General features: G+C 47.0%; 157 protein-coding genes, 3 rRNA genes, 6 pseudogenes and 1 riboswitch (2 of these 167 only partly in view). Of the genes and pseudogenes, 32 read left to right on the top strand and 134 right to left on the bottom strand.

The window, feature by feature from the left end:
* The 3 genes and pseudogenes from MKY16_RS11540 to MKY16_RS11530 form a co-directional block, all read right to left on the bottom strand.
* Positions 1 to 2239, bottom strand: partial view of a sensor histidine kinase KdpD gene (locus tag MKY16_RS11540; protein ID WP_340955379.1) — the 5' portion only. Its footprint begins 275 nt before the window's first position; 2239 of the gene's 2514 nt are visible here — the first part of the coding sequence; the start codon lies at positions 2237 to 2239; its stop codon lies off the left edge, out of view.
* Between the two features lie 315 nt (positions 2240 to 2554).
* Positions 2555 to 2671: pseudogene (locus MKY16_RS11535) on the bottom strand (hypothetical protein); the annotation flags it as partial.
* 221 nt (positions 2672 to 2892) lie between these two features.
* Positions 2893 to 4986 carry a starch-binding protein gene (locus MKY16_RS11530; RefSeq protein ID WP_318628322.1) on the bottom strand — a complete coding sequence of 698 codons (2094 nt, stop codon included), beginning with the start codon at positions 4984 to 4986 and terminating at the stop codon, positions 2893 to 2895.
* A 537-nt stretch (positions 4987 to 5523) separates the two neighbouring features.
* Here MKY16_RS11530 and MKY16_RS11525 point away from each other — a divergent pair.
* Positions 5524 to 8370: an alpha-amylase family glycosyl hydrolase gene (locus MKY16_RS11525; protein ID WP_340955377.1), complete on the top strand. Its 2847-nt coding sequence runs from the start codon at positions 5524 to 5526 to the stop codon at positions 8368 to 8370.
* A 588-nt stretch (positions 8371 to 8958) separates the two neighbouring features.
* Positions 8959 to 9879 carry a PucR family transcriptional regulator gene (locus tag MKY16_RS11520; RefSeq protein WP_340955375.1) on the top strand — a complete coding sequence of 307 codons (921 nt, stop codon included), beginning with the start codon at positions 8959 to 8961 and terminating at the stop codon, positions 9877 to 9879.
* 149 nt (positions 9880 to 10028) lie between these two features.
* On the opposite strand, the gene MKY16_RS11515 is transcribed toward MKY16_RS11520, so the two are convergent.
* From MKY16_RS11515 to MKY16_RS11500, 4 genes are all read right to left on the bottom strand, one after another.
* Positions 10029 to 10343 (bottom strand): DMT family transporter, encoded by a 315-nt coding sequence (locus tag MKY16_RS11515; RefSeq protein ID WP_023988641.1) that lies wholly within the window; start codon positions 10341 to 10343, stop codon positions 10029 to 10031.
* A gap of 3 nt (positions 10344 to 10346) precedes the next feature.
* The gene (locus MKY16_RS11510) at positions 10347 to 10688 is read right to left on the bottom strand and encodes a DMT family transporter (protein WP_340885412.1); all 342 of its coding nucleotides are present in this window, start codon (positions 10686 to 10688) and stop codon (positions 10347 to 10349) included.
* 95 nt (positions 10689 to 10783) lie between these two features.
* Positions 10784 to 10882: riboswitch (guanidine-I (ykkC/yxkD leader) on the bottom strand.
* Positions 10883 to 10966: 84 nt separating this feature from the next.
* On the bottom strand, positions 10967 to 11485 hold the full coding sequence (locus tag MKY16_RS11505; protein WP_340955372.1) for a GNAT family N-acetyltransferase: 519 nt from the start codon (positions 11483 to 11485) through the stop codon (positions 10967 to 10969).
* Positions 11486 to 11511: 26 nt separating this feature from the next.
* Positions 11512 to 11964: a MarR family winged helix-turn-helix transcriptional regulator gene (locus MKY16_RS11500; RefSeq protein ID WP_029515334.1), complete on the bottom strand. Its 453-nt coding sequence runs from the start codon at positions 11962 to 11964 to the stop codon at positions 11512 to 11514.
* 114 nt (positions 11965 to 12078) lie between these two features.
* Between MKY16_RS11500 and MKY16_RS11495 the strand changes: the two genes are divergently transcribed.
* The gene (locus tag MKY16_RS11495; RefSeq protein WP_069011474.1) at positions 12079 to 12717 is read left to right on the top strand and encodes a YczE/YyaS/YitT family protein; all 639 of its coding nucleotides are present in this window, start codon (positions 12079 to 12081) and stop codon (positions 12715 to 12717) included.
* A gap of 835 nt (positions 12718 to 13552) precedes the next feature.
* Here the strand turns inward: MKY16_RS11495 and MKY16_RS11490 are convergent.
* From MKY16_RS11490 to MKY16_RS11425, 14 genes are all read right to left on the bottom strand, one after another.
* Positions 13553 to 55732, bottom strand: a complete 42180-nt coding sequence (locus MKY16_RS11490) for a non-ribosomal peptide synthase/polyketide synthase (RefSeq protein WP_340955370.1) — start codon at positions 55730 to 55732, stop codon at positions 13553 to 13555.
* Positions 55733 to 55783: 51 nt separating this feature from the next.
* On the bottom strand, positions 55784 to 57649 hold the full coding sequence (locus MKY16_RS11485) for an ABC transporter ATP-binding protein (RefSeq protein ID WP_340955368.1): 1866 nt from the start codon (positions 57647 to 57649) through the stop codon (positions 55784 to 55786).
* The gene (locus tag MKY16_RS11480; RefSeq protein ID WP_081317618.1) at positions 57624 to 59519 is read right to left on the bottom strand and encodes an ABC transporter ATP-binding protein; all 1896 of its coding nucleotides are present in this window, start codon (positions 59517 to 59519) and stop codon (positions 57624 to 57626) included. Before MKY16_RS11480 ends, MKY16_RS11485 begins: the two co-directional genes overlap by 26 nt.
* 215 nt (positions 59520 to 59734) lie before the next feature.
* Positions 59735 to 60559, bottom strand: coding sequence for a thioesterase II family protein (locus tag MKY16_RS11475; protein ID WP_029517088.1), 825 nt, complete (start codon positions 60557 to 60559; stop codon positions 59735 to 59737).
* Between the two features lie 963 nt (positions 60560 to 61522).
* A 5S ribosomal RNA gene (rrf, locus tag MKY16_RS11470) occupies positions 61523 to 61639 on the bottom strand.
* Between the two features lie 149 nt (positions 61640 to 61788).
* Positions 61789 to 64736 (bottom strand): 23S ribosomal RNA (locus MKY16_RS11465).
* A 403-nt stretch (positions 64737 to 65139) separates the two neighbouring features.
* A 16S ribosomal RNA gene (locus MKY16_RS11460) occupies positions 65140 to 66695 on the bottom strand.
* Together the 16S, 23S and 5S rRNA genes form the textbook arrangement of a ribosomal RNA operon.
* Positions 66696 to 67618: 923 nt before the next feature.
* Positions 67619 to 68596 carry a class II fructose-bisphosphatase gene (gene glpX / locus MKY16_RS11455; protein ID WP_029518434.1) on the bottom strand — a complete coding sequence of 326 codons (978 nt, stop codon included), beginning with the start codon at positions 68594 to 68596 and terminating at the stop codon, positions 67619 to 67621.
* 147 nt (positions 68597 to 68743) lie between these two features.
* The gene (locus MKY16_RS11450; protein ID WP_029518435.1) at positions 68744 to 69547 is read right to left on the bottom strand and encodes a pyruvate, water dikinase regulatory protein; all 804 of its coding nucleotides are present in this window, start codon (positions 69545 to 69547) and stop codon (positions 68744 to 68746) included.
* A gap of 13 nt (positions 69548 to 69560) precedes the next feature.
* Positions 69561 to 70175, bottom strand: a complete 615-nt coding sequence (locus tag MKY16_RS11445; RefSeq protein ID WP_223822107.1) for a helix-turn-helix transcriptional regulator — start codon at positions 70173 to 70175, stop codon at positions 69561 to 69563.
* A gap of 239 nt (positions 70176 to 70414) precedes the next feature.
* Positions 70415 to 71626, bottom strand: coding sequence for an ABC transporter permease (locus MKY16_RS11440; RefSeq protein WP_340955366.1), 1212 nt, complete (start codon positions 71624 to 71626; stop codon positions 70415 to 70417).
* Positions 71623 to 72342: an ABC transporter ATP-binding protein gene (locus MKY16_RS11435; protein ID WP_340955364.1), complete on the bottom strand. Its 720-nt coding sequence runs from the start codon at positions 72340 to 72342 to the stop codon at positions 71623 to 71625. Before MKY16_RS11435 ends, MKY16_RS11440 begins: the two co-directional genes overlap by 4 nt.
* Positions 72343 to 72348: 6 nt before the next feature.
* Positions 72349 to 73809: an efflux RND transporter periplasmic adaptor subunit gene (locus MKY16_RS11430; RefSeq protein ID WP_029518438.1), complete on the bottom strand. Its 1461-nt coding sequence runs from the start codon at positions 73807 to 73809 to the stop codon at positions 72349 to 72351.
* Between the two features lie 13 nt (positions 73810 to 73822).
* Positions 73823 to 74986 (bottom strand): TolC family protein, encoded by a 1164-nt coding sequence (locus MKY16_RS11425; protein WP_318628436.1) that lies wholly within the window; start codon positions 74984 to 74986, stop codon positions 73823 to 73825.
* A 318-nt stretch (positions 74987 to 75304) separates the two neighbouring features.
* Here MKY16_RS11425 and MKY16_RS11420 point away from each other — a divergent pair, with 318 nt between their 5' ends.
* On the top strand, positions 75305 to 75493 hold the full coding sequence (locus MKY16_RS11420) for a hypothetical protein (protein ID WP_013370989.1): 189 nt from the start codon (positions 75305 to 75307) through the stop codon (positions 75491 to 75493).
* A 155-nt stretch (positions 75494 to 75648) separates the two neighbouring features.
* Here MKY16_RS11420 and MKY16_RS11415 read toward each other — a convergent pair whose 3' ends face one another.
* From MKY16_RS11415 to MKY16_RS11405, 3 genes are all read right to left on the bottom strand, one after another.
* Positions 75649 to 75972, bottom strand: a complete 324-nt coding sequence (locus MKY16_RS11415) for an MGMT family protein (protein ID WP_029518440.1) — start codon at positions 75970 to 75972, stop codon at positions 75649 to 75651.
* 115 nt (positions 75973 to 76087) lie between these two features.
* Entirely contained in the window at positions 76088 to 77248 is a 1161-nt protein-coding gene (locus MKY16_RS11410; protein WP_029518441.1) for a rhamnogalacturonan acetylesterase, read from the bottom strand.
* A gap of 227 nt (positions 77249 to 77475) precedes the next feature.
* On the bottom strand, positions 77476 to 77898 hold the full coding sequence (locus MKY16_RS11405; protein ID WP_029518442.1) for a hypothetical protein: 423 nt from the start codon (positions 77896 to 77898) through the stop codon (positions 77476 to 77478).
* A 168-nt stretch (positions 77899 to 78066) separates the two neighbouring features.
* Between MKY16_RS11405 and MKY16_RS11400 the strand changes: the two genes are divergently transcribed.
* From MKY16_RS11400 to MKY16_RS11385, 4 genes are all read left to right on the top strand, one after another.
* On the top strand, positions 78067 to 78492 hold the full coding sequence (locus tag MKY16_RS11400) for a CHRD domain-containing protein (RefSeq protein ID WP_023988435.1): 426 nt from the start codon (positions 78067 to 78069) through the stop codon (positions 78490 to 78492).
* 223 nt (positions 78493 to 78715) lie between these two features.
* Complete coding sequence (locus MKY16_RS11395; protein WP_340955362.1) at positions 78716 to 79906, top strand: acyltransferase; 1191 nt, start codon at positions 78716 to 78718, stop codon at positions 79904 to 79906.
* A 110-nt stretch (positions 79907 to 80016) separates the two neighbouring features.
* Positions 80017 to 80718, top strand: coding sequence for a response regulator transcription factor (locus tag MKY16_RS11390; protein WP_029518444.1), 702 nt, complete (start codon positions 80017 to 80019; stop codon positions 80716 to 80718).
* A 15-nt stretch (positions 80719 to 80733) separates the two neighbouring features.
* On the top strand, positions 80734 to 81840 hold the full coding sequence (locus MKY16_RS11385; protein ID WP_340955360.1) for a sensor histidine kinase: 1107 nt from the start codon (positions 80734 to 80736) through the stop codon (positions 81838 to 81840).
* 12 nt (positions 81841 to 81852) lie between these two features.
* Here MKY16_RS11385 and MKY16_RS11380 read toward each other — a convergent pair whose 3' ends face one another.
* From MKY16_RS11380 to MKY16_RS11335, 10 genes are all read right to left on the bottom strand, one after another.
* The gene (locus tag MKY16_RS11380; RefSeq protein ID WP_029518446.1) at positions 81853 to 82608 is read right to left on the bottom strand and encodes a LutC/YkgG family protein; all 756 of its coding nucleotides are present in this window, start codon (positions 82606 to 82608) and stop codon (positions 81853 to 81855) included.
* Complete coding sequence (locus tag MKY16_RS11375; protein ID WP_165150819.1) at positions 82601 to 84121, bottom strand: LutB/LldF family L-lactate oxidation iron-sulfur protein; 1521 nt, start codon at positions 84119 to 84121, stop codon at positions 82601 to 82603. Before MKY16_RS11375 ends, MKY16_RS11380 begins: the two co-directional genes overlap by 8 nt.
* Complete coding sequence (locus MKY16_RS11370; RefSeq protein ID WP_340955358.1) at positions 84118 to 84846, bottom strand: (Fe-S)-binding protein; 729 nt, start codon at positions 84844 to 84846, stop codon at positions 84118 to 84120. Before MKY16_RS11370 ends, MKY16_RS11375 begins: the two co-directional genes overlap by 4 nt.
* A gap of 253 nt (positions 84847 to 85099) precedes the next feature.
* Positions 85100 to 85858: a DeoR/GlpR family DNA-binding transcription regulator gene (locus tag MKY16_RS11365; protein ID WP_340955356.1), complete on the bottom strand. Its 759-nt coding sequence runs from the start codon at positions 85856 to 85858 to the stop codon at positions 85100 to 85102.
* Between the two features lie 20 nt (positions 85859 to 85878).
* Complete coding sequence (gene rhaB / locus MKY16_RS11360; protein WP_340955354.1) at positions 85879 to 87354, bottom strand: rhamnulokinase; 1476 nt, start codon at positions 87352 to 87354, stop codon at positions 85879 to 85881.
* Positions 87351 to 88571, bottom strand: coding sequence for an L-rhamnose isomerase (gene rhaI / locus MKY16_RS11355; RefSeq protein ID WP_209950361.1), 1221 nt, complete (start codon positions 88569 to 88571; stop codon positions 87351 to 87353). Before rhaI ends, rhaB begins: the two co-directional genes overlap by 4 nt.
* A gap of 242 nt (positions 88572 to 88813) precedes the next feature.
* Positions 88814 to 90883 carry a bifunctional aldolase/short-chain dehydrogenase gene (locus MKY16_RS11350; RefSeq protein ID WP_340955351.1) on the bottom strand — a complete coding sequence of 690 codons (2070 nt, stop codon included), beginning with the start codon at positions 90881 to 90883 and terminating at the stop codon, positions 88814 to 88816.
* A 289-nt stretch (positions 90884 to 91172) separates the two neighbouring features.
* The gene (locus tag MKY16_RS11345) at positions 91173 to 91814 is read right to left on the bottom strand and encodes an acetyltransferase (RefSeq protein ID WP_039275128.1); all 642 of its coding nucleotides are present in this window, start codon (positions 91812 to 91814) and stop codon (positions 91173 to 91175) included.
* The gene (locus tag MKY16_RS11340; protein WP_340932086.1) at positions 91811 to 92950 is read right to left on the bottom strand and encodes a DegT/DnrJ/EryC1/StrS family aminotransferase; all 1140 of its coding nucleotides are present in this window, start codon (positions 92948 to 92950) and stop codon (positions 91811 to 91813) included. Before MKY16_RS11340 ends, MKY16_RS11345 begins: the two co-directional genes overlap by 4 nt.
* Positions 92951 to 92984: 34 nt before the next feature.
* Positions 92985 to 93851 carry a glycosyltransferase family 2 protein gene (locus tag MKY16_RS11335; protein ID WP_029518455.1) on the bottom strand — a complete coding sequence of 289 codons (867 nt, stop codon included), beginning with the start codon at positions 93849 to 93851 and terminating at the stop codon, positions 92985 to 92987.
* A 236-nt stretch (positions 93852 to 94087) separates the two neighbouring features.
* On the opposite strand from MKY16_RS11335, the gene MKY16_RS11330 reads away from it, so the two are divergent.
* Positions 94088 to 95617: a glycosyltransferase gene (locus MKY16_RS11330; protein WP_340955349.1), complete on the top strand. Its 1530-nt coding sequence runs from the start codon at positions 94088 to 94090 to the stop codon at positions 95615 to 95617.
* 130 nt (positions 95618 to 95747) lie between these two features.
* Here the strand turns inward: MKY16_RS11330 and MKY16_RS11325 are convergent, their stop codons facing one another.
* The 4 genes from MKY16_RS11325 to MKY16_RS11310 all read right to left on the bottom strand — a co-directional run bounded on the left by MKY16_RS11325 (position 95748) and on the right by MKY16_RS11310 (position 101211).
* On the bottom strand, positions 95748 to 96731 hold the full coding sequence (locus MKY16_RS11325; protein ID WP_340955348.1) for a hypothetical protein: 984 nt from the start codon (positions 96729 to 96731) through the stop codon (positions 95748 to 95750).
* A gap of 513 nt (positions 96732 to 97244) precedes the next feature.
* Positions 97245 to 97598 (bottom strand): hypothetical protein, encoded by a 354-nt coding sequence (locus MKY16_RS11320; RefSeq protein WP_029519178.1) that lies wholly within the window; start codon positions 97596 to 97598, stop codon positions 97245 to 97247.
* Between the two features lie 517 nt (positions 97599 to 98115).
* Positions 98116 to 99192: a glycosyltransferase gene (locus MKY16_RS11315; protein WP_340955347.1), complete on the bottom strand. Its 1077-nt coding sequence runs from the start codon at positions 99190 to 99192 to the stop codon at positions 98116 to 98118.
* A gap of 1005 nt (positions 99193 to 100197) precedes the next feature.
* The gene (locus MKY16_RS11310) at positions 100198 to 101211 is read right to left on the bottom strand and encodes an LLM class flavin-dependent oxidoreductase (RefSeq protein ID WP_029519174.1); all 1014 of its coding nucleotides are present in this window, start codon (positions 101209 to 101211) and stop codon (positions 100198 to 100200) included.
* A gap of 244 nt (positions 101212 to 101455) precedes the next feature.
* Here MKY16_RS11310 and MKY16_RS11305 point away from each other — a divergent pair, with 244 nt between their 5' ends.
* The 4 genes from MKY16_RS11305 (at position 101456) to MKY16_RS11290 (ending at position 104320) form a co-directional block, all read left to right on the top strand.
* Positions 101456 to 101932: an Rrf2 family transcriptional regulator gene (locus MKY16_RS11305; protein WP_080658677.1), complete on the top strand. Its 477-nt coding sequence runs from the start codon at positions 101456 to 101458 to the stop codon at positions 101930 to 101932.
* Positions 101933 to 101963: 31 nt separating this feature from the next.
* A complete protein-coding gene (hslO, locus tag MKY16_RS11300; RefSeq protein ID WP_039275256.1) occupies positions 101964 to 102845 on the top strand; it encodes an Hsp33 family molecular chaperone HslO in 882 nt (293 codons plus the stop codon).
* A gap of 154 nt (positions 102846 to 102999) precedes the next feature.
* A complete protein-coding gene (locus MKY16_RS11295; RefSeq protein ID WP_340955345.1) occupies positions 103000 to 103833 on the top strand; it encodes a class I SAM-dependent methyltransferase in 834 nt (277 codons plus the stop codon).
* 37 nt (positions 103834 to 103870) lie between these two features.
* On the top strand, positions 103871 to 104320 hold the full coding sequence (locus MKY16_RS11290; RefSeq protein ID WP_340955344.1) for a DUF5301 domain-containing protein: 450 nt from the start codon (positions 103871 to 103873) through the stop codon (positions 104318 to 104320).
* A gap of 42 nt (positions 104321 to 104362) precedes the next feature.
* Here MKY16_RS11290 and MKY16_RS11285 read toward each other — a convergent pair whose 3' ends face one another.
* Positions 104363 to 104524, bottom strand: a complete 162-nt coding sequence (locus tag MKY16_RS11285; protein WP_340955343.1) for a hypothetical protein — start codon at positions 104522 to 104524, stop codon at positions 104363 to 104365.
* Between the two features lie 42 nt (positions 104525 to 104566).
* Positions 104567 to 105520 carry a GNAT family N-acetyltransferase gene (locus MKY16_RS11280; RefSeq protein WP_340955342.1) on the bottom strand — a complete coding sequence of 318 codons (954 nt, stop codon included), beginning with the start codon at positions 105518 to 105520 and terminating at the stop codon, positions 104567 to 104569.
* A gap of 402 nt (positions 105521 to 105922) precedes the next feature.
* On the opposite strand from MKY16_RS11280, the gene MKY16_RS11275 reads away from it, so the two are divergent.
* A complete protein-coding gene (locus MKY16_RS11275; protein ID WP_165147213.1) occupies positions 105923 to 106792 on the top strand; it encodes an aminoglycoside 6-adenylyltransferase in 870 nt (289 codons plus the stop codon).
* A 61-nt stretch (positions 106793 to 106853) separates the two neighbouring features.
* Here MKY16_RS11275 and MKY16_RS11270 read toward each other — a convergent pair whose 3' ends face one another.
* The 12 genes from MKY16_RS11270 to MKY16_RS11215 form a co-directional block, all read right to left on the bottom strand.
* Positions 106854 to 107195 (bottom strand): cupin domain-containing protein, encoded by a 342-nt coding sequence (locus MKY16_RS11270; RefSeq protein WP_069010190.1) that lies wholly within the window; start codon positions 107193 to 107195, stop codon positions 106854 to 106856.
* 124 nt (positions 107196 to 107319) lie between these two features.
* A complete protein-coding gene (locus tag MKY16_RS11265; protein ID WP_029519167.1) occupies positions 107320 to 107655 on the bottom strand; it encodes a YolD-like family protein in 336 nt (111 codons plus the stop codon).
* 12 nt (positions 107656 to 107667) lie between these two features.
* On the bottom strand, positions 107668 to 107862 hold the full coding sequence (locus tag MKY16_RS11260) for a hypothetical protein (protein WP_013310131.1): 195 nt from the start codon (positions 107860 to 107862) through the stop codon (positions 107668 to 107670).
* Positions 107863 to 107966: 104 nt separating this feature from the next.
* Positions 107967 to 108455, bottom strand: coding sequence for a hypothetical protein (locus MKY16_RS11255; protein WP_029519166.1), 489 nt, complete (start codon positions 108453 to 108455; stop codon positions 107967 to 107969).
* 85 nt (positions 108456 to 108540) lie between these two features.
* Positions 108541 to 108903, bottom strand: a complete 363-nt coding sequence (locus MKY16_RS11250) for a response regulator (protein ID WP_029519165.1) — start codon at positions 108901 to 108903, stop codon at positions 108541 to 108543.
* 332 nt (positions 108904 to 109235) lie between these two features.
* The gene (locus tag MKY16_RS11245) at positions 109236 to 110225 is read right to left on the bottom strand and encodes a metal ABC transporter substrate-binding protein (RefSeq protein ID WP_029519164.1); all 990 of its coding nucleotides are present in this window, start codon (positions 110223 to 110225) and stop codon (positions 109236 to 109238) included.
* A gap of 54 nt (positions 110226 to 110279) precedes the next feature.
* Complete coding sequence (locus MKY16_RS11240; protein ID WP_165147216.1) at positions 110280 to 111128, bottom strand: metal ABC transporter permease; 849 nt, start codon at positions 111126 to 111128, stop codon at positions 110280 to 110282.
* Positions 111074 to 111781, bottom strand: a complete 708-nt coding sequence (locus MKY16_RS11235; RefSeq protein ID WP_039273487.1) for a metal ABC transporter ATP-binding protein — start codon at positions 111779 to 111781, stop codon at positions 111074 to 111076. The genes MKY16_RS11240 and MKY16_RS11235 overlap by 55 nt, the downstream gene beginning before the upstream one ends.
* 217 nt (positions 111782 to 111998) lie before the next feature.
* A complete protein-coding gene (locus MKY16_RS11230; protein ID WP_340955340.1) occupies positions 111999 to 113021 on the bottom strand; it encodes an ABC transporter substrate-binding protein in 1023 nt (340 codons plus the stop codon).
* Positions 113022 to 113085: 64 nt separating this feature from the next.
* Positions 113086 to 113874, bottom strand: coding sequence for an ABC transporter ATP-binding protein (locus tag MKY16_RS11225; RefSeq protein WP_029519160.1), 789 nt, complete (start codon positions 113872 to 113874; stop codon positions 113086 to 113088).
* Entirely contained in the window at positions 113871 to 114995 is a 1125-nt protein-coding gene (locus MKY16_RS11220; RefSeq protein ID WP_029519159.1) for a FecCD family ABC transporter permease, read from the bottom strand. Before MKY16_RS11220 ends, MKY16_RS11225 begins: the two co-directional genes overlap by 4 nt.
* Positions 114992 to 116062, bottom strand: a complete 1071-nt coding sequence (locus tag MKY16_RS11215) for a CobW family GTP-binding protein (protein WP_340955338.1) — start codon at positions 116060 to 116062, stop codon at positions 114992 to 114994. The genes MKY16_RS11220 and MKY16_RS11215 overlap by 4 nt, the downstream gene beginning before the upstream one ends.
* Before the next feature lie 235 nt (positions 116063 to 116297).
* On the opposite strand from MKY16_RS11215, the gene MKY16_RS11210 reads away from it, so the two are divergent.
* Genes MKY16_RS11210 through MKY16_RS11200 form a run of 3 tightly spaced genes read left to right on the top strand, consistent with a single transcriptional unit; the run spans position 116298 to position 119413 of the window.
* The gene (locus MKY16_RS11210; protein ID WP_029519157.1) at positions 116298 to 117299 is read left to right on the top strand and encodes a permease; all 1002 of its coding nucleotides are present in this window, start codon (positions 116298 to 116300) and stop codon (positions 117297 to 117299) included.
* A gap of 8 nt (positions 117300 to 117307) precedes the next feature.
* Positions 117308 to 118285 carry a TIGR03943 family putative permease subunit gene (locus tag MKY16_RS11205; RefSeq protein WP_340955337.1) on the top strand — a complete coding sequence of 326 codons (978 nt, stop codon included), beginning with the start codon at positions 117308 to 117310 and terminating at the stop codon, positions 118283 to 118285.
* Positions 118286 to 118303: 18 nt separating this feature from the next.
* Positions 118304 to 119413, top strand: coding sequence for a CobW family GTP-binding protein (locus MKY16_RS11200; protein ID WP_049817075.1), 1110 nt, complete (start codon positions 118304 to 118306; stop codon positions 119411 to 119413).
* A 111-nt stretch (positions 119414 to 119524) separates the two neighbouring features.
* Here MKY16_RS11200 and MKY16_RS11195 read toward each other — a convergent pair whose 3' ends face one another.
* The 12 genes from MKY16_RS11195 to MKY16_RS11140 form a co-directional block, all read right to left on the bottom strand.
* A complete protein-coding gene (locus tag MKY16_RS11195) occupies positions 119525 to 119770 on the bottom strand; it encodes a type B 50S ribosomal protein L31 (RefSeq protein ID WP_013310118.1) in 246 nt (81 codons plus the stop codon).
* A 510-nt stretch (positions 119771 to 120280) separates the two neighbouring features.
* Positions 120281 to 120430, bottom strand: coding sequence for a 50S ribosomal protein L33 (rpmG, locus tag MKY16_RS11190; RefSeq protein ID WP_013310116.1), 150 nt, complete (start codon positions 120428 to 120430; stop codon positions 120281 to 120283).
* Positions 120431 to 120498: 68 nt separating this feature from the next.
* Complete coding sequence (locus tag MKY16_RS11185; RefSeq protein ID WP_340955335.1) at positions 120499 to 121068, bottom strand: hypothetical protein; 570 nt, start codon at positions 121066 to 121068, stop codon at positions 120499 to 120501.
* Positions 121069 to 121148: 80 nt separating this feature from the next.
* Complete coding sequence (locus MKY16_RS11180) at positions 121149 to 122531, bottom strand: MFS transporter (protein ID WP_069010194.1); 1383 nt, start codon at positions 122529 to 122531, stop codon at positions 121149 to 121151.
* Between the two features lie 93 nt (positions 122532 to 122624).
* Positions 122625 to 123092, bottom strand: coding sequence for a MarR family winged helix-turn-helix transcriptional regulator (locus tag MKY16_RS11175; protein ID WP_029519152.1), 468 nt, complete (start codon positions 123090 to 123092; stop codon positions 122625 to 122627).
* A gap of 230 nt (positions 123093 to 123322) precedes the next feature.
* Entirely contained in the window at positions 123323 to 126340 is a 3018-nt protein-coding gene (locus MKY16_RS11170; RefSeq protein WP_029519151.1) for a GAP1-N2 domain-containing protein, read from the bottom strand.
* Complete coding sequence (locus tag MKY16_RS11165) at positions 126337 to 127602, bottom strand: TRAFAC clade GTPase domain-containing protein (RefSeq protein WP_029519150.1); 1266 nt, start codon at positions 127600 to 127602, stop codon at positions 126337 to 126339. Before MKY16_RS11165 ends, MKY16_RS11170 begins: the two co-directional genes overlap by 4 nt.
* Positions 127603 to 127618: 16 nt before the next feature.
* Positions 127619 to 128272, bottom strand: a complete 654-nt coding sequence (locus MKY16_RS11160) for a beta-mannanase (protein ID WP_069010195.1) — start codon at positions 128270 to 128272, stop codon at positions 127619 to 127621.
* Between the two features lie 18 nt (positions 128273 to 128290).
* A complete protein-coding gene (locus MKY16_RS11155; RefSeq protein ID WP_340955331.1) occupies positions 128291 to 129580 on the bottom strand; it encodes a vWA domain-containing protein in 1290 nt (429 codons plus the stop codon).
* A 46-nt stretch (positions 129581 to 129626) separates the two neighbouring features.
* Entirely contained in the window at positions 129627 to 131993 is a 2367-nt protein-coding gene (locus MKY16_RS11150) for a transcription initiation factor TFIID (RefSeq protein ID WP_340885219.1), read from the bottom strand.
* 3 nt (positions 131994 to 131996) lie between these two features.
* Entirely contained in the window at positions 131997 to 135386 is a 3390-nt protein-coding gene (locus tag MKY16_RS11145) for a tubulin-like doman-containing protein (RefSeq protein ID WP_340955329.1), read from the bottom strand.
* A 24-nt stretch (positions 135387 to 135410) separates the two neighbouring features.
* Positions 135411 to 137213, bottom strand: coding sequence for a vWA domain-containing protein (locus MKY16_RS11140; RefSeq protein ID WP_165147243.1), 1803 nt, complete (start codon positions 137211 to 137213; stop codon positions 135411 to 135413).
* 300 nt (positions 137214 to 137513) lie between these two features.
* Here MKY16_RS11140 and MKY16_RS11135 point away from each other — a divergent pair, with 300 nt between their 5' ends.
* Positions 137514 to 137666: a hypothetical protein gene (locus MKY16_RS11135; protein WP_165147246.1), complete on the top strand. Its 153-nt coding sequence runs from the start codon at positions 137514 to 137516 to the stop codon at positions 137664 to 137666.
* Positions 137659 to 138576 carry a hypothetical protein gene (locus MKY16_RS11130; RefSeq protein WP_340955328.1) on the top strand — a complete coding sequence of 306 codons (918 nt, stop codon included), beginning with the start codon at positions 137659 to 137661 and terminating at the stop codon, positions 138574 to 138576. Before MKY16_RS11135 ends, MKY16_RS11130 begins: the two co-directional genes overlap by 8 nt.
* A gap of 145 nt (positions 138577 to 138721) precedes the next feature.
* On the opposite strand, the gene MKY16_RS11125 is transcribed toward MKY16_RS11130, so the two are convergent.
* From MKY16_RS11125 to MKY16_RS11115, 3 genes are all read right to left on the bottom strand, one after another.
* Complete coding sequence (locus tag MKY16_RS11125) at positions 138722 to 141478, bottom strand: PHB depolymerase family esterase (protein WP_340955326.1); 2757 nt, start codon at positions 141476 to 141478, stop codon at positions 138722 to 138724.
* Positions 141479 to 141673: 195 nt separating this feature from the next.
* Positions 141674 to 142804, bottom strand: a complete 1131-nt coding sequence (locus MKY16_RS11120) for a bifunctional cystathionine gamma-lyase/homocysteine desulfhydrase (protein ID WP_029519142.1) — start codon at positions 142802 to 142804, stop codon at positions 141674 to 141676.
* A 1-nt stretch (position 142805) separates the two neighbouring features.
* Positions 142806 to 143729, bottom strand: a complete 924-nt coding sequence (locus MKY16_RS11115; RefSeq protein WP_029519141.1) for a PLP-dependent cysteine synthase family protein — start codon at positions 143727 to 143729, stop codon at positions 142806 to 142808.
* Positions 143730 to 143985: 256 nt separating this feature from the next.
* On the opposite strand from MKY16_RS11115, the gene MKY16_RS11110 reads away from it, so the two are divergent.
* On the top strand, positions 143986 to 144348 hold the full coding sequence (locus MKY16_RS11110) for a hypothetical protein (protein ID WP_029519140.1): 363 nt from the start codon (positions 143986 to 143988) through the stop codon (positions 144346 to 144348).
* A 118-nt stretch (positions 144349 to 144466) separates the two neighbouring features.
* On the opposite strand, the gene MKY16_RS11105 is transcribed toward MKY16_RS11110, so the two are convergent.
* The 19 genes and pseudogenes from MKY16_RS11105 to MKY16_RS11015 form a co-directional block, all read right to left on the bottom strand.
* Complete coding sequence (locus MKY16_RS11105; protein ID WP_029519139.1) at positions 144467 to 144766, bottom strand: DUF6509 family protein; 300 nt, start codon at positions 144764 to 144766, stop codon at positions 144467 to 144469.
* A complete protein-coding gene (locus MKY16_RS11100) occupies positions 144760 to 146727 on the bottom strand; it encodes an ATP-dependent DNA helicase (RefSeq protein ID WP_029519138.1) in 1968 nt (655 codons plus the stop codon). Before MKY16_RS11100 ends, MKY16_RS11105 begins: the two co-directional genes overlap by 7 nt.
* Before the next feature lie 357 nt (positions 146728 to 147084).
* Positions 147085 to 147804 (bottom strand): hypothetical protein, encoded by a 720-nt coding sequence (locus MKY16_RS11095; protein WP_340955324.1) that lies wholly within the window; start codon positions 147802 to 147804, stop codon positions 147085 to 147087.
* 76 nt (positions 147805 to 147880) lie between these two features.
* Positions 147881 to 148375, bottom strand: coding sequence for an RDD family protein (locus MKY16_RS11090; RefSeq protein WP_029519136.1), 495 nt, complete (start codon positions 148373 to 148375; stop codon positions 147881 to 147883).
* 429 nt (positions 148376 to 148804) lie between these two features.
* Complete coding sequence (locus MKY16_RS11085) at positions 148805 to 149941, bottom strand: glycosyl hydrolase (RefSeq protein ID WP_340955322.1); 1137 nt, start codon at positions 149939 to 149941, stop codon at positions 148805 to 148807.
* 56 nt (positions 149942 to 149997) lie between these two features.
* A complete protein-coding gene (locus tag MKY16_RS11080) occupies positions 149998 to 151908 on the bottom strand; it encodes a glycosyl hydrolase (RefSeq protein ID WP_340955320.1) in 1911 nt (636 codons plus the stop codon).
* A 28-nt stretch (positions 151909 to 151936) separates the two neighbouring features.
* Positions 151937 to 153841 carry a heparinase II/III family protein gene (locus MKY16_RS11075; RefSeq protein ID WP_340955318.1) on the bottom strand — a complete coding sequence of 635 codons (1905 nt, stop codon included), beginning with the start codon at positions 153839 to 153841 and terminating at the stop codon, positions 151937 to 151939.
* 209 nt (positions 153842 to 154050) lie between these two features.
* Positions 154051 to 155043: a cation diffusion facilitator family transporter gene (locus tag MKY16_RS11070; protein WP_029519132.1), complete on the bottom strand. Its 993-nt coding sequence runs from the start codon at positions 155041 to 155043 to the stop codon at positions 154051 to 154053.
* Positions 155044 to 155292: 249 nt separating this feature from the next.
* Complete coding sequence (gene rpsN, locus MKY16_RS11065; RefSeq protein WP_029519131.1) at positions 155293 to 155562, bottom strand: 30S ribosomal protein S14; 270 nt, start codon at positions 155560 to 155562, stop codon at positions 155293 to 155295.
* A 463-nt stretch (positions 155563 to 156025) separates the two neighbouring features.
* Positions 156026 to 157183, bottom strand: a complete 1158-nt coding sequence (locus MKY16_RS11060) for an amidohydrolase (RefSeq protein ID WP_340955317.1) — start codon at positions 157181 to 157183, stop codon at positions 156026 to 156028.
* Positions 157184 to 157239: 56 nt separating this feature from the next.
* Positions 157240 to 158256, bottom strand: a complete 1017-nt coding sequence (locus tag MKY16_RS11055) for an LLM class flavin-dependent oxidoreductase (protein WP_340955316.1) — start codon at positions 158254 to 158256, stop codon at positions 157240 to 157242.
* A gap of 15 nt (positions 158257 to 158271) precedes the next feature.
* Positions 158272 to 159023: pseudogene (locus MKY16_RS11050) on the bottom strand (amino acid ABC transporter ATP-binding protein).
* Positions 159020 to 159730: an amino acid ABC transporter permease gene (locus MKY16_RS11045; protein ID WP_340955312.1), complete on the bottom strand. Its 711-nt coding sequence runs from the start codon at positions 159728 to 159730 to the stop codon at positions 159020 to 159022. Before MKY16_RS11045 ends, MKY16_RS11050 begins: the two are co-directional and overlap by 4 nt.
* Positions 159727 to 160506, bottom strand: a complete 780-nt coding sequence (locus MKY16_RS11040; protein ID WP_340955310.1) for an amino acid ABC transporter permease — start codon at positions 160504 to 160506, stop codon at positions 159727 to 159729. The genes MKY16_RS11045 and MKY16_RS11040 overlap by 4 nt, the downstream gene beginning before the upstream one ends.
* A 76-nt stretch (positions 160507 to 160582) precedes the next feature.
* A complete protein-coding gene (locus tag MKY16_RS11035) occupies positions 160583 to 161434 on the bottom strand; it encodes a transporter substrate-binding domain-containing protein (RefSeq protein ID WP_340955309.1) in 852 nt (283 codons plus the stop codon).
* A gap of 160 nt (positions 161435 to 161594) precedes the next feature.
* Entirely contained in the window at positions 161595 to 162485 is an 891-nt protein-coding gene (locus MKY16_RS11030) for a LysR family transcriptional regulator (RefSeq protein WP_340955308.1), read from the bottom strand.
* Positions 162486 to 162592: 107 nt separating this feature from the next.
* Positions 162593 to 163123: an NADPH-dependent FMN reductase gene (gene ssuE / locus MKY16_RS11025; protein WP_340955307.1), complete on the bottom strand. Its 531-nt coding sequence runs from the start codon at positions 163121 to 163123 to the stop codon at positions 162593 to 162595.
* Between the two features lie 17 nt (positions 163124 to 163140).
* Positions 163141 to 164481 carry an LLM class flavin-dependent oxidoreductase gene (locus MKY16_RS11020; protein WP_340955306.1) on the bottom strand — a complete coding sequence of 447 codons (1341 nt, stop codon included), beginning with the start codon at positions 164479 to 164481 and terminating at the stop codon, positions 163141 to 163143.
* A 29-nt stretch (positions 164482 to 164510) separates the two neighbouring features.
* A complete protein-coding gene (locus MKY16_RS11015; RefSeq protein WP_029519113.1) occupies positions 164511 to 164780 on the bottom strand; it encodes a glutaredoxin family protein in 270 nt (89 codons plus the stop codon).
* A 272-nt stretch (positions 164781 to 165052) separates the two neighbouring features.
* Here MKY16_RS11015 and MKY16_RS11010 point away from each other — a divergent pair, with 272 nt between their 5' ends.
* Entirely contained in the window at positions 165053 to 165922 is an 870-nt protein-coding gene (locus tag MKY16_RS11010) for a DUF421 domain-containing protein (RefSeq protein ID WP_069010217.1), read from the top strand.
* An 87-nt stretch (positions 165923 to 166009) separates the two neighbouring features.
* On the opposite strand, the gene MKY16_RS11005 is transcribed toward MKY16_RS11010, so the two are convergent.
* The 5 genes from MKY16_RS11005 to MKY16_RS10985 form a co-directional block, all read right to left on the bottom strand.
* Positions 166010 to 167134 carry a sensor histidine kinase gene (locus tag MKY16_RS11005; RefSeq protein WP_340955305.1) on the bottom strand — a complete coding sequence of 375 codons (1125 nt, stop codon included), beginning with the start codon at positions 167132 to 167134 and terminating at the stop codon, positions 166010 to 166012.
* The gene (locus tag MKY16_RS11000; protein ID WP_340955304.1) at positions 167131 to 167805 is read right to left on the bottom strand and encodes a response regulator transcription factor; all 675 of its coding nucleotides are present in this window, start codon (positions 167803 to 167805) and stop codon (positions 167131 to 167133) included. The genes MKY16_RS11005 and MKY16_RS11000 overlap by 4 nt, the downstream gene beginning before the upstream one ends.
* Positions 167806 to 167868: 63 nt before the next feature.
* A complete protein-coding gene (locus MKY16_RS10995) occupies positions 167869 to 168684 on the bottom strand; it encodes an ABC transporter permease (RefSeq protein WP_029519108.1) in 816 nt (271 codons plus the stop codon).
* Complete coding sequence (locus MKY16_RS10990) at positions 168681 to 169700, bottom strand: ATP-binding cassette domain-containing protein (protein ID WP_165147309.1); 1020 nt, start codon at positions 169698 to 169700, stop codon at positions 168681 to 168683. Before MKY16_RS10990 ends, MKY16_RS10995 begins: the two co-directional genes overlap by 4 nt.
* Positions 169701 to 169778: 78 nt before the next feature.
* Positions 169779 to 170108, bottom strand: coding sequence for an antibiotic biosynthesis monooxygenase family protein (locus MKY16_RS10985; protein ID WP_013310063.1), 330 nt, complete (start codon positions 170106 to 170108; stop codon positions 169779 to 169781).
* A gap of 87 nt (positions 170109 to 170195) precedes the next feature.
* Between MKY16_RS10985 and MKY16_RS10980 the strand changes: the two genes are divergently transcribed.
* Positions 170196 to 171101, top strand: a complete 906-nt coding sequence (locus MKY16_RS10980) for a LysR family transcriptional regulator (RefSeq protein ID WP_340955303.1) — start codon at positions 170196 to 170198, stop codon at positions 171099 to 171101.
* 5 nt (positions 171102 to 171106) lie between these two features.
* Here MKY16_RS10980 and MKY16_RS10975 read toward each other — a convergent pair whose 3' ends face one another.
* Positions 171107 to 172294, bottom strand: a complete 1188-nt coding sequence (locus tag MKY16_RS10975) for a GTP-binding protein (RefSeq protein WP_340955302.1) — start codon at positions 172292 to 172294, stop codon at positions 171107 to 171109.
* Between the two features lie 140 nt (positions 172295 to 172434).
* On the opposite strand from MKY16_RS10975, the pseudogene MKY16_RS10970 reads away from it, so the two are divergent.
* Positions 172435 to 173129 (top strand): annotated as a pseudogene (locus MKY16_RS10970) (DMT family transporter); the annotation flags it as partial.
* 66 nt (positions 173130 to 173195) lie between these two features.
* Here the strand turns inward: MKY16_RS10970 and MKY16_RS10965 are convergent.
* The 8 genes from MKY16_RS10965 to MKY16_RS10930 form a co-directional block, all read right to left on the bottom strand.
* On the bottom strand, positions 173196 to 173483 hold the full coding sequence (locus MKY16_RS10965) for a hypothetical protein (protein ID WP_238437775.1): 288 nt from the start codon (positions 173481 to 173483) through the stop codon (positions 173196 to 173198).
* 65 nt (positions 173484 to 173548) lie between these two features.
* The gene (gene mnhG, locus MKY16_RS10960; RefSeq protein WP_165147318.1) at positions 173549 to 173917 is read right to left on the bottom strand and encodes a monovalent cation/H(+) antiporter subunit G; all 369 of its coding nucleotides are present in this window, start codon (positions 173915 to 173917) and stop codon (positions 173549 to 173551) included.
* The gene (locus tag MKY16_RS10955) at positions 173901 to 174194 is read right to left on the bottom strand and encodes a Na(+)/H(+) antiporter subunit F1 (RefSeq protein WP_340887085.1); all 294 of its coding nucleotides are present in this window, start codon (positions 174192 to 174194) and stop codon (positions 173901 to 173903) included. Before MKY16_RS10955 ends, mnhG begins: the two co-directional genes overlap by 17 nt.
* Positions 174194 to 174670 carry a Na+/H+ antiporter subunit E gene (locus MKY16_RS10950; RefSeq protein WP_340955301.1) on the bottom strand — a complete coding sequence of 159 codons (477 nt, stop codon included), beginning with the start codon at positions 174668 to 174670 and terminating at the stop codon, positions 174194 to 174196. Before MKY16_RS10950 ends, MKY16_RS10955 begins: the two co-directional genes overlap by 1 nt.
* A gap of 6 nt (positions 174671 to 174676) precedes the next feature.
* Positions 174677 to 176152 (bottom strand): Na+/H+ antiporter subunit D, encoded by a 1476-nt coding sequence (locus MKY16_RS10945; RefSeq protein WP_340955300.1) that lies wholly within the window; start codon positions 176150 to 176152, stop codon positions 174677 to 174679.
* Positions 176149 to 176484 carry a Na(+)/H(+) antiporter subunit C gene (locus MKY16_RS10940; RefSeq protein ID WP_134902158.1) on the bottom strand — a complete coding sequence of 112 codons (336 nt, stop codon included), beginning with the start codon at positions 176482 to 176484 and terminating at the stop codon, positions 176149 to 176151. Before MKY16_RS10940 ends, MKY16_RS10945 begins: the two co-directional genes overlap by 4 nt.
* Before the next feature lies 1 nt (position 176485).
* Positions 176486 to 179344: a Na+/H+ antiporter subunit A gene (locus MKY16_RS10935; protein ID WP_340955299.1), complete on the bottom strand. Its 2859-nt coding sequence runs from the start codon at positions 179342 to 179344 to the stop codon at positions 176486 to 176488.
* Positions 179345 to 179391: 47 nt separating this feature from the next.
* A complete protein-coding gene (locus MKY16_RS10930) occupies positions 179392 to 180033 on the bottom strand; it encodes a universal stress protein (protein WP_165147333.1) in 642 nt (213 codons plus the stop codon).
* 180 nt (positions 180034 to 180213) lie between these two features.
* On the opposite strand from MKY16_RS10930, the gene MKY16_RS10925 reads away from it, so the two are divergent.
* Entirely contained in the window at positions 180214 to 180441 is a 228-nt protein-coding gene (locus MKY16_RS10925) for a hypothetical protein (protein ID WP_165147336.1), read from the top strand.
* A gap of 179 nt (positions 180442 to 180620) precedes the next feature.
* Here the strand turns inward: MKY16_RS10925 and MKY16_RS10920 are convergent, their stop codons facing one another.
* The 6 genes from MKY16_RS10920 to MKY16_RS10895 all read right to left on the bottom strand — a co-directional run bounded on the left by MKY16_RS10920 (position 180621) and on the right by MKY16_RS10895 (position 190401).
* On the bottom strand, positions 180621 to 181595 hold the full coding sequence (locus MKY16_RS10920; protein WP_307350153.1) for an aldo/keto reductase: 975 nt from the start codon (positions 181593 to 181595) through the stop codon (positions 180621 to 180623).
* 407 nt (positions 181596 to 182002) lie between these two features.
* The gene (locus tag MKY16_RS10915; protein ID WP_340955296.1) at positions 182003 to 184678 is read right to left on the bottom strand and encodes a YhgE/Pip domain-containing protein; all 2676 of its coding nucleotides are present in this window, start codon (positions 184676 to 184678) and stop codon (positions 182003 to 182005) included.
* A gap of 209 nt (positions 184679 to 184887) precedes the next feature.
* Positions 184888 to 185439 carry a DUF2062 domain-containing protein gene (locus tag MKY16_RS10910; protein WP_049817076.1) on the bottom strand — a complete coding sequence of 184 codons (552 nt, stop codon included), beginning with the start codon at positions 185437 to 185439 and terminating at the stop codon, positions 184888 to 184890.
* A 190-nt stretch (positions 185440 to 185629) separates the two neighbouring features.
* Positions 185630 to 188083 carry a glycogen/starch/alpha-glucan phosphorylase gene (locus MKY16_RS10905; protein ID WP_069010221.1) on the bottom strand — a complete coding sequence of 818 codons (2454 nt, stop codon included), beginning with the start codon at positions 188081 to 188083 and terminating at the stop codon, positions 185630 to 185632.
* 45 nt (positions 188084 to 188128) lie between these two features.
* Positions 188129 to 189232, bottom strand: coding sequence for a glucose-1-phosphate adenylyltransferase subunit GlgD (gene glgD / locus MKY16_RS10900; RefSeq protein WP_029519097.1), 1104 nt, complete (start codon positions 189230 to 189232; stop codon positions 188129 to 188131).
* A 23-nt stretch (positions 189233 to 189255) separates the two neighbouring features.
* Complete coding sequence (locus MKY16_RS10895; protein WP_029519096.1) at positions 189256 to 190401, bottom strand: glucose-1-phosphate adenylyltransferase; 1146 nt, start codon at positions 190399 to 190401, stop codon at positions 189256 to 189258.
* Positions 190402 to 190656: 255 nt separating this feature from the next.
* On the opposite strand from MKY16_RS10895, the gene MKY16_RS10890 reads away from it, so the two are divergent.
* Positions 190657 to 190794: a hypothetical protein gene (locus MKY16_RS10890; protein ID WP_023988334.1), complete on the top strand. Its 138-nt coding sequence runs from the start codon at positions 190657 to 190659 to the stop codon at positions 190792 to 190794.
* 104 nt (positions 190795 to 190898) lie between these two features.
* Here the strand turns inward: MKY16_RS10890 and MKY16_RS10885 are convergent, their stop codons facing one another.
* The 6 genes from MKY16_RS10885 to MKY16_RS10860 form a co-directional block, all read right to left on the bottom strand.
* On the bottom strand, positions 190899 to 191711 hold the full coding sequence (locus MKY16_RS10885; protein WP_340955294.1) for a DUF3891 family protein: 813 nt from the start codon (positions 191709 to 191711) through the stop codon (positions 190899 to 190901).
* 131 nt (positions 191712 to 191842) lie between these two features.
* A complete protein-coding gene (locus MKY16_RS10880; protein ID WP_322252032.1) occupies positions 191843 to 192631 on the bottom strand; it encodes a response regulator transcription factor in 789 nt (262 codons plus the stop codon).
* Positions 192603 to 194567, bottom strand: a complete 1965-nt coding sequence (locus tag MKY16_RS10875) for a sensor histidine kinase (RefSeq protein ID WP_340955292.1) — start codon at positions 194565 to 194567, stop codon at positions 192603 to 192605. Before MKY16_RS10875 ends, MKY16_RS10880 begins: the two co-directional genes overlap by 29 nt.
* A 46-nt stretch (positions 194568 to 194613) precedes the next feature.
* Positions 194614 to 196260 (bottom strand): extracellular solute-binding protein, encoded by a 1647-nt coding sequence (locus MKY16_RS10870; RefSeq protein WP_340885160.1) that lies wholly within the window; start codon positions 196258 to 196260, stop codon positions 194614 to 194616.
* Positions 196261 to 196286: 26 nt separating this feature from the next.
* On the bottom strand, positions 196287 to 197174 hold the full coding sequence (locus MKY16_RS10865) for a carbohydrate ABC transporter permease (protein WP_029519089.1): 888 nt from the start codon (positions 197172 to 197174) through the stop codon (positions 196287 to 196289).
* A gap of 14 nt (positions 197175 to 197188) precedes the next feature.
* A complete protein-coding gene (locus tag MKY16_RS10860; protein ID WP_029519088.1) occupies positions 197189 to 198151 on the bottom strand; it encodes an ABC transporter permease in 963 nt (320 codons plus the stop codon).
* Positions 198152 to 198404: 253 nt separating this feature from the next.
* Here MKY16_RS10860 and MKY16_RS10855 point away from each other — a divergent pair.
* A pseudogene (locus MKY16_RS10855) lies at positions 198405 to 199294 on the top strand (hypothetical protein).
* Between the two features lie 245 nt (positions 199295 to 199539).
* Here MKY16_RS10855 and MKY16_RS10850 read toward each other — a convergent pair.
* From MKY16_RS10850 to MKY16_RS10835, 4 genes are all read right to left on the bottom strand, one after another.
* The gene (locus MKY16_RS10850; RefSeq protein WP_165147354.1) at positions 199540 to 200397 is read right to left on the bottom strand and encodes a DNA-binding protein; all 858 of its coding nucleotides are present in this window, start codon (positions 200395 to 200397) and stop codon (positions 199540 to 199542) included.
* Between the two features lie 182 nt (positions 200398 to 200579).
* Positions 200580 to 201026: an acetyltransferase gene (locus MKY16_RS10845; protein WP_029519084.1), complete on the bottom strand. Its 447-nt coding sequence runs from the start codon at positions 201024 to 201026 to the stop codon at positions 200580 to 200582.
* Positions 201027 to 201151: 125 nt separating this feature from the next.
* On the bottom strand, positions 201152 to 202651 hold the full coding sequence (locus MKY16_RS10840) for a UxaA family hydrolase (protein ID WP_069010226.1): 1500 nt from the start codon (positions 202649 to 202651) through the stop codon (positions 201152 to 201154).
* Between the two features lie 17 nt (positions 202652 to 202668).
* Positions 202669 to 204162, bottom strand: a complete 1494-nt coding sequence (locus tag MKY16_RS10835; protein WP_340955290.1) for a tagaturonate reductase — start codon at positions 204160 to 204162, stop codon at positions 202669 to 202671.
* A gap of 313 nt (positions 204163 to 204475) precedes the next feature.
* Here MKY16_RS10835 and poxB point away from each other — a divergent pair, with 313 nt between their 5' ends.
* The gene (gene poxB / locus MKY16_RS10830; protein ID WP_029519080.1) at positions 204476 to 206200 is read left to right on the top strand and encodes a ubiquinone-dependent pyruvate dehydrogenase; all 1725 of its coding nucleotides are present in this window, start codon (positions 204476 to 204478) and stop codon (positions 206198 to 206200) included.
* Positions 206201 to 206299: 99 nt separating this feature from the next.
* Here the strand turns inward: poxB and MKY16_RS10825 are convergent, their stop codons facing one another.
* The 3 genes from MKY16_RS10825 to uxaC form a co-directional block, all read right to left on the bottom strand.
* Positions 206300 to 207304, bottom strand: coding sequence for a LacI family DNA-binding transcriptional regulator (locus MKY16_RS10825; protein ID WP_029519078.1), 1005 nt, complete (start codon positions 207302 to 207304; stop codon positions 206300 to 206302).
* Positions 207305 to 207391: 87 nt separating this feature from the next.
* A complete protein-coding gene (locus MKY16_RS10820; RefSeq protein WP_029519077.1) occupies positions 207392 to 208792 on the bottom strand; it encodes an MFS transporter in 1401 nt (466 codons plus the stop codon).
* 175 nt (positions 208793 to 208967) lie between these two features.
* Positions 208968 to 210392 carry a glucuronate isomerase gene (gene uxaC / locus MKY16_RS10815; protein ID WP_029519075.1) on the bottom strand — a complete coding sequence of 475 codons (1425 nt, stop codon included), beginning with the start codon at positions 210390 to 210392 and terminating at the stop codon, positions 208968 to 208970.
* A 519-nt stretch (positions 210393 to 210911) separates the two neighbouring features.
* Between uxaC and alsS the strand changes: the two genes are divergently transcribed.
* Positions 210912 to 212621, top strand: a complete 1710-nt coding sequence (gene alsS / locus MKY16_RS10810; RefSeq protein WP_340955288.1) for an acetolactate synthase AlsS — start codon at positions 210912 to 210914, stop codon at positions 212619 to 212621.
* Between the two features lie 163 nt (positions 212622 to 212784).
* Complete coding sequence (gene budA / locus MKY16_RS10805; RefSeq protein ID WP_029519072.1) at positions 212785 to 213531, top strand: acetolactate decarboxylase; 747 nt, start codon at positions 212785 to 212787, stop codon at positions 213529 to 213531.
* Positions 213532 to 213687: 156 nt separating this feature from the next.
* On the opposite strand, the gene MKY16_RS10800 is transcribed toward budA, so the two are convergent.
* The 5 genes and pseudogenes from MKY16_RS10800 to MKY16_RS10780 all read right to left on the bottom strand — a co-directional run bounded on the left by MKY16_RS10800 (position 213688) and on the right by MKY16_RS10780 (position 218956).
* Entirely contained in the window at positions 213688 to 214173 is a 486-nt protein-coding gene (locus tag MKY16_RS10800; RefSeq protein ID WP_039273453.1) for a tetratricopeptide repeat protein, read from the bottom strand.
* A gap of 149 nt (positions 214174 to 214322) precedes the next feature.
* Positions 214323 to 215303 carry a S8 family peptidase gene (locus tag MKY16_RS10795; RefSeq protein WP_029519069.1) on the bottom strand — a complete coding sequence of 327 codons (981 nt, stop codon included), beginning with the start codon at positions 215301 to 215303 and terminating at the stop codon, positions 214323 to 214325.
* 201 nt (positions 215304 to 215504) lie between these two features.
* The gene (locus tag MKY16_RS10790; RefSeq protein ID WP_340955286.1) at positions 215505 to 216899 is read right to left on the bottom strand and encodes an MATE family efflux transporter; all 1395 of its coding nucleotides are present in this window, start codon (positions 216897 to 216899) and stop codon (positions 215505 to 215507) included.
* Positions 216900 to 216976: 77 nt separating this feature from the next.
* Positions 216977 to 217135 (bottom strand): annotated as a pseudogene (locus MKY16_RS10785) (metallothiol transferase FosB); the annotation flags it as partial.
* A 432-nt stretch (positions 217136 to 217567) separates the two neighbouring features.
* On the bottom strand, positions 217568 to 218956 hold the full coding sequence (locus MKY16_RS10780; RefSeq protein WP_039273459.1) for an MFS transporter: 1389 nt from the start codon (positions 218954 to 218956) through the stop codon (positions 217568 to 217570).
* A 306-nt stretch (positions 218957 to 219262) separates the two neighbouring features.
* Between MKY16_RS10780 and MKY16_RS10775 the strand changes: the two genes are divergently transcribed.
* Both MKY16_RS10775 and MKY16_RS10770 read left to right on the top strand, forming a co-directional pair.
* A complete protein-coding gene (locus tag MKY16_RS10775; RefSeq protein ID WP_340955284.1) occupies positions 219263 to 220276 on the top strand; it encodes a LacI family DNA-binding transcriptional regulator in 1014 nt (337 codons plus the stop codon).
* Between the two features lie 112 nt (positions 220277 to 220388).
* Positions 220389 to 220666, top strand: a pseudogene (locus tag MKY16_RS10770) (MFS transporter); the annotation flags it as partial.
* A gap of 37 nt (positions 220667 to 220703) precedes the next feature.
* Here MKY16_RS10770 and MKY16_RS10765 read toward each other — a convergent pair.
* Both MKY16_RS10765 and murI read right to left on the bottom strand, forming a co-directional pair.
* A complete protein-coding gene (locus tag MKY16_RS10765) occupies positions 220704 to 221567 on the bottom strand; it encodes an aminoglycoside phosphotransferase family protein (protein ID WP_209948068.1) in 864 nt (287 codons plus the stop codon).
* Between the two features lie 98 nt (positions 221568 to 221665).
* Positions 221666 to 222469: a glutamate racemase gene (gene murI, locus MKY16_RS10760; protein ID WP_029519057.1), complete on the bottom strand. Its 804-nt coding sequence runs from the start codon at positions 222467 to 222469 to the stop codon at positions 221666 to 221668.
* 291 nt (positions 222470 to 222760) lie between these two features.
* Between murI and MKY16_RS10755 the strand changes: the two genes are divergently transcribed.
* The gene (locus MKY16_RS10755; protein ID WP_029519056.1) at positions 222761 to 223387 is read left to right on the top strand and encodes an FMN-dependent NADH-azoreductase; all 627 of its coding nucleotides are present in this window, start codon (positions 222761 to 222763) and stop codon (positions 223385 to 223387) included.
* A 147-nt stretch (positions 223388 to 223534) separates the two neighbouring features.
* On the opposite strand, the gene MKY16_RS10750 is transcribed toward MKY16_RS10755, so the two are convergent.
* The 8 genes from MKY16_RS10750 to zwf all read right to left on the bottom strand — a co-directional run.
* On the bottom strand, positions 223535 to 224044 hold the full coding sequence (locus MKY16_RS10750; RefSeq protein ID WP_029519055.1) for a hypothetical protein: 510 nt from the start codon (positions 224042 to 224044) through the stop codon (positions 223535 to 223537).
* A gap of 173 nt (positions 224045 to 224217) precedes the next feature.
* Positions 224218 to 224373: a hypothetical protein gene (locus tag MKY16_RS10745; RefSeq protein ID WP_023988309.1), complete on the bottom strand. Its 156-nt coding sequence runs from the start codon at positions 224371 to 224373 to the stop codon at positions 224218 to 224220.
* Positions 224374 to 224862: 489 nt separating this feature from the next.
* Positions 224863 to 225948 carry a lactonase family protein gene (locus MKY16_RS10740; RefSeq protein WP_340955282.1) on the bottom strand — a complete coding sequence of 362 codons (1086 nt, stop codon included), beginning with the start codon at positions 225946 to 225948 and terminating at the stop codon, positions 224863 to 224865.
* 69 nt (positions 225949 to 226017) lie between these two features.
* The gene (locus MKY16_RS10735) at positions 226018 to 226464 is read right to left on the bottom strand and encodes an OsmC family protein (protein ID WP_069010234.1); all 447 of its coding nucleotides are present in this window, start codon (positions 226462 to 226464) and stop codon (positions 226018 to 226020) included.
* 55 nt (positions 226465 to 226519) lie between these two features.
* Entirely contained in the window at positions 226520 to 227728 is a 1209-nt protein-coding gene (locus MKY16_RS10730) for an MFS transporter (RefSeq protein ID WP_029519051.1), read from the bottom strand.
* Between the two features lie 380 nt (positions 227729 to 228108).
* Complete coding sequence (locus tag MKY16_RS10725; RefSeq protein WP_318626607.1) at positions 228109 to 228783, bottom strand: SOS response-associated peptidase; 675 nt, start codon at positions 228781 to 228783, stop codon at positions 228109 to 228111.
* Between the two features lie 156 nt (positions 228784 to 228939).
* On the bottom strand, positions 228940 to 229833 hold the full coding sequence (gene gnd / locus MKY16_RS10720) for a phosphogluconate dehydrogenase (NAD(+)-dependent, decarboxylating) (RefSeq protein WP_029519049.1): 894 nt from the start codon (positions 229831 to 229833) through the stop codon (positions 228940 to 228942).
* Positions 229834 to 229887: 54 nt separating this feature from the next.
* On the bottom strand, positions 229888 to 230686 hold the 3' portion of the coding sequence (zwf, locus tag MKY16_RS10715; RefSeq protein ID WP_318626609.1) for a glucose-6-phosphate dehydrogenase. It continues 704 nt past the right edge of the window; only the last 799 of its 1503 coding nucleotides appear in the window; its start codon lies off the right edge, out of view; the stop codon is at positions 229888 to 229890.

Here is a 230686-nt window from a genome sequence, read left to right as displayed (position 1 = left end):
TCGTGATGTGAGAGCCATCTTGGGTATATTTGATTGCATTATCAATCATATTGATCAATACCTGAACAATAAGTCGGGAGTCCATTCGAGCCATCATCAATTCATCATCCAATTCCGTCTGAATGACATGCTTCACACTGTTGCGATTCACATGAAGCAGAGCCTCCGAAATGACTTCCTCCATTAATTCTGCCTGAAAATTAAGATTTAGAGTACCACCTTCGATTCGACTAATGGACAGCAAATTTTCTACTAAATTGATCAGCCACATGGAATCGTCATATATATCCGTATATAGACCTTTTTTTTGTTCCTCGTTTAGTACCTCTGAGTTTCCAAGAAGAATCCCCGCATTGCCTGAGATGCTGGTAAGAGGAGTGCGTAAATCATGAGAAATGGACCGAAGCAGACTGGCACGGAGTTGCTCCTGCTGGATTTGCATGGAGATCTCTTGTTGTCTTTCGTTCAGTTTTTCTTTCTCCAGCGCCAGCGCGCATTCTCCCAGCATGGCAAGCATTAGGCTATTTTCAAAAACTTCTAAAGGTTCTTCCTCATCCATTACAATAGCTGCCACCGCAAGAACCTGATCTCCTCCACGCACCGCATGATATAGACACTTAGCGCCAAAAAAAGTATCCGTCGTAGCTCCTGCACGCTTGTTGTTTTTATATACCCACTCTGCAACTGCACGTTCGTAGCCTCCTGTGTAGACCCCTGGATCAACTGCAGATTCTTTCTTTGGAAAAAACTGCGGCGCCGACAGTTCCCCTTGGTCAACTGAATAGAAAATGACCATTCTGTCCAACAACTTCACCATTTGATGCGCCATTTCATTAATAATAGCCGGAGAGTCTTTGGCCTGTTGCAATTTCCGGCTTGTTTCCAGAAGCACCTCGGTACGGTAAGCTTTTTGAGCGGATTGCCGAGCCTGCTCTCTTACTCGCATAGTTAGTGTACTCGTCATGAAAGAAGCAGCCAGCATGACCAGAAAGGTGACCGGATAGCCTGAATCATAAGCCTGTAAAGAATAATAAGGCTCGGTAAAGAAATAATTAAACACAAGTACACTCATAACCGAAGAAATGGCGCTATACATTCTGCCCTTGGTCACAATTGCATTTAACAATACCCCTAGAATGTACACGGTGATAATGTTAGCTTCTCGGAATTCCAAATACTTAAACCACAAGCCAATAATTGTGCACACAGCCAAGATAACAATGGTCTTGATAGTATCTGCCAACGACAGCATTGGGTATTTTTCGTAAAAAGGCAATCTTTTATATAAGGAGGACTGAGTATAGGGGATTTGCTCAGCCAGCCTAAGGTTTTCCCTTAACTCCGCTTTATTTTTTGATGTCAATTCTCTCGCTTCTGGTGTTTCCACAAACAACGCGGTGAAATGACCATGAAAAGCTGCCGCCATTCTTGCTGCTGTTCGGATCACTTTCTTATTGGAAGCAGCCGAAGACAGGCAGACCAGAATATGTTCTTTCGTATCAGATTCATTTGTTATCGCCTGCTCACTGATTTGCTCCGCAATTCGGTTTAACTGACTTGCTGTATTACGCAAAGCAATTTCACGTAGAGCCGTCAGCTTCTCCTTGGTAAATAAATGAGCCTGTGTATTCTCCTCCTCAGGATAAATCTTTCCCCTATTCAAACGTCCTATTAAATCATCCGGTTCAATATCGACTAATTCCACCTGATCAGCACTGTCAAATACACTGTCCGGTATGCGTTCGTCAACGGAAATGCCAGTAATGGAGTAAACAATATCCGTTAGGCTTTCGAGCTGTTGAACATTCATCGTCGTATATACATGAATTCCTTCGCGAAGAAGCTCCTCCACATCTTGATATCTTTTTTTATGTCGGCATCCTGCCGCGTTGGTATGGGCCAAATCGTCCAATAATATAAGGTCAGGGCTTCTCTGGAGCGCTTGGTCCAGATCAAATTCCTTAGTTGAGGATTCTTTATTTGAAATTTTGATGTAAGGAAGAAGTTCAAGTCCTTCCAACAGCGCCGCAGTGTATGGCCGGGCATAATGTTCAATATATCCAACTACGATATCTATACCCTCTTTTTGCTCTTCGTGGGCGTCGCTAAGCATCGCACAGGTCTTCCCAACACCTGGTGCATATCCAACATAAACCTTCAATCTTCCTCTTCTTTTCCTTACCGGCAAGTCAGTAATTTGATCAAATATGGACTCGGCATCGTTCTGTTTTGCTGCCATCCTGTGCCCACCCTCTATTATATATCTCTCAATCCTTAGTATATCATGGGCAAAATCAGTACCGTATTACGAATTCGCCTACAGCATTAAGATTGTATTAAGATCCGTTCTTATGTAATAACATCCTTAAAGAAGCCTCAAAATCCTGATTCTATACTAGCTTTCTCAGTGGAAGGATAGCAGCAAAATAATATAAAAAACTTTCTCAAGCTGGCTAAGTGCGAACTTAAATAAGTTTCAGTTTTTTTGAAAAGCCTATACAACAAAAAAAGCCGCCAAAATAGCGACTTTCAATAGGACTATGTTCTTGTCCCTCGACAAATGCTGATCTGAACCGCCAAGCTCAATATTGCATTGCAAAACGACCGAGCCGTAACCTTGCATTAGCGGGTAAAAGAATTCATGCAATGAGATAGGTTTCCCAAAAGCCATTCATACAAGCCGCTCCCCTGGACCTCCCGACCAAGCTGTATTTTCTTTCTTGGAAGTCAACATCTCTTCGCCTGTGCTTTGTGCTTTGGGGAAAGTATAGCTATTGTTCGTTTTCCCTATAGCGTTGCTTGCTGTCACTTCCAGCGTATAGCGGGCACCGGGCAGATCACCCGTGCCTATCGTTAGTTTGTGGTCGGTAGTAAAAAACCGCCGTTCAGTCTCTAAGTACCACTGTCGACATCGGTGTAATTGAGCATCTCCTGACTATCCCCTTGGAATGTTCCTTCCGGTTTATCGATCGGAACCGTCGGTTTTGTCCCATTGGGATTTTGCGGAGTAATCCGTCCTTCCTTGATCCATCTCTCGCCACTTACGGCATATCCAGGCATTTGCGATCCGGGTATCTGATTTCCACTTGAGTTGAATATGACCTTCGCCTGCGTCCAGTCCGGGGCCCTATACACGAACCAGCCATTGCCTTCATCCTGCATGGCCACGCCCGGCCAAGCAGAGCCTTCCCTGAGCGGAGTCATGGAATCATCGTAGTAGTAGATGTTCGGTACTCCCCAGCCGGAAGGCTTGTAGAAATGAACGGTCATGCCCGAGCTCGGTTCCTCCTTCGTATACCTGAACATCTTCTCTGTTTGACCAGACAAATTCGCGGCGACTATTTTCAGAACAAACGTCGATCCGATTGGAGTTCCAGCGCCAATGCTGACCATATCTCCCGAACTGAACGGAGTCACCGGCCCCCCGTTCAAAGTGTAGGTTGCCGAGTCTGCATTGGAATAGTTCATTCTCACGTTAACAGAATCTGTGAAAAAGGCTCCTTCCCCAGGATCGACGGATACTGACGGAGTTTGTTGCGCTGCGCTATACAGTACGGCGATCCTGCCTCCGTCCAGATGGCCGGTAATTCTGCCGTTCGACACCGTAAACGATCCACCACCATTGGCCTTGTTCTGGTAAACGCCGTCCTCCAGTCTGGTAGGGGAGTTGATTTGAGCATTGCCTCCAAGATTCACAATCGTCATGCCTTTGGTTCCGCGTTCAACCTGCATAATTTGATTCCCTTGCGTCCTAATGTATTCGTCTTGACCTACCATGGCATTGTGGAACTTGTTAATGGCAACGACGTCCGGGTCCTTCCAGAGCGTATTCCCCGCATCGCCGAGCCGATTCGCAAATTTCCCACCTCCTGTCGGTCTGTTGAAGAACAGAGAGGTCGTCTCCGCCCGGGAGGCGATGATTGCCCAGCCCATTTTGATTTGCCAATCGTTCAACCCCGTCGATTCGCTGTTGTCGTTGGCATAAGTGTCATGCGATTCGACCCAGGTAACTAATTTGGAGGGGCTTACATTATTAGCGTTAAAAGATTTGGCCGCATCAACATTGATGCCACCGTGATAACCAACGGCGCTTCTGACACTGTCCCCATAGCTGGAGGCGGCCAAGCTGAGGTAATTGGCATAGCCGGCAAAGTTGTCAGCTCCACCTTGAAGCACTTCTCCGTAATTAAACAGTCTATCTTTATTGTTTAACGAACCCAGTACCCGGGGCCAGAAGTTGGAGCCCCCCGGATCGTTGGGCAACTCAATATGCTTGGCGGCGTCGAATCTGAAGCCGTCGGCGCCCAAGGAAATGGCGTCATTCAGGAAGCCGATAATGATATCTTGCAATTCCTGATTAGACGTGTTGAGGTCGGGCAGACCAATTCCCCACTGTGTGACTTGCCAACGGTCATTCCAGTTTTCCACACCTCTGGCCTCATGCCAGAAATAGCTGTTATTCTTGATTGCCGAATCAACATTATGCGCCGGCTGATACTGCTGATTTCCACCGCCCGCATTCCCCGTATGATTGGCGACAACATCAACAATGATACTTATGCCGTATTTATCCGCTTCCTGGCAAAGCTGTCTGAAATCATCCCTGCTTCCCAATTGAGAGTTGCCGATTTTAAAGTTGATGGGCTGGTACAAAATCCACCACTTGCTGCCTTCTGTCAACCCTTCCTTGCTGGCTTGGATTGGCGAAGTTTGCACCGCTTTAAATCCCGCCTGAGCCAGTTCCGGAAGGTTTCTGGTGATGTTGTCAAAAGACCAGTTCCACGCATGAAAAATAAGACCATCCTTCGTTCTTTCCGGGAGTTCGTAGTTTGCGACAGCCGATAGCTTCGCATCCGAACCTCCTAACTGCCGAACATCGGCATTCGCCTGTGCTTCGGGAGTAAAGCCATTCGTTTGCAACAACAATACGACAAAGAGAACGATACTCCAGGTACGCCTCAAGATGGGGCTTGTCTTCCTCCTCATACTAAACTCTCCTTTTAAATTTTATTTTACAACCAACCTCTCTTGAGAGATTAGGAGTAAATAAAAGAGGGCAAAACAACATGTATACGCTTCCAAAAAGGGCAATCGTTTGCACATAATTGAGCTCAACGACATGATTTCATTTATTTGACAATTTGTCAATGCTTATATTAAAGATAAATTTCCAACGGCCTTTTTTCCCCCTCATTATTATTCACTGTGCCTTCAAGACTTTTTGGACGTTGACTTCAATTACGAACTGGTTTTCTTAGATTTGAATAATGTCCCTGCAATTGCATTGACTAGTAAAAGTATGGTTGATATAATCATAAAAGGAAAAATCATTGGCATAGTGCCCTGTGGATGTTTTTTTCATATTTTCTTTTGTAAGCGCGTACAATGATTTATTTCCCTACATACCATGGAGGAGGCGATCAATGAATCTATTTTATCCAAATAAATGCCTTTCTTTTTTTTACTTTTAATGCAACCGGTTGCAAAATCCATTCCACTAAATATTATCAGGAGGTTGTTAACTTGCTAAGAAAAAAAACTGGGAGTTTTATTTCTTGGTTGATTATTTTATCGCTTTGCTTCAACTTCTTCGGCTTACCCGGCGTAGCTTCGAGTAACAACGATTATACAGCCACCTACACGAATTCCACAGCGACTGCTCTTCCATCGACAACCGCTTCGATCACGTCTACCGTTACCGCAACGTATACACCTACCACAACAACTAAATCAACTCAAACTGGGTTAACGGTTCACTTTAAGAAACCTTCAAGCTGGAATTCAGCGATTCGAATCCATTACTGGAACCTGAATCCGGCAAGCGTTCCGATAAGCGGGGCGTGGCCGGGAATCCTGATGAAGTCGGATGGAAATGACTGGTACAGCTACACCATTGCCGATGCCACAGGCTCAAGCCTCATTTTCAATGACAGTAGCGGCAAACAAACGGCCGACTTGTCCCGCAGTGTGAAAGAGGGCTGGTATTACACAGATAACACATGGTATGATGTCAGCCCGGAAATGCCTAAAATTCCGGCGATTTCCGCCTCTCCTGTACCCAAAACATATGATTCGTCCCAAACGGTGACGCTTTCCAGCACCAGCAGTGATGATAAGATTTACTATACGATAGATGGTTCGACACCTACGACATCCTCGACCTTGTATACCTCTCCAATCCAAGTTGCTTCCTCTTTGACCATTAAGGCCTTCGGTATCAACTCAATCGGTCAAACTGGAAATGCATCCTCTTTTGATTATGTAATTGACCTGAATGCAGATCTGCAAGCTCCGACAATCACAGCGAATTTGCCTGCCGGGCATTCTGATTCCTCGGTGACTGTATCCTTTAACCTGAAAGATAACAAGGCGGCAACGACCAAGGCATACTATACGGAGGATGGTACAGAACCAACCACAAGCTCAAAAGTCTATATTCTCGGCAACGCACTGACCGGATTGACTGGACCGTCTATTCTTATCTCCAAGACTACGACATTAAAATTTCTCGTTATAGACGGCGCTGGTAATCAAACCAAGCAGAGCTTTGTTTATAATATTGGAAATAAGAAGGATTTTCGGGAAGACACCATCTATTTCGTGATTACTTCTCGGTTCTATGACGGTGATCCGAGCAACAACGTGCACGCATGGGATGATGGAAAGGCGCGCAATCCAGATTCGGACCCGGCTTGGAGAGGAGACTTTAAGGGGCTGATTCAAAAGCTCGATTATATCAAAGCCCTCGGATTCAGCGCCATCTGGATTACACCTGTTGTGCAAAATGCCAGCGGTTATGATTACCATGGTTACCATGCTTTAAATTTTGCCAAAGTAGACCCACGGTATGAATCGGCGGGAGCTTCTTATCAGGATTTGATCAATGCAGCCCATGCCAAAGGGCTGAAGGTTATTCAGGACATCGTCGTCAATCATACGGGTAATTTCGGTGAAGAGAATCTGTACCCCATGTTCAAGAAAGATCCGGCTAAACCGGATACTGCTAACAACTTGGTGAAAACTACGGATAAGCTGCCACCAAACTATGATACTATGACACCCGATCAGCAGTATCAGGCAAGGCTCGCCTTAATGAAGAACGAGGGAACGAACAATAACATTTACCATACAGAGAAAAGTCTTTCCTGGGAATCCTATACGGTTCAGACTGGTCAGATAGCGGGAGATTGCGTGGATTTGAACACGGAAAACCCTGCAGTTAACAAATATTTAATTGATACCTACAATCACTATATTGACATGGGTGTTGACGCTTTCCGTGTCGATACGGTGAAGCATGTGAGCCGGTATATTTTCAATAAATACTATATTCCTGCCTGGAAAACAAGAGGCGGCTCGGATTTCTATATTTTTGGAGAAGTAGCCACACGTTACAGAGATGTTTGGAACAGTGGAATTCCGGCGATCTCGACGCCATTCTATACTTGGAAAAGCTCGAAATCGTATCCGGGCGATGGAAAGAATGACTACGCCTCCAATAAAGCGTCAGTTGAACAAGAGTGGACGGACAACTCTACTACAGCAGGACAGCCAACCTCGAACAATGCTCTCTTAAACGGAAATACCTATCATACGCCTGACTATTCGATGAAATCGGGCATGGATGTGATTGATTTTCCAATGCATTGGGCATTCAAGACCGCGCATGAAGCATTCAATATGAGAAGTGGCGACCAATACTATAATGATGCTACGTGGAATGTAACCTATGTCGACTCGCATGACTATGCTCCTGACCAGGCTCCGGAAAATCAAAGATTCGCGGGCACACAGGACACTTGGGCTGAGAATCTCGATCTGATGTTCACCTTCCGCGGAATACCCGCTATCTTCTACGGCTCCGAAATCGAGTTTCAAAAAGGGGCAACTATTGATACAGGTCCAAACGCACCGCTAAGCAAAACGGGACGAGCATATTTCGGCGATCACGTGGAAGGCAATGTTACGGTACAAGATTACGGCAAATACACAAATGCTACTGGCACGCTTGCGGAATCGCTCAACCATCCTCTGGCGAAACATATCAGACAGCTTAATTTAATCAGAAGAGCTGTTCCCGCCTTGCAAAAAGGCCAGTATTCCACAGAGAATGTGTCGGGCAATCTGGCGTTTAAGAGAAGATATACCGACAGTGCCAAAGGCATTGACAGCTTTGCATTGGTCACGATTTCAGGAAACGCCACGTTTACCGGAATTCCGAACGGAACCTATGTGGATGCGGTGACCGGTGATTCCAAAACCGTTACTGATGGCAAGATTACCCTGACATGCTCCGGCAAAGGAAATGCAAGGGTATATGTATTGAATGGTAGAGGTGGAATTGGAGAAACGGGAACCTATCTGAAGTAAACGGTAGTATGTCTTAGATAACTGAAGCAACCTCAGTTCGGTATTGCACTGTGCTAAGGTTGCTTCCAATTAAAAAGTATATCTAAGAGAGAGAGTCAGGATATTGCTCTGAACTAAATTTTTAACGGATGGGAGTGAACCAAGATGCCCCAACGACAGCTTCTATGTGCGTAAATTCTTCCGTATATTTAATGACCAACAACCATCAAGTATTAGTGGGTTATCCCGCCCCTAGAACTTATAAAGCGTGAGCACGTACCCTGCTCTCTTGTCCATTCCGTTGTTGTTTATCCCCCCTGCATTGCTCCCCGAAGGATAGAGGCTATCAGACGCTTAATGAATGAAAAAAATGATTTAGATGGTCGGCAAACAATTTAGGATTTTCCATAGCGGCGAAATGACCGCCTTTATTCGCTTTCTCCCAGTACGTAATATTATAGACGCGTTCTACCCAGCTTCGGGGAGGCGTGGGCAGCTCCTTGGGAAATAAGGAAACCCCTGTTGGAACAGTAACACGCTGACCTTCGGTGAAATGCAGTTTATTATTCACGCGATCCCGAGACCCACGACTGTTGGATAACATCTTTTGTGTACGTACATGGTATAGAATTCGCGCAGGTCAGTGTTATGGAACTGGATCGTAAATTTACAGATATTGATTTTGAACTAGTGCAATTTCTTTGTGAGCTGGTTTCGGTAGAATTGCAAAAGAACGACTTTTATAATTGTAATCAAGGAATGATGCATAGCTTTTTGCTTTCCGAACTGCTCACAGGCGAGCTCAATGATGCTAATGTCATCGCAATGCGACTGGCTCATCTGGAATGGACGCGTACACCTTACCTGAGAGTGATGACCTTGACAGACCTCAAGAACGGCTTTTTTGACGGGAAAGTTCAGTTAGTTGCACAGCATATGATCCAATTGCTACCGGATAGCCGCTGGATCGTATATCAGGGACGTATTGTGTTTCTCATTTCCCTCGTTGATTCATCCTGTAAAATCATTGCTGAAGAAAAACGATTTCTGGAATTTTTCCAAGTAAACGTTCTAACTGCTTCGCTGAGTAACTGCTTTAGTCATTTAACTTTTTTGCGAAAATATTATAAGCAATGCCTAACCACCGTCGAGATTGGTTTCCAACTTAATTCAAACAAGCCAGTGTATATGTATGAGGACTATCTCTTCGAGCATATTGGAAAGATCATATCGGAACAGAACGATCTCGCTGACTTCTGCCATCCAGTTATCCAAAAGTTAATTGCTTATGACAATGGCCACAAAACAAGTTTACTGCCCACCCTTGAAGCCTATCTTCAATATGTGGACACTCCAAATCTTGCTGCTAAAACACTTTTTATTCATAGAAATACTTTGTTCTATCGAATCAACAGGATACGTGAACTTTTCGAGATTGATCTAAGCGATGGTGATATTCACCTGAAGCTTCAAATGACTCTTCATTTTCTAAAACTGAAAACACAACGCGGCGATCCTCAAGATCAGTGATAGAAGGCTAAGAATATGCAAAAAAACATGCAGACAAAATTTCTTGTCGATACTTTGTCTGCACGCTGGTCTTTTCTAGCTACCATAAGCATTCAGATAGTTCGCTGCTGTTCTAAGATGAGCAGCAGTTTTTCTAATTCCATCATTATTCAGCTTACCAGCTTTAGGCCAACTGCTGAACCGAGTACCATCGCGATGAACAGAATTCTCGCGGTATTACGCGGCTCACTGTAGAAGATCATGCCCAATATGGCTCCGCCAGAAGCTCCAATACCGGTCCAGACAGCGTAGGCCGTTCCCATTGGTAGTGTTTCCATGGCCAGGGATAGAAACAAAAAGCTCAATCCAAAGCCTGCAAGCAAGTAAAAAGCAGACAGGAAATTCCGGTCTTTATGGAGTTTATTAATCATGAGAACTCCCATCATCTCAAATACGCCTGCCAAAATAAGAAATACCCAGTTCATACGTCAGTGCACCTCTTTTCCTTGTTTCTTCTCTTTGCTCTGTATTTTGAGCCCTACAACTCCGAGCAGAAGCACCCCAATTAGCAACAATTTAGATCCCTGTACCTCAGCACCAAACAACAAAATTTCTGCTAATACAGTGCCGGCCGTTCCCAATCCGACAAATACTGCATACACCGTACCTACCGGAAGCGTACGGGAAGTCATAATCATGAGTATGAAACTTACTAAAATGGCAACTAAAGTGCCCCCCCACTCTAACCAGCCGCTGGCATGTTTCAGGCCGATGACCCATCCAACTTCGAATAATGCCGCAACTACAACAGATAACCATGTCTTGTTCATTCTGTGCTTCCTCCTTTTAGATAATGCTGCAAATGTAGTATGGATTTATAGCAGCAATAAAAAAAAGCCTGAGAGAATACTGCATACAGCAGTTTTTCTCCCAGGCTTTTATCCCTCCGTGGCACAGTACGACGACTGTGAGTTTTCTCTCGGACCAGCCGATATTACATCGCGGAACCCTAGAAAACATTTTTGAATTCAATTTTAGTTAACGTTTTACACAGTAGTGAATCCATTACAATATAAAGAATAATAAGAATTCGTGTATCATCCTAAACTTATATCATTGTTTTGGTCATTATGAAATCAATTTGTTCTTCATCACCCATATAAAAAGAGTGTACGCCAATTTGAACAAACCCCATTTTCTTATAAAAAGCAATGGCGTTTTCATTTTTTTCCCATACACCAAGCCAGATTTTCTTTTTATTATGTTTCATCGCAATTTCCATAGATTTATTTAGTAGATATTTACCAAGCCCCTGTTTTTGAGATTTGTTTTTTATATAAATCCTCTCTATTTCGAGCGACTCACCACCCATTTTTTCGGATTGGGCCTCATTTATATTTACCTTTAAATATCCAGCAAGTTCTTCATTGAAATAGATGAAAAAGAATTCTGAAGAGACGTTGGACAATTCCTTCTCCAACTGTTTAAAGTTAAATGCTCTTTCCAGATAGGCCTTCATATTTTCAGGTGAATTCAGATCCTTAAAAGTATCGTTGAATGTTTCAATACTTATTTCTTGGAGTATTTGTAGATCTTCACGGCTGCACTTTATTATTTTTACAGTCACTTTAAATTATCGCCCTTTCATATAAATCAGTAATTTCTCTTGTTCCCCTTTTTTACAAATTCCCATTCATCACCTATATTTTTTCTTACTCTTTGAAGAAGATTAAAAATGGTGTTTACTTCACTTTCCGAAAATCCCGCTAATGCAACATTATCCGAATAATCATGTTCTCTTTTTATAAAAGGATAGACTTTATTCCCTTTTTCTGTTGGAAAGAGTTTATTAATTTTTTTGTTATGCTGATCCTCTTCCTTTTCAATAAATCCGTTAATAACAAGTTTTTTTATAGCACGAGATGCGGTTGTTCGATCTACTTTTATCATCTCGGCTAACTTTTCTTGAATGATTCCTGGGTTTTCACATATTCGTACAAGGTATAAATATTGTCCTTTTGTAAGGTCATATTCTTTAAATTCGATATTGCTTATAGAATCTAATGCTCTTGCGATCATTCCAATTTCACGAAGTACTTCCTTCATAATGGACTCCTTTACCCCTGTTTTGTTGCAAATGCAATAAAAATGATATATATTGAATTTACCCTATTTTTATTGCATTTGCAACATAAAATTATATTAAAGAGGTCGAGTAAATTGAAATATATTTTTTTCGTATTAGGAATTTTTATATTATCCCTTGGAATTTCGTTCACTATACAATCAGACCTTGGGGCTTCACCTTTTGATGCACTTTTAGTAGGACTGTCTATAAATGTAGGGCTTACTGTGGGAAGTTGGGAAATCATAATAGCTATAATATTGATAGGTTGTAATTCGCTTTTAAAAAGACAAACACCAGAAGTTTTGGGGTTGTTAACAGCATTTATAACGGGTATTGGTATTGATATGTGGCTTTTTTTACTGCACAATTTGATAACACCTGAACTATGGTACAGCAAAGTTGTTTGTTTTGGAATTGGTTTAGTTGTTGTAGGATTAGGAACTGCAACATATTTACAGACAAATTTTGCACCCATTCCAGTTGATCGATTAACATTAATCATAAAGGAATTAACTAAAACAAATCTATTTTTTTCGAGAACATTCATCTACCTTATATTCTTGATCATAGCAGTCCTTTTAAACGGACCCATTGGCATTGGAACCTTGTTAACCGTTTGTTTAGGGGGGCTAATACTCAATTACTTTATGCCATTTACTAAAAAAATACTTGACCGCATATTAACACACTCTGCTACATCACCAAATCATGAGAAAGATAAAAGAGACTGAAGCTTGATGCTCATATCTCTTTGTTTCGATCTTAAGTTTGTCTTGGTCGAGCTTCAGTCATAGCATTTTTTTCGGGACTAACGCCTGCGCTTGTTATCCTGCTAGCTCCTTTGCTTTGGGAAGAGACGCCGTTTTAGTGCAGCTAGTCGGATTCTGTATCATTATCCTCTCTCTTATCGTTGTTAGATACAAGCGAGATCTGCAAGTAGGACAGTATCAAGACTGGCAATGGGGCATACTGGCCATCTTGTTTTATAGGCTTTGTAATTAAGATTAGACAAGTTCCTTCTTCAACAGATGTAATTTTTAATGAAGCAAAACAAAAAATCAAAAAAATAAAGGGACACTTTTAGAACGTGTCTCAATTCTATCTAAAAGAAAAAATGAGTCGTCAAGAGATATTCGGCTTAATTCTTGCATTGATTGGAATTATCGTAATTAAAATGATGGTTTAATCAAATTGATCTTTAAACTGCATATAAATCAAACCAGCAATTTCTAACAAAAGAAGACCCGCGTTATTGAAACGCGGGTCTTCTTTTGTTAGAGTTCATTGAGCTTACTCAAAGTGGTACCTTTTATATAATCTAAACAATTCGGAATATAAAATGGAGCTAATCCATCTTATACTCTTCCCCTAATATATAATGTGCATAATCAACCTAAACTCGACGAATTGTTTATAATACTTAAATTTTCAAAGGGAATTGTATTTTTTTTAATGTTAGTACATGAGCGTTGTGTCGGAAAAAGAATACTTTGCAGGCAAGGCAGTCGGACAAGCCGCCACCCTCTGCACACGCAAAGTGAAATCATTGCATTTTAGAAAACGGATTTAGAAAACAAAGTCGATGGAATCCGGTGAGAAGCCTTCCGGCTGCTCGTCCGAGTTCACCTGAATATCGCTTAACAGCAAATCTGGATCGATTCCAATCTGGGACAGGATCGCTATCAAATCTCTGGTTAATCTCTCAATAGCGTCAGCCCCAAATAGCTTCGTGCAATATTCAAAGGAACCCTTCATCTCCCCATCTTCATCACTCATAGACAAAGTCAAATCGAATTTGGAAATACGATGCTCCCGAACATACGGGCTGAAGGACAGTGTTTCAAGCTTCGCTTCCGGCGACTCTGTGTTTTCCAGTACAAACATGGTGTCGAATAACGGGTTACGGCTTGCATCCCGTGTTACATCCAGCTTTTCCACCAACTCTTCCAGTGGATAATCCTGATGCTCGAAGGCTTGCAGCGTACGATCTCTGGCTTCCTGCAAGTAGCTGTGGAACGTTTGGTTGCCCTTCGGCTGATGCCGGATGGCTAGCGTATTGACGAACATTCCGATCAGTGGCTCCAGCTCAGGCAACAAGCGGCCTGCTACCGGCGTACCGATGATCAAATCGTCCTGACCGCTGTATTTGGACAGCAGAACGGTGTAGGCGCTCAACAGTACCATGTACAGTGTACTTCCGGTCTGTGCCGCAATTCGGTGCAGTTGCTCGGATACATTCGCGTCCACTGTAAATTCATACATCGCACCCTCGAAGCTGCGAACAGCAGGTCTAGGATAAGCAATTGGCAAATCCAGTACCGGCAATTCTCCGGCTAAATGCTCCAGCCAGAAGTGTTCCCGGCGTTGGTATGATTCACGCTGCATCTCCTGCTGCTGCCACACGGCGTAGTCCTTGTACTGAATTTGCAGCGGCTCTAATTCCTGCCCTTCGTACAGTTGTACCAGCTCCTGCACGATATTGTTCGACGATACACCGTCTGAAATAATATGGTGCATATCGTACATCAGGAGATGGCGCTCTGGTCCGGTTTGAAGAAGACGGACACGCAGCAGTGGTGCCTGACGAAGGTCAAAGCTGCGCACAAAGGACTCGATATAGGCATCGGCTTCGGACTCCCTGGCCTGCAGGTGCTCTACTGCAAACTCCACTTGATCGTACACCCGCTGAACGACCTCGCCTTCCACCATTTCAAAAGAAGTCCGCAGCGTTTCATGGCGGGCTATTAACTGACGGAACGCATCCTCCAGCCGATCGACCTGAAGCGGCCCCTCCACGGTTAATACACCCGGCATATTGTAGCTGAGATCCCCACCTTCCAGATGGCTCAAAATGTACAGTCTTTTTTGAGCCGAGGAAACCGGGTAGTACGCCTGTTGCGCCGCCGCAGGAATCACCGTATAGGTGTCTGTGCCGTGCGTTGCGATGAGCTGGGCTTGCTGCTCAATCGTAAAGTGTTGGAACACCTCACGCAGCGTAATCCGGCTGTCCAGTTCCTGATGGATTTTGGCCACCAGCGTCGTTGCCCGCAGGGAGTGCCCACCCACGTCAAAGAATGAGTCGGTGACTCCTACGCTGGACAGCTTCAAGACATCCTGCCAGATTTGGGCTAGCTTGGCTTCCAGCGGCGTCCGCGGTGCAACGTACTCCAGGCCTCCTTCGAGGCGTGCTTCCGGCGCCGGCAGCGCCTTGCGGTCGATTTTCCCGTTCGGTGTCAGCGGGAAACGATCCAGTTGTACCACATACGTCGGGATCATGTAATCGGGCAGCTTCGGCTGCAGCGCATTCCGTAGCTCCGGCAAACTCAGGGACGCTGAAGCTATGATATAGGCACACAGATCCTTGTGTCCATCTTCGTTTTCCCATGCTGTGACGATGGCTTTCTGAATGCCGTCCACGGTCAGCAGCTGCGCTTCCACCTCACCCAGCTCGATCCGGTACCCCCGGATTTTCACTTGGTGGTCAATCCGGCCCAAATACTCAATGCTGCCGTCTGGCAACCACCGGGCCAGGTCGCCCGTTCGGTACATTCGGTGTGCGTAAGTGCTGTCCGCTTGATCGGTTGCTGCCGCAACAGCGAACGGATTCAGGACAAACTTCTCTGCCGTCAGCTCTGGCAGATTCAGGTATCCTCGTCCGACACCTGCACCCCCGATATAGAGTTCACCTGCGATACCGATCGGTACCAGCTGTTGCTGGCTGTTCAGGATGTACACCGACTGGTTCGCGATCGGCGTTCCGATAGATACCGTATGCTCCCCTTTTTCCAGCAGTGCGTTCAGGGACTCCATATCTTCAATCGTATAAGCGGTCGCATCTACCGTCGTTTCGGTCGGACCGTACACGTTCGTAATCACCGGACGATACCCGGCCCATTTGTGTAGGAACACATGTACCAGCTGCACGGATAATGCTTCGCCACCGATCAGGTAATGCTTCACTTCCGGTGCTTCCGTCACACTGACACTTTCATTCAAAATATGCAGATGCGCAGGTGTGCCGTCCGACAAATCAATCCGGTGTGTGCGGTAGTAGGCGATCAAATGCTCTCCGCTCAGACTGACGTCACGGGACACCACATGCAGGGTGTGGCCTAACAGCAAGCTGGCAAAGATTTGCTTCACCGAAGCGTCAAATACAAATGCTGACAGCCATGCGACATGAAGCGGCTGTTCGTAACGACTGTATACTCGTTTCCATAAAGCATCTACCAGATTGCTAACACTGCTCTGCTCAATCATGACCCCTTTCGGCTGACCGGTGGTGCCTGACGTATAAATCATATAGGCCAGGTTATGCGGGCCGGCGATAGGGATCAGGTTGCTCGCATCCTGTGCTCCCAGTTGAGCTTGAGCGTCCTCGTCATCCAAGACTACAGCTCGAACTGTGGATGGCAAGCTGAGCGACAGGTTGGCAACTCTACTTGTAATCACGACCTTGGCCCCACTGTTTTGGAGCATGTAGTCGATGCGCTCCTGTGGATACATCGTATCCATCGGCACATACGCGCCTCCGGCCTTCAGTACCCCCAGAATGCTCACCAGAATATCCGCAGAACGTTCCAGCAATACGCCCACCGGTTGATCTGCTTCGACCCCTTCCGCTCGTAACACACGAGCCAATTGGTTCGCACGCTCATTTAGCTCAGTGTAGGTCAGCGCGGTGGCCCCAGACACAACGGCTATCCGCTCAGGGTTGCGCTCAGCTTGCTCTTCAAAGCGTTCGCTGAGCGAATGGCCTTGCACCTGTCTGTGTTCAGCACAACGCACGCTATGTGCATTCGGATCATTGAACACCTTCAGAATCTGCTCGGTTTCTTCCGCCGTAATCAACTCCAGCTCTCCCAGCTTCGCATCCGGATTCGCCGCCACGGCTTCGACCAAGCGAACAAAGTGACGCGTCATCCGTTCTACCGTTTCGCGCTCGTACAACGCAGTTGCATACTGCAATCCAAACTGGATGCCTGCCTCTTCCTCTCTAGCTTCCATCATCAAATCAAACTTGACTGGCGTTTGTTCCAGGCCGTATGGACGGAAGCTCAGGTTTGCCAGTTGCAGTTCGCCTTCCTCAGTCGTTTGCAGCGTAAACATCGTATCGAACAGCGGATGGCGGCTCATATCCCGCTTCACGTTCAGCTTTTCCACTAGCTCCTCAAACGGATAGTCCTGGTGCTCGTAAGCTTGCAGGGCACGCGTCTTCACATCCTCCACATAGCTTCGGAAGCTTTGCTCTGACGTCGGATAGTTCCGCAATGCCAGCGTTCCGACGAACATCCCAATCATCGGCTCCAGATCGGCATGCGGTCGTCCGGCAATTGGTGTGCCGACTACGATATCTTCTTGCCCGCTGTATTGGTGTAGGAGTGCAGTGTACGCTGCCAGCAGCACCATATACAGCGTGGAGCCTGTGTACGCCGCCAGTTCTTTCAGCCGTTCGCTGACTTCACGTTCCAGTCCGAACACCACCGTATCGCCTGCCGTACTTCGCACCGCCGGACGGGCAAAGTCCGTAGGTACATCCAGCACTGGCAGCTCACCCTGGAAGGCGCCCAGCCAGTACGCTTCCTGACGTTGCATCCACTCTTGATGGGCTTCGCTTTGCTGCCATACCGCATAATCCTTGTATTGTATCCGCAATGGTAATAGCTCTTCACCGTCGTACAAGCGGACAAATTCATCGGTCAGTACACCCATGGACACGCCATCCGAAACGATGTGGTGCATATCGAGCATGAGTAAATGCTGCGGTTCCTGCTCGGTTCCTTGTACGCCCAAATCTACCAAGCCTACTCGCAGCAGCGGAGCAGCTTTCAGATCGAACGGTCGTACAAACTGCCGCACCCGTTCTTGTACTTCCTGGCTGACCATCGTGTCCGCATCCGTGGTTGTGTCCTGGTCTGTATCCGTAGTCGCACCCTCTACCTGTACCTTTGTATACTCCACCTCGAACGGCACGGTGTCCTCAATCCATTGCACCGGCTCACTGTCCACCAGCTCAAAGCGGGTACGCAAAGTTGCATGGCGGGCGACCAGTTGACGGAACACGTCCTCCACTCGCTTCACGTCTAGCGGACCACTCACTTGCAGCACTGACGGCATGTTATAGTTCACATCATTCGGGTCGAACTGATGCAGCACATACAGTCGTTTTTGCGCCGACGATAACGGGTAGAAGTTGCGTTCTTCCGTTACTGGAATGGACGCATATGTTACTTGATCCAGATATTCCAGTACGACTGCCAATTGCTCAATCGTTGGTGCTTCAAAAATACTGCGTAGTGGAAGCGGCTTGTTCAGCTCCTTGTGAATCCTCGAGGCGAGCGTCGTCGCCCGCAGTGAATGTCCACCAATCTCGAAGAAGTTTTCCTTCACGCCGACCTGCGCCAGGCCCAGCACATCCTGCCAGATTTGCGCCAACTTCACTTCCACCCACGTCCGCGGTGCGACATAGTCGGCTACGCTTTGCAGGCTGTCTTCTGGTGCTGGTAGAGCCTTGCGGTCGATTTTACCGTTCGGTGTCAGCGGCATTTGTTCCAGCTGTACCAGATAGGAAGGGATCATGTAACCCGGCAGCTTCTGGCTCAAATCGCTGCGTAGCTCACTTGCGACAACTTCCTCATCGGCGACCACATAAGCGCAGAGCTGCTTCTGCCCTTGCTCATCTTCCCGTGCGATGACCACAGCTTCTCGCACTGCCTCCAGCTTCAACAGCTGCGTTTCTACCTCGCCCAGTTCGATCCGGTAGCCCCGAATTTTCACCTGCGCATCGATCCGCCCCTTATATTCAAGCGTACCGTCCACATTTAAGCGTACCGTGTCACCTGTGCGATAGCAGCGTTCTCCGCTGCGGAACGGGCTATCAATGAACTTTTCGGATGTCAGGTCCGGACGGTTGCGGTATCCACGTGCCACCCCGTCACCGCCTACCAGCAGTTCACCCCATACCCCGACGGGTTGAAGCCGCATCGAACGGTCCACGACGTACGCTGTTGAATTATGGATCGGTCTACCAATTGGCACCGATTCCGATTGCACACCGGTGATCGCATGCACTGTGGAAAAAGTCGTATTTTCAGTCGGGCCATAGATGTTACTGATTCGAAGGGACGGATGGGCCTCCAGCACCCGGTTCATATGTGGTACGGACATCACATCACCGCCGACCAGCAGTTCCCGTATCCCCTCGAACAGCGCCAAATCCTGCTGAGACAACTGGTTAAAGAGCGGTGTGGTCAGAAACATCGTGGTAATACCGTGACTGCGCACTGCTTCCTTAAGCTTGAGCACGTCCAAAATGATATCCTGACTCACTAGCACCAGCTGTCCACCGTTTAATAGAGCGCCCCAAATTTCGAAGGTGGATGCGTCGAAAACAATAGCCCCTGTCTGCAAAATGCACGTGTCAGCATCCAACTGCGCGTAGTTTGTATTTTTCACCAAACGTACGACATTACGATGCTCTACCATGACACCCTTCGGCTGCCCCGTCGTACCTGACGTATAAATGACATAGGCCAGATCGTTCGGACCAGACAACGGCTCCAGATTGGAACCATCCTCGTGATACACACTTTGTGCTCCATTCAGCACCAGTACCTGACCATCAAAAGCTACTTTGTCCACCAGATGGCTTTGCGTTAACAACAGCTCTACTCCCGAGTCGTCCAGCATGTAGCGGATACGCTCCTCCGGATAGGTCGGATCGATGGGCACATATGCGCCCCCAGCTTTCAAAATGCCTAAGATCCCCACGATCAAGTCTACCGAACGCTCGGTCATCAGACCCACCAATCGATCCTTCGTCACGCCTTGACTACGCAAGGTACGAGCCAGACGATTGGCGCGTTCATTCAGCTCGCGATAGGTCAATTGCTCTCCTTCGAAGAACAACGCTGGCTGTTCCGGTGTCTGCGCCGTTTGTGTCTCGAACAAGCCATGAATCGTTTGCTCGCTTGGATACTCAGCAGCTGTATTGCCCCATACGGTGAGAATTTGCTCACGCTCCTGCTCACTTACCATATCCAGCTCCTGCACCCGAATGTCCGGCTTCGCTACCACCTGCTCCAACAGCTGTATCAGATGGCCCTGAGTCCGTTCAACGGCTTCCCGATCATATAACTTCGCATTGTATTCAAATCGGATTTTCATCGCTTCCTGCGGCATAACGACCAGATTGAAATCATAGTTGGTTTGTTCAATCATGCCGGCATTGCGAATTTCAAAATCCGACGCTGCACCTTCCCCAAGTTGCTCGACCTGCTCCTCCACCGGATAGTTTTCAAACACGATAATGTGGTTGATCAGGTCTTGCTTTTGCTCGGTCAAGGCTTGAATTTCATACAGCGGATACGTTTCATAATCTTGAGAAGTCAGCGCCTGTTTCTGATTCGTTCTGATCATGTCAGCAAAGGTGTCCTCAGCCCCACTGCGGATACGTATTGGAATGGTGTTAATGAACAAGCCCACCATGTTTTCGATCCCCGAAATATCCGCTGGACGACCCGACACTACACCACCAAAAACAGCGTCATCACTACCGTTGTACTTTTGAAGCAGTAAGCCCCAGGCTGTTTGCAGCAATGTATTCGGGGTCACGTGGTGCTGCTTGGCCACCATTTCCATACGTCCGGTCAAGTCCTTGCCCAGATCGCACAGGATATGCTCAAATTGTGCATCGCCCGCTTTCACGCCTACTTTTCCGGTCGGAATCGAAGTTTGCTGATCATAGCCGAGCAAATAATCCTTCCAGTAGGAGGCTGCTGCTTCTACATCCTGTGCTTCAAGCCACTCAATATACTGACTGTATGGAGTCACGGGGGCAAGCTTCGGCTGTCTATGCTCCACGGCTGCAAAGTAAGCCTCAAACACCTCATCCGTGACTAAAGCCACACACCAGCCATCCATCAAGATGTGATGCGAGCTCCATACAAAATAATAATCCTCATCACCTGTTCGTAAAATCGCCACACGCATCAACGCATCCCGAGACAAGTCGAATCCGGCTGCCTTGTCCTTGCGAATAAACTCCTTCACATACGCGTCACGTTCCTGCTCATCCAAATGACGCAAATCTTCACATCTGAAACCAACCTCCTTGCGGCGGAAAATCACCTGCACAGGCTCATCCTGCCAACCGCTGATGAAATTAGCTCTAAAGATCTCATGCCGCTGCGCCAAATGATTCAAGCTATCCTGGAAAATATCCGCTTGGAAACGTCCGTGCAAATCAAAGGTCGTTTGTTCAAAATAAGCACCTGATGCTGCATCCATCAGACTATGGAACAACATGCCTTTTTGCATCGGCGTCAACGCATATACATTTTCCAGTTCCCCGATGTCACGAGTCCGTTCTACCAATTGATCCAGCTCGGCCATCGTTACATGTTTAAGCATGACATCGCTTGGCGTCAGTTCTTGCTGTTTGCGGCCTGTGCAATGCGTAATGATTTCCTGCAAGCTGGTTCTGAACTGTTCAGCTAACTGCTCCATCGTTTCATGGCGATATTCCTGCTTGCTGTAGCTGATCGTCAATTGCAGTTCGCCTTCCGAAATCAGTCCGTTTATATCCAGCGTGTGCGATCGGGCTGCATGGGCGCTAAGCTCTGCACCGCTAGAGTAAGGAGATACGCCAATGGACTGACTTTGCATATCTTGATCAAATTGTCCCAAATAGTTAAAGCTGATTTCAGGTTCGATCACAAGACGCTCTGGCTCACGTACTGCGGACAGGTATCTCAACATCCCGTAGCCAATGCCCTTTTGCGGAATGCGGCGGAGTCCTTCTTTCACCTGTTTGATGCGCTGTGAAAGGTCTTGCCCCACGCTCATATCCAGCACAACTGGGAATTGGGTCGTAAACCAGCCCACCGTCCGCGTAATATCCAGTTCTGGCAAAATGGACTCCCGTCCATGGCCTTCCAGGCTCACGAGCACTCGTTCCAAGCCCGCCCAGCGATGAATAGTCAGTCCCAATGCGGTAAGCAGCAAATCATTCATCTCCGTGTTGTAGGCACGATGCGCCTGTTTTAACAACTGCTCCGTTTCCTGAGCTGTCCACGTAACTGTCATGTTCTCGCTGTCCCTATTCAAGGAATGAGAATGGGATTCGTCTTTTGGAAGCGGCTGATATACGCCCTGTTCCATTTCCTGCCAGAATTCGAGTTCTGCTGCCATGGCCGGACTATTCGCATATTGAGACTGCCCATCCGCCCAGGTGCGGAACGAATCCGTTTTGTGCGGAAGGCGAGTCGTTTGTCCGTTCAATGCCTGCTCATAGGCGGTCGTAATATCCTCGAACAAAATGCGCCAAGATACGGTATCCACCACTAAGTGATGAATCGCCATCAGTAAATGATCTCCATCTGGGCAATGGAACAGCCCCAGCTTCACTAGCGGTCCTTCGCTTAACTGAATACCCGCTTGAATTTCATTCACTTTAGCCTCGATCGCCGCAGACACCTCAGACTCATTTCTGAAGTCGGCCCGATCCAGCGTATACAGCTCGCCCTCCCCAATCGCGCGGTTCCAGGCTTCATATCCGTGCTCCGTAGGACGGAAAACGATACGCAGTGCGTCGTGATGGCTAACGATTTGATCCATCGCCGTGCGCAGGGCCGGTTCATCAAAACCATCCTTGCTATGCAGCATGATGGACTGGTTATGATGATGAGCATCCGTCAGGTTTTGCTCAAAGAACCAGTGTTGAACAGGTGTCAGCTTCACAGCGCCCACCACTTCGCTTTGATCCGCCAATCGGGTCACCGATTGAACTTTCAGTGCCAAGGCAGACACGGTTGGATGACTGAACAGGTCTTTCATCTCCAGTCGATAACCTGCTTGCAGCAATCGGGAGGATACTTGCAAGGCCTTAATCGAATCGCCACCCAGCTCAAAGAAGTTATCCTGCGCACCTACCGCTTCCACGCCGAGCACCCCGGCCCATACCGCAGCCAGTACTTGCTCCACCGTGGTACGCGGTGCCACATAGGCTGCACCCGTATGGATGCTTCCTTCCGGTTCCGGCAAGGCCTTACGGTCGATTTTACCGTTGCTGGTCAGCGGGATCGTCTCCAGTCGCATCAAACGTGCAGGCACCATGTGCGCTGGCAGTCCGGCTTCCAGTTCGGCCTGTACCTCCTCGATCCGCAGCTCAGCTTCTCCTGTGATGTATCCGCACAAGTACTTGTGTCCACGCTCATCCGTCCGGTCGATGACTACCGCTTGACGTACACCCGGCACCCGCTGGATCGCCGTTTCGATCTCGCCCAGCTCGATCCGATAGCCCCGGATTTTCACTTGATAGTCCATCCGGCCGATAAAGTCCACATTGCCGTCCGGCATCCATCGCGCCAAGTCACCTGTGCGGTATAATCGTTCACCTGGCACGAACGGATTGGCTACGAATTTCTCGGCCGTCAGGTCCGCACGGTTCAGGTATCCCCGTGCTACCCCAATTCCACCGATGCACAACTCGCCCAGTACGCCGATCGGCACCGGATTCAGCTGGCTGTCCACGATGTAGAAGCGTGCGTTCAGCCATGCCTGTCCAATCGGCACATTACCGCTGCTTGGCAGCTTCGACAGTTCTTCGTCGTAGAAGCTGGAGTCGATCGCCGCTTCCGTGACGCCGTAGCTGTTCATAATGCGAATATCTGCGCCAAATCGTTCTTGCAACACCCGATAATCCGTCACGCTGCAGCTATCCGAGCTGGTAATCAGCAATTCCAAACTGCTCATGTCCAGTCCCTGCTCATATACATGCTGCATGAACGGTACGATCAGGGCTGGAGTCGATTCGAACACGGTAATCTGGTAGTCACGAATCCAGCCATACAGACGGCTCGGGTCAATGCGGTCGTCTTTCGGACAGATAACCATTGTGCCGCCGTTATAAAGCGTCCGCGCGATATCACCGACGAACACGTCGAAGGAGAAGCTTGCCAGCTGCAGCAAACGTACCGGGAACTGGTTCAGGCGATAATCCCGACGATACGCCGCGGCGGTATTCACCAAGCTGCGATGCTCGATCATGACGCCCTTCGGACGTCCCGTTGTTCCCGACGTGTAGATCACATACGCCAGATCCTGCGGTTCGTTGATGTGATTGACGTCTGTGGTATCTCCGGTGTACAGCGACTCATCGTCCAGTGCCAGTACGGTGTGCAGACGTAGCCCTGTTGCGGGTTCGGATGTAGGTTGGCTTTCCTCGAGCCATGCCTGTGCACGCTCCTGCAAGCCGATTTGGGTCAACAGTACCGTCGCACCACTGTCCTCCAGCATGAAACGAATACGTTCGGACGGATAATCTGCATCCAGCGGCACATAGGCGCCTCCTGCCTTCCACACCGCCAGTACGCCAACCAGCATGTCGACCGAACGTTCACTCAAAATGCCAACAATCGACTCGTGTCCAATGCCTTCATTTCGCAGTCTACGGGCTAATTGGTTCGCACGCTCGTTCAGTGTGCGGTACGTCAGTTGTTGTTCCTCGTACACCACCGCCACATGATCTGGTATAAGCTGGGTCTGTTCTTCCACATAAGTATGGAATAAGCCTCCTGCTTCAGCAGTAACATCCGATACTCCCACATCTCCAAAACCGTAGATGATTTGTGCCTTCTCCTCGACAGTTACCATATCCAAAGCTGCCAGTGGCTGCTGCGGATGAAGAGTAATCGCACGTACAAGTTCGGTAAAATGCTGTGCCAATCGCGCGATGGTCTCAGGCTTGTACAGCGCCGTGCTGTATTCCAGACTGCACAGAATGCCTTCCGGCTGCTCCACGGCATCCAAGGTCAGATCAAATTTGGCCGTATGATTGTCTGTCGGATACGTTTTAAAGGTCAGACCTTCCAGCTCGAACTCCTGCTGCTCAAATGTTTTCAACTCAAACATCGTGTCAAACAGCGCATTCCGGCTCGTATCCCGCGTTAAATTCAGCTTTTCAACCAGCTCTTCAAAAGGATATTCCTGATGTTCGTAAGCACTGAGCGCATGCTCTTTGACCTCTTGCAAGTAATCTAGGAACGTTTTGTCGCCAGCCGGATAATTGCGGATCGCCAGCGTGTTGAGGAATACGCCTACCAAGCTCTCCAGTTCCGCATGTGGTCTTCCGGCAATCGGCGTGCCGACGATAATGTCTTCCTGTCCCGAATATTTATGCAAAAGCGTGCTATACGCGGCCAGCAATACCATGTACAAGGTGGAGCCGGTTTGCGCGGACAGCTGTTTCAACTGTTCGCTGTCCTCCAGGCTGATCGCAAATTCCAATCGCGCTCCTTCCAGACGCTGTACGGCTGGTCTTGCAAAATCCGTAGGCATATCCAGCACCGGAATGTCACCAGCCATCGTGTTCAGCCAGTAGCTTTCCTGCTCACGAAGCCGCTCACTTTGCATATCGGCATGCTGCCAAACCGCATAGTCCTTGTACTGAATACGGAGTGGCGGCAGTTCCTTGCCTTCATACAATTGAGAGAACTCCTGCACGATAATTCCTTCCGTGACGCCATCCGAAATAATATGGTGCATGTCATAGAGCATGACGTGACGCTCCGGTTCGGTTTCCACCAGCTGAACCCGCAGCAATGGTGCTTGTGCGAGATCAAATGCGCGTACAAAGTCTTGGGCATACTGCTGGGTCTCTTCTTCGCTTGCCTGCACATGCTCCACGCTGAATGCGACGCCCGATTCAATCCGTTGAATCACCTCACCATCCACCATCTCGAATCGGGTTCGCAGGGCTTCATGACGGGCAATCAGCTGGCGGAAGGCTTGTTCCAGTCGTTTTTTATCCAAGGAACCTTCGATAATCAACGCTCCTGGCATGTTGTAGCTAACCTCTCCACCTTCCAGGTGACTCAGCACGTACATCCGTTTTTGCGCCGAGGAAACAGGATAATATTCACGTTCCTCCACCACAGGAATAGATACATACGTTTGCTGGGTCTGATCTTCACCCATCACCTGCACCAATTGTTCAATCGTCGGATATTGGAAAATATCTCGCAGAGCCAGCTTGTAATTCAGCTCCTGATGGATTTTCGCCATCAGTGTTGTCGCGCGCAGAGAATGTCCTCCCACTTCAAAGAAGTTATCCTGGATGCCTATTTGATGATGATTCAAAACGCTTTGCCAAATACGTACCAGTTGCTCTTCCAGCCATGTCCGCGGTGCCACGTACGCTGTGCCTCCTTCGAGGCGCGCTTCCGGCGCAGGCAACGCTTTGCGGTCAATTTTCCCGTTTGGTGTCAGCGGGAAATGATCCAGTTGTACGACATACGTCGGGATCATATAGCTCGGCAGTTTGGGCTGGAGTGTGCTGCGCAGATCCGGCAAATTCAGCGCATCAGAGGCTACGACATACGCACACAGATCCTTGTCTCCATCTTCGTTTTCCCAGGCGGTGACGATGGCTTTCTCAATGCCATCTACGGTCAGCAGCTGTGATTCCACCTCGCCCAGTTCAATCCGGAAGCCCCGGATTTTAACCTGATCATCCATACGGCCGATAAAGTCCACATTGCCATCCGGCATCCACCGCGCCAAATCGCCTGTACGGTACAATCGTTCACCCGCTACATATGGATTCGCTACGAATTTTTCGGCCGTCAGGTCTGCACGATTCAGATATCCCCGTGCCACCCCGGCTCCACCAATGCACAGCTCACCCAGTACGCCGATCGGCACCGGATTCAGCTGGCTGTCCACAATGTAGAAGCGTGCGTTCAGCCACGCCTGACCAATCGGCACATGGCCGCTGCTTGGCAGCTTCGACAATTCTTCATCGTAGAAGCTGGAGTCAATCGCCGCTTCGGTGACGCCGTAGCTGTTCATAATGCGGATATCTGCGCCAAACCGTTCTTGCAGCACTCGGTAGTCCGTCACGCTGCAACTATCCGAGCTCGTGATTAGTAGTTCCAAGCTGCTCATGTCCAGCCCCTGTTCATGCACATGCTGCATAAACGGTACGATCAGGGCCGGAGTCGATTCGAACACGGTAATCTGATAATCGTGAATCCATCCGTGCAGACGGCTGAAATCAATCCGGTCGTCTTTCGGACAAATGACCATCGTGCCGCCGTTATAGAGCGTCCGTGCAATATCCCCGACGAACACGTCGAAGGAGAAGCTCGCCAGTTGCAGCAGTCGGACTGGGAATTGGTTCAGGCGATAATCCCGACGATAGGCCGCGGCCGTATTCACCAAGCTGTGATGCTCAATCATGACCCCTTTCGGACGTCCTGTTGTCCCGGACGTGTAAATAACATACGCCAGATCCTGCGGTTCGTTGATGTGATCGACGTCTGTGGTATCTCCGACGTACAGCGACTCATTGTCCAACGCCAGTACGGTATGCAGACTTAGTCCCGTTGCGGGTTCGGATGTAGGTTGGCTTTCCTCGAGCCATGCCTGTGCTTGCTCCTGTAAGCCGATTTGGGTCAACAATACCGTCGCACCACTGTCCTCCAGCATGAAACGAATGCGTTCGGACGGATAGTCTGCATCCAGCGGCACATAGGCGCCTCCCGCCTTCCACACCGCCAGTACGCCGACCAGCATGTCTACCGAGCGTTCACTCAAAATGCCGACAATCGACTCGCGTCCAACGCCTTCATTCCGCAATCTCCGCGCCAATTGGTTCGCGCGCTCGTTCAGTTTCCGGTAAGTGAGCTGCTCCTCCTCGTACACCACCGCCACATGATCTGGTACAAGCTGTGCCTGTTCTTCCACATAGGTATGGAACAGGGCTCCTGCTTCAACTGCAGCACCATCCGTTACTCCCACTTCTCCAAAACCGTAGATGAGTTGCTCCTTTTCCTCAACGGTTACCATATTCAAAGTTGCCAGGGGCTGTTGTGGATGGTATGCAATAGCTCGAACGATTTCCGCAAAATGCTGTGCCAATCGCGCAATGGTCTCAGCCTTATACAGCGCCGTGCTGTATTCCAGACTGCACAGAATGCCTTCTGGCTGCTCCACTGCATCTAAAGTCAGATCAAACTTGGCCGTATGATTTTCCAGTGGAAAGGAGCTCAAGGTCAAACCTTCCAGCAGTAACTCCTGTTGCTCCAAGGTTTTCAACTCAAACATCGTGTCAAACAGCGCATTTCGGCTCGTATCTCTCGTCAAATTCAGCTGTTCAACCAGCTCTTCAAAAGGATAGTCTTGATGCTCATAAGCACTAAGCGCATGCTCTTTGACCTCTTGCAGATAATCCAGGAATGATTTATCGCCAGATGGATAATTGCGCATCGCCAGCGTGTTAATGAAGACACCCACCAGATTACTGAGCTCCGCATGCGGTCGTCCTGCAATCGGCGTGCCGACGACAATGTCCTCTTGGCCCGTGTATTTGTGCAAGAGCGTAGTGTACGCCGCCAGCAGCACCATGTATAGGGTAGCGCCTGTTTGCGAAGCCAGTTCTTTCAGGCGTTCACTAACCTCACGCTCCAGTACAAACTCGATTGTATCCCCTGCCGTACTCTGCACCGCCGGACGGGCAAAGTCGGTTGACAGATCCAGTACAGGCACTCCGCCCCGGAAGGTGCCCAGCCAGTATGCTTCCTGACGCTGCATCCACTCCTGATGGGTTTCGCTTTGCTGCCATACGGCATAGTCTTTGTACTGAATCCGCAATGGCAACAGCTCTTCACCGCCATACAAGCGGACAAACTCATCGGTCAGTACCTCCATCGACACGCCATCCGAAACGATATGGTGCATGTCGAGCATGAGTAAATGCTGGGATTCTTGCTCTACTCCTTGGACACCTAGATCCACCAAGCCTACCCGCAGCAGCGGTGCAGCTTGCAGATCAAACGGACGGACAAACTGCCGGACCCGTTCTTGTGCTTCCTGGCTAACCCTCGTGTACGTAGCTGTAGCTGTGTCCTGATCCGTATCTGTAGTCGCACTCTCTACCTGTACCTTCGTATATTCCACCTCGAACGGCACGCTGTCTTCAATCCATTGCATCGGCTCATTGTCTACCAGCTCAAAGCGGGTACGCAAGGTCGCATGGCGGGCAATCAGTTGACGGAACACGTCCTCTACTCGTTTCACATCCAGCGGACCGCTCACTTGCAGCACCGACGGCATGTTGTAGTTCACATCACTTGGATCAAACTGATGCAGTACATACAGTCGTTTTTGTGCTGAAGATAACGGGTAGAAGCTACGCTCTTCCGTTACCGGAATGGACGCATATGTTACTTGATCCAGACTTTCTAACACCGTTGCCAGTTGCTCAATCGTGGGTGCTTCAAAAATACTGCGCAGTGGAAGCGGCTTGTTCAGCTCCTTATGAATCTTCGAGGCCAGTGTCGTCGCTCGCAGCGAGTGTCCGCCAATCTCGAAAAAGTTTTCCTTCACGCCGACCTGCGCCAGGCCCAGCACATCCTGCCAGATCTGCGCCAGCTTCACTTCCACCCACGTCCGCGGCGGGATATAATCGGCTCCGCTTTGCAGGCTGACTTCCGGTGCTGGCAGGGCCTTACGGTCAATTTTTCCATTTGGACTCAGCGGCATTTGCTCCAGCTGTACAAAGTACGATGGTACCATGTAGCTTGGCAGCTCCCGGCCCAGCTCACTTCTCAGCTCGCTGGCACCGATCTCTTGTCCAGCAACATAGTACGCCACCATTTGTTTTTGGCCCGTTTCGTCTGCACGAGCCATGACAACCGCTTCTCGCACGGACGCTACTTGGAGCAGCTGCGTTTCGACCTCGCCCAGCTCAATCCGGTACCCCCGGATTTTCACCTGATGGTCGATCCGGCCCAAGTATTCAATGTTGCCGTCCGGCATCCATCTCGCCAAATCGCCGGTGCGGTACATCCGCTCATACCCGGCTTCCCCGCCGGCAAACGGATCTTTCACAAATTTCTCGGCCGTCAGCTCCGGACGGTTCAGATACCCACGTGCCACACCGACACCACCGATGCACAACTCCCCTGCAACCCCAATCGGCTGCAATTGCTCCGTGCCTTCCTTCACGATGTACAGGCGAATGTTTTGAATCGGTTTTCCGATCGGAATGACTGCATATTCTTCCGTCGGCTCGCAATCAAAGTACGATACGTCCACCGTCGCTTCGGTTGGACCGTACAGGTTGATCAGCTTCGCTCCGGTCAGGCTCGACACGAGCCGTTGGAAGCGAGCCACATGCTGTGGCGGCAAGGCTTCACCACTGGCAAAGACATGACGCAGCGTTGCCAGTTTCGCTTGCATTACTTCCCGTGGCTGCTGCTCCACATACTCCAGGAACGCATGCAGCATGGCAGGTACAAAGTGCATCGTGCTCACGCCATCGCGGACAATGGCGTCGACGATGTCTTCCGGGTTCTTTTCCCCGCCCACGGACAACAGGCTCACCTTCGAGCCGACCAGCGACCACCAGAACAGCTCCCACACCGACACGTCGAACGTGAAGGCGGTCTTTTGCAGGATCGTATCTTCCGCACTCAAGCCGTACCGATCATGCATCCACAAAATCCGGTTCAGAACGGAATGGTGCTCAACCATCACGCCCTTCGGTTTTCCCGTGGAGCCAGACGTATAGATGACATAGGCGACATGATGCGGCCCGGCCAGTGGCTCCAGATTCGAACCGTCTTCGTGGTAAATGTCCTTGCCAGCCTGCTCATGACGATCCAGCACCAGCACCTTGCCGTCGAAGCTCAAGGATGCTTGCTCTGCCAGATGCGATTGCGTCAGCACCAGCTTCGCTCCCGAATCCTCCAGCATGAAGCGGATGCGGTCGGCCGGATATTCTGGATCAATTGGCACGTAGGCTCCGCCTGCCTTGAGAATCGCATAGATGCCTACAATCATGTCCAATGAACGGTGAACCAGAATGCCCACAGGCTGATCCGGTTTAACCCCTTGCGCACGCAACGTCCGAGCCAAACGGTTCGCGCGCTCATTCAGCTCCGCGTAGGTCAACGATTCCGCTCCACACAGCACTGCCACTTGCTCCGGTGTGCTCGCTACCTGCTGCTCGAACAGTGAACTTAACGTCTGATCTTGCGGATAATCTGCCGCCGTATCTCCCCACACCTGAACGATCTGCGCCTGCTCTTCCGGTGTCACCAATTCCAGCTCATTCACACGGATATGCGGATTATTCACGATTTGCTCGATGACATGCAGTACATGTCCCTGCATCCGCTCGATCGTAGACCGATCGTATACATTGGCGTTATATCTGAACATGATGCGGAAAAGCTCATCTGGCATCACAATCAAGTCCAGATCATAATTCGTTTGCTCAACAACCTCTACATTCGTAATTTCAAAAGCGGATGGACGAACTTCACCCAACTGCTCGACTTGCTCCTCAACCGGATAATTCTCAAATACCATAATGTGGTTAATCAGATGCTGCTTCTGCTCGGTCAGCGCCTGAATTTCATACAGCGGGAAGCTGTCATAGGCTCCTGAGGCCAGTGCCTGCTCCTGCGTTTTGCGCATGATGTCCACAAACGTGGCATTCTGTTCACTTTGAATCCGCACTGGGATCGTATTAATGAACAGACCGATCATATGCTCTACACCCGCAATATCCGTCGGACGTCCAGATACCACACTGCCGAATACAACATCCTCATTGTTGTTATATTTCTGCAAAATAAGGCCCCACACGCTCTGCATCAGCGTATTAATCGTGACCTGCTGCTGCTTTGCAATCCGGTACATCGCTTCGCTCCACGCTGGATCCAGATCTACCGTTATTTTTTCAGAAACATATTCCCTGGTTTCGTTTGCTGTAGCGAATACAGTATTAGCCGCTTGGTCTTTCGATGAAGTATCCAATCCAGGTAACAAGGTTTGCTGTTCAAAGCCAGCCAAATAGCTGCTCCAATACTCTTGTGCCGCACGTTCATCCTGACGCTCTAGCCATTCGATATATTGGCCATATGGTGTGATATGAGCAAGCTCCGGCTGTTTCTGCTCCAGCAGCGCAAAGTACGTACCAAACACTTCGCCTGTAACGAGCGATAAGCACCAGCCATCCATGACAATGTGATGGAAGCTCCAGACCAAATGATACGTTTCTTCATCGGTTTGCAATACCTGTACGCGCATAAGTGCATCCGTACCGAGATCAAAGCCTCTAGCCTGGTCTTCCTGCTTAAACGTCTGGATATACGCCTGTTGCTCCGCTTCCTGCATTTCGCGTATATCCTTGAAGGACAGATCGCTATCTTTGTGACGGAACACGATTTGCAATGGCTCCGGACCATGTCCTGTTTCAAATCGATGGAAATTCGTCCGCAGTGCTTCATGACGCTGTGTCAGTACATCTAGACTCTTGCGGAAAATTTCAACATCAAAGCTGCCTTTTTGATCAAACGACGCTTGCTGGAAGTATGCACCTGAGTCCGGCTCCATCAGACTATGGAACAGCATCCCCTTCTGCATCGGCGAAAGAGCATACACATTTTCCAGTTCGCCCACAGAAGCCGTTTGCTCCGTCAATTGCTCCAGTTGTTCCAACGACAAGCCTTTGAACAAGACATCGCTTGGGGTTAGTTCGCTCCGCTCTTGGGAGGCACAATGCGCGATCACTTCCTGCAAGCTTTCCTGCAGCAACTGCGCAAAGTTCTCTACATTTTGCTGTTGATATACCTTACTGTCATAGCGAATGTCCAGTGTCAGCCCGCCTGCTGTAATCATGCCGTTCACATTCAGCGGCTGCTCCAGAACGGTATGATCACTCATCGGCTCTCCACCTGGATGCGAAGACAGCCTGATATCCCCATTTTCCAAGTCCTGATCAAACTGTCCCAAATAGTTAAAGCTAATTTCAGGCTGCAAGGTCAAGGAAGGATGGACATCATGCTGAGACATATATTTCAAAATGCCGTAGCCAATGCCCTTATGCGGTACATGGCGCAGGTCTTCCTTCACCCGCTTGATTCGCTGCCCTACTTCTGCCTTCCCATCCACATCAAGCAGCACCGGATATTGGCTCGTAAACCAGCCCACGGTACGTGTGATGTCGATATCTGGAACAATGGCTTCCCGGCCATGGCCCTCCAGATTGACCAGTACGCGCTCCTGACCGCTCCAGTTATATAACGCGGTGCCGAGTGCAGTTAACAGCAGATCATTGACCTCGGTGTTGTACGCACGATGCGATTCCTGAAGCAGTAGCCGGGTTTCCTGTTCGCTCCAAGCCACGCTCACCGTCGCAGTGTCTCTGATTAGAGAATGTTGTCCCTCCGCTCTCTCTTGATCCTTAGGCAACGATGCAACTTCCATTTGGGCAAGATGCTGCCAATATTCGCGTTCGTTGTCGATCGCCGGACTGTTCGCATATTGAGACAACTGCTCTGCCCAAGCAGAGAAAGAGTCCGTTTTATATGGCAAGCGAATCGCTTCTCCCCGCACGGCCTGCTCATACCCAGTGGCAAAATCCTCAAACACAATCCGCCATGAAATCCCGTCTACGACCAAATGGTGGATCGCAATCAGTAAATGATCTCCATCCATGCAGCGGAAAAGTCCCAGCTTCACCAGCGGTCCTTCATCTAGACGAATAGAGCTTTGGATGGCATTGGCTTTCGTTTCAATCGCCATCGCCACCTCTGCCGTGTCTTCGACGCCTGTCAAATCAACAACGTCCAGACTGTACAGCTCGCCTTCGTTCACACCGCGATTCCACGCTTCATAGCCCTGTTCGGTCTGACGGAAGACCATACGCAATGCATCATGATGCTCCGTCACCTGGGTCACCGTTTGATGCAATGCGGCTTCATCGAATCCTTGTGCTCTATACAGCATCACCGATTGGTTGAAATAATGTGGCTCTGCTGAGGATTGTCCAAAGAACCATTGCTGTATTGGGGTCAATTTAACTGCTCCCGAGACCACCCGCTGATCGGCTGTGCGGCTAACTTTGTGTACATGACTGCTCAGCAGTGAAATGGACGGATATTGGAACAAATCCTTCATCTCCAGCTTGTAGCCCGCTTGCAGCAAGCGGGACGATACCTGGATCGCTTTGATCGAATCGCCGCCCAGATCAAAGAAATTATCCAAAATGCCGACTCTCTTTGCTCCTAATACAGCCTGCCAAATGGACACTAACGTCTGCTCCAGTGCTGTGCGCGGCTCTACATAATCCGCTCCGCTTTGCAAGCTGCCCTCCGGTGCTGGCAGTGCCTTGCGGTCGATTTTACCGTTCGGTGTCAGTGGCATCTGCTCCAGCTGGATGAAATACGAAGGCACCATATAGTTGGGCAGATCCTCACCCAGTAAGCTACGCAGCTCCCCAGCGCTTACGTCTCTTTCAGCGACATAGTACGCCACCAGTTGGTTTTGCCCCTGTTCGTCCACCTGGGCCAGTACGATGACCTCTTGCACGTCTTCCACTTTCAAGATTTGTGCCTCGACCTCACCCAGCTCGATCCGGTAGCCCCGGATTTTCACCTGATGGTCAATCCGGCCCAAATATTCGATGTTGCCGTCTGGCATCCATCTCGCCAAGTCACCCGTACGGTACATTCGTTCATAGCCTGCTTCACCAACCGCAAACGGGTTCGCTACAAATTTCTCCGCCGTCAGCTCTGGACGATCCAGATATCCACGCGCCAGACCTGGACCAGACACGCACAGCTCACCTGCTACGCCTACCGGAGCCAAATGTCCATGCCCATCCACCATGTATACCCGATGATTCGGCACAGGACGTCCAATGGAAATGAGTTGTCCAGCCCTTGCATCCTCGGACACCGGCCAGATGGACGTTGCAACTGAGTTTTCAGTTGGACCGTAGCCGTTGTAGTACGCCACTTGATCCTTCCACTTGTATACCAGTTCGGTGGAAGATGCTGAACCCGCAGTGAACAGAATACGCAGGTGTGGCATCCGCTCTGGCTCCAGATACACCGCATAGGTCGGCGGCAAAGCGGCCACCGTAATCCGGTGATTCGCCATATATTGCTCAAACCGCTCGTAGTTCAAAATCGTCTCTGTCGTTGGCACATATAACGTGGCTCCGCAGAACAGCGCTTGGAAGATTTCCCAGCAAGCCGCATCAAACGAATAGCTAGCGAACAGCAACGCATGATCCGACGTGCGGATTCGAAGCGTCTGATCAAAATACGTTTTCAGATTGCACAGCCCGTGATGCTCCAGCATAACGCCCTTCGGCTGCCCTGTTGTACCCGATGTATAAATCACATACGCCAAATCATTTGGACCGGACCACGGCTCCAGGTTGGAACCATCCTCGTGATACACCGTTTGCGTTCCATCCAGCACCAGCACTTGGCCATCGATAACTGCTTTGTCCACCAGATGACTTTGTGTCAACAGTAGCTTCGCACCCGAGTCGTCCAGCATATAGCGGATACGCTCTTCCGGGTAGGTTGGATCGATGGGGACATATGCGCCTCCGGCTTTTAAAATCCCGAAGATGCCCACGATCATATCCACCGACCGCTCGGTCATCAGACCCACCAAACGATCTTTCGTCACGCCTTGACTGCGCAAGGTACGAGCCAGGCGATTGGCGCGTTCATTCAGCTCGCGATAAGTCAGCGTTTCTCCTTCAAAGAACAAGGCTGTCTGCTCCGGTGTCTGCGCCGTTTGCGTCTCGAACAAGCCATGGATCGTTTGCTCGCTTGCATAGGTTGCTGCTGTATTCCCCCAAACCTTAACGATTTGCTCACGCTCCTGCGCGGTTATCATATCCAGTTCATGTACACGGATGTTCGGATTCGCAGTTACCTGCTCCAGCAATTGCACCAGATGACCTCGAATTTGTTCTACACTTTCCCGTTCAAAGGCCAGAGCATTATAGCCAAAGCTCATGTGAATGGTGTTCCCCGGCAGCACCACCAGGTTAAAGTCATAGTTGGTCTGCTCGACGGACTCGGCTCCGGTGATCGTGAAGCTGGACGCCTCACCGCTACCTAATTGCTCGATTTGTTCCTCGACCGGATAGTTCTCAAAAATAAGAATATGGTTGATCAAATCCTGCTTAAGCTCCGACAGTCCCTGAATTTCATACAACGGATACGTATCATAGGCATGGGAAGCAATCGATTGCTCTTGGGTTTGCTTCATCACATCGGAGAATAGACTACCCACTTGACTACGGATACGCACCGGAATGGTATTGATAAACAGACCAATGATGTGCTCCACATTCGGAATGTCTGCCGGACGTCCAGATACCACGCTGCCAAACACGACATCATCGGTACCATTATATTTTTGCAGCAAAAGGCCCCAAACGGTCTGCATCAACGTATTGATCGTCACCTGATAACGCTTGGCTATGCGCTGAATACCAGCTGTGAGATCCGCGCCCAAATCAAAATCTAAACGCTCCGACTGATACCCCGTTTTGCCCTGAATTTTAGCCTGTGGCAAACGAGACTGCTCCTCGTATCCTTCCAGAGCCTTGCTCCAGTAGCTTGATGCGGCCTGACGATCCTGCTGCTCCAGCCATTCGATATATTGACTGTACGGCGTTACAGGGGCCAGTTCCGGTTGTTTATGGGCCAGGATCGCAAAATAGCTCGCAAACACTTCGTTGGTCACCAGCGACAAGCACCAGCCATCCATCACGATATGATGGAAACTCCATACAAAACGGTACGTCTCCTCACCTGTGCGCAACACAGTGACACGCATCAAGGCGTCTTGTGCTAGGTCAAAGCCTCTTTGCTTGTCTTTACGCGTAAATTCGAGCATGTATTCGTTTTGCTGCTCGTCCTTCATATCCCGCAAATCTTCCACATACAGTTCACTGCGCTTATTGCGGTACACAACCTGAAGCGGTTCATCCTGCCAGCCGCTGTAGAAGTTCGTGCGCAGTACCGTATGCCGCTGCATTAAAACATCCAAACTGGCCGCAAATGCAGCGATATTAAAATGTCCTCGCAGATCAAAGGAGGCCTGTTCAAAATATGCTCCCGATTGCGAATCCATCAGATTGTAAAAGAGCATCCCCTTTTGCATCGGCGTCAGTGCGTATACATTTTCCAGCTCACCGATACGTGTTGCCTGTTCCGCGATCTGTTCCAGCTCTCCAGTCGTCAAACCTTTAAAGGACACATCACTTGGAGTCAGCTGAGGCTGCTTTTGAGCGACGCAATGCGTAATCACCTCTTGCAAAGCGGATTGCAGCAGTCCTGCCACACGTTCCAGCGTTTCTTTGCGATACTGCTTGCGGCTGTAAGCAATCGTCAAGCGCAGCGTGCCTTCCGAGATCATCGCGTTTAAATCCAGCGTATATTGCAGCGGTGAATGTGCATCCTCTGTCTCCCCTGCACTATAGGGTGACAATGCGATTCCACTGTTTTGTAGATCCTGATCGACCTGACCCAAATAGTTAAAGCTGATTTCCGGTTCTGCTGCAATCGCATGCGCTTCACCTGATCCGGACGCAGGGGACAGGTAGCGCCAAGTGCCATAGGTTAGCCCTTTATGCGGAATCCGGCGCAGGCCTTCCTTCGTTTCTTTAATCCGCTGAGCCAGTGTCATTTCCTTGTCGGTCTCCAGCAGCACTGGATACAAGCTCGTAAACCAGCCTACGGTACGTGTCATATCCAGCTCTGGCAGGATTGCTTCCCGGCCATGGCCCTCCAGATTTACCAGCACCTGTCCTGCACCTGTCCAGTTGTGCACTGCGAGTCCCAGCGCGGTCAGCAGCAAATCATTGACCTCGGTGTTATAGGCGCGATAAGCCTGCTTCAACAGCTGCTGGGTTTCAGCTTCGGTCCACTCTACCGTCAGCACTTCGCTGTCTGCATTCAAGGAGTCCTTGTAGGCAAAATCCTTCGGCAGCGGTGCGGCTTCCGCTTTGGCCTGTTCCACCTGCTTCCAATAAACTTCATCCGAGGCAGCCTCAGGACGGTTGGCGTAAGACGACAACTCCCGTGCCCATGCTTGGAAAGAATCCGTTTTATAGGGCAATCGTACAGGCTCACCCTTGCTCGCCTGCTCGTAGCCTGTCGAGAAATCTTCGAACAGAATCCGCCACGACACTCCGTCCACCACCAAGTGGTGAATAGCTATGAGCAAATGATCGCCCTCGGCTGTGTGGAACACTCCCAGCTTCACCAGCGGTCCTTCGGACAGGTGAATGCTGCTTTGAATTTCATTTACCTTCGCTTCCAGCGCTTCCGCATAGACTACTTGTTCACGGTAGTCTGCGGTTTCCAGCGTATACAACGCGCCTTCATCTACACCGCGTGTCCAAGCCTCGTAACCGGATGAAGTCTGACGGAATACCGTACGCAGCGCATCATGATGCTTCACGATGTGATCCATGACTTGGCGAATCGCCGTCTCATCAAAGCCCTCGGCACGATAGAGCATGACCGCTTGATTAAAATGCTGCGGACGCTCGCGCTCCTGCGCAAAGAACCACTGCTGGATCGGAAGCAACGCGGTTTTCCCGCTTACTTCTCCTTGATCTGCCATACGGCTGACCTCATGCATATGCGGTGCCAGTGTTGCAACCGTTGGATACTGGAACAAATCCTTCATGTCCAGCTTATAGCCGACCTGGAACGCACGCGATGCGATTTGGATGGCCTTGATGGAATCGCCGCCTAGATCAAAGAAATTGTCCAAAATACCGACTGTCTGCAGCCCCAGTACCGACTGCCAGACCGCTACCAGTGCGCGTTCTTGCGCCGTACGCGGCTCTGCATAATCAGCTCCAGTTTGCAGGCTGCCTTCCGGTGCTGGCAGGGCCTTGCGGTCAATTTTGCCATTTGGACTCAGCGGCATCTGCTCCAGCTGTACAAAGTACGATGGCACCATGTAGCTTGGCAGCTCCCGGCCTAGCTCACTTCTCAGCTCGCTGGCACCGATCTCTTGCCCAGCGACATAGTACGCCACCATTTGTTTTTGGCCCGTTTCAGCCGCACGAGCCATGACGACGGCTTCGCGTACCGATTCCACTTGGAGCAGCTGCGATTCCACCTCGCCCAGCTCAATCCGGTAGCCCCGGATTTTCACCTGATGGTCGATCCGGCCCAGATATTCAATGTTGCCGTCCGGCATCCATCTCGCCAAATCGCCGGTGCGATACATCCGTTCATAGCCTGCTTCACCACCCGAAAACGGATCAGTTACAAATTTCTCGGTCGTCAACTCCGGACGGTTCAGATAACCTCGTGCCACACCGACACCACCGATGCACAGCTCCCCTGCAACCCCGATCGGCTGCAATTGCTCCGTGCCTTCCTTCACGATGTACAGACGAATGTTTTGAATCGGTTTCCCGATGGGAATGACTGTATATTCCCCATCCGGCTCGCAATCAAAGTACGATACGTCCACCGTCGCTTCGGTTGGGCCGTACAGGTTGATCAGCTTCGCTCCCGCAAGGCTCGATACAAGCTGTTGGAACCGGGCCACATGCTGTGGTGGCAATGCTTCACCACTGGCAAAGACATGGCGCAGCGTTGCCAGTTTCGCTTGCATCACTTCCCGTGGCTGCTGCTCCACGTACTCCAGAAACGCATGCAGCATAGCGGGTACAAAGTGCATCGTGGTTACGCCATCGCGGGCAATCGTGTCGACGATCTCTTCCGGGTTCTTTTCCCCGCCCACGGACAGCAAGCTTACCTTCGAGCCCACCAGCGACCACCAGAACAGCTCCCACACCGACACGTCGAAGGTGAAGGCCGTCTTTTGCAAGATCGTATCTTCCGCACTCAAGCCGTAACGATCATGCATCCACAAAATCCGGTTCAGCACGGAATGATGCTCCACCATCACGCCCTTCGGTTTTCCTGTGGAGCCGGAGGTATAGATGACATAGGCTACATGATGCGGCCCGGCCAGTGGCTCCAAATTCGAACCGTCTTTGTGGTAAATGTCTTGGCCATCCTGCTCCTGACGATCCAGCACCAGCACCTGACCGTCGAAACTCAGTGAGGCTTGCTCCGCCAGATGCGATTGCGTCAGCACCAGCTTCGCGCCCGAGTCCTCCAGCATAAAGCGGATGCGGTCGGCTGGATATTCTGGATCAATCGGCACGTAGGCTCCGCCTGCTTTGAGGATCGCGTAGATGCCTACGATCATGTCCAGCGAGCGGTGGACCAGAATGCCCACGGGCTGATCCGGTTCAACACCTTCCGCACGCAGCGTCCGAGCCAAACGGTTCGCGCGCTCATTCAGCTCAGCGTAGGTCAACGATTCCGCTCCGTACAACACCGCCACTTGCTCCGGCGTGTTCGCTGCCTGCTGCTCAAACAGACTGCTTAGCGTTTGATCCTGCGGATAGGCTGCCGCCGTATCGCCCCAGACCTGAACGATCTGTGCCTGTTCTTGCGGGGTCACCAATGCCAGCTCATTCACACGGATATTTGGGTTGTCTACGATTTGTCCGATGACGTGGTCGATATGACCCTGGATACGCTCCATTGCAGACCGGTTATACACCAGCGCATTGTATTCAAGTAGGATAGAGATATCTTCGTCAGGCACGACAATCAGGTTGAAATCGTAGTTGGTTTGCTCGGCAAGTGCCACATTGGCAATAGAGAAGCCAGTTTGTGCCTTTGTCTCGCCGGAACCGCCCATCTGCTTCATCTGCTGCCCAATCGGGTAGTTTTCAAAGACCATGATGTGATGAATCAGGTCTTGTTTTTGTTCAGTCCGTGCCTGAATATCGTAGAGCGGAAACGTATCATAGACACTGGAGGCCAAAGCCTGTTCCTGTGTGCGCTGCAATACTTCAGCAAATGTAGCATTCCGTTCACTTTGAATCCGAACCGGTATGGTGTTGATAAACAATCCAATCATGTTCTCCACACCTGGAATGTCTGCCGGACGACCGGATACCACACCACCAAACACAACATCCTGATTATTATTGTATTGCTGTAAAATAACGCCCCACACACTTTGCAGCAAGGTGTTAATCGTGACATGTTGTTGCTTGGCCATTTGGTTTAATGCGGCACTCCGTTCTTTACCCAACATAAATGGCAGTTTTTCCAAAACATAGCCAGAATTTGAACTTTGACCGCTTCTGTTTGTGTCGTCATCTCGTTCTGCCACAGAAACATGCGTATTCTCACCAGGCAACAAGGTTCGCTGCTCAAAACCTGCCAAATAGTCACTCCAATAACGGGTCGCTTCCTGTGCATCTTGATGTTCCAACCATTCGATATAGTCACTATACGGCTTGACAGGTGCGAGCTCTGGCTGCTTATTCTCCAGCAAGGCAGCATAGGCACCAAACACTTCGTCCGTCATCAGGGACAGGCACCAGCCGTCCATCACAATATGATGGAAGCTCCATACAAAACGGTATGAGCTTTCACCCGTGCGGAAGACGGATACTCGCATAAGCGCATCCTTGCTTAGATCAAAGCCTCGAGCTTTATCTTGAACCACAAACTCAGCTACAGCATGTTCACGCCCTCTGACATCCTGATAATGGAAGATCGGACTTTTATGACGATAGACGATTTGCAAGGGTTGTCCATGCCAGCCGCTGTAGAAATTCGTCCGTAATATAGCATGCCGGCTCACCAGCAGATTCAAGCTTTCCTCGAATAGGGAAGGCTCCAAGTGGCCCTCCAGATCAAAGGTCGCCTGCTCAAAATACACGCCTGTTTCTGCATTCATTAGACTGTGGAACAGCATACCCTTTTGCATGGGAGTTAACGGGTACACATTTTCCAATTCCCCAACCGTCTTGGTCTGCTCCTTAATCGTATCTAATTGCTCCAGGGTCAGACCTTTGAACAGTACATCACTTGGAGTTAATTCGATCCGATCTCGTGTAACACAATGCTCGATAACTTCAAGCAGATTGGATTTCAACAGGTTGGCTAACATTTGGACCGTATCTTTACGGAAGGCTTTGCTGTTATACCGAATGTCCAGTTCCAGGATGCCGTTCGTTACGATTCCGCTCACATCGAGCGCAAATTTCATCTTCGTCCGGTCACTAACGACCGATCCCATCGAATAAGGAGACCTACGCAGATCGTTGTTTTGCAAGTCCTGATCAAACTGTCCGAGATAGTTAAAGCTCACTTGCGGCTCAGCAAAAGCTTGATGTTGAGCAAGATTCAGTGCATCTGCTTGCTGACCCATGGCTTGGCCAGATTCACTCAAATATCTCCAAATTCCGTAGCCCATTCCTTGATTCGGAATATCACGCAGACTCTCTTTGACCTGTTTGATGCGTCCCGACAAAGCTGGATCACGACCGATGTCCAGCCATACCGGATATGGACTCGTAAACCAGCCTACCGTACGAGAAAGATCCGTATCCGGTAAAATGTTCTCACGTCCGTGTCCCTCCAGATTGATCAGGCTACGTTCATGGCCGGTCCATGTGTACAGCATCATGCCCAAAGCCGTCAGCAACAGATCGTTCACTTCCGTGTTGTACGCGCGGTGCGCTTGCTTCAATAGTCTCTCTGTCTCTTCTTCCGTAAGCTGGAAGACCACTGTATCGGTGTCAGCCAAAGTAAATGAGTCAGCCTGCGCTTGATCCTCAGGCAATCGTACTTGGTCAGACAAAGCGACTGCGTTCCATTGCTCCCAGTAGGCGTGCTCACTGTCCATGGCTGTGCTATTCGCATACTTGGAAAGTTTTTGTGACCAGGAACGGAATGAATCCGTTTTGTCCGGCAGCTGAAGCACTTTCTGATGAACGGCCTGTTCATAGGCAGTAGCCAAATCCTCAAACAAAATACGCCAGGATACCCCGTCCACGACCAAATGGTGAATCGCCATCAGGAGATGATCGCCATCTACACAGTGGAACAAACCTGCTTTAAACAGCGGCCCTTCATGCAGTTGGATACTCCTTTGAATTTCACTGGCTTTCGCCTCAATGGCTGCGCTGAGCGTGGCTTTATCCGTCAAGTTCGTAAAGTCCACCACATCCAGATGATACAGCTCACCTTCCTGTATTCCGCGACTCCATGCTTGATAGCCTTGTTCTGTCTTGCTGAACACCATCCGCAAAGCATCATGATGCTTTGTCAGCTTGCCAAGCGCCTGACGCAGAGCCGACTCGTCAAACCCCTGCTCCCGGTGCAGCATAACCGCCTGATTAAAATGATACGCATCCACTTGCTCCTGCGCAAAGAACTCGTGCTGGATCGGAAGCAACGCCGTTTCTCCGCTTACTTCTCCCTGATCTGCCATACGACTGACCTCATGCATATGCGATGCCAGGGTTGCGACGATGGGATAGCGGAACAAATCCTTCATGTCCAGCTTGTAGCCGGCCTGGAATGCACGCGATACGATTTGAATCGCCTTGATCGAATCGCCACCCAGATCAAAGAAATTGTCCAACATACCGACGGTTGGCACACCCAGGACGGACTGCCAGACCGCTACAAGCGCTCGTTCCGGTGCAGTGCGTGGCGCTACATAATCCGCACCGCTGTGCAGATTGCCTTCCGGTGCTGGCAGGGACTTGCGGTCGATTTTACCGTTCGGTGTCAGCGGCATCTGCTCCAACCAGATGAAATACGACGGCATCATATAGCTTGGCAGTTCTTGTCCCAGCTCATGTCTCAGCTCACCGGCTCCCAGTTCTTGACTCGCCACATAGTACGCCACGAGCTGTGTTTGACCCGTTTCGTCCGTGCGTGCCATGATGACCGCTTCTTGTACCGACTCCACCTGCAACAGCTGCGATTCGATCTCGCCCAGTTCGATTCGGTAGCCCCGAATTTTCACCTGATGGTCCATCCGCCCCAAATATTCAATGTTGCCGTCCGGCGTCCATCTCGCCAAATCGCCTGTATGGTACATCCGCTCATGGCCTGCCTTACCCCCAGCAAACGGATTAATCACAAATTTCTCGGCCGTCAGTTCTTCACGTTTCCAATACCCACGGGCCAATCCTTCCCCGGCAATACATAACTCGCCCGGCACACCGACGGGCTGCAATTCTCCACTCGCATTCATGATATAGATTTGGGTATTCGCAATAGGACGTCCAATATTAATATGCTGAGCATGGGTCAGTTCCTGCACGGCCGACCACACCGTCGTTTCTGTAGGTCCGTACATGTTATAAATACGGGGACCGTCTATCTCTTGCAGTGCTGCGAGCAGCTTGGACGGAAGAGCTTCGCCCCCAACCATAATTGCCTTCACGCTTTGCAGCACGCGCGAGCCTGCTTCATGACTCAACAGCATTTGTAACCGGGATGGGGTCATTTGCAACATCTCAATCGAATGTTGAGTAATCAACTCACCCAGCGCCTGAGGATTCACCTGATGCTGGCTGTCGCCAAGCACAACCGTCATTCCACCCAACAGGGGGAGAATGGTTTCCAATACGAAAATATCGAATGAAATGGTCGTCAGTGACAACATGGTTTGGCTCGCTTCAAAATCAATGACTTCGCGCATCCCAGTAATAAAGTTGAGGACCGAGCGATGCTGGAGCATAACTCCTTTCGGATTTCCAGTCGAACCCGACGTATAGATGACATAAGCCAAATGCTCTGGGCGGGCAATCGTCTCCAGGTTGCTACTTTCTCCCTGATACAATGCGGCATCCTCAAGAAACAGGGTATTGGCATGGCAATGGTGTTCTTCTGCCAGTTCACGACGGGTCAGAAGCACTGCGGCCTCGCTGTCTTCCAGCATGTATGCAATACGAGAGGATGGAAATTCGGGATCAATCGGCACATAAGCACCGCCTGCTTTTAGCACAGCCAGCAGACCTACGATCATTTCCACGGAACGCTGCACCATCAGACCGACCAGTTTGTCAGGTCCTACTCCCTGGGCTTGAAGCATTCGAGCCAATGAATTGGCACGTTCATTCAGCTCCCGATATGTCAGACGCTGATGTCCAAACACCAATGCTACCTGATCCGGCGTACACTCCACCTGATCCTCGAACAGCTGATGAATCGTCTGATGGGACGGAAATGCACAAGCGGTGTCATTAAAGGCCGCTGTAATCTGTTGTTTTTCTGCTGCTGTGAGTAGTTCCAGCTCTTCCACCCGAACATGCGGGTTGAGCGAAATTTGCTCCAGCAAACGTGCAAAATGTCCATACAAGCGCTCAATACCTGCTTGATCAAAGCTGAGCGTGTTATACATAAAACGAATCTTGATACCTTCTCCTGGCATCACGACGACGTTTAGATCGTAGTTCGTTTGCTCTGTAGCCACCACATTCGAAATTGTAAATGGTTCCTGTCCTTCACTGCCCAGCTGCTCTACCTGCTGCTCCACCGGATAATTTTCAAATATCATAATATGATTGATCAAATCCTGCTTCTGCTCGGTCAGTGCTTGAATTTCATACAGCGGGAACGCATCATAACCATTGGAAGCCAGCGCCTGCCGCTGTGTTCGTCTCATCAGCTCGACAAAACTTTCACCTGGTTCAGACTGCACACGCACTGGAATTGTATTAATAAATAGCCCGATCATGTGCTCCACACCTGGAATATCCCCTGGACGACCGGACACAACGCTGCCAAACACGATATCCGTACTGTTGTTATATTTTTGCAACAGAACGCCCCATACGGTCTGAATCAGCGTATTGATCGTGACCTGATTTTGCTTCGCTACCCGTTCGATCTGAGCAACCAGCTCTGGCTGGAAGTCACATTCCAGATCTTCAGCGACATATAGCCCGGCTTGCATCGATTTCGGCTGTGTTTTTTGCTGAGGAAGCGTAATTTGCTGCTCATAGTCCGCCAGATACCCACGCCAATATTGCAAAGCTGCCTCACGGTCCTGACGTTCCAGCCATTCGATAAATCGACTGAACGGCGTGACAGGCTCCAGCGCTGGCTCATGACCGGCGCGCAGTGTCAGATAGCTGCCAAATACCTCCTGTGTCATAAAGGACAAGCACCAGCCATCCATCAAAATGTGATGGAAGCTCCAAACAAAGTGATACGTTTCATCCCCCGTTTGCAAAATGGAGACACGAATGAGTGCATCCTCTGCGAGATTGAATCCTTTCGCTTTGTCCTCGATGGCAAAAGCTTCAACACGAGCTTCTCGTTCCTCTTTTTCTAGTCCGCGCAAGTCTTCATAATATATTTGTCCGCTACGGTTGCGGAAGACGACCTGTACAGGCTCATCCTTCCATGAACTGATAAAGTTCGTCCGCAATGCCTCATGACGCTGCACGAGCAGATCAAAGCTTTTACCAAAAGCAACCACATCAAAACGACCGTTCAACTCAAAGGTGGCCTGTTCAAAATAAGCTGCCGAATTTTCATCCATCAGACTGAAGAAGAGCATGCCCTTTTGCATCGGCGTCAAAGCATACACATTTTCCAGCTCACCCATATCTTGCGTATCCTTCACCAATTGCTCCAGCTCATCCAGTGTTACATGATTTAACAGGACATCACTTGGGGTCAGCACCGTTCTTTCTTGAGCGACACAATGATGAATCACCTCACGCAAGCCGGATGCCAGCAGCTCTCCAAGTCGTGCAATCGTCTCATGACGGAATTGCGTTGTACCGTAGCGAATCGTGAAAATCAGTTCTCCATCCTCGATGACTCCATTGATATCCAGTGCAAAATCCATAGCCGCATTCGTGCTGACAGGCACACCGATGGAATAGGAGGAAGGCTCCAGATCATTGCCTTTATAATCCTGATCGAATTGGCCCAAATAGTTAAAACTGATCTCAGGCTGAGCCTTTAACTGCACGCCTGCTTTCTCCAGAACATTCGTATCCGACAGGTATCGTAAAATACCATAGCCGATGCCTTTCTGCGGAATATGACGCAGCCCTTCCTTGACCCGTTTGATCAGACGAGCCGTATTCCCCCCTTGTCCCAGACTTCCATCCAGTACAACCGGGAACTGGCTCGTAAACCAACCGACTGTCCGCGTAATATCCACATCCGGTACAATAGCTTCCCGTCCATGGCCCTCCAGGTTGACCAGCACCCGTTCAGAACCAGACCAGTCATATACGGCTTTTCCGAGCGCAGCCAGCAGCAGGTCATTCATTTCCGTGTTGTATGCGCGATGAGCTTGTTTGAGCAACTGCTCGGTTTCCTGCTTCGTCCAGCGGACCGTCACAACCTCACTGTCCCCAAGCAGTGCATTGTCATTCGCAAAATCCTTTGGCAAAGGCTTCGCAAGACTGGCTTCTGCTTGTTCGATATGCTGCCAGTAAGCAAGCTCCCGCTCCATCGTCGCGCTATTCGCATAGGCCGACAGCTGCTCGGCCCATACCTGGAATGAATCTGTTTTATGCGGCAGCCGAATAGCTGTGCCTGTTTTACCTGCAACAGCCTGCTCATAACCGGATGCCAAATCCTCCAGCAAAATACGCCACGATACGCCGTCCACAACCAAATGATGAATGACGATTAGCAAATGGTCGCCCTCAGCGCAGTGGAACAGACCGAGCTTCACCAGCGGCCCCTCGCTCAAATGAATGCTGGCTTGAATTTCACTCGCCTTAGCTTCTACAGCGGTGGATTCGTCTTCAACTCCACTAAAATCTACAATGTCCAGCGTGTATAGCTCGCCTTCCTCTACACTGCGGTTCCAAGCTGCATAGCCTTGCTCCGTCTCACTGAATACCGTGCGCAATGCGTCATGATGCTGGACAATACGGTCCATTGTACGGCGTAGCGCGTTGACGTCAAAGCGCCCAGCTCGGTACAGCATCATCGCCTGATTGCTGTGGTGCAGATCAGCAGGCTGCTGCTCGAAGAACCATCGCTGAATGGGTGTCAGATCTACCTTGCCTACTGCTTCTTCCTGACTGGCCATCTTACCATCTGTACGAAGCAAAGGACTGAGCGCCGCTACCGTCGGATTGCTGAAGAGATCCTTCATGTTCAATCGATAGCCTGCTTGCAGCAAGCGGGACGATACTTGCAGTGCTTTGATCGAATCGCCGCCCAGTTCAAAGAAGTTATCCTGCGTGCCTACCGCTTCCACGCCGAGTACTCCGGCCCACACTGCAGCCAGTACTTGCTCTGCCGTAGTACGTGGTGCCACATAGGCTGCACCCGTATGGATGCTTCCCTCCGGATCCGGCAAGGCCTTGCGATCGATTTTGCCGTTGCTGGTCAGCGGAATCGTCTCCAGTCGCATCAAGCGTGCTGGCACCATATGCGCTGGTAACCCGGATTCCAGTTCTGCTTGTACTTCCTCGATCCGCAGCTCAGCTTCTCCCGTGATGTACCCGCACAAGTACTTGTGTCCACGCTCATCCGTCCGGTCGATGACTACGGCTTGACGCACACCCGGTACCCGCTGGATCGCCGTTTCAATCTCGCCCAGCTCAATCCGGTAGCCCCGGATTTTGACCTGGTAGTCCATCCGACCGATAAAGTCCACATTGCCGTCTGGCATCCACCGCGCCAGGTCACCTGTGCGGTACAATCGTTCACCGGCTACATACGGATTCGCCACGAATTTCTCGGCCGTCAGGTCTGGGCGGTTCAGGTATCCACGTGCCACTCCAGCACCGCCAATGCACAGCTCGCCCAGTACGCCGATCGGCACCGGATTCAGCTGGCTGTCCACGATGTAGAAGCGTGCGTTCAGCCATGCCTGACCAATCGGCACACTGCCGCTACTTGGCAGCTTTGACAGTTCTTCGTCGTAGAAGCTGGAGTCAATCGTCGCTTCCGTGACGCCATAGCTGTTCATAATGCGAATATCTGCGCCAAACCGTTCTTGCAGCACCCGATAATCCGTCACGCTGCAGCTATCCGAGCTGGTGATCAGCAGTTCCAGACTGCTCATGTCAAGGCCCTGTTCATGCACATGCTGCATAAACGGTACGATTAAAGCCGGTGTGGATTCGAACACCGTAATCTGATAATCGTGAATCCAGCCATACAGACGGCTTGGATCAATGCGGTCGTCTTTCGGGCAGATGACCATCGTGCCACCGTTATAGAGCGCCCGCGCGATATCGCCGACGAACACGTCGAAGGAGAAGCTTGCCAGTTGCAGCAGCCGTACCGGGAACTGGTTCAAACGGTAATCCCGTCGGTATGCCACAGCTGTGTTTACCAAACTGTGATGCTCGATCATGACACCCTTCGGACGTCCCGTTGTACCGGAGGTGTAGATCACATATGCCAGATCCTGCGGCTCGTTGATATGTTCCACATCCGTGGCATCTCCGGTGTACAACGACTCATCGTCCAGCGCCAATACAGTACGCAGACGCAGCCCTGTTGCCGGTTCGGATGCTTCTTCGTTGTCAGAACTCGAATCTAATTTAAAACTTACGCCTTCACTCAGGCTGCCTCTTTCCATCGTTTCAGCGCCAGCCGCTATTTCCAACTCGCCCTCAGACTGCCCACCGGCCAAGACCTGTCGGCTCTCCTCCAGCCATGCTTGCGCGCGTTCCTGCAAACCTGTTTGCGTAAGCAGCACCGTAGCGCCGCTGTCCTCGAGCATAAAGCGGATACGTTCTGAAGGATAATCTGCATCCAGTGGCACGTATGCACCGCCGGCCTTCCACACCGCCAGTACGCCGACCATCATGTCCACCGATCGCTCGCTCAAAATACCAACAATGGATTCACGCCCAATGCCTTCCTTTCGCAATCTACGAGCAAGTTGATTCCCACGCTCGTTCAGCTCGCGGTACGTAAGCTGCCGCTCCTCGTATACCACTGCCACATGATCCGGCACAAGCTGCGCTTGTTCTTCCACATAGACGTGGAACAACCCTTCTGATTGCTTTTCATCACTCCATGCAGCTACGCCCACGGATCCAAAACCATCGATGATTTTTGCTTTTTCCGCAGCAGTCACCAGCTCAAGTTCATCTACCAGCGCATCTGGTCTGTTAATCGCTTCTTCAATCATATGCAGCAAATGCTCGCGGATTTGCTCTACAGCCGTGCGTTCCAATACTTGCGCGTTGTACTCCAAATGGACATGAATTTCATCGCCCGGCACAACCGTAATGTTGAAATCATAGTTCGTTTGCTCCGACACGGAAGCATTTGCAATCGTAAAGCCATTCGTGCCACGACTGCCCATTTGCTCCATGCGCTGTTCCACCGGGTAGTTTTCAAACACCATAATATGGTTCACCAGGTCCTGTTTCTGCTCTGTTAGGGCCTGAATTTCATACAACGGATAGGTTTCATAGGCACGGGAAGCCAGTGCCTGCTCCTGTATCTGCTTCATTAACGCAGCAAACGTCATATCTTTCTCACTGTGAACTCGTACAGGAACCGTATTAATGAACAAACCAATCATTTTATCGATGCCCGGAATATCCGCTGATCTGCCGGATACGACACTGCCAAATACAACATCCCGACTGTTGTTATACCGTTGCAGCACAACGCCCCACGCTGCTTGCAGAAGGGTATTGACCGTTACTTGCTTCTGCTTAACCAGCTTGTTCATCCGTTCCGTCACTTCGTGGCCCAGTGTAAACGAAAGCTTGTCCGCTTCATATTCTTTAGCGTGACTGTCCAGCTGTTTTACCTGCGGTAATACGGTCTGCTGCTCAAAGCCAGCAAAATAATCACTCCAGAACCGTTCACCCTCCACGTTGTCCTGCCGATCCAGCCATTCAATGTATTCGCTGTATGGTGTTACCGGAGCGAGCTCCGGCTTGCGGTCTTCGAGGATGGCAAAGTACGTATTAAATGCTTCCCCTACAACAAGGAACAAGCACCAACCGTCCATCAAAATATGATGGAAGCTCCACACAAAACGATACGACTCCTCGCCTGTACGTAAAATAGACACCCGCATCAGCTCGCCTGAGCTGAAATGAAAGCCTTCGGCTTTGTCGCGTTCAGCAAAATCAGCAATGTATGCGTCCTGCTCACCTTGTTCCATCGAACGTACATCTTCAAAACGGAACCCGGCGTGCTTGTGACGGTACACCACCTGTAAAGGCTGCTCATTCCATCCGCTATAAAAATTCGTTCTGAATATTTGATGGCGATCCACCAGCTGATTTAGGCTTTCGGCAAAAGCCTCCACTTGAAAGCTGCCTTGCAGATCAAATGTCGCCTGCTCAAAGTACGCCCCGGATTGCGGCTCCATTAAGCCGTGGAACAGAATGCCTTTTTGCATGGGTGTGAGCGAATAAATGTTTTCCAGTTCTCCCGCAGCAGCCGTCTGCTCTACAATATGATCCAGCTCTCCAGCCGTCAGTCCTTGGAAGGACAAGTCGCTTGGTGTCAGCTCCGGCAACTCTTTACCCACACAGTGAGCCAATACCTCACGTAAGCCCTCCTGCAACAGATCAGCCAGCTTTTTGATTGATTTTTTCATAAACATTTTGTTGCTGTAGCTGATCGTCAGTTCCAGTGCACCGTCCGTGATCATGCCGTTGATATCCAGAGCATACCGCTTGGTCAACGTGTCACTCATGGAAGCTCCGATGGAATAAGGAGACATGCGGAAGGCATTATTCTTTAAATCCTGATCGAATTGTCCGAGATAGTTAAAGCTGATTTCTGGCTCGGCAACAAAAGCTGCTTCTCCTTCACCGCTAGCAAGATATCTCAAAATCCCGTATCCAATCCCTTTATGCGGCAAACGGCGCAGCCCTTCTTTGACGTTCTTGACACGCCGTCCTACATTCCGATCCTCGCCCATATTGAGTACAACCGGGAATTGACTGGTAAACCAACCGACTGTGCGCGTAATATCCATATCCGGCAAAATGGCTTCCCGTCCATGACCCTCCAGATTTACAAGCACCTGACGGATGCCCGCCCACTCCTGAATTGCAGTGCCCAGAGCTGTCAGTAAGAGGTCGTTCGCTTCCGTATTGTAGGCCCGATGAGCTTGTTTCAAGAATTGTTCTGTTTCTTCTACCGTCCACGCTACGGTCAGCGTTCGATCATCGCGAAGCTGTGGCTTGGCCTGAGATTTACGAGTGTAATCCTTAGGCAAGGATGCCTGGCTTTTCCCTGCTTCCTCAATTTGCTCCCAATACGCACGCTCCTTCTCCAATGCTGTGCTGTTCGCATAAACTGACAGCTGATTAGCCCAAAGGCGGAAGGAATCCGTTTTATTCGGCAAACGGACAGACTCGCCCCGTAAAGCCTGTTCATAGCCGGTTGCCAAATCCTCCAACAAAATACGCCAAGACACACCGTCAACCACCAAATGATGGATTGCTACCAACAAATGGTCTCCATCGTTGCAACGGAACAGACCCAGCTTTACCAGCGGTCCTTCATCTAGACGGATGCTGCTTTGGATTTCGTTGGCTTTGTTCTCCAGCAAATGAGCAAAGTCAGACTCCCTTGTGTAATCCACCACTTCGAGGCTATACAGCTCTCCTTCTTGCACGCCTCGGTTCCATGCTTCATACCCACCGTCTGCATTCTGGCGGAATACGATGCGCAAAGCATCATGATGCTCGACAATGCTTTGCAGTGCCTGACGAAGCGCCGTTTCGTCCAGTCGATCCTCACGATGCAGCATCAGAGCCTGGTTATAGTGCTCAGGATTGGATGGCTGCTGTTCAATGAACCAGTGTTGAATCGGTGTCAATGCCACGGTTCCACTAACTTCTCCTTGATCGGAAACGCGGGTCACCCGCTGCACCCGTCCATTCAGCTCAGCAATCGTCGGATACTGGAACAACTCCCTCATTTCCAGCTTGTAACCATTTTGCAGCAGTCTTGAAGACACTTGGATGGCCTTGATCGAGTCGCCGCCCAAATGGAAAAAGTTATCCAGAACACCAATCTGTTCGATTCCCAGTACAGATTGCCATACCGATACCAATGTCCGCTCTACCTCATTACGGGCTGCTACATAATCCTCGCCGGAATCCACGCTTCCCTCCGGTTGCGGCAACGCCCGACGATCCACTTTGCCATTTGGTGTTAACGGCAATTGATCCATCTGCACAAAATACGACGGCACCATATAACCCGGCAATTCTTGGCTCAAGGTGCTTCGCAACTCACTAGCCGCGATATCCACAAGGGTGACTACATATGCGCAGAGTTGTTTCTGTCCCTGCTCATCCTCACGTGCAATGACGACAGCTTCTTGTACCGCATCTAGCTTCAAGAGCTGCGCTTCCACCTCGCCCAGCTCAATCCGGTAGCCCCGGATTTTCACCTGTGCGTCGATCCGTCCTTTGTATTCCAGCGTTCCATCCTCATTCCAGCGAACCAAATCGCCTGTACGGTAGCAGCGCTCTCCGCTACGGAACGGACTATCTACGAATTTTTCAGCCGTTAAATCAGGACGGTTCCGGTAGCCACGTGCCACCCCATCACCGCCGACGATCAGCTCACCCCATGCTCCAACAGGCTGAAGCTGCATGGAACGGTCTACGACATACGCTGTGGAGTTGTGGATCGGACGCCCAATCGGCACCGATTCCAATTGCACGCTGGCAATCGTATGAGTTGTAGAAAAAGTTGTATTTTCCGTCGGACCATAACCGTTAATAATCCGCAGGGACGGATGAGCCTCCAGTACCCGGTTAATATGCGGTACGGACAGCACATCACCACCGACCAGCAGTTCTTCTACCCCCTCGAACAGCTCCAAGTCCTGCTGAGATAGCTGGTTAAAGAGCGGCGCAGTCAGCCACATTGTCGTGATACCATGGTTGCGCACGGCTTCCTTGAGCTTGGGAGCGTCCAAAATAACATCCTGACTCACCAGCACGAGCTGTCCACCATTCAATAGCGCACCCCAAATTTCGAAGGTGGACGCGTCAAAGACAACGGCGCCAGTTTGCAAAATGCGCGTGTCAGCACCCAGTTGCGCATAGTTTGTATGCTTTACCAAACGCACGACATTGCGATGTTCTACCATAACTCCTTTGGGCTGTCCCGTCGTGCCCGAAGTGTACATCAAATAAGCTAGTCGGTTTCCAAATTTACGTTCTTGTGTCCCAGCAGTGCTGTCTACGACAGACGAGGACGATTCCTTTAAAATCTCATTTTTCGGATTTGTATAATCGGCATAATCCACATGATAAGCCTCGTTTTGCTCCCCATGTACGGTATTCAAGCCTTGGTCATCCTCTGCCGCGTACACCTTAGCATCGCTTAGATCCAGCACGATTCCGGTGTATTCCTCCGGTTGCTGTTCTGCACGCTGCACCAGCAACAACTTCGCTCCCGAATCTTCCAACAGGTAACGTACACGTTCAGCCGGATAATCAGGGTCAATGGGTACATATGCACCGCCCGCTTTGAGAATCGCCAACATGCCGACGATCATATCCGTGGAACGCTCAGCAACGATACCTACAGTTTGCTCGGCGGTAACACCGTGTCCGCGCAACGTGTGAGCCAGTTGATTTGCTTTTACATTCAGTTCGCCATAAGTTAAACGGGCATTTCCAAACACAACTGCTGTCTGATTCGGTGTATGTTCAGCCTGTTCCTCAAACAACTCATGAATGCCTGCTTCGTGTGGATATTCCACCGCTGTAGCATTGAATACGTCGACGATTTGCGCCCGTTCTTCCTCACTGATCAGCGACAATTCCTGTATCCGCTTGTGTGGGCCCTGCACCATATGCTCCGCCACACTCAAAAATTGCCGAATAATTCGAGCAATTTCCTGTTCACTAAACAGCTCGGTACGATAATCCAGATACAGCACGAGTCTATCATCATCCAGCATTTCAACCATGTGAATATCGAAGTCGTTCACCGTATCTCCGCAGAAATCGTTATCCACCTGCTGAATCGCTTCATCAAACCGGGAGAAACTCAAGGTGCGGTACTGAATGGAAGCACCAAACAGACGCTGAATGTCCAGGCTGCTTTGCTGTTCACGCAAATCCTGAATAATTTTGTTGTACGGGTAACGCTGATGCCGCAAAATGGACGCCTGCTCCTTCCCTACACCTTGCAGAAAGGTCAGCAGTTCGGATTCTGGTTCGACCAACAGACGCGTAGCCACGGTGCTGACGAACATACCGATGGTATCCTTTTCCTTCTTAGACGTACGGTTGGCATAGAGTGTCCCCACGGTTAAGTCCTGCTCCCCCGTCACTTTATGCAAATAAATATACAGAGCCGCCAGGAAGAACGTGAAAATACTAATTTTATGCTCTTCGCAAAAAGCCGTAACACCACGATACAACTCATGTTCCAGTATAAAGCTCTCCCGGCGTGCAGCTGTACTCAGTGTCAGCGGGTTATATGATTTCAAACCTGTAGTCTCAGGCAAATCGGCAAACTTTTCCGTCCAGTACGTTTTGTCCTTTTGATAACGGTCTGATTGCTCATAACTTTGCTCTACCTGGATAAAATCCAGATAGGGATTGCCTTTGGTCGGCGCATCTTGGCCTGTACCATGCACAATATCCATATAATGTCCTGTGATTTCATTAATGGCCTGATTCATGGACACGCCGTCTGAAATAATATGATGCATTTTAAAATTAAACCAGGTTTCTTCTGTTCCGAGCTGCAAGATAACAAATCGGTACAGCTGCGAATCCAACAATGAGAACGGCTGTGGATTATGATGCTTTAACCATACATTCGCTTCTTCCGGGGTAACTTGGATCGTTTCTATACTTTCTGCCGTAAATGGCTCTACATATTGATATGGAATCCCATCCTGAGCAGTAATTTTGATACGAAAAGAATCATTTTGGGCAATTACCCGATTCATTGCTTGCTGCAAGGCATCTATGCGAACAGTTCCCCTGATCTTTACAGTAGCAATAATTGTTGAAGTGTTCCGATGAGGATACAAAAGCTCCGTATACCAAATACGTTGCTGTGGCTGGCTTAAGGAAAACAATTGAACATCTTGCTGTGTCATCCGTCTCTCTCCTCACAAAATAGATATTTGGTAAAAAGGAAATTCGCATATTCATGCGGTTTGTTCCTCGGGATGCTTTCGAAATTGAAGCTCATACAGCTCTGCATAATGGCCGCCCTCGGCAAGGAGCTGATCATGGGTACCTTGCTCTTTCAGTTCGCCATCGGCAAGGACACAGATCGTATCCGCCCGTTCAATCGTAGACAATCGATGGGCAATAACTAATGTCGTACGATCCTTCATCAACTCATTTAAGCCCTGCTGGACTTCATATTCCGATTCTGCATCCAAAGCCGAGGTCGCTTCATCCAATAGCAAAATCGGTGCATTTTTGAGCAAAGCACGGGCAATTGCAATCCGCTGTCTTTGACCGCCGGACAAATTGGCTCCGCGTTCACCGACAATCGTGTCGTACCCCTCTGGCAACTCGGCTATGAAGCCGCTGGCATAGGCTGTTTTGGCTGCAGCCTCCACTTCCTCATCCGTGGCAGTCGGTGAGCCAAAACGGATATTATCCGCTACTGTACCGTGGAACAGCGTAGCCTCCTGTGGTACATAGGCCATCAAATCCCTGACCTCATCCAACGGAAATTCTTCTGCCAAACGACCACGAACCCGCAGCACACCTTCATCCGGTGGGTAAAATCCCAGCAACAACTTCATGACTGTGCTTTTGCCACCACCACTCGGACCGACAAGTGCAGTGACCTGCCCTTCCGGCACGACCAAGTTTAACCTTTGCAGCGTTGGATGGTCAGGCTGATAGCCAAAGGTGATGTCGTGCAGCTCCAGCGCAGCCGGAGTCTGTTCAATGGCGTGGTCTGAACGTAAGGTTTCAACATCGCCATAGAATTCCCCAGATTCACGGGCTGATAAAGCTGCCGTCTCGGGATCGCTAAGCCTAGTCAGCGGTCCCTTCTTTTTAGCCGCGGGGAACTGTTCCTCTTCCTTCGACTCATCCAGAATTTCGCGGATACGCGCCAAGCCTGCCAAGGAGTTTTGTAACAGTGTTACAGCCGCCCCTAGCTCCAAAAATACCGTTGAAATACCGGTTTGCAGTTGTACAATCTGTCCCAATACTCCCAGTTCCATTTGCTTCTGCGATACCAGAATCAATCCGGCGACAAGCACACCGCCCAGCGTAATGAACTCTATGACAAAATTGCACATATCCTGCAAGCCCATATGACGTCCCTGCCGGATGCTGATGCGATTGATGTCCTCGCTTGCATCGTTACATAGTCCACCTACCTTTGTCCTCAACCCAAACAACTTCACCGTCTGCAAACCGGAAAGCAAATCACTCAATCGTTCCGTGAACCTGCTCATCCGTCCCTGTAACTCTTCACTCGTCTTTCGCATTTTCTTCGCGAAATGAGCATTTATCCAGGCTGAAGCCAGCCCAAGTACAACCGCCATAATCCCAAATCGCCAATCCAAAGCCATCAAAATGACCAACGAGCCCAAGAAAAGCGAAATTTCCAGTATAATCGAGCGAATATGAACGGTGTAAGCCTGCTCTAGCGCCTGTACATCGTTCGTCATACGGGATACAAGATCACCCGAATGGTGTTTTTCGGCTTTTTCGTACGATAGCTTGACAATGTGGCCAAATAGTTTCATTCGTACATCAGCAATCGCCAGCTTTACACACCGTTTATACATATAGCTGCACAGGGGGGAGATAAGACTTAATGCCAAAAATGTACCACTGACCAAATAGACCGCTCGGTATAGCTCCTGTACATTGCCATTAACCGCGAAATTCAGCAAATAATGCACCACAAAAGAAAGTAAAATCGTGATGCTGGCATTGGTCAGACTATTGCCAACCAGCCCGGTAAAATACCATTTTTGGTGCGGCTTCATCAGGGACATCAACTGCTTAAATTCATAAAACCCCTGCTTGAAGGTCACGACGCTCACCCCTTTCCTCAGGCAACGAATTACCGTTTTCCGCCGTATGCTGTTCTTCTTCAAAATTTTTCAAATACAGCTTTCGGTACACACCATCACGACCCAGTAATTCCTCATGAGAACCCGATTCCACAATGCTCCCCTGATCGAGTACAATAATGCGATTCGCCTGACGTACGGTTGACAGTCGATGAGCAATGACCAGTACCGTCCGGTTTTGCATTACCGCATTCATCGCATTCTGCACCTGAGCCTCCGACTGACTATCGAGTGCTGAAGTCGGCTCGTCCAATAAAAGCAGCGGAGCATTTTTCAGTAATGCTCTTGCTATGGAAATACGCTGTTTTTGACCGCCAGACAATCCGCCTCCCCGCTCGCTCAACAGGGTTTCATAGCCCTCGGGAAGTTGAACAATAAAATCATGCGCATGTGCCGCTTTCGCCGCCTCGACAATTTCTTCTCGAGTCGCCTCCAAACGTCCATATCCGATATTTTCTGCAATGGTGGCCGGAAAAAGCGACGGCTCCTGAGATACCATCGAAATATGACTGCGCAGGCTTGTTAAATTCCAATCTGTCAAACTCTTTCCAAATAGTTGAATGGTTCCAGCATGCTCTCCAGGTTCATTAAATCCGCAAAGCAGCTTGAAAATCGTGCTTTTACCCCCACCGCTGGCACCGACAATCGCGACCATATCCCCTTGCCCTGCCTGGAAGCTGATATCCTTCAGCACTGTGTTCCCTTCATCGTAGCCAAAGGTCAAATGCTCAAAGCTGACTACAGCAACACTATCAACGTCATCATCACTTTCTGCTCCGCCTTCACTCATTCGGTTGGCTTCCCCATCTGCATCGTCTTTCAAATGAGGCGCCCTATTCTCTCGCTTCTGATCTACCAAGGTCATTTCGCCGTCCTGACGTTCATTCTGCCAATCCAGCACCTCAAACAAATGCTTTGCGGCTCCACCCGCTTCCTTCATTTGCGAAATGATCGTCGGCAGCATGGCAATCGGCTGCAATATGAACGAAATCAGGTATAAAAAAAGTACAATGCCTCCAGCATTCAACTCTCCATGTTGTATCAGGTATCCTCCGTATACAATGACCAAAATAATCGGTGTTGCTAGCATCATCACACCTACCGGAGTAATGGCTGCATAGCGCTTTTCTAGCCGTAAGCCGCGCTTGACGACCTCCTCCATAATCACCATATACTTCTTCAACAGCACAGCTTGCATATTGAATGCCTTGACGATAGGGATTCCTCCGATTGCATCTTGCCCCACAGCGTTCAAATGAGCAATTTTCTCCTGAAGATCCGCGGAGTATTTTTCAATTGGCTTGCTCATTAGTGATGTTATGATCATTCCTATTGGCATGAGCGCAAGACTTGCCAATATCAGTTTCCAGCTTGTCAGTAAAAGCAATATGAGTGATGCCGTAAACACGAGCGGTAAATAGAACAGATTGGCAAACTGCTGGATAAAAAAGTTCTGTAATACTGCCGTATTATTGGTTAGACGGGATACCAAATCTCCGGTAAATTTCCTTTCCACGCTGGAAACCGGTAAATCGCAAAACTTATGTACGAGATCGCCTCTCAAGTCGCGCAGAGCACTAACACTAAATCGCGCTGAAGCGTACCTCATCACAAACTTACAGGGCATTCCAATTAGCGTCATACCAACAACCAGATAGATCATGTTCTGGGTAGAGGAGAATGTCCCCTGTGCCATTTGCTCAATGGCCTTACCCAAAATAATGTCAATAGCTGCCAAACACAAGGAGGTGATCACCGTTATGAAAACCCATAGATTATACGGCCTTACATAACGTGCGAGTCTCCGAAAAGCAGAATTTAATCGAAACAAGGGCATCCCTCTTTTCGCTGCCCACACTTTTTCAGTGCGAACTTTTTATATTGGCTGTGGACGTCGTTGAGATAAACTCTGGGTTTGGATGCATGAGTATCCGTACAGAATAAAATGCGATTTTGAACTATGCTGGAATTTGCATCTTGGTGTGGGTTGGTTGTTGATTGTTGCTGAGATGGTAATAACGAAGTGTATCGTGATGTGTGGGACATTTAACTCTGTCTGAATCGTGGTTGTAGGGTGCTTGTGTTGTAAGCTGTATGAGCTCCCGCCGCGTGGGCCATCGGCGAGGATGTAGAAAGAATGTTCTCGACTGTGCTCATAACCTCTTGTTCTTGTTCATGGATGAAAAAGTGATTACCTTCGAACATTCGAACATCCATAGGTGATGTCGTATGCTGTTGCCAGGCATGCAGTGAATCTGTGCTAACCTCAAAATCCTTCATTCCGCCTAAAACAGTCATCGGACATATCAATGGATTTCCCGGCTGATAAACATAAGTTTCACATACCTTAAAATCTGCACGCAGACGAGGCATAATAATTTGCATCAATTCTGCATTTTGCAGCACCTCTTCAGGTGTTCCCTGCATCAAACGAAGCTCTTCGGTGAAAGAATCGTCTGCTAAATCATGGAGTCGTTTTTTGGAATATGGAATATGTGGTGCGGATTTACCGGATATGATGATATGCTCAGGTAGCTTTCCAGTTTTGCTGTACAATTGCCGTGCTGTTTCAAATGCAATCAGTGCCCCCATACTGTGTCCAAAAAAAGCGAACGGCTTATGTATGTATGGAGCCATAGCTGGAACCAACGATTGAACGATGTCTTGAAGAGTATCCATTGGAGCTTCTGTTGAGCGGCTTTCACGTCCTGGAAGTTGTATAGGCAACACGGTAATGTCAGGCGCAAACCTGGACTTCCAAGAGTTAAATATATAAGCACCACCACCGGCGTAGGGAAAGCAAAATAGTTGGAGCTTCGTAGTCGGTTGGACCTCTGTTTTCGCGAACCAAGATTGTGATCGAGTTGTCATAAGAATTCCTCCATCCTCTATGCAGTTCATAATTTTACAGTAAATCCTTATATCTCTTTTTTTCTTCCAACACTTTCTAACTGTTTTTAAATATACAAACTTTAAAACCGCTTGGCATGGGACAAAAGGGCTAAATTGACGAAGCTCATAAAAATAAAATAAAATCCATATTATGTTATTTGTTTCCAAACTTCAAAAGCAACAATTTCACTTTTTGTATGAGTTATCTGTCAATCATGATCTGTTAATTTAGTTTAAAACAAGATTTCAGGTTTTCACGAATTTTGTAAAACTAAATTCATTTTGATTTACATTGAGGTCCCAACCCCTTATCCTACAACAATTTTATCTTTACTTGCCATTAACATAAATGTAACAAATTCAACCTGATATCATCCGACAAATTCCGACTTTTTCCGCAGCTCTCTTCAATCACCTAAATATTGGATTGGATTTGTATCAAGCTCACATAAGACAAAATTAATAACTCTTTATTTTTGTAATAAATATTGTTATTCCATAGTCATAAAGGACCATTTTTTTCATATTTTTTTCTGACTCTTCGTCTAAAAAATCCAGTTCGAATTGAATTTTTCTCTCCTAAATCTATGAATTTTCTTTTCAAACTCTAATAAAAACGTTTCTATCTCGCTTCAAAAGTACCTGTTCTCTAGAAATTTATAGCCTTACTTTTAATCTTTCACCCTCTCAAAAAACAGTAACGGCAAACAGCAAGGCTCCCCGTTGTCGGAGACTTGCTGCTTTATAAATTTCATTATGTTTGACTTCACTATCGGTCGATATGCAGAGTGTTGTAAGCTTTATTGTAGTTATCCCCCAATCTTATTAATTTAGTGGAATGGAGTATATGTATGGGTTCATGTATATATAATTTCCAAAATGCGAAAGCCTTAAGGTATACAAAAAGAGCACAGCCCATTAAGGCTGTGCTCTTTTTATCGTGCTTGGCGACGTCCTACTCTCCCAGGACCCTGCGGTCCAAGTACCATCGGCGCTGGAGGGCTTAACGGTCGTGTTCGGGATGGGTACGTGTGGAACCCCTCCGCTATCGCCACCAAACATGAATTTGCTATGCAAATTCTACCGTATTGAAACTCGGTTCATCACAGCTGTGTGAATAAATTTCAATGCGTATTTCGTATGTATTTCTACATACGTTCAAGGTTACACCCTGAAAACTGGATCCGAAACTCTTTTGCGTTTTATCTTAGGATAAGCCCTCGACCGATTAGTATTGGTCAGCTCCATGCATTACTGCACTTCCACCCCCAACCTATCTACCTCGTCGTCTTCAAGGGGTCTTACTAATTGGGAAATCTCATCTTGAGGGGGGCTTCACGCTTAGATGCTTTCAGCGCTTATCCCTTCCGTACATAGCTACCCAGCGGTGCTCCTGGCGGAACAACTGGTACACCAGCGGTACGTCCATCCCGGTCCTCTCGTACTAAGGACAGCTCCTCTCAAATTTCCTACGCCCACGACAGATAGGGACCGAACTGTCTCACGACGTTCTGAACCCAGCTCGCGTACCGCTTTAATGGGCGAACAGCCCAACCCTTGGGACCTACTTCAGCCCCAGGATGCGATGAGCCGACATCGAGGTGCCAAACCTCCCCGTCGATGTGGACTCTTGGGGGAGATAAGCCTGTTATCCCCAGGGTAGCTTTTATCCGTTGAGCGATGGCCCTTCCATGCGGTACCACCGGATCACTAAGCCCGACTTTCGTCCCTGCTCGACTTGTAGGTCTCGCAGTCAAGCTCCCTTCTGCCTTTGCACTCTTCGAATGATTTCCAACCATTCTGAGGGAACCTTGGGGCGCCTCCGTTACTCTTTAGGAGGCGACCGCCCCAGTCAAACTGCCCACCTGACACTGTCCTCGCACCGGTTTACGGTACCAAGTTAGAACCTAGATACGATCAGGGTGGTATCCCAAGGATGCCTCCCTTCAAGCTGGCGCTCAAAGTTCTACGGCTCCCACCTATCCTGTACAGATCGTACCCAAATTCAATATCAAGCTGCAGTAAAGCTCCATGGGGTCTTTCCGTCTTGTCGCGGGTAACCTGCATCTTCACAGGTATTAAAATTTCACCGGATCTCTCGTTGAGACAGCGCCCAAGTCGTTACGCCATTCGTGCGGGTCAGAATTTACCTGACAAGGAATTTCGCTACCTTAGGACCGTTATAGTTACGGCCGCCGTTTACTGGGGCTTCGGTTCATAGCTTCGCTCTTGCGAGCTTACCACTCCCCTTAACCTTCCAGCACCGGGCAGGCGTCAGCCCGTATACTTCGCCTTGCGGCTTCGCACAGACCTGTGTTTTTGCTAAACAGTCGCTTGGGCCTTTTCACTGCGGCCCCCTCGGGCTATTCACCCTACCGAGGCACCCCTTCTCCCGAAGTTACGGGGTCATTTTGCCGAGTTCCTTAACGAGAGTTCTTCCGCGCGCCTTAGAATTCTCTTCTCGCCTACCTGTGTCGGTTTGCGGTACGGGCACCTTCTCCTGGCTAGAGGCTTTTCTTGGCAGTCTGAGATCATGACCTTCGCTACTACAATTTTCGCTCCCCATCACAGCCCAGCCTTACGATGTGCGGATTTGCCTACACACCAGCCTCACTGCTTAGACGGACATCCATCCGTCCGCGTCACTACCCTACTGCGTCACCCCATCGCTCATAGCGGATTACGGTGGTACAGGAATTTCGACCTGTTGTCCTTCGACTACGCCTATCGGCCTCGCCTTAGGTCCCGACTTACCCTGAGCGGACGAACCTTCCTCAGGAACCCTTAGGCTTTCGGCGGATCTGATTCTCACAGATCTTTTCGTTACTCATACCGGCATTCTCACTTGAATGCAGTCCAGCGCTCCTTACGGTACACCTTCAACCCGCATTCAACGCTCCCCTACCCCTGATGCAAAGCATCAAGCCATAGCTTCGGTGGTGTGTTTAGCCCCGTTACATTTTCGGCGCAGAGTCACTCGACCAGTGAGCTATTACGCACTCTTTCAATGGTGGCTGCTTCTAAGCCAACATCCTGGTTGTCTGTGCAACTCCACATCCTTTCCCACTTAACACACACTTGGGGACCTTAGCTGATGGTCTGGGCTGTTTCCCTTTCGACAATGGATCTTAGCACTCACTGTCTGACTCCCGGAACTAAATCTATGGCATTCGGAGTTTGACTGAGCTTGGTAACCCTTGCGGGCCCCGCACCCAATCAGTGCTCTACCTCCACGATTCTTCTTTCCGAGGCTAGCCCTAAAGCTATTTCGGGGAGAACCAGCTATCTCCGGGTTCGATTGGAATTTCTCCGCTACCCCCACCTCATCCCCGCATTTTTCAACATGCGTGGGTTCGGGCCTCCAGTGCGTGTTACCGCACCTTCACCCTGGACAGGGGTAGATCACCCGGTTTCGGGTCTACGTCCACGTACTCATTCGCCCTATTCAGACTCGCTTTCGCTGCGGCTTCAGCTCTTCACCTTAACCTTGCACGGGAACGTAACTCGCCGGTTCATTCTACAAAAGGCACGCCATCACCCGTGATTTTTCCAAAGGAAAATATCATAGGGCTCTGACTTCTTGTAAGCACACGGTTTCAGGATCTATTTCACTCCCCTTCCGGGGTGCTTTTCACCTTTCCCTCACGGTACTGCTTCACTATCGGTCGCCAGGGAGTATTTAGCCTTGGCAGATGGTCCTGCCGGATTCATACGGGGTTTCACGTGCCCCGCACTACTCGGGATCCGTCTCGGAGAGAACAAGTTTTGAACTACAGGGCTTTTACCTTCTCTGGCGGGCCTTTCCAGACCTCTTCATCTAACCGGTTCCTTTGTAACTCCATGTGAGACGTCCCACAACCCCAAGGAGCAAGCTCCTTGGTTTGGGCTAATCCGCGTTCGCTCGCCGCTACTGACGGAATCACTATTGTTTTCTCTTCCTCAGGGTACTTAGATGTTTCAGTTCCCCTGGTCTGCCTCTATTCTGCCTATGTATTCAGCAGAAAGTGACTGTCGATGAAGACAGCCGGGTTTCCCCATTCGGACATCCCCGGATCAAAGCTTGCTTACAGCTCCCCGAGGCCTTATCGTTGTTCGCCACGTCCTTCGTCGGCTCCTGGCGCCTAGGCATCCTCCGTGTGCTCTTTGTAGCTTAACCTAGACTTTTCTTTGATAAAAGAAAATGTCGATGTTCGATAAAGAATGATTTTTGCCAAAGGCAAAAGATCTTTCCTTACCTGCTACCTTTATTTCACTTGTTTACACAAGATCAGCTTAAAGGAATATTCTAAAACGCAATTTCGTTTCGGTATCCAGTTTTCAAGGTGCAATTCGCTTCATCGAAGCGAAACCCGATGAATATTTCGGTTCCACACGGATGTGTGAATGAAGTATTCGTCGAAGCTTGAGAGTTTGAACTCTCAAAACTGAGCAACGAGTGAGTAATTTAAGGATATTCATTTCATTCACACGAACGTGATGAACCGAATTGAATATCCGGTCGCAGGTACGTTATACCTGCTGATTTGAATGTTTCCATTGCAGGAAACGATTCTCCATAGAAAGGAGGTGATCCAGCCGCACCTTCCGATACGGCTACCTTGTTACGACTTCACCCCAATCATCTACCCCACCTTCGGCGGCTGGCTCCCTTGCGGGTTACCCCACCGACTTCGGGTGTTGTAAACTCTCGTGGTGTGACGGGCGGTGTGTACAAGACCCGGGAACGTATTCACCGCGGCATGCTGATCCGCGATTACTAGCAATTCCGACTTCATGTAGGCGAGTTGCAGCCTACAATCCGAACTGAGACCGGCTTTTCTAGGATTGGCTCCACCTCGCGGCTTCGCTTCCCGTTGTACCGGCCATTGTAGTACGTGTGTAGCCCAGGTCATAAGGGGCATGATGATTTGACGTCATCCCCACCTTCCTCCGGTTTGTCACCGGCAGTCTGCTTAGAGTGCCCAGCTTGACCTGCTGGCAACTAAGCATAAGGGTTGCGCTCGTTGCGGGACTTAACCCAACATCTCACGACACGAGCTGACGACAACCATGCACCACCTGTCTCCTCTGTCCCGAAGGAAAGCCATATCTCTACAGCGGTCAGAGGGATGTCAAGACCTGGTAAGGTTCTTCGCGTTGCTTCGAATTAAACCACATACTCCACTGCTTGTGCGGGTCCCCGTCAATTCCTTTGAGTTTCAGTCTTGCGACCGTACTCCCCAGGCGGAATGCTTAATGTGTTAACTTCGGCACCAAGGGTATCGAAACCCCTAACACCTAGCATTCATCGTTTACGGCGTGGACTACCAGGGTATCTAATCCTGTTTGCTCCCCACGCTTTCGCGCCTCAGCGTCAGTTACAGCCCAGAGAGTCGCCTTCGCCACTGGTGTTCCTCCACATCTCTACGCATTTCACCGCTACACGTGGAATTCCACTCTCCTCTTCTGCACTCAAGCTCCCCAGTTTCCAGTGCGACCCGAAGTTGAGCCTCGGGATTAAACACCAGACTTAAAGAGCCGCCTGCGCGCGCTTTACGCCCAATAATTCCGGACAACGCTTGCCCCCTACGTATTACCGCGGCTGCTGGCACGTAGTTAGCCGGGGCTTTCTTCTCAGGTACCGTCACTCTTGTAGCAGTTACTCTACAAGACGTTCTTCCCTGGCAACAGAGCTTTACGATCCGAAAACCTTCATCACTCACGCGGCGTTGCTCCGTCAGGCTTTCGCCCATTGCGGAAGATTCCCTACTGCTGCCTCCCGTAGGAGTCTGGGCCGTGTCTCAGTCCCAGTGTGGCCGATCACCCTCTCAGGTCGGCTACGCATCGTCGCCTTGGTAGGCCTTTACCCCACCAACTAGCTAATGCGCCGCAGGCCCATCCACAAGTGACAGATTGCTCCGTCTTTCCTCCCTCTCCCATGCAGGAAAAGGATATATCGGGTATTAGCTACCGTTTCCGGTAGTTATCCCTGTCTTGTGGGCAGGTTGCCTACGTGTTACTCACCCGTCCGCCGCTAGGTTATGTAGAAGCAAGCTTCTACATAACCCCGCTCGACTTGCATGTATTAGGCACGCCGCCAGCGTTCGTCCTGAGCCAGGATCAAACTCTCCATTAAAGACCAACCGAAGTTGGTTTATAGAAAGAGCGATAAGCTCATTTTGAAACTGACGAGATAAAAATATCTCTTGTTTGCTTCCATCTTATACAGCCTGGATGGCATGTACCAAAATTTCAGCGTTGGATTTTGCAAGCAAAATCCGTACTCACTCGTTGTTCAGTTTTCAAAGATCAAATTATCATTCGGCTTCGTTTGAGCCAGAACAATAATATAACATTTTCAACTAATTCAATCAACCTGTAAATAATTCCAGGCGAGTCATCCACCCCATATTATTGAATAATCATTTTCGGGCTAGACTAACAATATATCAATTTAAAGCAATTAAGTCTATCTGTAAAAGTTCCCAGCTTGTTCAAACTTATTAAAAATCTTTGATCTTGTTTTATTGGCTGGACTAGTAATTTAACACGTATACCAAATTAATTCTACTTGCAATTAATTCCTTTTGATAGATAACTATAGATATTAGACCAAAGTAATTCATAATCCCAATAGACAGAAGTATTACTTAAATGTGTTATTCTAATTTTACATAAGGATTTGCTTTTCCAAATTAGTTCTCGGATGATTTCGAAGGTTGATCTATTCTAGCAGAGGAATTTATCAAACTTTTAGGGCCAAGGTACTTCATACCTTAAACAATAATCAGATAGACGTATATTGTTGGATATACATTTAGTAGATCATTTAGAGGGTTAAGAAATTACGAAGTAGACTAAAGAGAGATGCATGACAAAGATAATTATGTTTACGTCACTCAATAAAAGTGAGGTATACTCGATTCTTATTCCATGGAGTTGATAACTTCATCTGTTCTATGACAGTTAGATTGACCCTAAAATATGAAAAACAGCGGTATCCTTGGATAAGTCCTAGATACCGCTGTTTTATTGAACTATAAGCCATGACTTCAATGTTCAAGAAGATGCCGCTACCGCAAGCGTACCGGAAGAATCAGCTGTATGATGGATACTCCGCACGAAGCGAATCGTTTTTGTATCCGAGTGCATTACGACTGAATGAGTTTCCGCTCTGTGGCCGGGAAGAGAACGAACCCCCTGCAACCACTCTCCAGGTGTTACACCTGTAGCCACAAACATCACGCCTTGCCGTCCGACCATATCATCCATAGATAGCAACGCGCCAGGATCAGTAATGCCCATACGTTTGCAACGCTCAATCTCTTCTTCACCATGAGGCAACAAACGGCCCTGTATTTCTCCGCCCATGCATTTCAGCGCTGCAGCGGCCAATACACCCTCAGGAGCGCCACCAGAACCGATATGCAAGTCTACACCGCTATCCAGGCATGTTTCAATCGCGCCCATCACATCCCCATGGCCTAGCAATTTGATACGAACTCCGCTTTCCCGCAGAAGCTTGATAATCCCGGCGTGCCGTGTACGATCCAGAATGGACACGGTAAGATCAGGCAAGGATTTACCGAGTGCTCGTGCAGCTTTTGACAATGTGGTCGGGATTGGGTCCTCAAGTGACAGCTTTCCAGCCAGCGCCGGGCCAACGGCCATTTTTTGCATGTACATATCCGGAGCGTGGAGTAGACTACCACGAGGTGCAGCAGCAATGACCGACAGAGCGTTATTCAAACCATTTGCCACCGTTTCGGTTCCTTCCAGTGGATCGACAGCGATGTCCATAGCCGGTCCTCTGCGATTGCCTACTCTTTCCCCGATATACAGCATGGGAGCCTCATCCATTTCGCCTTCGCCAATGACGACCGTGCCGTCCATGGATACCGCATTAAAATGAGTGCGGATGGCTACCGTAGCCGCCTCGTCTGCGCTATTCTTATCTCCACGCCCTGTCCATTGTGCTGATTGCAGTGCCGCTGCCTCTGTTACCCGAACGAATTCCAATGCCATTTGACTCTCCATACCTATCCCTCCACCTCTCCTAAAATAATTATTACCCTTAAGCAAATGAATATATTTAGGGCAGCTTTGCTGCAATCTTTCTATTTATCTATTAAACTCCTGTATCCTACGTTTTTAATTTTTAGTTATATGAGCAGCTACTAGGCTCTATAACATTCTGATAATTAAACCTGCCGTCTCTTCAATCGCCTTATCTGTAACATCAATAACCGGACAATTCAGCTCTTTAAACAAAGACTGCGCATACGCTATTTCCTCTTCCACTCTCGTCGCTGTAGCATACTGCACATTATTAGGTAGCCCCATAACCTTTAGTCGCTCACTGCGTATTTTCAACAGTAACTCTGGCTCGATCGTTAATCCGAACACTCGACCACGCTGAACATCCTTCAACTGAACAGGCGGTGTCAGCTCCGGCACAACCGGTATGTTGACCGTTTTATAACCTTTATGCGCGAGAAACATGGATAAAGGAGTTTTGGAAATACGGGATACTCCAAGCAATACAATATCCGCTTTGAGAATGGCGCTCACATCTTTGCCATCATCGTATTGAACCGCAAAATCCAAGGCCTCTACACGCCGAAAATAGTTGTCGTCCAGTCGGTGCAGCAGACCAGGCTTCTCTTTGGGATCGTTATGGAACGTATCGGCAAACGCCTGCATCATTGGTCCCATAATGTCGACAGCCCGCACATTCAGCCGGACAGCCTCTTCTTTCATCGCCTCTCTCAATTCCGGCTGTACCAGCGTATAAGCTACAAAGCCTCTACGCTCGGCAACTTCCTCCATCACCCGGCTCAGTTCGTCTTCATCCCTCACGTTCATAAATCTTTTGATCTCTGTGTCCGGTAACTCAAACTGGCGCATGGTCGCCTGTACGACAGCTTCTGCCGTCTCGCCAATCGAGTCTGAACAGATCGCTATAAAATGACTGCTCGCCTGAACCATTCGATTCCTCCCATTAATCCTCTGCTACCATATCGAGCAACATTTTAATAATATTTGTTTTTGTAATACGTCCCACGACTTTCCAGTGCTCTCCTGGCTTGTCGGAGTCGGAAGGGACGACGACAGGCAGACTGTCGATTTGACGGGCAATAATTTTGCGCGCTGCCTCTAATACCGTATCCTCTGGGGAAACGGTGACAACATTCGCCTGTCGGGTCATCACTAGGCTGACAGGAATGGTTGCTGCATTGGGATTCCCTAACGTTACCTTAAGTAAATCCTTGCGGGAAGCTACCCCTGCCAAATCTCCGTCTTCATCGGTAACGATCAAATTGCTCACATTTTCCAAAAAGAGAGCTACAACAGCTTCCTGAATCGTTGTTGTTTCACGTACGATGACTGGAACCCCGTGAAGATCGCCCACCTTCATTTGCAATAGCCGGAATTTTTCCTCCCGGTTCGGCGTGCCCCGCTTTCCAACAAAATATCCGACCTTGGGCTTTGCATCTATGTAATTCAGAATACCCAATTTGGATAGGTCGGTCCGAATGGTCGCCTTACTGAGATTAAGCATTTCCGCAATCTGATCCCCGGTAATTGGGGCATGCTTTTGTACGATGTTTAAAATTTCTACTTGTCTTGCCGTAAGGTCGATGATGAACGTCCCTCCTTTTTTTCTTGCGATCTAATATTGAATATAATACGTCATATATAACAATAAATCAACCTTAAAAAGCATATAAAACATCACATATATAAAATTAAAGTGGTTATTCATGTCTTTTTATCATTTAAAACACTTATTCAACACAAAAAAACGGGCACTTTACACCCTGCTCTTTCGAGTAAGGCGAAGTACCCGCTCTCTTATTCGTATCTTAAAGCATCAATTGGACGCAGCTTAGACGCCTTCCGCGCCGGATATACTCCGAACAACACTCCGACTGCCATACAGCACAGAAAAGAGTAAAGCACGGGCTCTATCGAATACACAATCGGCATTTGGACGAATTTCTCAAGCAGTTTTGCACCTCCGAGACCCACCATTACGCCAACTAGTCCACCCATCAGACTGAGAAAAACAGCCTCAGCCACAAACTGCAGCATAATATCACTACGTTGCGCACCAATCGCTTTACGAATCCCGATCTCCCTCGTACGTTCCGTGACGGACACCAGCATAATATTCATAATGCCGACACCTCCAACGCCAAGCGCAATTGCAGCTACACCGGCCAGCAGCATATTCATAATCCGATCAACCCCGGACACTGTTTTTAAGATTTCCGTCTGGGTCATGATCTGAAAGTCATCGCCCTCTGATGGCTTTAGCTCATGTCTGACACGAAGCACCTGCCGAATTTCTGCACTTGCCTGATCAATCTTCTCCTCTGATGTTGCAGAGGCGTTCACCTGCTGAATACTCATATTGCCTAGCCGTTCCATCCCCGTTGTAATCGGTACATATACCTGCTGACCGCTGTTACTCATATTGGAATTGGAATTTGCCAGCACACCGACCACCTTAAAAGGAAGCTGTTTGATCATGATCGTCTCACCGACCGCTCTGGAGGCATCCGGACCAAAAATATTACGGGCCGCATCACTCCCAAGCACGGCCACATTCATTTTTTTATCCACTTCATAGTGGGTAAACGACCTGCCTTGAGCTAGTGACAGCTTTCTCACATGAACGAATGCCAGTGAAGTCCCCTCAATTTGTCCGCTGACCTTATTGCGACTCCACGTAATATCTGCATTGGTCATAGCACTTGGTGCTACCTCTGCTACTGCTTTTTGCTGCTCTAGCGCATCGATATCTTTTAGAGATATTCCTTTCGTCTGATTGAACGACATGGAACTAGAGCCATCATATGGAGCATAAGGATAGATCATCAGCAGATTATTTCCCATACTGTTGATCTGAGATGTAATCGTAGCCGTTGATCCTTTACCGATGGCTACAATCATAATCACAGCGGCCACTCCGATAATAATGCCCACCATGGTCAGCAAAGATCGCAGCATATTGGTTCGCAAACTGTTGAGTGATACACGGATAATTTCCTTAAACTTCATGCCTTCACTTCCTCTGCCGCCATTCTTCGTTTCCCAACAGGCTGATCCTCTTCAATCCGCCCATCTCGAAAATGAATCAGACGCTTGGCGTATTCCGCAACCTCTTGATCATGAGTAACCAATACAACCGTTTTCCCCTGATCATTCAGACGCTGAAAAATCCCCATTATTTCAACACTTGTTTTGGAGTCCAATGCGCCTGTAGGTTCATCCGCCAAGAGAATGACCGGATTGTTCACAAGTGCGCGGGCAATGGATACCCGCTGCTGCTGACCGCCTGACAATTCGTTCGGCCTATTGTTCATCCGATCGCCTAGACCTACGCTAGTGAGGGCTTCCATTGCCCGCAAACGACGCTCCTTGACAGGAATACCTGCATAAATCATAGGCAGTTCCACATTCTCCAGAGCCGTTGATCGCGGGAGCAAATGAAATTTTTGAAATACAAATCCGATTTTCTGATTACGTATAATAGCCAGTTCATCCTCACGGGCATCTAAGATCGAATAGCCGTCCAAATAAAATTGTCCTGACGTAGGTAAATCCAGACAGCCGATAACATTCATCATCGTGGACTTGCCTGATCCAGACGGTCCCATAATCGCAACAAAATCACCGTCAGCAATATCAAGTTGAACCTCACGCAGAGCATGAATTTCCTGATCTCCGACACGGTACACTTTTTTCAAATCCTCAATCTGAATGACGTATCTCATACCCGTTTAAAAGCCTCCCTGCATGCCGCCCATAGCGGAAGGGTCCGGCGGAGGTTCAGGAGCAGGCACAATAAGCGTGTCACCCTCCTTTACACCTGACTTGAGTTCGACTCGATCTGGCGTATAAAATCCGAGTTCTACGGGCTTGAAAGTGCGCGCCCCTGGATTTGCAGCATTATTAGCGGAAACATACACGCCATCCTGTCCCCCTTCGGATCTCAGCGCAGTCGCAGGTACGAACAGTACATTTTTGTGTACTCCCAAAATAACGGCCACATTCATAATCATGCCCGTTTTGAGCTTGCCTTTCGGGTCATGAACAGACAGTTCCATCAGATACGTCGTCATCCCTTCATCCGTAGAGGCTTCCGGTGACACGAATTGCACCTTCCCTGGAAATGATTCACCCGGATAGGCATTGGTAGTCAACACGGCTGAAAGACCCTTCTTTACTTTGACAATGTCGGTCTGACTTACCTTCACAACCACCTTAAGGTCGTTGGAATCCGAGTTATTCATGACAATGAATGGAGCTGTCGGACTGGTCCCTACATCCCCGTTCACCTTCAAGATTACCCCGTCCCAAGGTGCTGTAACCTGAAGCTTGTTCAATTCATTTTTCTTCTGCTCCAGTTCCGTCGCCTGTCTTCGAACCTCTATCCGTGAGGCTTGAATATTGGATGCATCAGCCGGAACCTGAATTTTGCGAAGCTCTGCCATTGCCGTACGATATCCGATTTCAGCCTCTGAAATGGTGCGACGTTTTTGTGACATGATTTTGCGGAACTGCAGATCCAGACCATCATAGTCCGTCTGTGCTTTATCCAGTGCTTGCTCTGCCTGCTCCAATTCACTGTTGGACACCGCCCCGGCATCATGTAAAAACTTTTGGTCTTCATATGCCTTTCGCGCCTGTTCCAACTGCTTTTGGGAAGTTTTCTTCTGACTTTCGGCTTCTTCCAGCTCAAATGATTCTTGCGCTGTATCGATAGCCATTTTGGCCCGAAGTACATTTGTTTTCTGAATTTCAATGTCCTCTGCCTTCGGACCTTTCTCCAATTCAGCCAGCTTGGCTTTAGATATTTCCAAAGTATCAGACGCACTCTGAATTTGCATTTTAATTTCAGAACTGTCCAGAAGAGCCAGGACTTGTCCTTTCTTCACTTTGTCTCCGGCCTTCACGTTCACCGCTGCCAGCTTATTTTCGCCTGCGCTTGTAAAATTCAACTTCACTTCCTTGGAAGCCTGTACGGTACCGGACGTATCCAGCTTCTCGCTCACATCGCCGCGTTCTACTTTAAGCTTCTCATCCTGAACCAACGGTGCCGCCTGTTCTTTGGGCAAATTTAGGTATACTGCTGCTCCGCCTCCACCGACAACCAGTAGAACAATTGCAGTCCAGATCCACTTTTTTCTCCGTTTTCTCCGTAACTTGATTAAAGCGTCATTTAAAACCGTTTCTGCCAATGCCGTTTCCTCCCTATGTGCTCCATGGCTTGTTCAACGTATACTCATTTTGATCCAACTCGATCGCAAGCTCTTCCATTTGCCGTTCAATCTGGTTCACTTTCAACTGATTATTTTTCAATTCCATCTCAATAATTAGACCTCTGGCCCACTTTTTGCGTGATAATTCCAAGGCCTCTTTTGCTGTACGCAAGCTTTCTTCCAGTTGTACGTATTTCTTTTGATTTTCCTTAACTGTGGCATACAAATTACGGAGAGATTCGGCAAAATCCTTTTGACCTTTGTCGAGTTCCTCCTTAGCCGTATCGACATCCATTTTAGCTAGATCATAAGCACCAGCACCATTGTTAAAATCGAAATATCTCACATTAAGCTCCGAAGTTTTGATGCTATCCTCCAGCTTCCATAAATTTGGATTCATGTCTGTCAGCTGTTGTATATGTAATTCGATATCCAGCTTCTTCGGTTCCTTGTACACGGGTCGATCGACCAATTCATAAGCTGTTCCATTAGGCTGTCCCATGAGGAAGTTCAGGGCATCCCTGGATTTTTGCAACGCAATTTTCCCCTGCTCTACGGTTTGCTGAGCTTGGCTTCTGGCCTGTGTACTCTCGTTTTTCGCATACTCAGACAGCTTTCCGCGCGCAAATTTGGCAAGTGCAATCTTTTCCTCCGCTTGGGCGATTTCAAGCGCTTCTAGATCATTTTTCACCTGATTCTCTGCCACGAACACACTTTGATAGCTTTTCATCACATTAAAATAAATCTGGTCTTTGGCGAACTGCGCCTGCTTTTTGCTGGCTAAATAAGATAGCGTCGAGGAACTGTAATTTCTCCATGACGTTTCATCATCAACATACTCATTGTCTATAAAATCGACAGGTGAATTGCCCAGGTCCTTTTCTGCATTTTTCAGTTCCATTCTGCGGCGCTCTACGTCCCGTTCGGCGGTACGTGTATTGTAACTGTTCGTCTGTGCCCATTCCGCGGCCTGCTTGAGTGTCAATGTAGGTAAAGCCTGACCCGTTATGGATGATGTCTTCGATGGAGCCGCAGCAGAAGGTTTAACTGACGTACTTGATGCTACATTTCCTGATAAACTCTCAGCCTGTACAGTGGAGGCCAAGCCTGATGATAATGACAATACAAGCAGCACGGCAGCCGCTTTTTGCTTCATAGATGAATCTCTCCCCTTTCGGTGCATTCTTCGAATCTTTTCCGTTTTTTTCGACATAAATTTCCACAAACTCTTGCATTCTAATTGTACTTTCAGGTTTGTGTTGGTACAAGGTGTCAAAACAATACATTTTTGTAACCTTTACTTCCAGATTACTCGCTTTATACTACTTTTCGTCCAATCAGATATGGATTCAACCTATTTTTACCTTAACTTTACCTAATTTTCAGCTAATTTTAAGGAAACCAACAGCATCTATTAAGGTTTGGAACATATACTAGAGAAAGAATAACAGCCGCTCACTGGGAGGGTTAATAGATGATAAAAGAATCTCGTATGACAACCACTAACGAACCGTCTGATTTGTGGATGACCCGCTTTTTACGTGAATCAGAACAAAAAAAGAAACAACTCATCCGGGAAGCCCGGAAAAATAACGATATACCACTGATGAACAGCATTTCTTTTCACCTTGCCCAACGGGATCAGCAGCATCTTATCGGATAAAATGACAAATGAATCTTATGCTATAAATAACAGATTACCTCTAGTTATCTGCTTCGTATGCTAGATGAAAAAGACCGGGACAAATCGTTAATTGACTTGTCCCGGTTCTTTATGATGATCAAATTTAATATAAAACCGCATAGCTTGTTCCGCGCCTATTCTTCCATCTCTGCCTGCGGATCATAGAGATATTGATCCAGTGGAATGCGCCCGTTTTCATTAAACCGTATGCCTTCCTCCTCCAAATACAGACGCTGCAGGGATGCGGACTCATCCTCCTGCAAAGCAATCTCCCCCAAACGGTTGACTACTCTATGCCAAGGAAGCCGGTGTTTTTGGCTCAATGTATGCAAAATCCGCACCACCTGTCTGGCACCTCTTGGGCTTCCGGCCTCTGCCGCAATTTGACCGTAAGTCATTACTTTTCCCTCAGGGATCAACAGTATAATTTGAAGCACACGGGCAGTGAAAGGCTGCATGTTCTAATTCCTCCGTATTACTATTGCTTTTTCAATAATTATAGCACCCTGAACAGATGCTAAAAACCCCTGCTCCTACAAATGTAAGAAACAGGGGAAAACCCATCGTTAAAATTTAGAATCCGCTCAGACCCTGCCTTTTTAAATCCTGTGCTACCAATCGTGCCAGTTCCCTTGCACCTTCATAGTTTGGATGGAGTGTATCACCGTTCATGTACAAAGCCAGTGTAGCGACTTTACCAATAGAAGTAAAATAAGCTGAGCTAAGAACATTCAGGTCGACTAAAGGCGTTTGTTCCTCTTGAGCCAGCGCCAAAATAGCACTTCTATACCATCTATTTTCTGCGTTGTGTACATTGTTAGCATTAAAGTCAGTGGCTCGTCCTTGCGGAGTTGACAGGATTACCGTCGCCCCCTTAGCCTTCGCCTGCCGGATCATATCCCGCATCCAGTCCTTAAACTCTGCTTCGCTTTCGTTATGCTTTGGATTGGTGTCATTAATGCCCAATTGGAGAATAAAATAATCCCCCGGCTTAATATATTGGACGATGGCCTCCAACTGACCGTCCTGATGGAAGCCTCTAGCAATTTGGCCTCCTGACGCCATATTGCGAATTTGAAAAGTATTCGTGTTCACAAACTCTGGCAGCAGTTGACCCCATCCCGCCTGCACGCTGCTATCCAGCGGATAATAGTTACATACCGTAGAATCCCCACCGATATAAATTGTTCGATTCGTAACCGGATTGCTAGATAATTGCCTGATTTCCATTGCACTGAGTGTGAAGACCGCCCCCTCTTTGCCTTCAGTAACCAGCAGATTTAGTTGTCCGTCTGTTACTGGAATTTGAAAGCGATCCTTGGCCCCATTCCCTGTCATATTTATGACCTGATACACCCCTTCAGCTGCAATACTCGAACGAGAGGTATCTCCTAAAGTAACCGACACCTCATACAAACCAGGAGGAAGATCAACATCAAAAGTATTCTCGCTTTTCGTACCTGTAACCAGGAAACGTACCGCATCACTTGCCACTCCAGTCCCCGAAGCACTGACATTACGCATATTCTCAGGGGTACGAAAGCCATAGCCACGTGCTAAGTCATAAGACAGCGAAGCGCTCACTCCGGTATAACCCGTTTCGACCGTACCTCCGCCAAAATCAAACTTGTACTCGCCAGCGGATGCCTGGGCCGGGAGAGCTATGCCCACACCTGTTGCACCACATAAAAAAGCTGCTAAAAGCATATGAGTCAATCCTTTTTTCCACACCATTCTTCATTCCTCCTCCAGATTTTTAATTGTACGAAGCAATGGATATTTACTGTAAGCGCATACATTAAATTCTACCCATTGTTGCAGGGTTATGCCTGTGTAATTCTTATGCAAAAGAAAAGTAGTTTAATCGTTAAGCTTGAAACTTGTCTTGTACACAAAAAAGCTTCGCAGTTACATCTGCGAAGCCTCATGAAGCGATATTTCGTCATATCAAAATTACTACATTAATCCGCAACCAAAATTCCGTCAAAGCTCTCTGGACCTACACGTATTGTACCCAGCAGGTTAGCTGAAACAAAAGCAGTGTACACCAATTGTTCCGTAATCGGCGGGTTAAAGTCATCGGCTGAGAATGCAATAACCTGTGGAGCCAACAAACTCAAACTAAAAGTTGACGTGGCCGAATAAACAACAGGGTCAGTAACCAGGGTACCTCTTACAATAGTGATCGTTATTCCGACTAAAGCAAGCGGAAGTTGAAGCGATATAGTTCCTTTAAGCAAAACCCGTGGCGTACCTGTAGCTCCCAGTGTGTTTAACCCGATCTGCCCGAACAATTGAGGCGTATTTATAAGAGTGATCGGAATGGCAATAGAGTTGGCTGTCGAGGCATTTTGGGATGTTCTCCCATCAATAAATGTTCCCATGGTCCCTCCTCCTCTCTCTATCAGATACTCATAGACTATGAAAAAGTTTGTTTTGTGCTTGGACTGAATAACTTGTAAAACACACAACTTCTGATGAATAGGCTAATGTGCAGCCCTTTCTCTAGCCCTGTGAATACACTAAACCAACACTGAGAAAGGAGGGATGTCATGTCTAATAAGTTTAGAGCCACCTTAAGGGGGGCTAATGAAGTGCCTCCTGTCAGAACAAATGCGACAGGAACAGCCGAATTTCGTTACCGTCCAACGAGCCAACAATTAAGCTTTGAACTGACTGTACGCAATATCTCACGGGTAACCGAAGCGCATATTCATCTGGGACGAAGAGGTGAAAATGGCCCTGTTGTAGCTACACTGTTTGGTCCTTCGAAGTTTGGAATAACCGTTAGAAGAGGCGTCGTTAGCGGCGTGCTCCGTGCATGTGATCTTACCGGTCCACTCAGAGGCAGAACCATTTATGATTTGGTGTGCCAAATTAGAGAGGGTAATGCCTACGTCAATGTCCACACGATCCGTCATCCGAATGGTGCTATTCGTGGACAAATTAGACGCGCACCTATCAAACGTTGCAAATAACGAATAATCATGAGTATAAAAAAGAACTTCCATACCACTCATTTTGAGGCTATGGAAGTTCTTTTCTTAATTCAGGATTTTTGCAAAATCCTCAATTCTTAACAAAAGTTAAGAAGTTCATAAGCGTTTCTTAAGCCGTTCCCTTTAGGGTTGTTAAGAACTTTATCTTTTAATAGAAAGAGTTCAACAAGATACAGTTCACTCCTGAAAGGAAATGAAGCTTATGAAGCCTACGACCAAAGAAAAAATTCCCGAATTGCAGTTGGTCAGAGCCATGGCGATTTTAGCCGTCTTGATGGTACATGCCACTTCTTATGCAACGGTTCAGCTTACAAATTCCAGCCTATATGTTGTATACAATGCGCTCAATGTGTTGATGAAGTATGGAACCCCCGTATTTATCGCGCTTAGCAGCATGGTACTGTTCTACAACTACAAGGATCGTCCAATGGGACGACAGCTCTTAAGTCGCTTTTATAAGCAGAGATTGCTGTATATTCTCTTACCTTACGTCATGTTCTCCCTATTTTATTTCATCCTGTCTCTTATGGCTGGCAGTTCCGGACCATGGAGTTTAGCTACACTTGCGAAAAGCTTTGCTCTGAAGCTGGCGACAGGCAAAGCGTATACCCATTTATATTATATTTTTATCATGATGCAATTCTATCTTGCATTTCCATTCGTACTGTGGCTGTTCCAGCGATATCGGCAACTTCCACAATGGTCTATTGTCCTTGGGCTGTTGCTACAGTGGTCATTTGTAATTGGCAATAAATTTCTATTTCAGGTGCAAAATAAGGGCAGTTGGGCACTGTCTTATGTAGCCTGTTACATGCTGGGTGCTGCTCTAGGTTATTACTATCCACAGCTGAAAACGTGGCTTCTGATGCATAAGGGGCAACGAAGTGTTGCCGGAGTGCTGACATGGATCACAATTTGGGCTTTATGGCTGATTTCAGCCACCATGCATGTCTATATGTGGTACGAAAATAGAATGTACGGAATCTCGTATAATTCGCTAGTTTTCGAACTTATGTATAATATGTACAGCCTGTCCAGCACGCTGGTAATACTACAGATTTCCTTTTTAATGTATAGACGACAACATTCCTTTGTCACTCGCAAGCTGGAACGTCTGGGCACACTGTCCTTTGGTGTGTATCTGATTCATCCGTTTTTCCTGCTTCTGTATCGGCAGTTTTCACCACATATCGGTTCTCCGCAGCTTATTCATGTGTGGTACGCTGGAGGTTTTTTCTTTGCACTTCTTTGCTCTTGGCTCGTCGTGTCTACCATCTCCCGTTTCCTACCATTTGCTTGGATCCTGTTCGGTCAACTACCGGGAATAGAAAAAAGACAATTCAAGCAAGAAAACCGTATTTCTTCAACTGAAACAGCACTATCCAAAGGCTGACGTCCCCAAGCAAGCGAACTGAGAAGAGTGTCCATAGCCTCCATCTTTAAAAAAGTATATAATACGCCATATTGTATACTGCTGGAAAGAACAGAAAGGGTGCACGGGCCATGCATAACGGAACCATTTTATTAGTAGACGATGAGCCTGAAATTATTAAGCTGATGCAAATTTATTTGGAAAATGAAGGATATCGACTGCTTATGGCACGAGACGGACTGGAAGCTCTGGAGCAAATCAGTCGGGAATCGATAGATGTGATGGTGCTTGATGTGATGATGCCCAATATGGACGGGGTTGAAGCTTGCATGAAGATCAGGGAAACCGAGCATTTTCCGATTATTATGTTGTCTGCGAAGGGACAAGATATGGACAAAATCACAGGACTCAGCGTTGGGGCCGATGATTACGTCACTAAGCCGTTCAGCCCGTTGGAACTGGTGGCACGCATTAAATCCCAGCTGCGTAGAGTACGGAAATATACCCATTCCTCCCCTGTATCGGAGCATGAAATGATACTGGATGAACTCTCCATTAATTCTGCTACGCATGAGGTCACTCTCGCCGGAGAATCCATTAAGCTGACCCCACGAGAATTTGCCATTGTCGAGCTGTTGGCCCGTAATCGTGGTCAAGTGCTGAGCATGGAGCAGATCTATGAAAAAGTGTGGAAGGAGCAATATCTGGAATCCAACAACACGCTGATGGTTCATGTGCGTAAAATTCGCGAGAAAATTGAGGCTGATCCGAGAAAACCCAAATATCTAAAAACGGTGTGGGGCATCGGCTACAAAATGGAAAAATTCGATTAATGGAGGATTCACGTCTTGAAGGCAAAACGATATGATACGTTGGGATGGAAGCTGGCAGCCCTTAGCCTTGCCGCTTTCGCTCTAACCGGACTGATTTTGATGGTGTCTTATTATGGAGCATCTTTGCTACTATGGCTGAATCCTTCCCGTTCATTTTTTGGCACCCGTCTGGTTCGCTGGACCGTAAATCACATTGGGTCCCCACTGATCATGCTGGTAGGCGGGCTACCTACATATATTTATTTCTTTTTCCTTTTTACCAAAAATACGATTGGTTACCTTCGCGAAATTACGACGGGGATGCAAGAGTTTGCTGACGGAGACCTGTCCTATACGATTCCTGTTTCTTCAGCGGACGAGCTGGGTACCTTGGCGAAAAATATGAACACCATGGCGGACAAGCTCCGTCTCTCGCTGGAAGAAGAACGGGCTTCTGCCAAGGCCAAAAACGACCTGATCACTGGCGTATCCCATGATCTTCGTACCCCGCTAACATCCGTGATCGGTTTTTTGGAATATATTGAAACCGACCGCTATCGGGATGAAATTGAGCTGCGCTATTATGTGAACATTGCTTATGAAAAGTCATTGACGCTTAAGAAGCTGATCGACGAGCTGTTTGAATACACGCGTGTGAGCGGTGGCAGCCTGCCACTGGAGCTGGAGCCTGTAGATCTCGGCAAATTGCTCACTCAGCTTGCTGAGGAATTTGTACCCTCTCTGGAACAGGCAGACATGTCCTACCGTGTCCGAATCGTCGAGCCTGTTCGGATTCTAGCCGATACCGACGAGATGGTACGCCTGTATGAAAATTTGTTTTCCAACGCTATTCGATACGGAAAAGACGGCAAACGCCTCGATATCACCATAGGACGCGAAGACGACGAGGCGGTGGTAATCTGCACCAACTACGGCACCCCAATTCCTGCGGAAGATGTCCCGTACTTGTTTGAACGGTTTTACCGGGTGGACAAATCACGTTCCAAGGAAACTGGAGGCACCGGGCTGGGCCTTGCGATTACAAAAAGTATTACCGAGCTGCACAATGGCCGCATTTCGGTTAGGAGTAATCGCAGACAAACAGATTTTGAAACCCGTTTCCCCCTCTATCATACTCATTAGGCGGTCTACACGCTAGCCCACTAACAACGTATAGACGATACCTGGCCCGTGTACACCGATCGTCAAATCATTTTCAATATCCGACGAGCGGCTTGGTCCAGTAATAAAATGAATGCCTGCAGGCAGTTGCTCACGCCCGACTTCGTCAAAGCGGCTTAGAATCTCGCCCAGTCGTGTTCGCAAGCGCTCTACTGGCAGAAGAATGATCAGTGCGGTTGGCAAAAGGCTGACCGCACGGCCTTTCTCCGGCGAGGATAGCACCGCTACCGAGCCGGTGTAAGCAGCCGCTTCGTCGGCGATGACGATGCCGATATCCGCCTCAGCGGCGCGGGCCTTCCAATCCTCGACTGGATCGGTGTTCCACACCGATAAACGGACTTGCGGCAGTGCCGATTCCAGCTGGAGCGCATCCAGGTCCGGCTCATTCTGCCGGACGATATAGGCCGCTCCCAGCTCTCGCGCTTTGCACGCGATCCAGTCTGCGGTCTGCTCCAAATTCGGCAGACGCACGACATGCCCGCCAACACTTGTAAAGTTAGCAGTGAACTCCTCGATGCGCCGCTCCGCGCTCCAATCGAATTCGTACCAAAATGCAGGTGCCCCGCGAAACGGCTGAACTGGCGGCTCCGTCTGTCGTGGACGCTTGAGCCGCGTCGCGATGCCGTCCATAAAGCGTACCTGCTTGGCACGGGATTCTTCTTCCATTTGATGAAGCCACGCTTCATGGGCCGCTTTTGCTTGCGCAGAAGGATTACTATGCTCACTCATGCTGCGTCCCTCCTTTACTTCTATCTGCCAAAATCTTCTCCATTCGGCTGAGAACATCCGGCTGCATCACGTTGCGTTCCTGCTCCAGCTTATGCTCCAGCGTGTTCCATTGCTGACGGAAGGATTTTTTCGCCAGAGAGGGAGCCACACGATACGTATTCCAGCCTTTTAACGGGCCCAGCTTCAAGGTAATTTCACCTTTACGGACGATCGCTTTCTGGGCGATCTGCCCTAGCCGAATCGCCACTGCGAATCGCTTCGAGTTGGAAACTACGGTCGCAAAACCTTTCATCCCTGCCGTTTCCAGCTTATCTCCTTGTCCCGCCTCCACCTTGCGTCTGCGCAAATATACCAGCATATCATGCAGCGGTATTTTGACCGGACAGGCTTCATAGCACGCACCACACAGACTGGACGCACTCGCAATATCGTTCCACTCTTCGATGTTGCTATGAAGGGCAGGCGTAAGCACCGCACCGATAGGGCCACTATATGTCCCGCCATACGCGTGCCCGCCAATGTGTCGGTACACCGGACAGGCATTCAGGCAAGCACCACAGCGAATGCAATTCAGCAACTCTTGAAACTCGGGATTGCCCAGCTGTAGTGAACGTCCGTTATCTACGATGATGATGTGCATTTCGTCAGGCCCATCGGCATCTTGGCTGCGCCGAGGGCCTGAAATACCAGACATATACATGGTCAGCTTCTGCCCCGTAGCGGATCGTGGCAATAATGTAGCCATCACCTCCAAATCCGTCCAGGATGGAATAATCCGCTCCATGCCCATCAGCGTAATTTGGGTTTTGGGCAGAGTGGATACCATCCGTGCGTTCCCTTCATTTTCAAACAGGACCATGGAGCCTGTCTCGGCGATGGCGAAATTACAGCCCGTCATGCCAATATCCGCTTCTAGAAACTTCTCACGCAGCTTTTTGCGGACAAAGCCCGCCAAAATCGTCGTATCCGCGGACAGTTTCTCACCTGCTTCTTGGGATAACAGTTCGGCAATCTGAAAGCGGTTTTTGTGAATCGCCGGAATGACGATATGAGACGGGGGCTCTCCTGCCAGTTGAATAATATATTCACCGAGGTCACTTTCAATCGTCTCGATATCCGCACCCTCCAGCGCCTGATTCAAATGTAACTCCTCCGACACCATCGACTTGGATTTGACGACGGAACGGGCTTGGCTATGTGCAGCAATATCCAGGGTAATACGTACGGCATCGGCTGCTGTATCGGCAAAATGGATATGCACCCCGTTGGCACGGGCATTTTCTACAAATAGATTTAAGTAATAGTCCAGATGGGCAATGGTATGCAGACGAATTTGACGGCCCCGTTCACGCCATTCTTCCCAATTTCCGTGTTGCTCTGAAGCCACCTGCTTTCCGTTACGCAAACGCTCTGTAGTGAAACGAACTGCATTCCGCAGAAAATCATTATTTAGGGCCAGCTCTGCACGTTTTTTGACCTTTTGGTTCATGGAATGTGAGTGTACGACGGTCATGCGTGCTTCACCCCTTCGTACAGCAGCTCAGCCAGATGCATGGCCCGAACTGGCTCCTCCCGATACCGAAGATTTCCGGCAATGTTCATCAAGCAGGCCATATCTAGTCCGACCAGTACCTCGGCTTCGGTCTCCCTGATATGGTCCACTTTTTCAGTCACCATCGCTCCCGAAATATCTGGCATTTTCACCGCGAAAGTCCCGCCAAAGCCACAGCAGTCCTCAGCAAAGGGAAGTGGTACTAATTGCAGCCCCTTTACACTGCCAAGCATCTTCATCGGTTCCTCCTTCACGCCGAGCAAACGTGTGCCATGGCAAGACGGATGATAGGTTACTGTATGCGGAAAAGACGCGCCCACATCGGTCACGCCAAGCACCTGTACCATAAATTGCGTAAACTCATACGTCTTTTGTTCCAGCCTCCGTGCTGAATCGAGCCATTCGGGCTCATCCTTAAACAACTCCGGGTAATGATGAATCATATATGTACAGGAACCGGAAGGAGATACGACAAAATCGCTGTCGTTAAACGCTTTCAGAATTGTTTTGGCAGCAACCCTCGTTTCATCCCAATAGCCGCTGTTATAGGACGGCTGTCCGCAGCATGTCTGTACCTTCGGAAAATCCAGCTGAACACCATATCTGGAAAGCAAGCGTGCCATCGCTTCCCCCACCTTGGGATAAATCGCATCACTCAGGCAAGTAATAAATAAAGATACCTTCATACGGAACACCCCTTACGTCTATGGAATAGCTATTACTTTATAGAGGATACCAGCGGATCGGTTCATTTGAATCTGGAGAAGCGTCAGCGCTTGCCTAAAAGCTTTCCAAAGGAAAGCTCTCTACGTAAGGCATAAGCTTGCAGTGAGATTCTCACCTAAACGTGTTTTACATCATCAAAGAATCCCACTGCAACAGCGAGCGTAAGAGCAAATGAAACGCGGAGCGACGCCCTCCACCTCGACATTTTTAAATTCACACAACCGTAACTGGAATAGCCAGCTCCGCAAGTTGACTGCGAATCGGATCCGACAACCGCGAATCCGTAATAATCTCGGATACCTGCGACAGGTTCACGACATGCGTAAACGCCTGTTGCCCAAATTTGCTCGCATCGGCCAGTAAAATCACACGGTCTGCGATGCTGACCATTTTCTGCTTCAAACGAGCTTGCAGTTCATTCGATTCACTAATACCGCGATCCAGATGAACCCCCTGGCTGGAGAAAAACAATTTATCCACATAATAGGTTTCCAGGGAACGCTCTGCGAGCGGGCCTACAAATGACAGCGAGCGTTGAAGCAACAGCCCCCCCGTCGAAATGACCTCGATTTTTTCCTTACCCGCCAGCTCTGTAGCTACCCGAATCGAATTCGTTAATATTGTCAAAGGAATATCCGGTAAACTTGAGGCCATATACCAGGCGGTTGTGCTGGCATCCAGCAAAATACGATCATTCGGCTGAATCTGCTTGACTGCTTCTTCGGCAATTCTGCGCTTTTCCTCTGCGTTCATAATTTCCCGTACCGCATAGGGCGTTTCAGGCTGCTCGTTTTTGACACTGACCGCTCCCCCATGCGAACGGCGCAGTCGTCCCGCCTGCTCCAGACGGTCCAGATCACGGCGAATCGTTTCCTCCGTTACTTTGCACAACTCACTCAATTCGGACACTCGTATGCTTCCTTTTTCATTCACGAGCTGCACAATCATCTCATATCTTTCTGCGACCAGCATGGCAATCTCACTCCACATCTTTAATGTACAAAAAGTCCCGCTACCCGCCGGAATTGCCCATAGGCATCCTCCCACGCTTCTGATTCGGCAGGCTCATATTCCTCCACGGAAATAGAATTCGCGATGACCCGGCGGGCTTCCCATATATCGGCGAACTTTCCCTGTGTCATCCATTGTACCGCAAGATTGCCGATTGCGCTCGCTTCTGCAGGTCCCGCCCACACTGGTTTTTGAATCGAATTGGCCGTCCATTGGCACAACAAGCGATTTTGAATCCCTCCTCCGACCATATGTAAACCATTAAACCGTTGTCCTGACACTTGTTCTGTAAGCTCCAAAATGTAACGGTACTTTAACGCCAGACTCTCCAAAATACAACGCGTGATTTCTCCCGGCGTCTCGGGCAATGGCTGTCGGGTATTGCGGCAATATTGGCGAATTCGTGTTTTCATATCCCCGGCGTGCAGAAATAGTTCATCGTCCGGATCAATCAAAGAAGTGAATGCTGGAGCCTGTTCTGCCATATGAACCAGTTCAGGGAAGGAATAGGAGTACCCCTGCCGTTCCCACTCCCTACGCGCCTCCTGTAAAATCCATAAGCCCATGATGTTTTTAAGCAGCCTGTAAGTTCGACTGACCCCACCTTCGTTCGTAAAATTAAAACGAAGCGTATCGTCATTGATTACAGGCTGTGCCGTTTCCGTTCCCATCAGGGACCATGTTCCACAGCTCAAGTACGCAAACGAGCGCTCCAGCGCAGGCACGGCAGCCACAGCAGATCCCGTATCGTGCTCTGCTACTGCAATCACAGGAATCGCTCCAATGCCCAAATCGTTCATAACCGACGAGCGGATCGTTCCTGCAACATTTCCTGGCTCCAGCACCTCACCAAACCAGGAATGAGGAATGTTGATTCCAGACAAAAGCTCATCATCCCATTTTTGCTGCAACGGATTATATAATTGCGTGCTGGTCACATTGGAAAACTCATTGTACATTTCACCTGTCAGAAAATACCGTAGCAGATCTGGAATCATCAAGAAATGCTTTGCCTGCTCCAGCAACGGTGAACTCGCATTTCGCATAGCAGCCAGCTGATAAATGGTATTAAACGTCAAAAACTGAATGCCTGTGCGCTGGAAAATAAACTCTTTTCCCAGCCGTTCCTGTACTTCTTCCATTACCCCATGGGTGTGCCAATCCCGATAATGATAAGGGTTGCCCAGCAATTCTCCAGTTTCTCCGATCAGTCCAAAATCGACCGCCCAGGAGTCAATCGCAAGACTGGATGGATTCACTCCCCTATGCTTGGCTTTGATCATTCCTTGCTGAACCTCGTGATACAGACGCAACAGATCCCAGTGCAGATGTTCCCCAACCTTGACCGGATCATTCGAAAAGCGATGGATTTCCTCCACCACTATACGTGAATCCGTCAATTCTCCGAGTAGAACCCTGCCACTGCTTGCCCCCAAATCATAAGCGAGGATACTCACCAGCTTGCACCACCCTTGCCTCTTTGCAAAATCTGCGTGCCATACTCAGACGCTAAGTAAGCTTTCATCGGGTCTGCTGGTAAGCCTTGCTCTTCACGGATCGCTCTGAGCAATGGTGCCACATCAAACTCAAACGCTTGTCGCACAGCATCCTCCGCACCCAGCACATTCTGGCGGCTCGATGCTTCCTCCACTTCTGCATGATTAATTAGGAGCGCTTTCGCATATTGAGTCTGCACATTCAGCACCGAACGAATCATCGCCGGAATTTTTTGCTCAATATTGTGCGACTGATCGATCAAATAAGCAATTTTGTCCACCGTATGCCGAATATCTTTATCCACATCCTGAGCCGCATTTAAAATTTGATAAAAAATCAAGAACAGTTCATACGGATTCGCGGAGCCCACGATCAGATCATCATCCGCATATTTGTAGCTATTAAAATGAAAACCACCTAATCGCTTCTCATCAATTAGAAACGCCACAATATGCTCCACGTTGGCTCCCGGCAGATGATGCCCAGTATCCACCAGCACCTGTGCCTGCGGCCCCAGCTTGGTTGCGTAATTATACGCCATGCCCCAATCGGCAATATCCGTATGATAAAAGGCTGGCTCGAACGCCTTGTATTCAATCAGCATGCGCATGTCAGATGTGAGCGCCTTATACATTTCACTGAGCGCTTCCAGCATCCAATTTTTCCGTTTGCGAATGTCCCCCTGACCGGGATAATTCGTTCCGTCTGCGAACCATAAGCTAAAGTCGTTCGAGCCCGTTTCCTTCGCAATATCTACGCATTCTAGCAAATGGTTGATGGCCTTGCGGCGGATGGCCGGGTCTACATTGGTGACACTGCCGAGCATGTAGTCCTCGTCTTGAAACAGATTAGGATTCACGGCCCCAATCCGCAGACCGAGGCTTTCCGCATGACTGCGAAGCTTGCCGTAATTGTCTACTTTATCCCATGGAATGTGAATGGCAACGGATGGACATAAGCCTGTCACGGCATGAACCTGCGCCGCATCCTCCAACTTTTCGAACGGATCACGCGGCACGCCCGTTTTCTGAAAGACTTTAAATCGTGTACCTGAGTCGCCATATCCCCAGGATGGTGTTTCTATGCTAAGCGCTTTCAGCCTTGCCTTTACTCGCTCCAGGTCAATGCCTCGTTGTTGCTGTTGTTCCTCGAATAAGGCGTACGCTTTGTCACTCATCATGGTTCCTCCTTGGAAAAATGAAGTGAGTTATGGGAGATCGCTTCGCGTACGGATTGTTCTTCCGATCGCTCCGCTGCTGACCACCCATAAAGTCACTTCTATTTTTAAAGTGTTAGTGTGTGTATAACATGTGGCTTGGATTAGTGAAATAGATTAGTACATTAAATTAGTTCGTTATAATCCTAAGTGTTGAGCCGTTGAAATGAGTCTATCGCTTACCCAGGTTCATTTTAATTCGGCTAGCGTGTAAAGGCAGCGGGGACGCCGCCGTCGATGGTCAGCATACAACCTGTCGTTTTCTCTGCCTTGGATGAGGCGAAAAAGGCAATGCCCTCAGCGATATCCTGCGGGTAAATATTGACCAGCAGCGTCGTCCGTTTGCGGTAATGCTCCTCCAGCTGGTCGGGCTCAATGCCGTAGGCAGTGGCGCGTTCATTACGCCAGTTGGAGTTCCAGATTGCCGAGCCTTGCAGAATGGCATCCGGCAAAATGGTGTTCACACGGATACCATATTCACCACCTTCTGCGGCAATACAACGGGCTAAGTGCGCTTCAAGCGCCTTGACCGAGCTGTAGGCCGTTACATTTTTACCTGCGTAGACCGAGTTTTTGGAGCCGACGAACACCATGCTGCCGCCAAGTGTCTGCTCCTTCATGAGCTTGAACGCTTCTCGTGCAACCAGAAAATAACCCGTTCCCAGCACATTCACATTTAAATTCCATTCCTTTAACGATGTTTCATCGAACGGACTGGATGTAGCAAGGCCTGCATTGTTGACGATGATATCTACACCGCCATAGGTCAATGCCGTTTCTGCATAGGCAGCCTGAATTTGCTCCTCCTGCGTCACATCCATTTTTACGGAAATGGCACAGTTTTCTCCGTAGCTACTATTGATCTCTGCGGCTACCTTTTGCGCGCCTTCCAGATTCAGGTCTGCCAGTACGACATGTGCGCCTTCATCCACCAAACGACGTGCGGTTGCACTGCCAATTCCGCCTGCACCACCTGTAATGAACGCAATTTTACGGGAAAATTCAACTTCTGCTGGCGCGAGTGACAGCTTATAAAGCTCCAGCGGCCAATATTCCACGTTATATGACTCGTTCTCACTGAGTGAAACAAACTCTCCTAACGTCGTTGCCCCTTGCATGACAGCGATAGCCCGATGGTACAGAGCACCGCTTACCTGCGCATTGCTCCAGCTTTTACCTGTGTTGATCATACCAACACCCGGAACCAAAATTACACGTGGCGCAGCCTCAAACATAACATCTCCCTCATGCCGATTGCGCTCGAAATAAGCTTGATACTGCTCCTTATAGGCTGCTATACCCTCGGCAAGCTTAACTTTCAAGCCCTCTACATCCTCCACATCCGGTGTCCAATCTACATAGAGTGGCTTCATCTTGGTATGGACCAGATGATCCGGGCACGCAGCCCCGACCTGGGATAAAGCAGCAGAATCCCGGCCGTTCACAAACTCCAACACATCTTCCGCGTCATCAAAGGTTAAAATCATCTTTTTCTCATCACTGACCGCTCCCCGAATCGACGGCATAACTTGAGATGCAATGCTACGGCGCCCTTCATAAGTAAGCGCTTTATATTTTGTTCCTCCAAACGCCTGCTTTTCCTCTTGACGAGCTTTAATATAGCTTTCTGCTTCTCGGATGATATCGATCGTTTTGGCATAAGCCGCTTCGGATGTGTCTCCCCACGTAACCAGACCATGTTTTTCCATCAATACCAATTCAGCTTGTGGATGATCGAGTACACCTTGGGCAATCATTTTCGACAGCTTAAATCCAGGACGGATATAAGGCACCCATACAAAACGGTCACCGAAAATTTCCTTAGCGATTTCCTTACCGTTGTGCGCACAGCACAAGCTAATAATCGCGTCCGGGTGCGTATGATCGACATGTCTAAAAGGCAGAAAAGCATGTAATAGCGTCTCAATTGAAGCCCGTGGATGCTTGGCATCTATCATACAGTTCGCCAAATATGCGACCATATCCTCGTCAGACATATCTTCTCTTTCAAATAAAGGACGAATATCCTCCATACGAAGTCCTGTGAAGTTATGCGTTTTCATTGTTGCGAGATCGGAACCGCTGCCCTTGACGTACATCACTTCTACTTCACGCCCGCGAAAATCTGGTATCGTCGTTTTGGCCGAAGTATTACCGCCTCCCCAATTGCACACACTCCTCTCTGTACCAATCAGGTTAGAACGGTATACGAGCTGTTCCAGCATGCTTTTCTGCTCAGACGCTTGTGAAGAAATCCACAGACTTTGTACCATAGGAAAAAGACCTCCAAGTTTAGTTTTAGTTTTGAAAGGCTTTATTACAGTGGTTATTCTTTGTTTATGGAGACTATAACACCTTTGTTTTAATTTGAAAATAAGTAATACAAAAATAATCAAAAATAAATTTTAATTTTCATCCATCTGTAATCTGTGTACATTAATCAAAAGCCGCGCCGGGATCAGGTTATGAGAACCTTTTCCGGCACGGCCTTTTGGTAGGTAAATCACTTCATTGCCAAGCATATTACTACAAATCGAATACATCCGTCCAAAGAAAGACTACTCAGGGAATATCAAGTCGTTTTTTAACGACTGCTGGTACCCCTGCAGCCATGGTAAAGCTGGGTATATCATCTTTAACAAAGGCACCTCCACCTATCATAGACCAACAACCAATGTGACATCTCTCCCGTACCGAGACACCGACGCCGATATAGGCCCCCTCATCTATGGTTACGTTACCTGCCAAATTCACACCAGGGGCTATGGTTATATAATCGCCAATAACCGCATCATGACTCACGTTAACACTCCGATTGATAATCACATGCTGTCCGATCTTAATATTGTCCGACAGGACAGCCCCTTCAAAGATCATACTTCCCTCTCCAATGGTGTTTCTTCGAGACAAACGAACACGCGGATGTATTAGCGGGGCTGCGATACGAAATCCCGATTGAATTGTATGATAAGCGAATCGTTTCTTTAATGCTGGGTCACCCACTCCCGCACATATCAGTTCCACCTCATATTTTAACGCTTTAATGTCGGTCAACGTCCCCAGTACAGGAACCCCATTTACGATCTGCCCTTTCGTCTCAGGCCGTTCGTCTAAGAATCCTATCACTCGAACTCCTAACTCTTCACATAACCAGTTAATTTCCCTGGCATGTCCGCCCGATCCCCAAATCACGAGTTTCCTCATCTGGCTGTCTCTCTTCCCAAGCTTCTTAGAACATTTACAATTCTTCGAACGATAATCTCATCCAGTTCCTCCCACAAGGGCAGGCTGACAATATGTTTGGTAATATGCTCGGTAACATGAAGAGTAGACCGGGGATAACTTTGGAACTGCTTCTGCTGATGGCACGCCGGAGAAAAATAGGTTCTGGCTTCTATTGAATTAGAGGCTAATAACTTAACGACCTCTTGATTCGTGTGTGAATCCGGACTAAGAATAGGGATAAATTGATGGACAACCGATCCTTGTGTTTTTTGTACAGACCATCCTCGTTCTAATAAGTCTGCTTGGAGCAGTTCTTGAAGATAATATTCGTAGATCGTCCTTCTATTCTCCCGTACAGTTTTGAAGTGATCGAGAGTAGCTAAAGCGATAGCAGCGGTATACTCGGATATCTTACTGTTAAGACCTTGGGTGACAGACTCCCTGCTGCTGGAGAAACCGAAATTCCCCGCCTGACGAATTCGCTTAATGAGATCCTGGTCCAAACTGTATACCAATCCACCCTCTCCGATACCAAAAGATTTGGTGGCATGAAAGCTGAATACTACGGCCCCTCCAAAGCCTTTACCAAAATGGGTGGCTTCCTCGGGAGATATAGTCCCAAAACTGGCAGCAGCATCAATGACTACCGGAATTCCTTGCTCCTGCAGCTTATTGTATATAGACAAATCAATGGCTGTACCGAAAGTGGCATAAGGAACGATTACCGCAATCTCATCTCCCAGCAGCTTGACTGCCTGCTCTAACTGCTCCCTATTCATTTGCCAATTCTCCGGTTCAATGTCAAGGAAATAGGGTTCTAACCCGCACCACTCAGCAGCAAGTGGGGTGGCAGCAAAAGTAAAACTTGGCATAACTGCATATTTGCCCTGTGGTCGCTTGCTGTGAGCGATAGCCAAAATCAAGCCGATGGTAGCGTTACTAACAGTCACAGCCGAACCGATTCCATTAAACACTTGCGCAATGACCCGCTCTTCAAACAGGTTATTTAAGGGGCCATAATTGGAGTAAATTCGCGTCTCTTCTATTTTCTCAAAATTAGCAATAAATCGTTCCTTTTTTACTAAACTAGGTCGTAAGAAGGGAATTTCAAACATAAGCCAAGCCTCCTTTGCACATGGGATGAGCAAGTTAGGATTCCAATGTTTTTAATATCATTTCAATTCGCTTGATATCTGCAACAAATTGTGGACGGCCTTTTATACGTTCATGATAAGAATGAAGTGCAGTTTTAAACAAATCGTTGGTATCAAGAAATCCATCATCTCTCGAGGCAATCATAATATCTAACCATTCCGTGAACGCATTTTGACCAAGCGTTTGATTATTTTGATTGGGATGTATTCGAAAATAGCTTAGCGCTTCAGGAATATAAACTGCTTTTCCTTTGGATAGTAAGTTCAACCAGGAAGCTAAATCATTAAGAAGAGAATACTGTTTCCCTTTATAAACTCCAAACCGTTCGATAAGATCTGTTTTTTTGAAAAACACTGTTGTAGGTTCACCAATCACATTTAAACAACGAGTTAATGCAACGTTTGCCAACATTCTTCCGTCCATTATCCTTGTTTCTTCGTATAACTTTTCCGTTGCATAGAGCGGTGGGAGAATAGCCCCTAATTCATTCATAGTTTGCCGATACGAGGTAACCAGTGTGATGTTTTCAAAATTTTCAAAAAAATAGAGCATCCTTGCTATTTTTTCTTTATGAAACATATCGTCATCCATCAAGTAATTGATATATTCACCTGATGCCAAATCAAAACATTTATGCCAATTCCCAAGAAAAAGATTTTTATCATTTTTATAATATTTAACTTGGGGAAAAGAATCTAAATAAGAATCAATCATTTCTTGTACTTCATTCGTTGTACTGTCATCACAGATAATAATTTCGATGTTCGGGTAAGTTTGTTCCAATACACTGTCGATGGCGATTTTTAGTGTATGCGGCCGGTTATATGCAGGTATAACTACACTTACTAATGGGCATTCCACACTTACTCCACCTTTCTTTAATGCTTCGGTGTTTACGACGGAGGTTTCAAACGGTTTATTCGCTATGTTCATATGGGCTGGTATTTTTCTCACATCCCCGAACACATACACATACATATATACTACTGGGAAATAAAATGATGCCAGGAAAATGGTTGTTTCAATAAAAACAATAGCTTACGTCTGAACGGCACCTCCCTCTCGTTGATGTTCGAAACTGGTAAAGGGGAATGATCATGTCATTGAATTTCACTCCGCTACTGACAACTCATTTATTTGTATCGAAGAAGGTTTTAAAGGATCATGTAAAAGAATTGATAGATAGATTGGAAGAAAATAACATTACAATAAACTTGTATGAGGCTGATCAGCCACTTATAGACAATAGCCTCCAAAAACCTCGGGTTTACGTCTCGATCGGAGAAGAGTGGGGAGAATTTTCAGCACTAAAAGCATTGCCTGGTCACGAAAAAAAACGCTGGTTACACTTCCAATCACCTGACGAAATTCAACCTATGCATTTATTTTTCTGCTGGCTTAAGGCAACAGATCCTCTTCCGGAGAATAGAACGATTCCTCCTACACATTTTTCTTCAAACACACCTTTAATATCCGTCTTTACTGCCAGCTACAGATCAAAGAAAAAAATTCAACGACCTTATCAATCTTTATTGAAGCAGACCTACAAGAACTGGGAATGGGTAATCGTGGATGATTCCGGTGATGAAGATGAAACGTACAAGGAGTATTTACTCCCTTTAGAGGATCACCGTGTGCGGAGATATCGCCAGGATTCCCGCAATGGTTATATAGGGGCTATCAAAAGGTTTGCAGCAGGTCTATGTACAGGGGAAATTTTGGTAGAAGTCGATCATGATGATGAGCTAACTCCTGACTGCCTGGAGAAAATCGTCAAAGCATTTCAACAAAACCCTGACTGTGGCTTTGTTTATGGGGATTGTGCTGAAGTGTATGCAGGGAGCAATCATGCACATTGGTATGGCTGGGATTGTGGCTTTGGCTACAGTGTTCATTATCGAGTCTGGCTGCATGAAATGAACAGATGGCAAAATGTACAAAAACATACGACCATTAATGGCAAAACCATTCGACATTTGGTCGGTTTACCCAATCATCCCCGTGCGTGGACAAGGGACTGTTATCATCTGATCGGGGGACATCGCAATGAACTACTGGTTGCAGATGATTACGATATGCTGGTCCGGACGTTTCTTTGCACTAAATTTGCAAACATCCCCGATTTGATATATATCCAATATCGTAACGAACATGGGAATAACACTACATTCCTAAGAAATAAGCAGATTCAGGTTCTTGTAGGGGAACTAAATAGATGCTATTTTCAAAGGATACAAATGAGACTGAAAGAACTCGATTTACCACAGCAATTGCCTTATCGTCGTATATGGGAGACTTCTACGGATGATCCTGCCCGGAAATCTGCTCACGTTATTCAAGAAGATACTTCTAAATTCTCGATATTGTTCCCTATCCCCCATTCCTGTCCTGAAATAGAGCACACCCAATTAATTAAAACGCTCCAAAAGGGCATTGAAAACAACTTTAGGGAGATCGAAATTGTGGTTGTAGGTCGAATTCCATCAGAAATCGAAACCTATGCCTCCAAAACTCCCAGGGGAGCCATACGATGGTGGCCTATGGAGCCAAATGATTCATTAGAAACTTGTATTCAATATGGAAAATTTATTGCGTCCTGCAAAGAGAAAGTGGTTGTGTTGCCGTAAATTACAACAAGGCTGATTAGAATATTAGCCAACAATTATTTTCCAATACCTTTGTCGAAGTCTCTCTGAATCATTTCCATGAGACTTCGACAAAGGTTTTTTTTGTTACAGCAGGACTGCAAACATGAACTTAAGACAAAAAAAGAACCCAAAAGTTATAAATAACTTTTGAGTCCTCTAAATATACCTTGACCTTAAGCTGGTCCTTGGTCACCTTGCGGTCCTTGAACACCCTGAGGGCCTTGGTCGCCTTGCACGCCTTGAACTCCTTGAGGTCCTTGGTCGCCTTGAACGCCCTGAACACCCTGAGGTCCTTGGTCGCCTTGCACGCCTTGAACTCCTTGAGGTCCTTGGTCTCCTTGTGGTCCTTGAACTCCTTGAGGTCCTTGGTCGCCTTGCACGCCTTGAACACCCTGAGGTCCTTGATCGCCTTGGGCTCCTTGAACACCCTGAGGTCCTTGGTCACCTTGGACGCCTTGAACACCTTGAGGTCCTTGGTCGCCTTGCACGCCTTGAACGCCTTGAGGTCCTTGGTCACCTTGGGCTCCCTGAACACCCTGAGGTCCTTGGTCACCTTGAACTCCCTGAGGTCCTTGGTCGCCTTGAACTCCCTGAGGTCCTTGGTCGCCCTGAACACCCTGAGGTCCTTGGTCGCCCTGAACACCCTGAGGTCCTTGGTCGCCTTGAACTCCTTGAACTCCTTGAGGTCCTTGGTCGCCTTGCACGCCTTGAACTCCTTGAGGTCCTTGATCGCCTTGGACTCCTTGAGGTCCTTGGTCACCTTGTGGTCCTTGAACTCCTTGAGGTCCTTGGTCGCCTTGTACGCCCTGAACACCCTGAGGTCCTTGGTCACCTTGAACGCCCTGAACACCCTGAGGTCCTTGGTCGCCTTGGACTCCTTGAACACCCTGAGGTCCTTGGTCGCCTTGGACTCCTTGAGGTCCTTGATCACCTTGGGCTCCTTGAACTCCTTGAGGTCCTTGATCGCCTTGGGCTCCTTGAACTCCTTGAGGTCCTTGGTCGCCTTGGGCTCCTTGAACACCCTGAGGTCCTTGGTCGCCTTGGGCTCCCTGAACACCCTGAGGTCCTTGGTCGCCTTGGGCTCCCTGAACACCCTGAGGTCCTTGGACGCCTTGATCGGTTCCTAAAAGTTCATCAGATACTAACCGATGCGCAGGTACTAATTGCCCCAATGCATCTTTACCCCAAACAGAAATTTGAGTTTCATTCACTGCTGGTCCGCTTGTGGTAAACACGAATTCAAATGCGTCTAAATTTGCAAAGAAATTCCTAGTTATAACCGCATTTGGTCCCACTACAACTAGTTGTTGTACATATACTGTTCTACTGCCGTTTAAAACAAAACCCTCGATCAAAACAGTAGAAGAATTTACAGAATCTCGGTTATCTATTTTTACTGTGACCAGTTGGGTGGGTCTGACTCCTAGAACAGGATCGTTTGCAATGGGTCCAGTAGATAATACTGCCATTTAGATATTCCCTCCTTTCTAGTAAAAGCAAGCTTTTCTTGTAAACAATGAGGTCTATCTCAAGATCATGTTCCCTCTATTTTATTTCTAAAACATGTGATATGATTGTGGCTTTACCTCTATACATTTGTTGAGTTTTAAGACTCTAACTGCTCATCCGCAACAATACGCTGAGCACCAATGATTGTACCACTCCCGTTTTTTCCCCAAACAGAAATATCAGTACTTTCTTCTGCCAAACCGCTTGTGGTAAAAACGAATTCATATGCGTCGAAGTTCGCTAGATAATTTCTCGTAACAACTGCATTGGGGGCTAAAGCTATTTGTTCTAGTACATGTAATGTTCGTAAACCATTTAAAATGAATCCCTGAATTAATATTGTTGAAGAATTGACTAAGTCACGGTTTACCATTTTAACAGTGACCTGTTGGATCGGCCTGACCCCACCAACAGGACTGTTCTCAATAGGACCAGTTGTTAATATTGCCATTAAGTTAACGCCTCCTTTACTGGTTATTAACAATAACTCCATGCAATCAAGTAAAATACTAGGACGAAAATAGAAAAGGAACCTGGAGTTCCCATGTATTATATTAATAATTTGTTAGATATGATTGTTTGTTTACCCATTAAAAAATAAGATATTATTTATTCTGTCATTCGGTCCGATCGAGCCTCAATCTACTCGTTGTTCTCAAGTTTTGGAAATCTCCTAATTCTCTCTCAAGGAAAGGAAATGAAAGATTTGCCCCTTCCTATATCATTCCAAACCATAAAAAAAGCACCCTAAGAGAAAGGGGTGCCCTCATCCTTGTTACAAATACCACTTGCGTCATGCTACAACACTCTTACAGATTTGTTTTTTAAATCCTCAAATCGTTCCTGCTTTTGTTTCTCATTCCATAAATAATGAAACCCCCATCGATTTGCGGTATCCCCTTCTCGCAGCTCTTGCTTCAAAGCTGAAAACCGTGAGTTAATATAGTCAAAACCCAAATATTTATAAATTAGTTAAATATGTTAGCAAGCTTTGATTTCACTATTTGACTAGCATTAAATTTACTTTTTATCTTATTAGAACCATTTTTTCCAACAATCAACGCTTCTTCAAAGTGATCCTGGATCCAAAACAACCTCTCAGAAATTGCGTACCCGTTAGGTTCAACTTCAAAATAATCCTTTCCTTCCTCAAGAATAAATCTATCATTTCGGGGGTTTGTCGTAACAAGTACACATCCTGTCGATATCGCATCAACGGCAGCCGTAGTTGGAAAACCATCTAAAGCAAATCGATCCGGAACACTGCAATTTAGAAATATATGAGTTCTTTCGTACACTGACTTTAACTCTTCAGGGGAAAGTAGGCCATAGAATGTATAATTCTTATTTTTCAATAGAAGTAATTGATCTTCCCAATCACCAATTAGATTAAGATGAAAATCATCCGTAAGTCGATTAAATGCATCTGCCATAATGGGGAAACCTTTTCTAATGGCATTAAAAGCACAGAATGTTAACTGTATAGGCATTTCAACTTTCTTCTGTTTGAATGTATATAAGTCGGTATTAATCACAACGGGATAATAAATACTTCCAACAATCGATTCCATAACTTCATTGATGTTTGTAAATACGGTCGAACAATGCTGTCCTGCAATGGAAAGAAACTCTTTTTTTGTCCATGGATCCAGTCCGCCACCAGGGTACAAGGTAGCATGAAGATTAATATTTCGGTCATCTAAGAATGGCTTAATATTTAGATTAGGATTTGCTCCTGGCAAATAACTTCCATCCGGAAGAAAGCCATGCCCAAGCAAACTAAGTGTTAAATTTAAGAAAACACAATATACATCTGTAACCCCCTCAGACACTGCAACTTTCATAAAATCAGAAAAAGGATAAACTTTAGAAGGAAAATAATCATCATTAGGTTCAGTTGCAAAGAACAAAGTATCAGGCCTTTGCTCGAATATATTAAAGTTCTCCCAATATCGAAAACCACTTAGCTTCCATGGAAACTTCGTATCAATTACTGCAAGACGCCGGTTAGTATGCGATTGAATTTGCTGACTAAATATTTCCATACTTTCACCCTTTCTTAAGTTGCTGCTCCCTAAAGCTGTACACCACAGGCGTTTCCCGTATACATATGTGGCTACAATGGCCGATGTTCTAGTACAGGATAGCTGAATCATTCCTACGGTTAGAAAAGCTTCTTAAATTTGTAAGGCTTCCGCTGGTTCGCAAGCAGGTGATCCTGTGGCAGGAACGGCGGGTTCGTCAGGCTGGGAGTGTTTGGACTTCCGGCCGCCACTCTCACCATTCATATTCATCATATAATTCTTTAGCTCAATTCATCCCACCAAACTTTTGAACAATAATTTTTTGTGATGAACAACGGCTGCGAATACACGAATTCCAAGCACCGTCATATCCGCTGATTAGGTTGAGGTTTGATCGGACCGATTGACTGAATAAATGTCTAAATTTTGTGGGTAAACAAACAATCATATCTAACAAATTATTAACTCAACTTTGCACCTAGAAAATCAGCCTACCCCCTTGAGTGAGTTAGGAAAAATCGAATAAATTTTTCCGTATTGACAAAAAACACCTTACTTGTTTGGTATCATGGAAGTGTCAAATCAACCATGCCAACAAGAAAGGTGCGTAACTTTATGTTACAACAACATTCCATGTCTGAATAGACTCGCTTTTCCAACATTTTCGCAACCCTCCAAATGGAGAAATTCTTACAAATTGTGGGGATTTCTAAGTCTTTTAGCTTACCTAGTCCCGCAGTTTTCCAAATCGTCTTCTCACTGGTTTTTGAAGGGTGGCTTTATAACATCCCTGCAGGTAAAGCAGTATGCCTCCCATCAGAATGGAGCGGACACGTTCTGAGAGTTGTACGATCCCCATAACAAAGCCTTTTCACCCTACGGCAGCTATCTAATCAACAGCTACTGTCACGCGTAGAGCTGGACCCCAACCTATTTGATTCGTAAATATAAGCTTTAAAATATAATAAGGCCATGCCAGATCAGGTTATGAGAACCTTTTTCAGCACGGCCTTATGGTTTGACCAACTAATCGTCTGTTCGCATTACTTTGGCTAGCAGCTCATACGAGCGCAGGCGCGCTTGATGGTCATATACCTGAGAGGTTGTAATCAGCTCATTGGCTCTAGTCTGGTCTATAATCCAATCTATCTTTTGCTTGACGGTGTCAGGACTGCCAATGGCTGAATACCCCAGCATATTACCACGAACCGCCTCCTTTTCCTGCTCACTCCAGAGTTTCTCCATGTCATCAACTGGTGGCTTCAGTCCTCCGCTGTGCCCGCGCAGCACATTTAGAAACTGTTGTTCTTGTGATGTAAAGAGCCTTTTCGCTTCCTCATCAGAATCTGCAACAAGCACATTAACACCGACCATCACATAGGGCTTATCCAGTGCTTTAGATGGTCGAAAATTGCGATGATACAACTCTAAAGCCTGTAGCAAATGAGCCGGGGCAAAGTGGCTGGCGAACGCGAACGGCAACCCAAGCTGACCTGCCAGCTGTGCGCTGAATCCGCTTGATCCCAGTAACCAGATGGGAATGTCCAGCCCTTCTCCAGGAACCGCTCTTACTCCCGGAACTGCTCCGCTTAGCGCTGGATTCAGGTAAGAACGCAGCTCATTCAATTGCTCGGGGAAATCTTCCCCAGTACTATGAAGCCCTCGCCGCAGTGCCCTCATCGCGGGCTGATCCGTGCCTGGAGCACGGCCAAGTCCCAGATCAATTCGTCCCGGATAGAGCGACTCTAATGTTCCAAACTGCTCCGCAATCATGAGTGGAGCATGGTTCGCCAGCATAATACCGCCTGAACCGACCCGAATCTTGTTTGTATGTGCAGCTACATGCCCGATGATCACGGACGTAGCTGCACTAGCAACTGCCTGCATGTTATGATGCTCCGTTAGCCAGTACCGATGGTACCCCCATTGTTCTGCATGCTGGGCAAGATCCACCGTGTCGCGGAAGGAATCGGCAGGAGTGCCGCCTTCAATGACAGGTGCAAGATCTAATATAGATAGTGCAACGTTCCGCGTAGTCATTATATATAAACCCCCTGTCAAAATATTATTATACGTATTTCCCTCAACGCCTTAATTATTTGACCTATCAATTGATACGTCAATTATAATAATGTGTCCCGTTATGAATTGCAAATGATTTAAATTTTTAGTTTTTATCAAAAATCAGTTTACTTTTATGATAAGCTCATCTATTATGCAAATATGTGGATAATGGTTATCCACATTAGCCTGGTTATAAATATTGAGGTGATTGCTAGTGCATATGAAAACAGGTGTCGAACAATCTGTCTACGCTCTTCTTCTACTCACGATGCTGCCGGACAAAGCTGTTTTACCTGGGGAGGCCATTAGCCAGCAGTTAGGTGCTTCACCTACTTATTTTCATAAACTGTTACGAAAATTGGTTAGCTCCGATTTGATTACTTCTGTACCTGGTGTCAAGGGCGGGTTCAAATTAAAGAAAAAACCTGAGGATATACGGGTATTTGATATTTACCTGGCGATTGAGGGACAACAAACCCTTTATTCTTCCAGTGGTATATACAACGAAATGCTTGAATTAAAGAAAGACGATCAGTGTTGTTTACTGACAAATTTGATGGAAGAAGCGGAAGCCTCCTGGAAGGCCGTTCTGAAAAGGGAAACCATCGCGTCACTATCCGCTGACTTTTTTAAAGAAGGATATGATGCCAAAATTACTTCTTTGGAAAACTGGATTCAGGAAAAAATGGTCTTGTAAAGAACACTAATTATCAGAGAGGAACATGAACATGAACGATTACTTAGTAAAAGCTCTTGCCTACAATAATCAGGTACGGGCTTATGCCGTGAGAACAACGGAAACGGTAAGTGAAGCCCAACGGCGTCATTATACCTGGCCCACAGCATCGGCTGCATTGGGACGTTCTATGACGGTCGGCGTCATGCTGGGAGCCATGCTTAAAGATGAGGATAAACTGACGATCAGAATCAACGGTGGCGGACCTATCGGCACTATTCTTGTCGATACCAACTCCAAAGGTGAAGTTAGGGGTTATGTAAAAAATCCACAAACCCATTTCGAGCTTAATCAGATAGGGAAATTAGATGTCGCCAGAGCTGTAGGAACAGATGGAGCGCTCATTGTATCCAAAGATATCGGCTTAAAACACCCGTTTGTTGGACAAGTCCCTCTCATATCGGGTGAGTTGGGCGAGGATTTCACATCTTATCTCGTCCAATCCGAACAAATCCCTTCTTCTGTAGGAGCGGGAGTTATTGTTAACCCGGATAACTCTATTCAGGCGGCTGGAGGTTTCATTATTCAGCTGATGCCAGATACGCAGGAGGAAGTTATCAGTTTTATCGAGAGACGCATTGAGAGCATTCCAAGCATCTCCGCAATGGTCATGGAAGGTCTTACGCCGGAGCAGATTCTGGGTCAGATTTTGGGAGAAAGCAACCTGAACATACTGGAAACCATGCCTGTACAATTTCATTGTCCCTGCTCAGAAGAGCGTGTTACCAATGCCATTATCAGCTTAGGGAATAAGGAAATAGAAGATATGATCCATACCGATGGACAAGCTGAAGCTCATTGCCACTTTTGTAATGCACACTACCATCTCACCAAAGAAGATCTCGAAGGGATGCTGGAAACAAACATTATTTAATATGGGCTGTTCCCAAAAAGTAGGTCTAGCTACTGGGGAACAGCTTTTTCTTTCCCAATGCTTCCGACGATTTCTTTGTCCTAAATACGGTAGACTTGTTCATGATGTAAGTGATAATGTTATATTATTCCAATCACCTGAGATGAGGTGCGCTATGTTTGAAAATGATACGCATGAAATTCTGGCTTATTATGATGGCGGTGCAGAAATAGGCAGGTTAGAGCGAGGCATAGGAAAAATAGAACTGGAAAGATCAAAAGAAATCATTTCACGTTATCTCAGCGAGTCTACTCATGTTATTTACGATATCGGCGGCGGTGTAGGGGTCTATTCTTCGTGGCTGGCGGAGCTGGGATACGAAGTTCATCTATTTGATCTATCTTCCCAAGCCATTGAACTCGCTCGTCAGCAGCAACTGAATAACCCCATCATCAGTAAGCTGGAAACCGCAGATGCCAGAAATCTTGATCGTAAAGATGAAAGCGCGGACATCGTGCTATTGATGGGACCTTTATATCATTTAACGGAACAGAAGGAACGAGTAAAAGCACTACAAGAAGCGGCGCGTGTCTTAAAGAAGGGCGGAACGCTGATTACTTCAGCTATTTCCAGGTTTGGCTCGCTACTGTGGGGACTATCGGTGTACGACGAGCGCAATACCATTGTGGAGGAAGATGAGTTCATGAATATGGTTAGACAGGAGCTGACAGATGGTCAGCATGTACGACCGGCGGCCTATCCCTCCTTTATCACACGGTCCTACTTTCATACACCGGATGCCTTGCGTGCAGACTGGCAGACGGCTGGATTGCAGGAGCCTCGTGTTTTGGGTGTGGAAGGCCCCGTCTGGATTGCACCCGGATTTGAAGAAAAATGGGTGATTCCCTTCCATCGCAGTCGTTTGCTGGATATAGCACGGCAGGTTGAAGAGCAGGAATCCGTGATCGGTATGAGCCCGCATATGCTTGCAGTCGGTATCAAGCCTTGAAGCTCATCAACTCTACAACTATGGAGAGATATAGCCTATGAGAAGACGTAATCGTTACATCGTTAAGTCTGCAATCATTCTGATCGCAGCTATAATCGGAATGGTTTATATCGTAAATCTGGATACCTCTTTTAGAAAAGTCGTTTTGGATCGCATGGATACAGCCAAGATTAATACTATTCTCATTAGTAAATCGCCAGACTATACAGACCAATTGGTAAAAGACAAGAAGGAAATTCAAAGTATCCTCAATGCTCTTGCTGAAATGAAATTAAGAAAATCCAGTGTATTAGATAAAGGTCTTAATTCTGTATACATGCTCAGTATTTTCGTAGATCACGAAAACGAAAGGGACTTATTTGGCATAACACTGTATGACCAAAACTATATAGAAATATATGATGAAACCAAAACGAAAAATAAAGTTACTTCCTATAAAATTACGAGTGATTATGATGTAGAGCCCATTCGTAAACTATTCAAATAGGCCACCAGATATGGCGGCCTTCCTCTATTGCATTCTATCCTTTTATTCAATCGATTCAGCAAGAGTACGAGCAATCTGCTCGCTGTTTGCTTCCTTATAAATAAAATCATGATAATGTGGCTGATGGATGTCGATCCATCCCTTCTCGATTGCCTTCTGATAATAATGTCGTGCGCGTTTTTGTTCACCCGTCAAATAAAACATGCAGGCGGCATTCCAATATAGCCCCGCATCTCCACTCCAATCTCAGCCTTGATCAAGTGCTTGTGCGTAACTCCAGGCTGAGCGGGCGTAATCAGGTGCTACACCATATTCTATATTGCCATGCATATAATAGTTCCCGTTCACCAGAAGATTGTTTAAGGGAAGATTCCATCCAAACAGAACCGGAAAATCCGCAAGCACTGTAAACCCTACAGATAAGGCTGTTCTTTGAGAAGCTATATTATCGGACCAGCACTGCCAGCCGACGCTGTCGATCCCCCGTTGTTTGGCCAGAGAAAGCGCACCGAGATCTACCTTTCGGGCCCATCCTTTTTTCTGATAGCTCGCAACAGTTTGAATGCCTAACTCACACTCTTGACCCACGACCCAATCGGTCAAGCACCAGCTGACAATGGCCGGGCCTTCCTCCGTATGTTGAATGGCAGCGCATCCAAATCCATTTTTTTCATAAGCGGCTTGAGAGGGCCAACCGTCCAGGATCTCATGAATGATATCCTCAAGACCCGCCAGATGCCGCTGCTTTAATAGTTCACGATCTATTGCTACGATATCCTCCCCAAGCGGGCTAGCTATACCGTCTAAATGCTGAGTAAACGTCATTCGGCCACTCTTCATAGGCCGTACATCCTTCATCACGGTTTCAAGAGCAGCTTCCCACTTCTCATCTGCCGGGTAATATAGCACATAGTCTAATTTTCCTTTAAATGCAAGTTGAGGTAATAGGATTTCTTGAAGCAACATGTTGATTTCTTTAAAGAAGGCTTTATTGTCCGGACTTCCTCCCAGAAAAATGCCTTGGGGGTTGCTCAATACAGCGGTATTCCCATCATTAGATAAAAAAATTCTACCCGGTATGATGCCGCTAATGACACCTTGAATCGATATGTGATGCTTCATTGTATCAAAAAGACCGAATGCCTTATAAAAATAAGATTCCGCGAGTTCCATTCCTTGAATCATGTGATGAGCACACATTTGTCTGTTTTGCCTCCCATAAGCCTATGAGAGATTCTTATTCATCTAAAGACATAAACCTCTCATAAGCTTTTTGATTTGTTTGTTCGTATTCAAACATCATCACTCCTTTAAACGTATTAGAGGATTAGGCTCTAAGATGGTCTGTACTTGATGCCTCCGCTTCATTATGGATAACACATACAATTCGGTCAAGTGTACTTTTGGTAATAAAGATGGCCTCGGCTGCACTGTTGAATAGCTTCTGTGTATAGGCTATTGTAAGTACAGGAGACTTTTTCCAGATAAACTGAACTACAGGAGGTCGTTTTTCTTGATGATCATTGAACTGGTGGCCATTATTTCTACTGCTGTCTTATCTACGTTTTTTTCCTTTCGATACCGCTTGTGGAGACAACTATAGTGAGAAGTGAACAAGAGATGCTGCATACCATTCTCCAATTTTCTCAAGAGGACGAACGGGTGCGTGCCGTGATTATGAATGGTTCACGCGCTAATCCACATGCTCCACGAGACGTTTTTCAGGATTTTGATATCGTCTTTCTCGTATCTTCCATGGACAGCTTTATTCAGGAACGTCGCTGGATCAACCATTTTGGTGAATTGATCATTATGCAGACGCCCGATGAGCATATGGAACCTACTTCGACGCCCCATGATCGCTTTGTTTTTCTCATGTTATTTACGGACGGCAATCGCATAGATCTTACACTCTACCCTGCGAATAACATCGCCAATTGGACCCGAGACAGCTTAAGTGTACTGCTGCTGGATAAAGATGGACTGGTGGAGCCTTTCCTACCGCCAAGTCTTCAAGATTATAAGACGATACCTCCAACTGCCCAAGTCTATGCGAATTCCTGCAACGAGTTCTGGTGGGTCAGTACTTATGTAGCTAAAGGATTATGGCGACAGGAGCTGCCCTATGCCAAATTTATGCTAGATCGGCCTGTAAGGGATGCGCTTCACTTGATGCTGGAATGGCATATTGGTATACGAACAGACTTCACTGCAGATCCGGGTAAACAGGGAAAATATTTCGAGAACCATCTTGAGCCTGAACTTTGGACGCTCTACATCCAAACGTTTGCGGATGCAGATTATGAACATATGTGGCAGTCTCTTTTGATCATGGGAAATTTATTTAGAGAAGTTGCCTTGGAAGTAGCGAACCATTATGGTTACGAATATCCGACTCTGGACGATCAACGTGTTACGAACTATCTCCATCGCGTAAAAGCTCTCCCAGCAGATGCTAAGGACATTTATTGATAAAAAACCAGTCGGCACTTAATTTATATGTGCTAGGCTGGTTTTATTTTTATACTCTAAGTTATTCGGTCAGAACCCGGTCACCTCTGCTCGCAGGCTGAGAGATAACCAAAAATTCAACATCCTCATTCGTTTCATTAAACATTTGATGAGGTACCATAGGAGGAACCTCACACCCTTCCTGAGATCCTAATTGGATTTGTTCACCATCCACTTCAAGTACCGCTGTACCTGATAAAATAAAGAAAAATTGGCGTGCATGATGATGATAATGTCTGACCTCATGAGTATTTCCGGGCATCCGCTCATGAATAATACTCAAATCCTTATTTTTCACTAAGCGCCAACCATCACATTGATCTCCCCATATATAATGTTCAGCATTATTTTTACTTATTTTCATATTGAACTCCTCCTTTTTGCAATTACAGTTTTATTTTAAATATGAATTCATAGAGCTACAATCTTATTTTTAAAAAAACGGCGGGACAAATGTAAAAAGCACTCCGACTTAGTCAGACTGTTTTTTATATATCCGCCTCGATAATTTCCTCCAACTTAATCCAGCTAAAATCCTCTTCCCCACGGGACAGCTTCACTTCTCGCCGACTTGTGTTAATCACCGTGACCAGTCCACGCAGCTCCTCATCATCAAATGGATTGAACACTTTTAGCGTAATAGGCTTACGTTCGTTATAGGATACGATGATGGCCTGTTCAATCTGCTGCATTTCCTGATCGTCCAGTGTCGGTTTGCCGCGCCTACCTTGCTCCTTCATCAGTCTTAAATATGCCTCCCGATGCTCAGGCAAAATCATGCGCGAGCTTTCCCATATGCCATTTCCTTCAAGCTTTTTCCCCATCGTAAGCCCCTCCTATGCTGTTCTGGTTACCGGATGCCATGCCAATACATGATCTAATCGAAAAACACGTGGCTGGCCTGTCTGTAAACAGGTGGCTCGTATCAAGCCATTCTGCACACGATGCACCTCGATACGCCGATGAGACAGTTTGCCCTTCCGATCCAAATACACGATTTCCACGATCTGCCCCACGTATTTTTCCAACATGATCCTTCACTCCTTATCAGAACGTTTGTTTGTATTATATGCGAACATGCGTTTGATTATCAATGTAAAAAAATCCCCTGAGGGATTTGACTCTCTCAAGGGAATTAAAATTCATAAGTGGATAGCTTAATATCTTCTTTATTCAAATCTTTCAGAGGATGGACAGGGCCATTCCAATAAGTGAGAATATCAAGCGGCTCATTAGTACCATGTTCTTTTAAAGAAAGAGATAATTCAAGTAATAAATGGGGAAGTTGATAAGAGCTTGTTAAAAACTGATATTCCTCTGGGCTTTCACAGTCTTCTGCTCGATAGAACACAAAGTATCCCTCGGTATGATCCCCAATGAGTACAATATAGCGAGCAAGAAACATAATTTCGCCATTGGCAAAAGGAATGGAATATGTCGAAGCAGAGATCAAATCTGTCTCTAATCCCTCAATTCGAAGGGTGAGTTCATTGTTAAGAGCATCCATTCTTTCTCTTTGTTCGCTGACGAGTTGTTCATAATTTACAGGGACAAGCCCTCCTTTCTTGATCGTAGCGATCAGTTCGTCTATAAATACTTTTTGAGACAACACTCGATTGCTCATTCTATTCATCTCCATATTCGTGAAAATAAGCATGGAATTCCTGCTTCTACATGTTCAATAATTATGTATTAAAAATCTTGATTCATTAACTATCAAGCAATTTTGTGACTGCATTCACGACCCTTTCCATCTCAAATGGCTTAACAATAAAGTCTTTTGCACCTGCCTGAAATGCTTTTATAATCGCTTCCTGCTGCCCCAAAGCAGAACACATCAAAATGTTGGCTTGGGGATCAAGTTCTATGATCTTTTTAACAGCCTCAAGCCCGTCCATCTTAGGCATATTAATATCCATGGTGATTAAATCGGGACGAAAGTGTGCGTATTTCAAAACAGCATCATACCCGTTTTCTGCTTCCGCAATAACAGCGTGACCTAAATCCAAAAGAATATCTTTAAGTACAGAACGCATAAACAAAGAATCATCCACTACTATAACTGCTGCCAAATTAATCTCTCCAATCCGTTGTCAAATGATATGCACGCCCAAACTTCAATATCGGTGAAAAAACTGGTAAAATTAATAGAAAGAATCTGTAAAAATAAAAACGCTACCAATGAATTATAAAAGAAATTTGAAACTAGCTACTACAGAATTAGTTTTCAAAAAAACGTTTCACAATGACGTAAATCATTTCTGAAAAGCAAATTACAAAGGACTATATATCTACTGTATCTTGAGCACTAGCCATAAAAGCACAATCTTCTTGGATAGTTATAAAAAAACTGACGTCGGTATCATTCCGACGTCAGTTTATAAACTTATTCGTTTAGCATTTCTTATTCATTCAGAGCTTTTTTCAAAGCCTCCAGATTGTTTTTCATCACACCAAGGTAATCCAGGTTCTTCTGTTTGTCTTCATCCGTCAATCCTTCGAGCGGATTCAGTACATCGGTTTTTGAACCGATTTCAGTAGCTACGGTCTCAGCGACCTTCGGATCAACAAGAGTTTCGAAGAAAATCGTTTTAACATTATTTTCTTTAGCGAATTTGATAATACCCGCCAGCTTGTCCGGTGTAGGCTCTTGCTCTGGAGATAATCCGGCAATGGGTACTTGGGTCAGACCATATTGCTTAGCTAAATAACCAAAAGCAGCATGCTGCGTAATAAAGTCTTTACGTTTTACATCTTTCAGACCTGTTTTGAACTCGGTATCCAGCTCTTTCAGCTTGGCGATATAAGCATCAGCGTTTTTCTCATAATCAGCTTTGTTTGCTGGATCGGCTGCTACAAGCCCTGCTTCAATGGACTCCACTTCTTTTTGGGCCAAGACTGGATTAAGCCATACATGAGGGTCCATCACATGATCGTGATCATGGCCTTCCTCTGCATGTGCTTCTTCTCCTTCTTCCTCCTCAGCGGTGCCTTCCATCAGGTTTAACCCTTTGCTCGCTTCAACTACAACACGCTTATCGTTGGACGCGCTACTCAAAGCCTGTTCTGCCCAGCCTTCGACGATACCGTTATAAACAAACACGTCAGCATCCTTTACCTGTGCCATATCTTTGGCGCTCGGTTCCCAGTCATGCGGCTCGGCACCAGCTGGAATCAACGCGGTTACGTTAGCATGGTCTCCAGCAACTTGCTTGGTAAATTCATACATTGGATAAAAAGTGGTGACCACATTCAGCTTGTCTGCTGTTTGTGCCGCATTCGGCTCGGTTTGGGAAGCGTTTGTAGCTGTATTATCAGATTTGGCTCCGCAGCCAGACAAAATAAGTGCTAGTCCCGCAGACAATACAAATGATTTTTTGAACCATGTATTCATATTCATTACTCCTTTATCCATTAGATTTTTTAGTTATTCTCACTGTAATTACACTCACTGACCTGCCGCATTCTGCCGTCGCGAAGCCTGTTGCTTGCCCAGCTTGCGGACCAGCTTTTGTATACCAGCTCCTACAATCAGGAATAATAACAGCACCATGGCAATTGTCCCCCCTGGGGGTGTACTAAGTTCATACGATGCCGTTAAACCCATAAATACGCCGATCAATGCAGTGACCATAGATATCCAGATGGCTGCCACGAAGCTCGGTGCAATTCGAATCGCCAGCGCTGCAGGGAGCACGATGAGTGAGGAGACAAGCAGCACACCGACAATCGGCATTGCAGCAGCTACAATCATCCCTGTTAAAATACTAAATGCAAATGAGATGGACTTGACAGGAAGACCGTTGGTCTTCGCCGTTTCTTCATCAAAAGTAATCTGATACAAAGGGCGCCGAAACACGAAAAAGAAAATACCTCCGATGACAGCCACAACGATCATCAACATCAGCTCTGTCTGATTGACAGCTACTACCGAACCAAATAAATAAGCGGAAAATCCTTTGTTGATGCTCTGATTCAGATTCATTAAAATAACGGCCGTCGAGAGGCCACCTACCATAATAATAGCCACAGATATCTCACTATATGTTTTATAAGACCTGCGGACGTACTCAACGATAATCGCGCCGATTACGGCAACAATAAATCCGGTTATCGTCGGGTTAATACCTAAATAGGCACCTGCTGCCACCCCTGCCAGCGATACATGCGATAGCATGTCCGCCATGAGAGCCTGACGCCGTAGCATCAGGTATACTCCAAGCACCGAGGCCAGCAGTGCAATTACCCCACCGGCACAAAATGCCCGCTGCATGAAGTCGTAGTGCAGCATTTCCATCCGCCATCTTCCTTCCTCTCAAGCTCAATAATTCGATCCAGATAATGTTGCACTTCCGATAGTCCATGGGTCACCATGACCACGGTTCTTCCATATTCCTTAACCTGTTGATTCATCAGATCGTAGAAGTGGTAGCGGCTTTCCTGATCCATTCCGGTCGTAGGCTCATCCAAAATGAGCAAATCCGATTCCTGAGCGAGCGCTCTTGCCACACAAATACGCTGCTTCTGTCCACCGGACAATTCGCCGATTTTACGGTGACGCAAATCCCACATGCCTACCTGACGTAGCGCCTGCTCCGTCAGATCATGATCCTCAGACCGCATACGGCGTAACCAAGAGCCATGAGTATATCTTCCTGAACGGACAAATTCCAAAATCGTACTTGGAAATCCGCCATTGAAGGCGGCAATTTGTTGGGATACAAATCCAACAACGAGCTTTTTGCCTTCACCTGTACGATTAGACATGAACACCTTGCCCTTCCAAGGCTGAAGCAAGCCGAGCAACAGTTTGAGCATGGTTGACTTGGAAGCACCATTCGGTCCGGTAATGGCTACAAATTCTCCCGAAAAAATTTCAACATTGGCATCCACCAAGTTAGGAACATCTCCGTAGCCAAATGTGACCTGTTCCAATGAGGCCAATAACATGACGCAAATCTCCTTTTCCTTTAAAAAGCCTGGAGCCATCTGAGCAATCATCCTTTGCGCAGATTCTCCAGGTCGTTTATGATCATTAAACCATCTACCGTAATTATTACGATTTGGTGATAAAAAAATAAGCGTTTGATAAACGTAACCTTTACGCATTAGCAAGTTTAACAGTTTAGGCAAGGTTCGTCAATGTTTTGGCAACTCTTTTGTTTGTTTACTTCACTTTGTCCGGGTACAAGCCTGCAGCCAAGGTTTTCAGTGCAATTGGTGCACGCACGCCTTCAGCCGCCGCGGACAATGGCAGGACTATAAAGCGTTTATTTTTGATCGCTTCCACACCAGCTAATGCAGGCTTGCTCAGGAGTAGCTTCTCTTTATCCGCCAGTGAAGTATCTCCATAGTCGAGAATGACAATGACGTCAGGATTACGGTTCACAACCTCTTCCCAGCTTACCTCAGTAAAACTTTTGTCGATATCATCAAAAATATTTTTCGCCTTCACACTTTCAATCAAAGACGTTAGATAATTGTTGGCAGCCGTAAAGGGCTTGTCTTCTCCGCTGTCATAAACAAACACCTTGGGTGCCTGTTCAACAACACCAATTTGAGTCTGAATGGACTGCACTTGTTCACGCATTTCATTTACCAGCTTTTCTGCACGCTCCTCAACCCTAAAAATACGCCCAATATTTAGTATATCCTGATATACATCTTCTAATGTGGGGCCCGACTTATTTGAGGACTCCTGTATATAGGTCAGCACCCCTTGTTTGGCTAGCTCCTCACGGGAACCCAGATTTTTATCATTAAAGGCACTCTTCCAGCCCGCATAGGCAAAATCCGGTGCAGCGGCCATAAACACCTCTTTGGACGGATATTGTTCGGCCAGTACCGGGATTTTGTCATATTGAGCCTTATATTTTGGCAAAATCTGATCATCCAAATACGCAGTTCCTACCATAGAGGATTCCAGTCCAAGAGCCAGCATAACCTCAGTCGCGTGCTGGTTCAGTGTAACCGCGCGTTTAGGCGCCTCGGGAAATGCCATTTTAACGCCCATGTTCTCAAGCTCTACCGACGTCTCCTTGGTTGCTGATTGGGATGCGGCAGGTTGCTGCCCGTTTGCGGATGGATCGCTTGTTTGGGCCGTGTTTCCTGCTGCACAGGCTGATAACAACAGCATCATTGCCAAAGCGAGCATAACCAGCGGTAACGCGGGCCTGCTATATCTTTTCATATGTACCGTCTCCTCTTTTATTTGTAGTTAATCTTACCTCATCGTATCGCCTTTTCTGTTAACATCATGGATGGCCTCCTCTCCTGAGAGAATCCGGTAAGAAGGTAATATTCGGCTTTCCGGTTTTTGGATGAATGCAGATTTCTGTCTCGACCCCGAATACACTCCACAGCAGGTCTGGCTGAAGCACATCCTCTGTTATGCCGGAGGCTACCACTTTGCCTTCTTTTAATACATACATTCGATCACAATAAAATGCCGCTAAATTCAAATCATGCAGTGCAGCTAGCGTAGTTATCCGAAGTGTTTTGACCAAATCCAGAATTTGCAGCTGATACCGGATGTCCAGATGATTCGTCGGCTCATCCAAAACAAGAAATTTCGCCTGCCCGGCCAAAGCTCTGGCGATCAATACCCGTTGCTTTTCGCCGCCAGACAAGGTGGCAAAGCCCTGATCTGCCTGAGCATTCATGCCTACCCGCTCCAGCGCCTGCTCGACCAGTTCATGATCGACGACAGTATCTGCTTCCAACAGTTTCTTATGCGGATGGCGACCCATCAGGACGATGTCCCGTACTGAGAAATCAAACGTTTGCGGCGCATCCTGACTCACCACTGCCATTTGTCGGGCCGTCTCTTTATACTTCATCCGCAGCATATCCTGGCCATCCAACGTAACTACACCACTATCAGGCTTTAGCACACGATACATATTTTTGAGCAACGTTGATTTCCCGCTGCCATTCGGACCGATCAATCCGACTAGCTCCCCTGCTTTTACCTGGAGACAGATGCCGTCGATCAGCCGTTTGTCGTGAATACTGAAGGTCACGCATTCGACTTCTATATTCATTTTTCGCCTCCAAACGAGTAGGAACTACGACGCAGCAGCCACACAAAAAAAGGTCCTCCGCACACAGCCGTCACAATACCAATCGGTAGCTCCTGTGGAGCCAGCACAAGCCGGGCACATACATCAGCCCACACGACAAAAATAGCTCCCGCCAACAGGCTGACGGGCAGTACACGCCGATGATCTGATCCCACTACCAGCCTAACGATGTGCGGAATCATTAGTCCGACAAAGCCAATCGAGCCACTAACGGATACGACTGCCCCGGTTAAAAGAGACGCCACCACAACCAGTAATACGCGGAACGCCTGTACGTTCACACCAAGCGTTACTGCGGTCTCTTCACCCGTTAGCAAAGCATTCAGCGACCGGTATCGGGTCAGAAGCACAGCCGTTCCAACGACTACAATAAGGCTTGGAATGAAAAGCGTGTCCCATTGAGCACCTGCCAGACTTCCCATCATCCAATACATCGCGTCACGAATGCCTTTTTCATTCGGGGCCATCGTCACGATAAAGCTAGTCACAGCCGACAGCATCATAGACACCGCCACCCCTGCCAGCAATAAGCGGGTCGTCGATATGCTCCCAGCTACACGGGCTAACGCGAACACCATAAGCATTGCAGCTAACGATCCTATAAAAGCAGATAAAGGCAGCGCAAGTCGTCCTAAAAACCCGAAAGCTCCGAACACAATTACCAATGTGGCTGTCACCGAAGCCCCAGACGAGACACCTAAAATATAGGGATCCGCTAACGAATTACGAATTAATGCCTGTATAGTCGCCCCTGTAACAGCTAGTCCTGCTCCTACGATGACACCTAACAACACGCGTGGAAAGCGGATTTCCCAAACGATATATTGCTCAGGCTTGGTCCATGTCACGGGTATCCACTGGTCCAGCCAGGGAAGATGGGACAGTGCAATTCGCCATATCGTCCCCGGTGCGACAGCTACAGGGCCCAGCATGACCGCGAGTGTGACCGAAAGCAACAGCCCAGCAGTCAGCAGCAGAATTGTTGTAAATCCCCAAGTAGGCTTGCCCGCTAGGTGTGCACGAGAATGATGTTGTGATGGATTAGGTCTTGATGGATTAAGGTGACTCGTTCTCGAAGTCATGAATTACTCAATGGCTTTTCGGCCGCTTCCAGCTTTCTCAATTGTTCCTCGATCTCGGAAGCAGAGAAATTCTCACCCATGACAACCGCTACATCGTTCACTGGCTTTTGCGGGCGGATCGGAATGATTTCCAGCTCCCGATAGGCAAATTGAAACATCATCTGACCCTCTGATTCCAGAAACCGCACAATTCCTTTGGCCCGATAAATTTCAGCTGGCAAACTGCGGAACAACTGTTCAAACTCGTAGCGTGGCACAGGTTGTCCAAAAAAATGCGTGTGAACAACTACATGGTCGTAGGAATGATAATGCTCCCCATGTTCGTGTTCGTGGTCATGGTCATGAGACTGATGATCTGTATGGTCATCATGGTCATACGTGTGCAGATGATTTTCCAAATGAGGATGTTCACTCTCAATATCAACTGCGGATTCCTTATGTCGCGAAACATCCATACGCTCCTCTCCTTGAGTGGAGAAAAAAATTCCAGCGTCCACGTCACTTCGTTGCGTGCTCACAGTCAAAACATATGGATTTAACTCTTTTACGAGGGCCTGTACTTTCTGTAACTCGCCCGCAGCCAATAAATCGGTCTTGTTAATAATCAGTTTGGAAGCGCATCGAAGCTGATCCTGCATCAAACGAAGCGATTTGCTTCTCTCGTTCCCCGAGGCAAAATCCAAAAATTGACGCGCGTCTATGACCGTGATAACGGATTGTAATATCATAGTAGAATAAATTGAGGCGTCTGTCACTGCATCTACAATCTCCATCGGGTTAGCCACTCCGGTACATTCTACAATAATCACGTCCGGCTTATATTCCTCAGCAAGATTCATGAGCTCGACGCCCAAGTCCCCGCGAATGGTACAGCATATACAGCCACTGAGCATTTCCTTCATGGGTGCTTGTCCATTCACCAAACTACCGTCCAGATTAACATCACCCAACTCATTCATCAAAATGGCTGGCTTGAGACCCTTTTCCCTGTAGTAAGCCAGCGCATGCTGAAGAAGAGTGGTTTTACCGCTACCCAAAAAACCGGATAAAACAACAATCGGTATCATATAACCCCTCCTTGTCTTTGCAACATTTAATATGGATCGTACCTTAAAAATTTCCTTCTTGCAATCATTTATCGGATTTTAATCGTAATAATTACTATTAATGAGTATAAATATATATGAGCATGCTCAGATTTGTCAATATAGGGAGGTGATTCACACACAATCCGGCGGGCATGATTGTCCCCTTACAGGCATAGGCTGTAGATAAGAACCCTTATTCCCAAGGAGACGTGGAATGAAAAACAGTACGCTGTTGAAGATGCTGCCTTTTATGATTCCGTTTGCCTTTCTCATCCCTGTGCTTGTCACGCTATCTCCCCAGTGGCTTCGTTTGTTAGATGTGGGGCAGCTGCAGCCATTAAAAACGGTATTTATGGGTATTTTTCTGGAAGCTGTTCCGTTTCTCCTTATCGGTGTGCTCGTCTCATCCCTTTTGCAGTGGCTTGTACCGGAGACATGGATTCGCAAAATAGCGCCTGCACATCCTGTACCGGGTGTCCTGCTGGCCTCCTTACTAGGTATACTGTTTCCCATCTGTGAATGCGGCATGATCCCTGTCGTTCGCCAATTAATGCTCAAGGGAATGCCTGCCTATATGGGTATCACTTTTATTTTAAGCGGGCCCATTATCAATCCCGTGGTACTGGCTGCGACGATGATGGCTTTCCCTTCCCATCCCGAGGTCACTGCCGTTCGAACGGGTTTGGCTTTTACCGTTTCCGCGATCATCGGACTGATCGTGTATGCCTTTGTGCGAGTACATCCGCTCAAACGGTCGTTACTCTCTTTTAACCAGCAAAAGCAGAACAATCAGACTCATCGGCATAATCGCACATGGCGGGGATTTTTTGTACATGCTGGGGACGAGTTTTTGGACATGAGTAAATATCTCATTATCGGCGCATTATTGACAGCCTGCATCCAAACCTTCATCCCACGTAATGAGATGCTTTCGTTAAGTGAAGGAACGGTCGGATCGTACGCCTTTATGATGGGTTTTGCCTACATACTGTCGCTGTGTTCCACCTCTGATGCCTTTGTAGCCACTGCTTTTTCACATACCTTTACACTGGGTCCACTGGCGGCCTTTCTTGTACTTGGTCCGATGCTAGATTTCAAAGGCACGCTCATGCTACTAAGCACCTTCCGCACCAAATTTGTCGCCATCCTGGCCTTGCTCATTGTTTCACTTGTTCTAGTGGGTTCTATAGCTGCTGAATGGTTATTGGGGAGGTGAATACAAACGTGAATTCAACCTTTAGCATCCGCTGGCAATATGGCATTCGCTCCTTGCTCATGATCGGATTGGCTGTATACATCATCTCATTAAGCCGCACGAATGCACTTCATTACTACCTAGCTCCCCATATGCAAAAGCTACTCCTACTCTGTCCTGTACCCCTCTTGTTCATCGCATTGGCGATGGCATGGCACGGAATCGTTGGGGAGCGGGACGGTGAGGATGTATGTGATTGTGAGCACCCGTTGCCGCAAAGCTGGTTCAAAAAAACACTCGTATATGGAATGCTGCTCATTCCGCTCCTATTCGGTTCTTTGCTGCCCAATCAGGCACTTGGTAGTGATATGGCCGCCAAAAAAGGCATGTCCTTCACGTATCCCAACCCGGACATCCGACGGAAAACAGATACACAGACCACGAAAGCATCCACCTCCTCCCTTTTATCAACTGCATCTTCTGTCCCCACTTCGCCCCCTCCAGAGGGGAAATGGAGTCAGGAAACGCTGGATAAGCTGTTCGTTCCGCCTGATAAGTACAATGTGGAATTCGCCGAACTGGCGAAACGCCTGTATCAGCAACCTATCATACAGATCAAGCCAGAGATTTTTTCCGAAACTATTGGAGCCATTGAATTATATAAACAAGCTTTTGAAGGAAAAAAAGTACAGGTGACTGGCTTTGTGTATAAAGACGACAATCTGCCGGGTAAAGGGCTTTTTGCAGTAGGAAGATTCCTCGTCATGTGCTGTACTGCCGATGCCATGCCCTTCGGGATCATCGTCCAATCCCAGAAAGCCCCGTCCTTTGACAAGGATACCTGGGTGACCATTGAAGGAACACTGCATACCGCACAAAAGGGAAACGCTCCCGTACTTGAAATTCGATCCGAAAAAATAACCGCTGTCGAGCAGCCAGAATCCCCTTATGTCTATACCCAAGCAGACTCGGTAGCTACCTTTGATCGCTTGAACACAACACACTAACCCCGCCAAGGAGGAAAAATGATGAACAAAGTTCCTGTTATTTTAATCAGTGGTTTTCTTGGAAGCGGCAAAACAACACTGCTTTTGCGCCTGTTAGCCCATACCCGCCAAATTCCCCTTCGTGCTGTTGTTTTAATGAACGAAATGGGTGAATATAATGTAGACAGCGCTATAATTTCAGAGGAAATGCCTGACGTAACAGTAGAAGGATTGCTAGAAGGCTGCATTTGTTGCAGCAAAAGAAATGAACTGGCAGGGGCTTTGCATACCCTGCTCAGCCAGGAGCCAGATCTGATCTTCATGGAGACCACTGGGGTAGCCAACCCCGAACAAGTACTGGAGGAGCTTCGCTCCCCTCTACTGGCAGATCAGCTTTATCTGGTTCACAGCATCAGTGTTGTGGATGCTGAGCTGTTCCATGAATACAATAGCCGTTTTACGGCTGATAAAGAACTGGTTCGCACCCTGCACGGACAACTGCGCACCGCAGACTTCATTGTGGTGAACAAGACGGATGCAGCAAGCAGCCGTGAAGTGACGAAGGTCGTCAAAAGCATCCGCAAGCTCAACGATACGGCCAAGCTGCAAACTACTGAATATAGCCGGGTTGACCTTGAACCACTGCTAGAGCCTGTTCTGGCCTCCACATCCGTTGCCGCGAAACCTGTACAGACACCTCAACCAGCACCTGCACAGGTCCAGCCCACTGATGCAGATGCACTGTCTGTCCCCATTCCCGTCAAAAGTTCCGGACGACCCAGTATTACCTCTATAAGTACGCCGTTCAAAGTTATTTCTGCACACAGTCATAGCCACAGCCACGATCCCAACCAGACCCACTCGTTTTCCCATTTGGAGAGCTTAACGCTGCATCAATATTCTCCTCAGCCACTCGAAAAACAACGATTGGAGCGCTTTCTGACAGGGCTAGGCTCCTCTCTGCTTCGAGCGAAAGGTTATTGCGTGCTTCCTCAGGAAGGGACAATGCTTTTGCAATTTTCAGGAAATCACTTGGAGTGGCAGCCTACTGCACTTCCCGTGAGTCAGGGATATGTCACGCTCATTGGGGAGCAGCTCGACAAAGCATCCATTACCGACCAATGGGAACAGTGCTTCATTTCGCTATAAATAACAGGTCTAAATTAAGACAAAAAAACCTCCTGCAGATGCAGGAGGTTTTTTAAAAAGCGATGTTCACGGATTATAAGCATAATCCATGAACACAACGCTCGACTGTTCTTACTTAAGGTTATATTTTTTGTTAAAGCGATCCACACGGCCACCGATATCCACGTTTCTTTGTTTACCAGTGAAGAACGGGTGGGAAGCGGAGCTAGTATCTACACGGATAACTGGGTATGTGTTACCATCTTCCCATTCCATCGTTTCTTGCGAATATTTAGTGGAAGCACTCAGGAAAGTAAATCCACAGCTAGGGTCCAAAAAGATAACTTTGTTCAATGTTGGATGAATATCTTTTTTCATTAGTTTCACCTAATCTTTCATGTAGTTTTAGTTTCAACCTCAAACGTACTGGCGCAATACTCCATCAGTTGGCAAAAGGAACGGTTATGTCCCAGAAAAAAAGACGACAGACCTTAACGGTTGGCGCTCAAGCTCGTAAACGACAAGCAAACGATGCCGCATATATCGCATCGCCCATTGCACGAACGCTCCGGATCTTTCGTCAGCCTTCATCGTTATATAAGCATATAGTGAATGGTCCTCCGGCTCGTCCCAAATGCTGACACCAGCACAGGAGAAGTCGGTAGCCACGTGCTTTCGATTCAAAAGGCAAAGCGTGCCATGTAGCTCAGCATCTATCATACAGCCGTGAAAAAAAGCCGTTCTCTTAGATGCAAGCTTTAACTTTAGACGCTCTGTCCACTGGACTAATTCAAGTTTTCGCCGGTTCCATAACGCAGGCTTTTGCAAACTTAACAGGCTTCGCTCAGGAAGCAGGATAATTCAGGTTGCTATACAGCAGGCCTCAAATTATCTAGTTTCACGATGGATCGTGTACTTTTTCAGACGCGGAGAGTATTTTTTCATTTCAAGACGGTCCGGATGATTTCTTTTGTTCTTAGTTGTTGTATAGTTGCGGTCACCGGATTCGGTGCATGCCAAGGTAACAATTACGCGCATTTCTCTTCCTCCTTAATTGGAATACATGGTATACAATTACAATAGTAATTTTTACGATTAGTTTTATTCTATAATTCATGCTCCGCTTTGTCAACCTTAGAGTCACGGTTTATCGCTTCTTCTACCGTGTTCCAGCGATTACGGTACTGTGCAAGCTTCGGATGAAGTTGTAGTGGTTCGCTCGAAAGCACCAATCTGACATTTCTAATCCATTCTCCAAACGATGCATAGGAAGCGCACAAATTTGCCATTTCAGGACTCATGTACAAAAAAAGTGGGGTCGTATACTTTTCCACCAAAAAACGAATAGCTGCTTCAATCGGCGTATACTTTTTACGCTTACCTTCCCAGCTCTCAATGACAACAGCACTCAAAGCCTGCTCCCGCTGCCACTCTCCCAGCTCGTCCACCCGCTTGTAATACGAACGTACCGGCTGCTTCCACATTCTTCTGACGGTTTCTTCATGCAGCGGATACAGCACCAGTTTTGTAAAAGATAATGCAGCCCCCGTTTCGGCAAAAAGCTCCAGCTCTCTGGCTGTAATCTGCTCGAACGTATCATAGTAGACCATGGTCCCTTTATGCGTCTCGATCGGAGGCTCATAACCATAGGGTACATATTGAAGGTTTCTTGTCATGCCGGACACTCCGTCCTTCCATAGATGAACTTTTCCTTCTATATTATACCCTTGTTTTGGCATGAGGTTACATCAAATGTTTATCCTTGTTCAACAGCAGGCGTATTACCGCGTGGACCCCTTCGGAATTGCAACGCATAAAGTCCCATCGTCACAAGCGCAATCAGTGCAAGCACCGTAAAAATATTGCTAAAGTTGAACACCTGCACATTAGATACGACAGGATTCAGATGAAAGGACGACGAACTATCTAGCGTTTTGCCCAAGATACTTGTCGTAATCGCTCCGGCAATGAAATTCAGCAGAGATAGCAGCCCCATTCCAACACCAATCTGGTCTTTCGACAAGGTACGAGAAATCGTGTTGGACATGGCAATTTGCATGAAGGTCTGACCTACGTTTCCGAAAATAAGCAAAAACAAAATCAGATACGGAGACGCACCCACAAACGTAGACAAGCTGATAAAACAAATAAACAAAAGCGATACAGCTGTATAGACGAGAAACGAATTTCCTTTGCTATCCGCCAAACGCCCCCCTCTTTTACCCAATAGAGCCGAAGCAATAGCAGCCGGAAACATAACCAGTCCAATTATTGCGGGCGTAAGCTGATTGAGACTGTTCAGAAACTGCGGTGCCAAGTACGGCAATCCAAAGCTAATCCCCGTCCCTAAAAAAGCGATAAGGAGCCCGTATGAATATTGTTTGTTACGGAACAGCTTCGGCTGGATGAATGGGTCATGTGCAGTGTTAATGCGCCATATAAACAGTGCAAACAGCACCATACCGACCAGAAAAAACATCATATTGGTTTGCGAAATCGAAAGTAATAAGAAGGCTACTGTTCCACCCAGCAATAATCCACCAAGAAAATCGAACTTCTGATCCTCTCCACGCTGATCGTCCAAATATTTACGAAAGAACGGCAATGCGATCAGTGGCAGCATGGAAATGACGAACAAAAAACGCCAGCTTGCAAAGCCTGTGATCAAACCGGAAATAATCGGAGCCAGTGCAGTACCTAACGCCAAGCCGATTGCTGTGACGCCCAAAGCACGTCCTCTTTTTTCAGCCGAGAAATAACGGACTGGGACGATCATAGCAGTGGCCGGAATAACAGCAGCCCCTGCAGCCTGAAGCAAACGAGCTACAATGAGCATCCAAAATTGATTGGCCAACAGTCCAATAAGCGAACCCAGTGCAAAAAAGATAATCCCAAACGTCAGCAAATCCTTAAGACGATATTTATCTGCCAATTTGCCGTAGGTCACCGAGCCAACCGCATACACGATCATATAGCCAGTCAGCAACCAACTTACATCGGAAGCACTAATATGAAACTCCTCTCGAATCACAGGCATAACGACATTAAACATAAAAGCGTTCATCACTGAAAAAACAAGTGTGAAAGCTAGCACACGCATAAGCTTATCCGCATTCGGATAAGTTTGTTCATTTATCATTTGGTTGTCTCCCTCTCCTGTAAACCTCTTATCTAAGATCGTAATTCACTGCTTTTGAATACCCCTATCCGGGTAAAATCTCTATATATTCGCTCATGCACGGGCGTCCGCAGGGTGGTAGTCGCGGAGAATTTTTTTAAGCAGGCCGCGCAGCGTCTCCGATTCTCCGACAGATAACGTTTCCCCTACCGAGCTTTTAATTGCCTCAATAGTACGTTCAGCTACCTTGTGAATCTTCAAGCCTTCCTCAGTCAAATAGATTTGCTTCATGCGTGCATCTTCCGGGTGACTTTTGCGTACTGCCCAGTTTTTCTTAACGATCCCGTTAACCAGGCTGGTAACGCTTGATTTATCAATAAGCAATAGCTTTTCCAAATCCGTATTGGTGACTCCAGGCGACATCGCCAGTATATAGAGCGTCTGCGATTGTGGGGAGGTGAGCCCCAAAGGGCGCAGTGCTATTTCAATTTCGCGCCGGACGGTAGTGAAAATCCATTTAATTAAATACATCGTGCTCTCTTCCTCCCAAGGAAGACAAACGGGATACACCTCGCTTCCCATCTCACTACGAACCTCCATATCTATCTAATTTTAATAGTTTGAATTCCAACTAATTTTAATCAGCTGTCTACTTAGTGTCAATACTTTCGTAACATGATGCTTTATTAGATAGGGTTAATTTTGAATTACAAATTCATCCTTTATGGAAATATAGGCACAATAAAAGACGAGTCCTTTGAAGGAAACCCGTCTTTTACTTCATTCATCATTCATTTCTGTTTTATAGTTGCTTAGTCCGCAGTTTTCACTTGAACTAGCGGATATTCTTCTCCATCAACGGTAACCGTGCTAGCATCATTCAGTTCCAACCGCTGCCAAAGGGTCAATAGCGTACGATAAGGATACTTCTTCAGATCATACTCCGATGGTGTGTCAGTGTCTGTGTCTGTATTTGCTCCATTGCCACTACCCTCAGTAGTAATCTCCGAAGTCAAGCCTCCGTCCGTGTTGCCAGTCACTGCTCCAGATTGATCACCACTTTTTCCACTGGATGTACCCCCACGAGCTGTGGAACCATTGTCCGTGGATTGTCCATCTGCTGTCGTGCTTTTTGTAGTGGCGCTCCCAGTGTTTACATCACCGGATGGATCATTGTTCGCCTTACTGGCTGCTTCCTTGTCGTTCTGTTCAGCAAGTGTAAAATTTTCGTATAAGTGCTCCTGCTGATCCGCACCGACAATGACGAGCTTCTTCGGCTTAAATTCTGCCTGCTCTGTCGATGTCTGAAACGCAAACAACAGCTTGACCATTTTCGTAGTGGACTTGGTATTAGGCACATGTGTCACTATCGCCGTAGGCTCCTTTTTTACGGGCACTGTAGGCTCTACAGGCTGTTGTTGTACAGGCTTCGGAGTGGCAACAGGCGCAGGTGTGTCAGCAGATCCGATCACCCCGGTTGCTTTCAGGCCGCCTAGCGTACCTGCAATGACAATCAGCACGATCCCGGAAATCACCCCACCTTTACGGAAACGACGAAGCGTTTTGACCAGAGGCGTGTCCGTCTCACGCTTTGCTGCCAAATAGAAATTTTTAAAGGCAGGCTTCGCAGGTTCAAAATATTGACGCCACAGCGTTTTTTTATGCAGTCCCTCTCGTCCTTCCTTTTGGAAGAATAGAAGTAGCGCACGTCTGTAGGATGGTTCAAAACCGCCGCGTGGAGTAGCAAACTCAGGGTGTTCCTCCGACCATCGGATAAAGCGGTACATCGTATCGTTATCCTTTGCCCATTTGCGAATCGAACTGACCAGGCGAGCGAAATCCAATATTCCCTCTCCCGGCCCGTCAGAACGATAAAAGGCAGGCAACAGACGGGCAAAATGGCCTTCCGCAAGCTGCTGGGGCAGCCAGCTGTAAGCCCAATCCTGTACCTTTTCTACTTCGCCGGGCTCCAGACCGTCCAGCACCGACGGTTCCGGGTCCTCCGTGTTAAACCAATCATAAGCCGCAACTAATCGCACAGCTTGTCCCTTAAGAGGAGCAGGCAGCTTTCCAACCCACTGCACCAAATCAGGCCGTGTGAAAAAAGGAATCTGTACGACCTGATCGGGTGATATTTCCTTTAGCTCTACTTCGGTAAGTAAATACCGATCCGACGCTTCCTGCAAGCGTTCTGTCAATCCAGATTGCTCCAGCGGGGACAGTTTGCCTACGGCAGAGTTGCTGTCCCATTGACGCAAGCGTTGGTGAATGGCAGCCACAGCCTCTACTGGTTTTCTTTCCGCACGCAGTCGGCCCATCAGTGCAGATTCTGCCAAAAGCTGAAAATCGGCATTCGCCGACACTTCGATATACCTACTGCCCCATTCGTGCACAACAGCCAGCAGCCCCTTGGCATCCGGTGTTCTTTTCATCTGACTGTCCATGTAGGGAATGAACAGCATTTTTGTCAGTGCCGGATTACCCAACACTTTCGTAAAATATGCCTTGCCTAATGATGGATTCTCTTCAATTGTATGATAAATATACGTGACTGCTTCCGTATTTCTGGCAGTATAAGCATTGTTTAGCGAACGGATTAAATATTCCACCAACCGATTTTCGCTGCTGCGTGCATGAACTTTATAATAGTCCTTGAAACTATCTACCAGGCCTACATCCGGAATATATCCATCCTTCACCCGATCAAATTCATGATCAAAGAACGACAGAAACAGATCATTCAGCCTCATTTTACGTGGCAGCGCATCGGGTGGCGATAAATAATCAGTCAGGCTTCGTAACACAGTGATTCGTTGTTCGTTGTATAATGCCCGCTCTCCCTGCTCAATTCTGTACAACGTAATTAGCTCATGATAGCTGGATGGCGTCAAATCACGCCCGGCCTCCATACCTGTCAGCATTTGCTCGGCAAATTTGAAGAAATCGTCCGGCGTCTCACCATTCAACAACGTACGGACGATCCAGTCAAAATACGGCTGTCTCACCTGCTCTGCATCCACATTAAGTATTCGACTATGATTAGACAGGTCAAATACAAAGTCCTTTTCCACATTCCGATCACCGGGACGCAAACTAAAAGGCTCAACAAACATCAAGTGAATGCCTTTTCTGCTGTTTGGTTCCTGTGCATATGTAAGAAATCCGAGTCTGTTGCGAAATGCATAAGGCAGTGCTGCATATAACACACCAAGCAATTGCTTGGCTGAAGATCCGACCGCTTCTACAGGAACATTCAGCGCTACGTATACCTTTTTGCGACCCGCTGCGGACATCATGACTGCGTATAAAAGCTGTTTGAACACTTCTTCGCTCAGCTGCAATTGAGCCAGCACTGTAGACGGGTCAACAGCCGGAAATACACTTCCACCTGGTAGGCGCTCCAATTCCGGCAAATCCGTTCCCTGCTCAATATCATAAGTATCAACAAAGGAGGTGTTCAGCCACTGCTTATAGTCAGACGGAGATTCACCATGTCCGGCTGGAATCACATAGTTGTGCGTGAAAAGGGCGCTTCGTAGCCCAGTAAAATCCGCAGCCTTATAAATACTGCGGCCAAGTACTACATCCCCGGACTCCGTCCGTACCAGATGTATGGCTTCCGGATAGACACTTTCCTGTTTCTCGCCGCGCGCCGTCAAAGCAGCAGGCGCATCATATACACATAAGGGATGCAGCACCTTTTTAATAAAAGAAGCATCCAATCCTTTGGAATTAGCCACTGTATCGAAGCCTTCCGTAGAACGGAAAATACCACGCCGTTCCCGTGTGTACATCTGCTGTTGTATCAAATGAGAGGTAGCATAACTCACTGTGATTCTCTCCCCTCAATGTACTTCAACTTATAAAGCAGCCAAATAAATGGCTCATCCACACGGATCGGACTAACCAACCCTTGCAGCTTTTGCTCAACCGGATTGCTACCCAGCGCGGAAACCGCGAAATAGGCCGTATCCGTAAAATATACATCCATCGTGCCCTTGAACGGTTTATCCACCTTTTCGATGAAGCGCCGAACTTCGCCATCAATGTTCGCAAACTCATCCAAATCCATATATTTGCGATGCTCCATCGGATTAAAAATATTGCTGTTCGTCTTGATGTATGTGCCTTCTTCATCTGCCAACGCAGTAAGCATATCACTTTTGGTCAGGACGACAGCGGTCGGAATGTCCGTTTTCCCTTTTTCCTGATAGGCAATAAAATCACCGAACATCGTAAGTACAACGTCACGCGGTTCATCATATTGTGAGACCCACTCACCCGGCTTATCGCCAAGGTTAATCTTAATGCGCTCCCGAATAGAGCGGATTTGTAGTGGATCGACCATAAAGAGAATACCTGCAGAATTCTTAATATGCTGTCCATGCAGTCCCAGATAGTCCTGATCTACCATTCCCTCACCGGCGACATCAAAAAACACTAGCGTCAGTGGCGGCTTTTCCTCATCCTTAAATACGAACTGGAAGATAAAAGGCTCCTGCATCTTTTCTTTTTGTGTCGATGTAAGCAGATCGCCTCGTTCAAATAGGGGTTCCTCATACATGGTGCGGAACTTTCGGCTGATCTCTGCATTGAGCGGCATACAAGCCGCGTCAAAATGATCGGCCGTAACATGTTGCAGCGTGTGAATCAGGGAGGTCATATAAACAGATTTCCCTGCCTGCGAAGCTCCAATAATCGAAATGATATTGCTAGGCACCTTACCCGCAGTCACGGGCAACTCGTTATGGCAGTGCGGGCACAGTCGGTGACGCGTCAGCTCGCCATAACGGTCGGTCAGTCCTGTCAGTACATGATCAGAATACAATCGATGTTCCTCAGGAACATCAAGGGGATGTAAAATCGCCTCCATATCATGCACACTGTCCAAGCCAAAACGCTCCCGATATTTGTTCAACAGCTCATCTTCACCCAAAGCGTAGTCCTCGTCATCTTCACGGTGATGAGAAGCACGGAATACTACTTCCTCCGGGGAGAATTTACTAAAGCAATAAGGGCACACAATATCATAAAATAACGGCCTTGGCGCTGCCTGTGGCTTTCTTCTGAATAAATTGCTAAGAAAACTCATCGGTTGCGGCCTCCTTTCATTCAGGAACTAATTCATATACCGTGCCATATTTCTGGCCGTCCGTAAAAAACAGCCGCACATATTCATCTCCCCCCACTTCAACAGCGGGTAAAACATTCCGTCCCGCAACAAAAGGTGCTGTGAACGGATACAAGGTTCCATCGTCCCGATCTGCGGGATAGCCCCCACGCTTCTTCACGTAGCAAAGCGCCTCCTGCGGGACAGGAACTTCGGCTGTCACCTGAATTTGGACGGTTTTGCGGCTGCGAAACCAGCCTTTTTTATGGTGAACCGCATATCTGATTTTAGCCCTTCCGGTGCTCAACTCCAGTTGGTTGGCTCCGTCTTGCTGACGGATCACGTAAGTGTCTCCATCCTCCCGAACAGCCGGATACACGGTATACCGCACGCGTCCAATGCCTTCAATTCGGTCACGATAGCTGCCAGCAGCCTTATACTCCTCGCGTGTAAAAAGTTTTAGGCTTGAAAAAGGCGGTAAAACTTCACCTTTATTTTGCCCATTCACACCTGCATCGGCTGATTGTTTCGCAATATATACCACGGCTGCGCCCTCAGGCCACTGCCAGCGTAACACAACCCGGTTGTCATCAATTTTGTGGCTCAGCTCCGAAATAATAGGATCACCGGGCTGTGCTTCCCTATACTGCATAAGTTCCAGCCTCCCGTTCTAAAATCCACTGCTGCGTCGATTGCGCGTCGGGGCTTCCGCTGCCCCTCTCCGGCGTCCTGACGACTCACCCTGACTTCCTCCACCGGAAGATCGGCGAGTATTTTCCGCAATCGGCAGAACAAGCGAAAAGATAGCAATAAGGGCTGCCAGTACGAGCGCTGCCAACAAACGAATCATCAAGTCGCCTATAGGCGATCCAGATAATCCTTTTTCCAAAATAAAGCCAGCGAGCAAGCCTGCCGGGACTCCACCAATGGCGAAATTCCGTGCAAGAAAACGGTTATCGAACATCAGCCCAAGAGCTAATCCCAATAGAGCGCCGATAATGACCAGAGCCGTTACACGATAAATGGCAAAATACAGACTGTCGGCATATTCACCTGTCCGCTCCGTTACCAGTGTGCGATCACCGATTTTGTTATATATTTTACCGAACGCCTGAGTAAGTCCTTGGGCATTGGCTACATTAGAATAAGTTCCACCTGTCAGGTTAGCAATATTTTGCAATAAGGCTATACCATCCGACTCTGCCAGTTTCAGCCCGATCGTATTAATCGGAATCTGGCGGGCGATATAAGGAGCCAATGCTGTCTGGGTATCCAGATCGCTAAAACCATCAGAGAGCATAATAACGAGAGAACCTTTTTCCGCATTGCCTTGGGTTTCAATCTCCTTGATCGTCTCGTCCAAAGCAAGCCCGATCTCTGTACCGCCTGACATTATAGTTTGCATACTATCAATTTTAGAATATACCGCTTGCTTCTCTGCATCTGTGCCAATGGGAGTAAATGGCTGAACCAACTGCGCAGCAGATTCAAATGAAACAATGGCTACCCGCTTGTCTCCTTCCATTTGGGCAATCAGACTCTTGGCAGCCGTTAGGCGTTCATTATCAGGATCTGTTTGTTGCATACTTCCGGAATTATCAATCACAAGTACGAGGTCCTGTACGCTCTTGCGCCCTTCAGGGTTAACCTGATAGCCCAACTCCAATAGCAGACCTGCCACGAACAACATCACCAACGTAGCAGGCACCAGTAACTTCCAGGATAACCCGGAGTAGCGCTGCCGCCATGAATGTCCATTTAACTGTGGCGAAATCAGTTCGCCAATCAGACAGCCTAGGCCAATGCACAGGGCCATGATGCCAAAATACAGCCCGATCACGATGATATGCGGCCAATGCCCTATCAATTTGTGAAGAATAAGCTCTCCCAAGATGAAGCCTACTACAGCGCCCAGCAAGCCGAACAGTAATAGGAGAACGTTAAATTTACGCTGCTTCATAAGAATCGTTGCTTCCTTCCATCATTAAAGTAGGATGAATATGTGGCTACCGCAATTCCGGCAACCGGTCCACGTCGATTCCGTGAAACACGAAACCATTCGCAGTATATGTCTCATAATACGTTTTGCCGTTGCGGTAAACCATCAGATCCTCCAGATGGAAGCCGCCCATCAAATGCAGTTTTTCCACCCCGCTACTGCGGCGCTCATGCACAAAACCCAGTTTGTAAATACGCGAAGTAATGTCCACATCCATCGCATAAGGAAGAAATTCGCCTTCGTAGTCACCAAAGAAGTACTTTTCTTCATACCGATGCTCATGGGTATAGTCGAGCAAACGTACGTTAATTCCGCCATGTTCCTCTAACGTTTGATACAGTTTTCTAAACAGCTCATCCTTCGGAACGACCAGCCGATTTTCATATGCAGCAGCTACATTCGCACGCCGCAATAATTCTTCTTCGAAGGTCTGATTAAACGGCTGTGAACTGAGAATCAAGGTACGACAGGTCTGCGTAAGTCGATCCACCAATGCGGACAGACCCCCGTCCAGCAATCCGGATACAGGCCCCATATGCCGGGTATCAAAGAATATAGATTTTCCCCGCTTGCTTTCCAGCTCACGCATGACATCCTCTGTCACACGCTCGTAATACTCGAACAGGTTTTGACCTGTGTAACTGTCGGCCTGCCGAATACTGTCCGTTGCAGCTTGATGCAGTTCACGCTCCAGGCTGGCAAGCTGTACTGTAATATGCTTCGCTTGTGCATGCCATTTCTCTAGTGCCAGTTCATAGCGGCGAAGTAACTCCAAATCCGCTTGAATCCGCAGCATGTGCAGCTTGTGCCCGTAAACTGTCTCGGTCAGGTAACGGATCAAGCTGCGCACATTATGCTTATCCATGAGTGGTAGTCGTTGAAAAGGCTGGTCCTCCACCCGCCCGTTATACAGGGTATCCAGTTCAGCGGCACTAATCTGCAAGTCATTGGACGTATCCCGAATCAGCCCCCGAACAGCCGTAAGCACATTCCCTGTTTTATTTTCATCCGTCCAGTCTGTCAGCTCGAAAAATCCGATTTCAGGATATTCCTTGGCAGCTGCATTCACAGCCAACTGCAGACCTGATTCCGCCTGAAAATCTCCCAACCGTTTGTGCACAATCCGTTCACAATTATCACGGAAAAAGGCTTCGCAGCCCTGACCAAACAAGGCTTCCTCCGCCTCACGTAATGTCATTCGCTTCAACGAGCCGTAGCTAGCTCCGCTGGTCATCAGTGCACTCATGTCCGTGATCGCTTCATTACCAGGAACTAGATCATTTCGCGTGCGACCGCGCTCAGCAGCATCTAAACCAAAATAATTCAGCTTATCGCGTATGTCCCACTCCTGCTCTGTTCTCATACGCTCTAACAGCTTCACATAAAAGTGATACAGCACCGTAAGTGCGATTGACTGGTTAGGGCGGTTGACTCGGGAAAATCCAGCCGACACATAACCCTGCCGCCCGGATTCCGTCATGATGTTGTTTTTAAACGATGTATTGTTGTATCCCCCATCCTGTGACCGATAGGAATCTCCTGCCTGATAACGGTTTTTAAGAAGCTGAATGTGGCAAATGATGTCACAGCTTTCTCGCAGACTATTTGGCACCGTTACGCCGCGTTCGTTCTTGTCGGACAGCACATAGACGAGATCGAACAACGGCGATGGAGCATGGGATACCGGAATGCTCAATTTGTCCTCGGTCATATGAAGCGGTGCCGTAAACGTATACTCCGGACTCTGGATATAGTCCAGCTCTCTCATGAAAGCAACGGACGTTGCACTACTGTAGCCAAATTGGGCAGTCTGATCGCTTTCATTCACCAACACATACAGATCCATTTGTACCGATTTAAAAGACTGTGCAAAAATATACTCCGCCAACAGTGTAACTTCAGGGATTAATACGTTCATGGGGTCATCCGCTGTCGTCAAAATCGACAAATGGACACGCTCGAACGAAGAATACAACCGACCGTAATCTGCCAGATGTCCACTAGCCCGGCGCAACGCGGTGTTAAGCTCAATTAGCTGCGATTCATGTGTATAAAAAGCTTGGTGTAAGTCACGGCGTATCGTTTGGTGGCCACTTTCCTCCGGTACCGCTATCGTATGAATAATAGCATCCACCGAACGATCTACAGCCGCATGTTCCTCCTGCGAGCGGATCTGAATATACGTTACTCCCGTGCTGTTATCCCACTTGGTCCGGTTGATATCTGCAATGGTGTTCATCACCGGATTCATGCGATCACCGATAAAAAGAAACACGGACGGGAAATGGATGCTGCTGCGTCCATCCCCGCTTCCGATTAATTGGTCCTCTGCGGCTGCATAGTCAGCCGCATAACGTAACAGCTGCTCTCTCATACTTTACTTCAACTTTCTGCGGATGTCGTTTAATTTTCCAGCCATTTGAGCATAGAATGCATAAAGTTCCGCTCCGTTAGCCAGCTCCACCTTTTCATATTCCAATTGATTACGGGCCTCTGTATAAGTCGCAGCCAGTTCATCCAGCTTTGCCAGCAATGGTGTAATATCCTCAGATGAAGTCAATACAGCATCACGGCGATCCGCCTTGCGCATTAGAGCTGCAAATTTCTTTTCTTCCAAACCACGGAAGTTTGTAAACACTTCAAACTCCACATAATTGCGACTCTTCATGACGTTGGCAAACGGCTCCCAAGCCTCTTCCTCTTCGTCACGATCATAGACATACAAAGCGCCTTTTTTCGTAATCGTGTCCGTATAGAGAGCCTGAATGAACTGATCAAGCCATTTTTCTTCATCCTGATATTTACCCAGCAAAGCTTCCAGTTCAGCGGCTTTCGCTTCAATTTGTGTATATTTCACCAGTTCTTCACGAACCACCTGTGTTAACTCTGGTGAACGGATCAGGTTTTCCTTCGCCATCTCTTCATTGATGCTGCCAAAGATGTCCTTGCTTCCGGCCTGCTCCAGCCCTTCAGCCAGCAGACGTTTCAACTCAGACCATGCTCTTTTCACCTCACCCAAATTCGGCTTGGATTCCTGCAAACGCATATCGTAGCCTGCCAGCATCGCATTCAGATCTAGCGCATGTGAACGGATTACAGTGAAGCGGCTGCTCGTATTCTGATCGACATCCTTTTCTCGAATCACGCCAAGTGACTTGGCACGGTCAAAATCATTACGAATGCGTGCATTGTATGCTTGCACACGCGAATTGACGTAAGTTTCGCCCCATGACTTTTCAGGAATCGGCGACGGCAGATTAGTCCAGTTGTTCTGGCCTGTTTGCACCAGATGGCGGCCAATACCTTCGCGGTCAAGAATCGTTTTTTCATAGCTTTCTTCATACACTTTGAGCGGCGTATATACAAACAGAGGAACACCATTACGCGTATTGAGCCAGAAAATCCGGTTACGAACTTCACTTTCTTTAATAGTAAAGTGTGATTTTCCAATTGCATTATTTTGATAATTGCGAACGCCTTTTAGGATATTAGGCGACTGTACAGGTACCGAAACGAATCCCCAAGACGGGAAGTACAAGTTGCCAGAGCTATTGCTCAGATGGAACACAGGTACAGCTTCCTCATCCAGTTTGCTCGCAATGTAGCGCTCCACAAATTTTTCAATGGCTTCATCTTGCCCGTATTTCATGACGAGGAAATCCTCCATGGAACGGGTAATGAGATCACCGAACTTATCAGTCAAGAAATTGGAGATTGAGCTGATGATGTCCATATCCTGATCCTTCACCCATTGATCTGAATTTTCGAGCAATTCTTGGGCAAAATCACGAATCAAATCGTCACCGTTGCGGTTATCCAGCAGCTTGGTCACAACTTCAGAAATATCCGGTACACTTACCAGATTCCAATAGTACGTTTTGTTACCTTTGTGATCGGACTGTTCCTCGCCGTTAATCAGCAGATCACCATTCTTCTCGAATATTGCGCTCAATGCGTTCAAAATTTCAGTAAATACATTATAAATGCGGTTATTTTCCTTATTCAACAGGTCATACAGGTCTTCATAAAATTCAATGAGCTGCTCTGTACGTTCCACATCAGCACGCAGCCAATATTCATTAATTTTCGCTTCAATGTACGCATTTTTCTTTTTATCCTTGGATACAAACGCGCTCTTGGCATCGCCCAACTTTTCGTTCGCCTGCTCACGCGCCCATTCAATGTCCGTCGGAATACGGTGCAGTGATTCACGCAACGTCTCCACATATGAAAGCAGCATTTTCAGCAAGCTAAATCCTTTTTCAGTATAAATCATGCGGGATACATAAAACGGTCCTTGCTCAGGATGCAGAAACATCCGGCGAATTTGATCCGTAAACTGTCCTGTAATTTCACCAGGAAGCTGCTTCTTCGCTTTGATATACTCTTCGCGGGCACGCGTCAGGAACGTTTGCTCCAGCTCGGTGTCCATATTGACAACTTGCATTTTAACGACATTGCTATAACTTAACCGTTCACTGTTTTCAAAGCCCGGAAGCGGCTCAGGTACACGGGATTCAAAGTTTTTGATCATGCTATCCAGATCCACTCCCAGCTTGCGGGCAAACTTCTCTACATCCTCTTGATTAGGCGATTGCTCGAACATTTTGGACATTTTGCCAAACATTCGATAAGCCAGATACGTCGTCATTTCCTCCATTGGCAGCACCGCCGAGGAAGCCCCGATAATATTGTAATCGTAGTTTGCTGGATACGCCTTATTCATTTGTGCGATGTTGGTACGGATATTGCTGATATAGTCATGAATGGCAAATTCTTCGCCGGATTGTTTTTCCTCACTCGCCATAAAGTTGGTGATGTTTTCGGCGGTGACATTCATACAGTAATCATAAGCATTTTCCAACAGCTTGCCTTCCGTATTCGTGGCCGAAATGAGATGGCACAGATTAAACGGCGGAAGCGGCGAGTTCACGGTCAAAATATTTCCGTACTGCTGCTTAAAGCGTTCACCACGGCTGTCTACATTCATCCAGTAGTCCAGCTCTTTCAGTGCAGCATAGCCGTTCTTTTTAATATATTCACGTGTATGCTCACTCAGGCTTTTGTTCGCCAAATTGATATCCGGTGTAAACAGATACCCTAATGTATTTACACGGTCTACACCTGCAGAGCCATAATCGCGCTCAATAATTCCTCGGACGATATATGAGATATCGAGGAAAGTACCGCTTCCTGTACCGCCGGACAAACCGGACAGCAGGAACACCATAAGCTTCTTATTGGTGCCCTCAGACAAGGTTTTGATTTTTTTGTCAATGCTTTGAACGACCTGATTAATTTTGGTGAACAGCAGTAATCGTCCTGCCTGACGTACCCCTGCCGCCCCGTTCATACCATCGGTAATGCTCAGCTCTGGAGACAGCCAATCGGTAATGTACGGCTCTAGAATGCTACGGTTTTGCAGCAATCCGCCGATTTCCGCATTGGACAGCAATACAAACTCATTGATGGGGTCCAAACCAATCCCCTTGTATTTTTTGTTGCGGTCTTGTTCATTCGTTTCAAAAGCGAGAAATTCCACATTGTCCGGTTTATCGCTCTTTTTCTTGGAGATCGGATCTGCTGGAAGCTTGAATCTGCGGTTAATTTGATATTTCAAGCGGAGAAGGGCATCAATTCCCGTACCTCCGAGTCCGATAATTAAAATAGGATTATCAATAGTATCCACTCTGATCTTATCGCTTACGATCCCCCCGCCGAGTGATACGTCTAATTGTTGGATATGCTCTCTAACTACTGGTTTCATAGATATGACCTCCTAAGGGTTCGTTTAGCTGTTTACTGAAATAAATTCCAGCAAAATGGTTTTGTCCACACTGGCTAACGGGATGGTCAGACGATCACCGTTTTTGAGTTCAAGACCGTTGCCTGTGTCTACAGCCCGCCCGGATTTTTCAATCGTAATCTCGGAGGTACTGCGCACAATGATACGATCCTGATTGGCTGGTGTGAACACAACCTTGTCGGTTCCAGCAAATTCCGGTGCCAGTTGCAGCAACTGGTGCAGATTAAATTTGCCCCGGAAGGTGTTCAGCTTCTTGTACTGCGGATACGTTTTTTCGCCAGTGTTCTCATCCCGGATTTCCAGTACGATTTGACCGACAAAGCCACGGTTGGCCTTTTTCATAGCCTTCCAGATGAAATATGCGGCAACCAGCAGAACGAGCAGTCCCAGCCCTAAAAGAATGAGTGGCATTAGCTTGGACTTTTCAGCAGGTGTTGTTGGCTGAGTCGTGCCCGTATTTGTACCGCTCGTCGCCCCTGCTTTAGCACTAATGGTTACAGGCTGTGTTTCACGGTAGAAGCTCTTCTCCTCTGCTCTAACGGTTAGTTCGTAGTCATGCTCATCTGGAATCGTATAGGAACCGGTAAAAGAATCCCCTGCGTTGGTTAACGGCACCTCATTCGTTGTACCGGAATCCAGATCCTTGACCTTCAGAACAGCATTCATATTCGCATACAATTCCTGATCCTGAAGATGCTGGCTATTGCTCGTCAGGTAGGAACGAATTTGAACTGCATCGCCTTTTTTGTATGATTTGGCGGGCGGTGCGTCCATTTTCAGCTCCAGATCATAGTTAAATACCAGATTAATATCAATCTGATCCTGCTGGACTCCCTTGACTTGGAGCTTCCAGTCACCAGCCGCAGGCTTGAGCAGTTTAATCAGTGAGTAGCTTTTGGACTTGGACAGCAGCACATCGCTCGAAGGAATCGGCTTGCTGTTGCCCGACGGGTCTATCAGTCTCGCATCCACCGGTTTCGAGGACATGATCGAAATGTTAGCCTCCAGCACACTATCGTTCGGTACGGTTACCGTTACGTCCTGATAGTCGCCGTTTGCCGTAATGGACTGCAAAGGCACCACTTTCAACTTCAAATTGCTGGCGAAAATTTCACTCAGAATGTTCGGCAGGTCATCCGCTGAGCTTGTAATAAAGGACTTGCCGCCCGTTTGCTGCGCTATGTCGGCAAGCTTGTTTTTATTCAGCTTCCCATCTGCATTCAAGCCGATGGTGTAGATCGGAACGCCGCTATTTTTAGCCTCGGCTACAGCCTGTGCCATATCCTGATCGGATTGGCTTTCGGTTCTACCTGTCGTCTTATTAAAATCGTTGTTACCGTCGGCCAGCATGACGAGCATAGGCGCATGTCCAGCTGTTTTACCATCTTGCAAAATGCGGATTGCTTCCTTGACACCCACGGAGGTGTCAGTATACGCCCCCCGGTTCAGTCCGTCAATAAACGTCTTCAGTTCCTGCTTATCCGCTTCGGATGTAATATTAAGCAAGGCTTTCTCACGCTGTACGACATCCGTATACGCTACAATCCCGACCTTGTCATTTTGCGTCGACAGCATATCAATGAACATTTTCATGGCTTCATTGCCAATTTTCCCAGGATCACTGGTGTTCATTGAATTACTTACATCGACGACCAGCACCGCATCCACCTTAGAAGCAGAGGGTGAAGCGGCATTCGCCATCTGTGGCTGCCATGCCAAAATCGAGGTCATGATCATTGTACATATGATTCCGATGACCAAAAACCATTTTCTGTCTCTACTAAACATCGCTTGTACCCCTTTGCCGGTTAATTCTCATTCTAAATTACAGTTGTACTCCCCTACTATTAAATTATAATGAGTTTTACATGAGCGCCAGCTGAAAATACTGCCCGAATGGTCTGAATCCAACCCAAAAGCCTGTTATACCGCGAGATTTTACCAATATCCTGCAGTAATGATATAATTATACCCCAACAAGGGCAATCGGGCACCAGCCTTCTCCTTTATACGACAAAAATAACAATAGCGAAACCCGCCCATGTAAAATATTGAACTAAAAATCCAAGTAGAAAGAGGAAATACACTATGATCTCATACGGATGTCTGGCGATTATGTTTCTTTTTGTCGCCATCAAATCACTAATTTACTATATACATAAAAAACGCGCCCCGTCGATTACACAAATCGACACCGAGCTTCTAGCGCTGCTGAACCGGAGAAGTGAGCACAATGAATAGTTCCAAACAAGCTGTACAATTTCGCCCATTTACCCGCACAGAGTACGCCTTCCAAAAGCTAAGAGTCTGCAAGCGTTGTGGACAATTTACCGCCCTTTGGGAAGAAGAGTGCACATCATGTGGTCGGGATACACTAGTTCCTGTAGAGCAATATGCCAGACTCAGAGCCAAACGTTATTTTCGTAAAGACCTTGCCGTTAGTGTCATATTGCTGGCTGCTACTGTCTTTTTCGGCCACTCGCCGCAACAAATGCTTCTGTGCGGTATCGTCGGTGCGCTTCTTCTGCTGCCCTTGGTGCTTCTACAGCGGGGTATTTATCCTTATGAACAGCGTAGGCAGCTTATACGTCTGCTCAGAGGTCGTATAGGGCAGATCCAGGAAGGACTAAACGTTAATCATAAAAACGCGGTTGCCCTGCGGCAGCTCAGTGAGCGTGTCTCCTATGAAATGCTGCGTGAGATGGCTGTACTCCTTCACAATGATCGGATAAGGCTCCAGCAGGTCGCTCTGCTGCAATCTTTTGTTCTCCGCAAAGACATGGAATTAACGCTCGATCCTCTCCTGATCAAGAGCTTTGAGCCGCTTATGGTCAGATATATCGGAGAGATTGCCAGACTCAATCGTGAGCTGATCAAGGACCGGACATTCCGATACGTAGTCTTTTATGAGCGCCGCATTCTGGAATTAGCAGGGGGCGAAGATATTCTCGTCCGCGTAGCCAGTGCAGCTGTCCGTAAAAAGCGCTACGTAGTCACCCATGCCGCTTTCATTTCCAGATATGTGCGCAAACTGCCAAAGGAACGAGTCCAGCGTTTATATCATATCATTCAAGAGAATCCGTTAGAACCCTTTGGAGATTTGGCCGATGAAGTAAAGATCATGTACCTGATGGAGCAATATAAAAGCTAAGCTGCCATAATGCCCTTCTTTATATGACGTCATCCCGATCACAAATCACTGCAATGAACCAGCAAAAAACCGTCAGGATCGCCAATGTGCCTCCAGACGGTTTTTTAAATTGTGGATTATTATAACATTGTTACTTTTTTATTGGCTATTGGCCTTGCAGTTTTTGCTGCGTATGTCTAATAGAAGTAAAGTTAAAAGCACGCACTCCCTGGCTATCATACACAATAATCTCTTTATTCAAATACGGGTGTAGACCATTAAAGTATCCGGGCATAATCAGTCTGCGCATAAATAGGTTTTTACCCAGCATACGGGGAGAATTGGTCGCTACGACAAGCATTTGCTGGGTTGCAGACCATGGGCTAGGTTGAATATATGACAGACAATACTCGCCTGCCGTAAAATCACCGCCCAATGTATAACCTTCCTCCGTACATGTAATTTGCAGATCGGCTTGGTGCTTGTGAAGCAGCTCATGTCTGGACAAGCCCGAAGTGACACAAATCACGTTGCTATCAGCCAGTGCTTCCTCCGTAATATCAGTGGAAGACACCACCGGATAATGAACACCGATATACGGATTCCAAGTCGCTGTTCGTGGGCTAGCCAAGGCGTTCGCCGTCCGTCTCACCGCCTGCTCTTCCTCCGGTGTAGCGTAGCTGGACGGAAGGACAATGTGAAGACGATCCATATAAACATCAAGCACACCCATACCATGGCTCAAAACGTTTCTTCCCACGCTTTTCGAATCCACAATTTTCTTTTTGGCATCCGATTCTTTTGTAAAGCATCCACTGCTTTCTTCCACCCGTTCGGCAATCAAGCGGTATTCAGGGGAGGGACGTTTGTGTGACTGTGTCTTAACAAAGCGAAAGCGACTGTATTCCCGCAAATCCAACACGAAGATACGGGCTCCGATACGAACTTGAGCCAACTCCAAGGGCATGACCTCTTGAGAAAGATGAATGATAAATTCTTCGGCGTGAACTGCCTCGATATCTAACTCACCTGTGGCACTCATTTCACCGTACAACTCGGCATATTCCTCATTTACATCCATTCGCGTCAGTTCCAGCCAGTAAGCCCGGTTATGTCTGCCCCGTTCCGTCCGGTAGGCAATACGCTGAGGTACGACATCTCTTTTCCATTGCATAAGCCAGCCCAGTACACCGTCCAGAAGTCTCAGCTCATGCGTGTCCCAGTGATTAGAATGACGTTCTACGACACCTTTAAAATGATCAGATGGAAGCGCTGTTACAGGGGCTGTAAATGCTTGTGCAAATAAGTAATCCTGATCTCCGCATACATTCAATATTGGCATATTCAACAGATTTATCAGATGCTTGGGATGTGGCGCTCCAGAGATAACCGCTATAGCCGCAAAACGAGAAGGATAAGCCTGTGCCATCGCCCAAGCAGCGTATGCTCCGTTCGAATAACCCGTCAGATAGACCCGATCTTCGTCCACTCGATACGCTTGCAGTATGACATCCAGCCCCTCCAAAAAAGCAGCTTCTCCAATATAACTGCCCAACGTTACACCACGGCACGAAAAAGTAACGAATATAGCTTCCTCTTCCCAGCCTCGCCCAAAACCTCGATTCTGAAAATCCGGCAAACCCAGCTCATATCGCTTGCCTGGCATCAGAACGATCAGAGGATACTGTCGGTCAGCCGAATAGCTTCTGGGAAGCTGAATGGTATAGCGTTGCAAACTATTGTCCAAACGGGAGACAAAAAATCCTTCCCCAATTCCGTCATTACACAAAAAGATGTGTTCTTCTTGAAGTAAGGATGGGGAATGTGACTGCTCGGTATGTCCATTTGTGAAGATCTGTTTTAATAGCTTGATATATTCACGCACAATCCGGTAATCCCAGATTTCAAAAGGATCTTCTGGAGAATCCGTTAACCTTTTTAATTCCTCAAGCAAGCCCTCTATTTGTATTTTCTGCGCAAAGTGAAGAATATCTATAGCGCGGGCTTGAATGTACCGGTCATACTCTTCCTGCAAACCCTCCACGACGACTGACAAAGGCCGCACAAGTGCCGAATACACAAAATGATGCTCCACAGCCTCATGATCCCGATATGTAACGGTGAAGTGCAGCATTCCCGTATTCCTGGCCTTTTCCTCATCCCAGTCATAGCTTTGCTCCTGCTCCCAATGTGCTGGAAAGCGATCCAGCTTCATGCCCTCATCATCCGTTACCTCGACCCATAACGTTTGATCTAAGGGAAGATCTATCCGATCCTTACGCAGTAAATAAAATAAGATCGGGCTGTCTTCGCCCTCCCTGCCAGCACTTTCTTCAACCTCTAGCCATGCCATATGAAAACGTATATTACGCTCTACAAATTCTCGATGCAGTTCTGTCACATCTGATTCGTCGCATACCTGATTTCCACTGATACGAATAGAGCGGGCCTCCTCGGGAATAAACGCAGCAATGATAACTACCGTGTGATCGCCTTCCTCCAGATACAAGCGAAAAGGACCGGATTCCGCATATACAAGTGTGCCATCTATCCATATTTGTCCCGTTCCTTCAAAGGGTCTGAAAATCACTTCCTGTGCAGCCATACAACGAAGATTTGAAACCAGCAAAAGCCTTTCTTGTTCGGCCAAAGGCGGAAAAACACCTAGATTCAGTTCCGCAGTCCGAGGGTCCAGCTCGGTCAATAATCGGCACGCTGCCTTTCCTCCGGCTGAAAGCTCTACTCCTTCTTCACCACAAGCCTTTTCCAAATTCCAATCCTCATGGGCAAAATAACTTGACCATTCCCTGCCCACACCGCAATTTTCCGGAAGCTCGACTGGACCGACTGCATAAGCAGACGCCAGACGTACCGGATGATCCGACAGCACAGTAGTTGCTTTTTCCAGATGTGTGAACCTCATAACATTCCCCCTCCAGGTTTTTGTTTCCTCAGAGACGTAGTCGCGGTTATATTCCGTTTAACATTCAATTGAACTATATAAAACTATTCGTTATTACCTCTACGTACTCCTCTGTGCTTTTCAAAAAAGAAGCTATTCTCACAACAAAAAAAGAGGCAGCTTCTGCCACCTCTCTTGAACATTACACTTATTTTCTTACAATGCTGCCTGCAAGTCTTCAATCAAATCTTCCAGATCTTCAATCCCAACCGAAATCCTCACCAAACCTTCGGTAATGCCTAACTCTGCACGACGTTCTACCGGAATAGAGGCGTGCGTCATACGTGCAGGAACGCTAATCAAACTTTCAACCGCTCCCAAGCTTTCAGCCAGTGTAAAATATTTCACCTTTTTCAGAAGTGCAACCGCGTTAGCGTCGCTACCTACATCAAAGGAAATGATGCCGCCAAAGCCTTGAGCCTGGATTTTGGACAGTTCGTGCTGCGCATGGCTTTCCAGTCCAGGATAATACACTTTTCTAACCTTCGGATGTTTTTCCAAAAAGGCTGCAATTTCCTTCGCATTTTGCTCAATCGCTTCCATACGCAGACCCAATGTTTTAATACCGCGGATCAATAACCAAGAATCCTGCGGGCCGAGAATAGCACCAATGGCGTTTTGCAGAAAATGGAGTTGTTCTCCCAGCTCGTCGCTGTTCACAACAGCCAGACCAGCTACAACATCGCTGTGGCCGCCCAAATATTTGGTAGCAGAGTGAATGACAATATCAGCCCCGAGTGTAATTGGCGTCTGCCAATAAGGGGTAGCAAATGTGTTGTCGACGATCAGTAAAAGATCATGTTTTTTTACAAGCTCCGAAACAGCGCGGATATCAGTAACTTTCAAAAGCGGGTTCGTTGGCGTTTCGACATACAATGCCTTCGTATTCGGACGAATTGCTTTGGAGATAGCTTCCAGGTCAGTCGTATCCACAAATGTGGACTCAATTCCGATACGGCTGAGCACTTTGCTTACAATGCGATAGGTGCCTCCGTATACATCATCGGTCAGCAAAATATGATCCCCTGCATTAAACAGTGAAAATACCGCATGAATTGCAGCCATACCCGAACCGAAAGCAAAACCACGCTTTCCTTCCTCCAGATCCTTGATCAGCTCCTCCAAAGCAAACCGGGTCGGATTGCCTGTACGCGAATACTCGTATCCCTTATGGACGCCAATTTCCTCTTGCTCATAAGTGCTTACCTGATAAATAGGAACGTTAACCGCGCCTGTATGGGGATCGGTAGGAAGCCCGCCGTGAATCAGTTTTGTTTTGCGTTTCATTTTATATCCCGCCTTCATATATTTTTTTACTCAGATAACGTTCGCTGCTATCCGGGAAAATGGTAACAATATGTGCACCATCCGGTGCATTTTCTGCTTCCAGTAAAGCGGCATGTAAAGCAGACCCTGAAGAACTGCCAACGAGAAGACCCTCACGTGCAGCCAGTTCCTTGACACGGCCAAAAGCATCGACATCACTAATGGTGTGGATGGCATTAAAATATCCTTTATCCACAAATTCAGGAATTAATTCCATGCCAATTCCTTCCGTTTTATGTGGACCTGACTCGCCGCCATTCAAAATGGACCCTTCCGGCTCCACGATGACTGTTTTAAGGGCTGCATTTTGTTCCTTAAGATAACGCGAGGTTCCCATAAACGTTCCCCCCGAGCCTGCACCTGCCACAAATACGTCCACTTTGCCGTCCAGATCGTTCCATATTTCAGGTCCCATTGTCGTATAGTATGCCTCGGGATTATCCGGATTACTGAATTGCCGCGGCAAGTATGCATCTTTTATTTCAGCAGCCAATTCTTTTGTTTTTTCGATAGCTCCTTTCATCCCCTTACTCGTCGGGGTATGAACGATGCGTGCTCCCAATGCCTTCATCAGGTCCTGTTTCTCTTGGCTGAACTTCTCAGGCACAGCAAAAATAACCGAGATATTATAATGAAGTGCTGCCATCGCAAGACCAATACCTGCGTTGCCTGCTGTTGCTTCAATTAATGTCCCACCTGGCTTCAGCTGACCTGTTTTTAATGCTTTTTCAATAAGAGCCTTACCCACCCGATCCTTTACGCTGCCGCCGGGATTCATAAACTCCAGCTTCGCAAACAGGCGAATTCCTCTCGGTAGAGAATAGCTGTTCAGCTCCACTAATGGCGTACGTCCGATGAGTTCAAGGGTATTTTGATATACATTCATAATTTCAAGCTCCTTTTAATGGCGAATCCAAAATAAACCAATGGTCAAAAATTAACGCCTACTGTCGGAGAAGTTCGCTATCATCTCCAAGAAAACATAGTAATGCGGTAAGTATTGATGCAATAAGATTTTATGTGTATTTGAAGCTTTTGTCAAATGGACCAGTCACAATACCCACACCCCCTGCCTGCTTGCTCGATAGGATAGAGAAGATGTCACAAAATATTCCCCGTGCAACATAAGGAGGAGTTCATATATGGGAAAGCAATTTCTAAAGATAGCTGCCGTATATTTTGCCCTCAGTGTGCTGCTTAGTGCCATTATTGGCGTGTCGGGTGATTACAGTCTGTCCAACATTCAGTCTCATATCCATTTATTGGGTTGGACAACGCTTGGAATCATAGGTCTGATCTATGTGGCCTTTCCCGCACTTTCAGTTACTATTCTGGCACATACCCATTTTTGGATGCATAATATCGGTCTGCCCGTGTTGATATTGGCGCTTACAGGTCAAAATTACAAGGTTCCAGAGACTGAAGTTTGGATCGTCACAGGGTGGGTGTTACTCGCAGGGGGGACTATGCTGTTTATGGTGAATGTGTGGGACAGACTGCGCTAGAGCAGATAAGTTCTCTTCATTTGACCATAAAAAAAAGGAGCCTGATCATGTCAGGACTCCTTGATATCTTCATCATATGTTAGCTATATACCAGCTGTACTAGCTAAGTGTCTTACTGTTACTTCACTATTTCATCCTGTACATGTTCTTTACAGAAGTTCTCAACAGCTTGCAGCTCATCCTCTTCAAGTTCAAGATCAATGTAATGATTCGTTACTTTTTCAATTAATTCATACTTCAGCAGTCCTGTCTTTTCTTCGTCTACTAAATAAAGACAACGGATATACAGTCCGTTTTCAGTGTATAGCTCGTCGTCCTCCTCTACCTCTACATCAATGATAAATTCATAACGCTGTCCAGTCAAAATACCAAAAGCATCTTTAATCTGATCTACGGTGTACGCTGTAAAGTTCAACATGTTTTTATTCCCTCCGGGTTTCCTTCAATTACGGTGCATTCTACGCCTGCAGGCAGTAGTTGTTCAACTTGTATACGTACTTCTTGACGACTCAAATCCTGGCCCATGATGGATATCCAGCCCCGATCATTGCGCGAACGAATTAAACGCCCTATGCCTTGTCTGAGTCTAAGTGCCATGTGAGGCATATCTATCTGAATAAACGGATCTGCTGCATCCTTGCGCAGAGCCGTAAAAACCGGATCATTCGGAGGAAATGGCAGTGACCAGATAATAACGTGCGACAGAGAAGGTCCAGGAATATCCAATCCTTCCCATAATGTGACAGCGCACAACACACTTTCCTCATCATTCTGAAAAGCTGAGATCAGATGGCTGATTTCAGCCGAACCTTCGTACAGAAAACGATAGGCAGACGCCTCCGGGTAAGCAACGAGACCCGTCTGGAATGCAGCCAATTCCTCCTGTGAAGGAAACAGGATAAGCGCTCTTCCCTGCGATTTCTCCAGCAGTGCCAGCGCTCTCTGGATTGGATCATCCCCCGCTTGCAACGGGTACAGTGCAGCTTGCATCTGATCGCTGTAGTCATAAGGTGAAGCAACAGAGAACGTTAGCGGATTTTCAATACCGAGACTCTGCGCCATATAGTCAAAAGAGCTTTCTACGGAAAGCGTAGCTGAAGAGAATACGATCGGTATATGCTGCGCAAATACTCGCTCTTTGAGAATCTCTTTTACCATCTTCGGCATAACCACAAGCGTTAATCCATCCTGATCCTCCATCACCCACGAAATGAGAAGTTCAGGACGCTTAAACAAAGCCAACGCGGTTTGAATCATTTCCAAATGTTCTTCCACAATTTTGACTTGATACTCATCCAAAGAGAATAGTCCGCTTTCAAATACAAGCTCTTCCTCGATCATGCCGATCAGTTCTCCAAAGCGGTTTACCTCTCGAGTCAGTGACTCATTCAGGATGAACTCCTTGCGATTAGAACCCTGGACAGGCTGACTGTTCTTATCTAGTGCAGCGAACAAAGCCTCACTTTGGGAGATTGCATCTTCAATCGTCATTGCCAGAGATTCTCGCACTTCTCCCTCCAGCAGTCGGGTAATTATAGACTCAAACTGAGCGTGCTTAAGCTTGTAAGTAAGCGCATTTTGTGCCGCTGTCTCCAGTAAATGCCCTTCGTCAAAAACAACAGAGCTGTGCTCCGGCAGCAACGGCAACTGACCCTCGCGCTTTCTCGCTTCGTAGGTCCATACATGCTCCATATAAAAATCATGAGAGCAGATGACCAGATCTGCCGCTTTGCGATAATGATCACGAGACAACGTCTGACCACAACGATGCCGCTGATGGCAAACGAGACAGTCTTGAAATACATCCCATCCGAGTCTGCTCCATTGTCCATCTGTTAGCTCAGGATATTCCTTTCGGTTCCCGTAAGGAGTGAAGGACTGTAACGTATCTGGAAAATGAACAAAATCCGGTAGATCCTGATAGATATCACGGAAAACATCTGCGTCCTCATCCAGTCCGCTTCGCACCTCATCCAGCTTATTCAGGCAAATATACTGATCTGGCGACTTCCCCAATCTGGCATCAATCGTCAGACTCAAATGCTGTGCCAGCTTGGCGATATCCCCTTCCGGCTTTACCAATTGTTCAATTAACGATTCATCTGCACAGGCGATAATCGCCGGTTTTCTCATGTATCGGGCATATGCAATAGCGTACAGCAGGTATACCAGCGTTTTACCAGTACCCACACCTGCTTCTGCAAAAATGGTCTTTTTTTCCTTATAGGCACGTTCTAGCTGGAATGCCATATAAATTTGTTCATCCCGAACCTCAAAGCCGACTTCAGGCAAAACTTCATAAAATACATCCGCAATCCAGTCACTTGCCTGCTCAATAAACGGCTTGGACGGATCAAAGGCAAAAGGGTAAGTAGTCAATCGGGCTGTGCCTCCAATTCGTTCATAATGTGCATCCTTTCATTATAACGCAAAACAAGCTAAAAAGAACATGAAAACTGTAAGAGCAGCTTATATTTTTTTATGTCGGTATAAGATTCCCTTTAAAATAAAGGGGCATACTTTCGTCTCGGTGAGATGCTACGTTATATTAATATTTCATAAAGAAAGCTACATAGACATCTACGATGGAAATTTTTTGAGAAATGTCTGTTTTTTCCGTAATAGTAAATAGAGAAAATTATCATGACAAAATAAAAGAAACCAGCTAATGTATTACAAGCATTAGCTGGTTTCTTGTTGATTGATGAATATGCATTAAGCAGAAGCTCGTTCTCCTTAACTCATGTTTAAGATTCGCCAATTAGATCCAATTTTTCCCACACTTATTAATACATGGTTTTGTTCTTCTCCATCTATATAAAGCTTAGCTTCAAGCACCCTTATTTCTTGTATATTCATAGTCTGCTCTATAACATTTTTGTTCTTTTCACTATGACTCGATATTATTTGAGGCTTAGAGTACGTGCTACTCACCTTCATTTCCTTGATTTTCTTTAGGTCCATAGCAGCATTCGCTTCTCCCATAACGATACGTTTGCCCACCATATCCGGATTTGAGTTTAAGAACAGTAACATATAAAATTTCTCCCAATACTGTTCATATTCGATAAAGCTTTTTAAAAAGTTATGGCTTTCAAAGGAAGGAATGGGAGCGCCTGCTTGAAGCTCATAGGTATGGAGCAAATTGAAATGATTATCTACTGTATTCGCACGATACTTTTCCACAATAGGAAAACATTTTAACGCACTGTCGAAGTTATGATCATTTACAGCTTCAAAAAAGGCTTCTACCACCAATTCGGGCGTGGAAAATTGCGCCTCAGTGGGTTGTGGCAGATCTGCCTGCAAGTTCTCCAAATAAGTGCTTCCAGGCTGCTCTTTTCTAGCATCTTCAGAGCTGATCTCTCCAGAATGTCCTTTATTCGTACAACCCGCAACCACTACGAACAGCAGCAGGACTACAACTGAACAAAATATCCATTTTCGTTGTCGCATGAATTCATGTTCCCCCATTATTTTGAAAATCAAAGACTACTAAGCTTTCCTTAATAATCGGTGATCTCCTCCGTACTTACAGAAAAGACGATTGCTGATTGTATCGCTGCAACTCTTTTTTATGTACAACAAAGGTATTGGTACAAAGATCGTGGACTCCCTGTTTCTTCGCAGTAAAAGCGACCACAATATATATAAGACGTAAAATCACAAAAGAAACGGCTTTAATCCAATAACGTCCTGAGGCATGCAAGAATCCAAGACGCTTTCCTTCCTTGTCTACAACAATTAAAGAGAACACAAGCTTACCCGGTGTTGCTCTTACCTTCGATGATTCCCATAACACACAGTAAAGCCATGGTACTACGAGCCATAAGATCAGCGGCCAAACCATAAGCAGCACTTGTATGAAACCCGTCTCCTTTATACCCAGAAGATCTGGGATAATGTTAATTGCTCCCCCTACTAAAAGGACTATGCCAGTAAGGATGATCAAATCAATCAAAAACGCGGCTGTTCTTATCCAGAATCCTCCGTACATCCGTCTTTCAGTATCACTTGTTCCTGTCATGATATGTATAACTCCTTTTGAAACGATATTTAAAATCCAGTTTATTCCTTTACACAAGATGATATCATACGGTTACCTACCTATATTGTCAATTTACGAATAAATACTCTTAAACAAGTAAAAGGACCTATTTCCATGCATTAAAATGAAAATTTTTAGGAATTAAGATCTTATATACAATGATTTTTCTTTGATTGGGTACAAAATAAGCGCAGCTACAATCTCTTCCCCCTCTATAAGTAGTACTTTGGCATCGAATTAAATAAAGTCTTTTTTTGTGCATAAAAAAACAGCGTATATGTAAATGAGATTACATACACGCTGCCTCACTATTACTCTGTGGATTTGACAAGCAACAGCTCAGCTCGAATGAGCTTGTTCCGGATCATCTTACTCACTATACATCTTACTCACTATACATCTTACTCACTATATTTTTTTGCATTCAACACTAAACAAACCTTCTTCACCGCGCAGCTTTGCCAATGCCTCGACAAAGAAATAATCGCCATAGATAATGGGAACGTTGATGTATTTTTGCTCAGGATAATGTACGGTCCCGTTCATCAGCAATCCCTCATGCTCCTCACCCCACGCCGTACACGTATGATGCAAGCCCTTGAGAATAGATTCTGCAGCTTCTGTAAAATGCTCCGCACGTGTCGAATATTTTGCCAGCTCTAGCAAACCACTGGCTGCAATCGCCGCAGCCGATGAATCCCATGCCCCTCGGTGCTCTTCTTCTGCTCTAAAATCCCACACAGGCAGGCAAGCATCGCCCAGTTGGGACAGGAAAAAATCAGCCGTGTTCTCGGCCACCTTCAAATAACGCGAATCGCGCGTGTACCCATACGAAAGCGTAAAACCATACAATGCCCAAGCCGTGCCACGTGCCCAAGCAGAACCGGGAGCAAATCCCTGTCCACCATGCTCGGCGACCTTTTTTCCAATCTTTGGATCGAATTCGACCACATGTGCGATAGAACCGTCCGAGCGGACAAATTCACGTGCTACGGTATCTGCATGCTGCACAGCGAGAGCGGCAAAACGCGGATCTCCGCTTTCCTCCGAAGCCCAATAAAGCAAGGGCAGATTCATCATATTATCTATAATCGCAACGCCCCGTGTATCCATGTCCTTCGAGGGGAAGTTCCATGCGCGAATAAAACGGCCATTCACGTTAAAACGGGCAGCCAGCAGATTGGCAGCCAACAACCCTCGCCTTCTGGACTCTGAATCTCCGGTCAGCCGATGGGCGGCTACACCGCTGAGCAGCCAAATAAAGCCAAGATCATGGTCTACAGCTTCGCTATTATAGAGTATTTTTTCCAAACGACCCTCGCACCGCTGTGCAATCCCGGCAGCCACACTGTCAGGACGCGCCCGATTGGTCAGCCACAGTAGCCCCGGATAAAAGCCTGCTGTCCACCACGCTTCTTCACGATTATCATAACGTCCACCCTCAGCAACATGTGGAAAAGCGTCCCCCAGTCTTGCCGCTAAGGCAAGGGTCTTATCCAAAGCCAGCTCCCACGATTGCTCCAGCCACGCTTCTGCTTTCGTCATTTCTTTTCCCTCTCCTTTTTCCACATGTTAAACCATATTCATGGCTCCAGCTCTAACTATTCAGGTAACCGAATGATAAAGGAAATGCGGTTGCCTTCATATTCCAGACGCGCTCCCTTAAGTAAACCATTCCGACAGGCTACTGAAGCTAATTCTTCCGGCCATACCACGTTCGTTCCTTCCGTCGTCGGGATAACTTCGAGGCTTGCGCCTGCGTATTCTACTCGAATGCTTTCCGTTTCTTTCCCGGCTGACATGACATGATGAATTACGCTGCGCTCCCGACCGTCATACGCCATTAAGGGAATAAGTGCCCCTACATTCTGAATATTGCCTTGAATCTCATACGCCACTTCAATTTTGCCAGGTACCTGACGATAATGCGTTCGGATTTCCCTCACTCCCGGGAAGGGACCTTCCCACAGAAGAGTAAAATCCGTTGCTCCGTCAGACGCTGAGCTTTGTTCCAGCTGGACGGTTCCTCCGCCATCCTGCGGGTCAATCCCTCCATCCCGATCGAACTCGAGCGTACCGGGAATGCCTTCCGACAAGCTGTGCCACTTTCCGTCCTCCGTTTGCCAGGCCGGGGTATAGCTCAGCGGGAAAATATCTCCCTCCGCGAAGCCTGTAAAGCCGCGGTCTGCATGACCTGCTGAGGACGGACCGATCAGCGACGGCAGCGCAGACTGCTGAATACGCACGATGCCCGGAACATTATACGGGTCGTTGACCGATGTTTGCACAAGCATTTGCTGCCCCTCTACGGCTGCAATGACAGTCTGGAACCAGCCATCCGTTGCCAACACCCGGCTGCCGATTTCCGCCGGGATGAAGGTTGGAGAAATGCGATCCATCTCCTCCCCATATAGAAGGGTGTGGGCCAGCACAGCCGCCGTCCACAGACTGTAGCAGGTATGATTTGAATACACCTCAAAGCCATGCCGTGCCTCGGACGAATAATGGTTGCGGACGATATGCAGCTTGCCGTCATCGGTCTGCCAACGGCTAATCGCTTGCCAACATAGATCTGCTGCCCGTCGGAACGCACCTGCGAGCCCATGCTCTCCTGCTGTAATAGCCTGCTGAGCATGTGTTGTAAAGACAAAGGCCGCCGCCGCTTCGTTCCACTGATGCTGGGCGCTTCTTCCACGCGGCGGAATTTCCCCGTGCGGGGATAGCGCCAGTAATGTGCTGAGCGCCCCCCTGCGAAGGTGGTCACGCAGTTCGAGTGCGCAGCTGCCATCATACCCGTTCTCCAGCATCACGCCCAGATGGAAGCGTGTAACGATATCGTAGGCAAATGGGCTATTGGGCCGATCCAACGGACCATCCTGATACAGGCCCAAACCGGTAAAACGAGGCAAATGGTAGCTTCGGATATACTTCTCCATCCATTCCGAATCGGCTGCAATTCCTTCCGCTGCACGCAAAAACTCGCCGGAAATCATAATCGCATTCCAGTTGATCATCCGGTTCGGGTTTTTCATTTTGCTCATCGTAAAAATGTAGGTCTGCTCCGGCTGAATTCTGCTCAGTTGTTGCTTCCATGCCGTGGCTTGTTCTGGCAGCAAATTTTTAAGGAGCCGATACGCTCCCATCATCATAATTGGAAAAAAGTCTGGGTGGTGATCGGGCGCTTTTTCCTCCACTACACAAGCTATGCTATGCGTCAAGGCCGCAGCAGCAGATTCCAGTAAATCATGCCGGCCTTCTTTGACCAATACCGCCGCAGCGAACGCATAGGACGGGGTGGAGTAGTACCGTTCACTTTCAGAATGGGGGTCAATGATAGCTCCAGTTTCATCCTGATGCAGGGCATATGCGCGAACCAGCTTTTCCAGCACGGCCAGCTTATGTTGGTGAGTCCATCCGTCATTCACTTGGTTCGGTGCGCTTTCCACCTGTTCTATAAACCTCTCCAGCTCCGTCTGCCAAGGGTACACGCTGCCTGTCTGCAGCTTATTCATCCTGTCTGCCTCCCATTCAAAATGAAAATTAATGTATGGTAAAAAATAGATTGCAATCTACGCTTGCAGAACCGTTCCAGTGATTGGAGCCCAGCTGCAGCGATGTTTTATAAAACACAAAGGAAATTCCGTCATGATCTATGTGCTTCACAGCCTCTAACCCTGCCTGCAGCACGCTGGCATCATAATCCAGCCTGACGACCGCGCTCGTTCCCTTCCATTCCACGAAGTTTGCTCCCAGATTAGGCTGAATGCGGCTGATGAAAAGCTCCTCCACATCCCATGACTTCATGCTCACGCCAGACGCTTCAAACTCAAAATGATCTGTGACGGTAAGCCTTGCTCCATTGCTTCCCTCCAGCACAGTCCATGTGAAGGAGCGGGTGAAGACTGCCAATTCTTCTACGGGATAAGCAGATGTCAAATCAAGCTTAAGTCTTGTGCCTGGCTGTACCTCCTCCTGCTCATCCAAAGCAATATCCAGTACAACCGCCTTTGCCTTTGCGCCCGATTGCTGCATAGTCCCATTGATGACAGGCACGGAGTGACCTCCGGAGGAGATATTGATAATCGACTCTCTTCCCGGTGAAAAATAGGCCTTCGTGTATAAGCCTGCTCCCAGATCACACAATAGATTTTCGCCACCACCATGAAGGATGAAGTGTCCAAGATCGTTATGATTGTGCGGTTCATTGTTATGCCCAGCCTTCGCTGAAAATGCAAGCATGATACCTGATTCACCCTTTTGGCTTCCAAGTCCACTATGGCTGGAACTGCGGCTGCGGCACATCAGCCAACCAAGTTGCGGCAAATAATTGGCAACGGTCTCACCGCTCCCAAATGCCAAAGGATTCGTCCAGACCAGATTACGCAATACATGAGCCCAGCGGCGACAGGGGTCTTCCAACAGACCAGGTACGCGGAAAGGGAGTGTAGATGGTCGTTCTTGCAATGAATTCAAATGAGAGATGAGTCCGGAAGGCAAACGTTCCGTTTCACTACTGTCCGAATAATTAGCAAAAATGCCATCCGACAGATGAACCCGCTCTGCAAAGGCTGCGATTTGCCTAATCTTTTCCGAGTTCAGAATATCCACTGCTCCTTCGGTAAACTCACGCAGCATATCGGCAAAATAAATGAAATAACCAAAGCCGTACACCCAGTATCCTACGCCTTCGGGGCATCCCCCGTCCTCACTGTAGCCTGCCAAAAAACAATCCAGTGCGCCCAGCATGCTCTCGATGGCTACCGCTCTGGAAAAGTCATCTTCTACCAGCAGCAATGCTGCAATTCCACAACCCGAAGCACATACTGCCGACCAGTTATGATCTGCGGTTTCCCATCCAAAATGACGAGGCTGCCAAAAAACGGGTTCCAGTACACGACGTTCGATCTCTTCGTGCACCTGAGCGACCACATGGCTAGCCAGTTGTTCTCCTAGCAGCAATAAAATTTCAACCAGCATTTGTGCTGTTTCGGACGTGAATAAATCCACCTGCTGCCAAGGCGGTGTTACTGTGTCCTCTTCATTGACATGTGCAGGAAGCGCCCAGGTGTACTCGCTGCATATGTCCAGCAGACCGCTTTCCACCGCTTTTATCTTTCGAGGCTCCGGCTTGACAACCGCTTCCAGCACTATAGCAACCAGTCGTCCACGCCGTCCAAAGTACACATCCTCATACGGTTTGCGCTCCCCTGTATTAGCAAATTCCCGAAACAGAGACAACGGCAGTTCAGGCCATGATGTTTCCCGATTATCTTTACAGGCACGCTCAATATCCTTCCAAAACTCGGCGTATATCGGCTCAGAGACAGTCGTCCGCAGCCTTTTTGTCCAATTACTCCTTAACCGTTGCCTTGCTGAATCCTGCATACTACCAGCCAGCGCCTTAACGAGCCGCGAAGCAGGCCAAGCCTCCCTCAGAAGACTCATTTGCCTTTCCTCCCCATGAGAAGCATTCGTTTCACCCTCTTTTTTTGTTAACGCTTTCATTGTATCTAACAATCATCCTAAATTCAAAGGGGTAGAAAAACAATACCGCAAAACACAAAAGAACCTCCACGCCACGTTGCTGTAGTCATGGAAGTTCTTGTTCTACTCTTTTGCCAGACTGAGTCCAGATTGGCCTGGATTTATCGTTTCTAGACCTTTGGCTTTTCTGGTTTCCAGTTTTTAATTCCGTCATCCTCCAGAATACCCAGTGCTGCATCTGAGATATTAGGATCACGTAGCAAAGCGTCCTCGACTCTAAATTTAATATCGTCAGCATCTGCCAGCGTCATGCCCGGTGTAAGCTCAATCAACCCTTCCACGTGATAGTAGCGTCCTTCCTGCAAAATACGCATTTGATAAATATCCGTAACATGTGTGTCTGCTAGAATAATGGAAGCCACACGTTCTTCGATATCAGGAGGAGCAGATACACCGATCAAACCTACCATGTTGTCGTAACCGACCCGGAAAGCAACACCGACCATCAGACAACCGATGAGAATACTTGAAATACCGTCCAACAGTTTAAAATCGGTCAGCGATGTGACCACCACTGCTAGCAGGGCGAGTACTCCCCCCGTTGTTGCTACCAAATCTTCATAAAATACCAGACGGGTTGGCGGTGCAGCACGCCCCACGTGGCGGAACGCAGTGGTGAAAATGCTTAGCCCCTTCGCTTCTACTCTGGATTCATGCAGCACTTCTTTCATCGCTTTGCTCCATACAAATCCGTCCACCACTAGTGACAAAATCAGCACTACTACATTAATCCAAAATCCATGTGTAGATTCAGCCGGATGCTGAAGCAAATGAATGCCTTCCAATGCGGTTTCATAGGCCATGATCGTTACGACAATAACAGCAACCATACAGAACAGGTTAATCACCCGTCCAAAGCCGGTAGGAAAGCGTTTTGTCGGTTTTTTCTCTGCTAGTACACTGCCCGCGAACACAAACATTTGATTCACTGCATCCGCAATGGAATGCATCATCGTAGCAAACATAGAACCACTACCTGTCAAGGCAAAAGCAATCCCCTTAATCAAGGCAATGCCAGTATTACCTAACGCCGCCGAGCCCGAAGATTTGTTTCCTTTTTTGACCATACTCCAAAAGGAGTCCTCTTTCTGTTTCACTTCCATCTTGTAGCTCCTCCTGAGGTATACATAATCTGTTATATCATCGTTTGTTATGTATTATTTTTAACCCGTCCATATTCTACCTAACCAGCTGAGGAGAATCAATACAAACGATAATATTTTCCATGGAAAAGGAATGCCCCATGTCACCCTACGACATGAAGCATTCCCGTTACAGCCTTCTATCAGACATACCCTCAGGTTAACAACACAGATAATCTACATGCGCTGGCGATCAACATAAGTGCCTGTTTACCAGCTTGATTTCGTAATGCCTGGAATTTGGCCTTGATGTGCCAACTCGCGGAACGCGATACGAGACAGCTTGAATTTGCGCAAGTATCCTCTGGGTCTTCCTGTCAGCTCACAACGGCTTTTCAGGCGTGTTGGAGATGAGTCACGCGGAAGCTTTTGCAAAGCTTCGTAGTCCCCTTTTGCTTTCAATTCACGTCTCAGGTCCGCATATTTAGCTACAATTTCCTGGCGCTTCTTCTCTTTTACGACTTTTGACTTCTTGGCCATGTAAAGCTCCTCCTTGTGTTATATGCCAATCATGAAGGTTCACCATCACTACCACGAGATTGATGAACACGGATATGAACATGATTTCACACCATAAATAGTAATAATTACGATTACTATTTAATATAACGCTGCTCCAAGCGTGTTGTCAACCCAAGCGGTTTGAATCACAACAACATTAAAAAGCCGTTGAAACAGTAGACCCCTTTCACTCTTGTGATCGGTCTGCCGTTTCAACGGCTTTAAAATTTGTTGACTAGCTCTGTTCATTCAGCCAAATGGCAAGCTACCCAGTGATCTGGACGTGCCTCACGATAGAGTGGAATCTCTTTGTATAAGGATGCTTGGGATTAACCCGGCTCCAGGTATAACGCAACATCCAGGTATCCCACTCTGTTATTTTGGGAGAAGTTCCGGCCCACATAATAGTTGGCACAGGAAAACCACCCCTAGGCTCACGCTCCTACTCTATGGATATCAATGCCGACTCAGCCAGTGAAGCCAGTAGCTTCGCTGTTCCGGGCAACGCACGTTCGTCCAAATCAAAGGCAGGATGATGCCATTCCTGGCTTCCCTCAGTGCCGACAAAGACAAATACACCAGGAATGTTCTTCTGATAAAACCCAAAATCCTCGCTCGCCGAGGATGGTATGGGACGAACGACGTCCAGACCGACCAATTCTGCCGCCTCCTCCGCGATGACGGCCAACTTACCGTCGTTCAGCACAGGCGGCGGGCCCTCGATCCAGCGGATGGTCGCTTTCGTGCCGAAAGCATCGGCAACGCCTTTTACGACCTGTTCGAAGCGCTCAGTCACCTGGGCGCGAACATTCTCGTCAAATGTGCGAATGGTTCCGTCCAAATGGGCGCGGTCTGGAATGATGTTCCAGGCGTTTCCACTGTGCAGCTTCGTGACGCTAATGACCGCGCTATCCAGCGGATTAACGCTCCGACTCACAATGGATTGCAGCGCCGTAATGATATGTGACGATACCACGATGGGGTCAATCCCTGCATGTGGCACTGCCGCATGTGTGCTCAGACCCTCCACCTCGATGTAAAAACCATCTGCCGCTGCCATTAGCGGACCTTCTTTGATGCCGACCGTGCCTACGGGCAGGTCCGGCTTGTTATGCAGGCCAAATATGGCCTGCACCCCTGTCAGCGCACCGCTGTCCAGCACTTGGGCAGCGCCTTTGGCCTTTTCTTCGGCTGGCTGGAACACCAGCCGAACCGTGCCTTTCAGCTCCTGCTCCCGCTGCTTCAGCAGTATGGCTGCTCCTAACAAGGCCGCGGTATGAAAATCATGCCCACAAGCATGCATCTTGCCCGGATGCACCGAACCATAAGGCAATCCCGTCTCCTCCTGAATAGGCAACGCATCAATGTCTGCACGAAGCGCGACAGTTGGTCCCTCCTGCCGTCCTCCAATTTCCGCTACTAATCCGGTACGCAGCGGCACATCCAGAATCGTTATGTTCTGTTCTTCCAACAGACGTCGGATAAAGGCGGTAGTTTCAACCTCCTCGTTAGATAGCTCGGGATTTCGATGCAGATGGCGGCGAATATCCACCAGCTGCTGCTCCAAAACCTGCTCCTTCGTCCCGGTTGATCCACTCATCTCTATTCCTCCTTCGTGAACCCAAAATAGTTACAATTCTCTCAGACCAACAATTTCTAGGACTGCACAGGCAATCCGGCAAAAGCTTCATGCAACAACTCGAACGAGCGCACGCGCTTGTGTATATCTCTTATTCCTGTCGTAACGATCAGCTCATCGACCTGATACTTCGCTTGAATTTCCGTCAGCGCAGCATAGATTTCGTCTTTATTCCCTTTGTTAATTTGCGCTTGTGTAGCTTCAATTGTATATTCTTCACCCGATTGCTTGCCAAACTCTTCTGCACTTTCCAACGTACCCACCGTAGCCGTCTTTCCACTGGCCAGATGAATTTTGTACAGCTTGTGCTCACCTGCTAACTCTGCAGCTTCCTCGGAAGTGTCCGCTACGATGACTGAAAGCGCAAAAAGAGCTTTCGGCACACGTCCATAACTATAATCGAAAGACGCCCGATACGTACGGAATGAGTCCAATGCAACCTGCTCATTACTATTGATAAATTGCGAGAAAACGTAGGGCAATCCCAAACGCGCAGCAATTCCAGCACTGTCTGTACTTGTACCCAAAACGTAAACATCCGCTGGTATTTCTGGAATCGGATTCGCCTGTAATCCGGCTAACGGTCCTTCTTCAGACGGAATATTATGAATATAGCGACTTACTTCATCAATTTTTTCTTCGAGAGAAGGCGCATCATGAACGTTTCGTTGTAACGCCTGTGTGGATTTCGGCAACCCGCCCGGTGCACGTCCGATTCCCAAATCTACGCGACCCGGTGCAAGAGAGGAGAGCACATTAAAGTTTTCAGCTACTTTATAAGGGCTGTAATGCTGAAGCATCACTCCACCAGAACCGACTTTAATACGCTCAGTGCGTGCCAGCAAGTGGGAAATGAGTACCTCTGGCGAAGAGCCTGCAACCTGCTCGGAATCGTGATGCTCTGATACCCAAAAGCGCGTAAATCCCAATTCCTCTACACGCTGTGCTAGCTTAATCGTATTACGAAGAGCCTGCGCTGCCGTTTCCCCCTCGTGTATAGGGCTTTGATCTAATACTCCGATTTTAATACTCATGTCTCCCTCTCCCGTCTAAATTGAATAGTTATATTCCGGTGTAATCCGTTCAGAAATTGTTGGGTACGTTCCTCTTTGGGGTGGTTAAAAATGTCTTCCGGTGTGCCTTCCTCGATAATATGACCGCCATCCATAAATACCACATGATTTGAAACATCGCGCGCAAAGCCCATTTCATGTGTAACGACAATCATCGTAATGCCTTCCTTCGCAATCTTGCGGATCACCGACAGCACCTCACCTACCAACTCAGGGTCCAGCGCCGAAGTCGGCTCATCAAACAAAATCACTTCCGGGTTCAGCGCCAAAGCACGCGCTATGCCGACACGCTGCTGCTGTCCGCCGGATAGCTGGCTTGGATAATGATTCAGCTTTTCACCCAGACCGACCTTTTCCAGCACTTCAATGCTGATTTTTTTCGCTTCCTCCTGCTTGACCTTGCGGACAACGACAAGTCCTTCCATGACATTTTCTATTGCTGTTTTATGCTTGAACAAATTGTATTGCTGGAAAACCATAGCCGTCTTTTGACGCAAAGCCAATACATCCTTCTTCGCAGGTCGCTTGCAGTTCACTGTAAAATCGCCAATGCTGACTTCCCCATCATTCGGCTTTTCCAGATAATTAATGGAGCGTAGCAGAGTCGTTTTTCCTGAACCGCTCGGGCCTAAAATAACGACGACCTCGCCTTTGTTTACGGTCAAATCAATGCCTTTGAGCACTTCATGTTTGCCGAACGACTTCGTAATATTTTGCAGACGGATCATGATGCTCGACCTCCATTAAACACATTGATTTTTTTCTCCACCAAGCCGGATATTCGCTCAATCAATACCGTCAAGGCCCAAAATAGCAGTGCAGCTGCGATATATACCTCCAAATATTTCCAGTTGGTGGATGCCAGAATTTCAGCCTGTGCCTGGATTTCTGTAACCGAAACCGTGAAGGCCAAGGTAGAGCCATGAAGCATCCCAATAACGGAATTCGTCAGATTTGGCAAACTCACCACGAACGCTTGCGGAAATACAATCCGTCTCAGCACTTGCCACGTCGTCATACCGACGGCATAAGCTGCCTCGATTTGTCCCTTGTTGACCGATTGAATTCCAGAACGGACGACCTCAGACATATACGCGCCACTGGTAATGGAAAACGAAATGAGTGCAAATACCATATAAGGAACATCTTTGGATTGCAGCGGCCAGCCGAAATGCTTCGCTCCCGCATCAATCAACAAAGGCAAACTGAAATAAATAAGCAGCAAATGCATCAGCATCGGTGTGCCACGGATAAAGGTAACGTAACCGTGAGAAATCTGGGACAACACAGGAACCTTATAGATTCGCGCCAGCGCCGTTATAATACCGATGACCAACCCTGCCAGTACGGAAACCACCGTAATAATTAAGGTGTTGGGCAACGCAGAGAACAACCCTAAAAAGGCAGTATATATAAATCCAAAACCCAGACTCATATGCCTTTACCTCCTTTACTAAGACGGGGACTTCTCAGGTAACGCACCACAAAACTTTTTCGTTTTTCGGGTTCTTTATGCACTGCGTCCCGATGCTCATGCCGGAGAAGCGTATTTTCCAGTACCTTGAACAATTTTTGTAAAATCAGACTGATCACCAGATAGATAAGGGATAACGCGATATAGGTTTCAACAAAATGCTGAGTAGCCGACCCTAATGTCTGTGATTTCCCTGTCATCTCCATCGCTCCGATCGTAAATGCCAGCGAAGTATCCTTCAGATTGCCAATCACCAGATTGGAAAATACCGGAACCACGACAGCCAGCGCTTGCGGCATAATGATACGTGTAAAGGTCTGATAGCCTGACATGCCGACGGACTGTGCAGCCTCGATTTGTCCCCGATCTACAGCCTCTACTCCTGACCTGATAATTTCGGAAATAAAGGCTCCACTATTGAGCGCGTAGGTTGCTACGGCAAACCACAGCACATCCCATCTGGAGGAATTGATATCCACCAGCTTTAGTAGCTCTGGCAGGCCGTAATACACCAGAAACAATTGGATTAGAATAGGTGTTCCGCGAAAAAAGGAAACATACACTTGAGAAACACGTTTAAAAAATGGAATGTTATACATGCGAGGCAGCGCAACCAACAGACCAATGAAAAGCCCCAATACAAGCGAGCTTGCCACAATAAACAAGGTGATGTGTAAGTAAGACAGCATTTTCGGGATAAAGCTAAAAACATAGTCAATATTGAACTCTCTGCTCATATGCCTGCCTCCTTTCTATACATCAGCGGCCAGAATACATAGAGTACCCTGACCGCTGAAATGTCCAAGTCTATCCTTACTTCTTACTGCTGCTACCTTCTTTTTTCACATCTTCCAGAGACTTAGTGAAATCCTCTCCAAGCCATTTAATGCTCAGCTTCGACAGCGTACCGTCGTCCTTCACTTCCTGAATGGCTTTGTCGAGGTCATCCGCCAACCCTTGCTCATTTTTGTTCAGTACATACAGTACATCCGATTGAGTCAAAGGATCACCAACGGTTTTCAGAGCTACTTCTCCTTTTTCATCGGTGTTAAAACGGTTCGCAAAGTCTGTCGTAACGGTAGCATCTATACGGCCGCTCGTAATTTGTTGCACCGTATCATTGGCTGCACCACTCGTATAAACGATATTTAGGGCATCTCCGTGGGTTTTGTTATACTCTTTCAACACATACGCCGCATTGCTGGTTGGGCTGGTGAGTACCTTTTTCCCTTTCAAATCATCAATGGAGTGAATGGTATTGTTATCCTTCGCTACAGCGACTCTGTTCAGAAAAATGCTATACGGATTTTTGTTGAACAGATACTTGGCTTCACGCTCCGGGTTTTTTTCCATTTGATGCGATACCAGATCAATTTTGCCGGCATCGAGACTTAGCAGCAAATTTCCAAAGTCCATCGTTTTGAATTCAAATTCGTATTGAGGCAGGCGCTTGTCCAGTTCCTTAATCAGCTCCACATCAAAGCCTGTTAAATTTCCGTTTTCGTCAATAAAGCATACATTTTTGAATTGAGTACCTGTGCCTACGATAATTTTCTTCACGTCTCCGCTTGAACCTGACGCGCTAGACGCGTTATCTGAGCAGCCGCAGCCTGCCAGCACCAGGATGATTGCCATAACAGACAATATTGCAAACCACTTTTTCATATGAATCCCCCTCATCTCTTTGTATATCAGCAGTTTGCGACATACATGGTAGCTACAACATCCAATAATTAATAATTCCTATAAGTTTAATTGGTTTTAGGGTGTGATTAATTTAACACCTGGAAACCTATACGTCAATCCACCAAGCTATAGAACTTTTCTATAACAAAACAGTACTCCGGAAACCTTCTGTCAGTGCATCTGCAAAATCCGAGGTCACTGCACAGTCTTCTTTGGTCGCTATTATGCTAATCTGCATCGACACCCGAGCCACCTCTGGAACATGGATACGGAACAGTTTCTGATCTTTCACTTCACGGTTCACACAGACATCCGGCAAAAAGGCAATCCCCACTTCTTCCAATACCAGCTTTTTGGCCGTGACCACATTGTCTACCTGAAAAGCAATGTCCGGTGGCTGCTCCAGTGACTCAAAAGCGCGATGAATTCTCATCCAATCTAGTGACCCACATTCGAAAAACACCAGTGTTTCACGCTGAATATCCTGTATGCTGGCCTTTCCTGTCTTCATAAACGGATGGCCGTCGTATACATACAGGGAAATTGGATCTTCATAAAAGGCGAGCGTACGAATAGCCGGATGCATCACTTTACGGACAAAGCTAATGTCTACCTCACGGTTCAACAGCTTATGTAGCAGTTGATCCGTCGTAGCCGTCACAATTTTGTAGTTAACTTCTGGATAACGGACACGAAGCTGCTTTAATATTTCAGGAATGATGTAGTTCGACACCGATATCGTACAGCCAATTCGAATTTGCTGAGGGGCTTTCTTGCGCTGTTGAAGCTTCTGCTTCCCTTTTTGCAGCACTTGGAGCATCTGCTCCGCATAAGGAAGAAACTTTCGTCCATCCTCCGTCAGAATCGTTTGTTTGCTTTGGCGGTCGAATAACTTGCACTCAAGCTCACGTTCAAGCGTCTGAATCCGGGCTGTGACTGAGGGCTGTGACAAGAGTAACGCTTCTGCTGCCTTGTTAAAGCTCCCATAATGATTCACGTATACAAAGGCTTCCATATTCTCAATATTCATACGCAAGTCCCCCAGCAAGTTTTATATACATTTATCCAATGAGTTAACTTGGTTTTTTGTATCATAAAACTCACTGAACGACCTGTCAATGGACATATTGAAAATATCTATAATTTTAATAGCTCATTTAGTTCTTTAACAGAACGTTCCAACCGTACAACCAATTCTTCGGACAACCCGTATGCTCCATCTGGCAGACGCTCGACCCACTGATCCACTGCGTACACCCCGCCAAGAATATGTCTTCCGCCCAGTGCATTAATAACCGGCTTCAACGCATAGTCAATGACCAGCAGGTGAGCCAGTGTACCTCCGATAAATAAAGGCAGGACAGGTTTCCCTCTTAGCCCCTCCTGCGGAACCAAATCCAGAAATATTTTCAAAAGTCCTGAATAGGACGCCTTATAGACTGGAGAAGCCACAATAACGGCATCCGCTGCTGCAATCAATGCAAGTGATGCTGTGACGTCGGGGCTGTTAAAGTTAGCTGTGACCAGATCCTCCGCTGGCAAGTCGACCACATTCAGTAATGTGACCTCCGCTCCAGCCTGCTGCAACTGCTCCGTTGTATAGTTAATCAAGCCGTATAAACGGGATTGTGTAGACGGACTGCCTGATAGGATGACAACTTTGGACATATTTCTTCCTCCCTCTGTTATGCGTCAACCTTCACTTTGGATCTGGCTGCTGTATAGCGGTTCTCAGGAATAGGCACGCCTAGGTTTTCACGCAGTGTGCTAAATTCATAATCCTGACGGTAAATACCGCGTTCCTGCAAAATAGGCACAACCAGATTTACAAAGTCATGCAGACTCGATGGCACATCAGAACCAATAATGAATCCGTCTGCTCCTTTTCTTTCGAACCACTCCTGCACTCGATCCGCTACCTGCTCAGCGGTTCCGATAAAAGAGGTTCTCGGCGTAGCTGAACGTAGCGCAACCTCGCGTAGGGTCAAATTTTGTTCCTTGGCTACTCGTTTGATTTTATCTGTACCACTGCGGAACGCATTGCTGCCAATACCATCAAGCTCAGGGAATGGCTCATCCAGCGGATATTGTGAGAAATCATGATGATCGAAGAAACGTCCCAAATATTTTAACGCAGCCTCAATCGTCACCAGATTCGTGATCTCTTCATACTTACGTTCCGCTTCCTCCGTTGTATTGCCAATAATCGGCGATATGCCCGGCAAAATGACAATATCCTCTTCGGATCTACCATAGCGTACCCCACGTTCTTTCACATCACGATAAAACTGCTGCGCTTCCTCTAACGTTTCATGTCCTGTAAATACAGCATCCGCTTCCTTGGCGGCCAGGTTTTTGCCATCCTCCGAGGAACCTGCCTGGAAAATAACTGGCTGTCCCTGCTTGGATCGTCCAATGTTCAGCGGACCCTGCACAGAGAAAAACTCACCTTTATGGTTCAATGTATGCAGCTTTTCAGGATCAAAAAATACTCCAGCTTCCTTATCACGAACGAACGCATCCGCTTCCCACGAGTCCCACAGTCCTTTGGTAACCTGTAAATATTCCTCTGCAATTTTATAGCGCTGCGGATGCGACGGGTGCTCGCCTTTGCTAAAGTTAAGGGCAGAGCCTTCCAGCGGGGAAGTCACCACATTCCAGCCTGCACGACCTCCGCTAATATGATCAATGGAAGAAAACTGGCGTGCTACCGTGAACGGTTCGCTATAGGAAGTCGACAATGTGCCAACCAGTCCGATATGCTTCGTCACTCCAGCCAAAGCAGACAAAATCGTAATTGGCTCAAAACGGTTCAGAAAGTGAGGAATGGATTTTTCGTTAATGAACAGGCCATCTGCGATAAATACGAGGTCGAACTTTCCTTCCTCTGCCTTTTGCGCCTGCGTTTTATAAAATTCAAAGTTAACACTCGCGTCCGCAGGTACTTCAGGGTGACGCCAAGTCGTCATGCTTCCCCCAACGCCGTGAATAATCGCACCAAATTTAATTTGTTTATTCTTAGCCATAACTCTTCCACCTCTCTTGAACATGATTGTTATACCACTTGATTGTAACTTTCCAGCACTTTACCCAACTCTTCCAGATCCGGGTTGAGCAGGGCTTCATATTTGTTATCCCCGCCTACTTCGACGACAGGAACATAACGAACACCATATTTGGTTTCCAGCACGTCACGCAGCGCATCATTTCCGTCCACTTGGATATTTTCATACGGCTGATTTTGGGATTCCAGGTACGATTTGATCTCTCCACAAAAATGACAGCCGGTTTTGCTCCACAATACAACTTTAGGTTTGGACGACATATACATACCTCCGTGAGCTTAATGTTTATAATTCCGATGAATTAAATAAGGATTATATTTATAATGTATCCTGCCGACCCTTTTCCGTCAATCGCTTGTGTAATAGACATTGCTAATTCAACGATAGAAAATTTTAATCTTATATCGTATTTAATCGGTTTATTGGTAGCTCAGTTATTTAAATTTAGGGGAATTGGAGTTTAAATGTGCCTTGACGCGGATATCCTTGGAATAGTAGCGCCCTTGTGGTGAAATGAAATGGGGTTGAGTAAATGCAGGATTGGGCCGAGGTTGCTATACGCACATTAATGGCTGTCGCTATATTATTTTTAATCACCAAAATTCTTGGAAAACGTCAGGTATCCCAGCTTTCCTTGTTCGAATATATAACAGGAATCACGATAGGTAACCTGGCTGCTACCATTCCTATGGAGCGTGAATCCACCTGGTATCTAGGCCTCATAGCCTTGTCAGTATGGGTACTGACAACACTTGGCATTGAATATTTGCAAATTAAAAGCAAGAAAATCAGAGATATAACAGATGGAAGGACAACAATCCTGATCAAAGACGGCAAAATTTTAGAGGATAATCTGAGAAAGGAACGGCTCACCCTGGATGAACTCATGGAGCAGCTACGAAGCAAGAATGTATTCAAAGTATCTGATGTAGAATTTGCTCTCATGGAAACCAGTGGCGAAGTCAATGTGCTGTTAACCAAAGACAAGCAGCCTGTGACGCTTAAAGATTTGAATATGTTTCAGCTACCGGAGAAGGAACCCACAGCAGTCATTATGGATGGACAACTTATGGAGCAACAAATGGCATATATGGGGATTACTCAACAATGGCTGGATGCCAAGCTAAAGGAAAAGAGCCTGACGGTCAAAGATGTGTTTTTCGCGCAGGTGGACACGCAAGGGGAGCTATATATTGACCCATACAGTGATAATGTACAGATGTCCAAGGCACAGGATTCGAATCAAGCTGTGCTGACGCTGCTGCAGCAATGTACAACCGAGCTGCAAAAACTGGCTACGAATTCCAGCGAACAGCAAAGGAAACAGTTGTATGAGCTATGCTCACACAACTTGAAGGAAGCTATCCAGGAAATGCAGCCGGTAAATTCATCTAAGTCCTGAGCACATACGCATATGCCATAAGAGTATAAGCATGGGAGTTAAAAAGGAGCGTCCTTCAGCCGCTTATGGCTTTGAAGACGCTCCTTTTTATATTACTGTGCCGATGTACATTTCACAGTTGTTGCTGCCTTTCATTCCTTGCCGGCGCAGCGGCAGCATAACCGTAAATACCGTTCCTTCTCCCACCTTGCTGGATACAGAGATAGAGCCGGTATGCATCTCTGTTATTTTATAAGCAATGGACAGTCCCAAGCCGCTGCCTCCTGCAGTTCGGGCCCGTGACTGGTCTGCTTTATAAAACCGTTCAAAAATGCGTTGCTGATCCTGTTCGTTGATGCCCTGTCCCGTGTCCGCAATGCGGATAACCGCCTGTTCACCGTTACTTGAAAGAGAAACAGATATGCTTCCACCCTGTGGTGTAAATTTAATGGCATTGTGAAGGAGATTTACCCAAACCTGGCCCATCAGATCCTCGTCCGCGTTGATCTCAACGATATCCACCTCAACAGTCATCTCGATTTTTTTAGCCTCCCATTGCGGTTCGCAGGCGAGAATAAGCGAAATTAGCTGCTTGTCCAGCCGATAAAGGGACGGACGAAACGGATGCCGCTCCGAATCCAGAATCGCCAGCTTCATGAGATTATCGCTTAGCTTGGATAGACGAATACACTCCGTCTCGATGATCGTCAAATACCGGTCTCGCTGTTCACGATCCAGATTCTCGTCCTTGAGCGCCTTGGCGAATCCGATTATCGAGGTCAGCGGTGAGCCGATTTCATGGGATACGTTTGAAATAAACTCCTCCCGCAGCTTTTCCATAGCCTTCAGATTTGCAGCCATATCATTGATACTGTCCACCAACTGTACATAAGGATGCGGCCTCCGATGTTTTCCGTTCCTCCCGCCGAGATCCCAATCCAGATTAATGTGAAAGTCTCCTTGCGAAATACGTTTTAAAGCACCGATCATTTCGGTAAAAGCGTGCTGTTCTCTAGGCTGGAAGAAGCGCCTTACCGTCATACTGATAATACCGAAGAAGAAAAAGCCTAGCGTCGTATTCATAAGAAAGACGAACAAACCATGGGGAGCCCATGACATGTGCGAATAGATCGCCTCCATAATAAAGAACGCGGCAGTCCAGCTGAGATACAGCACCAATAACACCAGCATGAGTCTCGCAAGGATATGGAGGAATCCCGGTTCTCGTTTCATTGCCTTACCTCCAGCCGATAACCCAATCCTCGGATCGTACTGATCCGGAAGGAGTGGCTTGCCTCCGGAAACCGTTCCCGAAGGCGTTTGATATGGACATCAACCGTTCTTTCGTCTCCCTCATAATCATAACCCCAGATCTGTTCGATCAACTGGTCGCGGGTAAAGGTTTTGCCAGGATAGCTGGCCAGCTTGAAGAGCAGCTCAAATTCTTTGCGCGGCAGGGTAAACTCCTTCTTTTCAGCCCGGCATTCAAATGTATCACTCCGCAGGACAAGATCTCCGACAGTCACTGATTTGGAAGCCATGATACGATAACGTTTTAATAAAGCCTTCACGCGTGCAACAAGCACCATGGGGTCGAATGGCTTGACAAGATAGTCGTCCGTTCCGAGCGCGAAACCTTTCACGATCTGTGTCGTCTCGCCTTTAGCTGTAAGCATAAGCAACGGCAGGTCGGTTTGCTCTCTCAGCTTACGACACAACTCCCAACCATCCATTCCCGGCATCATGATATCAAGAACAAGTAAATCGACCTTGATTTGCTCAAAAATGCGCATCGCGTCCAATCCATCCACCGCCTCGACTACATCCAGACCTTCCATCCTCAAAAAGTGTCCGACCATTTCGCGAATATGCGGATCATCATCAACGACCAATACACGCGCCATTTCAATCCCCCCCCTAACTAGTTCTGCCTTAAATCTCTCATCCTCGTCAAGAAGACTGCCATCTTATGCTTTACGCATATATGCACGCACCGTAAGCGGCGCGAAGATCGCCACAATGACTGTAGCGCCAAGCAGGGAGATCGCCAGTTCCCCGCCAATCGTTCCCGTATTCGCAAGCTCCCTGACTGCGTTCACAAGATGTGAAATCGGGTTAACGTTCACAAACCACTGTAGCCAACCAGGCATTGTGTCCACAGGCACAAATGCGTTGGAAACAAAAGTGAGCGGAAACAGAACAATCATGGAGATGCCCTGTACACTGGAAGCAGTGCGGGCAATCACGCCAAAGAAGGCGAAAATCCAGCTGACTGCCCAGGAACACACGATGACCAAAAGCGCGGCGATAGCAACACTCAGCAGCCCTCCCTCTGGCCGATACCCCAAAATATACCCCATGGCGAAGGTAAGTACCGTCGCAATAGTATACCGGATACTGTCAGCCAGCAGAGCTCCAGCCAAAGGCGCAATACGTGCGATTGGGAGTGACTTGAACCTGTCGAACACTCCTTTGTCCATATCCTCACGTAGTTGGACGCCGGTAACGACGGAGGTCGAGATCACAGTCTGCACGAGGATGCCTGGAATAATAACCGGCAAATAATGCTGCACGTCTCCTGAGATGGCGCCACCAAAGATATAGGTAAACATAAGTGTGAAAATGATCGGCTGGAGCGTGACATCAAACAATTGCTCGGGAGTATGCCGGATCTTCAGAATGCCCCGGTAGGCCATCGTCATGGAATTGAAGAACGCCTGTCTGAAACTCACAGACTTCTTCAAAGTGCGATCAAAACCTGTCATAACCGTAGTGCTCTTCATGCTCTCGCCCCCTCCCCAGCATGCGCTCCTTGGGACGTCTGCTGCTCGTTTACTTGTGCCCCATGACCAGTGATGGACAAAAACACCTCGTCAAGCGTCGGCTTTTGCACACTCATTTCTGCTAGACGAATCTCTCCAGTACGGAGGGCAATCAGCAGGTCCGTTACCCGATCTGCATTGGCCATCGGAGAAATAATCTTTCCAACTTCCACTGACACGCTGGACTTGACTGAAAGCACCTGTTCAACGATCTGAACAGCTCTCTCAATGTCCTGTTGATTTTGCACTTTGAGTTGCAGAGTCGACGCCCCCACTGCCGCTTTCAGTTCATCCACCGTACCCTCAGCGACTACCCGGCCATGATCGATCACCGCGATTCGGTCAGCAAGTTGATCCGCCTCGTCGAGGTACTGGGTAGTGAGCAGTACGGTGGAACCGGTCTTGACCAGACGCCGGATCGTGTCCCACATCTTGACACGCGTGCGCGGGTCTAGTCCGGTAGTCGGCTCATCCAGGAAGATCAGCGGCGGCTTAGCGATGAGACTGGCGGCCAAGTCCAGTCGGCGGCGCATGCCTCCCGAAAAATTTTTTAACGGTCGCTTGGCTGCTTCGGCCAAGCCAAATTCCTCCAACAGCTCCGCTGCCTTATGACGCGCCTCGGCACGTCCCAGTCCAAGCAGTCTAGAGAAGATGATCAAGTTCTCAGTAGCGCTAAGCGACTCATCGACCGATGCGTATTGGCCTGTTACCCCGATCAATTGACGCACAACCTGCGGCTCCTTTACTACATCGTGCCCGAAGATACGCGCTGATCCACCATCAGGTCGCAATAACGTTGACAGCATTCGGATGGTAGTCGTCTTACCTGCTCCATTAGGGCCGAGCACACCGTAGATCGTGCCAGCATGGACATTCAAATCGACACCGTCAACCGCATGCTTATCACCAAAAGTTTTAACGAGTCCCCTTGCTTCAATGGCCAAGGTCTCTTTTTTGTCTGTATAATCCACATTCATATCCTCCCTATACGGTTTCTATAGCGAGGATAACCCACGTTTATGAACTGAATATGAATAGAAAGATATTGAACCTATTTACACTGTAAAAAAATAATCTCGTTCTACCTTGCTCACTCTTAAACCAAATGTTTTATACCACTCGGATTTCCCTTTTTCCTGCGCTACCTTGTGCAGCTCGTTATGTTTCCAATTTTTTATAGCGTCTAGAGACTCCCAATAGGAAACTGTGATGCCTACTCCATTGTGATCACGAACACTTTCCACACCTAGAAAACCAGGCTGCTCGGCAGCCAGTTCCACCATTTTGTCTCCCATCACTCCGTATCCGCCATCTCCTTCCGTACGTTCAGAAGTAAAGATAGCCGCATAATAGGGTGGCCGAGGAGTTTTAGCAATTGAGTTCATATGTTCCTCCTAAAACAAAAATATATAACCTTTCTTTCATTTGATTATAATCATAAATATTAAATAAAAAAAATGAATATATCTGATATGATACATGAATATATTTCATTAAAAATAGGAGTGAACACGAATTTGTTTAAATATAAGATTTTTCTTTGCGTAGTTGAAATGGGAAGTTTCACAAAGGCCGGGGAAGTTTTAAATCTTACACAATCGGCAATCAGCCATGCGATCTCTGGATTGGAACATGAATTAGGGTTGACTCTTCTGATCCGAGGTCGTTCAGGCATCAGATTGACCAATAACGGAGAAAGATTGATGAAGCAATTTAGAGAGATCGTACAAATGGACGAAAAGCTCTACCAAGAGGTAGCTCTAATTAAAGGATTGGAAATCGGAACCGTAAAGATCGGCACATTTTCAAGCGTCTCTATTCATTGGCTGCCCCGTATTCTAAAAAAATTCAATGAGCAGTTTCCTCTTATTGAAATAAAACTGCTCGATGGGAACTACCATGAAATTGAGAGCTGGATAATCAGTGGGGAGGCTGATTTCGGCTTTGTGAACCTCCCCACGCTAGATACATTAGAGGCGTTGCCCTTAAAAGAAGAAAGCATGCTTTGTCTACTTCCTTCCGATCATATTTTGGGAAAGCAAGCCTCCATTCGAGTAGAACAGCTCAGAGATGAGCCTTTTATTATGCCTGTTGCAGGCTGTGACACCGATGTAAGGAATATTTTTTCACAGCATAATATGTCACCTAAAATCAAATATGAATTAGAAGATGACCATGCGATTATGGCTATGGTGCAGAATGGACTAGGCGTGAGTATTCTTCCTGAAATGATCCTGTCTCACATTCCTTACGACATCTCTATTCGTCCATTGGATGAGAGGCATTCCCGTACTATCGGTATCGCTACCGCTTCCTTAAAAAATGTTTCTCCAGCAGCTAAAAAATGTATGGACTTTATTAATGAATGGATCAACTAGCTTCATCATGTCGGCCAAGGAAGCGGATTTTCAAAACTGGACCAGTCCATATCCATTTCATTATCGTTCAGCAGACATTCATCTAGCTCTTCTTCCAAGTCCGGTCGATTCATTCCGATACCGATCATGACGATTTCGTTCATGCGATCGCCCCATTGTTCATCCCATTGGTCCAGAGCCTCAGGGTCAGCTGCAACGATCTCCTGCCGTTCTTCTTCGGATAATGCAGCAAGCCAGCTTCCCGCAGGGCCAAATTGAATAGATGGTCCTGCCTGACTAATACTCGCTGCCCAATCCTGCGGGGTTGCAATCCAGGCCAAACCTTTGGCGCGAACGACTTCCTGCGGCCAGTAGTTCATAAATTCAGCCAATCTCGCAGGATGAAATGGTCTTCTACGGCGATATACAAAGGAATTGATCCCATATTCGTCCGTTTCCGGTGTATGGCTTTCAAGCTCCAGCTCCCGAATCCATCCAGCGGATTGACTAGCCTTGTCAAAATTGAACAGCCCTGTATTCAAAATGTCCGAAGGAGCGACCTTTCCCTTGGAAGTACGAATGATTCGGGCTTCAGGCTGTAATCTCCGCAGCACACCCTCCAGCTTATCCAGCTCAGCAGACTGAACCAGATCGCACTTATTCAGAATCAATACATCACAGGTTTCAATCTGGTCTATGAGCAAGTCCGAGATATCACGCGTGTCGTCTTCACCAGTAGCCTGCCTGCGATCCAGTAACGTTTCTCCTGATTCAAAATCATGCCAGAAACGGTTCGCATCGACTACGGTCACCATGCAATCCAGTTTTGCCAGCGATGCCAAATCAATGCCAGTTCCTTCATCGGCGTACGTAAAGGTTTGAGCGATTGGCACAGGTTCACTGATGCCTGTAGATTCGATTAAAATATAATCAAACTCGCCTTGTTCCGTCAGCTTCTTGACCTCCACCAATAAATCTTCACGCAATGTACAGCAAATACAACCATTAGACAACTGGACCAGTTTTTCTTCTGTTCTGGACAAGCCGCCCTCTTTTTTAACCAGCTCGGCATCTATATTCACTTCACTCATGTCATTGACGATGACTGCCACTTTCATTCCGTCCCGATTGTTTAATACATGATTCAATATCGTTGTTTTTCCTGCACCCAAATATCCGCTCAACACTGTTACCGGTATTGGTTTCTTATTCATCGCTGGTACCCTCCTTTGAATATTAGCTTTCTCTTCTATAAATCGTAATAATTACTATTAATATCAACTTTCAGTAATATACAGCATCCCTTTTGCCTTGTCAACTGTGAAGAAACTCTTGAAATGAATAATCTAAGGTTGCTTCGTTGCGATATCTGTTTATGGTTCCTATTCTAGTTGTCATTGTGATAACCCAACAAAAGCTAGCCTCTTTGGAAAGTCATGACGAAACAACCAGGAACGTGGTTGTGGTGGAGCTTCATCGGATTTGGCTTATTTTATGCTCCGCTATGCTTCGCATCGGCTTATTCACCGGGTTGGTTGATTGCGGGAACCCGGCAAATTACCATTATTTCTGGTTCTTTGCTTGTCCCTTTATTTTCGGAATTCTGCCTGTCATACTCGCCTCATTCGCCTATCCATTAGGTAATCGCAAAATGATGGAAGTCTGCGCGGGACGATTGAATGCCTATCAACGTGTGCTCGGGATGACATTGGCTAGCTTACCCTTCTGGTTATTGCTTTCGTTATATGGAGTTTTCAGCGCGGGAATGCCAAGTAAGGAACAGACGGTACAGTCCGCCTTGGTGGCTGTGTTTTTCAGGGGTGATCGCTACGGTTTTATTTTTTAAAGCTACAGATCAGGTTCGTGGAAATATGCAAAAGCTGGGACCGTAGAAGCAACACAATCTCTGGAAGTTCTTTATGCATTAATGGGAGAATTATTTTTTTGTATATCCCCATGCCGTCTCCTTTATCATGGATGGGTATGTTCATCGTCATCCTCGGCATGATTCTGCGCAGTTATGTAACACATGCTAAAAGCTTTATGTAACTTCAAGCATTAGAAAAAGACCGCAAAATAGATGCGGTCTTTTTAAATTTCTTATATCGAACGATCTTACTTTTCTACATTTTTTTTGAATTCGATCATAAAGTCTTTAGGATCTGATTCTACAGTATAAGGGAATACACCTTGTTTCGTATGCAAATAAAGAACACCATGGCCCTGCCCGATACTTTTAAACGATATATCATATACCTCATTGAGAGAAAACTCCCGGTACGCTGATACAATTTTAGTTGTATACAAGTGTAAAACTCGACGATGAATGACTGTTTCCTGTTTTAACGGAGTTACGATCCTTTCCGCTTTGTAATACGGCTGGACTGAAACAATATTGTGCACACGATCCCTCCCATTTATTATCAATCCAGACGGACATGACGCAAATCCTGCACTATGGGCTGCTTTCATTTTGGTTGTTTTGAAGACGTATTTTGTTCCAATACCGGCGCCAACTCATCCTGAACACTGTTTTCCCATAGAGGGACTCCCGAACGGTAGGCAGCTCTTCCATTTAGATGTCCGGCTACGGGAGAAGTGATAAAGACAAATACAATGGCAAGCAGTAATTTGATACTGACCACGTCTACATAAAACAAAAAATAAAGAAAGGCTCCTGTTAATACGCAAAGCACGCCAAGCGTTGCACTTTTGGTTGCGGCGTGAGAACGTAAATAAACATCTGGCAGCCGCATCAATCCAAACGCGCTCAATCCACAGAACAGAGCACCGAGTAAAACAAGGATCGCAATAAGCAACTCACCGATCAAGTTCATCACCCCCAGTATCTATGACGGCGTCTCTTTCTATATATCTCGCCAATGCCGTTGTTCCTATGAACGTCAGTATTCCTATAACAAGAACAATCTCAATAAAATCCTGTGTCCTCAGCTGCATGCAGATCACAGCAATCATAGCTAGCAGATTTATACCTATCGTGTCCAGCGCTGCTACCCTATCCGGACGTGTCGGTCCTTTAATCAAACGGTACAAGCAACCTAATATGGCTAAGGAGAGAATAGCCAGTGATGCAGTCAAAAGTGCCGAAACTATCACTGTGTCACCTCCATGATCGCTTTTTCAAATGTCCCTCTAATTTGCTCAGAAAGCAGTGTCGCGTCCTGTATGTCCATGGCATGAATATACAGCATTTGACCTTCTCCAGATACTTCTAGAGTGAGCGTTCCTGGTGTCAGACAAATGAGGCACGATAAAATAGTGATCTCCCAATCTGACTTTAGGGCGGTCTCATAGGCAAAAATGCCTGGGCGGATCGCCAGCTTCGGACGGAGAATATGATGGATAACCGCAAAGCTGGAAACGATCAGTTCCCGCATAAACAGAAGTAGCAGCTTTAGGATGGCCCATATACGCTTCAGGTAGAAAGGTTCTGGACGGAATTTACGCAAAACAAGCAATATGGCTATCCCTAGCAGAATGCCCATGGTGAACCGCGACCCTGACCAGTCGTTGTTAAGTAGCATCCAGAGCAACGCAATCATCAGATTTAATAATATTTGAAAGACCATCTTCATCTACTCCTTTATTACAGCTTCGATGTATAGCGCGGGATGAGCCAGCACATCCCCGGCTTGTGCAACATAGGAATAGACCCAATCCGCCCCGATGCCCATCAATATAACCAGGACGAGCAAACCGGCCGCCACAGCATTCACACTTTTTAGCCCTATCTTCGGCAAGTCGCCTTCGGGTTCATTCCCCCAAAATGCAAGCCTGAATACTTTGATCAGCGAATACAGCACAAGGAAACTCGAGCCTAGCCCAATCAAGGATAATGTCAGCATTCCGGCATCCAGTCCGCCCCGAGTGATCAACACTTTACCGGCAAACCCGCTCAGCGGTGGAATACCTACAAGTGCAAGGGCCAGTGTAAAGAACATCCAGCCGATTAAGGGATAGCATTTGATGAGGCCCCCCATATCTTTTAATTGGTCCGTTCCCGCTGCAGTGATAATGATGCCCCCAAGAATAAACATTAATCCTTTCGCCAGCATATCGTGCAGCAAATAGAAAACCGCCCCATTCAATGCATCTGGTGTCGCTGCAGCCAGACCGAAGGCCACAAAACCTACACTGATAATGACGTTGTAATTAAAAATACGGGGAATATCATTATAAGCTACCGCTCCCAGTCCTCCCAGAATCATCGTAGCCGCCGCCATCCAGGCGATCCACGTATGCGTGAGTCCGGGATCATTCACAAAAATAAGAGTAAAAGTCCGAATGATTGCATACAGTCCCACTTTTGTCAGTAACGCACCGAACAAGGCTCTTATAGCAGACGGCGGCGAACTGTAAGAACCCGGCAGCCAGAAAAAGAGGAATAACCCCGCCTTCAATGCGAACACAATCAGGAACAGAACAGCGATCACATTGAGTACGCCGCCCTGCCCCGCTTCAGCAACCCGCTGAGACAAATGAGCCATATTCAGGGTACCTACAGCCGCATATAGATAAGCAACTGCCGCCACAAAGAGTGTGGAAGACACAATGTTAATAAGCAAATATTTGGACGTTTCCCGAAGCTGGAGCTTCGTTCCCCCCAGTGAAATCAAGGCATAGGAGGAAATCAGCATAACCTCGAAGAAAACGAACAAATTGAACATATCTCCTGTAAGAAATGATCCATAGACACCTACAAGCAGGAAGTGAAAAAAGGTATAGTAATAAAAACGCTCCCGTTCTGCCCCTATACTGCGGAAGGAGTAGAGGAGAATACCCAAGCTTACCACTGAAGCGGTCAGCACAAGCAGAGCCGCAAACATGTCCCCCACGAACACAATGCCATACGGCGGCACCCATCCCCCCATTTGCAAAGTTTGTATACCCCCGCTATGAATGCGGTAAATCAGCACAAGAGCAATTATAATATTCAAAATGGCGCTAACTGTACTAATGAGCCGCTGAAGCAGAATCTTCTCCTTCAGAAAAATCAATATAACGGCGGTACACAAGGGAATTAAAATCGGTAGTGCCAAGAGATTGGTCATTGTTCTTCCCCCTTAACACTGTCGATTTCATCGGTGCCCAACGTCTGGTATGAGCGGTAAGCAAGCACGAAGAAAAAGGCAGTGACTCCAAAACTGATAACGATAGAGGTCAGAATTAACGCCTGCGGTAAAGGGTCCACATAAGTTTCCGCTTTACCTCCTAATACTGGAGCAGCTCCCGTCTTTAGTCCGGCCATCGTCAGTAGCAGCAGATGGACGCCATGTGTTAGCAAGGAAGTACCCAAAACAATACGCAGAAGACTCTTAGATAGAATCAGGTACACTCCAATTGTAAATAAAATACCGACTGCTACAGCCATAATCAGTTCCATTTCACTCATCCCCCCCTATGTTAAAAATAATACTCATGGTCACACCTACTACAGCCAGGTATACCCCCAGATCAAAGAGGACTGCTGTAGCCAACTCGGTATCACCCATAATAGGCAGATCGAAATGGCCAAAGGCATGGCTGAGAAAAGGGGCCCCGAAAACAAACGAGCCAGCCGCAGTCAGAATTGCAATGAGCAGCCCCACCGCCGTGATCATGCGGTAATTCACCGGAAGGACTTTACGAACCGTGTCCATTCCGAAGGAGATCGCCATCAAAATAAGCGCAGCTGAAGTCATCAGCGCTCCGATGAAGCCACCTCCCGGATTATTGTGTCCGGCAAAGAACAAATACATTGAGAAGGTGAGAATCACGATTATGATAACCTTGGACAGGGTTCGCAGGATCACATCATTACTCCGGAGCGGAAAGGCAATTCCCCCCCCCTTCTTATTTTTGTTGGCGGGTGAAATACCAGGCTCCATTTTCAAGTTAATCAAGGCATAAATGCCGAGGGATGCAATAGCGAGAACCATAATTTCGAATAAAGTATCGAATCCCCGGAAGTCAACGAGAATGACATTGACTACGTTTTTCCCTCCGGCCAAGGAATAGCTTTCTTTAAGGAAAAACTCCGAAATGGGAGCGAATGGACTACTGCCCATGGCTGCCAGCGCAATGAGGGTCATCGTAATTCCTACACCTACAGCGATAATCAAATTCGGCAATCTAAAGCTCAGACGCTCCTTCTCCTTCTTTAACTTTGGAAGATACTTAAAGCACAGAAGGAACAGAATGACGGATACTGTCTCCACGATCATTTGTGTTAACGCAAGATCCGGTGCGCGGAAGATAACAAACAGCAGGGTCACCATGTACCCGACTGCACCGGTGAACAAAATCGCGTTGACCCGCGACTTGGCAAAGGGTACGGCAAACGCTGCTAGAAGCATTACAACAACAATGACAGCCTCATAAAAGGCCAACGGAGCATAGTGGCCCATACCCAGCGATATCCCTTGCGTCCCAAGCATCACACTTCCCAAGGCAATGACGAAAAAGCCAAATATATAAAGCAAATAGTGTCTGTTTGATCCCGTCATATAGAGATTTGTGAAGCGGTTCGATCCACGCTCCAGCACTTGAAGAGATCCATCATACAAGAGATTAAGAAAATTGCTACCGTTCCATTCCCGATCCAGAATCCGCAGTCGGGTGTATCTTCTATAGAGAAGTGTCCCGGCAGCGATAACACCCAGTGTCATGAATATCTCAGGTGTCCAACCATGCCAGAAATGTATGGAGACACCGAAGGTTTCCACTGGCGACAATAGCTCGTTATAGATCGAGCCCATAGCCGGCTCAATCAGAGAATAAGACAAGAGATCAGGAAATAAGCCGAATACCACAGCGAGTGAAACCAGCAGGACTGGGGAAATCAACAGACCCAGCGGTGCTTCATGCGGTATTTTATCGAGCTTCTCCGGCTGGAGATTACCAGTAAAAGTCTCAAAGACCATAATCATACTGTAAACAAAAGTGAATACACTGGCAATCCATGCAATCACCGGAATTAGAATCATCCACGACTGTGTATTCAGAACATCCAACTCCCGAATATTCAACACAGCGGTAAAGAACATTTCTTTACTCAGAAAACCGCTGAATGGTGGTAACCCTGCCATGGAGAAAGCCCCCATCAACGCCACAGAAAAGGTGACTGGCATTAAGGACATTAAACCGCCGAGCTTGCGCAGATCCCGAGTGTTCACCTCGTGGTCGACAATACCAACCACCATAAATAGAGAGCCTTTAAAGACGGCATGGTTGATCAGATGAAAGATGGCCGCCGCAGTAGCCGTCGTATAGAATAACGACTCCTCTGTACCAGAAAAAAAGGCAGAAGCCGATCCCAGCCCGAGCAAACACATAATCAGACCGAGCTGACTAATGGTGGAATAGGCAAGCAGAGCTTTAAGATCTGTTTGTTTAATCGCTTTAAACGATCCATAAAAAAGCGTAACCAGACCGGAAAGTGAGACCAACCAGAACCATTCGGACTGACCAGCGAATACGGGGCTAAGACGCGCCACAAGGTATAACCCCGCCTTAACCATTGTAGCTGAATGCAGATAAGCACTGACAGGTGTCGGTGCCTCCATGGCATCGGGCAGCCAGATGTGAAAAGGAAATTGTGCGGACTTAGTGAATGCCCCCAGCAGAATCAGCAGCATCGCCGGAATAAACAACGGGGACTCGGTCAATAAGCCGACTTGGGCTATAATCTCCCGAATGCTGTACGTTCCACTCATTACGTAGAGCAGATTGAACCCCGCGAACATCGCCAGCCCGCCAAAGACAGTGATTAGCATCGACTTCAGCGCTCCATAACGGGATCTTTCCCGTCGGTGCCAAAAGGCGATCAGCAGGAATGAAGTAATACTGGTTAACTCCCAGAATCCATATAGAACCATCAAATTGTCGGACAAAACGACACCAAGCATTGCTCCCATAAACATGAGCAAATAGATGTAGAAATGGCGAATCGCTTCCGTCCGCTTATTAAGATAATAAATGGAATACAAGATCACCAACGCACCCATCCCCGTAATCAACAGAGCAAACAGCAGGCTGAGTCCATCCAGATGCAACGTAATATCAATCCCAAGCGAAGGCATCCAAGATATAGTTGACATCGTATCATTTCCAGCCTGAATGTTCGATATCCTTGTCAGGAAATACAGGAAAAGAGCTGTGGGTACGGGCAAGACTGTCCAACCTGTATGAAAGCGCGAAATGCCCTTGGTCAACGGGATTAGAACAGCCAGCAGAAATGGAATCAAAATTGCAGCATGCAACACAGTCGAGCACTCCCCCTATATAAACTTATTTTTTTGTATATGAACTTCTAGGAATGCGGCTTTACCCATTCACTTTGTAGAATTCTCAAATACTGGGCTTCGCCATTTCTAACGATTTTGAATAGACCGCTGTTGAAATCAGTATCCAGCTCACGAAAAAATATCCCTTTGATCGTATCTTCTCCACCAGGCTCTTCACTCAGTACATAACTTCCATCCTGCTTCACCAAATAAGCGGAAAATCCCTTCTCATGTGAGTGCTCTAAAAGCTCGGGATAACGCTGTACAGCCACAATATGAAGATCAATAGGACCCAGTTGTTCAATCAAATCGTTGACAAAATTACCACGGGTAATCTCTTGCCATAGCGTTTGACTGGACTGGCCGATGATGATTTGAGTAACCTTTTTTTCCTGGGCTGTCTCCACAATCACCTCAGCTGTCTTTTTCCCATTGCATTTACGAATCAGAAACGCTCCTCCAGCATCTTTAGTCTGCTCTTCCCATCCCGAGAGGTATTGTTCCTTGTTTTGGTTGTATTCATGATCTGTGGTTGCATCCACTGTAAGCACATATAAAGGAGCCCCGAGTAACCGGGACAACTCGCTGCCTCTTTGAATTAACCGCTGTCCGTGCGGACCATAATGGACACACACCATAATGCTCTCATTGTTCATCTCCGCCATCATTTTCTCTGCCTCCTGTTTCCAATTTACGAAAAAAACACAAAAAGAGCCCGCTGTTGGCAGGCTCCTCCGGGTAAACCAATATACAATTAGCTTTAATTATATAGTTTACCGGGGAGATTGTAAAGGTAACGTATAGCACCTAGTATAAATGGAGAATATTCATACAAAGGAGTGGTTCACATGTTGATGCGCAAAGTGATGATCTGCACCAGTCTCTTTATCCTGTTGCTTGTCGTGGGCTGGAGACTTGAATATAATATTCATGAAAAAGCAGTTAAGAGCAACCAAAAGTTATCAGCAAATGAAAGTTACAAATTCCGATCAGCCAATTTTGCTGAACCTGTTCTAATAAGCATTCCCTTTCTCCCCCGGGAGTATGTACGAATAGTACGAAAGATTGGTGAATAGTTGTTAGCTTTTTCGATTATCTTTAATATGAACCCTTGACTATAGCCGTTTTGCCAACCACGATTTAGGATAGGACACTAGTATAAAAACAGCAGATCAAGGAGACTATTCCCGATCTGCTGCTTTTTGCCGATGATTTCTAACAAAGAATGATGCTTTATGACGAGTACAAAGTATTATTACCAAGCGTAGGCTTCTGGCGCAGGTTTTCCCGGACCCGGGAAAATCTCATTCAGCTTGGCAAGCACATCTTCGCTCAATTTGACCTCAGGTACCCGTAGAGCATCCTCTAACTGTTCTAAGGTCCGTGGTCCGATAATTGGAGCCGTTACAGCCGGATGGGACAGTACCCAAGCCAGTGCAATCACGTCTTCCTTTTCACCCAGCTCGCGGGACAATGCTGCAAATTGCTCCAGCTTCGCACGATTCTGCTCCACCTTTTCCTTGGCGCGTGCGCTGCGAGAACCAGTACCTGCTAACGCATTCCGTCCCAGCAGTCCGCCCGCCAGCGGGCTCCATGGAATCACACCCAGCCCCAGCTCTTGAGCTGCCGGTAATACTTCAAGCTCGGCGGAACGTTCGTTCAAGTTGTACAAATGCTGCTCGGATACAAGCCCCAGAAAACGTCGTGCCTTCGCTTCGGCCTGCGCCACCGCAATATGCCAGCCCGCAAAATTACTAGAACCGATATAACCAACTTGTCCCCGATCCACCACGGACTCAAATACGCCCCACAGCTCATCCCATGACACGTTTCGGTCAATGTGATGCATTTGGTATAGCTCTACATGGTCGGTCTGCAGACGTTTCAGAGACGCATCCAAATGGCGGCGAATTTTGTAAGCAGATAAGCCTGATCCTGCATTGGGTCCGTCATGTTCATTTTTCATATCTCCGTATACCTTCGTTGCCAACACGACCTTCTCGCGTCTTCCGCCGCCCTGCTGGAACCAACGTCCGATAATTTCCTCTGTCCAACCTTTACGGTCATGGCCATATACATTAGCCGTATCAAAAAAGTTAATGCCCGCATCCAGCGCGGCATCCATAATTTTAAACGCATCCTTTTCTTCGGTTTCTGGTCCGAAATTCATCGTCCCCAGACATAACCGACTAACCTTTAAGCCTGACTTTCCTAAGTATGAATACTCCATACTACCTCCCGCCTTTGCCTAAGGATTTTAAAATTCCGCAAAATTATTACATGCCAAAAAAGACCATACTCCGTTTATTCACCAGAACAAACCGCATTGAAACACCCCCAAATGCAATTTAAAGTTTGGAGAGCGCATGCAAAAAGGCCTCCGCACCATGCCGAAGCATAACATGCGGAGGCCACCTCCCCGTACTACCCGCCGAATGTTAAAGAAAGTGACTTTACGGCGGATGCCAGCAGAGCGGAGGATTTGAATCTGGAGAAGCGGAGCGTTCGCCTTTGCCACGGGATTCTTACCTTTTCATGTCTATCTAATCCAAAGAATCCCGTGGCAACAGCGATCGTAAGATCAAATCCTTCGCGGAGCGGCTCACTTCAACCACCGTAACTCACTTTTTTTTACAATCAAGGAATCAATTTCGTTTCTTTGGCTCGCTCGGCCATTTTTTTCGTATGCTTGCTGAGCGGCTTCTTCAACACCAATCCAAACAGGAAGCAAACACCGATAAATACAAACAGCATCACCACATCCCGTATCACCGTTGAAGCCAACATCCCTCCTACTGTCTCTCGTAACAGACTAACCGCATAGGTAAATGGTACAAATGGATTCAGCGCCTGAAAGAATGGTGTACTCGTCGCAATCGGGAACGTCCCTCCTGAACTGGAGAATTGAAGCACCAGTAGGATGACCGCCAGTCCCTTGCCGATATTGCCGAACACAGAAACTAGTGTATAGGTCATCGCCGTAAACACCAGACTGATCAGCATAGAGGACAGTACAAAGGCTACTTTGGCATCCACATACGCCCCGAGCAGGAACAAGTCACCGAGAGATACGCTCAGCGCCTGAAAAATACCAATTGTGGAGAATGTCATCAGCCGTCCGAAATACACTTGGTAGCTTTTAAATTGTCCTTCCGGGTCATCCACATCTACCCTGAACATTGATACCAGTAGCATCGCACCTACCCAAATCGACAATGTAGTGTAAAAAGGTGACATCGCAGAACCATAGTTAGGGATTGGATATATCCGTTCCTGCTTCAACGATACCGGTCTGCCGAGAAACTCACTTTCCTTTTTCACATCCCCCTTGAGCAATGCAATAGCGCGTCCGAGTGCATTTTCGCCCTTAAGCTTGCGAATGGTATCTGCAGCCTGACGTATGGAATCCTCGGCAGCTGGAAGATCGGTCCTTACAAAATTGGCTACTTGGTGCACCGCTTTTTCCGCTTCAGGAAATTTATTTTCAATTAAGTCAGCCATTTTGACAAACTGTTGTTCCGCTTTGGGCAAATCATTACGCACAAAATCTGCCGCCTGATGAATTTTACTTTTAACCGTCGGCAAATCGTTATTTACGAAGTCTGCTGCTTTGTTCACAGCATTCGTAAACTCGCCCATACGTCCCTGAATCGTTGTCGCCGCTTCATGCAGTTTCTGACGGTATTGTGGCAGATCCTGCTGGAGACGTGTTAGCTCTTGCTGGCCGAATTCTGCTGCAGCCTGTGCGTCATTTAATAGCTTTTCAATATTCGGTAGCTGCTCTTGAGCTGTAGTCAGCACATTGGCAGAATTGCGGGCAACGGATTTGATCTGATCTAGCGCCTTTTGAATGGCGGGTGCATACTCCGTATCATAATTGCCCAAAATGTTGTCAATTCCGCTACTGATTTCTCCAGCAAGGCGATCAGTGTCATCCAGCAGATTTTGCGCAGGCTTTTCACCGCGCTGGATGGCATTCCCGATACTAGTTACTGTGCTATTCAGACGGCGGAAACGATCCTCCACCCCGCCCACACGGGAAATAAGTGAATCCAGAGGTTGACTTGGCAAGTATCCGTTCACACGGTTCAGCAATTGAGAAATACGATCCAGCACCCCCACGGCAGTTGTCAGCCTACCGCTGACACGATTCACCGCAGCTTGTGCTGCTTTAGGATCAAAATCCACACCACGAATGATGTCTGTAATCTGAGAAACCTCATTCGCAATTTGTTGTACCAGTTGTAAATCTTCTTTAACTACTGTACCTATCGAATCAAGCGCACCCTCATTTTTGTCCAGAAATTCAAGTAAACCGGTTGTAAAGTCCTTGCCTGTGTCCGCTATCTGCTGTACTTCTGGCAGTGCCCTCTGGGCAGCATTAATAACTTTAAGAGCCGTTTGCGTATCCTCCAGGGCGGTGGTCAGTGCGCTTTCTACCTTGCTAAAATTTTGATCCAGTTCAACAATTCGATCACCAGCCTTTTGAATATCAGGTAGTCTTTTTTGGATATCTAAAATAACAGCGGCTACCTTGTCCAGCTCAGGCATGTTTTTGTCAATTTTGAGCACCAGGTCACCGGCGCGGTTAATTTCAGGAATTTTCTCCTTCAATGCGATAATCTTTTGTCCCTGCGCCTTAATTTTCGGCAAATTTTGCTCCAGCTTCAAGGCCTGTTTGCCCAACCTATCGATATCCGGTAGTCGATTATTTAGCTCCAACACCCGGTTTTCAATATTACGAATTGTCGGGAGTTCCTCCTCCAACTTTACTCCAGCTTCCTTCAACTTCGTCAATACCGCCTGGCTGGCAGTTTCAATAAAGTTTTGGCTAATCTGGTTCGTCAGAGAAGTTGCCCCCGAAGATGTAATTTTCGGAGCTACTGCATTAATTTTTTCATTTACGGCGTAATCAATTTCCGGCTTTTGCGGATTTTCCGTCAGCACACTCGTAATTTTCTCTGAAAAGTCTTTCGGGATCAGCAGGCTGGCATAATAATCACCATCCAACACACCTTTCCGTGCTTCCGCTTCATTGACAAAAGTCCAACCCAGCTTCTTGTTATTTTGAAGGTTATGCAAAACCTCATCGCCGATATTAATCTTCTTACCATTCACTTCTGCACCCTGATCTTGGCTGGTTACTGCAATTTTAATTCCAGATGTATTCGCATATGGATCCCACATCGCTTTCAAATTCACCCATGCATAGACGGAAGGCAAAAGAATGATGCCAATAACTAATAAAGTCCCGGTCGATACTTTGAATACATTTCTCCAGTCTGTTAAGTAGATTTGCCATATCTTCCGCAACTTCATCACTCCTTGTATGTACATTAACCTGTCGTCCATTGTTGTATGCACACGTATTGTAAACGATTCGAGCGAATGAAGCCAACCCTGTTACAATATATGCCAAAAGCGTATGGGTTTATAGAGATCATAGGCTTTTTCTTGCCCCAACTCAAAGAAGCCCTTCAGACCTAATAAATAGGCTCGAAGAGCTTCCTTCTTATACATAGTTATCCATTCTTCAGCAGTCTGGCCGCCGAAAATGCTGCGCCATGACGCAACTTCCGCTTCTCCAACCGTTTGTGCAGCGAACGATTATACAGAACCTGAATGACAAAATACGAGATAATGCCCAGCACCACACCGAAAATCGACATGCCGATCAGGATGTGCAAGCCTCCGTGCAACAAGTCTCTGAATACAGACCAGTTGCCGTGAAACAGCTCCATAAAAGAATGCTCGTGAAGTCGTCCGCCCCTGACATGTACCGGATAATGAGATGGATAAATCCAAGCCCCCACTTGCTTGGCGAATGGCATTAGTACAATTGGCAAAAAGGTCAGCTTACCTACAACGTTACCCACAATGGCCGCAGGCAGCGAGCCGCCAGACAGACGAACAATCGGATAAAAAACAAGGTATACCAGAGAAGCCGTGGAAATCACAATCATCTCCAGCGCAAAGCCAATGGCGAAGCCCAAGGAGATCTTTTTAACTCCTCCAGGGGCGCGCAACAGCTTGATGAAATTCAGCCGAATCGCACGCCCTATATTTTGAAACATATTATAGTTCTTCTTCGATTTATGAGGTTTGAGCCTTTTCGGATTGAGCTTTATCAATAGGAGGACTCCTTCAACAGTACAATTCAAGTTCAGGAATGAGTATTTACAGCTCCCATCCTTACTTATGTCTATACTGTCATTATAACCCTCAGCGTTCGAAAAGCAATGCTATTCCGCCTGTTTCGCCGTTTTAGGACAGAATTCGCTTGTAGACATCGTTCTGGAGAGGTACAATGTCCCAAATCTCAGCCGCGTATTGCTGAATCGTACAATCACTAGAAAATTTACCGGAGTGTGCCATATTGACAATAGCACGCCGAGCCCACTCCGAGGGATTCCGATACACCTGTTCAATATGAACCTGCGTATCCACATAGGCTGCGAAGTCCTTGAGCACAAAGTATTCATCATTATGATCAATCAGGGATTGATAAATGGCCTCAAATTCCCGTTCATGCCGCGTAAAAGGAGCATCGTTCACGAGTTGATCCAGCACTTCACGCAGTCTTTCGTCACTGTTGGCTGTTTTGCGCGCCGAATACTGGCCGTTCCGGTAATATGCCTCGATCTGATCCACCTTCAATCCAAAAATGAACATGTTGGCATCGCCTACCATTTCATGCATTTCAACATTGGCTCCGTCCAATGTACCTATTGTGAGCGCACCGTTCATCATAAATTTCATATTGCCTGTGCCTGAAGCTTCTTTGCCTGCCGTGGAAATCTGCTCACTGACATCCGCCGCAGGAATAATCAGCTCCGCCAGTGAGACCGAATAATTTTCAAGGAAAACGACTTTCAGCTTGTCCTTGACTTCCACATCTCGATTGATCGTGTCCGCCACGTTATTAATGAGCTTGATCGTCTGTTTGGCGAGAAAATAACCGGGGGCGGCTTTGGCTCCAAAAATAAATGTGCGTGGCGTCACATCCAGGCCCGGATTACTTTTAAGCTGGCTGTATAGATGCATCACATGCAAAATATTGAGCAGCTGTCGCTTATAACCATGCAACCGTTTGACCTGTACATCAAAAATGGAGGACGTATCCAATCGCACGCCCTGTTTTGCAAAAACATGCTCAGCAAGCCTGACTTTATTATTTCGCTTAATCGCCTGTATCCGTTCTTTGAACGTCTCGTCCCCACTGTAACGAAGCAGGTCGATGAGCTCCCTTGGACGGGTCCTCCAGCGTGTGCCGATCGTCTCATCGTACAAGCTTGCCAGCTCCGGGTTGGCGTGCATCAGCCAGCGGCGATGGGCAATCCCGTTTGTTTTATTGTTAAAACGGTCAGGGTACAGCTCGTGAAACGACTTCATCTCTCGTTCCTTTAATATTTGCGTATGCAGCGCAGCCACCCCATTAACGCTGTAGCTGCCGACGATTGCCAAGTGGGCCATACGGATTTGTTCACCGTGAATAATCGCCATTTCACCAATTTTGATGTCCTGGCCTGGGTAACGCTCCAGTAGCATAGCGCAATAACGTTTGTTAATTTCTTCAATGATTAAAGAAATACGAGGAAGCAGCTCCCGTACCATATTAACAGGCCATTGTTCCAACGCCTCACTTAATATCGTATGATTCGTATATGAAACGGTTCGCGTCGTAATATCCCATGCTTCGTCCCAGCCCAAGCCCTTCACGTCCATCAGAATACGCATCAGTTCCGGAATAACTAGGGTCGGATGTGTATCGTTAATGTGCAGTGCTATTTTATCGGGCAAATGGCTATAAGGTAAACGAAGCTTCTCAAACGTACGCAAAATACTTTGTAATCCGGCCGAGCACAGGAAATACTGCTGCTTCAAGCGAAGCAGCTTTCCCTCATAATTGGAGTCGTCCGGATATAGAAATGCGGAGATAGATTCCACCGATCGATTGTAGTCGAGAAAGCGGTAATAACCGCCCTCGCCTCGAATCGGTCCTCGAACGGGATCAAGCGCTGATTCCGCACTCCAAATCCGCAGCGTATTCACCTGTGTATGACCATAGCCTACCAGCGGAATATCGTAAGGGACAGCCCAGACCGTTTCAGCATCCTTTGTCTCGAATACAAGACGTCCCTCCTGTTCGTGGGTTTCCACTCTTCCCCAAAAATGAACCTCGACCTTTTTATCAGGACGACGTTCCTCCCAGACATTCCCTTTCTGTAGCCAGTAATCCGGCAGTTCAACCTGATTGCCGTCCACAATACGCTGTTCAAACAGACCATATTTATACCGGATGCCGCACCCATGTCCTGCATAGCCAAGGGATGCCAGCGAGTCCATGAAGCAAGCCGCCAGACGGCCGAGACCCCCATTGCCTAGCCCCGCGTCCGCCTCCTGTTCTTCAATTTCCTCCAGATCCCAGCCCAGTTCACCCAATGCCTGCCGAACCATATCCAGTACGCCCAAATTCAGCAGATTACTGCCCAGTAGACGACCTATCAAAAATTCCAGGGAAAAATAATAAATCTGCTTCTCTTGTCCTTCTTTATAGGCTTGGTTCGTTTCTGCCCAATTCTTGCCGACTTGTTCACGAATCATGCCACCCAAAACCTTATATACGTCTTCCGACTGAGCCTCCTGCATCGGTTTGCCCAGCCTTCCGACCAGTTGCTCTCGAAAAGCCTGCTTAAATGCTTCTTTATTGCTGAACAAAGTTGTACCTCCTGTTATTTCCGTTTTAATGGCTAAGTATATCCTTTAAATTACGCTATTCTTGGCAATGACATAGGGAACTCTAATGTCTCCAATCAGAGTTCGATCTGGTGAAAGCTGTACATCTTTATCTAAAACCACATTCTCCACAACTGCCCCTTTACGGATGACACATTTTTGCATAATAATCGAGTTGCTTACCCGCGCGCCCTCCTCCACCCGCACTCCACGGAAAAGAATACTATTCTCGACCTTGCCTCCAATGGTGCAGCCATTGGCAACAAGTGAATGATCCACCTCGGCGCTGTGCGTATAGCGGGTCGGGGCTTCATACTTGATTTTGGTGTGTACCGGCTGATTCTGAAACAGGGCTTGATACTGCTGCTGATCCAACAGCTTCATGCTATTTTTATAGTAGCTCTCAATAGAATTAATAACCGCATGATAACCTTCATAACGATACGCATAAATACGCAGTCCACTTGGGTTTTTCTGGATGGCATCACGAAAGAAATGATTATCCTGATGGGCAATGCAATGCTTCACCTGATCCAGATACAAGTCTTTGTCCATCACAAACATTTCCAAATAAATGTTATGATGATCCTGCTCCTGATGAATACCCGTCACTCGTCCGTTCTCATCAATCTCCAGTCGTGCACAAGGATCATGCTCAGATTCTAGCTGGTCTATGGGTTTATATACAAGGGTAACATCTGCATTTTTCTCCTGATGATAACGGTATACATCCTCGATATCCACCTTATTGACATGCTGAGTTCCTGCGTGAATAATGGTTTGCCCCGATGAGCGATGAAAAAAATCCAGATTGTTGTGCACATGCTGCAAATCTCCACGCGATGCATCCGTCGGATCATTCCAGTCAGGTGGCAAAATAAACAACCCGCCCCGTCTGCGGTCTAAATCCCAAGGCCGACCTTCGCCCAGATGATCCAGCAGCGAACGGTATTTGCGGCGGATAAACAGTGCAATATCATGCACCCCTGCATGCATCATATTGGATAAGGTAAAATCAATGAGCCGATATCGACTAGCAAAGGGGACTGCGGCCCCGCACCGGAAATAGGTCAACTCCTTCAACTGATCCAGTTCGTGATCCAGGTTGATAACTCCAATGAGTCGACTCATAGCAGACACCGTCCTTATCCGGGTTAAATTCGTGCATGAAGCTGGCTTTCCTGATCGAACAAAATAATCTCATCAGAACTATCTTCAGGTCCAATAAACGCGTTGTCTTCAATAACGATGTTCTCATTCACGATAGCCCGGTGAATACGTACATTGCGCCCAATTTTTACGTTCGGCATGATGACAGAATCGGTAATGACACTCCCTTCACCTACTTCGACCCCATAAAATAGTACAGAATGCCTTACTTCTCCATCCACCATGCAACCTTCATTTACAATGCTGTTTTTGAGGATCGCCCGTTGGGTTATATACTGGGCCGGTTGATTGGGGCTGCGAGTATAGATGCGCCAGAAAGGATCATTCAGATCCAAAGGCGGATCCTGAACCAGAAGATCCATGTTGGACTCCCACAAGCTCTGAATGGTACCTACATCCTTCCAGTACCCAGCAAACGGGTACGCATACAGCGACCGGCCATGCTGAAGCAACAATGGAATGATATCCTTGCCAAAATCATGTGAGGATTCAGAATCGCTTGCGCTTTCCAGTAAATAGCGACGCAACACCTCCCATTTGAACAAATAAATACCCATGGAGGCCAATGTACTTTTCGGCTGTTCAGGCTTCTCCTCAAAGTCATATATTTTCAGATCATCGTCAGCGTTCAGGATTCCAAATCGTTTAGCTTCCTGAATCGTGACATTGATAACAGAAATGGTGCAGTCTGCTTCCTTCTCCTTGTGATAGTGGAGCATTCGACTGTAGTCCATTTTATAAATGTGATCCCCTGACAGAATGAGTACATGCTCCGGGTCATACTGATCCAAGAAATGCAGGTTTCGATAAATTGCATCCGCCGTGCCCCTGTACCAGTTGTTTCCATCTTCTTTCTCGTGCGGAGGTAAAACGAACACTCCTCCATCCAGACGATCCAAATCCCAGTCGCTGCCTACGCCGATATAGGAATGAAGCACCAACGGCTCGTATTGGGTCAATACGCCTACGGTGTCTATACCAGAATGAGTGCAATTGCTGAGAGGGAAATCAATAATGCGGTAAGTTCCCCCAAAAAATACTGCCGGTTTGGCTAGTGTACGGGTAAGTCCTTTGAGTCTTTTGCCTTGTCCGCCGGCGAGCAGCATGGCAACCACTTCCTTCTTTCTCATAACAAAGACCTCCCTGTCATGTGCGTCTGAAGCCATTGTGGCGGGATATTTGATAATATCCATTAAACATGAAAAGACAGTCGTAATCGTTTCATTGGCGAAGGAACGGGTAAGATGTGATGGAGAAGGGTAAATCATAGTTATGCGGAACGAGTGCAAGGAATCACTAAATCGTAAAATCCCGTTCATCTTTTCACATTTTGGATGCTTTTAAGCATTTGGATATGACAACATGATCATAAGGAGGCGTACTTTATGAAGAATAAGAAATGGGTGGTAGCAGCATTGGGAATGGGTGTAACGTATCTGATGAAAAATAAAGGGGCACGCGATAAGGTATTGAATAAGGTACAGACTATTGTCAATCGTGCGAAGACCTCTGCAAAATCGTAAAATGTTAAAGCTAGAAAAAAGCGAGCCTCTCTGAATCATGGTTCAGGGAGGCTTTTCTCTGCGTCTACAAACAAATTATTGTTCGAGGCTGTATCCGTAGACGGTCAGGCATTCTCCTTATGTTCTTCTACTTCCATGATATGTTCAACGGTAAAGGTTCGATGCGTCCATTCGGAAGAACGGTAAGCCTCTAGGAGACCGGAGGTACGAATTTTCTCCTTGTCCACCTTCTTAAAGGTATGAGTAATCCCTACCTTGCCCTTGAAAGGAAAAAAGGAGAGACCTACAGTCTGATCCGATAGCCACTCGGCCCAAACTCGCCCGCTTTCATGACGAACAGCCGGGAAGCTCAAACCTTCAGCAAACCATTCATATTCTACTGTAGGCGTACCCGGCTCTCGACTGCACAAAAACAGACTCAATTCGTCGCAAAACAACATTCTCCGTACATCCGTCCGCACTTGATGGTCGAAGGTTACGCCACATGCCAGCTCCTGTTTGAGCCTCAGACGACGCTGTGCCTCCGCTTCCTGATAAGAATGCGTAATCTGCTTGTCCTGAGCATTTTGATGCTCGGTCCGCCCGACTAGCTCCTTGTACATCAAGCTACACAGCAACGCAGCATACGTATTTCCTTGTTCGACTTCATCAATCCCAAGACGATAGAAAACAAAACGTGGACTGAGTGGAAAATCAATAAATGTATAAGGTGCTGACATATGATCATTCCAGAAAGGAGCAGCGTCTAACTGTATCCAACCCCGATCATGCTCCCTTGCTGCATATACAAAATCCTGCTTATGACGTCTATTCTTGAAGGCACTCTCTTCCCATTGTAAAGCCAACTCACCTGAAATATGGGCATGGTCATGCTGCGTCGTCATGATATAAGCTTGGTCCGTTTCATAAATAACCATATGCTCTCCCCTTCCGTTCGGCGATTCGTGTGATTGTGTACAAACTCTCTGATTGAAGGTCATGGTTATGCATACGTTTATTATATCAGGATAAGGGTAAAAAGGCAGTGGAGTTTTCCCCCTCTTTATATCTAATTACCCCTTTGATTCTGCACTCGAAACTGCTGCGGGCTCATCCCCTCCAGCTCACGAAACACTTTGTTAAAGTGCTTTGCATTGTCAAAGCCCACGTTAGCCGCAATTTCATAGATCCTGCCCCCTTGACACTCCAGCAGCTTTTTGGCTTCTGTAATGCGCAGCCTTTTTACATATTGAACAAAGCTGAGGCCTGTATAGGCTTTGAACGCCTGACTAAAATACGTATAATTCAAGGATACTGAGTTGGATACTACTGCCATATTCAAATCCTCGCTGTAATGAGCGTGGATATATTGGATAGCACGTGTCATACTACCACTTCTATCGACGTTGGCACTCGCGCCAGCTAGTCTATCTTTCTCTACGCCGACAACACTATCGTATGTGAGGGGGTTCCTCTGCTTCAATTCCTCATTCAAAACTGCCAGTGCACCGAACAGTTCCTCCCTTACAATCGGCTTGAGTAAATACTCCCGTGCCCCACAGCGAATCGCTTCGCGCGCATACTGGAACTCGTCATATCCACTGAGAATGATCACCAAAGGCCTGCGTTCCGGCTCCAGCTCACGAATATGCTGCATCAGCATAATGCCATCCATAATAGGCATACGGATATCCGTTATCACCAACTCGGGCAAAAACTGCTTCACATGCTGCCAGGCTTCCCTTCCGTCCTTGACCAGTACACATTCATAGAGACCGGAAAATTCCCGTTCGATCATAGCTTGAAGTCCCATTCGAATATTTTTCTCGTCATCCGCAATCAACAGCTTGGTCGTCATGGTCCGTCCCCCTCATCATGTAACGTCTAGGCAAAATCAGGGTCACTGTCGTCGATTGTCCGTGGATGCTGTCCAGTCTTATGCCATACTCTTCGCCATACTGCATACTTAAACGGCGATGCACATTATACAAACCGATTCCCCCATTCATCCCGGGCTCGTGGGAATCCATATCCGTTCGCGCTAGACCAGCCATGATAGCGTTTCTTCTTTCTTCAGAGATCCCCACTCCGTTATCCTGTATACGCAATTCTATGATATCCTGCTTAGAGCAGGCTTCAATCGTGATGATGAATGGGCTTTGCAATGTACTCCACCCGTGCTTGATAGCATTTTCGACTACAGGCTGCAGCGACATTTTCAGCATCTCCAGTTCCATAAACGCCGACGATAGATGAATTTCCAATCCAATTTGGTTATCGTGGCGAATGTTCATGATGGCCACGTAATGCTGGATATGTCGGATTTCATCCCGCAACGCAACACACGACCCGGACCATTGGAGATTATAACGCATCATCGAGCCAAGGGAGGTAAGGGCATCCGACAGCGGATACTGCCGTTCTATCTCCGCCATCATTTTTAAATTTTCCAATGTATTATAGAGAAAGTGGGAATCAATCTGATGCTTGAGCGCTAGCAGTTCAGCTTCTTGAGCAGTGGCCTGCTTGTGTACTGCCTCGGCAATGAGCCCGTTAATTCGACTCAGCAGACTGCGAAAATATAAAGCCAGCTCAGCCACTTCTCCCCGTCCATATACTGGAATCTTAAGCTGAAAGTCACCCTCCTGCTCTACTTTTTTCATGGATTCACGCAGGGTATGTAGCTGCTTGAGAATGAAGGCATGCAAGGTATAGGAAATGACGGACATAAACAAAATCAGCATACTAATAATGAGCAGCATGGCATTGCGTTTCTGACGGAGATCACCTAGCGGACCGTCCAGCGCCACCACATTTAGCAGGTAGGCGTCCAACCCTTCTATATAACGGTACAAACCAAGATAAGGCTTATTCCCATAGGTAAAGTCAAAAACACCACCCTGTCCCTGAACGCGGGACTGTAACAGATGGTGCACATGGGACAGAGGGATCGAAATTGAATCTGATAGAGAGGAAGCTGTAGCTATTTCGGTAGAATACATTGGTTTGTCAGCGTTCCTTGAGCTGTAATCGTCGCCGTCCAGAATGAACATTTGCCATGCGCGATTACGTTGCGGGATTCCAAATACCCTAGGTGAAAATAGCTCCAGCCTCATATTTGTTTCTACCAACCCCGCGTGTCTTCCTCCAGTAGACTGAATTTCACGCAGCAGTGCCATATACTGCACTGTCTCACTTTCCTGGCGGGATTGTCCCCCAAGTAAGCTTTTCGGCCCCTTGTACATATCCCACCATATTTTCCCTTGTCGGAGTTGAGCCGCTTTCAGCCAGGAAGCCTTAGGCAATCGTGATTCTTTGAAAATCATCGGCCATATTTCATGCGTCTGGGGATTATTGGTATACAGTCGAATGTTCTCTACATTGGGATTACTGTACAGCAAGTGCTGTAAATTTGGAAACACATTCAAGTTGAATTGGACTAGCTCATCGCTGCTTATTTCACGTTCCTCGGTTAGATAATGAAGCACGTTGCGATCTGAGATCGCAAGCTGTGCGGTTCGCTCCATAATTTCCATATTGCTATGAATATGGGCCAGCTCTGTATCCAACACATACTGATTTTGTACGGTAATGTCTTTCATTGTATTCTCGTACAGTTGGTGAAAGGTATATAGCGAGAACAATACCACCGGGATTAAAATGACGCCGATATACGCGACAATGAGCTTAACTTGAAGGGAACAACCGCCAAGCCGATCGGTCGTTCCCGTCATCCACTGCCATATCGTGCGGCGCAGCAGGCTCTTCATCTGTGAACGTGCACGGCCTGGCATGTAATCACATCCTTAGGGGTTCAATAGATTAAGTTATTGAATTAAATCATTTGGTGAACTGTTCAATTTTCTTAAGGTTTTCCTCATAGGCTTTTTGCTGATAAGCCAATACCTTGTCATAGCCTGCTTTTCTGCGGTCTTCCAAAAAGCGGGCAAACAGCTGATCGAACTCCTCATCCGAGGAAGCCAGCAGCAGTTTCGGTAATGCCTTGCCCCAAATTTTGTCTATCTGGCCTGACGCAATGCCTTCTGCCGAGGTTCCGGTCGGTTTGATATTCTCATATTGAGAGAAGCTGTGGGTCTTGCCTTTCGTCCAATCTTCAGGCTGCTTATACGGCTCGACACTGGGCGGCGCCCACTGCAAATTCATATTTGTATCCATCAGCATCCAGAAAGTGAAGGAGGCGCCATACTTTTTGTCAAATGCAGACCGATCCTTGTTCAGCAGCTCCAGTACCTCCGGCTTGAAGGCTGGCTTACCGTTAACTGTGTCCCACAGCTTTCCCTGCTCCCCCAGATACAGATCACGATTCCCTTCCTCGCTAATCAGATAAGTCAGAAATTCAATAGCCCGCTCCTTGTCTTTGACATCCTTCGAAATAAGCGTCACCGTCCACCCGGAAATGCCCGGCCCGGCCAGCGTCGGCGGGTCCAGCTTACTGTTGGAAGGTCCATCCACCGCAATGTAGACGGAGTTGGGATCTTTCGCATGCAACGTCACCTGTTGTGTAGCAAAATCAGAGCGCTGATATAGCATGGCAAAATACCGTCCCTGTGCCACCTTCTCCTCCATTTGCGGACGTTTGTCGATAAATACGTCCTTGGCGATCAGACCCTGCTCATTGGCTTGACGGAATGTTTTGAGCCAGCGAATGTACTCTTCGTCCGATCGACGGTCGTACAGCTTTCCGTCCTTCTCATGTGGAACGGCTAAAAAATTAAGTAAATAGTCTTCAAAAGAATAATTTCCGTTATCCGTAAATTCGTGGAACCCTATCGGGATCAGCGGTTGACCGTTTATCTCCGGGAATTTCTCCTTTGCTTTTTGAAGCGCTTTCAGGAATCCCTCTGGTGTTCTCATATCCGGCTTGCCAATCGCCTCGTACATATCCTTCCGAACCATAAACGTTTGATTGGAGACAAAATTTTGGCCGTATTTTTGGTAATCCTGTGGTGAAGAGGACGCGTTAGGATACCCATATACATTCCCGTCCGTTTGACGATACCATGACATTTTAGCTGGGTCTGCCACTTTAATCAGATATGGATCATATTTCTCAGCCAACTTGTTAAGTGGGAGCACCATCTTGCCCTCGATCATTTTTTTGATCGCATCTTCCCCCCAACTGAGCGTGACAAAATCAGGCAGTTTGCCCGAGGCGAGCATGGTATTCAGTTTTTCATTTTCATTCCCTGCGGGTACGATAAAATTAACGCTGACCCCAGTCTTTTGCGTCACATACTTCGAGGTCATATCCGTTCCCCACTTGTTCGGGAACCAGGAAAAATTCAAATACCAGTCAAACGTAATCGGCTCTGTATCCGCCTTCCAGCCTGGCGTATCTGCCGAAGCCTTAGTTTTCTCGTCCTTCAATTCCGTGACAGCGCCACTTCCACCGGACGTACACCCCGCGAGCGGTCCTATCAGCAGCACGACGGCCAACAGCCCTTTCTGCCATTTGCGAATGTTCATCATAAATCTCCCCCTTGGATGATGTGCTAACCCTTGATCGATCCGATCATCAGACCCTTGACAAAATACTTCTGCAGAAAAGGATATACCAGTACAATGGGCAGTGTCGTCACGACCATCGTCGCCAGCTTGATCGATTGCGAAGTGACGGACTGGGCAACGCCCCCCGGTGCAGCAGCCATCATTTGATTAGAGCTGGATTGGGCAACAACCCGGTACAAATACGTCTGAATCGGCTGAAGATCCGTATTATTAATATAGATCATTCCGGTAAAATAATCGTTCCACTGGTATACCCCATGAAACAACGCAATCGTCGCTACTACTGGCATGGATACAGGGAGCACGATTCGGCAGAAGATACCGAAATCATTCGCACCGTCTATTTTCGCCGCCTCTTCCAGTGCATCCGGCAGTTCTCGGAAAAAAGCCATAAAAATAATAAGATCAAAAAAGCTGAACATCGCAGGAATGATGTACACCCAAAAGCTGTCCAGCAGTCCGAGATCACGAATCAGCAAATACGTTGGAATCAATCCCCCACCGAAAAACAGGGTAATGGTACCAATCAGCATATACAGTTTGCGCCCGATCAGCTCCTTACGGGAATATGCATATGCAATCATAGCGGTAAAAAACACATGAACAATCGTGCCGATAAGCGTCTTGGCAATAGTCACTCCCATCGCAGTCATAATACCGTTGTTAGCAAATACGGCCTGATAGCTGCCCAGACTGAAGACTCTCGGCCACCAGTAAATGCCACCCCGCATAGCGTCTGCTCCTTCGTTAAAGGAGTTCACCAGCACATACCACACGGGATACAATGTCACAAAACAAATAATCAGCATGAAGACGTTGTTCATGAAATCGAATATCGCTTCGCCTGCTGTTCTACGTTGCAATAGCTGCATGCACCCGTCCTCCTTCAAAATAGGGATGTATTATTCACCCGTTTGGTCACCGAATTGGCAATTAGCAGCAAAATGAGAGCAAGAACCGATTTCAGCAAACCCACCGCGGTAGAATACGAGAAACGGCCCTGCTGAATGCCCACCTGATATACATAAATATCAACTACATTACTTGCACTTTCATTCAGCGAGTTACGCAGGACGAGAATTTGATCGAAGTTGGAGTTCAATATGCCGCTGACCGCCAAAATAAACAAAATGGATATGGTCCCCTTGATAGCGGGAAGTGTGACGTACCACATTTTCTGAAACCGTCCGGCCCCGTCAATGGTGGCCGCTTCGTACATGTCCGTAGATACCCCCGCCATGGCTGCCAAATAGATAATAGCTGACCATCCAAGCTCTTTCCAGATATCCGAGCTAACGACGATAGCCCAAAAATAGCTCGGCTCTGCCAAATAACTGATCGGCTGGTCAATCCACCCCCAGGCTAGCAACAGTTGATTGATCATCCCGGTATCTGCCAGCCACGTCGTTAAGATCCCGCCAAGAATGACCCAAGATAAAAAGTGCGGAAGGTACGAAATGGTCTGTATAGATTTTTTGAACCGTGTAGACCGAATCTCATTCAGAAACAGAGCAAATACAATAGGTAACGGAAACCCGATCGCCAGCTTGAGCAGGCTAATACCCAGTGTGTTTTTGACAATGTACCAAAAGTTATCATCCTCCAAAAAGGCCCGAAAATGCTCTAATCCCGCCCAAGGTGCGCTTGATATGGTTCCAATGATGTCAAAATGTTTGAACGCAATTAAAATACCGTACATCGGAATGTAATGGAAAATAATCATCCATACCACCCCAAGCAGCGCCATAGTCTGCAAATGTCTTTGTTGAACCCATTTGCGCGCTAGTGATGCTCCTCTTCCCGATCGAACCGGCGGCTGTGGCTGCGGATTCTTCCCTCCTGTACTCATACGAAGACCTCCTTTCTTTGTAATGTAAGCACTTACATTTATTATTTTAAAGGCTTCTGCTTCGTATGAGTAGTACTGGATTTTTTGATTTTGGTATCTAAAGTTCAGGTGGGGATCTGACTATAGGCGAGAATTTTCTTCCATACTTTGGATTTTCATATCTATTAATTTACGAAAAAGACTATCAGATGGTACGATAAGACTATATGTGATTCCAATCATTACCTATATACCTAGATCAGGAGGATTAAGAATGGAAGAATTGGTTCGTTCGATTCAGAAACAGGTTCGAATTAAAAAGTTTGCTTGCTGGGCGGGGCTCATCATGTTTGGTCTGTGTACTTTAGTTGGCATTGCAGCTCAGGAATGGCTTATGACGCTCCTGTCACTCGGGATGACAGTCTATCAATCTATGGGTTAACCATGATGCGTGGTATGACGAAGTTTACTAAAGAGTATCAACCGGGAAAGGGCTACGGTTATTATCGCCGTACGGTACAACAAAAGCTGCGCTATCTAACTTGGGGACAGTGGTTAGTAGGCGGCCTTATTGTCCTGATGTTCTTTATATTTAACGTCCGACTTAGTGCTTTTCTCATTGCTATCTTGGGTATCCTGACTATTCAGTTCAGTATCAAAAAACGAATTAAAAATCATCAGGAACCCGATGTCACTGAGCTGGAGGAGTTTGTACGGATGGGGATTGTTTCTCCGCATGAGCAGACTATTGGTGTATATAAAGATTTTCTACACCTGAGTCATACATTTCGGGGTAACCAAATTGTTATCGTTACAGACAAACGCCTGATTTCTGTATTTGTGGAGGAACAGGGGCGTGCGGTGAAGACGGAAATGTTACTCTCGGGTATAAACAAAATACGCGCCATCGGTACGGGTTTTCAAGGTCAAGGTATATTGCTGTCCGTAAGCAACCGTGACCATAACGAGCTTCACATTCATATGGTCGGAAAAAGCATTTTCTTTTCTCCAGAGCAATTTATAGGTTCCTTGCTACGGGCACTGGATGCAGCGTTAAAAAGCAGATCATACAGTACGGAAGAACCATTCCCGGTTTACCAACAGACAAGGATTTCATTGCATCCATCAGAACAGGGTTTACTACATAAACCTACGACAGCTTAAATATTGTTGGGACATGTACCGCGTTATATATACGGTATGATCGGTCTTCATCATACGCCAAATAGCAAGTAAGCCCTGACCTTAATGAGCTTACTTGCTATTGGGTGTACTTCCACATCATATTTTCCAATCAACTACCTACCTGTTAAAACAACTAATTTTCTACTGTACTTCTGCCTTCTTAATGATTGGCTCCATGATAAAACACCGTGATGAGATCATGACTTGTAACAAACACTAGCAAACTAAACAGACTGAGCGACAGAGGGCGTGAAATCAATTTTTTCATCCTTTAACACTCCTTTTAAAATAGTTATATATTGGTCTTGCTGTGTTGCTGTAGCTTGGGATCTGAAAATTTCAAATACAGCGGTACATTTCCTAAACTCATGTTCATGTTCCATACCCAGGGTATCGGACAGCATGAGAGATTGCAGGATATAGCCCAACGCAACCGTAAACTGTTGTTGCTTGATATAGTAAAGAGCCAGTTGATAGCAGAAGCGAAAATAATAAGATACATTCACAGGCTCTTCAAAATATTTAAAACCTTCAATTTGTTCGGCAAATGATTCCAGCACAGCCTCTAAAGAATAGTCGTATCTCGACGCTCCCTCAACGATGGAAAGAAGCCCCGGTAACAGCTCTTCCGGATTGTTACGAAGAAATTGGATATATTCCTGCAACACTTCGGCATGGCCTGACAAAATATCAAGGGCATACAAATTAGCTCTGGCAGCATAGCGGTAATATTCCACCTCTGCTTCCCCATATTGATCAAGACCATTAAACCAGCCCAATTCTGCATATTTTTCGATGCAATCGCGAGCGGCCTCATACTTGCCCTGTTTTTGGAAAGCCATGCCTTTCATGAGATGACTGTAGCCGTAGTAGTAGACTAGCGGCCGTTTGGTATGTATGGGTTGTATAGGTTTCTTGCGCGCTTTGTAGAGCTGCAATTCCTGATACTTTTGGTTGACATGGCTATACAGCCGGTCGCATAAAGCAATCATATTGGCACCGTCCGCAAATGAAAAAGACAGCTTAATCATGTTGACAAGTGTGTCTAGATCTGTGATGTCGGAGTGAACAAGATCATCCACTATTCCCGCCTCCTTGTCTGACTTTTTATATTCACCAAACAAAAGCAAGCTCTAAACCCTAACTAAAAATAACTTAATTACGTATTTATTACGTAATTAAGTTATACCATGAATTCAAACATATGACAAGTGCATTATGATAATATATTCCATTTTTTAAAATACCAACGAAAGTAGATCGTTCACTTGTTCAATTCCATGTGAAGCAAAGGAAATGCCCTACCTGATCCATCCAGTGCAGATCGCGCCGTTTGTACAAAGCCGTAATGTCTGTAGAAAGCATACGCTTTCTCGTTCTGCTCATTCACGTCCACTTTGAGGTGTTTCCCTTTTATTTTTTCAGCATGCTGGATGAGTCGGCTGCCTATGCCCTGCCCATGGTGTTCAGGGTCCACAAAGAGCATCTCTATTTTTAATCCGTCCAGCCCGATAAAACCTGTTGGTTCTTGACTTGTATTCCATTCCATCCAAACTTCAAGTTCTCTTAAAACACCATTGCGTACGATATGATGATAAAATTGAATGTCCTCTTCCGCCAAAAATGTATGCGTCCGGCGTACAGCCCGCTGCCAAATATCAACGAGTTGATCATGATTTTCTTCCCGATAAGCAACAATTTCATTTTGCACGGTACTTCCCCCTTATTTAAATATCGATATTGCATGTTTTGCAGTAAGTCTAACATGCCTATTTAGAAGCATACAAACACAAAAAAGGAAGCGGAGTAATTCCGCCTCCCTTAGACTACAGCCTTTTACAACGTAACACCGTTTTTAAAAATAGCGAGCTCCCTGAAATTGTTTTTCTCATTGTTCACCCATGTTCCGCTGGCTACATCGACGATGTAATCGACAAAGTTGCGGAGCGCATCTTCCATACTGACATCCTCCACCAATGAACCGGCGTTATAGTCGATCCAATGAGGTTTAGCCTTATATAACGGCGAGTTGGTTGATACCTTCATCGTCGGAACAAAGGAGCCAAACGGCGTACCGCGTCCAGTTGTGAAAATGACGAGTTGGCAGCCCGCTGCGGCGAGAGCTGAAGATGCCACTAGATCGTTGCCCGGCGCGCTGAGCAGGTTGAGTCCCTTGGTCTTGAGACGTTCCCCGTACTGAATGACATCAGTGACCGTGGAAGACCCGGATTTTTGCGTACAGCCCAGTGATTTATCCTCCAGCGTCGTAATGCCCCCTGCTTTATTGCCCGGTGACGGATTTTCGTATACTGGCTGCTTGTAATCCAGAAAATATTGTTTGAAATCGTTAATCAGATGTACGATCTTACCAAATACTTGCTCATCGGCAGCGCGCTCCATTAAAATCGTTTCCGCGCCGAACATTTCAGGTACTTCTGTCAATACCGTTGTTCCACCTTGCGCTGCCATATAATCCGACAATCGTCCGAGTAGTGGGTTGGCAGTAATACCCGATAAGCCATCAGATCCACCGCATTTCAAGCCGATGTTCAGCTCAGACAATGGTACAGGTTCCCGCCGATCTTCTTGCACGGCCGCAAAAATTTCATGAAGCAACCTTACCCCTTCCTCTACTTCATCCGACACATCTTGGGAAAGCAAAAACTTTACCCGCTCCGAATCATATTCCCCGATGGCTTCCTTAAATTCTTTCATTTCATTGTTTTCACAGCCCAAACCCAGTACAAGTACGCCACCTGCGTTCGCATGTTTCACGGCATCGATCAAAATCGTGCGCGTATGTGCATGATCGTCACCCAACTGAGAACAACCATAGTTATGCTTGAGCACAAGTGCATTTTCAAAAGGTGAAATATCTCCCACTTCCTGCTTGAAACGGTTTAAAATAAGTTCAGCGATCCCGTTCACACAGCCGACCGTCGGCACAATCCACAACTCATTGCGAATCCCCACACGACCGTCCTTTCGCCGAAAACCTTGAAACGTACGACTCTCCTGTTCATATAAATGAGGAGCTGGCTTAGGCTTATAAGTGTACTCTTCTACGCCTGTCAGGTTCGTCTTCGTATTATGCGTATGCACATGCTGACCTGCCTGAATGGGCTGAATGGCATGACCGATGGGATATCCGTATTTCAGAACATGCCCACCTACAGGTATATCCTGCAAGGCGATTTTATGCCCACGTGCTACATCCTCGGCTAGCTCCACCCGTTGTTCTTCTTGTGCTCCCCATGCCAGTGTTTCTCCCTGCTTGTAATCACGCAAGGCGACAGCCACGTTATCTTGATTATGAATTTGAATGAATTCCAGCATTCCGGTTTCCTCCTTGCTTATGCTCTGGGCACGCTGTTCCCGGTTAGAGAATCGAGCGTCTCCTTCATTCCTCTGCTTGTAATTTCATACACGTGCTGTGCCGTTTGTTCAGCCAGCCCTTCGATCTGGTTCAAATCTTGACCCCACCATGTTTGCTTGCCGAGTACCCGCTCAGTCAATTGCTTCGCCCCGGCGAGAGTACCGTCATATTTACTCCACAGTTCACCAAACGTGCTCAACACTTCAGCTTCGTCTGCCAACGCAATCGACTCGCCATTTCTATCACCCCGGTAAAATACGAGTAAGGACGCCAGTGAAAACACGATTTTGGCAGGCAGCTCCTTACGTTGTTCTACATACTGGAGCAAGGATGGCAAGTTCCGTGTCTTGAACTTTGACACCGAATTCAACGCAATACTCATAACATAATGACTTACATATGGATTACGGAACCGCTCAATAACATCGTCGGCATATACATTCAATTCCGCTTCTGGTGAGTCCAGCGTCGGAATAATTTCTTCTCGAATCAGCGACTGGATAAAACTGCCCATAATATCATGCTCAACCGCCTGCCCCACTGTGTCCAGGTCATATAAATAAGCTACAGGTGTAAGCGCCGTATGTGCTCCATTCAAAATACGCACTTTCCGTGTACGATATGGCGCCATATCGTCGACAATCAGGACATTCAATCCGGCCAAATGAGCAGGTAATTCCTCTTTAAGCCACTGTGGCCCTTCAATAACCCATAAATGATACTGTTCGCCCACAACAACCAAATCGTCCTTGTAACCCAATTCCGCTTGGATTTCATGAATTCGGTCTTTGGGATAACCAGGTACAATTCGATCCACCAAACTGTTGCAGAACGTATTTGCTTCCTCTATCCATGCAATAAACTCAGCTCCAAGCTTCCATTGGTCCGCATATTTCAGTACGATTTCCTTGAGAGCGTCTCCATTACGGTCGATGAGCTCGCATGGAATGATGACCAATCCCTTGCTCTGATCGCCCCCAAAAAATTGAAAGCGCTTATACAGAAAGGCAGCCAGTTTGCCCGGGAAGCTCTTTTGCGGACGATCTTCTAGCTGATCGTCTGGGGCATAAGCGATCCCCGCTTCCGTCGTATTCGACACAACAAAACGCAGCTCCGGCTTTTGGGATAGTGCTTCATACTCCAAAAAGTCCGAGCCGTACGGATTAATCCCACGAGAGACGCACTCCACAACGGTATGCTCCTTCATGGCCTTCCCATCCTTAATCCCTTCAAGAATAACCGTATACAGGTCATCCTGCTCGTTAAGCTTCTCCACGAGGCCTCCTGGCTGCGGTTGTACAATCACAACTCCCGTATTCCATTCTGCCAGCTTATTCATTTTGTCAAATTGCCAGTCTACAAAAGCACGCAGAAAGTTCCCTTCCCCGAATTGCATCACCCTCACAGGATGCGGGTCTGTAACGATAAAGCTTTTTCTGTTTAATTGATCTAATGCATCTACTTTTTTCATCCGGAGTATCCTCCCACTATTACCATAATGATTTCAACGTTATTTTAGCATAATGCACACGTTAACAAAATAGTTTTCTCAACATTTTTACTTTGTAAAAATAATAATGACAATAATATGAACACGTTAACATAGAGTTTTGCATAACAACCGGCAAGTATATGGACCTCTTTCTGTTGTTTCGCTGCTGAGCCAAGACGGTTAAGGCTAACTATCACCCTATCCGAGACCTTGTCCTTATATACTTTTCAGGAGAATAGACGCAAGAAAGCACGGGCAGGATAACACTACTTACTAGGCAGGAGGAACATCTATGAAGACAATTGCAGATACTATTGTACAAGTTTTGGTCAATGCAGGGGTCAAGCGGATTTATGGCATTGTTGGAGATTCTCTAAATAATATGGTGGATTCCATTCGCAGCAATGGTCAAATCGAATGGATTCATGTAAGGCACGAAGAAGTGGCTGCCTTTGCAGCCGGAGCGGATGCTGACCTTAGTGGCAGCATTGCTGTATGTGCCGGAAGCAGTGGTCCCGGAAATTTGCATCTGATTAATGGTTTATATGATTGTCACCGCAATCGTGTGCCTGTACTGGCTATTGCCGCTCACATTCCAAGCGACGAAATCGGAAGTGAATATTTTCAAGCGACGCATCCTGAACATCTTTTCGGAGAATGCAGTCACTTCTGTGAAGTTATTACGACACCGCGTCAAATTCCCAGAACGGTGACCATGGCCATTCAACAGGCAGTTTCACGTTCAGGTGTCTCCGTCATTGTTCTTCCCGGTGATGTAGCAGCATTGGGGGCGGAAAAGGTACCCGTCCCTGAACATGTCTACCATCCCACTACACCTGTAGTGCATCCGTCAGCTTCCGAAATTTCCCGACTGGCCGAATATTTGAATCAAGGCAAACGAATTACGCTACTATGCGGCGCCGGCTGTTCACAATCTCATGAATTGCTCATGCAGCTATGTGACAAGTTAAAATCCCCCATGGTATCCGCTCTGCGAGGCAAGGAATATCTGGAGTATGACAACCCTTATTATGCTGGATTAACGGGACTGATCGGTTATTCTTCCGGGTACCATGCGATGATGGATTGTGACGTCCTGCTTATGCTCGGAACAGACTTCCCTTACAGACAATTTTACCCTGAAGATGCGATTGTCCTACAGGTAGATATAGAGCCAGCCCATCTTGGCAGACGTACTCCGTTAACGTATGGTTTATGTGGGGATGTAAAAGCCACGTTGGAAATGCTGCTACCGCATTTAACATCAGAGCATGATTCCAAGCATCTAGAGAAAACCGTCTCCCACTATACCAAGGTACGCCAGGAGTTGGATGACCTTGCTGTCGGTAAACCAGGTCATACGCCGATCCATCCGCAATATCTCGCCAAGGTCATCAGTGACGCCGCGCAGGAAAATGCTATTTTCACCTGTGATGTCGGTACTCCCACTGTATGGGCGGCGCGTTATTTGCAGATGAACGGTCAGCGCCGGCTTCTCGGATCGTTCAACCATGGTACGATGGCAAATGCGTTACCACAAGCGATTGGAGCACAGGCCACTGAGCCTGACCGACAAGTGATTGCCCTCTCAGGCGATGGCGGACTCACGATGCTGATGGGCGACCTGCTCACCCTGAAGCAGCATCATCTGCCTATCAAAGTCATTGTTTTCAATAATGGCGCTCTCGGTTTTGTCGAGCTGGAAATGAAAGCGGCCGGATTTCTGGAAAACGGTACTGAACTGGTGAATCCTGATTTTGGTGCTGTAGCGCAAGCCATGGGACTCAAGGGCATCCGGGTTGAAGATCCGACCATGCTGGAAGATGCCATTCAGCAAGCATTGGCTCATGATGGCCCTGTTGTGGTAGACGTGGTGGTGAACCGCCAGGAGCTATCCATGCCACCCAAAATTAATCTTAAACAAGCAGAAGGATTTACACTGTGGATGATGAAAGCGATGCTAAACGGACGTGGTGACGAGATTGTAGAACTGGCTAAAACCAATCTCTTTCGTTAAATATAGACGAAGCAGAACGCATTTCAGCCTAAAAGGGGCAGAAACCATATATCTAGCATGGTTTCTGCCCCTTTGGCCTACCTGTTAATCAAACGAAACTTAGTGTGGTCTGCCTGCCGTTGATTTCCGCTTCATGAGCGCGGTCTCCATAAATATAAGCTCGCCCTCATTGGACGGTGACTGAATTCGTTCCAGAATGCAGGCGGCTCCACGCTCGCTAATCTGCTCAATCGGTCTTTTGACTGTTGTTAACGGTGGAGTCGTATACATTGAGAACCCGATATCGTCAAAACCAATGACAGAGATATCCTCTGGTACCTTCAAGCCGTTTTCGAATACCGCATTCATTGCCCCAATAGCCATATCATCGTTAGAGCAAAATACCGCTGTCGGCGGCTCCTGCAAGGAAAGCAATTGCTTCATTGCCTGGCTACCACTTTCAGTATCATAATGACCTTGCACGATATATTCATGTCGAATGGGCTTACCACTATCAATCAACGCATTCATAAAACCCTCGCGGCGTTGCTGGGTAGACTTGAAGCCTTCTACCCCTTCGATGATCGCAATGCGTTCATGCCCACTTTCAACGAGAAAGGAGACCGCTTCATAGGACCCTTCTTTATCATTAGAAATCACGTTTACAATCCCCGCCCCGGACACCTGCCGATTCAGAACAACAAGCGGAATGCCTTGACCGAGCACATGATAAATAAAAGGGTTGTCCGCCTCGCTCTGGCTCATCAGAATGATACCATCAAAACGTTTGCGGTGTATGGCCGAAAAATCAGCGTAATCGTCAATTCCTCGCACAAACAGATTGTAATCTACCCCAATGACATGATTAACACCGCGGATGGTATCGGCAAAAAAACTGGAGCTTGTGCCTTCTGAAATACTGGTGAAAAACAGGCCAATCGTATGCGAGCGCTGGAGAACTAGGCTTTTGGCATTAAAATTTGGAATGTAATTGAGTTGCTCTGCCAACTCCATAATTTTGCGTTTCGTATCTTCTTTAATCAGCGGGCTGTTATTGAGCGCCCGGGAGACGGTTGTATGGGAAACATTAGCCAATTTGGCAATGTCTTTAATGGTAGCTGCCATATACGTATCCTTTCCTTAGTGAGGCTCTAAAAAAATTATATACCCACCATACCACAGGAGCCGCCCGGAAAAGAAGACTTTCACAAATTATACGCGGTTGTCCGCATGTCGACGCTGTAATTCTTGAACCATTTCTGCATGTCTGCTGTCCGTCAGCTTGTACATTTTACCGATGACCAGCATGGCCAAAGCCAGGGCAACAGCCGGATAGAGACAAAGTAATGCTTTGATCCCAAGCAGGGTTCCAGAGGACTGAACCACATTCGGAACATACCCGATGAGCGCTAGTCCAATACCCGATAGAAAGCCAGACAAGGATTGAGCCAACTTACGTGAAAAGTTAAATAACGAGTAAGTAATCCCTTCCTTACGCTCCCCGGATGACCATTCGCCATAATCAATAATATCGGACACGAATGCCCAGGTCACCCCGTTAGGAATACTAATACCAATGAACGAAATACTGGCCAGGATTGTGAAAATGTATACATTTGAAGGCATAAAAAAGTTAATGGAGTCGGCAATGACACTAACCAGCATCCCCAGTATGGCTGTTTTTCGTTTACCGAAACGCCGTACCAGCTTGGGCAGGAACAATACACCCAGTAGCGACGAACCGATAATAATAAAATTCATATAAGCCATTAACTCTACATGCCCCAAGTTATATTCGGCAAAATAGATCAGCAGAGCGGACTTAATATTGTACGCGGATATAGTGAAAATCGTCATCAAAACGAGCACCAGCAAAGGCTTGTTATTCGTAAAAGTATGCACAATAACGCCTATAGATAGCTTCTCTTTTGGCCCGGACTGGCTAATAATACGTTCTTTCGTTCCTCGGTAACATATGATGAAAGCGATCACACCAATGAGTGACATAATCCCCATCACAACCGGATAGCCAACATGATGGTTAGGAAACAGTAAAATAAGCGGCATGACAACGACACTGGTGACGAATAATGCGCCCAGAGATCCCGCCTGACGGAAAGATGACAATGAGGCACGCTGATGAGTATCCTGTGTAATAGCGGCACCTAGCGAGCCGTATGGAATATTTACAATAGAGTAGCCGATCCCCCAGATCATATAGGACGCATAGGCGTAAATGAGTTTTCCTGTGGGTGAAATATTCGGCGATATAAAGGTTAGAACCGTAAGAATTGCAAGGATAACGCTTCCAACAATAAGAAAAGGTCTAAATTTTCCACGTGTACCGATATGTTTGCGATAATCAACAAAGGACCCGACAATGGGATCACAGACGGCGGCAAATAGCTTGCTGACCAAGAAAATGCCTGCGGCGGCTCCTGCAGAAACCCCTGCTACATCCGTAAAAAATTTCAGCAAATACAACTGCCCCAAATCAAACATGAATCCGTTTCCAAAGTCACCCATACCATACGAAATCTTTTCTTTCAGGCTAATATGCTCGCCTGTCTTGTTGTCAGTTTGGACGTTCTCCTGCACGATAGGCACTCCCATACCTACACACTCCCCTATGTTTGTAATTAATTTCACAAAATTAGTTCTGGATTTTGCAAAATCCCCAGTTGATAACTATTTTATTTTTAATTGCTCTTGCCGGGAGTTTTGAAACAAGCTCCCGGCAAGAGCCCTTTCTTATGAAGTTAGTGAGTCCTCGCCTTAGGGCGTAGTTTCACTTACTATGAACAACCGTTGGGAAATTAAAATATTGCTCGGCGTTGTTGTAGCAAATGTTTTGTACCATGGCTCCGAGCAGCTCCAGATCCTCAGGCGCCTTACCCTCCTGAACCCACGTTCCAATTAAGTCACAGAGTATACGGCGGAAATATTCATGGCGTGTGTAGGAGAGGAAGCTGCGGGAATCCGTCAGCATACCAATAAAGCGGGACAGCACCCCGTAGTTAGCCAGCAACTTCATCTGCTCCTGCATACCTTCGATGTGGTCGTTATACCACCATGCCGTGCCAAACTGGATTTTCCCCACATTTCCACCGGATTGGAAACAACCCGCGAGACTTGCCAGTACTGGATAATCAACCGAATTAAGCGAATACAAAATGGTTCTCGGTAATCCTCCTGCCAGCTCCTGTGCGTCCAGCAATGCCGCCAATGGACGAGCGATAGAGCCATCATTTACGGCATCGTAGCCTGTATCCGGTCCCAATTGACGGAACATAGTAGTGTTGTTATTACGCAGTGCGTGGATGTGGTATTGCATAGCCCAGCCATGTTCTGCATACTGTTTGCCAAGGAAAACCAGAACGTACGATTTATATTTCGCCTCCTCTAAAGGAGTCACATGGCCTTCCTCCAGCGCCTTATTGAATATGGCTGCAGCTTCCTCCCGTGTCGTTTCTTCATAGACTACAGTATCCAGCGCATGATCAGATACTCGGCCTCCGGCAGCATGGAAATGGCGCACCCGGCTCGCCAGCGCATTCAAAAATCCTTCCAGGCCAGAAACATCCAGTCCGCTGACTTCACCCAACCGAGCCACCCAAGGCCGGAAAGTTTCGCGATTAATCTCCAAAGCCTTGTCGGGACGGAAGCTTGGCAACACTGCGACTGGGAAATCGGTCAGCTTGCTGATTTGTTTGTGGTATTCGAGATGGTCTGTCGGATCATCCGTGGTGCACACCACAGTTACCTTCGAGTTCACAATCAGATCACGTGCGCCAAAGCCTTTTCCCTGCAGCTTTTGGTTTACCTTTTCCCAGATCACTGGTGCGTTCTGTTCATTCAGCAGCTCAAAGACACCAAAAAAGCGTTGAAGCTCCAAATGCGTCCAATGGTACAGCGGATTGCCGATTAGTGTAGGTACGGTTTTGGCCCAAGCCATAAACTTGTCATAATCTTCGCCATCCCCCGTAATCAGGCGTTCCTCAACCCCATTGGCCCGCATAAGTCTCCACTTGTAATGGTCTCCGTACAACCAAGCTTCCGTAATATTCTTGAACGCTTTATTTTCATAAATTTCTTGTGGACTTAAATGACAATGATAGTCAATAATCGGCATATCCTTGGCGTACTGATGATACAAGATTTCAGCCGTTGGATTGCTCAACAAAAAGTTTTCGTCTAAAAACGCTTTAGTCATTACTTTCTCATCCCTTCTATAATCGTGTTTCTCAATAAATTGTTAACGTTAACAAAAATGCTTGTACTGTACTCGTTTTTCAATAATAGCATTCTCCACCACATAGCAGATCTCGTGATTAGACAAGATGATATAGATGTAATGCGATACCTGTACATCATTTTAAGCCGGATTACTTCACTTTAAATTTAATGTTTACGTTAACAACAATTACATTGTAACCGCTATCCTTTGTAGACGAAAGTGATTTTTATCATGTGAGCGAATAAAAAAAATGGCCTACTGTCATTTGGAGCAGATCTGTTCTATATTTTCCCGATAGCTGATACCAAAAGAAAATTCTACAATTTTTAATTTTCCCCGATAAATCAAACTTTGAAAACGTTTTATGTGTTTTTCTCTTTTTTTCAGAAAATTTCTTTCTTGAAAATACCAGTTATTGCATTATAATTGTAATATACATCCATTGTTTTACATTGAAAGTATTTCATTGGTTTATTTCAAAGATGAAAAGAAGAGGTGGTAGCATTGAGTACCAAAGTTCAAGCTGTTCAAACTAAAACTAAAACCAAATCCGATACAAAAGGAGCCGACCTTGTTGTCGATTGTTTGATCAAGCAAGGGGTTACGCATATTTTTGGCATTCCAGGTGCCAAGATCGATTCTGTTTTTGATGTTCTTCAAGATCGGGGTCCAGAATTGATCATATGCCGTCATGAACAAAATGCCGCCTTTATGGCAGCAGCGGTCGGTCGTTTAACAGGTAAACCGGGCGTATGCATTGTTACTTCCGGTCCAGGCGCGTCTAACTTGGCGACAGGACTTGTCACCGCTAATGCAGAGAGTGATCCTGTCGTCGCCATTGCTGGTGCAGTCCCAAGATCAGAACGCCTGAAACGCACGCATCAATCTATGGATAACGCCGGACTTTTCGAACCCATTACCAAGTACAGTGTAGAAGTAGAACATCCTGATAGTGTACCGGAAGCAATTACTAATGCATTTCGGATTGCGACCTCAGCCCAGCCTGGAGCCACATTTGTCAGTCTGCCGCAGGACGTGTTGACTTCGTCATCCGAAGTAACCGCCATTGAGAAGGTTTCCCTTCCCCAGCTTGGAACTGCACCCGCCGAGCTCATCAAACAAGTTGCAGGCCAAATCAAAAAAGCCAAGCTGCCCGTACTCCTTCTCGGTATGAAAGCCAGCACACCCGAAGCTACAGCAGCCATCCGTGCACTGATTCGAAACACGGATTTGCCTGTGGTTGAAACCTTTCAGGCCGCTGGAGCCATTTCCCGGGAGCTGGAAAGCCACTATTTTGGAAGAGTCGGTCTGTTCCATAATCAGCCGGGTGACATGCTTCTTGGAGCGGCAGATCTGGTACTGACGATTGGCTATGATCCTATTGAATATGATCCAAAAAACTGGAATATTCCTGCGAACCGAACCCTTATTCATCTGGATGATCATCAAGCAGATATTGATCATGATTATCAACCTGATCACGAGCTTATCGGGAATATAGCCCTGATTGTGAGTGGCCTTGCAGAAGAATTGCCTACCTTAAAGCTACCTAAAGCCTCCTGCGACCAATTAAATCGTCTTCGTCATGATCTAAACGAGCAAGAAGCTGTTCCTGTACACAGTCACGATTATCTGATTCATCCATTACAATTTATTCGTACACTGCGCAGCCTGATCGACGATAATGTCACTGTCACCTGTGATGTTGGTTCACACTACATTTGGATGGCACGATATTTCCGTTCGTATGAACCGCGGCGCCTTCTATTCAGCAACGGAATGCAGACGTTGGGCGTAGCACTGCCTTGGGGGATTGCTGCCACACTCGTCAACCCCGGTCAAAAAGTCGTTTCTATTTCTGGAGACGGAGGATTTCTGTTTTCATCCATGGAGCTCGAAACCGCTGTACGTCTTAACTCTCCGCTAGTGCATATCGTATGGAGAGATGGTACCTATGACATGGTCGCATTTCAACAACAGATTAAATATGGCAGAACTTCCGGTGTAAAATTTGGAGATGTTGATGTAGTGAAATATGCTGAAAGCTTCGGGGCCACCGGATTACGCGTGCACTCTCCTGAAGAACTGGAAAGTGTATTGCAGCAGGCACTTCATGCGGATGGTCCTGTGGTTGTTGATATCCCGATTAATTATCAAGATAATATCCAGTTGGGACGTAAACTGCTGCCAAATCAATTAAACTAACCTTTACCAAGACTTACTCGTGACGTTTTCGTGACAATTATGGAGCAAAACGTTATTTTTTATGATTTTTTTGAGTTATTCTCGTTATTTACTGAAAATTTACGTTTATTATTGAAAAAGAAAGAAAATAAATGCATACAATTACAAAAGGAAGTGTATTACCATGACCGTTGCAGGACTGGAAACCAAGCAAGAAACTGACCATGATATTTACCAAACGTCCACTATGCTCGCTCTATTAGATGGTCTTTATGACGGAGTTGTTGCCTTTGAGGAGTTGCAAAAGCACGGGGATTTTGGGATTGGTACCTTTGATCAACTGAATGGCGAGATGATCGCGTTCGATGGTGAATTCTATCACTTGCTTCCAGACGGTACGGCCCATCGCGTAAAACCGGAAGAAACCACACCTTTTTCCACCGTCACCTTTTTCCATGAAGATTTCACATATACTATTGACCGCCCCATGCATCGTGAAGAGCTGGAAGCTCTGCTGTTAAAGTTGTTTCCAAGCCGTAATCTGTTCTATGCCTTCCGTATGGATGGCACTTTTCGTGAAGTAAAGACACGTACCGTCCCTCACCAGGTGAAGCCTTACAAACCTTTTATCGAAGCGACCAAATCTCAGCCTACGTTCTCTTTTAACGACGCTTCTGGGGTGATTACAGGTTTTTGGACACCTGCCTATGCTCAAGGTATTGGGGTAGCCGGATTTCATCTGCATTTTATTAACGATGAACGCACTGGGGGTGGGCATGTCTTTGATTTTATCGTCGAAAAGTGCACCATCCGCATTTGTCAAAAATCCAATCTGCACCTGGTCCTGCCCGATACCCCGGATTACTTGAAGGCCAACCTGTCCAGAGAAAACCTGGAGAAGGAAATCGCCGTTACTGAAGGTGCGCAGTAATCGCAGCTATTTAACTCATCAATTTACAGACCCTATAGCCAAACAATAAACAGCAAAAGATCACAGTCAGGAAAGAGAATTACTGCTCTCTGACTGTGATCTTTTTATGTACGAGCGTATATATACGTTACTGCTTATGCTCTCACTCCGGTCCACCTATGTCTCGATCTGATCCAGTTTATCTGCATAATATTGAATGGCACGTGAGTACTCCTGTGTAGATAAATCCGAGGTCGTCTCAGCCACCTCCATTAGCAGCTCCTGCATGGCTTTCCCGAATTCCCCCAGATTATATAATACCATCGCGTAAAATACCCGAAACGGTCTGTAATCCGGAAATTCGTCCATTCCTGTGTCCAACCATGCTTTCGCCTTGGCATAATCCCCCAATACACGATATGTACTGCTTAATCCCAGGATGGCTCCTTTCCTTGATTCTGCGGATAATGCCATACCCAGGCTTTTTTCATAATAGGGTACTGCTTCCCTCTCTAAGCCCAATGAATCATGTGTCCAAGCGGTCTGATACCACAATTCTGCATCATTTTGCTGCTGTTCTAATGCCTTCAAAAGAAGCTTTCGTGCTTCCTCTGCTTGCCCTGTTCGTCTAAGCTCGCCAGCTTGCGCCATGATATCGTTCATATTAATCCTCCACTTCTGACTCATGCCTATCTTTGAGATATATGTTACCCGACATTTGAATGCAATGTAAATGGAGTTTTTCCTAAGATTTAAAATCCAAAAAAACGACTCTCCTTACAGGAGAGCCGCTATATATCCGAAGTTACGGTTTATTTAACCTTCAATGATCCTGCAGTTAGTATTCCTGCTACACGCTGTGCGTCGAAAATACGCGAGAGCTCCTCTACTGCCGTCAAGTACAATAGACCGTTGCCTTCCAGCTTAGGAGAATTGCCAAGTGGAATCGTGCGTTTGATGAGTTGTGCATATAATTCCGGTTCGGTGAGATCACGCTCAAAGCTCGCACTTACCAGCTGCTTAATCAACGCCAATGCACCTGCTACGTGCGGAGTAGCCATCGAAGTTCCGCTAAAAGTCGCATATTTGCCGCCCGGAACGGTGGACAAAATATCTTCTCCGGGTGCAACCAAATCCACCTCATTATTAGAATTACTGAATTCTGAGGCGTGCCTGTCAAAATTGATAGCGCCTACGCTAATCACTTCATTATAGCAGCCGGGGTAGCCGAGCTCGTCCGTTCTGTCGTCACCGTCTCCCTCATTTCCAGCTGCACAGATGACCAAGATTTGGCTAGCTACAGCCTTTTTTACTGCTTCATGCAGCTCTGGCACATCTTCAGGACCGCCAAGTGACATCGATATGATATCTGCCTTTTGCTCAATCGCATAATAGATGCCTTGAATAATCCAGTCATATTGACCGGAGCCCTGCTTGTTTAGCACTTTGATGATGAGCAGGTCTGCCTCTGGAGCAACACCCACGACACCATCCGCATTTTCTGCTGCCGCAATGGTTCCTGCCACATGCGTGCCATGACCGTTATAATCCTTGAAAATTTCCGGATCACCTTGATCATCATCCGTGAAATTCCGTCCGCCAATAATGCGCGCCTTCAAATCAGGATGGTCCGAATCACAGCCCGTGTCCAGCACCGCCACCTTCACGCCTTGGCCTCGAGTCTGGTTCCATACCGCAGGAGCCTGAATCAGCTCTACACCTCGCGGTATTTCATTCACTTGTTGCTCCTGCTTGATCACTTGGTAAGGAATGATATGCACTTTACGTTCCATCCTATTCCCTCCTTCATGGATTCAATCGGAAACCACCCGTCTTTGAAACTATGAAACTTTGAAAACCTCTACTACATTCGAGGTTACTATATTCTAGCAATTTTTGAAAACTTTGAACATCCCCATTTTGCTTATTTTTGTAAAAAAACAGACATCCCCCAATTCGCTTGGAGAATGTCTGTTGTAGGTTCTCTATCAGCCTTAGACGGATTCCGCCTGAAGTTCAGCCTTGGATAACAGCGATTTGTGCTGCCATTTCCGGCCCTTCCAGCGTAAATAGTGGAAAATGCCTCGTACCCACTCATCGCAGGCATGTGCAATCCACACACCCAGCACTCCATATCCCATATGAATGCCCAGCACATATGCTAACGGGATTTTAATCCCCCACATTGAAATTATGGCCATCATTAACGGGAACTGAACATCTCCCGCTGCTCGCAAGGAGTTAATGACAACATGATTAAACACTCGGCCCGGCTCCAGCAATATACAGAAAAGCAAAATCGCTGCCCCTAATTGAATGATCGCCGGCTCATCTGTAAAGATCGCCATCACTTCATATCGGAAAAAGGATACTACCACGATTACAGCAATCGTAATGATCAAAGACCATTTCAGGCTCCGTAAAAGTTGATGATAGGCCTTTTCCTTGTCTCCTGCTCCAATCAGGCGGGCAACAATAATTTCCGTCCCCTCCCCTACAGCCATTCCAAATACCATAAAAAAGTACACAATTGTATTCGAATAAAAATGGGTTGCGATTGCCGTTGTACCCATAAAGCTGACAAACCGGGTCACCATCATTTGGCTAAGCTGATAAGACAACCATTCCAGCCCGGCAGGAATACCAATCTTCAGAATGGCTACCAGCTTACTCCATTGTAGCTGTACATAATACCGGATGCGAATCGGCGCACTTACACGCTTGTACAGCAGTAGAAAAATCCAGACACATGCTACAACACGGCTAATAACCGTTGAAATCGCTGCTCCCGCCACTCCCATCTGCGGCAGACCAAACCAGCCATAAATGAGCAATGCATTTCCTGCAATATGTAAAATATTCATACCAATGCCCACGATCATCGTATCTTTAGTAAAACCATGCGATCGAATAACCGGACCTGCGGTTAGCATGAGCGCTTCCAGAAACAGCGAACCCCCTGCCAGCATCATATAAATCTCTGCATTTTCCTTAATCGTCGGAGTAATATGGTAAAAGGATAGCAAAAAATCCCGACTGACAATAAACATCAAGCTCAATGCCAGACCAAACACCAGATTAAAGGTTAGTGCCGAAGCCGTAACACGGCTTGCATCCACATGCTTTTGCGCCCCCAATAGCTGAGCAATGATCACACCTACACCAAGACCAAGCAGATTGAAAAGTATAATCGTAAATTCAATCAACTGTCTGGACACACCCACAGCCGATACAACCTCATCAGAAACATGGCTTAGCATGAACGTATCCACGCTACCCATCAAAATGTGAAACAACATCTCTATAAAGATCGGCCAAGTGATTGCAAAAACCGTCATCGTTTTAATGACTTGCGCTTGCTTGGGAGCGTTTTCCTGAGACAGTGACATCCTTTCGTATTCCTCCTAAATGCGAACCCAATCATTACTTACTTATTACTTATATCATTTATATCGATAACAATTACTCATTCAAAAAAAGTCATATGCTTTTTCATTTTATAATATTCCAGGCGGTCCCGCAATTGTCCTGTGTGGAATTCATACTTATGTCCGTCTGGATCTGTAAAATAGACTGGCCTTTTGTCCTGTTCATTCCGTTCTCGTCCGGACAAAATGATGACATTAAAAGTTCTCAGCTTGATAAGCGTGGTATTCAACATGATTCGATTGTCCATTGCAGAACGTCCTTCTTGTGGTTTTCGTTCAGGTAGACCTCGTTAAAATAATAATTTCTTATCAAAAAAAGACTATAACATCATCAAGATTGATGTTATAGTCTTTTTTTTAAAACTGGTCAAGAAAAAAACATCTTGGTTTTCATAGTTAAATTCTAGACTACCGCTCTTTAATTCAGCTAACGTTTCCTAAGCCTAAAGTATGGGCTTCTCAGACAATGAGCTTCATAAACTTAGTTGACCTACCTTGTAGTTCTGATAAATATGAGATTCAAAGAATAGAAACTGAAAAGGAAGCAAAGAATTCAGGAAAAATTTTAGTGGATAATGGTTTGAATACAGCTTCTTTCCACCATTTCTTCTCCATTTGCTTTCCTCTCCTTATTTAGCGTTTTTTAAGAATTCAAGCTCTTTGACAATACCGGGAAATAATTTATCTAGGTTGTAAAATGCCAGCAATACAATTTGCAGGGCAGCCAAGATAATTGGAACGTAGATAAACATGAAATGAATAGACGCTAGCGCTGTGGCACTGATTGTAGCTTGTCCACCAGCATATCCCCCCAATGCCAGTCCCCAACCGATGAGTGCCGCTCCGAAACCGCCTCCCGCTTTTGTGCCGAAACTACCCGCACTGTACACCAGTCCTTCGGTGCGCATCCCTGTCTTCCATTCGCCATACTCAATGGTATCTGACAACATGGCAAAGAAGGTTCCGAGAATAGCGGCATGTCCAAGCGCTTTAATAACGAGTCCCAGGCAGACCGCCATAAGACTTGCGGGACTGACGGCAATAACAAGCGATCCCACAATCAGGAGGATACTTCCGATAATGGATGAATTTCGTTTCCCGATCCGCTTGACGACGGGTGGCAATAACAGATAACCAAGCAGGGAAGGAAGGAGTAAGGATATGCCGAGCACCCCAATCAGATTGGCGTCTTTTAACACATAACGTGCGTAGTAAATATTCATACCTGTGCCCAGTGAGTTATTTATGAAATAGACCACAGCAAACCCAAGAATCAATTTCCAATACTTATTACGCATCAGCGCTCCAAAAGCACGTCCAAACGGAATTGGCTTCTGTACAACAGATGGAGTAACCCTTTCTTTGGTACTGAAGAAGGTAACGAGAAATAAGAAGGTTCCGAGCAAACCAAACAGAATAAAGGTGAAAATCCACCCCTTTTGACCGCCGCCGAACGACTTCACTAACGGAAGGGTGAAATAATTAATTAACAAGGCACCAATATTCGCCAGAGACATACGAAAAATATTAAGAAGAGAGCGCTGGTAAGAATCCTGCGTTATCATGGAATTAAGCACACCATAAGGGACATTAATGCTGGAATAGATAATGTTCATCAGCAGATAGGTAACGTAAATGTATAGAATAGTGATCGTCATATTTCCACTTGGAACCGTGAACAAGAGAATTCCAGACAACGCAAATGGCCCGGACATCCACAGTAACCAAGGACGGGCTTTCCCGTGTCTGCTCTTCGTTTTATCGATCAAAGCCCCAATCGCGACATCAATAAACGCATCCAGTACACGCGCAACTAGCATTAAAGTACCAATGACCCCGGCGCTGATCCCGATTACATCTGTGTAAAAGTAGGACAGAAAAGTCATTGCGGCGGCAAACAGCAACTGGCTGGCAAAATCACCGAATCCATAACCCATCTTTTCTTTCAGCGTAATATTTGAATCGGTTTGCTTTGAAGCCTCATTTCCCATTACAACAATATCGCTCGAACTTCTCATGCTCATGCTCCTTTTCCCTTGTTATTCTCTACAATCCCAAGCCATAAGGAAAACGTTTTCTTGATAATCAAAAAAACAAGCCGAAATACCTTGAATTCAGCTAGTTATTTGGTAAAAACAATCATTTATCTCCAGAAAATACTAGAAAACGTTTTCCGGAGTTGATTATACTCCCCCTATAAACCAAGGTCAAGCGCTTTCTTTGCTCTGGAATCTTTGTTAAACTCAATAAACTGATATAATAAATTCAATTGACTTTGAGAACCTTTTTCTAAATAAATACTTGCTTGAAAGTCGGTGTGTACAATGAAAATGACTATAAAAGATGTGGCTCGAATGGCCAACGTCTCCATTTCAACGGTTTCCAGAGTGATCAATAACAGCCAGACGGTGAACAGTGAAATACGCAAACGAGTTCTAGAGGTCCTTGAAGCCACTCAATTCCGTCCAAATGCCATAGCGCGGACACTGGTAAAGAATAATACATCTCTGATTGGAGTACTTCTGCCCGAGATTAAAAACAATGTCTTTGATAACATGGTTGAAGGCATCAATCAAGTAGCGCATCTATACGGCTTCGATGTCATAATCGCCTTGTCAGGGGGGGGCGCGGACTCTGAAATACACTATTACAATATGTTCCGTGAAATGCAGGCGAGCGGAATTATCATATCGGTAGACGGAATCCGGGATGCGCTATACGCGCTCATTGAAGCGGCGGGAATTCCCTGCATCCTTGTCGGACGGGATTTTCGAGACAAATCCATTCCTTCCGTACATGTTGACAACATAACGGCTGCTTTTGAAGCGGTAACTTATCTAATTCAGCAGGGACATCAGGATATCGCGATGCTGCGGGGAGCTGCGGGAGATATTTCAGTGGGCAGTCAGCGTTTTTTGGGCTATGAACAGGCATTGAAGGCCGCTCACCTGCCAGTACGTCCTGAACGTGTGTTGGAAAGCGGCTTTTCAGTTGAAGACGGCGTAACCTCTATGAGAAAACTTTATCATTCAGGCCCATTGCCCAGTGCGGTGTTCTGCGCGACGGACCGAATTGCCATAGGCGCTATGAACTTTCTGACCGAGAATGGGGTGAAAATACCTGAACAGGTCTCTTTCTTGGGATTTGACGACATTGATATGGCTACAATAATCCGGCCTAAATTGTCAACTGTCCGATATTCAGCATCCGAACTGGGCATGGTCGCCGCCCGCAATCTCATTAAGCTTATTAAAGGAGAGGAATTGGCGGCTGTCCACTGGTCCATATCGCATCAGTTAGAAATTCGGGACAGCAGTGTAAAACATGGGGTATCCTAATCTTTGCATGTTCCTACGCGGTTGCTGGAAGTGCTTCACCGGCTAGGATGGATTTTGTCAGCTCCGACGCTGAATAATGGAAACGTTCTCTTGCAAAGTTTTTCCCAAAAGAGCTTACTACATTCCCATGATTATAATAATAATTATATGGGGGGCTTTTTTTACCGGCGGCCTGATTGTAAGTCAAACTTGGTTAACTTCGGAGGCCTCAGAAGCACCTGAATTTGCTAATAGCTTGTTTGTCTCCTTTGCAAATTTAGGTGTCACGATTGGCACCACCTTAGGCGGATGGTTTCTATCACAGATGGGAACACACCTGATTACCTGGAGTGGAGTATTATTTCTGTGCTTGCATCTATCTGCATTGGGTTAAAAATCAAGTTTTTTGATGTACCGAAAAGAAAATATGATCCTTCCTTGTATGCTTTTATCCCTCTTCCTTACAGCGAATCCTGTTCAGCCAATAGGCCCACGCTTCTGTATATTGATCGAGATCTTCCGGATGATGACGAATGCAGGTGGCTATACGAAAATATAGTCCCAGTAACACTTCCCTGTTTAGCTCGTATTCCCCTGTCATCTCCGGCTCAAGCTTCTCTAAGGAAGGCAAAATGGTATCGATGGTCAGCCTATCCGGTGAAGAACAAAAGGCGTATATCAGATCATATAGGGGTTCTCCCACCACGGGATCAGGATCAATAATACCCGTCAATGTGCCATTTTCGTTAAACACAAAATTATGTACTCCACAGTCGCCATGAAGCAAATATTTAATATTCCGTTGCGGCGATCCAGCCACAAGGGTATGAACGAAACGATGATCCTCACGGGGTAAAATGTCTTGTATGATCTTTCCAGATTCCTTCGTTCTGTGCAGCAGAAAATCTTTCCATTCCACAAACGGGTGGTCCGGATAACCATAATGACGTTCCTCACCAAAAGGCTTATAGTACGAGATCACCTCCGTCGCCAGATGAAGCAACAAATTGCTTTTGTTTCGTCCATGATACTGTGTGAGCCCTGACCTGAACGTGTATACCAAATAACGGTGCAACGGATCTACATAAACCAAACGCGATAGTTTCTCAATCTGTACATAGGTATGTAAAAACTCCGCCTCGGCTTTTACAATCGCATGATCATTTTGCTTAATCACATATCGAGGCCTGGTACCATCCATGACAACAACCACTTCGCTCGAAGTACCGCCGGTCAGCGGTTTGAGATTTTGCATATGGCCTTCAAGCACGCCTGCTGCATAAAGCTCATTCAGGATTAGTTGAACGTCCATTTCACGCCTCCCTCCGTGCGTCTGATCCACAATGCGGCTGGCGATTTTTTGGATAATTTCATTAAGATAATCCCACACGTTCGCCAGCCGCTCTTCTTTTAAAAATAAATCTTTTCATGCTCCGTATAGATTTCAAGCGCCCGCTCCATCTTACGCACATAGGCCTCATCCTGACTAGAACATAGAAATGTAATGTGTCCCGCCTGCGATGGACTGGATTTTGGCGAAGGTTCCAGCAAATTACGCTCAGACAACACCTGTTTCAACCGTCTAACTGTTCCCTGGCTCCCGTCAATTAACTGAATATGAGAAGGCAGTAGTTCCCTTAGAATTTCCTTATAAAAAGGATAATGAGTACATCCCAATACCACCGTACCATATATGTCGAGATTGAACGAAGACAACTCACGGTTAAAATATGCGGACATTTCTGCCCGGTCAAAATTCAACTGTTCGCAATAATGTACTAGCTCCGGCAGAGGTAGTGAGTCCACGCTCCCATGATCGTCAACTCTGGATACGAGTGCTGCATAACAAGATTGTTTCAACGTCAATGGTGTGGCTAACACCAGAACTCTTTTACCATTAGCCCGGTTCATCTCGACCGCTGGCTTCACAGCTGGCTCCATACCAATAATCGGAATAGGATATTCCTTCCTTAGCTCCGCAACCGCGATACTTGTAGCCGTATTGCAGGCAATCACCAGTGCCTTAACATCTTCTTTTAGAATCGTTTGCACTGAAGCCTTGACATAACCAAGCACCTCTTGGGGAGTTTTCGTCCCGTAAGGCACATGAAGGGTATCCGCCATGTATACAAAATTTTCGTTTGGCAAACGTCTTAGTGCCTCGGACAATACTGTAATTCCACCCAATCCTGAATCAAAAAAACCTATCTTCAAGCTACTCACCTTTTTTCATTCAACTATGGTGCCAAATCTTGCTGGCACCATGTTCATTTCCTTCTTCGCCTACTTAAACTATTCTCTTCATTAGACTTTACATTTAAATTTTACCGCAAAACTGATATTTTGCAAAAGAAACACTTGAATTTTACAGTGTAAAAAATAAAGTAGCTTTTCAAAGTAAATTTAATATAAAAGCGTTGACAGATATTATCTTTATATTGTAATATTACATGGTAACTTACTAACTTAACTTACTTATTCAACTTACTTAGGGGGAAATAAATTATGTCTAAAGTATTATTTGTCAAAGCTAATGATCGTACAGCTGAAGAATCTGCAACAGTTAAATTGTATAACGCATTCGTGGAAAGCTACAAATCTTCCCACCCATCTGATGAAATCACTGAGCTGGACCTGTTCTCCGTCGAGCTTCCTTATTTGAACGCTAACATGATCAACGGCACGTTCAAATCCGCTAGAGGCATGGAGCTGAACGCAGAAGAAGCTCGCCTGGCAAACATCGCTAATGGCTACCTGGATCAATTCCTGGCAGCAGACAAAGTCGTATTTGCTTTCCCGCTCTGGAACATGACGATTCCAGCTGTACTGCATACGTACATTGACTACCTGAACCAAGCTGGTAAAACATTCAAATACACTGCTGAGGGTCCTGTGGGTCTTGTAACTGAAACTAAAGTAGCCCTGTTGAATGCAAGAGGCGGCGTTTATTCCGAAGGACCAGCTGCTGCAGCTGAAATGTCCTTGAACTTCATGAGTAACATTTTAACCTTCTTCGGCGTGAAAGACATCGTGAAGGTTGTACTGGAAGGACATAACCAAGCTCCAGATCAAGCACAAGAAATCGTTGCTTCTGCTGTACAACGTGCAGTAGACACAGCAAAATCGTTCTAATCATATATTATGAAGGGAAGAGGATATCCGCGCCCTATATGGGCTGGATATCCTCTTTTTTGTTATAAAATATAAAAACACGTGCTCCCCTGATCTGTAATCAAGCGAAGCACGTGTTTGTGATATGAGATTACGATTACTTCTATTTTAAGGAATGAATTGCTGCACGATTTTTACAACTTTACCGTCACGAAGCGTAACATGGTATGGAAATTGACTGAGGTCCAGAACGTCCTTTTTTGCAAAATCCTTCTCAAACTGTGTCAGCGGAATCGATTCGTTCCATTGTACGTCTGTATCTTCTATGTTACCCGTGTGATCATAAATCTGCACCTCTACCGAAGCATCTGGTGCAACCTGATACACGTCATTTTGCACGGAATTGTTTACGATGTAGTAGCCATCCGGCGCTCCATCCAATCCTGTATTTCCTTCATGCTCCACAAATGCTTTGTCTGCCGCCGCGCCTTCATACCATTCAATCGGGTCTGCCGACAAATAAATTTGTCCGTCACGAATCTCCATTTGGTTTATATATACGGTCTCCTGATTTTCAGCAGCTGCGACAGGCGTGTAGCCTTGCGCTGTTGCTCCTGCCGTCGTAATCAGCATCATCATTAAAGCCAATACGGTCCATTTCGAAGCTAGTTTCATCATGTCTGATCTCTCCTTGCCGTTTGGGTATGTACACGGTGTCTGTAAGCTTCATTACCCTTGTGTACTTATCATAAACGTTGCACGGTTAAAAAGTGTATCAGATACATAAAAAAGAAGTTACGATTTTTTAAGACTTGGTCTTAAAACTTGATAACATGTCCTATTTATCTTTGCTATCTTAATAACCCGACCTGACGTGCCTGTTCTTCGGTGAGAATAAACTCCTCATTTTGCCATACTTCGTCCTCTTTGGTTACAGCAAACATCCCCATGATCTCTGTCCATATTCCTTTGTCGACGGCTTCCTTTTGTGTAATGATAATTTTCATGAGAATTCCTCCTCCTGTAGAAATACATGCAATCCAACGCTGTCGATTTGTGTGGCCCACTACGCGAACAGATGGTAGGTCAAATATAATACTTTTATTTAAAGCCTCTACCTCTTATATGGAACTCACAATGCTTGTCCTAGATTTACATTATCGGAGTGCTTGAGGGCTTCTTGTCCCGCTTATAACATATGTACCCTTTTCCTACCGATATTATTCGTATCTTATTTGTAACCTTAAAATTTTAGTTTATTTTCGTAGTTAGTGACTTCTTTAGAAATGACTAAGCCCTAAAATAAAAACGGCTGTAGGTTATCCTACGAGCCGTTTTCACTAACAATTTTTCTATGCTTGGTTAATCTATTAGTACCATCAACATATACATATTCAATGGCTGTCAAAGCATTAAAGCAGCGGAGCGTTCGCCTTTGCCCCTGGATTTCTACCCTTGAACATACAAACAAGAAATCTGGGGGCATTTCCTAATTTTTATACAGAAAAGTAAAAAGGCTGTACGCATACTGGCTTGGACACGGTTACTTGTTGCCCGGTGTAGGTCAAGCGTCCACTTACCTTGTCCACTTTGAACGTAACGATGTTATTGGTGTCGCGGTTGGCCACGAGCATATGGTTACCATTTGGAGTCAATGCAAAATGGCGTGGATGCTCTCCTTCGGCAGATACATGCTCCACCAATCTCAGCTTGCCAGTTGCTCCGTCTACAGCGTATACCACAATGCTGTCATGCCCACGGTTGGAACCGTACAGATAAGCTCCATCCTCCGAAATTGCAACTTCAGCAGTTGTGTTTTCACCTGTAAAGTCAGACGGCAATGTCGGTACGCTCTCAAGCTCAGTGAGCTTACCAGCCTCTGCATCATATGCAAAAGAAGTAATGGAAGAATCCACTTCGTTAATGACAAAAGCAAATTTACCATTTGGGTGGAACGTCAAATGACGTGGACCTGCACCTGCATGGGTTTTCGTTTCACCATGAAGCACCAGTTGTCCTTTGCTGTCATCAATGGTATAAACACGGATCAGATCCAGACCGAGATCTTGTACGAACAGGAAGCGACCATCTGGACTAAAGAAACTGGAATGTGGATGTGGACGATCCTGACGTTCAGGGTGCGCTCCTTTGCCCTCGTGCTGTTTAACATCCAGCAACTCACCAATACGTCCGTCCTCAGTCAGAGACACCAGTCCCACCATACCTCCGTGGTAGCTGACTACAATAAGGTAACGATCAGATGGATCACGCTGAATGTGGCAAGTTGTTGCACCCACGTTTTCCGCACGATTCAGCAATGTAAATGTTCCTTTAACTGGATCAATTTCGAAAACAGAAGCTTCGCCTACTTTTGCTCCTGCAGCAGAAGTCGTCTCCCCAATGGAATACAGCTTCCGATTTTTGACGTCCACATTCAGGAATGTAGGATTTTTCAAGCCGGAGAACTCATCCTGTAGTGTAAGTGCTCCTGTCTGTTCATTAAAAGTATACGAATAAACTCCGTTACCTTCCAATTCGGCGTAAGAGCCTGCGAATACGAGCAATTTTTGTTGCGCTGTCATGGTTGTGTCCTCCTTGGATTAAAAAAATGATGGGCAATTAGAATGATTGCTCCTGTTACAGATATCGCTTTAAGAGGCGCGCTCCACCACGGGCTCTGTGGACAACGTCACATTTCCCGCTACAGCACGCGAGATCATGCATGAGGTTTCTGCCTGCTCTGCCAGTCGCAATGCTTGTTCGATCTGCGATTCTGTCGCATCGGCGGCCAATTGAACCTGCGGACGATGCACAATTCGGCGATATGTAAAAATATTGTTCGTTACATCGACAATCCCTTCGGATTTCAGCGCCAGTGACGCCACCGGGAGACTCGCGCGCTCCATCATCGCCGCCAAAGTAATCAAATAGCAGGTAGCGGCGGCACCGAGCAGCATTTCATCTGGATTGGTGCCCACACCAGGGCCTCCCATCTCGGCCGGGATCGAAATTGCAGTCCGCAACTGTCCAGCCTCAATACGACCGTCACTGTTGCGCCCCCCGTTCCAGTCTGCCTTGAGCAGAAAGGTATGCTCCATTTCAGGTCACTCCTCTCTCTTATATTATGAATCTTCACACAGGTGAATGTAAAGGTTAGTCAATCTCCTGATTTTTGGTTTCCGTACCCAGCAACCATACAGCCGCTGCTCCGATCAAGATAGCTACGAAGAAAATCACAAAGATAGATGGTAACACTACGCCCTGTCCTACGAGTATACCGACTGCAAAAGGCCCGATAACGCCTCCAATACGACCAAACGCAGCCGCCATACCCACACCGGTTGAACGGACGGCTGTCGGGTACAATTCTGGTGTATAGGCGTACATGGCTCCCCATGCACCGAGATTAAAAAAGGACAAGCAGATACCAGCAGCTAGCAGCATTCCCGCCGTTTCCGAGGTGCCAAACCAAATGGCAGACACGGCTGTGAGCAGCAAGTAGATGATCAGTACGAATTTGCGGCCCAGCTTTTCAATTAGATAGGCGGCGGTAAAGTAACCTGGGAGTTGGGCAAGCGTCATGATCAGCACATACTCAAAGCTTTTAACCAGTTCGAAGCCTTTCATAAACATAATGCTAGGCAGCCACAGGAACATGCCGTAGTATGAAAATACAACTGTGAACCATAAAATCCACAGCATCAGCGTAGACTTGCGATTAGGTCCCGACCAAATCGAAGCCAATCGTGCACGCAGCGGAAGTTTAACGCTTTGCAGCTTGTAACGCGGTGAATCATCAATAGCTCTACGCAGATAAAGAGCGTACAGCGCAGGTACTGCGCCGAGAATAAATGCCATTTGCCAACCATACTTTGGAATAACAAAATAAGCAATAAGAGCCGAAAGGATCCAGCCTGCCGCCCAGAAGCTTTCCAGCAGCACAACCGCTCTCCCTCGTTCTTTCACAGGCACTGATTCTGACACCAGCGTCGAAGCAACCGGCAATTCCCCGCCCAAGCCTGCACCAGCAATAAAACGCAGCACCAGCAGCATTCCGAGGCCTGTCGCCAAAGCTGATAAGCCGCTGGCAATAGAAAAGATCAACAATGTCCACACTAAAATGGCGCGTCTGCCGTAACGATCAGCCAAAATCCCCGCCATAGCGGCTCCGAACACCATTCCTATCGAATTCATTGCAGTCAGCAGTCCAATTTGCTCAGATCCCAGATGCCACTCCTTTGCCAACGCTGCGACTATAAATGAAAGCAGCCCTACATCCATAGCATCAAACAGCCAGCTAAGCCCTGCACTGAACAGCAATTTTCTTTTTTTGGCTGGTGGTAATGAAGTTAAGTCACTCATGATTCGCTCTCCCTTAAAAATATATCGTATGTAGACGTATATTCAGGTGTCTTGTCACCTGTATCCTAGCATCTATTGTACCGTAAGCTTCCTTAATCTGCGAGCTTTTTAACACAGAAAAAAACGGAAGATTGCCTACGGCAATTCTCCCGCCTTCTGGAACCTGCCACTTACCGGTTTTGGACCAGACCGATGATCGTCACCATGAGCACCAGCAGCTGGATGAGTGTATCGTTACTCATTCCAATCGCCTCCATCCCATATGAGATACTCCTTCGGCCGTTTCCCCTCTCCCCGGATCATGACGCTTGTTCCCCAATACATACCTATGCAGGTGGCGGGAAGCTTATGATCAATAATGGATGAAAATCTCCATACGTTTAAGGTTTAATCCAGGACCACTGCAAATCCATTTCCTGAATACATTCACGGTTATCATGTTCATCATTGGCCACCAGCGGGGTCACTGGATAGATGTTCATGTCGCCTTGCTCATACGTGCGCAATAGAGGCAGCAGCTCATCTATGTTCTGGACAGACGGATCCAGCCATGAATTTATATGATCAGCTTCCAAAATAGCTGGCATGCGGGTATCGAATTCACGTATATCCGTATTAGCATGAACTGTCATCATCGTACAGGTGCGTAAAGGCTCCTTACGACTATCATGCCATACTTCATATAGCCCCGCGACCGCAAACATCTTCTGTTCCGGCAGTACCACCCTTACAGCACACATGCGTTTGCCTACTTTTCGCCAATAATAAAATCCATTGCATGGAATGATACAGCGTCGGGTTTCCGCCATCTTGCGATAACTCGGATTTACCCGAACCGTATTTAAGTCTGCATTGACACAATCCTTGCCCCAGTAGGGAATAAATCCCCAACGAAATTCATCAAGTACCCGCTCTCCATCCTGATGCAGCACAATTGGAACATGCTGAGTAGGACTCATGTTATAGCGTGTTTTGTAATAATACATCACCCGTTGTATACCAAAGTGATCCCTCACCTCATCTACATCAGCCGATAACGAAAACCTTTTGCACATTTGCTATTCATCCTTCCGCCTTTTTCACCTATTGTGCGGATATACAAGGAAAAATATGCATATGCAGGTTATGCAAAAATCCAATAAACGCCAAAACATATAGCAATATCCCCGCAGTTGTAAAGCTACGGGGATAGATACTAGCTTATATTGTTATTACTTCTTTTCTACCGCGTGACCGCCAAATTCATTGCGCAGTGCAGCAACCACTTTCCCGTTGAACGTGTCCGCATCAAGAGACCGGTAGCGCATCAGCAGGGACAAGGCAATAACTGGTGTAGCAGCCTGAATGTCCAGTGCTTCTTCAACCGTCCATTTTCCTTCACCAGAAGAGTGCATAACCCCACGGATTTCGTCCAGGTTTGCATCTTTGGAGAATGCACGTTCAGTTAAGCCCATCAACCAAGAGCGGATAACAGAACCGTTGTTCCACACACGCGCTACTTGTTCATAATCAAAGTCAAAGTTGCTTTTTTCCAGCACTTCAAATCCTTCACCGATGGAAGCCATCATGCCGTATTCCACACCGTTATGAACCATTTTCAGAAAATGTCCGCTTCCGGATTTACCTGCGTACAAATATCCATTTTCCACTGCTGTGTCGCGGAAAACAGGCTCAACAACCGCCCAAGCTTCCGGATCGCCACCGATCATATAACAAGCGCCATTGCGTGCGCCTTCCATCCCGCCTGAAGTTCCAGCATCCATGAAGCTGATACCATGTTCTTTTAGACGGGCATGACGAGCAATAGACTCTTTGTAATGAGAATTACCACCTTCAATAATGATGTCCCCTTTGGACAACATCGGTTGAAGCTGATCCAGCACAGAATCAACAATTTGGTGAGGAACCATGATCCATAATACTCTAGGGGATTGAGTTGCCTGTACAAGCTCTTCCAATGTAGAAGCCCCTTTAGCTCCATAATCCTTCATTTCTTGGATTGCGGCTGCATTGACGTCGTAAGCGACAAGTTCATGCTTATGATCAATCAAATTTTTCCCGAGATTCAAACCCATTTTTCCCAAACCAATTAATCCTACTTGCATAGTAAAGGCCTCCTGCCGTAGCAAACATATTTTGTATATACTTTCTTGTTACTGTTAAGAACGAACGACTGCTTTCTCAGAGCTTTCGGTTTTTTCATCCAGCCACCATGTAAAGCCTTGCTCCTCTAACAATTGATCTGAAGCTTCTGGACCGTAAGAGCCTGCTGCATACGTGTGTAGTGGAACCTCACCACGAGCAAAAGCTTCCAGTACAGGTTGAACCCACACCCATGAAAGCTCAACTTCGTTCCAATGAGCAAAAAAGGTGGAATCTCCGCGCAGCGCATCAAAGATGAGGCGCTCATAAGCTTCTGGTACATCCTTGGCCTCGGAATGATAATTCATCAGAACCGTTTCCAGTTGACCATTGTTCAGCGGATCTCTGCTGTTCAGACGCAGCGTTACCTTTTCATCCGGGTTAACATGGATGATCAGCAGGTTCGGGTCAGTCGGTTGCCCTTGAGCGGCATAAGGATCTGTGCTGTCCTTTTTGAATTCCACGACGATACGAGTAGATTTTTCTTTCATGCGTTTGCCGGTACGAATATAGAACGGCACACCCGACCATTGTTCGTTGTCAATCCATAGGCGAGCTGAAATGAAAGTATCATTTTGCGAATCAGGTCCGATATCCGGCTCTTCTTTATAGGAAGGAACTGCTTTTCCGTTGATCTCACCGTTGGTATATTGGCCTCTAACCACGCTGGAAGCAATATCAGAAGGATCAAGTGCACGAAGCGCGTCCATAACCTTGCTTTTTTCGTCACGCACCTGGTCAGCCGTGACATGTCCCGGCTTGTTCATAGCCGCCATCATCAATACCTGCAGCATGTGATTTTGTACCATATCACGA

This window comes from Paenibacillus sp. FSL L8-0641, assembly GCF_038006265.1.
Classification (GTDB): domain Bacteria; phylum Bacillota; class Bacilli; order Paenibacillales; family Paenibacillaceae; genus Paenibacillus; species Paenibacillus polymyxa_D.
This window is presented reverse-complemented; position numbering and strand designations above follow the sequence as displayed.

What these genes read in the sequence shown, in the direction of transcription:
- MKY16_RS10860 (WP_029519088.1), bottom strand. Translation starts at nt 198,151, where the DNA reads ATGAGTACAGGAGGGAAGAATCCGCAGCCACAGCCGCCGGTTCGATCG.
- MKY16_RS10995 (WP_029519108.1), bottom strand. Translation starts at nt 168,684, where the DNA reads ATGAAGAGCACTACGGTTATGACAGGTTTTGATCGCACTTTGAAGAAG.
- MKY16_RS10835 (WP_340955290.1), bottom strand. Translation starts at nt 204,162, where the DNA reads ATGAAAAAAGTAGATGCATTAGATCAATTAAACAGAAAAAGCTTTATC.
- MKY16_RS11015 (WP_029519113.1), bottom strand. Translation starts at nt 164,780, where the DNA reads ATGTCGTCCAAACCTAAAGTTGTATTGTGGAGCAAAACCGGCTGTCAT.
- MKY16_RS10840 (WP_069010226.1), bottom strand. Translation starts at nt 202,651, where the DNA reads ATGCTGGAATTCATTCAAATTCATAATCAAGATAACGTGGCTGTCGCC.
- MKY16_RS10880 (WP_322252032.1), bottom strand. Translation starts at nt 192,631, where the DNA reads ATGACGACCAAGCTGTTGATTGCGGATGACGAGAAAAATATTCGAATG.
- MKY16_RS11075 (WP_340955318.1), bottom strand. Translation starts at nt 153,841, where the DNA reads ATGAGTCTTCTGAGGGAGGCTTGGCCTGCTTCGCGGCTCGTTAAGGCG.
- MKY16_RS11110 (WP_029519140.1), top strand. Translation starts at nt 143,986, where the DNA reads ATGGGAAAGCAATTTCTAAAGATAGCTGCCGTATATTTTGCCCTCAGT.
- MKY16_RS11270 (WP_069010190.1), bottom strand. Translation starts at nt 107,195, where the DNA reads ATGAAAATAAGTAAAAATAATGCTGAACATTATATATGGGGAGATCAA.
- MKY16_RS10775 (WP_340955284.1), top strand. Translation starts at nt 219,263, where the DNA reads ATGAAAATGACTATAAAAGATGTGGCTCGAATGGCCAACGTCTCCATT.
- MKY16_RS11405 (WP_029518442.1), bottom strand. Translation starts at nt 77,898, where the DNA reads ATGGGAACATTTATTGATGGGAGAACATCCCAAAATGCCTCGACAGCC.
- MKY16_RS11175 (WP_029519152.1), bottom strand. Translation starts at nt 123,092, where the DNA reads ATGGGAAGCGAGGTGTATCCCGTTTGTCTTCCTTGGGAGGAAGAGAGC.
- MKY16_RS11090 (WP_029519136.1), bottom strand. Translation starts at nt 148,375, where the DNA reads ATGACAGGAACAAGTGATACTGAAAGACGGATGTACGGAGGATTCTGG.
- MKY16_RS10875 (WP_340955292.1), bottom strand. Translation starts at nt 194,567, where the DNA reads ATGCCAGGCCGTGCACGTTCACAGATGAAGAGCCTGCTGCGCCGCACG.
- MKY16_RS11375 (WP_165150819.1), bottom strand. Translation starts at nt 84,121, where the DNA reads ATGACCGTCGTACACTCACATTCCATGAACCAAAAGGTCAAAAAACGT.
- MKY16_RS11160 (WP_069010195.1), bottom strand. Translation starts at nt 128,272, where the DNA reads ATGCAGTATAGGGAAGCACAGCCCGGTGATCCTATTATTTCGGAGCTG.
- MKY16_RS11220 (WP_029519159.1), bottom strand. Translation starts at nt 114,995, where the DNA reads ATGACTTCGAGAACGAGTCACCTTAATCCATCAAGACCTAATCCATCA.
- MKY16_RS11340 (WP_340932086.1), bottom strand. Translation starts at nt 92,950, where the DNA reads ATGTTTGAAATTCCCTTCTTACGACCTAGTTTAGTAAAAAAGGAACGA.
- MKY16_RS10980 (WP_340955303.1), top strand. Translation starts at nt 170,196, where the DNA reads ATGATACATGAATATATTTCATTAAAAATAGGAGTGAACACGAATTTG.
- MKY16_RS10890 (WP_023988334.1), top strand. Translation starts at nt 190,657, where the DNA reads ATGAAGAATAAGAAATGGGTGGTAGCAGCATTGGGAATGGGTGTAACG.
- MKY16_RS11420 (WP_013370989.1), top strand. Translation starts at nt 75,305, where the DNA reads ATGATAAAAGAATCTCGTATGACAACCACTAACGAACCGTCTGATTTG.
- MKY16_RS10800 (WP_039273453.1), bottom strand. Translation starts at nt 214,173, where the DNA reads ATGAACGATATCATGGCGCAAGCTGGCGAGCTTAGACGAACAGGGCAA.
- MKY16_RS11310 (WP_029519174.1), bottom strand. Translation starts at nt 101,211, where the DNA reads ATGACTACGCGGAACGTTGCACTATCTATATTAGATCTTGCACCTGTC.
- MKY16_RS11530 (WP_318628322.1), bottom strand. Translation starts at nt 4,986, where the DNA reads ATGAGGAGGAAGACAAGCCCCATCTTGAGGCGTACCTGGAGTATCGTT.
- MKY16_RS10945 (WP_340955300.1), bottom strand. Translation starts at nt 176,152, where the DNA reads ATGACCAATCTCTTGGCACTACCGATTTTAATTCCCTTGTGTACCGCC.
- MKY16_RS11305 (WP_080658677.1), top strand. Translation starts at nt 101,456, where the DNA reads ATGAAAACAGGTGTCGAACAATCTGTCTACGCTCTTCTTCTACTCACG.
- MKY16_RS11125 (WP_340955326.1), bottom strand. Translation starts at nt 141,478, where the DNA reads ATGAGGTTCACACATCTGGAAAAAGCAACTACTGTGCTGTCGGATCAT.
- MKY16_RS11115 (WP_029519141.1), bottom strand. Translation starts at nt 143,729, where the DNA reads ATGAATGTATATCAAAATACCCTTGAACTCATCGGACGTACGCCATTA.
- MKY16_RS11370 (WP_340955358.1), bottom strand. Translation starts at nt 84,846, where the DNA reads ATGAAGGTATCTTTATTTATTACTTGCCTGAGTGATGCGATTTATCCC.
- MKY16_RS11185 (WP_340955335.1), bottom strand. Translation starts at nt 121,068, where the DNA reads ATGACAAGAAACCTTCAATATGTACCCTATGGTTATGAGCCTCCGATC.
- MKY16_RS11365 (WP_340955356.1), bottom strand. Translation starts at nt 85,858, where the DNA reads ATGCTGGTCGCAGAAAGATATGAGATGATTGTGCAGCTCGTGAATGAA.
- MKY16_RS10765 (WP_209948068.1), bottom strand. Translation starts at nt 221,567, where the DNA reads ATGGACGTTCAACTAATCCTGAATGAGCTTTATGCAGCAGGCGTGCTT.
- MKY16_RS11450 (WP_029518435.1), bottom strand. Translation starts at nt 69,547, where the DNA reads ATGGTTCAGGCGAGCAGTCATTTTATAGCGATCTGTTCAGACTCGATT.
- MKY16_RS11510 (WP_340885412.1), bottom strand. Translation starts at nt 10,688, where the DNA reads ATGAACAAGACATGGTTATCTGTTGTAGTTGCGGCATTATTCGAAGTT.
- MKY16_RS11435 (WP_340955364.1), bottom strand. Translation starts at nt 72,342, where the DNA reads ATGAGATACGTCATTCAGATTGAGGATTTGAAAAAAGTGTACCGTGTC.
- MKY16_RS10990 (WP_165147309.1), bottom strand. Translation starts at nt 169,700, where the DNA reads ATGAATGTGGATTATACAGACAAAAAAGAGACCTTGGCCATTGAAGCA.
- MKY16_RS11040 (WP_340955310.1), bottom strand. Translation starts at nt 160,506, where the DNA reads ATGAGCAGAGAGTTCAATATTGACTATGTTTTTAGCTTTATCCCGAAA.
- MKY16_RS11150 (WP_340885219.1), bottom strand. Translation starts at nt 131,993, where the DNA reads ATGAGAGAGCAGCTGTTACGTTATGCGGCTGACTATGCAGCCGCAGAG.
- MKY16_RS11035 (WP_340955309.1), bottom strand. Translation starts at nt 161,434, where the DNA reads ATGAAAAAGTGGTTTGCAATATTGTCTGTTATGGCAATCATCCTGGTG.
- MKY16_RS11145 (WP_340955329.1), bottom strand. Translation starts at nt 135,386, where the DNA reads ATGAAACCAGTAGTTAGAGAGCATATCCAACAATTAGACGTATCACTC.
- MKY16_RS10730 (WP_029519051.1), bottom strand. Translation starts at nt 227,728, where the DNA reads ATGAGTGACTTAACTTCATTACCACCAGCCAAAAAAAGAAAATTGCTG.
- mnhG (WP_165147318.1), bottom strand. Translation starts at nt 173,917, where the DNA reads ATGAACTTGATCGGTGAGTTGCTTATTGCGATCCTTGTTTTACTCGGT.
- MKY16_RS10795 (WP_029519069.1), bottom strand. Translation starts at nt 215,303, where the DNA reads ATGGAACGTAAAGTGCATATCATTCCTTACCAAGTGATCAAGCAGGAG.
- MKY16_RS11515 (WP_023988641.1), bottom strand. Translation starts at nt 10,343, where the DNA reads ATGAACTGGGTATTTCTTATTTTGGCAGGCGTATTTGAGATGATGGGA.
- MKY16_RS10910 (WP_049817076.1), bottom strand. Translation starts at nt 185,439, where the DNA reads ATGTTTCAAAATATAGGGCGTGCGATTCGGCTGAATTTCATCAAGCTG.
- MKY16_RS11060 (WP_340955317.1), bottom strand. Translation starts at nt 157,183, where the DNA reads ATGAGTGGATCAACCGGGACGAAGGAGCAGGTTTTGGAGCAGCAGCTG.
- MKY16_RS11210 (WP_029519157.1), top strand. Translation starts at nt 116,298, where the DNA reads ATGAAAAACAGTACGCTGTTGAAGATGCTGCCTTTTATGATTCCGTTT.
- MKY16_RS10985 (WP_013310063.1), bottom strand. Translation starts at nt 170,108, where the DNA reads ATGAACTCAATTGCTAAAACTCCTCGGCCACCCTATTATGCGGCTATC.
- MKY16_RS11290 (WP_340955344.1), top strand. Translation starts at nt 103,871, where the DNA reads ATGAGAAGACGTAATCGTTACATCGTTAAGTCTGCAATCATTCTGATC.
- MKY16_RS10940 (WP_134902158.1), bottom strand. Translation starts at nt 176,484, where the DNA reads ATGGAACTGATTATGGCTGTAGCAGTCGGTATTTTATTTACAATTGGA.
- MKY16_RS10735 (WP_069010234.1), bottom strand. Translation starts at nt 226,464, where the DNA reads ATGGAGCATACCTTTCTGCTCAAGGCAGACTGGAACGGGGGGCGCAAC.
- MKY16_RS11500 (WP_029515334.1), bottom strand. Translation starts at nt 11,964, where the DNA reads ATGAAGGAAGTACTTCGTGAAATTGGAATGATCGCAAGAGCATTAGAT.
- MKY16_RS10895 (WP_029519096.1), bottom strand. Translation starts at nt 190,401, where the DNA reads ATGAGAAAGAAGGAAGTGGTTGCCATGCTGCTCGCCGGCGGACAAGGC.
- rhaI (WP_209950361.1), bottom strand. Translation starts at nt 88,571, where the DNA reads ATGAGTGACAAAGCGTACGCCTTATTCGAGGAACAACAGCAACAACGA.
- MKY16_RS10825 (WP_029519078.1), bottom strand. Translation starts at nt 207,304, where the DNA reads ATGGCAGCTACCATTAAAGACATTGCCAAATTGGCTAATGTTTCCCAT.
- MKY16_RS11000 (WP_340955304.1), bottom strand. Translation starts at nt 167,805, where the DNA reads ATGGCGCGTGTATTGGTCGTTGATGATGATCCGCATATTCGCGAAATG.
- MKY16_RS10740 (WP_340955282.1), bottom strand. Translation starts at nt 225,948, where the DNA reads ATGACAGCGCAACAAAAATTGCTCGTATTCGCAGGCTCTTACGCCGAA.
- MKY16_RS10925 (WP_165147336.1), top strand. Translation starts at nt 180,214, where the DNA reads ATGTTGATGCGCAAAGTGATGATCTGCACCAGTCTCTTTATCCTGTTG.
- rpmG (WP_013310116.1), bottom strand. Translation starts at nt 120,430, where the DNA reads ATGCGCGTAATTGTTACCTTGGCATGCACCGAATCCGGTGACCGCAAC.
- glgD (WP_029519097.1), bottom strand. Translation starts at nt 189,232, where the DNA reads ATGAGTCGACTCATTGGAGTTATCAACCTGGATCACGAACTGGATCAG.
- MKY16_RS11380 (WP_029518446.1), bottom strand. Translation starts at nt 82,608, where the DNA reads ATGAGTGAGCATAGTAATCCTTCTGCGCAAGCAAAAGCGGCCCATGAA.
- MKY16_RS11320 (WP_029519178.1), bottom strand. Translation starts at nt 97,598, where the DNA reads ATGGCAATATTAACAACTGGTCCTATTGAGAACAGTCCTGTTGGTGGG.
- MKY16_RS11225 (WP_029519160.1), bottom strand. Translation starts at nt 113,874, where the DNA reads ATGAATATAGAAGTCGAATGCGTGACCTTCAGTATTCACGACAAACGG.
- ssuE (WP_340955307.1), bottom strand. Translation starts at nt 163,123, where the DNA reads ATGTCCAAAGTTGTCATCCTATCAGGCAGTCCGTCTACACAATCCCGT.
- MKY16_RS11240 (WP_165147216.1), bottom strand. Translation starts at nt 111,128, where the DNA reads ATGGAAATGCTGCACTACGACTTCATGCAGCGGGCATTTTGTGCCGGT.
- MKY16_RS11055 (WP_340955316.1), bottom strand. Translation starts at nt 158,256, where the DNA reads ATGAGTATTAAAATCGGAGTATTAGATCAAAGCCCTATACACGAGGGG.
- MKY16_RS11390 (WP_029518444.1), top strand. Translation starts at nt 80,017, where the DNA reads ATGCATAACGGAACCATTTTATTAGTAGACGATGAGCCTGAAATTATT.
- MKY16_RS10780 (WP_039273459.1), bottom strand. Translation starts at nt 218,956, where the DNA reads ATGAGAAGTTCGAGCGATATTGTTGTAATGGGAAATGAGGCTTCAAAG.
- MKY16_RS10755 (WP_029519056.1), top strand. Translation starts at nt 222,761, where the DNA reads ATGTCTAAAGTATTATTTGTCAAAGCTAATGATCGTACAGCTGAAGAA.
- MKY16_RS11400 (WP_023988435.1), top strand. Translation starts at nt 78,067, where the DNA reads ATGTCTAATAAGTTTAGAGCCACCTTAAGGGGGGCTAATGAAGTGCCT.
- MKY16_RS10930 (WP_165147333.1), bottom strand. Translation starts at nt 180,033, where the DNA reads ATGATGGCGGAGATGAACAATGAGAGCATTATGGTGTGTGTCCATTAT.
- MKY16_RS11085 (WP_340955322.1), bottom strand. Translation starts at nt 149,941, where the DNA reads ATGACGAAAGCAGAAGCGTGGCTGGAGCAATCGTGGGAGCTGGCTTTG.
- MKY16_RS11440 (WP_340955366.1), bottom strand. Translation starts at nt 71,626, where the DNA reads ATGAAGTTTAAGGAAATTATCCGTGTATCACTCAACAGTTTGCGAACC.
- MKY16_RS11020 (WP_340955306.1), bottom strand. Translation starts at nt 164,481, where the DNA reads ATGGCTAAGAATAAACAAATTAAATTTGGTGCGATTATTCACGGCGTT.
- MKY16_RS10950 (WP_340955301.1), bottom strand. Translation starts at nt 174,670, where the DNA reads ATGGTCTTTCAAATATTATTAAATCTGATGATTGCGTTGCTCTGGATG.
- MKY16_RS11265 (WP_029519167.1), bottom strand. Translation starts at nt 107,655, where the DNA reads ATGGGGAAAAAGCTTGAAGGAAATGGCATATGGGAAAGCTCGCGCATG.
- MKY16_RS11140 (WP_165147243.1), bottom strand. Translation starts at nt 137,213, where the DNA reads ATGTTTAGTAGAGACAGAAAATGGTTTTTGGTCATCGGAATCATATGT.
- MKY16_RS11155 (WP_340955331.1), bottom strand. Translation starts at nt 129,580, where the DNA reads ATGAAGCAGCGTAAATTTAACGTTCTCCTATTACTGTTCGGCTTGCTG.
- MKY16_RS10790 (WP_340955286.1), bottom strand. Translation starts at nt 216,899, where the DNA reads ATGTCACTGTCTCAGGAAAACGCTCCCAAGCAAGCGCAAGTCATTAAA.
- MKY16_RS11255 (WP_029519166.1), bottom strand. Translation starts at nt 108,455, where the DNA reads ATGAGCAATCGAGTGTTGTCTCAAAAAGTATTTATAGACGAACTGATC.
- MKY16_RS11010 (WP_069010217.1), top strand. Translation starts at nt 165,053, where the DNA reads ATGCAGGATTGGGCCGAGGTTGCTATACGCACATTAATGGCTGTCGCT.
- MKY16_RS11165 (WP_029519150.1), bottom strand. Translation starts at nt 127,602, where the DNA reads ATGAGTTTTCTTAGCAATTTATTCAGAAGAAAGCCACAGGCAGCGCCA.
- MKY16_RS11350 (WP_340955351.1), bottom strand. Translation starts at nt 90,883, where the DNA reads ATGGTACAAAGTCTGTGGATTTCTTCACAAGCGTCTGAGCAGAAAAGC.
- budA (WP_029519072.1), top strand. Translation starts at nt 212,785, where the DNA reads ATGACCGTTGCAGGACTGGAAACCAAGCAAGAAACTGACCATGATATT.
- MKY16_RS10920 (WP_307350153.1), bottom strand. Translation starts at nt 181,595, where the DNA reads ATGGAGTATTCATACTTAGGAAAGTCAGGCTTAAAGGTTAGTCGGTTA.
- MKY16_RS11070 (WP_029519132.1), bottom strand. Translation starts at nt 155,043, where the DNA reads ATGGAAGTGAAACAGAAAGAGGACTCCTTTTGGAGTATGGTCAAAAAA.
- hslO (WP_039275256.1), top strand. Translation starts at nt 101,964, where the DNA reads ATGAACGATTACTTAGTAAAAGCTCTTGCCTACAATAATCAGGTACGG.
- MKY16_RS11095 (WP_340955324.1), bottom strand. Translation starts at nt 147,804, where the DNA reads ATGCGACAACGAAAATGGATATTTTGTTCAGTTGTAGTCCTGCTGCTG.
- glpX (WP_029518434.1), bottom strand. Translation starts at nt 68,596, where the DNA reads ATGGAGAGTCAAATGGCATTGGAATTCGTTCGGGTAACAGAGGCAGCG.
- poxB (WP_029519080.1), top strand. Translation starts at nt 204,476, where the DNA reads ATGAAGACAATTGCAGATACTATTGTACAAGTTTTGGTCAATGCAGGG.
- MKY16_RS11330 (WP_340955349.1), top strand. Translation starts at nt 94,088, where the DNA reads ATGTCATTGAATTTCACTCCGCTACTGACAACTCATTTATTTGTATCG.
- MKY16_RS11130 (WP_340955328.1), top strand. Translation starts at nt 137,659, where the DNA reads ATGAATAGTTCCAAACAAGCTGTACAATTTCGCCCATTTACCCGCACA.
- MKY16_RS11230 (WP_340955340.1), bottom strand. Translation starts at nt 113,021, where the DNA reads ATGAAAAGATATAGCAGGCCCGCGTTACCGCTGGTTATGCTCGCTTTG.
- MKY16_RS11200 (WP_049817075.1), top strand. Translation starts at nt 118,304, where the DNA reads ATGATGAACAAAGTTCCTGTTATTTTAATCAGTGGTTTTCTTGGAAGC.
- MKY16_RS11285 (WP_340955343.1), bottom strand. Translation starts at nt 104,524, where the DNA reads ATGTTTTATTTGACGGGTGAACAAAAACGCGCACGACATTATTATCAG.
- MKY16_RS11410 (WP_029518441.1), bottom strand. Translation starts at nt 77,248, where the DNA reads ATGGTGTGGAAAAAAGGATTGACTCATATGCTTTTAGCAGCTTTTTTA.
- MKY16_RS11415 (WP_029518440.1), bottom strand. Translation starts at nt 75,972, where the DNA reads ATGCAGCCTTTCACTGCCCGTGTGCTTCAAATTATACTGTTGATCCCT.
- MKY16_RS11005 (WP_340955305.1), bottom strand. Translation starts at nt 167,134, where the DNA reads ATGAAACGAGAACCGGGATTCCTCCATATCCTTGCGAGACTCATGCTG.
- MKY16_RS11245 (WP_029519164.1), bottom strand. Translation starts at nt 110,225, where the DNA reads ATGAATACATGGTTCAAAAAATCATTTGTATTGTCTGCGGGACTAGCA.
- MKY16_RS11490 (WP_340955370.1), bottom strand. Translation starts at nt 55,732, where the DNA reads ATGACACAGCAAGATGTTCAATTGTTTTCCTTAAGCCAGCCACAGCAA.
- MKY16_RS11030 (WP_340955308.1), bottom strand. Translation starts at nt 162,485, where the DNA reads ATGAATATTGAGAATATGGAAGCCTTTGTATACGTGAATCATTATGGG.
- MKY16_RS11425 (WP_318628436.1), bottom strand. Translation starts at nt 74,986, where the DNA reads ATGAAGCAAAAAGCGGCTGCCGTGCTGCTTGTATTGTCATTATCATCA.
- MKY16_RS10745 (WP_023988309.1), bottom strand. Translation starts at nt 224,373, where the DNA reads ATGAAAATTATCATTACACAAAAGGAAGCCGTCGACAAAGGAATATGG.
- uxaC (WP_029519075.1), bottom strand. Translation starts at nt 210,392, where the DNA reads ATGACTAAAGCGTTTTTAGACGAAAACTTTTTGTTGAGCAATCCAACG.
- MKY16_RS11195 (WP_013310118.1), bottom strand. Translation starts at nt 119,770, where the DNA reads ATGAAAAAAGATATTCATCCAACATTGAACAAAGTTATCTTTTTGGAC.
- MKY16_RS10725 (WP_318626607.1), bottom strand. Translation starts at nt 228,783, where the DNA reads ATGTGCAAAAGGTTTTCGTTATCGGCTGATGTAGATGAGGTGAGGGAT.
- MKY16_RS11235 (WP_039273487.1), bottom strand. Translation starts at nt 111,781, where the DNA reads ATGTTATTGGCCTCATTGGAACAGGTCACATTTGGCTACGGAGATGTT.
- MKY16_RS11475 (WP_029517088.1), bottom strand. Translation starts at nt 60,559, where the DNA reads ATGACAACTCGATCACAATCTTGGTTCGCGAAAACAGAGGTCCAACCG.
- MKY16_RS11395 (WP_340955362.1), top strand. Translation starts at nt 78,716, where the DNA reads ATGAAGCCTACGACCAAAGAAAAAATTCCCGAATTGCAGTTGGTCAGA.
- MKY16_RS11045 (WP_340955312.1), bottom strand. Translation starts at nt 159,730, where the DNA reads ATGAGTCTGGGTTTTGGATTTATATATACTGCCTTTTTAGGGTTGTTC.
- MKY16_RS11180 (WP_069010194.1), bottom strand. Translation starts at nt 122,531, where the DNA reads ATGATAAATGAACAAACTTATCCGAATGCGGATAAGCTTATGCGTGTG.
- MKY16_RS11120 (WP_029519142.1), bottom strand. Translation starts at nt 142,804, where the DNA reads ATGAAACGCAAAACAAAACTGATTCACGGCGGGCTTCCTACCGATCCC.
- MKY16_RS10750 (WP_029519055.1), bottom strand. Translation starts at nt 224,044, where the DNA reads ATGATGAAACTAGCTTCGAAATGGACCGTATTGGCTTTAATGATGATG.
- MKY16_RS11280 (WP_340955342.1), bottom strand. Translation starts at nt 105,520, where the DNA reads ATGTGTGCTCATCACATGATTCAAGGAATGGAACTCGCGGAATCTTAT.
- MKY16_RS11345 (WP_039275128.1), bottom strand. Translation starts at nt 91,814, where the DNA reads ATGAGGAAACTCGTGATTTGGGGATCGGGCGGACATGCCAGGGAAATT.
- MKY16_RS11315 (WP_340955347.1), bottom strand. Translation starts at nt 99,192, where the DNA reads ATGGAAATATTTAGTCAGCAAATTCAATCGCATACTAACCGGCGTCTT.
- gnd (WP_029519049.1), bottom strand. Translation starts at nt 229,833, where the DNA reads ATGCAAGTAGGATTAATTGGTTTGGGAAAAATGGGTTTGAATCTCGGG.
- MKY16_RS10820 (WP_029519077.1), bottom strand. Translation starts at nt 208,792, where the DNA reads ATGGGAGTGCCTATCGTGCAGGAGAACGTCCAAACTGACAACAAGACA.
- MKY16_RS10865 (WP_029519089.1), bottom strand. Translation starts at nt 197,174, where the DNA reads ATGCAGCTATTGCAACGTAGAACAGCAGGCGAAGCGATATTCGATTTC.
- MKY16_RS11260 (WP_013310131.1), bottom strand. Translation starts at nt 107,862, where the DNA reads ATGTTGGAAAAATACGTGGGGCAGATCGTGGAAATCGTGTATTTGGAT.
- rpsN (WP_029519131.1), bottom strand. Translation starts at nt 155,562, where the DNA reads ATGGCCAAGAAGTCAAAAGTCGTAAAAGAGAAGAAGCGCCAGGAAATT.
- MKY16_RS11135 (WP_165147246.1), top strand. Translation starts at nt 137,514, where the DNA reads ATGATCTCATACGGATGTCTGGCGATTATGTTTCTTTTTGTCGCCATC.
- MKY16_RS11295 (WP_340955345.1), top strand. Translation starts at nt 103,000, where the DNA reads ATGTTTGAAAATGATACGCATGAAATTCTGGCTTATTATGATGGCGGT.
- MKY16_RS11215 (WP_340955338.1), bottom strand. Translation starts at nt 116,062, where the DNA reads ATGATACCGATTGTTGTTTTATCCGGTTTTTTGGGTAGCGGTAAAACC.
- MKY16_RS10885 (WP_340955294.1), bottom strand. Translation starts at nt 191,711, where the DNA reads ATGGTTATTTATGAAACGGACCAAGCTTATATCATGACGACGCAGCAT.
- MKY16_RS11105 (WP_029519139.1), bottom strand. Translation starts at nt 144,766, where the DNA reads ATGTTGAACTTTACAGCGTACACCGTAGATCAGATTAAAGATGCTTTT.
- MKY16_RS10870 (WP_340885160.1), bottom strand. Translation starts at nt 196,260, where the DNA reads ATGAACATTCGCAAATGGCAGAAAGGGCTGTTGGCCGTCGTGCTGCTG.
- MKY16_RS11080 (WP_340955320.1), bottom strand. Translation starts at nt 151,908, where the DNA reads ATGAATAAGCTGCAGACAGGCAGCGTGTACCCTTGGCAGACGGAGCTG.
- MKY16_RS10975 (WP_340955302.1), bottom strand. Translation starts at nt 172,294, where the DNA reads ATGAATAAGAAACCAATACCGGTAACAGTGTTGAGCGGATATTTGGGT.